This is a genomic window from Nitratireductor sp. PBL-C9 (assembly GCF_050877045.1).
Taxonomy (GTDB): Bacteria; Pseudomonadota; Alphaproteobacteria; order Rhizobiales; family Rhizobiaceae; genus Nitratireductor; species Nitratireductor aquimarinus.
In genome coordinates this window covers 225929-456614 of the sequence record NZ_JBPAXW010000002.1, presented here as the reverse complement: position 1 = coordinate 456614, position 230686 = coordinate 225929, and the positions used below count along the sequence as shown (strand labels likewise).

At 62.6% G+C, this 230686-nt stretch carries 201 protein-coding genes, 1 tRNA gene, 1 pseudogene and 1 riboswitch; of the genes and pseudogenes, 88 read left to right on the top strand and 115 right to left on the bottom strand.

The annotated features are described in order from the left end of the window. Window positions 1-48: 48 nt before the first annotated feature. The 4 genes from ACRTG1_RS06015 to ACRTG1_RS06000 all read right to left on the bottom strand — a co-directional run bounded on the left by ACRTG1_RS06015 (window position 49) and on the right by ACRTG1_RS06000 (window position 6257). Window positions 49-1404: an extracellular solute-binding protein gene (locus ACRTG1_RS06015; protein WP_206544600.1), complete on the bottom strand. Its 1356-nt coding sequence runs from the start codon at window positions 1402-1404 to the stop codon at window positions 49-51. A 172-nt stretch (window positions 1405-1576) separates the two neighbouring features. Further along, window positions 1577-2938, bottom strand: coding sequence for a sigma-54-dependent transcriptional regulator (locus tag ACRTG1_RS06010; RefSeq protein WP_299938617.1), 1362 nt, complete (start codon window positions 2936-2938; stop codon window positions 1577-1579). Then, complete coding sequence (locus ACRTG1_RS06005) at window positions 2935-4938, bottom strand: ATP-binding protein (protein ID WP_283800179.1); 2004 nt, start codon at window positions 4936-4938, stop codon at window positions 2935-2937. Before ACRTG1_RS06005 ends, ACRTG1_RS06010 begins: the two co-directional genes overlap by 4 nt. Further along, window positions 4935-6257 (bottom strand): ABC transporter substrate-binding protein, encoded by a 1323-nt coding sequence (locus tag ACRTG1_RS06000; protein WP_432515908.1) that lies wholly within the window; start codon window positions 6255-6257, stop codon window positions 4935-4937. Before ACRTG1_RS06000 ends, ACRTG1_RS06005 begins: the two co-directional genes overlap by 4 nt. Before the next feature lie 261 nt (window positions 6258-6518). Here ACRTG1_RS06000 and ACRTG1_RS05995 point away from each other — a divergent pair, with 261 nt between their 5' ends. Then, window positions 6519-6944 carry an acyl-CoA thioesterase gene (locus ACRTG1_RS05995; RefSeq protein ID WP_432515907.1) on the top strand — a complete coding sequence of 142 codons (426 nt, stop codon included), beginning with the start codon at window positions 6519-6521 and terminating at the stop codon, window positions 6942-6944. 4 nt (window positions 6945-6948) lie between these two features. Here the strand turns inward: ACRTG1_RS05995 and ACRTG1_RS05990 are convergent, their stop codons facing one another. Then, on the bottom strand, window positions 6949-7908 hold the full coding sequence (locus tag ACRTG1_RS05990) for a LysR family transcriptional regulator (RefSeq protein WP_206544597.1): 960 nt from the start codon (window positions 7906-7908) through the stop codon (window positions 6949-6951). A 129-nt stretch (window positions 7909-8037) separates the two neighbouring features. Here ACRTG1_RS05990 and ACRTG1_RS05985 point away from each other — a divergent pair, with 129 nt between their 5' ends. The 9 genes from ACRTG1_RS05985 to ACRTG1_RS05945 all read left to right on the top strand — a co-directional run bounded on the left by ACRTG1_RS05985 (window position 8038) and on the right by ACRTG1_RS05945 (window position 16538). Next, on the top strand, window positions 8038-8820 hold the full coding sequence (locus ACRTG1_RS05985) for an ABC transporter substrate-binding protein (protein WP_113154151.1): 783 nt from the start codon (window positions 8038-8040) through the stop codon (window positions 8818-8820). A gap of 71 nt (window positions 8821-8891) precedes the next feature. Next, window positions 8892-9539 (top strand): amino acid ABC transporter permease, encoded by a 648-nt coding sequence (locus tag ACRTG1_RS05980; RefSeq protein WP_113154150.1) that lies wholly within the window; start codon window positions 8892-8894, stop codon window positions 9537-9539. Between the two features lie 11 nt (window positions 9540-9550). Further along, the gene (locus ACRTG1_RS05975) at window positions 9551-10210 is read left to right on the top strand and encodes an amino acid ABC transporter permease (protein ID WP_065815904.1); all 660 of its coding nucleotides are present in this window, start codon (window positions 9551-9553) and stop codon (window positions 10208-10210) included. Continuing rightward, entirely contained in the window at window positions 10207-10971 is a 765-nt protein-coding gene (locus ACRTG1_RS05970; protein WP_281431869.1) for an amino acid ABC transporter ATP-binding protein, read from the top strand. Before ACRTG1_RS05975 ends, ACRTG1_RS05970 begins: the two co-directional genes overlap by 4 nt. Before the next feature lie 4 nt (window positions 10972-10975). Continuing rightward, complete coding sequence (locus ACRTG1_RS05965; RefSeq protein WP_432515906.1) at window positions 10976-12613, top strand: N,N-dimethylformamidase beta subunit family domain-containing protein; 1638 nt, start codon at window positions 10976-10978, stop codon at window positions 12611-12613. Between the two features lie 12 nt (window positions 12614-12625). Next, on the top strand, window positions 12626-13990 hold the full coding sequence (locus ACRTG1_RS05960) for an aspartate aminotransferase family protein (protein ID WP_432515905.1): 1365 nt from the start codon (window positions 12626-12628) through the stop codon (window positions 13988-13990). Between the two features lie 8 nt (window positions 13991-13998). Continuing rightward, window positions 13999-14967: a 3-keto-5-aminohexanoate cleavage protein gene (locus ACRTG1_RS05955; RefSeq protein ID WP_162742241.1), complete on the top strand. Its 969-nt coding sequence runs from the start codon at window positions 13999-14001 to the stop codon at window positions 14965-14967. 30 nt (window positions 14968-14997) lie between these two features. Beyond that, complete coding sequence (locus ACRTG1_RS05950) at window positions 14998-15516, top strand: GNAT family N-acetyltransferase (RefSeq protein WP_206544593.1); 519 nt, start codon at window positions 14998-15000, stop codon at window positions 15514-15516. 2 nt (window positions 15517-15518) lie between these two features. Then, window positions 15519-16538 carry a histone deacetylase family protein gene (locus tag ACRTG1_RS05945; RefSeq protein WP_113156166.1) on the top strand — a complete coding sequence of 340 codons (1020 nt, stop codon included), beginning with the start codon at window positions 15519-15521 and terminating at the stop codon, window positions 16536-16538. Between the two features lie 46 nt (window positions 16539-16584). Here the strand turns inward: ACRTG1_RS05945 and ACRTG1_RS05940 are convergent, their stop codons facing one another. Both ACRTG1_RS05940 and ACRTG1_RS05935 read right to left on the bottom strand, forming a co-directional pair. Next, entirely contained in the window at window positions 16585-17304 is a 720-nt protein-coding gene (locus ACRTG1_RS05940; protein WP_432515904.1) for a copper homeostasis protein CutC, read from the bottom strand. Next, window positions 17288-18190: an ROK family protein gene (locus ACRTG1_RS05935; protein ID WP_432515903.1), complete on the bottom strand. Its 903-nt coding sequence runs from the start codon at window positions 18188-18190 to the stop codon at window positions 17288-17290. The genes ACRTG1_RS05940 and ACRTG1_RS05935 overlap by 17 nt, the downstream gene beginning before the upstream one ends. Before the next feature lie 70 nt (window positions 18191-18260). Between ACRTG1_RS05935 and ACRTG1_RS05930 the strand changes: the two genes are divergently transcribed. After that, complete coding sequence (locus tag ACRTG1_RS05930; RefSeq protein WP_206993942.1) at window positions 18261-19262, top strand: LacI family DNA-binding transcriptional regulator; 1002 nt, start codon at window positions 18261-18263, stop codon at window positions 19260-19262. Window positions 19263-19327: 65 nt separating this feature from the next. On the opposite strand, the gene ACRTG1_RS05925 is transcribed toward ACRTG1_RS05930, so the two are convergent. From ACRTG1_RS05925 to ACRTG1_RS05885, 9 genes are all read right to left on the bottom strand, one after another. Further along, window positions 19328-20122, bottom strand: a complete 795-nt coding sequence (locus tag ACRTG1_RS05925) for a transporter substrate-binding domain-containing protein (protein WP_113154146.1) — start codon at window positions 20120-20122, stop codon at window positions 19328-19330. A 19-nt stretch (window positions 20123-20141) separates the two neighbouring features. After that, window positions 20142-21059, bottom strand: a complete 918-nt coding sequence (locus tag ACRTG1_RS05920; protein ID WP_283800198.1) for an isoaspartyl peptidase/L-asparaginase — start codon at window positions 21057-21059, stop codon at window positions 20142-20144. Between the two features lie 3 nt (window positions 21060-21062). Then, on the bottom strand, window positions 21063-21797 hold the full coding sequence (locus ACRTG1_RS05915; protein ID WP_432515902.1) for an amino acid ABC transporter ATP-binding protein: 735 nt from the start codon (window positions 21795-21797) through the stop codon (window positions 21063-21065). 1 nt (window position 21798) lies between these two features. Further along, window positions 21799-22470, bottom strand: a complete 672-nt coding sequence (locus tag ACRTG1_RS05910; protein ID WP_432515901.1) for an ABC transporter permease subunit — start codon at window positions 22468-22470, stop codon at window positions 21799-21801. Further along, complete coding sequence (locus ACRTG1_RS05905) at window positions 22467-23141, bottom strand: amino acid ABC transporter permease (RefSeq protein ID WP_222473790.1); 675 nt, start codon at window positions 23139-23141, stop codon at window positions 22467-22469. Before ACRTG1_RS05905 ends, ACRTG1_RS05910 begins: the two co-directional genes overlap by 4 nt. 351 nt (window positions 23142-23492) lie before the next feature. After that, on the bottom strand, window positions 23493-24299 hold the full coding sequence (locus ACRTG1_RS05900) for an amino acid ABC transporter ATP-binding protein (RefSeq protein ID WP_113154141.1): 807 nt from the start codon (window positions 24297-24299) through the stop codon (window positions 23493-23495). After that, a complete protein-coding gene (locus tag ACRTG1_RS05895; protein ID WP_206544586.1) occupies window positions 24296-25243 on the bottom strand; it encodes an amino acid ABC transporter permease in 948 nt (315 codons plus the stop codon). Before ACRTG1_RS05895 ends, ACRTG1_RS05900 begins: the two co-directional genes overlap by 4 nt. Window positions 25244-25281: 38 nt before the next feature. Then, complete coding sequence (locus tag ACRTG1_RS05890) at window positions 25282-26139, bottom strand: ABC transporter substrate-binding protein (RefSeq protein WP_317562114.1); 858 nt, start codon at window positions 26137-26139, stop codon at window positions 25282-25284. Between the two features lie 111 nt (window positions 26140-26250). Continuing rightward, window positions 26251-27267, bottom strand: a complete 1017-nt coding sequence (locus ACRTG1_RS05885; protein ID WP_432515900.1) for an isopenicillin N synthase family dioxygenase — start codon at window positions 27265-27267, stop codon at window positions 26251-26253. Between the two features lie 97 nt (window positions 27268-27364). Here ACRTG1_RS05885 and ACRTG1_RS05880 point away from each other — a divergent pair, with 97 nt between their 5' ends. The 6 genes from ACRTG1_RS05880 (at window position 27365) to ACRTG1_RS05855 (ending at window position 32766) form a co-directional block, all read left to right on the top strand. Next, the gene (locus ACRTG1_RS05880) at window positions 27365-28309 is read left to right on the top strand and encodes a nucleoside hydrolase (protein WP_113156163.1); all 945 of its coding nucleotides are present in this window, start codon (window positions 27365-27367) and stop codon (window positions 28307-28309) included. Between the two features lie 176 nt (window positions 28310-28485). Next, window positions 28486-29136, top strand: a complete 651-nt coding sequence (locus ACRTG1_RS05875; RefSeq protein ID WP_317089443.1) for a TetR/AcrR family transcriptional regulator — start codon at window positions 28486-28488, stop codon at window positions 29134-29136. A 164-nt stretch (window positions 29137-29300) separates the two neighbouring features. Continuing rightward, window positions 29301-29498, top strand: a complete 198-nt coding sequence (locus ACRTG1_RS05870) for a hypothetical protein (RefSeq protein WP_206554305.1) — start codon at window positions 29301-29303, stop codon at window positions 29496-29498. Window positions 29499-29672: 174 nt separating this feature from the next. Further along, a complete protein-coding gene (locus ACRTG1_RS05865; RefSeq protein WP_113154137.1) occupies window positions 29673-30635 on the top strand; it encodes a helix-turn-helix domain-containing protein in 963 nt (320 codons plus the stop codon). A gap of 148 nt (window positions 30636-30783) precedes the next feature. Then, on the top strand, window positions 30784-32301 hold the full coding sequence (adh, locus tag ACRTG1_RS05860; RefSeq protein WP_432515899.1) for an aldehyde dehydrogenase: 1518 nt from the start codon (window positions 30784-30786) through the stop codon (window positions 32299-32301). 84 nt (window positions 32302-32385) lie between these two features. Then, window positions 32386-32766 carry a DUF779 domain-containing protein gene (locus ACRTG1_RS05855; RefSeq protein ID WP_224873615.1) on the top strand — a complete coding sequence of 127 codons (381 nt, stop codon included), beginning with the start codon at window positions 32386-32388 and terminating at the stop codon, window positions 32764-32766. A 3-nt stretch (window positions 32767-32769) separates the two neighbouring features. Here the strand turns inward: ACRTG1_RS05855 and metH are convergent, their stop codons facing one another. The 8 genes from metH to ACRTG1_RS05815 all read right to left on the bottom strand — a co-directional run bounded on the left by metH (window position 32770) and on the right by ACRTG1_RS05815 (window position 45928). Then, window positions 32770-36552, bottom strand: coding sequence for a methionine synthase (gene metH, locus ACRTG1_RS05850; RefSeq protein WP_432515898.1), 3783 nt, complete (start codon window positions 36550-36552; stop codon window positions 32770-32772). 147 nt (window positions 36553-36699) lie between these two features. Continuing rightward, on the bottom strand, window positions 36700-39741 hold the full coding sequence (locus ACRTG1_RS05845; protein WP_432515897.1) for an aminotransferase class III-fold pyridoxal phosphate-dependent enzyme: 3042 nt from the start codon (window positions 39739-39741) through the stop codon (window positions 36700-36702). A gap of 166 nt (window positions 39742-39907) precedes the next feature. Beyond that, window positions 39908-40555 (bottom strand): isochorismatase family cysteine hydrolase, encoded by a 648-nt coding sequence (locus tag ACRTG1_RS05840; protein ID WP_206546927.1) that lies wholly within the window; start codon window positions 40553-40555, stop codon window positions 39908-39910. Further along, window positions 40546-41340 carry an N-formylglutamate amidohydrolase gene (locus tag ACRTG1_RS05835; protein ID WP_113154132.1) on the bottom strand — a complete coding sequence of 265 codons (795 nt, stop codon included), beginning with the start codon at window positions 41338-41340 and terminating at the stop codon, window positions 40546-40548. Before ACRTG1_RS05835 ends, ACRTG1_RS05840 begins: the two co-directional genes overlap by 10 nt. Beyond that, on the bottom strand, window positions 41337-42230 hold the full coding sequence (locus ACRTG1_RS05830) for a branched-chain amino acid ABC transporter permease (RefSeq protein ID WP_432515896.1): 894 nt from the start codon (window positions 42228-42230) through the stop codon (window positions 41337-41339). The genes ACRTG1_RS05835 and ACRTG1_RS05830 overlap by 4 nt, the downstream gene beginning before the upstream one ends. Beyond that, window positions 42230-42991 (bottom strand): ABC transporter ATP-binding protein, encoded by a 762-nt coding sequence (locus tag ACRTG1_RS05825; RefSeq protein ID WP_113154130.1) that lies wholly within the window; start codon window positions 42989-42991, stop codon window positions 42230-42232. Before ACRTG1_RS05825 ends, ACRTG1_RS05830 begins: the two co-directional genes overlap by 1 nt. Beyond that, window positions 42957-44111 (bottom strand): ABC transporter substrate-binding protein, encoded by a 1155-nt coding sequence (locus ACRTG1_RS05820; RefSeq protein ID WP_113154129.1) that lies wholly within the window; start codon window positions 44109-44111, stop codon window positions 42957-42959. The genes ACRTG1_RS05825 and ACRTG1_RS05820 overlap by 35 nt, the downstream gene beginning before the upstream one ends. A 35-nt stretch (window positions 44112-44146) precedes the next feature. Beyond that, on the bottom strand, window positions 44147-45928 hold the full coding sequence (locus tag ACRTG1_RS05815) for a branched-chain amino acid ABC transporter ATP-binding protein/permease (RefSeq protein WP_206544577.1): 1782 nt from the start codon (window positions 45926-45928) through the stop codon (window positions 44147-44149). Window positions 45929-46045: 117 nt separating this feature from the next. Here ACRTG1_RS05815 and ACRTG1_RS05810 point away from each other — a divergent pair, with 117 nt between their 5' ends. Genes ACRTG1_RS05810 through ACRTG1_RS05800 form a run of 3 tightly spaced genes read left to right on the top strand, consistent with a single transcriptional unit; the run spans window position 46046 to window position 49572 of the window. Continuing rightward, the gene (locus ACRTG1_RS05810; protein WP_113154127.1) at window positions 46046-46900 is read left to right on the top strand and encodes a MurR/RpiR family transcriptional regulator; all 855 of its coding nucleotides are present in this window, start codon (window positions 46046-46048) and stop codon (window positions 46898-46900) included. After that, on the top strand, window positions 46890-48203 hold the full coding sequence (locus ACRTG1_RS05805; protein ID WP_297561945.1) for a glutamine synthetase family protein: 1314 nt from the start codon (window positions 46890-46892) through the stop codon (window positions 48201-48203). The genes ACRTG1_RS05810 and ACRTG1_RS05805 overlap by 11 nt, the downstream gene beginning before the upstream one ends. A 52-nt stretch (window positions 48204-48255) precedes the next feature. After that, window positions 48256-49572, top strand: coding sequence for an aspartate aminotransferase family protein (locus tag ACRTG1_RS05800; protein ID WP_432515895.1), 1317 nt, complete (start codon window positions 48256-48258; stop codon window positions 49570-49572). Window positions 49573-49590: 18 nt separating this feature from the next. Here the strand turns inward: ACRTG1_RS05800 and ACRTG1_RS05795 are convergent, their stop codons facing one another. From ACRTG1_RS05795 to ACRTG1_RS05745, 11 genes are all read right to left on the bottom strand, one after another. Beyond that, complete coding sequence (locus ACRTG1_RS05795) at window positions 49591-51012, bottom strand: hypothetical protein (protein ID WP_432515894.1); 1422 nt, start codon at window positions 51010-51012, stop codon at window positions 49591-49593. 7 nt (window positions 51013-51019) lie between these two features. Further along, the gene (locus ACRTG1_RS05790; RefSeq protein ID WP_432515893.1) at window positions 51020-52627 is read right to left on the bottom strand and encodes a GMC oxidoreductase; all 1608 of its coding nucleotides are present in this window, start codon (window positions 52625-52627) and stop codon (window positions 51020-51022) included. Continuing rightward, the gene (locus ACRTG1_RS05785; RefSeq protein WP_206544573.1) at window positions 52624-53052 is read right to left on the bottom strand and encodes a hypothetical protein; all 429 of its coding nucleotides are present in this window, start codon (window positions 53050-53052) and stop codon (window positions 52624-52626) included. Before ACRTG1_RS05785 ends, ACRTG1_RS05790 begins: the two co-directional genes overlap by 4 nt. A gap of 50 nt (window positions 53053-53102) precedes the next feature. Beyond that, window positions 53103-53798, bottom strand: coding sequence for a phytochelatin synthase family protein (locus ACRTG1_RS05780; RefSeq protein ID WP_113154121.1), 696 nt, complete (start codon window positions 53796-53798; stop codon window positions 53103-53105). Then, a complete protein-coding gene (locus ACRTG1_RS05775) occupies window positions 53780-54085 on the bottom strand; it encodes a c-type cytochrome (protein WP_206544572.1) in 306 nt (101 codons plus the stop codon). Before ACRTG1_RS05775 ends, ACRTG1_RS05780 begins: the two co-directional genes overlap by 19 nt. Next, window positions 54066-55604: a multicopper oxidase family protein gene (locus ACRTG1_RS05770; RefSeq protein ID WP_222473788.1), complete on the bottom strand. Its 1539-nt coding sequence runs from the start codon at window positions 55602-55604 to the stop codon at window positions 54066-54068. The genes ACRTG1_RS05775 and ACRTG1_RS05770 overlap by 20 nt, the downstream gene beginning before the upstream one ends. A gap of 77 nt (window positions 55605-55681) precedes the next feature. Beyond that, entirely contained in the window at window positions 55682-57193 is a 1512-nt protein-coding gene (locus ACRTG1_RS05765) for a hypothetical protein (protein ID WP_113154119.1), read from the bottom strand. A 272-nt stretch (window positions 57194-57465) separates the two neighbouring features. Then, entirely contained in the window at window positions 57466-58224 is a 759-nt protein-coding gene (locus ACRTG1_RS05760) for an iron ABC transporter ATP-binding protein (protein ID WP_432515892.1), read from the bottom strand. Next, a complete protein-coding gene (locus ACRTG1_RS05755) occupies window positions 58221-59156 on the bottom strand; it encodes an iron chelate uptake ABC transporter family permease subunit (protein ID WP_328849940.1) in 936 nt (311 codons plus the stop codon). The genes ACRTG1_RS05760 and ACRTG1_RS05755 overlap by 4 nt, the downstream gene beginning before the upstream one ends. 25 nt (window positions 59157-59181) lie before the next feature. Beyond that, complete coding sequence (locus ACRTG1_RS05750; protein WP_224924704.1) at window positions 59182-60165, bottom strand: ABC transporter permease; 984 nt, start codon at window positions 60163-60165, stop codon at window positions 59182-59184. A gap of 25 nt (window positions 60166-60190) precedes the next feature. After that, on the bottom strand, window positions 60191-61123 hold the full coding sequence (locus ACRTG1_RS05745) for a siderophore ABC transporter substrate-binding protein (protein WP_206544568.1): 933 nt from the start codon (window positions 61121-61123) through the stop codon (window positions 60191-60193). A gap of 175 nt (window positions 61124-61298) precedes the next feature. On the opposite strand from ACRTG1_RS05745, the gene ACRTG1_RS05740 reads away from it, so the two are divergent. After that, window positions 61299-61580 (top strand): DUF2218 domain-containing protein, encoded by a 282-nt coding sequence (locus ACRTG1_RS05740; RefSeq protein WP_113154114.1) that lies wholly within the window; start codon window positions 61299-61301, stop codon window positions 61578-61580. Between the two features lie 101 nt (window positions 61581-61681). Here the strand turns inward: ACRTG1_RS05740 and ACRTG1_RS05735 are convergent, their stop codons facing one another. The 5 genes from ACRTG1_RS05735 to ACRTG1_RS05715 form a co-directional block, all read right to left on the bottom strand. Then, window positions 61682-63820, bottom strand: coding sequence for a TonB-dependent receptor domain-containing protein (locus tag ACRTG1_RS05735; RefSeq protein WP_432515891.1), 2139 nt, complete (start codon window positions 63818-63820; stop codon window positions 61682-61684). Between the two features lie 263 nt (window positions 63821-64083). Continuing rightward, a complete protein-coding gene (locus ACRTG1_RS05730) occupies window positions 64084-67227 on the bottom strand; it encodes an efflux RND transporter permease subunit (protein WP_224873369.1) in 3144 nt (1047 codons plus the stop codon). Window positions 67228-67239: 12 nt separating this feature from the next. Beyond that, a complete protein-coding gene (locus ACRTG1_RS05725) occupies window positions 67240-68316 on the bottom strand; it encodes an efflux RND transporter periplasmic adaptor subunit (RefSeq protein ID WP_432515890.1) in 1077 nt (358 codons plus the stop codon). Between the two features lie 116 nt (window positions 68317-68432). Continuing rightward, window positions 68433-69047, bottom strand: a complete 615-nt coding sequence (locus ACRTG1_RS05720; protein ID WP_315900304.1) for a TetR family transcriptional regulator — start codon at window positions 69045-69047, stop codon at window positions 68433-68435. 203 nt (window positions 69048-69250) lie between these two features. Then, a complete protein-coding gene (locus tag ACRTG1_RS05715; RefSeq protein ID WP_432515889.1) occupies window positions 69251-70849 on the bottom strand; it encodes a GMC family oxidoreductase in 1599 nt (532 codons plus the stop codon). Window positions 70850-71138: 289 nt separating this feature from the next. Between ACRTG1_RS05715 and ACRTG1_RS05710 the strand changes: the two genes are divergently transcribed. Continuing rightward, complete coding sequence (locus tag ACRTG1_RS05710) at window positions 71139-71564, top strand: DUF983 domain-containing protein (RefSeq protein WP_206544563.1); 426 nt, start codon at window positions 71139-71141, stop codon at window positions 71562-71564. Between the two features lie 4 nt (window positions 71565-71568). Here the strand turns inward: ACRTG1_RS05710 and ACRTG1_RS05705 are convergent, their stop codons facing one another. The 6 genes from ACRTG1_RS05705 to ACRTG1_RS05680 all read right to left on the bottom strand — a co-directional run bounded on the left by ACRTG1_RS05705 (window position 71569) and on the right by ACRTG1_RS05680 (window position 79932). Beyond that, on the bottom strand, window positions 71569-73320 hold the full coding sequence (locus tag ACRTG1_RS05705; RefSeq protein WP_432515888.1) for a peptidase M14: 1752 nt from the start codon (window positions 73318-73320) through the stop codon (window positions 71569-71571). After that, complete coding sequence (locus ACRTG1_RS05700; RefSeq protein WP_113154109.1) at window positions 73317-74165, bottom strand: ABC transporter permease; 849 nt, start codon at window positions 74163-74165, stop codon at window positions 73317-73319. The genes ACRTG1_RS05705 and ACRTG1_RS05700 overlap by 4 nt, the downstream gene beginning before the upstream one ends. A gap of 14 nt (window positions 74166-74179) precedes the next feature. Continuing rightward, complete coding sequence (locus ACRTG1_RS05695; protein ID WP_206544561.1) at window positions 74180-75103, bottom strand: ABC transporter permease; 924 nt, start codon at window positions 75101-75103, stop codon at window positions 74180-74182. Between the two features lie 171 nt (window positions 75104-75274). Next, on the bottom strand, window positions 75275-76804 hold the full coding sequence (locus tag ACRTG1_RS05690) for an ABC transporter substrate-binding protein (RefSeq protein WP_432515887.1): 1530 nt from the start codon (window positions 76802-76804) through the stop codon (window positions 75275-75277). A gap of 40 nt (window positions 76805-76844) precedes the next feature. Next, window positions 76845-78683 (bottom strand): ABC transporter ATP-binding protein, encoded by a 1839-nt coding sequence (locus ACRTG1_RS05685; RefSeq protein WP_224873371.1) that lies wholly within the window; start codon window positions 78681-78683, stop codon window positions 76845-76847. A gap of 496 nt (window positions 78684-79179) precedes the next feature. Then, on the bottom strand, window positions 79180-79932 hold the full coding sequence (locus ACRTG1_RS05680) for a sulfite exporter TauE/SafE family protein (RefSeq protein ID WP_432515886.1): 753 nt from the start codon (window positions 79930-79932) through the stop codon (window positions 79180-79182). A 289-nt stretch (window positions 79933-80221) separates the two neighbouring features. On the opposite strand from ACRTG1_RS05680, the gene ACRTG1_RS05675 reads away from it, so the two are divergent. Beyond that, window positions 80222-81445, top strand: coding sequence for a GGDEF domain-containing protein (locus tag ACRTG1_RS05675; protein ID WP_432515885.1), 1224 nt, complete (start codon window positions 80222-80224; stop codon window positions 81443-81445). A 64-nt stretch (window positions 81446-81509) separates the two neighbouring features. On the opposite strand, the gene ACRTG1_RS05670 is transcribed toward ACRTG1_RS05675, so the two are convergent. From ACRTG1_RS05670 to ACRTG1_RS05645, 6 genes are all read right to left on the bottom strand, one after another. Next, a complete protein-coding gene (locus ACRTG1_RS05670; RefSeq protein ID WP_432515884.1) occupies window positions 81510-82301 on the bottom strand; it encodes an FAD binding domain-containing protein in 792 nt (263 codons plus the stop codon). A gap of 11 nt (window positions 82302-82312) precedes the next feature. Beyond that, on the bottom strand, window positions 82313-84676 hold the full coding sequence (locus ACRTG1_RS05665) for a xanthine dehydrogenase family protein molybdopterin-binding subunit (protein ID WP_206544557.1): 2364 nt from the start codon (window positions 84674-84676) through the stop codon (window positions 82313-82315). A 12-nt stretch (window positions 84677-84688) separates the two neighbouring features. Further along, window positions 84689-85168: a (2Fe-2S)-binding protein gene (locus ACRTG1_RS05660; RefSeq protein WP_113154102.1), complete on the bottom strand. Its 480-nt coding sequence runs from the start codon at window positions 85166-85168 to the stop codon at window positions 84689-84691. Between the two features lie 498 nt (window positions 85169-85666). Then, window positions 85667-86788: an ABC transporter substrate-binding protein gene (locus ACRTG1_RS05655; protein ID WP_432515883.1), complete on the bottom strand. Its 1122-nt coding sequence runs from the start codon at window positions 86786-86788 to the stop codon at window positions 85667-85669. Window positions 86789-86927: 139 nt separating this feature from the next. Next, window positions 86928-87284: a hypothetical protein gene (locus tag ACRTG1_RS05650; protein WP_113152804.1), complete on the bottom strand. Its 357-nt coding sequence runs from the start codon at window positions 87282-87284 to the stop codon at window positions 86928-86930. A gap of 122 nt (window positions 87285-87406) precedes the next feature. Further along, complete coding sequence (locus tag ACRTG1_RS05645; RefSeq protein WP_432515882.1) at window positions 87407-93865, bottom strand: DUF5801 repeats-in-toxin domain-containing protein; 6459 nt, start codon at window positions 93863-93865, stop codon at window positions 87407-87409. A 357-nt stretch (window positions 93866-94222) separates the two neighbouring features. On the opposite strand from ACRTG1_RS05645, the gene ACRTG1_RS05640 reads away from it, so the two are divergent. Beyond that, the gene (locus ACRTG1_RS05640; RefSeq protein WP_432515881.1) at window positions 94223-95206 is read left to right on the top strand and encodes a transglutaminase-like cysteine peptidase; all 984 of its coding nucleotides are present in this window, start codon (window positions 94223-94225) and stop codon (window positions 95204-95206) included. Window positions 95207-95208: 2 nt separating this feature from the next. On the opposite strand, the gene ACRTG1_RS05635 is transcribed toward ACRTG1_RS05640, so the two are convergent. From ACRTG1_RS05635 to ACRTG1_RS05605, 7 genes are all read right to left on the bottom strand, one after another. Continuing rightward, window positions 95209-95823 (bottom strand): ribbon-helix-helix domain-containing protein, encoded by a 615-nt coding sequence (locus tag ACRTG1_RS05635; RefSeq protein ID WP_206544555.1) that lies wholly within the window; start codon window positions 95821-95823, stop codon window positions 95209-95211. A 5-nt stretch (window positions 95824-95828) separates the two neighbouring features. Continuing rightward, the gene (locus ACRTG1_RS05630; protein ID WP_432515880.1) at window positions 95829-97106 is read right to left on the bottom strand and encodes an HlyD family type I secretion periplasmic adaptor subunit; all 1278 of its coding nucleotides are present in this window, start codon (window positions 97104-97106) and stop codon (window positions 95829-95831) included. 60 nt (window positions 97107-97166) lie between these two features. After that, window positions 97167-99341: a type I secretion system permease/ATPase gene (locus tag ACRTG1_RS05625; RefSeq protein WP_432515879.1), complete on the bottom strand. Its 2175-nt coding sequence runs from the start codon at window positions 99339-99341 to the stop codon at window positions 97167-97169. A 29-nt stretch (window positions 99342-99370) separates the two neighbouring features. After that, window positions 99371-100816 (bottom strand): TolC family outer membrane protein, encoded by a 1446-nt coding sequence (locus ACRTG1_RS05620; RefSeq protein WP_432515878.1) that lies wholly within the window; start codon window positions 100814-100816, stop codon window positions 99371-99373. A gap of 246 nt (window positions 100817-101062) precedes the next feature. Next, on the bottom strand, window positions 101063-101734 hold the full coding sequence (locus ACRTG1_RS05615) for a L,D-transpeptidase (protein WP_420507161.1): 672 nt from the start codon (window positions 101732-101734) through the stop codon (window positions 101063-101065). Next, a complete protein-coding gene (locus ACRTG1_RS05610; protein ID WP_432515877.1) occupies window positions 101731-102228 on the bottom strand; it encodes a hypothetical protein in 498 nt (165 codons plus the stop codon). Before ACRTG1_RS05610 ends, ACRTG1_RS05615 begins: the two co-directional genes overlap by 4 nt. 176 nt (window positions 102229-102404) lie before the next feature. Continuing rightward, window positions 102405-103178, bottom strand: a complete 774-nt coding sequence (locus ACRTG1_RS05605; RefSeq protein ID WP_432515876.1) for a GGDEF domain-containing protein — start codon at window positions 103176-103178, stop codon at window positions 102405-102407. Window positions 103179-103567: 389 nt separating this feature from the next. Here ACRTG1_RS05605 and ACRTG1_RS05600 point away from each other — a divergent pair, with 389 nt between their 5' ends. Continuing rightward, on the top strand, window positions 103568-103786 hold the full coding sequence (locus ACRTG1_RS05600; RefSeq protein WP_113154094.1) for a hypothetical protein: 219 nt from the start codon (window positions 103568-103570) through the stop codon (window positions 103784-103786). A 23-nt stretch (window positions 103787-103809) separates the two neighbouring features. Here ACRTG1_RS05600 and ACRTG1_RS05595 read toward each other — a convergent pair whose 3' ends face one another. Beyond that, window positions 103810-104133, bottom strand: a complete 324-nt coding sequence (locus tag ACRTG1_RS05595) for a hypothetical protein (protein WP_222473778.1) — start codon at window positions 104131-104133, stop codon at window positions 103810-103812. A gap of 406 nt (window positions 104134-104539) precedes the next feature. On the opposite strand from ACRTG1_RS05595, the gene ACRTG1_RS05590 reads away from it, so the two are divergent. The 6 genes from ACRTG1_RS05590 (at window position 104540) to ACRTG1_RS05565 (ending at window position 111436) form a co-directional block, all read left to right on the top strand. Next, complete coding sequence (locus ACRTG1_RS05590; protein WP_432515875.1) at window positions 104540-105562, top strand: ABC transporter substrate-binding protein; 1023 nt, start codon at window positions 104540-104542, stop codon at window positions 105560-105562. Between the two features lie 157 nt (window positions 105563-105719). After that, on the top strand, window positions 105720-107225 hold the full coding sequence (locus ACRTG1_RS05585; protein ID WP_432515874.1) for a sugar ABC transporter ATP-binding protein: 1506 nt from the start codon (window positions 105720-105722) through the stop codon (window positions 107223-107225). Next, window positions 107225-108214 (top strand): ABC transporter permease, encoded by a 990-nt coding sequence (locus ACRTG1_RS05580; RefSeq protein WP_206544782.1) that lies wholly within the window; start codon window positions 107225-107227, stop codon window positions 108212-108214. Before ACRTG1_RS05585 ends, ACRTG1_RS05580 begins: the two co-directional genes overlap by 1 nt. Continuing rightward, window positions 108211-109167 carry an ABC transporter permease gene (locus ACRTG1_RS05575; protein WP_206544549.1) on the top strand — a complete coding sequence of 319 codons (957 nt, stop codon included), beginning with the start codon at window positions 108211-108213 and terminating at the stop codon, window positions 109165-109167. The genes ACRTG1_RS05580 and ACRTG1_RS05575 overlap by 4 nt, the downstream gene beginning before the upstream one ends. Further along, complete coding sequence (locus ACRTG1_RS05570) at window positions 109164-110183, top strand: LacI family DNA-binding transcriptional regulator (RefSeq protein ID WP_297564365.1); 1020 nt, start codon at window positions 109164-109166, stop codon at window positions 110181-110183. The genes ACRTG1_RS05575 and ACRTG1_RS05570 overlap by 4 nt, the downstream gene beginning before the upstream one ends. Before the next feature lie 14 nt (window positions 110184-110197). Next, the gene (locus ACRTG1_RS05565; protein WP_206994298.1) at window positions 110198-111436 is read left to right on the top strand and encodes a Gfo/Idh/MocA family protein; all 1239 of its coding nucleotides are present in this window, start codon (window positions 110198-110200) and stop codon (window positions 111434-111436) included. 52 nt (window positions 111437-111488) lie between these two features. Here the strand turns inward: ACRTG1_RS05565 and ampC are convergent, their stop codons facing one another. The 4 genes from ampC to fmdA form a co-directional block, all read right to left on the bottom strand. Further along, complete coding sequence (ampC, locus tag ACRTG1_RS05560) at window positions 111489-112688, bottom strand: class C beta-lactamase (protein WP_432515873.1); 1200 nt, start codon at window positions 112686-112688, stop codon at window positions 111489-111491. A gap of 196 nt (window positions 112689-112884) precedes the next feature. Further along, on the bottom strand, window positions 112885-113190 hold the full coding sequence (locus ACRTG1_RS05555) for an FmdB family zinc ribbon protein (RefSeq protein WP_007007627.1): 306 nt from the start codon (window positions 113188-113190) through the stop codon (window positions 112885-112887). Window positions 113191-113252: 62 nt separating this feature from the next. After that, complete coding sequence (locus tag ACRTG1_RS05550; protein WP_206544545.1) at window positions 113253-113765, bottom strand: AmiS/UreI family transporter; 513 nt, start codon at window positions 113763-113765, stop codon at window positions 113253-113255. A 139-nt stretch (window positions 113766-113904) separates the two neighbouring features. Further along, window positions 113905-115131 carry a formamidase gene (gene fmdA, locus ACRTG1_RS05545; protein ID WP_007007629.1) on the bottom strand — a complete coding sequence of 409 codons (1227 nt, stop codon included), beginning with the start codon at window positions 115129-115131 and terminating at the stop codon, window positions 113905-113907. A gap of 376 nt (window positions 115132-115507) precedes the next feature. Between fmdA and ACRTG1_RS05540 the strand changes: the two genes are divergently transcribed. Further along, the gene (locus ACRTG1_RS05540; protein ID WP_113154085.1) at window positions 115508-116245 is read left to right on the top strand and encodes a response regulator; all 738 of its coding nucleotides are present in this window, start codon (window positions 115508-115510) and stop codon (window positions 116243-116245) included. Here the strand turns inward: ACRTG1_RS05540 and ACRTG1_RS05535 are convergent. Continuing rightward, window positions 116230-117429, bottom strand: coding sequence for a sensor histidine kinase (locus ACRTG1_RS05535; RefSeq protein ID WP_113154084.1), 1200 nt, complete (start codon window positions 117427-117429; stop codon window positions 116230-116232). The genes ACRTG1_RS05540 and ACRTG1_RS05535 overlap by 16 nt on opposite strands. Beyond that, window positions 117426-120056, bottom strand: a complete 2631-nt coding sequence (locus ACRTG1_RS05530; protein WP_432515872.1) for an ATP-binding protein — start codon at window positions 120054-120056, stop codon at window positions 117426-117428. Before ACRTG1_RS05530 ends, ACRTG1_RS05535 begins: the two co-directional genes overlap by 4 nt. Before the next feature lie 392 nt (window positions 120057-120448). Here ACRTG1_RS05530 and ACRTG1_RS05525 point away from each other — a divergent pair, with 392 nt between their 5' ends. Continuing rightward, window positions 120449-121555, top strand: a complete 1107-nt coding sequence (locus ACRTG1_RS05525; RefSeq protein WP_432515871.1) for an NAD(P)/FAD-dependent oxidoreductase — start codon at window positions 120449-120451, stop codon at window positions 121553-121555. An 11-nt stretch (window positions 121556-121566) separates the two neighbouring features. After that, window positions 121567-121917, top strand: a complete 351-nt coding sequence (locus tag ACRTG1_RS05520) for a RidA family protein (protein WP_206546874.1) — start codon at window positions 121567-121569, stop codon at window positions 121915-121917. Here ACRTG1_RS05520 and ACRTG1_RS05515 read toward each other — a convergent pair whose 3' ends face one another. Together ACRTG1_RS05515 and ACRTG1_RS05510 are read right to left on the bottom strand one after the other, a co-directional pair. Beyond that, window positions 121918-123141, bottom strand: coding sequence for a multidrug effflux MFS transporter (locus ACRTG1_RS05515; RefSeq protein ID WP_432515870.1), 1224 nt, complete (start codon window positions 123139-123141; stop codon window positions 121918-121920). 32 nt (window positions 123142-123173) lie between these two features. Next, a complete protein-coding gene (locus ACRTG1_RS05510; protein ID WP_113154079.1) occupies window positions 123174-123635 on the bottom strand; it encodes an Lrp/AsnC family transcriptional regulator in 462 nt (153 codons plus the stop codon). A 108-nt stretch (window positions 123636-123743) separates the two neighbouring features. Between ACRTG1_RS05510 and ACRTG1_RS05505 the strand changes: the two genes are divergently transcribed. Beyond that, window positions 123744-125201 carry an aminotransferase class V-fold PLP-dependent enzyme gene (locus ACRTG1_RS05505; RefSeq protein WP_432515869.1) on the top strand — a complete coding sequence of 486 codons (1458 nt, stop codon included), beginning with the start codon at window positions 123744-123746 and terminating at the stop codon, window positions 125199-125201. A 33-nt stretch (window positions 125202-125234) separates the two neighbouring features. On the opposite strand, the gene ACRTG1_RS05500 is transcribed toward ACRTG1_RS05505, so the two are convergent. From ACRTG1_RS05500 to ACRTG1_RS05490, 3 genes are read right to left on the bottom strand one after another with little or no spacing between them, the layout of a single operon-like run. Then, window positions 125235-126392 (bottom strand): osmoprotectant NAGGN system M42 family peptidase, encoded by a 1158-nt coding sequence (locus tag ACRTG1_RS05500; RefSeq protein ID WP_206544538.1) that lies wholly within the window; start codon window positions 126390-126392, stop codon window positions 125235-125237. Between the two features lie 57 nt (window positions 126393-126449). Continuing rightward, on the bottom strand, window positions 126450-128264 hold the full coding sequence (gene ngg / locus ACRTG1_RS05495; RefSeq protein WP_317561384.1) for an N-acetylglutaminylglutamine synthetase: 1815 nt from the start codon (window positions 128262-128264) through the stop codon (window positions 126450-126452). 3 nt (window positions 128265-128267) lie between these two features. Then, window positions 128268-130043, bottom strand: coding sequence for an N-acetylglutaminylglutamine amidotransferase (locus tag ACRTG1_RS05490; RefSeq protein WP_206546870.1), 1776 nt, complete (start codon window positions 130041-130043; stop codon window positions 128268-128270). 90 nt (window positions 130044-130133) lie between these two features. On the opposite strand from ACRTG1_RS05490, the gene ACRTG1_RS05485 reads away from it, so the two are divergent. Together ACRTG1_RS05485 and hemA are read left to right on the top strand one after the other, a co-directional pair. Then, the gene (locus tag ACRTG1_RS05485; RefSeq protein ID WP_206546869.1) at window positions 130134-130652 is read left to right on the top strand and encodes a MarR family winged helix-turn-helix transcriptional regulator; all 519 of its coding nucleotides are present in this window, start codon (window positions 130134-130136) and stop codon (window positions 130650-130652) included. 163 nt (window positions 130653-130815) lie between these two features. Continuing rightward, window positions 130816-132093: a 5-aminolevulinate synthase gene (gene hemA, locus ACRTG1_RS05480; RefSeq protein WP_206544534.1), complete on the top strand. Its 1278-nt coding sequence runs from the start codon at window positions 130816-130818 to the stop codon at window positions 132091-132093. Between the two features lie 99 nt (window positions 132094-132192). Here hemA and mscL read toward each other — a convergent pair whose 3' ends face one another. Next, on the bottom strand, window positions 132193-132612 hold the full coding sequence (mscL, locus tag ACRTG1_RS05475; protein ID WP_206544533.1) for a large conductance mechanosensitive channel protein MscL: 420 nt from the start codon (window positions 132610-132612) through the stop codon (window positions 132193-132195). 204 nt (window positions 132613-132816) lie between these two features. Between mscL and ACRTG1_RS05470 the strand changes: the two genes are divergently transcribed. Next, window positions 132817-136305, top strand: a complete 3489-nt coding sequence (locus tag ACRTG1_RS05470; protein WP_432515868.1) for a PAS domain-containing hybrid sensor histidine kinase/response regulator — start codon at window positions 132817-132819, stop codon at window positions 136303-136305. A gap of 11 nt (window positions 136306-136316) precedes the next feature. Here ACRTG1_RS05470 and ACRTG1_RS05465 read toward each other — a convergent pair whose 3' ends face one another. Further along, complete coding sequence (locus tag ACRTG1_RS05465; RefSeq protein ID WP_222473776.1) at window positions 136317-136994, bottom strand: response regulator transcription factor; 678 nt, start codon at window positions 136992-136994, stop codon at window positions 136317-136319. 228 nt (window positions 136995-137222) lie between these two features. On the opposite strand from ACRTG1_RS05465, the gene ACRTG1_RS05460 reads away from it, so the two are divergent. Continuing rightward, window positions 137223-137552 carry a hypothetical protein gene (locus ACRTG1_RS05460; protein ID WP_432515867.1) on the top strand — a complete coding sequence of 110 codons (330 nt, stop codon included), beginning with the start codon at window positions 137223-137225 and terminating at the stop codon, window positions 137550-137552. 40 nt (window positions 137553-137592) lie between these two features. Here ACRTG1_RS05460 and ACRTG1_RS05455 read toward each other — a convergent pair whose 3' ends face one another. Next, window positions 137593-138030 (bottom strand): hypothetical protein, encoded by a 438-nt coding sequence (locus tag ACRTG1_RS05455; protein WP_113154071.1) that lies wholly within the window; start codon window positions 138028-138030, stop codon window positions 137593-137595. A gap of 136 nt (window positions 138031-138166) precedes the next feature. Between ACRTG1_RS05455 and ACRTG1_RS05450 the strand changes: the two genes are divergently transcribed. Both ACRTG1_RS05450 and ACRTG1_RS05445 read left to right on the top strand, forming a co-directional pair. Continuing rightward, a complete protein-coding gene (locus ACRTG1_RS05450; RefSeq protein ID WP_113154070.1) occupies window positions 138167-138514 on the top strand; it encodes a DUF952 domain-containing protein in 348 nt (115 codons plus the stop codon). Then, on the top strand, window positions 138511-139602 hold the full coding sequence (locus ACRTG1_RS05445; RefSeq protein ID WP_432515866.1) for a quinone-dependent dihydroorotate dehydrogenase: 1092 nt from the start codon (window positions 138511-138513) through the stop codon (window positions 139600-139602). The genes ACRTG1_RS05450 and ACRTG1_RS05445 overlap by 4 nt, the downstream gene beginning before the upstream one ends. Window positions 139603-139727: 125 nt before the next feature. Here the strand turns inward: ACRTG1_RS05445 and ACRTG1_RS05440 are convergent, their stop codons facing one another. From ACRTG1_RS05440 to ACRTG1_RS05420, 5 genes are all read right to left on the bottom strand, one after another. Further along, entirely contained in the window at window positions 139728-141071 is a 1344-nt protein-coding gene (locus tag ACRTG1_RS05440; RefSeq protein WP_206544529.1) for an MATE family efflux transporter, read from the bottom strand. Window positions 141072-141081: 10 nt separating this feature from the next. After that, window positions 141082-141345 (bottom strand): DUF6460 domain-containing protein, encoded by a 264-nt coding sequence (locus ACRTG1_RS05435; RefSeq protein WP_113154067.1) that lies wholly within the window; start codon window positions 141343-141345, stop codon window positions 141082-141084. A 98-nt stretch (window positions 141346-141443) separates the two neighbouring features. Continuing rightward, window positions 141444-141517, bottom strand: a tRNA-Gly gene (locus ACRTG1_RS05430). Window positions 141518-141611: 94 nt separating this feature from the next. Continuing rightward, window positions 141612-142565 carry an alpha/beta hydrolase gene (locus ACRTG1_RS05425; RefSeq protein ID WP_432515865.1) on the bottom strand — a complete coding sequence of 318 codons (954 nt, stop codon included), beginning with the start codon at window positions 142563-142565 and terminating at the stop codon, window positions 141612-141614. Beyond that, entirely contained in the window at window positions 142555-143217 is a 663-nt protein-coding gene (locus tag ACRTG1_RS05420) for a GntR family transcriptional regulator (RefSeq protein ID WP_432515864.1), read from the bottom strand. Before ACRTG1_RS05420 ends, ACRTG1_RS05425 begins: the two co-directional genes overlap by 11 nt. Before the next feature lie 159 nt (window positions 143218-143376). On the opposite strand from ACRTG1_RS05420, the gene ACRTG1_RS05415 reads away from it, so the two are divergent. The 7 genes from ACRTG1_RS05415 (at window position 143377) to ACRTG1_RS05385 (ending at window position 151166) form a co-directional block, all read left to right on the top strand. Continuing rightward, window positions 143377-144246 (top strand): alpha/beta hydrolase, encoded by an 870-nt coding sequence (locus ACRTG1_RS05415; RefSeq protein WP_206994309.1) that lies wholly within the window; start codon window positions 143377-143379, stop codon window positions 144244-144246. Then, a complete protein-coding gene (locus ACRTG1_RS05410; protein WP_113154043.1) occupies window positions 144246-145358 on the top strand; it encodes a C45 family autoproteolytic acyltransferase/hydolase in 1113 nt (370 codons plus the stop codon). Before ACRTG1_RS05415 ends, ACRTG1_RS05410 begins: the two co-directional genes overlap by 1 nt. 112 nt (window positions 145359-145470) lie before the next feature. Then, window positions 145471-146952: an ABC transporter substrate-binding protein gene (locus tag ACRTG1_RS05405; protein WP_206994310.1), complete on the top strand. Its 1482-nt coding sequence runs from the start codon at window positions 145471-145473 to the stop codon at window positions 146950-146952. 21 nt (window positions 146953-146973) lie between these two features. Next, entirely contained in the window at window positions 146974-147921 is a 948-nt protein-coding gene (locus ACRTG1_RS05400; protein ID WP_113154041.1) for an ABC transporter permease, read from the top strand. After that, the gene (locus tag ACRTG1_RS05395; RefSeq protein ID WP_206544524.1) at window positions 147918-148760 is read left to right on the top strand and encodes an ABC transporter permease; all 843 of its coding nucleotides are present in this window, start codon (window positions 147918-147920) and stop codon (window positions 148758-148760) included. Before ACRTG1_RS05400 ends, ACRTG1_RS05395 begins: the two co-directional genes overlap by 4 nt. Before the next feature lies 1 nt (window position 148761). Further along, window positions 148762-150534, top strand: a complete 1773-nt coding sequence (locus tag ACRTG1_RS05390) for a dipeptide ABC transporter ATP-binding protein (RefSeq protein WP_113154039.1) — start codon at window positions 148762-148764, stop codon at window positions 150532-150534. 2 nt (window positions 150535-150536) lie between these two features. Next, window positions 150537-151166: an FMN-binding negative transcriptional regulator gene (locus tag ACRTG1_RS05385; protein WP_113154038.1), complete on the top strand. Its 630-nt coding sequence runs from the start codon at window positions 150537-150539 to the stop codon at window positions 151164-151166. Between the two features lie 244 nt (window positions 151167-151410). Here ACRTG1_RS05385 and ACRTG1_RS05380 read toward each other — a convergent pair whose 3' ends face one another. Next, window positions 151411-152292 (bottom strand): LysR substrate-binding domain-containing protein, encoded by an 882-nt coding sequence (locus ACRTG1_RS05380; RefSeq protein ID WP_113154037.1) that lies wholly within the window; start codon window positions 152290-152292, stop codon window positions 151411-151413. A gap of 210 nt (window positions 152293-152502) precedes the next feature. On the opposite strand from ACRTG1_RS05380, the gene ACRTG1_RS05375 reads away from it, so the two are divergent. The 6 genes from ACRTG1_RS05375 (at window position 152503) to ACRTG1_RS05350 (ending at window position 159387) form a co-directional block, all read left to right on the top strand. Then, a complete protein-coding gene (locus tag ACRTG1_RS05375; protein WP_113154036.1) occupies window positions 152503-153294 on the top strand; it encodes an HAD-IIA family hydrolase in 792 nt (263 codons plus the stop codon). Next, window positions 153288-154214 (top strand): ABC transporter permease, encoded by a 927-nt coding sequence (locus ACRTG1_RS05370; RefSeq protein ID WP_113154035.1) that lies wholly within the window; start codon window positions 153288-153290, stop codon window positions 154212-154214. The genes ACRTG1_RS05375 and ACRTG1_RS05370 overlap by 7 nt, the downstream gene beginning before the upstream one ends. Before the next feature lie 3 nt (window positions 154215-154217). Further along, window positions 154218-155117, top strand: coding sequence for an ABC transporter permease (locus ACRTG1_RS05365; RefSeq protein ID WP_113154034.1), 900 nt, complete (start codon window positions 154218-154220; stop codon window positions 155115-155117). A gap of 65 nt (window positions 155118-155182) precedes the next feature. Beyond that, window positions 155183-156736, top strand: coding sequence for an ABC transporter substrate-binding protein (locus tag ACRTG1_RS05360; RefSeq protein WP_113154033.1), 1554 nt, complete (start codon window positions 155183-155185; stop codon window positions 156734-156736). A 60-nt stretch (window positions 156737-156796) separates the two neighbouring features. Then, a complete protein-coding gene (locus ACRTG1_RS05355; RefSeq protein ID WP_206544521.1) occupies window positions 156797-157672 on the top strand; it encodes a metallophosphoesterase family protein in 876 nt (291 codons plus the stop codon). Beyond that, on the top strand, window positions 157669-159387 hold the full coding sequence (locus ACRTG1_RS05350; RefSeq protein WP_432515863.1) for an ABC transporter ATP-binding protein: 1719 nt from the start codon (window positions 157669-157671) through the stop codon (window positions 159385-159387). The genes ACRTG1_RS05355 and ACRTG1_RS05350 overlap by 4 nt, the downstream gene beginning before the upstream one ends. Window positions 159388-159665: 278 nt before the next feature. On the opposite strand, the gene ACRTG1_RS05345 is transcribed toward ACRTG1_RS05350, so the two are convergent. The 3 genes from ACRTG1_RS05345 to ACRTG1_RS05335 all read right to left on the bottom strand — a co-directional run bounded on the left by ACRTG1_RS05345 (window position 159666) and on the right by ACRTG1_RS05335 (window position 161856). Then, window positions 159666-160109: a cupin domain-containing protein gene (locus tag ACRTG1_RS05345; protein WP_432515862.1), complete on the bottom strand. Its 444-nt coding sequence runs from the start codon at window positions 160107-160109 to the stop codon at window positions 159666-159668. Between the two features lie 154 nt (window positions 160110-160263). Continuing rightward, window positions 160264-160803 (bottom strand): cytochrome b, encoded by a 540-nt coding sequence (locus ACRTG1_RS05340; protein WP_206544519.1) that lies wholly within the window; start codon window positions 160801-160803, stop codon window positions 160264-160266. 165 nt (window positions 160804-160968) lie between these two features. Further along, window positions 160969-161856, bottom strand: a complete 888-nt coding sequence (locus ACRTG1_RS05335) for a LysR family transcriptional regulator (RefSeq protein ID WP_113154027.1) — start codon at window positions 161854-161856, stop codon at window positions 160969-160971. 92 nt (window positions 161857-161948) lie between these two features. Here ACRTG1_RS05335 and ACRTG1_RS05330 point away from each other — a divergent pair, with 92 nt between their 5' ends. Then, complete coding sequence (locus ACRTG1_RS05330) at window positions 161949-162566, top strand: LysE family transporter (protein WP_317088870.1); 618 nt, start codon at window positions 161949-161951, stop codon at window positions 162564-162566. Window positions 162567-162706: 140 nt separating this feature from the next. Here the strand turns inward: ACRTG1_RS05330 and ACRTG1_RS05325 are convergent, their stop codons facing one another. The 4 genes and pseudogenes from ACRTG1_RS05325 to ACRTG1_RS05310 form a co-directional block, all read right to left on the bottom strand. After that, a complete protein-coding gene (locus ACRTG1_RS05325; RefSeq protein WP_432515861.1) occupies window positions 162707-163150 on the bottom strand; it encodes a hypothetical protein in 444 nt (147 codons plus the stop codon). 94 nt (window positions 163151-163244) lie between these two features. After that, window positions 163245-163481, bottom strand: coding sequence for a hypothetical protein (locus ACRTG1_RS05320; RefSeq protein WP_113154024.1), 237 nt, complete (start codon window positions 163479-163481; stop codon window positions 163245-163247). A 629-nt stretch (window positions 163482-164110) separates the two neighbouring features. Then, window positions 164111-164558 (bottom strand): annotated as a pseudogene (locus ACRTG1_RS05315) (cupin domain-containing protein). 111 nt (window positions 164559-164669) lie between these two features. Beyond that, window positions 164670-165140: a hypothetical protein gene (locus ACRTG1_RS05310; RefSeq protein ID WP_432515860.1), complete on the bottom strand. Its 471-nt coding sequence runs from the start codon at window positions 165138-165140 to the stop codon at window positions 164670-164672. A 279-nt stretch (window positions 165141-165419) separates the two neighbouring features. Here ACRTG1_RS05310 and ACRTG1_RS05305 point away from each other — a divergent pair, with 279 nt between their 5' ends. Beyond that, window positions 165420-165908: an HPP family protein gene (locus ACRTG1_RS05305; RefSeq protein WP_432515859.1), complete on the top strand. Its 489-nt coding sequence runs from the start codon at window positions 165420-165422 to the stop codon at window positions 165906-165908. Then, a complete protein-coding gene (locus ACRTG1_RS05300) occupies window positions 165908-166489 on the top strand; it encodes a TetR/AcrR family transcriptional regulator (protein WP_206544514.1) in 582 nt (193 codons plus the stop codon). The genes ACRTG1_RS05305 and ACRTG1_RS05300 overlap by 1 nt, the downstream gene beginning before the upstream one ends. A 96-nt stretch (window positions 166490-166585) precedes the next feature. Here ACRTG1_RS05300 and ACRTG1_RS05295 read toward each other — a convergent pair whose 3' ends face one another. Together ACRTG1_RS05295 and ACRTG1_RS05290 are read right to left on the bottom strand one after the other, a co-directional pair. Beyond that, the gene (locus tag ACRTG1_RS05295; protein WP_206544513.1) at window positions 166586-169720 is read right to left on the bottom strand and encodes an efflux RND transporter permease subunit; all 3135 of its coding nucleotides are present in this window, start codon (window positions 169718-169720) and stop codon (window positions 166586-166588) included. Between the two features lie 3 nt (window positions 169721-169723). Beyond that, complete coding sequence (locus ACRTG1_RS05290; RefSeq protein ID WP_432515858.1) at window positions 169724-170878, bottom strand: efflux RND transporter periplasmic adaptor subunit; 1155 nt, start codon at window positions 170876-170878, stop codon at window positions 169724-169726. A gap of 573 nt (window positions 170879-171451) precedes the next feature. Here ACRTG1_RS05290 and ACRTG1_RS05285 point away from each other — a divergent pair. Both ACRTG1_RS05285 and ACRTG1_RS05280 read left to right on the top strand, forming a co-directional pair. Further along, window positions 171452-171928, top strand: coding sequence for a GNAT family N-acetyltransferase (locus ACRTG1_RS05285; RefSeq protein WP_432515857.1), 477 nt, complete (start codon window positions 171452-171454; stop codon window positions 171926-171928). Further along, the gene (locus ACRTG1_RS05280) at window positions 171925-173376 is read left to right on the top strand and encodes a RimK family protein (RefSeq protein WP_297561153.1); all 1452 of its coding nucleotides are present in this window, start codon (window positions 171925-171927) and stop codon (window positions 173374-173376) included. The genes ACRTG1_RS05285 and ACRTG1_RS05280 overlap by 4 nt, the downstream gene beginning before the upstream one ends. A gap of 93 nt (window positions 173377-173469) precedes the next feature. Here ACRTG1_RS05280 and ACRTG1_RS05275 read toward each other — a convergent pair whose 3' ends face one another. Together ACRTG1_RS05275 and ACRTG1_RS05270 are read right to left on the bottom strand one after the other, a co-directional pair. Next, window positions 173470-174012 (bottom strand): 3-hydroxyanthranilate 3,4-dioxygenase, encoded by a 543-nt coding sequence (locus tag ACRTG1_RS05275; protein ID WP_206548671.1) that lies wholly within the window; start codon window positions 174010-174012, stop codon window positions 173470-173472. Between the two features lie 176 nt (window positions 174013-174188). Next, on the bottom strand, window positions 174189-175142 hold the full coding sequence (locus ACRTG1_RS05270; protein ID WP_206548672.1) for a dihydrodipicolinate synthase family protein: 954 nt from the start codon (window positions 175140-175142) through the stop codon (window positions 174189-174191). A gap of 44 nt (window positions 175143-175186) precedes the next feature. Between ACRTG1_RS05270 and ACRTG1_RS05265 the strand changes: the two genes are divergently transcribed. The 5 genes from ACRTG1_RS05265 (at window position 175187) to ACRTG1_RS05245 (ending at window position 181730) form a co-directional block, all read left to right on the top strand. Beyond that, window positions 175187-176107, top strand: a complete 921-nt coding sequence (locus ACRTG1_RS05265; RefSeq protein ID WP_432515856.1) for an aspartate dehydrogenase — start codon at window positions 175187-175189, stop codon at window positions 176105-176107. Between the two features lie 17 nt (window positions 176108-176124). Beyond that, window positions 176125-177069, top strand: a complete 945-nt coding sequence (locus ACRTG1_RS05260) for a LysR substrate-binding domain-containing protein (protein WP_206548674.1) — start codon at window positions 176125-176127, stop codon at window positions 177067-177069. A 119-nt stretch (window positions 177070-177188) separates the two neighbouring features. Next, window positions 177189-178625 carry an NAD-dependent succinate-semialdehyde dehydrogenase gene (locus ACRTG1_RS05255; protein ID WP_206548675.1) on the top strand — a complete coding sequence of 479 codons (1437 nt, stop codon included), beginning with the start codon at window positions 177189-177191 and terminating at the stop codon, window positions 178623-178625. A 197-nt stretch (window positions 178626-178822) separates the two neighbouring features. Further along, window positions 178823-180703, top strand: a complete 1881-nt coding sequence (locus ACRTG1_RS05250; RefSeq protein ID WP_297564322.1) for a PhoX family protein — start codon at window positions 178823-178825, stop codon at window positions 180701-180703. A 229-nt stretch (window positions 180704-180932) separates the two neighbouring features. After that, window positions 180933-181730 (top strand): ion transporter, encoded by a 798-nt coding sequence (locus tag ACRTG1_RS05245; RefSeq protein ID WP_283800381.1) that lies wholly within the window; start codon window positions 180933-180935, stop codon window positions 181728-181730. 9 nt (window positions 181731-181739) lie between these two features. Here the strand turns inward: ACRTG1_RS05245 and ACRTG1_RS05240 are convergent, their stop codons facing one another. Beyond that, window positions 181740-182831: a 2'-deoxycytidine 5'-triphosphate deaminase gene (locus ACRTG1_RS05240; protein ID WP_299940529.1), complete on the bottom strand. Its 1092-nt coding sequence runs from the start codon at window positions 182829-182831 to the stop codon at window positions 181740-181742. Window positions 182832-182915: 84 nt separating this feature from the next. After that, a riboswitch (SAM riboswitch) is annotated at window positions 182916-182993 on the top strand. Window positions 182994-183043: 50 nt separating this feature from the next. Between ACRTG1_RS05240 and ACRTG1_RS05235 the strand changes: the two genes are divergently transcribed. Beyond that, on the top strand, window positions 183044-184234 hold the full coding sequence (locus ACRTG1_RS05235; protein WP_206544507.1) for an O-succinylhomoserine sulfhydrylase: 1191 nt from the start codon (window positions 183044-183046) through the stop codon (window positions 184232-184234). A gap of 26 nt (window positions 184235-184260) precedes the next feature. Here the strand turns inward: ACRTG1_RS05235 and ACRTG1_RS05230 are convergent, their stop codons facing one another. Then, window positions 184261-184866, bottom strand: coding sequence for a CDP-alcohol phosphatidyltransferase family protein (locus ACRTG1_RS05230; RefSeq protein WP_206544506.1), 606 nt, complete (start codon window positions 184864-184866; stop codon window positions 184261-184263). A gap of 231 nt (window positions 184867-185097) precedes the next feature. Here ACRTG1_RS05230 and apaG point away from each other — a divergent pair, with 231 nt between their 5' ends. Beyond that, window positions 185098-185490 (top strand): Co2+/Mg2+ efflux protein ApaG, encoded by a 393-nt coding sequence (apaG, locus tag ACRTG1_RS05225; protein ID WP_113154011.1) that lies wholly within the window; start codon window positions 185098-185100, stop codon window positions 185488-185490. Here the strand turns inward: apaG and ACRTG1_RS05220 are convergent. From ACRTG1_RS05220 to ACRTG1_RS05210, 3 genes are read right to left on the bottom strand one after another with little or no spacing between them, the layout of a single operon-like run. Then, window positions 185483-186484, bottom strand: coding sequence for an Hsp33 family molecular chaperone (locus ACRTG1_RS05220; protein ID WP_206544505.1), 1002 nt, complete (start codon window positions 186482-186484; stop codon window positions 185483-185485). The two genes, apaG and ACRTG1_RS05220, sit on opposite strands and share 8 nt — an antisense overlap. Then, window positions 186466-187383, bottom strand: coding sequence for an ornithine carbamoyltransferase (gene argF / locus ACRTG1_RS05215; RefSeq protein WP_113154010.1), 918 nt, complete (start codon window positions 187381-187383; stop codon window positions 186466-186468). Before argF ends, ACRTG1_RS05220 begins: the two co-directional genes overlap by 19 nt. A gap of 19 nt (window positions 187384-187402) precedes the next feature. After that, complete coding sequence (locus tag ACRTG1_RS05210) at window positions 187403-188596, bottom strand: aspartate aminotransferase family protein (RefSeq protein WP_317561420.1); 1194 nt, start codon at window positions 188594-188596, stop codon at window positions 187403-187405. 373 nt (window positions 188597-188969) lie between these two features. Between ACRTG1_RS05210 and ACRTG1_RS05205 the strand changes: the two genes are divergently transcribed. Continuing rightward, window positions 188970-189491: a GcrA family cell cycle regulator gene (locus tag ACRTG1_RS05205; protein ID WP_113154008.1), complete on the top strand. Its 522-nt coding sequence runs from the start codon at window positions 188970-188972 to the stop codon at window positions 189489-189491. A 161-nt stretch (window positions 189492-189652) separates the two neighbouring features. Here the strand turns inward: ACRTG1_RS05205 and phoU are convergent, their stop codons facing one another. Then, entirely contained in the window at window positions 189653-190369 is a 717-nt protein-coding gene (gene phoU, locus ACRTG1_RS05200; RefSeq protein WP_113156145.1) for a phosphate signaling complex protein PhoU, read from the bottom strand. Between the two features lie 126 nt (window positions 190370-190495). Beyond that, on the bottom strand, window positions 190496-191686 hold the full coding sequence (locus tag ACRTG1_RS05195) for an ATP-binding protein (RefSeq protein WP_113156144.1): 1191 nt from the start codon (window positions 191684-191686) through the stop codon (window positions 190496-190498). Between the two features lie 143 nt (window positions 191687-191829). Between ACRTG1_RS05195 and ppk2 the strand changes: the two genes are divergently transcribed. Then, complete coding sequence (gene ppk2, locus ACRTG1_RS05190; RefSeq protein WP_206548680.1) at window positions 191830-192729, top strand: polyphosphate kinase 2; 900 nt, start codon at window positions 191830-191832, stop codon at window positions 192727-192729. 128 nt (window positions 192730-192857) lie between these two features. Here ppk2 and ACRTG1_RS05185 read toward each other — a convergent pair whose 3' ends face one another. Both ACRTG1_RS05185 and ACRTG1_RS05180 read right to left on the bottom strand, forming a co-directional pair. Then, window positions 192858-194738, bottom strand: a complete 1881-nt coding sequence (locus ACRTG1_RS05185) for a glycosyltransferase (RefSeq protein WP_432515855.1) — start codon at window positions 194736-194738, stop codon at window positions 192858-192860. 333 nt (window positions 194739-195071) lie between these two features. Continuing rightward, on the bottom strand, window positions 195072-195962 hold the full coding sequence (locus tag ACRTG1_RS05180) for a helix-turn-helix transcriptional regulator (protein WP_206544502.1): 891 nt from the start codon (window positions 195960-195962) through the stop codon (window positions 195072-195074). A 163-nt stretch (window positions 195963-196125) separates the two neighbouring features. Between ACRTG1_RS05180 and ACRTG1_RS05175 the strand changes: the two genes are divergently transcribed. After that, complete coding sequence (locus ACRTG1_RS05175; RefSeq protein WP_432515854.1) at window positions 196126-196974, top strand: transporter substrate-binding domain-containing protein; 849 nt, start codon at window positions 196126-196128, stop codon at window positions 196972-196974. Between the two features lie 14 nt (window positions 196975-196988). Here the strand turns inward: ACRTG1_RS05175 and ACRTG1_RS05170 are convergent, their stop codons facing one another. Both ACRTG1_RS05170 and ACRTG1_RS05165 read right to left on the bottom strand, forming a co-directional pair. Further along, window positions 196989-197810, bottom strand: a complete 822-nt coding sequence (locus ACRTG1_RS05170) for a sterol desaturase family protein (RefSeq protein WP_297564307.1) — start codon at window positions 197808-197810, stop codon at window positions 196989-196991. Window positions 197811-197872: 62 nt separating this feature from the next. After that, entirely contained in the window at window positions 197873-198286 is a 414-nt protein-coding gene (locus ACRTG1_RS05165) for a tellurite resistance TerB family protein (protein WP_113154002.1), read from the bottom strand. A 146-nt stretch (window positions 198287-198432) separates the two neighbouring features. Between ACRTG1_RS05165 and ACRTG1_RS05160 the strand changes: the two genes are divergently transcribed. Further along, entirely contained in the window at window positions 198433-200091 is a 1659-nt protein-coding gene (locus tag ACRTG1_RS05160) for a lysine--tRNA ligase (RefSeq protein WP_206994329.1), read from the top strand. A 78-nt stretch (window positions 200092-200169) separates the two neighbouring features. Here the strand turns inward: ACRTG1_RS05160 and ACRTG1_RS05155 are convergent, their stop codons facing one another. From ACRTG1_RS05155 to phnF, 9 genes are all read right to left on the bottom strand, one after another. Next, on the bottom strand, window positions 200170-200790 hold the full coding sequence (locus ACRTG1_RS05155) for a thermonuclease family protein (protein WP_245447725.1): 621 nt from the start codon (window positions 200788-200790) through the stop codon (window positions 200170-200172). Further along, window positions 200790-201437 carry a S24 family peptidase gene (locus ACRTG1_RS05150; RefSeq protein ID WP_113154000.1) on the bottom strand — a complete coding sequence of 216 codons (648 nt, stop codon included), beginning with the start codon at window positions 201435-201437 and terminating at the stop codon, window positions 200790-200792. The genes ACRTG1_RS05155 and ACRTG1_RS05150 overlap by 1 nt, the downstream gene beginning before the upstream one ends. 187 nt (window positions 201438-201624) lie before the next feature. Beyond that, window positions 201625-202191, bottom strand: a complete 567-nt coding sequence (locus tag ACRTG1_RS05145; RefSeq protein WP_113153999.1) for an ActR/PrrA/RegA family redox response regulator transcription factor — start codon at window positions 202189-202191, stop codon at window positions 201625-201627. A 53-nt stretch (window positions 202192-202244) separates the two neighbouring features. Further along, window positions 202245-203579, bottom strand: a complete 1335-nt coding sequence (locus ACRTG1_RS05140) for an ActS/PrrB/RegB family redox-sensitive histidine kinase (protein WP_113153998.1) — start codon at window positions 203577-203579, stop codon at window positions 202245-202247. 38 nt (window positions 203580-203617) lie between these two features. Then, window positions 203618-206077 (bottom strand): ATP-dependent helicase HrpB, encoded by a 2460-nt coding sequence (gene hrpB / locus ACRTG1_RS05135; protein ID WP_432515853.1) that lies wholly within the window; start codon window positions 206075-206077, stop codon window positions 203618-203620. Beyond that, window positions 206077-206739: an ATP-binding cassette domain-containing protein gene (locus tag ACRTG1_RS05130; protein WP_432515852.1), complete on the bottom strand. Its 663-nt coding sequence runs from the start codon at window positions 206737-206739 to the stop codon at window positions 206077-206079. The genes hrpB and ACRTG1_RS05130 overlap by 1 nt, the downstream gene beginning before the upstream one ends. Continuing rightward, window positions 206732-208411, bottom strand: a complete 1680-nt coding sequence (locus ACRTG1_RS05125; protein ID WP_432515851.1) for an ABC transporter permease — start codon at window positions 208409-208411, stop codon at window positions 206732-206734. Before ACRTG1_RS05125 ends, ACRTG1_RS05130 begins: the two co-directional genes overlap by 8 nt. Window positions 208412-208432: 21 nt before the next feature. Next, complete coding sequence (locus ACRTG1_RS05120; protein WP_432515850.1) at window positions 208433-209659, bottom strand: ABC transporter substrate-binding protein; 1227 nt, start codon at window positions 209657-209659, stop codon at window positions 208433-208435. Window positions 209660-209783: 124 nt separating this feature from the next. Then, window positions 209784-210548: a phosphonate metabolism transcriptional regulator PhnF gene (phnF, locus tag ACRTG1_RS05115; protein WP_297561193.1), complete on the bottom strand. Its 765-nt coding sequence runs from the start codon at window positions 210546-210548 to the stop codon at window positions 209784-209786. Between the two features lie 120 nt (window positions 210549-210668). Between phnF and phnG the strand changes: the two genes are divergently transcribed. From phnG to bfr, 9 genes are all read left to right on the top strand, one after another. Next, window positions 210669-211136, top strand: coding sequence for a phosphonate C-P lyase system protein PhnG (gene phnG, locus ACRTG1_RS05110; RefSeq protein ID WP_206553589.1), 468 nt, complete (start codon window positions 210669-210671; stop codon window positions 211134-211136). Next, window positions 211136-211747, top strand: coding sequence for a phosphonate C-P lyase system protein PhnH (gene phnH, locus ACRTG1_RS05105; RefSeq protein ID WP_113153991.1), 612 nt, complete (start codon window positions 211136-211138; stop codon window positions 211745-211747). Before phnG ends, phnH begins: the two co-directional genes overlap by 1 nt. A 3-nt stretch (window positions 211748-211750) precedes the next feature. Then, a complete protein-coding gene (locus ACRTG1_RS05100) occupies window positions 211751-212866 on the top strand; it encodes a carbon-phosphorus lyase complex subunit PhnI (RefSeq protein WP_113153990.1) in 1116 nt (371 codons plus the stop codon). After that, the gene (locus tag ACRTG1_RS05095; protein ID WP_206553587.1) at window positions 212863-213750 is read left to right on the top strand and encodes an alpha-D-ribose 1-methylphosphonate 5-phosphate C-P-lyase PhnJ; all 888 of its coding nucleotides are present in this window, start codon (window positions 212863-212865) and stop codon (window positions 213748-213750) included. The genes ACRTG1_RS05100 and ACRTG1_RS05095 overlap by 4 nt, the downstream gene beginning before the upstream one ends. 127 nt (window positions 213751-213877) lie before the next feature. Continuing rightward, window positions 213878-214654 (top strand): phosphonate C-P lyase system protein PhnK, encoded by a 777-nt coding sequence (phnK, locus tag ACRTG1_RS05090; protein WP_206544491.1) that lies wholly within the window; start codon window positions 213878-213880, stop codon window positions 214652-214654. A 2-nt stretch (window positions 214655-214656) separates the two neighbouring features. Continuing rightward, the gene (gene phnL, locus ACRTG1_RS05085; protein ID WP_206544490.1) at window positions 214657-215364 is read left to right on the top strand and encodes a phosphonate C-P lyase system protein PhnL; all 708 of its coding nucleotides are present in this window, start codon (window positions 214657-214659) and stop codon (window positions 215362-215364) included. Continuing rightward, complete coding sequence (locus ACRTG1_RS05080) at window positions 215361-215975, top strand: DapH/DapD/GlmU-related protein (protein ID WP_206544489.1); 615 nt, start codon at window positions 215361-215363, stop codon at window positions 215973-215975. The genes phnL and ACRTG1_RS05080 overlap by 4 nt, the downstream gene beginning before the upstream one ends. A gap of 417 nt (window positions 215976-216392) precedes the next feature. Next, the gene (locus ACRTG1_RS05075) at window positions 216393-216707 is read left to right on the top strand and encodes a (2Fe-2S)-binding protein (RefSeq protein WP_113153985.1); all 315 of its coding nucleotides are present in this window, start codon (window positions 216393-216395) and stop codon (window positions 216705-216707) included. After that, window positions 216673-217158 (top strand): bacterioferritin, encoded by a 486-nt coding sequence (gene bfr, locus ACRTG1_RS05070; protein ID WP_113153984.1) that lies wholly within the window; start codon window positions 216673-216675, stop codon window positions 217156-217158. Before ACRTG1_RS05075 ends, bfr begins: the two co-directional genes overlap by 35 nt. A gap of 55 nt (window positions 217159-217213) precedes the next feature. On the opposite strand, the gene ACRTG1_RS05065 is transcribed toward bfr, so the two are convergent. Next, the gene (locus ACRTG1_RS05065; RefSeq protein WP_432515849.1) at window positions 217214-218188 is read right to left on the bottom strand and encodes a methyltransferase domain-containing protein; all 975 of its coding nucleotides are present in this window, start codon (window positions 218186-218188) and stop codon (window positions 217214-217216) included. Window positions 218189-218315: 127 nt separating this feature from the next. On the opposite strand from ACRTG1_RS05065, the gene ACRTG1_RS05060 reads away from it, so the two are divergent. Beyond that, complete coding sequence (locus ACRTG1_RS05060) at window positions 218316-219326, top strand: ligase-associated DNA damage response exonuclease (protein WP_206544487.1); 1011 nt, start codon at window positions 218316-218318, stop codon at window positions 219324-219326. Then, on the top strand, window positions 219326-220924 hold the full coding sequence (locus ACRTG1_RS05055; RefSeq protein ID WP_432515848.1) for a cisplatin damage response ATP-dependent DNA ligase: 1599 nt from the start codon (window positions 219326-219328) through the stop codon (window positions 220922-220924). Before ACRTG1_RS05060 ends, ACRTG1_RS05055 begins: the two co-directional genes overlap by 1 nt. Window positions 220925-220931: 7 nt before the next feature. Here the strand turns inward: ACRTG1_RS05055 and ACRTG1_RS05050 are convergent, their stop codons facing one another. Beyond that, window positions 220932-222056 carry a hypothetical protein gene (locus ACRTG1_RS05050; RefSeq protein WP_432515847.1) on the bottom strand — a complete coding sequence of 375 codons (1125 nt, stop codon included), beginning with the start codon at window positions 222054-222056 and terminating at the stop codon, window positions 220932-220934. Between the two features lie 154 nt (window positions 222057-222210). Here ACRTG1_RS05050 and ACRTG1_RS05045 point away from each other — a divergent pair, with 154 nt between their 5' ends. Then, complete coding sequence (locus tag ACRTG1_RS05045; RefSeq protein WP_432515846.1) at window positions 222211-223353, top strand: aminotransferase class I/II-fold pyridoxal phosphate-dependent enzyme; 1143 nt, start codon at window positions 222211-222213, stop codon at window positions 223351-223353. A gap of 137 nt (window positions 223354-223490) precedes the next feature. Next, on the top strand, window positions 223491-224447 hold the full coding sequence (locus tag ACRTG1_RS05040; RefSeq protein ID WP_113153978.1) for an NAD(P)H-dependent flavin oxidoreductase: 957 nt from the start codon (window positions 223491-223493) through the stop codon (window positions 224445-224447). 30 nt (window positions 224448-224477) lie between these two features. Here the strand turns inward: ACRTG1_RS05040 and ACRTG1_RS05035 are convergent, their stop codons facing one another. Continuing rightward, the gene (locus ACRTG1_RS05035; RefSeq protein ID WP_224873321.1) at window positions 224478-224891 is read right to left on the bottom strand and encodes a MarR family winged helix-turn-helix transcriptional regulator; all 414 of its coding nucleotides are present in this window, start codon (window positions 224889-224891) and stop codon (window positions 224478-224480) included. A 108-nt stretch (window positions 224892-224999) separates the two neighbouring features. Here ACRTG1_RS05035 and ACRTG1_RS05030 point away from each other — a divergent pair, with 108 nt between their 5' ends. Further along, window positions 225000-225536: a cytochrome b gene (locus ACRTG1_RS05030; RefSeq protein ID WP_432515845.1), complete on the top strand. Its 537-nt coding sequence runs from the start codon at window positions 225000-225002 to the stop codon at window positions 225534-225536. A 51-nt stretch (window positions 225537-225587) separates the two neighbouring features. Here the strand turns inward: ACRTG1_RS05030 and ACRTG1_RS05025 are convergent, their stop codons facing one another. Continuing rightward, window positions 225588-225995, bottom strand: a complete 408-nt coding sequence (locus ACRTG1_RS05025; protein ID WP_206994342.1) for a GFA family protein — start codon at window positions 225993-225995, stop codon at window positions 225588-225590. A gap of 252 nt (window positions 225996-226247) precedes the next feature. Here ACRTG1_RS05025 and phnC point away from each other — a divergent pair, with 252 nt between their 5' ends. From phnC to phnE (ACRTG1_RS05005), 4 genes are all read left to right on the top strand, one after another. Further along, window positions 226248-227090 (top strand): phosphonate ABC transporter ATP-binding protein, encoded by an 843-nt coding sequence (phnC, locus tag ACRTG1_RS05020; protein ID WP_206548699.1) that lies wholly within the window; start codon window positions 226248-226250, stop codon window positions 227088-227090. Window positions 227091-227174: 84 nt separating this feature from the next. After that, a complete protein-coding gene (phnD, locus tag ACRTG1_RS05015; protein WP_432515844.1) occupies window positions 227175-228083 on the top strand; it encodes a phosphonate ABC transporter substrate-binding protein in 909 nt (302 codons plus the stop codon). 67 nt (window positions 228084-228150) lie between these two features. Further along, on the top strand, window positions 228151-229119 hold the full coding sequence (gene phnE, locus ACRTG1_RS05010; RefSeq protein WP_206544478.1) for a phosphonate ABC transporter, permease protein PhnE: 969 nt from the start codon (window positions 228151-228153) through the stop codon (window positions 229117-229119). A gap of 2 nt (window positions 229120-229121) precedes the next feature. Further along, entirely contained in the window at window positions 229122-230678 is a 1557-nt protein-coding gene (gene phnE, locus ACRTG1_RS05005; RefSeq protein ID WP_432515843.1) for a phosphonate ABC transporter, permease protein PhnE, read from the top strand. Window positions 230679-230686: the final 8 nt, after the last annotated feature.

Below are 230686 nucleotides of genomic sequence, written 5' to 3'. Positions count from 1 at the left end.
TCAATGGATCAGATCGTTCCTTGAGCGTCCGGATGGACGCCTGACGACCTAAAGCAGAGACTTGGCCTTCTCGGCCAGTTCAGTGGCCTTGCGGTAGTTCTCGACCACCATGGCGTCCCACTGCTGCTCGATCTCGGCCTGACGGCCTTCGACCTTGGTGTCGGCCTCTTTGCGCTTCACCGTGAAGATCGCATTGAAGTCCGGATCGGCGGCTTCTTCAGCGGAGACCGGAAGCGCGTTGATCAGGGCCTTTGCTTCCTCGATCAGCTTGGCGGCCTCGGCATTGCCGGAGCCGGCTTCGGCGAGCGCAGTGTCCGCCGCCTGCACGGCAGCCGTGGCGTTGCGCAGATCATCAAGCCGGTAGGTGATCATCACGTCGAACAGCGAATTGATCACATTGTAGCGCTGCTCCGACACGTCGCTGTCGAAGTTCACCTTGGTTTCGATCGAACCGTCGAACGGGTTGGGCAGACCTTCCGGCGCGCCCGCATAGGCGTTCTTGTTCACCGGCAGACGCATGATCTTCGGATCGAAGAGCAGTGCCTGGCCCTTTTCCGACAGAAGGAAGTCGATGAACTTCTGCGCCGGCCCCTCATTGGGCGCATTGGCGACAACGCCGATATTGGCGGGCACCAGCGCCGTCACGCTCGGATAATGGAACTCGACCGGGAAGCCGGAGGCCTTGGACGAGAACCCGAAGAAGTCGATCACGATGCCGACGCCGAAGGAACCGCTGTTGACGCCGTCCGGCACGCCGAAGCTGCGCTCGGTGATCGTCTTTGCATTGCCAGAAATCGCCTTCAGCGTCTTCCAGCCTTCCTCCCAGCCTTCACCCTGAAGAATGGTCTCGATGGTCAGATGCGTGGTGCCGGAACGCGACGGCGAGGAAATGCCGACATGGCCGTGATAGACCGGCTTTTCGAGGTCGTCCCATTCCTTCGGCGCGGGCAGTTCGTAGGCGTCCATGTAGCGGGTGTTCCACATAAAGCCGTAGCCCGAGAGGGCGAAGCCCAGATACTGGCCGTCCGGATCGTTGATCGGATAGCCGTTGAGATCGGCCGGGATGCCATCGACCTCTTTGGAGTAGCTGCCGAGAAGCTCTTCGCCCTTCAGCACTTCGAACGCATCCGGCGCGGAAGCCCAGAAAATGTCGGACTGGTTGTTCTGCGCCGTCTCGATCAGATATTTCACGCCCGAAGACGTGCTCTTGTTCACCACCTCAACGGCAATCGAGGGGTTCTCCTTCATGAAGGCGGTCTTGAAAACATCCGTCAGATCGGAGGGAAAGGACGTTACGATGACGAGCTTGTCGTCGGCCGCATAAAGCGGCGACGCCGCCAGCAAGGCCGCTGCTGCGACCCCCAGTCCCAGCGTGCGATACGGCTTGCGTTTGATGTCAGGCATAAAATTCCTCCCAGAAATATACCGCGATCTTTTTCATCGCGAACAATCAGGAGCAACCGGCGTGCCAGTTTGCGCGCCGCCCGGAATTTTTCGGCAATCCATTGATGTTCATGGGAAATTCAGGACGCAGAACTGACCGGCGAACGGGTCGTTTTTGACCCATCCGCCTTAATCACGTGTCACTTTCGACACGATCATCCTCCACGAAATCCTCCCGAACGAGGCCGTGGCGCTGCATTCTGAGATAGAGCTTCTTGCGCGGGATCCGCAGATGATCGGCGGCCATCTGCACCCGTCCGCCAGTCCGGCGCAGCGCTGCGGCAAGAACGCGCTTTTCGAATGCGTCAAGCTGGTCGGCAAGGCCGGGTTCCGCTCCGCCCATGGCGCTGCCCTGCGTCTCGCCATCAATACCCAGCGCATGACGCTCTGCGACATTGATTAGCTCGCGGACATTGCCCTTCCATGGCCGCCGGCTCAGCTCTTCCAGCAGGTTCTGGTCCGGCTCGACAAAGCCGCGCTGAATGCGCCGGCCCGCCTGCTGTACATAGTGCATGAAAAGAAGCGGCACATCTTCCGGGCGCTCCCTGAGCGGCGGAATGGAAAGCGTCGCGACGGCGATGCGATAGTAGAGATCGGCGCGGAACGTGCCTTCCTCGGATGCCTCTTCGAGATCCTTCTTCGCGGCTGCAACCACCCGCACATCGATGCCGATCTCGTCCTTGCCGCCAAGCCGCGTGATGGCCTGCGACTGGAGCGCGCGCAGGAGCTGGGTCTGATGCGCAAGCGGCATGCTCTCGATCTCATCGAGAAACAGCGTTCCGCCGCTCGCCTGTTCCAGCCTGCCGATGCGCCGGCGATCCGCCCCCGTAAAGGCACCCGGCTCGTGGCCGAACAGTTCGCTGGCGATCAGCGTGTCCGGCAGCGCGCCGCAATTGAGCGCGACAAAGGGGCCGTCGCTGCGCTGGCCGAGCGAATGCAGCGCATTGGCTACCACTTCCTTGCCCGACCCGGTTTCGCCATAGATGACGGTGTTGACGTCGGCCAGCGCAACGGCGGCGATGCGCTTGCGCAAGCGCTGAATGGCCTCGCTGTTGCCGATGAGCTGCTTTTCCAGCGCGTAGGGCGCGCCCGCACCGCTGAGCAGCTGGCGGTTCTGCAGGATGAGCTGACGCATTCTGGCGCCGCGTTCCACCGCCGCCAGAAGCACCTCCGGCTCCGCCGGTTTCTCGATGAAATCATAGGCCCCGTTGCGAACCGCCGACACCGCCATGGGCACATCGCCATGACCGGTGATGATGATGACGGGGATATCGCGGTCGATCTCCTGAACGGCCTCCAGAAGGGCGATGCCATCCATGCCGGGCATTCTGAGATCCGAGACGACGACGCCCGGCCAGTTCCGGTCAAGCACGCGCAGCGCCTCCCGCCCATCGGCGAAGGTGAACGGTTCATAGACCTCCAGCGCCAGCGTCTCCGCCCAGGCGTCACGGATTTCCATGTCGTCATCCACCAGAATTACCGGTATCGCATTCATGTCTTGAACAGCTCCACGGTTGCGATCACGCCGCCTTCCTCCCTGCGTTTCAGTTCCAGACGGCCACCCAGATCGCGAATGACATTGTACGATATGGAGAGGCCGAGCCCGAGCCCTTCGCCCGGCGGCTTTGTCGTGAAGAACGGGTCGAACAGCTTTCCTTCAAGCCCCTCGGCAATGCCCTCGCCATTGTCCTCCACCTCGATGCGCGCCAGCATTTCGGTCTCGCTGATGCGGATGGTGAGCCGTGCCGGGTGAACCGGCTCGGTGGCGTCGAGCGCATTGGAAACGAGATTGACGAGCACCTGCTCCAGAAGTGCCGGCTCCGTCATCACGTGAACCGGGTGCGGCGGGTGCTCCATGACAAGCGCGACCCCCTGCCGCTCGATCCGCTCCTTGAACAGGGTCAGCGCGTTCGCGACCACCTCCGTCACATCGTTGCGCACCAGCACATCCTGCGGCCTGCGGGCGAAGGTCTTCAGATGATTGGAGGTTTTCGCCAGCCGCTTGATCAGCCGTTCGATGTCGCCCAGCTTCTCCCTGCCCTTGTCGATGTCGCCGCGCTCCAGATAGCGCAGCGCATTGTGCGTATAGGACCCCATCGCCGTCAGCGGCTGGTTGAACTCATGCGCAATACCCGCCGAAAGCTGCCCAAGGGCGGCAAGCTTTGCCGCCTGCACCAGTTCTGCCTGCGTTTCGCGCAGTTCGGTCTCCACCTGTCTGCGCCGCTCGATCTCCGATGTCAGGCTGACATTGGCCTGCCGCAGCTCGCGCGCCCGCTGGTCGAGCGCTTCGGACTTGTCGCGGAAAAGGCGAACCGCATCCGCAAGCTGGCCGATTTCGTCGGAACCCGAAACGCCCACCTGAATGCCTTTCTCACCACTCGCAATGCGCCCCATCGCCTCCAGCACCTTCATCAGACGCTGGAACAGGTGCCCGCGCACGAAGAAGTAGGAGAAGGCGAGCAGAAGGAGCAGAAGAATGGCGGTGCTGAACGCGTTGAACACCCGCCAGCCCGACAGCACATCGTTGATTTCCACAGACGCAAGGCTCGACCGAAGACCGCTTTCGCGCACCGCACCGGCAACCACATTGCCAAGCTCTTCAAGCAGCGAGGCGTTCATTTCCTGCAACTGCGCGCTTTCAGCCAGAAGCCCGCTTTCGTTCAACCGGCGATCCAGAAGGTTGTCCGGCTCGGTGGCGAACAGGGCGATGTCGTCCCAGATCTGGCGCAGCGTGATGGCGCTTGCATTGCTCGCGATCAGCGCCGCATTGGCGTTGCCCTCATCGACCGTTTCCGCAAGCCGCCCCTGCAACTGTTCGATCAGGCGGAAATCGGTCTCGCTCGCGCCGCGCAGGATCATCCCCACCGCCAGATTGGCGCTGGCGTGCAGACGGCCAAGCGCCTCCGTCAGACGCACCTCGCGCTCGACGAGACTGCGCCGCGCATTGTCGGCGAGGCCTTCGCCCGCCCGCGCCTCAAGCGCCGATTCCACGTTGAACTTGGCGTCCACCAGAAGCGGGTCGACCTCCAGCAGAAAATCGCCGTGCAGGCGGTTGAGACGCGCCGTCTCCTCCTCCCGCTGTTTGGCGAGAACGAAGCGCCGCGCCACATTGCGGTCGAGCGCCAGCACATTGGCCTCCACCTCGGCCAGAACGCCGCCCAGCCCGCTGAACGCCTCATCCTTTCCCATGCCCGTCGCCAGAAGCTGGCGAAGGTGCCCGAAATGGTCCTCGAGCCGCTCCAGCGCGGATTCCCGTTCGAACCGTGTGCGCGCACTGCCAAGCATGGGCACATCGACGCGAATGGCCTGACCGATTTCGGCCAGCCGGGCGCTGGCCGCCGCCGTCTTGAGATTGTCCGACGCCAGATTGGAAATGGTGTTGCCGACATTGCCCAGCGTGAAATTCGCCACCAGCATCGCCACGATGGCGAAGCCGGCAATCGTCGCCATGGCGACCAGAAGCTTGCTGCGCAGGGAGGTGGAATGACCGTTCACGGCGCGCGCCCGGATGTGAGTTCGGCCAGCCGGGCGTCTCCGCGCGCGATCAGTTCGCGGGCGCGGCTGAAGCGGCCTGAAAAGTCGCGCGACCAGCTGTCCCGCAATGTGCCTTCGCCATCGGCGGAAAGATCGACCAGATCGCTTCCTTCAAGCTGCGAAATCAGCTCTGCGGCATCCGACATGAAGGAGGCGACCGGCACGGTCTCCACCCGGTCGCGCGCCTCGGCGATGAGATTGCGCAATTGCGGATCGTCAGCGGCTTCCGGGGCCGCCACGAGGCGGTCGATGCCGGCCCGGATCTCGGCGAGTTCCAGATAACGATAGGTGATCATCTCGTCGAACAGCGCATTGACGATGGGAAGGCGGCGCGCGGCAAGGGCCGCATCGAAGGCCGCGCCTGCGCTGTGTTCAGGCTCGAACCCCACCTGCCCCCAGAGGTCCGGATTGACGGGGATGCGCGCAATGGCGGGGCGCAAGAGCAGGTTCTGCCCCGTGTCGGAGCGCAGGAACTCAACGAAATCCACCGCCAGCGGGTTCTCCGCGCCGGTGCGGGCAATGCCGACACTGGCCGGGAAGACCACACTGTCGCGCAGCGGCGCAAAAGCGATGGGCGGCTGCGTTTCATTGGCCGCCTTGGCCAGAAAGTCGATGCCAATGCCCAGCTCGAACCGGTTTCGGGCGATGCCCTCGCGCACGCCGAAACTGCGCGCCGTGACAGTGGCCAGATTGCTGCCGATACGCGACAGGAGCGCCCACCCTTCATCCCAGCCCAGGTTCTGCAGGACGGTCTCGACGAACAGATGCGTGGTGCCGCTGCGCGCCGGCGATGTCATGCCGATGCGGTTGCGATAGCGGTCCTGCGCCAGAAGCTCCACCTCGGCGGTTGGCCCTATCGTCTCGCCATCGGGCTTCCACATCAGGCCGATCTGCGACAGCGCGAAGCCGAAACGCGCGCCGCTTGCATCATCCACCACCAGCCCGCCGAAATGCGAAGGATCGGAAGAAAGCTCCGGCCGGTGATCGAGCAGGCCGTCGGCGTCGAGCGCAGCAAAGGCAACGGGCGAGCTTGTCCAGACCACATCGGCGACCGGGCGGCGACCTTCACGCATGTGCCGCATCAGCGCGATCGTGTTCTTGTTGGTCACGCAGGCGCGGCCATAATCGCTGGAGAACCGCTCCACAAAAGGACGGTAAAAGCTTTCGGGGTAGGAGGTGATGATCTGGAGCCGGCATCCCGTGTCGGCGGCCTGTGCAAACGCCGCCCCCGACAGCCAGACGCAGGCCGACACCACCCAGCAATGTAACAATCTGCGCAAAGGCTCTCCTCCCAGGGAGGCCAGGCCGCACGGCATCGCCGCGCCTCCTCGGCGCATCAACCTCCCCCTGTCACGATAGCGCAGCCCTCAAGGCCCCGCCACTTCGCCAGTTCCGGCGCGACATCCCAACTTCGCGCCAGCGCCATTCCTGCCTTACCCGGGCAAAGCCCGTCAACATGCGAGATGCGCCTGGTGGACTATTGCGTCAGGCCGCGTAGATTGCACCGGTCAATCGACCACCCGCAGACCAAGAGGCGCATCATGGCATCTTCCCGGCTCACAACCCTCGTCAGCGTGGCGCATCCATGGATGTGCGACACGATGGGGCACATGAATGTGCGCCACTATGCGGCGATGTTCGATGACGCCAGCTTTCAGCTGCTCGGCCATCTGGCCGGCCCCGAGGCCATCGACAACCACGACCTTGGCTGGGCCGATGTGCGCAGCGAGACGGAATACAAGCACGAGACCGAAGCCGGCGCGCTTTTGACGATCCACTCCCATGTGACGCGTCTGGGGCGCTCGTCGGTGAGTTTCGAGCAGGTCATGACCGGCAGCATCGATGGGGTCGTGCGCGCCGTGAACCGCACCACCACGGTGCGCTTCGATCTCAAAGCGCGCCGCTCCGCGGAACTCGAACCCAGCCTGCGCGCCCGCGGCGAAGCGCTGCTCGTCGCTTCGGAGTGACGCCTCAACGGTCGTAGACGCGTTCCTCGAACGGGGTTTCGGCGATCAGTGTCTGGAGCCCGGAAATCAACGCCTTCTCCGCCCGGTTCAGAACCTTTTCCGGATTGGTCAGCATGAAGATGTCGATCTGTGGCGGCCGGTCATAGGGCGGCAGACGCCACAGCAGCCCGTCATTGACGTCGCGCCGCGCCACATGCAGCGGCAGCGGGCCGATGCCGAGCCCGGCAAGGATCATGCGCCGCACCTCCTCAAGGCTTGAGGAAACGCCAACCACGCTGCTGTCCAGCTTGGCCTCGCTGCGCAACAGCGCCACCGGACGCAGCGAATCCGAGATGTGGTCCGTGTGGAAGGAAACGGAGGTCTCGCCCTTCAGGTCCGAAAGCTTCAGCCCGTGATGCCCGAACAGCCGGTGTTCAGGGCCGCAAAAGAAGCCGAAGAACTCACGATAGACCATCGTGTAATCCAGCGCCGGGTCGCGCTGGCTGACAAGGCAGATGCCGAACGAGGCCCGCCGCTCGCGCACCTGCCTGGCCACATCGATGCTCGTTAACACGTTCAGCGTGATGCTGGCGCGGGGATAGTTTTTGTGAAATTCCGCAAGCGCGCGGTCGAACAGGGGCGATTCCACATGGCTTGCGAGCGCGATGGTCACATGCCCCGTCACCTCGTCGCTGATGCCGCGCATCAGGAGCGGCAATTGCGAGATCGCGCCGAACGCCTCGATGCTCTGCTCGTAGAGGAGCTCGCCCACCTCGGTGAGCTCGAAGCGCGTTGCGTCGCGCTCCACCAGCCGCCGTCCGATGCGGTCTTCCAGCCGCTTCAGCGCGTTGCTCACTGAGGGCTGTTTGAGGTTCAGCTGGTCGGCCGCGCCGGTGATGCTCTTCACCTCGGCGATCACCACAAAGGTGCGCAGAAGGTTCCAGTCGAGGTCCCAGACGAGCCTGTCGGTGCGCTGATTCATCATTCACCAAATCTATGACTTCTATTCCCATTATCTATTTGCGTAATGCATTGGCAAACGCAATCATGAACACGAATGACCTGCAAAAAATCAGAACAGCATTCACCCAGAGGAACGGAGGAACCCAATCTCATGACCAAGATTCTGTCTCGCCTGATGGCCGTCTCGCTCGGCCTCGCCGCCTCGTTTGGCGCGTTTTCCGCCGGGGCCAACGAACTGGAAGCGATCAAGGAAGCCGGCGAGATGAAAATCGCCATGTCGGGCCAGTACCCGCCCTTCAACTTCGTCAACGACCAGAACCAGGTGGTTGGCTTCGATGCGTCCATCGGCATGGAAATCGCAAAGCGTCTGGGCGTCGAGGGCGAGATCGTCACCACCGCCTGGGACGGCATCATCGCCGGCCTTCTGGCCAGCAAATACGACACCATCGTCGGCTCCATGACCATCACGCCGGAGCGCGAGAAGGTCGTGGATTTCGTCGGCCCGTACTACCATGCCGGCCGCGCCGTGTTCGTGATGGAAGATTCCGAGGTTCAGGCGCTTGACGATCTGAAGGACAAGACCCTCGGCGTGACGCTCGGCGAGACCCATGAGAAGTGGGCGCGCGAAAAGGGCGGTTGGGACATCCGTACCTACAAGGGCCTGCCCGAGCTGCTGCTTGAGCTGAAGTCCGGCCGCATCGACGCCATCGTTGTCGACAACATCCCCGTGCGCGTGGCCGTGAAGGAAACCGGCGACAAGGTGCGCATGCTCGAGACCCCGGACATCGAGGGCGGCGCGGTGGCCATCGGCATCGCCATCCGCAAGAACAGCCCCGAGCTGAAAGCCGCCATGCAGGAAGCGCTCGACGCGATGATGGAAGACGGCACCTACGAGAAGATCTCGATGGAATGGGTCGGCAGCGACATCCGCTGATCCCGCAATGACCATCCGGCCGGCGCGTTCCAGCGCCGGTCGCCCCGCCTGCCCCTTTCCGGAGCTTCCGTATGGATTTCTCCCTGATGGTGCGCGTCTTTCCGTTCTTTCTGGAAGCCGCACTGGTCACCGTTCAGATTTCCGCGCTGGCGCTCGTTCTCGGCCTTGCCGCCGGTTCGCTTGCCGCCGCCGCCAAACTGTCGCGCTCGCGCATCATTCGCACGATCGGCACGGTTTATGTCAGCATCTTTCGCGGCACGCCCTGCCTGATCCAGCTCTTCATTCTCTATTTCGGCGGTCCGCAGATCGGCATCCATCTCGACGCCTTTGCCGCCGGCGTCATCGGTCTTGGCCTCAACATCGGCGCCTATATGGCTGAATCGATCCGTGGCGCGATCCTCTCCGTGGACAAGGGCCAGACGGAAGCCGCGCGCACCATCGGCTTCGGCCGGGCGCAGACCATGCGCAAGGTGGTGCTGCCGCAGGCCGCCCGTCTGATGATCCGCCCGCTCGGCGTCAACACGGTCGCGCTGGTGAAGGGCTCCGCCCTGGTCTCGACCATCTCCGTGGTGGAACTCACCTATACCGCACAGCGCTTCATCGGCTCCACCTACAAGCCGTTCGAGATCTTCGGCGTCGCCGCCCTTCTCTACATGATCATCGTCTATGCCGTTGCGCGTGTCGTCGACCTGCTCGACCGCCGCTACGCGCTGAGCTGAGGGAGCGACCCATGCAAGGTTTGGATTTCAGCGTCGTCACTCCCTATCTCGGCCTCCTGTGGATGGGTGTCTGGTGGACCATCGTTCTCACCGTCACATCGTCCATACTGAGCTTCTTCAGCGGCATTCTGTTTGCCGTCGCCGTGCTCTACGCCCCGGCGGTCATCGCCTATCCCGTGCGCTTCTTCATGTGGCTGTTCATGGGCACGCCGCTGCTCCTGCAGCTCTTCCTGATCTATTTCGGCCTCGTGCAGATCGGCATCGACATTCCCGCACTTGGCGCCGGCATTATCGGTCTTGGCCTGCACTTCGCCGTCTACAACGCCGACATTCTGCGCGCCGGCATCACCGCCGTCGATCCGGGGCAGTCCGAGGGCGCGCGCAGCATCGGCTTCGGCCGCTGGCAGACGCTGCGCTACGTCGTCATCCCGCAGGCCGTGCGCAACACCGCGCCGCCCATCGGCAACAACATGATCGCCCTCTTGAAGGAATCCTCGCTGGTCTCGGTCATCGGCATCGCCGAACTGGTCCACGCCGCCCAGCTCGCCATCAGCGAAACCTTCCGCCCGTTCGAATTCTACATCACGGCCGCCGCGCTCTACTACATCCTGAACCTCGTTCTGGAAGCGGGCCTGCGGCAGGTCGAAAAGAAAGTGGAGGTCTCTCGATGAGCACCCGCAACCCCATGGTCGAGGTCAAGGACGCCCGCAAGGCCTATGGCTCCTTCGAGGTTCTGAAAGGCATCGACCTTTCCGTCGAGCGCGGCCAGATCGTCGCCATCATCGGCCCCAGCGGCTCCGGCAAGAGCACGCTCCTGCGTTCCATCAACCACCTTGAAACGCTCAATGGCGGCGAGGTCTGGCTCGATGGCGTTCAGGTCAACCAGCCGCTCACCGGACGCGCCTTCGAGCGCCACATCAATGCGGTGCGCCAGCAGATGGGCATGGTGTTCCAGCACTTCAACCTGTTCCCGCACCTCACCGTGCACGACAACATCGCCATGGGTCCGGTCATCCTCAAGGGGATGAGCAAGGCCGCAGCGCGCGAACTCACGCTGGAGCTTCTTTCCAAGGTCGGCCTCGCCGACAAGATCGACGCCTATCCTTCCCGCCTGTCGGGCGGCCAGAAGCAGCGCGTGGCCATCGCCCGCGCGCTGGCCATGCAGCCCAAGGTGATGCTCTTCGATGAAGCCACCTCCGCGCTCGACCCCGAGCTGGTCGACGAGGTGAACATGGTGATGAAGCAGCTCGCCGCCGAGCACATGACCATGCTGATCGTCACCCATGAAATGCGCTTTGCCGGCGAGGTCGCCGACCGCGTCCTGTTCATGGATGGCGGCGTCGTGGTGGAGGAAGGCCCGCCCGGCGAGATCTTCACCGCCCCCAAGCAGGAGCGCACCCGCTCCTTCCTCAAGAAGTATCTTGCCGCCTGAGACCATGCATATCATCGAAACCGAGTTCCCCGATTTCGGGCTGACGCCGGAGCAACGCCGCGAGGCGGTTCTGGGCCACTATTACGAAATTCCCGGCATGGATGGCGCACGCGGCGAAATCTGGTGCTACACCGATGCCTATGCCTATCCGCCCGGCGCGACGGTCAATCTGCATGTCAGCGCGACCGCTTCCCGATACCGGCTGGAGATCGTGCGCGACGGCGCAACCGAAACCCGTGTCCTGTCGCAGGACGGCCTTACCGCCGCCTGGCAGGACACGCCCGACCAGTGCTCCGTCATGGGTTGCGGCTGGTCCGTCTCCCACGCGTTCCGCATCGGCGAGGACTGGCCGTCGGGCGCTTATCGCATCACGCTGACGGCAGAGGGCCGCGACGGTGACCCCATCACCTGCCACCATGTGTTCATCGTGCGCCCGCTTGCCGGTCGCAAGCCCGGCCGCGTTCTGCAGGTCGCCGCCACCGGCACCTGGACCGCCTACAACACCTGGGGCGGCTCCAACCACTATCAGGGCATCACCGGCCCCGGACGCAACCAGTATGCGCCCATGGTCAGCACCGAGCGCCCGTTCTGCCGTGGCTTCGCAGTTCTGCCGGAGAGTGCGCCACGCGTGCCGCTGGAGATCTACACCCCGCCGGCTGCACCCCCGCGCTATCCGCACATGGAATGGGCCTATGCCAATGGCTATTCCAAGAAATACGCCTCCGCCGGCTGGGCGAGCTATGACAGCCATTTCTTCCGCTGGGCGGAACGCGCCGGCTACGCGGTCGATCTGGCGAGCCAGCACGAGCTGCACTTCACGCCGGAAATCCTCGACGGCTATGACTGCGTGGTCTTCGTCGGCCATGACGAATACTGGACATGGGAAATGCGCGACGCTGTCGACAACTATGTCGAGAATGGCGGCAGGGCGGCCCGTTTCGCCGGCAACTTCATGTGGCAGACGCGGTTTGAAGACGATGGCAAGAAGCAGGTCTGCTACAAATACCGCGCCCGCGCGGAAGACCCGGTCTACCAGTCGGAAGACAAACGCCGCACCTCCGGCTGCTGGGAAGCTGAGGAGACCGGACGGCCAGCCGCAGGGACATTCGGCCTCAACGCCCTGCGCGGCCTTTATGTGGGCTGGGGCGGCTGCGCGCCGCGCGGCGTGCGCGGGTTCCCGGTCTACCGGCCCGAGCACTGGGCCTTCGCCGGAACCGGCATCTATTACGGCGACCTGCTGGGCGCGGATGGTCACGCCTTCGGCTATGAGGTGGACGGTCTCGACTATGTGATCCGTGGCGGTCTGCCGGAACCAACGGAGGATTCCGGTGCGCCCGAAGGGCTCGAAATTCTGGCGCTCGGCATGTCCTCCCTCAAGGAGGAGAGCGCCGACATTCCCGCCGACGACCAGTTTCTCTCCGACGCCGACGCAAAATTCGTCGCCGAAACGCTGGTCGGCAACCAGTCCGACGAGTCCGTGAACCGCATCAAGCGCGGCTCGGGCATGATCGTCAATTTCCCGCGCGGCCGTGGCGAGGTGTTCCACGCCGGAAGCTGCGAATGGGTGGCCGCGCTGAAACGCGGTGACGCGATGGTCGAACGCGTCACATCGAATGTCCTCGACCGTTACCTCTCCCGCTGAGCGAGACACGCCATGCAGAATGAAACTTCGACACAACGCCCCCCGTCTCACCTCTTCTACCAGTCGCGCCTGCGTCGGCCGCTGGTGGACCGCGCCGAGGGCATCTATCTGTGGGATCAGGAAGGCCGCCGGATGATCGACGGGTCGAGCGGCGCAATGGTCGTCAATATCGGCCACGGCAACCGCAACGTGCTCGACGCGATGAAGCGCCAGATGGACCGCGTGACCTTCGCCTATCGCCTGCATTTCGAGAACGAGCCGGCGGAAGACCTGGCCTGTATGGCGGCGGAGCGCCTGCCGGAAGGCATGGACCGCATCTTCTTCGTTTCCGGTGGTTCCGAAGCGGTGGAATCCTGCATCAAGCTTGCCCGCCAGTGGGCGCTTGCCGTGGGCCAGAGCGAACGCTGGAAAGTGATCTCGCGCTTCCCCTCCTATCATGGCGGAACGCTGGGCGCGCTTGGCGTGACCGGCTATGCGGCGCTCAGCGACCCGTTCTCGCCGATGATGCGCGAGATGCCGAAAATCCCGGCTCCCACCGCCTATCTCGACCGTGACAATCTCACGATGGAGCAGCGCGGCATCAAATATGCCGACATGCTGGAGGAGAAGATTCTGGCCGAAGGCCCGGAGAGCGTGCTCGCCTTCATCATGGAGCCCATCGGCGGCGCTTCCACCGGCGCGCTGGTTGCGCCCGACAGCTATTTCCCGCGCATCCGCGAGATCTGCGACCGCTACGGCATTCTCCTCATCCATGACGAGGTGATGAGCGGCGTGGGGCGCACGGGCAAATTCCTCGGCGGCGACCACTGGAACTGCAAGCCGGACCTGATCGCGCTCTCCAAGGGCTTTGCCTCCGGCTACTGCCCGCTTGGCGCAATGGCCGCTCCCTCGCGCCTCGTGAAGCCCGTTCTCGATGTCGGCGGTTTCCAGCACGGTTTCACCTATGCGGGCAATCCGCTCGCCTGTGCGGCCGGTGTCGCGGTGCTCAACGAGATCGACCGTCTCGGCCTGATCGACAATGCAGCCCGGATGGGCGAGGTGCTGAAGGGCGAGCTTGAACGCCTCTCCGAGCGCTTCCCCTTCATTGGCGATGTGCGCGGCAAGGGGCTTCTGCTCGCTGCCGAATTCGTCTCCGACCGCGAGACGATGAAGCCCCTGCCCAAGGAGCTCAACGCGCATCAGCGCATGGTCGACATGGCCTATGAGCGCGGGCTCATCATCTATTCCAGGCGCACCCGCGGCGGGGTCGAGGGCGATCACTTCCTCGTCTGCCCGCCCATGATCGTCACACGCGAAGAAATCGGGTCCATCACGGCCATTCTGGGCGACACGCTCGAGGCACTGGCCGCCGAACTCGATCTTCCAGTCAACCGCTGAGCTGCACCATGACCAAAGACACAAAGACCGATGGCATGAAGAAAAAGCCGAACCGCAAGGTCGTCGTGACCTGCGCGGTCACCGGCTCCGTGCACACGCCCTCCATGTCGCCTCACCTGCCGATCACGCCTGACCAGATCGCCTCCGAGGCCATCGCGGCGGCAGAGGCCGGCGCGTCGATCCTGCATCTGCATGCCCGCGATCCCGAGGATGGCCGTCCCTCCGCCGATCCGGCGCTGTTCATGCAGTTTCTCCCGCGCATCAAGCAGTCAACCGATGCGGTGGTGAACATCTCCACCGGCGGCTCCTCGCTGATGAAGCTGGAAGACCGCATCGCCGCAGCCCTGCGCGCCGAGCCCGAAATGTGCTCGCTCAACATGGGCTCGATGAATTTCGGCCTCTTTCCGGCGCTGGAAAAGAAGACCGACTGGCAGCACGAATGGGAGCCGCAGCTTCTTGAGGCAACGCGCAGCTCCATCTTCCAGAACACTTTCGCCGACATGGAGAACATCCTGACCCGGCTCGGACAGGGCTGCGGCACGCGGTTCGAGTTCGAGTGCTACGATGTCGGCCACCTCTATTCGCTGGCCTATTTCCGCGATCGCGGGCTGGTCTCCGGTCACCTCTTCATCCAGTTCGTGTTCGGCGTGCTGGGCGGCATCGGCCCGGACCCGGAGAACCTCACGCATATGAAGCGCATTGCCGACAAGCTTTTCGGCGACGATTACAGCTTCTCGGTTCTGGCCGCCGGCCGGCACCAGATGCCGATGATCACCATGTCGGCAGCCATGGGCGGCAATGTGCGTGTCGGGCTGGAAGACAGCCTGTACAATGGACGCGGCGAACTGGCGCGCTCCAATGCGGATCAGGTAAAACGCATCCGAACCGTTCTGGAGGCCCTCTCGCTGGAGATCGCCTCTCCTGCCGAGGCGCGCGATCTGCTGGGCCTCAAGGGAGGCGACCGGGTCGCATTCTAGAGCAAGTGAGAACGCCCCGGGGAAGATCCCATGCCGAACCACGCCGTTGCCGACACCGGCTTCTCGATCCGCCCCGCGACGGCGGATGACGCGCAGACCATCCACCGCGCCATCATGGATCTTGCCGCCTATCTGGGCGAACAGGACCGCGCGGTCTCGCAGGTGGAGGATTTCCGCCGCTTCGGCTTCGGGCCGGACGCCGCCTTCTCCTGCCTGATCGCAGAGACCGACGGGGCGTTTGCAGGCCTCAGCCTCTTCTTCCCCGTGTTCTCCACCTGGCTCGGCAAACCCGGCGTCTACGTGCAGGATCTCTACGTCTCGCCAGCGGCGCGCGGGCGCGGCGTAGGCGAGGCCCTGCTGGCCGCCACGGCGGCCTGGTCGCAGGCGCGCGGCGGAGCCTATCTGCGGCTTTCGGTCGATGCCGAAAACCGCAACGCAAAAGCATTCTACGCCCGGCTGGGCATTGGCTGGAACGAAAACGAGCACGCGCATGCCGCCTATGCGGCGACATTCGAGGCGCTGGCCAGCCGTCAGACAAGACAGGAGTGATGATGAAAGCCTTCTACGCCGTAGAGCAGAAACAGCACAATCCGAAAGCCTTCCTCTCCAGCGGTGCGCCGCAGCCGAACCCGGAACAGCCCGAGCGGACCGAGCGTCTTCTTCTGGGCGCAAAGGCCGCCGGCTGCGCCATCGAGCGTCCCCGCGAACACGGGCGCGGTCCCATCGCAGCCATCCATACGCCGGAATATCTGGACTTTCTGGAGCACATCTACACGCGCTGGCAGCGCATCGAGGGCGCATCCGAAGAGGTGATCCCGAACATTCACCCGCTTGGCCGCAATGGCCGCTACCCGGCTTCTGCCGTGGGACAGGCCGGCTACCACATGGCCGACACCGCCTGCCCCATCTCGGCCGAGACCTGGGACAGCGCCTGCTGGAGCGCGTGGAGTGCTGTGGAAGCCGCCGAAGCCGTGATGAGCGGTGCGCCCGCCGCCTATGCGCTTTCGCGCCCGCCCGGCCACCACGCCTTTGCCGATGCCGCCGGCGGCTTCTGCTTCTTCAACAATTCGGCAATCGCCGCGCAGCATCTTCGCAAACAGGCTGCCCGCGTCGCCATTCTCGATGTCGACCTGCACCACGGCAATGGCACGCAGGGCATTTTCTATGCCCGGCCCGACGTGCTCACCGTCTCCATCCATGCCGACCCCGTGCGCTTCTACCCCTTCTTCTGGGGGCACGCCGACGAGCGTGGCGAAGGACCGGGCCTTGGCTACAATCTCAACCTGCCGCTGCCGCGCAAATCGGGTGATGAAGCGTTTCTGGAAGCGCTTCAGCCTGCCTTCCGCCGTATCCGCGCCTTTGCGCCGGACGCGCTGGTCGTGGCGCTCGGCCTTGATGCATTCGAGGGCGACCCCTTCGGCGGACTGTCCGTCAGCACGCCGGGCTTCGCCCGCATGGCGGAGGCGATCTCCAGCCTCGGCCTGCCGAGCGTGATCGTGCAGGAAGGCGGCTATCTGTGTGACGCGCTGTCAGACAATCTGACTTCGTTCCTCACGGGCTACGCCTCCTGATCCGGCCACCAGGCGGTTCATCGTTTCCACAAATCGATGAACCGCTCTAAAGGCCTTCGAGCACCGTCTTCATCTGCCGGATTTTCTCCGCCGAGGTCCGGCGCGCGGTCTGCGGCGCAAAGCCGAATGCGGCGAGCCGCGCATCGGTGGGCACAGAGATTCCACAAGACGCATGAAACGCGCTTATGCCCGTCCGCTCGGAAATCGCGACGGCATTCTCGGGAGCGACACCGGACCCGACCATGATCTCGATGCGCTCGCCGGCATGCGCCTGCATGTCTTTGAGTGCCGAGAGCCCGTCAATGGCCGTCAATGCGCCGCCTGACGTGAGAATTCTCTCAAAGCCAAGCGCAATGGCGGTGTCGATCGCCGCCAGCCGGTCTTCCACCGTGTCGATCACGCGGTGCAGGGTGCGCCCCATGCCCTCGCTCGCCGCGCAGAGCACCGAAAGCACGGCTTCGTCGAGATGGCCGTCAGCGGTGGCCGCCCCCAGAACCACGCCGGCAAGGCCCGCACCCCGCGCCGCCGCAATGTCATCCACCATCAGCGCAACCTCACGCGCGCCAAAGCAGAAATCGCCCTGGCGCGGCCGGATCATGGCATAGGCCGGCACTCCGCACCCTGCCGCCGCCCGCATCAGGCCAAGCGATGGCGTCAGCCCGCCAAGCGGCAGCGCCGAGCACAGCTCAATCCTGTCCGCCCCGCCTTCGACGCAGGTTTCCACGCCTTCAAGCGTGTCCACGCAAACCTCAAGCGTTGCCTGCATTGTGTGCCTCCCTTGCAAAGATTGCAGCGCCCACCAGTGCCTTTTCCGCCCCGCCCTGAACCGGGACAAGCAGCCGTTCGCTGCGCTCGATCAGGCAGCGCTGACGCACCTCTCTATCAAGCGCTTCAATGAGTGTTTCATCCTGCGCCAACCCGCCGCTGACCGGGATGATGGACGGATCGACCATGTTGACGATGTTGGCCAGCGCGCCGCCGACAATGTCGAGAAAGACATCGACGGTGCGTGTCGCCCATTCCTCGCCGGCATGCCATTGCGCAAGGATCGTCACGCTGTCGCTCTCGATGCCATGCAGGTGCCGGTGCAGCCGCTCGATGCCGCGCGCAGCCCCCAGCGTGTCGACACAGCCCACCTGGCCGCAGCCGCATTCAATCGCAGGCAAAACGGTGCCCGTGCGCATGGCGCTTGCCGGGCCGTGGCCCCATTCGCCCGCGTTGCCGGTCGCGCCCGTCATCACCCGGCCATCGATCACCACCGCGCCGCCAATGCCCGTTCCGATGATTGCGGCGAGCACCTGCCGGTGTCCGACGCCCACGCCCGTCTGCGCTTCGGCGAGCGCAAAAGCATTTGCATCGTTGATGACATAGACCGGGCGCGCGAGTGTTTCGCGCAGATCTGCGGCCACGTTGCGACCGGTGATGCAGGGAATGTTGGCGCTGCGCGCAAGCCCGGTCACGGGATCGATCACCGCCGCGATGGAGATGCCCACCGGCGCATCGCCCTCGCCTGCCATCGCCTTCACCGTTTCGCGAAAAGCGTCGTAATCACGCGCGGGCGTCGCCTGCCTGCCGCGAATGACAGGCCTGTTGTCCGATCCCATGTCGGCAACGATGGCCTTGGACCCGCCGATGTCAAAACAACATATCATTTCAATTCTTTCGTGTTTGATGGCATAAGGCCGCGAAGGCCAGAACATTACAAGAAGACCGGAAAAATCCATGCCCGAAGACAAACCCGCGCGACGCAAAAGGCCGACGATTGCCGATGTCGCAAAGCGGGCGGGCGTGGCGCCGGCGATTGTCTCCCGTGCGCTCTCGCCGGAGCGCCGTCCGGTCTCGCGCGAGAAGCGCGAGCGTGTTCTGAAGGCCGCCGCGGAGCTTGGCTACAACCAGAACCCGCTGGCGCGCGGCCTGGCCACCAATTCGCTCGACATGGTGGCGGTCATCGTCAACCACATCACCGATCTTTCCGATCTCGACCTGTTCGACCCGCTGCTCGAAGCGATCCAGGCGCTCGGCAAGCAGGCCGTCATCATCCGTGTCGGCAACACCGAGAAGATCGAGGATTTTCTGCGCAACAGCGCCGCGTTTCACGTTCATGCAGCGCTCGTCTTTTCCGACTTCGCCGACGCCGAAGGCGTGCGCACGCTGTTCCACAGCGACAATGTTCTGATGCTCAACGGGCGCTTCGACGCCAAGTCCGCCTACATCACCATCGACGAGGCGGCAGGCATTCGCGAGGCCGTGACGCGCGCGCTGGAAAGCGGGGCGAAGACCGGCGCGCTGGTCACCGGCCGTCAGACCTCGCTCATCGAGCAGGCCCGCATTCAGGCCTATCGCGACATCTGCGCCGGGGCAGGTCTCGATCTCGTTCAGGAGCTGCAGGGCGACTATTCCTATGCGTCGGGGCTTGCCCTTGCCGGCCGCATCGACGGCGCTAGCCTTCCCGATGCTATTTTCTGCACCTCGGACGCCATGGCCATGGGCATGATGGACGGGCTGAGGGCGCGCGATCTTCTGCCGCCGCGCGACTATCGTCTTTACGGGTTCGACGCCGTGGTGAACGCCAATTTCAACGCCTTCGACATTTCCTCGATCGGCTTTGACAAGGCGGAACTGATCCATGGCATTTCGATGTTTCTGAAGGACCCCGCCGGCTATCGCGACCACCCGGAAGTGCATGAACTGCGCACCCGTTTCGTCGAGCGCAGCACCGGCTGACAAACCGACATTCGATCAATGAGAATGCCCGCCGGCAAGATTGCTCGCCAGCGGGCCGTTCGGGTTTACCAGAGCGGGTTCAGCTCCGGCGGGTTGGCGTCTTCGCCCCACCACTTCTTGTAGTTTGCCTCATAGGCGCCGGACTGGATGTAGTCCGAGACGAACATGTCGAGCCAGCGCACGAAATCCGGATCGCCCTTGGCGACGGCAATGCCGATCGGATCGTTGGAATAGAGACCCGGCACCGTGACCAGACCTTCTTCCTGTGCTGCGAGATAGTCGAGCATGGAGGAATCCTCGATGCCGGCGTCAACGCGCTTCTGACGCAGCAGCAGAACGCCATCCGGCGAGAACGTGTCGGTGTAGACCAGTTCCGCACCCGGCACTTCACGCTTCAGGAAGGCTTCGCCCGTGGTGCCGCGCCCCACAACGACGCGCTTGCCATCGAGGTCGGCGAGGGTCTTGATCCCTGCATCGGTCTGGGCAATCACGCGCAGGCCGGCGCGGTTGTAGGGGATCGAGAAGCTCACCGCCTTGGCGCGGGGCAGCGTTGCAGACGTGTTTGCGACCACGATGTCGAGCTGGCCGGAAACCAGCATCGAAACACGCGCATCGCCCGAAACGTCGGTGAACTCCACCGGCACGCCGATCTTCTCGGCAAGCAGGGTGGCCACGTCCACGTCGTAGCCGACGGGGTTGTTCTTGTCGTCGCGGAAGCCGATGGGCTCGCCGCCCAGCGACACGCCGATGCGCACCTTGCCGCGCTCGATGATGTCATCCAGCATGCCGGCTGCCGCCGGTCCGGCGAGCGCGGCACAGGCCGCCAGCGCCACGATGGTCTTCTTCACGAGAGATTTCATTGAACTCCTCCTTCTTAAATCAGATCGGTTGCGATTGCCGCTTTTCCGGAGCGGCCATGGAAGGCTCCCAGAACCAGTAGGCAACGGTGCCCTGGCCATGGAGATTGACGACACGGTGATTGCCGTGCGTGTCGAGCGCGTGGATCACCACTTCGCCGATGAAACCGGTGTCGAGCGCGAGCAGATCGTCGGCTGCGCTCTGGATCGCGTCGTCGAGAGACAGACCGCATTTCATGCCGTGCACGATTGCGTGTGCCGTCGCCGAACGCATGGTCATCTCGCCGGTATGCGTGCACGCCGCCGCGCCATAGCGGCTGTCGGCGTAAAAGCCTGCGCCGGGGATCGGGCTGTCGCCCACGCGGCCCGGATATTTCCACGCCCAGCCCGAAGTCGAGGTGACGGTCGCAATCCCGCCGGTCTGGTCCTGCCCCAGAAACACGGTCGTGTCGCGCACCCGCTCGGGGTCGGTGATCGCGCCCAGAAGCCCCGCCAGCGGTGTGTCGGGGAAAGCGCCCTTCTGTTCTTCGGTCATCAGGCCGTCGAGCTTTTCCCACCAGACGCGCTTGCTGTCCGGATAGAGCATGTCGTCAGGCGTGAAACCGATTTCATCTGCAAACCTGCGAGCGCCCTCTCCGGTCAGCATCACATGGGGCAGCCGGCGCATCACCTCGCAGGCGAGCGCGGCCACATGCAGCGTGCGCGGAACGGCGGCCACCGTGCCCACGGCGCGGGTCGTTCCGTCCATCACGCCGGCGTCGCATTCCATCACGCCCAGCATGTTGGGCCAGCCGCCATAGCCGACGCTGCGCACCTTCGGATCGGCCTCCACGAAGCCGATGCCGCGCACCAGCGCATCCACGGCGGATTTCCCGTTCTTCAGGTCGGTAATGGATTCGGAAAATCCGGCTTCGGCCTCGCAATTGGCAAGAAGTATCACGCGTCAGTCTTTCTTCATCTTGGTCAGGAACTGGCGGATGCGCGGCACGGCAAAGCCGCCATCCTCCGCAAAGAAACGTTCGGTGGGCATGTCGACGATGAGCTCGCCCTGCTCCAGAAAAACGATGCGGCTGGAAATGCGCCGCGCAAACTCGACCTCGTGGGTCACGAACAGCATCGTCGTGCCGCCGCGCGCAAGCTCGGCCAGAATGTCCAGAACCTCGCCCGTCATCTCCGGATCGAGCGCGCTCGTCACCTCGTCCAGCAGCAGGTAATGCGGGTCCATCGCAAGCGCCCGGCAGATGCCCACGCGCTGACGCTGGCCGCCCGACAGGCGCTGCGGATAGGCCGTTGCGAGATCGGCGAGCCCCACCAGCTTCAGGAGTTCGCGCGCCCGCGCCTCGGCTTCCGCACGCGGCTTCTTCAAAACGTTGATCGGCGCCAGCGTGATGTTCTCCAGCGCCGTCATGTGCGGGTAGAGATTGAACAGCTGGAACACCGTCGCCGAGCGCCGCCGCGCCGCCGCGAGCCCCGCCTTGGTGGACACATCATTGCCGTCGACGGTGATCCGCCCGCCAGAGAGGGCCTCCAGCCCGTTGATGCAGCGGATCAGCGTCGACTTGCCCGAACCGCTCGAGCCCAGAATGGTCACCACCTCGCCCGGCTCGATGGTCAGGTTGATGCGCTTCAGGACCGTCGTTTCGCCAAAGCGCTTTTCGACGTCTTCAATGACAATCATGTCAGATTCCTTCCCAGACGACCGACCTGCGCAGCCGCTTTTCAATGCGCGCGCCCACACTCGCCAGAAGCTTTGCCAGCGCGTAGTAGAGGAGCCCCACCACGGTCCACACGATGAACGGCTCGAGCGTGCGCAGATTGAGAATGTTGCCGATCTTGGTCAGATCGAACACGCCGATGACCGAGATCAGCGATGTGACCTGAAGCTGGTTCACCAGAAGGCCGACCAGCGGTCCGATGGAGAACGCGGCAGCCTGCGGCAGAAGCACGAAGCGCAGGATCTGCCAGCGCGAATGCCCATAGACCTTTGCCGCCGCCACCTGCTCCGCCTCCACCGCATCGATGCCCGAGCGGAAGATCACGAATGCAAACGCTGCCGTGTTCAGGCTGATGGTGAGCGATGCCGCCACGAATGGCGTCATGTTGATGTGAAAGAAGGCCGGCAGCCCGAAGAACACCAGAAAGAGCTGAACCAGAACCGGCGAGTTCTTGAGCGCTTCACTGACCGTGACAATCACCTGCCGCAGCACCGGCACGCGGTAATAATCCACCAGGGTGAAAAGCGCCGCGATCAGAAGCCCGACAAGCGTGGTGAGCGTGAAGAGCCCCACCGTGGCGCCCAGCCCCTGCGCAAGCAGCACCAGATCGTAGGGCGTGAAGTCCGCATACCTCATGCCGCACCTCCCGTATCCATCGCCCGGTTGAGCCGCCTGTGAACCGTGTTGATCAGAAGCGACAGCGCATAGGTGAGCGAGGCGTAGAGAACGAGCAGCACGAGATAGACCTCGAAGGGCTTGAAGGTGGTCGAAGCCACGATCTTGGCGGTGCCCGTCAGTTCATTGATCGTGATCGTCGACAGGATCGAGGAGGTCAGAACCATGTTGATCAGCACCGAGCCCATCGGGCGCACGGAGGTGCGCAGCGCAATCGGCAGAACGATTTTTGTAAAAATGGTCCAGCGGCTGAGGCCACTCACCTTCGCCGCCTCGATCACCCCCTGATCCACCGCCAGAATGCCCGAGCGGATGACATCGGAAACAAACGCGCCGCCGATGATCGACAGGGCGATCACCCCGGTCTCGAACGCGCCGATATAGATGCCGATTTCCGGCAGGCCGTAGAAGAAGAAAAAAAGCTGAACGATGAACGGCGTGTTGCGGAACACGTCGCTATAGGCGAACGCAACCCCGCGCACGATCCGGTTTCCGGACGTGCGAAGCGACGCCATCAATGCCCCGATGAGAACCGCCCCGATGATTGCCAGCGTACAGGCGAACACGGTGAGCAGAAACCCGTCGAGCATGAAGGGCAGGTGCGGCCGAAGCGTAACCCAGAGCTGATTCAACGTCCCCCCTCTCCTCAAAAGTGAAAGCGCTTTCATTTAATGAGACAGTCGCCGCCCGTGTCAAGGCCGCAGGCGCGGATTCATCCCGTCTGTCCGTTGAAAGCATGTTGATTGTGGAAGAGGCATGGCGCCCGTGAGATCTGCTCAACAGCACGAGCAGAGCAATTCCAGGAAAAGTGGGAACCGGTTTTCCGTCCGGAATTGCGCAAGAGCAATGAATGAGGGCGTTTTTGCAATTCCAGGAAAAGGGGGAGCACTCTAACCCCGAGAAATCAAAAAGCTGACCCCGCCTTCCGGCAGAACGGGAGACGGGGTCGAAAGCACCTGAAATTAATTCCCCGGCAAACCGGATCAGAGCACCTTGGAGAGGAACTCTTTCGTGCGCGGCGACTGCGGATTGGCGATCATTTCACGCGGGTTGCCCTCTTCGACGATCACGCCGCCATCCATGAAGATCAGCTGATCGCCGATCTCGCGGGCAAAGCCGATTTCATGGGTCACCACCACCATGGTCATGCCGGTTTCGGCAAGATCGCGCATGACCTGCAGAACCTCGCCCACAAGCTCGGGATCGAGCGCGGAAGTGGGTTCATCGAAAAGCAGAACCTTGGGCTTCATCGCCATGGCGCGGGCAATGGCCACGCGCTGCTGCTGGCCACCGGAGAGTTCGCGCGGATAGCTGTCGACCTTCTCGGACAGGCCGACACGGGCGAGCAGCTCCAGCGCCTCGCTCTTGGCCTGCTCCACCGGCACGCGGCGCACATGCACCGGCGCTTCGATCAGGTTCTCCATCACCGTCATGTGCGAGAACAGGTTGAACGACTGAAACAGCATGCCGATCTCGGCGCGCCGCTGGCAAAGCTCGTTGTCCTTCACCTCATAGAGCCTGTCCTTGCGCAGATCGTAGCCAACGAATGCGCCGTCGACGAGCAGAATGCCGCCGGTCAGCTTTTCCAGATGGTTGATGCAGCGCAGGAATGTGCTCTTGCCGGAGCCGGAAGGCCCGATGATGCAGGCGACCGAGCCCTTCGGAACGTCGATGTCCACGCCCTTCAGAACGTCCAGCGTTCCGAAGGATTTGCGCACGCCGCGCGCGAACACCATGGAGTCTTCCGGCACGCCGAAGCGGGCGCGGTTTTCAGATGGAGTGTTGCTCATGTCGCCGCTCCCTTTGCGCGTGTTCCGAAGGCATTGCGCAGGAAGCGCGTGGTCAGGGACTGGCTGCGGGTTTCACTGCGGCCGAAATGGCGCTCCAGGAAATGCTGCCCCACCGACATGATCGAGACCACGGCGAGATACCAGACGGCCACCACGATGAGCAGCGGAATGGTCTCAAAGGTGCGCGCATAGATCGACTGCGCCGAATAGAACAGGTCGTCCACGGCGATGAACGTCACCAGCGAGGTCAGCTTCAGAAGATTGATTGCCTCATTGCCCGTCGGCGGCACGACGAAACGCATGGCCTGCGGCAGCACGATGCGCTTCAGGATGTTGCGGTAGGGCATGCCCAGTGCGCTTGCCGCTTCCGACTGGCCGGTCGGCACCGACTTGATGCCGGCGCGGATGATCTCGGCCATGTAGCCCGCCTCGCAAAGCGAGAGCGCCACAACGGCGGAGAAGAAAGGCGTCATGAAATCATTGGTGCGGATCGAGAAGATTTCGCCGACGAAAGGAAGCGTCAGCGAGAATTCGCGCACCAGCAGCGCCAGGTTGAACCAGAAGATCAGCTGGATCAGCGCCGGCACGCCGCGGAAGAACCACACATAGGCGCCCGCAAAGCTGCGCAGCACCGGGCTCGGCGACACGCGCATCACCGCGACGATGGTGCCGATGACGATCGCCAGGAACATGATGACGACCGTCAGCACCAGCGTGGTCATGAGACCGCTCATGATCGACGGATGGAAGAGGTAGCCGGCGGCTGTCTCCCATCCGAAGGCCGGGTTGACGGCAAAGGCGCGCAGGATGAAGTACGATAGCACCAGGGTGAACGCCGTCCCGATCCAGATGCCGTAATTGCGGCGCGGCACGACGACGAGACGGTCGACCTCCTCCACCACGGATGGCTGGGGCCGAGCCTTGCTCGTATCAACCTTGCTCATCGTTTCTCCAAACTCGCTACAGTGGGACTACAGGCCGATTACTCGGCCCGCAGCGCGTCCATGGTGTCGACGAAATAGGGTTCCTTGATCGCGTAGGCGCCCATTCCATACTTGTCGAGGATCGACTGATAGGTGCCGTTCTCGAACAGTTCGGCGAGTGCCGCGACCATCATGTCGGCGGTTGCCTGATCGCCCTTCGCAATGGCGAGGCCAAGCGGCGCGACGTCATAAAGCGTCGGCAGAACGACGAGCTTGCCATTGCTGGTGACCTCGAAATAGCTCGATGCGGTCGCGTCATCCACGCGGGCGTCGATGCGGTCGGCGAGCACGGCCTGAATGATGTCCGTCGACGTGTTGAACACCGACTTGTCGATCGCTTCCTTGCCATTCTCGGTGCATTCGGCGCTCAGCTTGTCGACCAGGAAGTCGGAACCGCTGCCCGCCGACACGCCCACGCGCTTGCCGCAAAGCGGCATGTCGCCGGCGAAGTCGTCCTTCTTCTCCGGCGATGTCGAAGCCGCGATGCCGGCCTTGATGAACATCACGAAGTCGACCTGCTCCAGGCGCTCGGGCTTGGCCGAAAAGGTTTCCCAGGCAATCTTGAAGCGACCGGCCGCCAGGCCGGGGATCATCGAGGGGAACGGGGTGCGCTGCACATCAAGCTCGGCATCCACCAGCTTGGCGACTTCGCCGGCCAGTTCGATGATGATGCCGGTCGGCTTGCCGTCTGCATCAAGATACTCGAAAGGCGCGAAATCGATCGTGTTGGCGACCGACAGCTTGCCGCTTTCCGTGACTTCCGGCGCAACCGGAATGTCGGAAGCCGATGCCGAAGCGCTCAGCCCCATCAGTGCGGCAAGGCCGAGGCCCGCCATCTGCGAAACATGTTTGTTCATACCCGTTCTCCTCTGGACTTATCCATATATGCCTCAGCCCCCGAGGCATAATCCCTTTGAAAACGGCCCTGGCGTCCTTCGGGACGATCAAGGCCGTTTCAAGCGCGAAGATCAGTTCGCCGCAGCTTCTTCAGCGGCTTTCTTCTTGCGGTAATGATAGTTCTTGTCGATGCGCTCCATCAGGTAATCCCCATAGAGCACCGGCTCGTATTTCGGTGCAGCGCCCTCGGGCACGCAGGCCGGCAGCGCTTCGATCTGCGCTTCCATCGACGGATCGAAGAAGAAGGGCTGCGAGTAGCGCTCACGGCCCGACCGGTTGATCACCCGGTGCGGCGTGGAGACGAACACGTCGTTCGACCAGCGGGCGAGGATGTCGCCCACATTCATGACGAAGGAGTTCGGGATCGGCGGAGCCGGCACCCAGTCGCCACCCTTGTTCTTGACCTCGAGACCGCCGACATCGTCCTGCGCGAGCAGGGTGATGAAACCGTAATCGGTGTGCGGTGCGGAGCCGAACAGCCCCTCTTCCGCCGGCTGCGTGGGATAGTGCAGAAGGCGCAGGAAGGTGGTCGGATCGTCGAAATGGCTGTTCAGCTCGTCCGGCGACAGGCCGAGCGAGATGGAGATCGCGCCAACCATCTTGCGGGCCAGCGTGTTCATCTGGTCCACATAGCGCTCGATGGTCTCGCGAAACTCCGGCAGCGAGGCGGCGTCCGGCCACTGGTTCGGCCCCTGAAGCGGCTTGTCGGCAGCCACGCGCGGATCATCAGCGTCGACCTCATGCATGAAGAAGAGCGACTCGCTCTGGTTCGGCTTGCTCACGGTCGCAACCGACGAGGTGACGATGGTGGAGCCGGCGAACGGCAGGTAACCGCGGAAGTTCTTGTCGATCCGCAGTTTCAGCTTTTCTTCTTCGGGCAGAGCGAAGAACTGCCGGCTCGCTTCGCGTACGGCCTCGATGTCCTCCTGCGCGATCTGGTGACCGACGATGTAGAGGAAGCCGATGTTTTCCAGATAGCCGCGCAGCGTCGACGCGACTGCGCGCACGGCGTCCTCGTCGCCGCCATAAAGACCCGAGACGTCGAGAACCGGAATCTCCGAAAAATCGCCGCGTTCACTCGTTGACATGACCACCATCCCAGCTTGAAGATACTATACAGTACTGTATTTATGCATATCGGATTGTGCTCGGCAATAGCCGAATCAGACGGAAATGGGAACCGACATGGCGCCACGTAAGATCATCATCGATACCGACCCGGGGCAGGACGACGCCTTCGCGATCCTGTTCGCCCTGGGTTCCCCGGAAGAACTCGAAGTGGTTGGCATCACGACCGTTGGCGGCAATGTGCCCCTTTCGCTCACCACCAAGAACGCGCTCAAAGTTGTGGAACTTGCAGGCCGCCCCGACGTGCCGGTCTTCGCAGGCTGCCCCGGACCGATGGTGAAGCCTCTGATGACGGCGGAATATGTCCACGGTGAAACCGGGCTGGACGGCGCCGAACTCCCCGAGCCGACGACGCCGGTGCAGGACGAGCACGCCGTCAACTGGATGGTTCGCACGATCATGGACGCGCCCGAAGGCGAGATCACCGTCTGCACGCTCGGGCCGATGACGAACCTCGCCATGGCCATGACCATGGAGCCGCGCATCATCCCCCGCATCCGCGAAGTCGTGCTGATGGGCGGCGGCTTCTTCGAGGGCGGCAACGCCACGCCGGCAGCCGAGTTCAACATCTTCGTCGACCCGCATGCGGCCCACAAGGTGTTCCACTCGGGCGCGCCGGTCACCATGGCCCCCATCGACTGCACCTACACCGCACAGATGACGCCGGAATGGCTCGAAACGCTGGGCGCCACCGGCAGCCGCGCCGCACTCGAGGCCGCCAACATGGCCGGTTTCTTCTGCCAGTATGGCGATCATAAATTCCCGACCAAGGCGCGGCCGATCCACGATGCCTGCGTCACCGGCTATCTGCTCGTTCCGCAGGCCTATGAGCAGCGCGAGTGCTATGTCACGGTCGACATCTCCTCGTCCGAGACCATTGGCATGACGGTGGTCGACTGGTGGCACGTCACCGGCAAGCCGAAAAACGTCAATGTGCTGCGTCGGATCGATCCGGCTCCGTTCTTCGACCTCATGCTGGAGCGCATCAGCGCCCTGCCCTGACGCAATCGCGGCAATGCACGATGGCGCTGCGCACCCAACGGGGTGCGCAGACCACTTTAGAGTTTACGGATGACCGGCCCCGCAACTTCTGTTAGCGAAAGCCGTTCGACAGGAAAGAGACCAGCAGGTTCCCAGAACAACAGCGCGTGAATGCGCACCAGAAGTGGAGGCAGCCCGTGGCGCAGAAGAAGGCATCGAAATCCGCAAAGGACAAGAAGACGTCATCGCGCCAGACGCTGTCCCGTGAAGCCTGGGCAAAGGCGGCGCGCAAGGTTCTGGAAAAGCGGGGCATCGCCGAGGTCAAGATCGACCGCCTCGCCCGCCACTTCAAGGTCACGCGCGGCAGCTTCTATTTCCACTTTTCCAGCCTAAAGGATCTCCACGAAGAGCTTTTGAACGAATGGCGTCGCGCCAATTGCGCGCCCTTCGAGGCCAAGCGCGACATCACCGATGTCGACGGGCTGCAGTTCTTCACGGAGATCGTCCACATCTGGGTGGATGAAGACCCTTTCAGCCCGCTTCTGGATCTCGCCGTGCGTGACTGGTCGCGCACCTCGAAAGCGCTCGGTCAGGAAGTCGCCCGCATGGACGACCTGCGCATCACGCTCCTGCAACGCGCCTTTCGCGCCATGGGATACGGGCCGGAGGAGAGCCTTGTGCGCGCCCGGCTGACCTATTTCCACCAGATCGGGCAATACGCGCTCTCCTTCAAGGAAGATCCTGACCAGCGCAAACGCCATGCGCCCATCTACGGAAAAGTGCTGCTCGCGCCGCTGGTTCAGGAGCCCAACCTGCCAAAAGACTGGCAGGACGGGGAAGACCGTTAAACGGCAACCCTTTATCGCGTTTAAAGGCTTCACGACCGGTAAGAAGCGCGAAATCGGTGCATTTCTGCAACTATTTCGAGCCGGCTAAGAATAAACCGTTGACGAAAGAAAATTTCTAAATAGGTTGCCGCTACGTAATTTCGGGTGGGGGCCCTATGGGACGAGTGATCGAGATCATCGCAATCGCGGTGATCTGTTGGGGTGTGTTGTTTTCATTTTTCTGGGTGGTGAACACCGCATTTTTTTGCCCGCGCTATTCCAATGCGCAGGCTGCAATTCATATTGCGGAAGCTGTCGGCCTCTGCGTCATCATCATCTTTCTGCTGGACTTCTTCATCGCCCGGGTCAGCCAGAGGAAATAGCGGTTCGAGTATTCAGCATCGCCCGCACCGCATCTCATCCAATGGTCTATTGACAGATCCGCTCCAGCAAAGAGACTGACTGAAAGACACTGTCAGACGGCCCGGGAGGCCGGGAGCCAAGACAGCGTGGAGGCGCTGGCTGGCAGTGGCAGGCAAACCATGGGGAGGAAAGCCATGGATGGACGCAGTCTGTCGTATCATGCGGACAGGGTTCTGGCGGCGGTCGATTCCAACCGCTCGGCCAAGTCCGCGCTCGTGGCGTCGTGGCAGCGCTCCTGCCGGCTCCATCGGCTCGACCCGGCCGAACGCCGCAACCCGGAACGCATTTCCGATGCGGAACTGGCGGCCGCCCGCGCACGGCTCGAACCGCTTCTCCGCTCCGCGCAAACCCCGCTCGACCAGCTTTTCCTCGCCGTCGGCAGCTCCGGCTGCTGTGTGGTTCTGGCCGACCGGCAGGGCATCCTGATGGAACGGCGCGGCACGCCGGGCGATGACGAGACCTTCCGCCAGTGGGGGCTGTGGACCGGCACGGTCTGGAGCGAGCAAAGCGAAGGCACCAATGGCATCGGCACCTGCCTCGTGGAGCGCCGCACGCTGACAATCCACCGCGACCAGCACTTCCACTCCCGCAACACGCTTCTCTCCTGCACCACCGCGCCGGTCTACGATCATGAGGGCCATCTGGCGGGCGCGCTCGACGTTTCTTCCTGCCGCGCCGACTTGACCGACGGCTTTGTCAGTCTCATCGCCACCGCGGCCAGCGATGCCGCCCGCCGCATCGAGGCGGAGGCGTTTCGCCTCGCCTATCCTCAGGCGCGCATCATGCTCCTGCCGGCGGCGGACCCGTCCGCCCTCATCGCGGTCGACAGCGACGATCTGGTGATCGGCGCAACCCGCACGGCCCGCGCGCTTCTCGACCTCCCGCCCGGCCCGCTTGCCAATCCGCTGCCCGCATGCGACGTGCTGGGCGGCCCGCAGACCGCGTCGCCCGGCCTTGCCGGGGCCGAGCGCAGCGCCCTTCAGCGCGCGCTTGTCAGCGCCGGCGGCAATGTTTCCGAGGCCGCGCGCCAGCTCGGCATTTCCCGCGCCACCATGCATCGCAAGATGGCCAGGCTCGGCGTCGGCCGCACCCATTAGCGCCCTCCGGGATGTTTTGATGCGTCACCTGTCGCAGATCTGAGACAGGTGACGCACGCCCCCGCTCTTCCCCCTCTGCCGCACCGGAAAACCCGCGCCTACCCTTCCCTTCATGCCGCATGACGCGGTTTGAATTCGGGAGGATTTCATGAACAAGGTTGAATTCGCACGCAGCGCGAAAGCGCCCTTCGCAAAGCGTTATGACAATTTCATCGGCGGCGCATGGGTCGCGCCGAAATCCGGGCGCTATTTCGAAAACACCTCGCCGGTCACCGGCCAGCCGCTGGGCGAAATCGCCCGCTCCGACGCAGCCGACGTGGAGCTGGCGCTCGACGCCGCCCACAAGGCCAAGGACGCCTGGGGCCGCACCAGCCCGGCAGAACGCGCCCTCATGCTCAACCGCATCGCCGACCGGATGGAAGAAAACCTCGAGCTTCTGGCGCGCGCGGAAACCTGGGACAATGGCAAGCCGATCCGCGAAACGACCGCAGCCGACGTACCGCTCGCCATCGATCATTTCCGCTACTTTGCCGGCGTCCTTCGCAGCCAGGAAGGCTCCATCTCGCAGATCGACGACGATACCGTCGCCTATCATTTCCATGAGCCGCTGGGCGTGGTCGGCCAGATCATCCCGTGGAACTTCCCGCTTCTCATGGCCTGCTGGAAGCTCGCGCCTGCGCTCGCCGCCGGCAATTGCGTGGTGCTGAAGCCCGCCGAGCAGACCCCGGCCTCGATCATGCTGTGGGCCGATCTCATCGGCGACATTCTGCCGGAAGGCGTTCTGAACATCGTCAACGGTTTCGGCCTTGAAGCCGGCAAACCGCTCGCATCCTCCAACCGCATCGCCAAGATCGCCTTCACCGGCGAAACCACCACCGGCCGGCTCATCATGCAGTATGCCAGCCAGAACCTGATCCCGGTCACGCTGGAGCTTGGCGGCAAGTCGCCCAACATCTTCTTCAAGGATGTCACCGCCGAGGATGACGATTTCTTCGACAAGGCCATCGAGGGCTTCGTCATGTTCGCGCTCAACCAGGGCGAGGTCTGCACCTGCCCGAGCCGCGCCCTCATCCATGAGGAGATCTATGACGCGTTCATGGAGCGCGCCCTGAAGCGCGTGGAGCAGATCGTGCAGGGCGACCCGCTCGACCCGGCCACCATGATCGGCGCGCAGGCATCCTCCGAGCAGCTTGAGAAGATCCTGAGCTACATCGACATCGGCAGGCAGGAAGGCGCGGAAGTGCTGACCGGCGGCGAGAAGGCGCATCTGCCCGGCGATCTGGCCGGCGGCTACTACGTCAAGCCGACGGTCTTCAAGGGCCACAACAAGATGCGCGTCTTCCAGGAAGAGATTTTTGGCCCCGTCGTTTCGGTCACGACCTTCAAGGACGATGCCGAGGCCATGGAAATCGCCAATGACACGCTCTACGGCCTGGGCGCAGGTATCTGGAGCCGCGACGCAAACCGTCTCTACCGCTTTGGCCGGGGCATTCAGGCGGGCCGCGTGTGGACCAATTGCTACCACGCCTATCCGGCCCATGCGGCCTTCGGCGGCTACAAACAGTCCGGCATCGGTCGTGAAACGCACAAGATGATGCTCGACCACTACCAGCAGACCAAGAACATGCTGGTCAGCTACAGCCCCAAGAAGCTGGGCTTCTTCTGAGAAAAGGAAAGCCGGCTTTCGCTGGCGTCAGACTGGCCTTTCCCCGTTCGCGGGGGAAGGCATCCGCTTCGATGGAGCTTCCCCATGTCCACCAGCGCCAGACCCATGTCCAACAAAGCCAGACATGACAAGGTTTCTGCAACGCCCGAAGCGCGTGCGCTTCTGGACGAGATCATCGCCGATCATGGCCCCGTCCTCTTTCACCAGTCGGGCGGCTGCTGCGATGGATCTTCACCCATGTGCTACCCGCGCGGCGATTTCATCGTCGGCGATCAGGACGTGCTTCTGGGCCATATCGGCGACACGCCGGTGTTCATCAGCGCATCGCAGTTCGAGGCGTGGAAACACACCGACCTGATCATCGACGTGGTGCCGGGGCGCGGCGGCATGTTTTCGCTCGATAACGGGCGCGAAAAACGCTTTCTCACCCGCTCGCGCGTCTGCGCCGCACCCGTCCGCGAATAGGCCCTATTCGGCGGCTTCCGTGTAGGAGGCCGGCAGATAGTTGAGAACCGGCCCGAGCCAGCGCTCCACATCCGCCACGGCCATACCCTTGCGCGCGGCATAGTCTTCCACCTGGTCGCGCTCGACCTTGGCAACGCCGAAATAATAGCTTTCGGGATGCGACAGGTAGAGGCCCGAGACCGACGAGCCCGGCCACATGGCCATGCTTTCGGTCAGCTGCACACCCGAATTCTTCTCCGCATCCAGAAGCCTGAACAGCGTCACCTTCTCGGTGTGGTCGGGTTGCGCCGGGTAACCCGGAGCCGGGCGGATGCCGAGATACGGCTCGGCAATCAGCTCTTCAGGCGTGTAGTTTTCGTCGCCCGCATAACCCCAGAACTCCTTGCGCACCTTCTCATGCATGCGCTCGGCAAAGGCTTCCGCAAACCGGTCGGCCAGCGCCTTCACGAGGATCGAGTTGTAGTCGTCATTTGCCCGCTCGAAGCGCTCGGCAATTGCCACTTCCTCGATGCCCGCCGTCACGACGAACCCGCCGATCCAGTCCGGCTTGCCGCTGTCCACCGGCGCAACGAAGTCCGACAGCGCGACATTCGGCTTGCCGCCGCGCTTGGTAAGCTGCTGGCGCAGGGTGAAGAAGGTCTCAAGCTCTTCTTCGCGGGTTTCATCCGTGAAGAGCCGCACATCATCGCCAACCGCATTGGCTGGCCAGAAGCCCACCACTGCGCGCGGTGCGAACCACTTCTCGTCGATGATCTTCTTCAGCATGGCCTGCGCATCGGCAAAGAGCTGCCGCGCCGCCTCGCCCTGCTTCTCGTCCTCGAGAATTTTGGGGTAACGCCCCTTCAGTTCCCAGGTCTGGAAGAACGGCGTCCAGTCGATGTAGCGCGCCAGCTCCTCGAGATCCCAGCTTTCGAACACTTTCGTGCCGGTGAAGGCGGGCTGCGGCGGCGTGTAGTCCGCCCAGTCGATCCGGTGCGGATTGGCGCGCGCCCTTGCGATCGGCAGACGCTGCTTCTCGCGCTCGGAGCGCTCATGCGCCTCGGTCACCTTGCGATATTCCTCGCGCACGCCATCGATATAGCCGCCACGCGCTTCCGGCGAAAGCAGGTTCGAGACCACGCCCACCGCACGGCTCGCATCGTTCACGTGAACCGCCTGCCCGCGATCGTAGCTCGGATGGATCTTCACCGCCGTGTGCACACGGCTGGTCGTCGCACCGCCGATCAGAAGCGGGATGTCGAACCCTTCGCGCTCCATTTCGGCTGCCACATGCACCATTTCGTCAAGCGACGGGGTGATGAGGCCGGAAAGCCCGATAATGTCGACCTTCTCTTCGCGCGCGGTCTCGAGGATCTTTGCCGCCGGCACCATCACGCCGAGATCGACGATCTCGTAATTGTTGCAGGCGAGAACCACGCCGACGATGTTCTTGCCGATGTCGTGCACATCACCCTTCACCGTGGCCATCAGGATCTTGCCGGCGCTCTGGCGTTCGCCGCCGCCATTGGCCTTCTTTTCCTCCTCCATATAGGGGAGCAGAACGGCCACGGCCTGCTTCATCACGCGGGCGGATTTCACCACCTGCGGCAGGAACATCTTGCCTGCGCCGAACAGGTCGCCGACCACGTTCATGCCGGCCATCAGCGGCCCTTCGATCACGTGCAGCGGGCGCTCGGCGTTCAGCCGCGCTTCCTCGGTGTCCGCGTCAATATATTCCGTTATGCCGTTGACCAGCGCATGCTCCAGCCGCTTCTCGACCGGCAGTTCGCGCCAGGAAAGGTCCTTTTCCTTGGCCTCGCGCCCGCCAGTGCCGCGAAAACGCTCGGCAATTTCCAGCATGCGCTCCGTCGCCGTGCCGCCGGCCTTCGGCGTGCGGTTCAGAACCACGTCTTCGCAGGCCTCGCGCAGCTCGGCATCGATGGCATCGTAGACAGCCAGCTGACCGGCATTGACGATGCCCATGTCCATGCCCGCCTGAATGGCGTGATAGAGGAACACCGCGTGCATTGCCTCGCGCACGGGCTCATTGCCGCGGAACGAGAAGGAAAGGTTCGACACGCCGCCCGAGATATGGACATGCGGCAGGGTGCGAATGATCTCGCGCGTCGCCTCGATGAAGTCGACACCGTAATTGTCGTGTTCCTCGATACCGGTCGCGATCGCGAACACATTCGGATCGAAGATGATGTCTTCGGGAGCGACACCGGCCTTCTCGGTCAGAAGCTTATAGGCGCGGGTGCAGATTTCCACCTTGCGCGCTTCCGTGTCGGCCTGACCGGTTTCGTCAAAGGCCATCACGACCATGGCCGCGCCATACATGCGGCACAGATTGGCCTGATGCAGGAACGCCTCCTCGCCTTCCTTGAGCGAGATGGAGTTCACCACGGCCTTGCCCTGCACACATTTGAGGCCCGCTTCGATCACCTCCCATTTGGAGGAGTCGATCATCACCGGCACACGCGCGATGTCGGGTTCCGCCGCCACCAGATTGAGGAATTCGATCATCGCCTTTTTGGAGTCGATCAGGCCCTCATCCATGTTGATGTCGATGATCTGCGCGCCGCCTTCTACCTGGTTGCGCGCGACATCCAGAGCGGTCGCGTAATCACCGGCGGTGATGAGCTTGCGGAACTTTGCCGAGCCCGTGACATTGGTGCGCTCGCCCACATTGACGAAGGGAATGTCGTCGGTCAGCGTGAAGGGCTCGAGCCCCGAAAGGCGCATCTGAGGCGCACGCTCGGGAATGCTGCGCGGCGCGTGCTTGGCCACCGCGTCGCGGATCGCGGCAATGTGCTCCGGCGTCGAACCGCAGCAGCCGCCGACCACGTTGATCAGCCCCTCGCGCGCAAACTCCTCGACCTGCGCAGCCATGGTCTCCGGGCTTTCGTCATACTGGCCGAAGGCGTTCGGAAGACCGGCGTTCGGATAAGCGCAGATCAGCGTGTCGGCCACGCCCGAAAGCTCCGCCAGATGCGGGCGCATGGCCGCAGCGCCCAGCGCGCAGTTCAGACCGATGGTGAGCGGCTTGGCGTGCCGCACCGAATGCCAGAAGGCTGTCGGCGTCTGGCCGGAAAGCGTGCGTCCGGAAAGGTCGGTGATCGTGCCGGAGATCATCACCGGCAAGCGCACGCCGCGCTCTGCGAAGATTTCCTCGCATGCGAAGATCGCCGCCTTGGCGTTCAGCGTGTCAAAGATGGTTTCGATCAGCACGATGTCCGTGCCGCCATCGAGCAGCCCGCGCAGCTGTTCGCCATAGGCGACGCGCAGATCGTCGAAAGTCACGGCGCGGTAGCCGGGATTGTTGACGTCCGGCGAGATGGAGGCGGTGCGGTTGGTCGGCCCGAGCGCACCGGCCACGAAGCGGCGCACGCCGTCCTTCTGCTCGGCGCGGATCGCCGCGCGGCGGGCAAGCCGCGCACCGTCGCGGTTCAGCTCATAGACCATGTCTTCCATGCCGTAATCGGCCTGGGCGATGGTCGTGGAAGAGAAGGTGTTCGTCTCGAGAATGTCCGCGCCCGCCATCGCATAGCGGAAGTGCTCTTCCTCGATGGCCTTGGGCTGCGTCAGGTTGAGCAGATCATTGTTGCCCTGCTGGTGGCAGGCGCAGCCGGTGAAACGGTCGCCGCGGAAATGATCCTCGTTGAAACCCAGGCCCTGGATCTGCGTGCCCATCGCGCCGTCGAGGATGAGAATGCGCTCGCGCGCGGCCTTGTTCAGCGCGGCGAAGATTTCCGATCCGTCCGGCTTTTCGCCGACCGGCCCAAACAGTTCATCGATAGACGGCATGTGCGACGCTTTTCATCCTTGATACGACAATGGACCTGCATCACATAAAGATATCTTTATGTCAACATGCAGGCCCGTTGATCATATCGCGGTCCAGCGTCGCATCCATGCCCTTTCGCAGGCCCTGTCAGGCCCGGTCAGACCCGGTCAGACCTTGGCCACCGCCTCGAAACTTTCTTCCAGAACGCCGAGCAGATGGTCCGCATTGGCCCTGGAGAAGATCATCGAGGGGCGCATCTTCAGCACATTGTCATGCGGCCCTTCGGTGCCCATCAGAACGCCCCGCGCCCGCGCCTCGTTGCAGATGGCGCGCGCCGTTGCCGTGGCGGGAACCTTGGTCTCGCGGTCTTCCACCAGCTCGATGCCGAGGAACAGGCCCATGCCGCGCACATCGCCGATCACGGGGTAACGCGTCTGGAGTTCAACAAAGCCGGCTTTCAGATACTCGCCGATTGCCGCTGCATTCTCCCGCAGGCCGTCGCGCTCGATCGTGTCGATCACCGCAAGCCCCACCGCGCAGGAAACCGGGTTGCCGCCGAACGTGTTGAAATACTCCATGCCGTTCTGGAAGGATTCCGCGATCTCCCGGCGCACCACCAGCGCGCCCATGGGGTGACCATTGCCAATGGGCTTGCCCACCGTTGCGATGTCCGGCACCACGCCCTGCGTCTCGAATGCCCACCAGTGGCTGCCGATGCGGCCAAAGCCCACCTGCACCTCGTCGGCGATGCAGATGCCGCCTGCCGCGCGCACCATGCGGTAGACTTCGTCCAGATAGCCTTCCGGCATGAACACCTGCCCGGCAACGCTCGGGATGGATTCGGCAATGAAGAAGCCCGGAGCCTCGCCCTTGGCCGCCATGGCGTCGATCTGCTCGCCCACGCTGGCGGCGAAGCGCTTCGCCAGCTCTTCCTGCGGCCAGTCGGCCGGCGCGCGATAGGCGTCCGGCAGGTCGGCCACGTGCACATGCGGCCTGGGGCCATGCCCGCCCTTGCGGCGGAACTTGTAGGGGCTGAGATCGATCAGCTCCTGCGTCGTGCCGTGATAGGACCAGTCGAGAACGATGGCGTTCTCCCGGCCCGTATGCGCCCGCATCATGCGCAGCGCCAGACTGTTTGCCTCCGAGCCCGAATTCACGAAGGCCGCAATGCCCAGCTCCTTCGGCATGGTTGCCGTCAGCCGCTCCGCATAGGCGACGATGTTGTCGTGCAGATAGCGCGTATTGGTGTTGAGCGTTGCCGCCTGTGTGGCGAGCGCCTCCACCACCGCCGGGTGGCAATGGCCCAGATGGCAGACATTGTTGAAGCAATCGAGATAGGCGCGGCCACGGTCATCGATCAGCCACACGCCCTCGCCCTTCACGAACTTGATCGGCTCCTCATAGGAAATCGACAGGTTCGGCAGGAGCAGTGACTGGCGCTTCTCCACGATCTCGGCCTTGGAAAGCCGCCCCGCATCAACCGCCACAAGCCCGGCAAAATCACTGGCGTCGGGGAAGAGCTCGCCCCACGTTTCCAGATAGCGCGTCTCGCCGACACCCAGAATGTCGTCGGCGCTCATCGTCGTGTCGCAGGAAATCTGCAGGTGCAGATGGGGCATCCAGCCGCCATTTTCCTTCGGCCCGCCCATATGGGCCAGAAACGCGCCGGCCTCGACCCGGTCGCCCACCTTCAGACGGTCCGCAACCTCATGAGCAAGATGCCCCCACAGCGACAGGAAGGCCGGGCCGTCTTCCGGCTCATGCTCCAGCACCATCACCGCGCCATAGCCAAGCCGCGCGGCCTCCACGCCCACTTCCTTCACCGTGCCGGCAAGCGGCGCATAAAGCGCGGCTCCCGCCGGCAGGAAAAGATCGAGCCCCAGATGACGCCTGCGGCGCTCGCCGGCGATCAGGCGGGATTCGAAAATCTCGCTGGTGTAGACGCCGCGCTCCTCGCCCCATGGGCCAATGCCCAGAATGCGCGTCGCGTCGCCCACCGCGTCTTCCCAGAGCGCCTGCGCCTCGTCCGGCCGCTCTTCAGCCGAGGCGATGGCGATTGGGTCGCTCTGGTCGCCAAGCGGCACATGGGCGGTCGGATAGCTCGCCGCCGCGCGCACCAGCACCGGCGCGAAATTGCGGCGGTTGTCCGCCAGCCAGCCCTTCACCGCGCGCGCGCCGGGCATCGCCTCGAAGCCGCAGGCATTGCGCAGAATGGCCGTGGCGAAACGCGGGTCCATCGCGCCGAGCCGGCGCAGAAGATCCCATGCGGGCTTTTCGCTCACCGCGAGATAGGGATTGTCGGCCACTTCCGACTGGCGGCTGGCCGAGATCGTCACCGAGGTGACGAGCCGCATGGCAACGAGATCGAACAAAAGGTCGACCTCTTCTTCACGCAGCGGATACTGCGCATGGAAACCGGCCGCCAGCGCGCCGATGGCCCCCAGCGGATCGTCGCAGTCGAGCGCGCCGTATGCGCCGGCAATGGCCACTTCGCAGATCAGCGCGCTGTAGAGCGCATCGCCGAAATCGATCAGGCCGCAGATCTTCGTGTGGTCCGCCGGATCGACCAGCACGTTCCAGTCATTGGCGTCGTTGTGGATCACCCCGCCGCGCAGGCAGGAGAGCCGTGGCAGAATATCGGCTTCGAAACGGTCGATGAAGCGCTCTGCCAGCGCGCGGTCATCCGCATCCCGGATCTTGTCCAGCCGCGCGCGGCTGTTGCCGGCAAGGCGCAGATCCCAGTCCAGCGGGCGCACCGCGCCGGGATGCATGAAACCGTTGAGCGCATTGTTGAACCGGCCAAGCAGTTCGCCGAGGCTTTCCATGGCCGCCTCGCTGCGCGGCGCCTCGGCAAGCGGCATGCCCTCGATCCAGCTGACAAGCCGCAGCCGGTGCGTTCCGCCACTGGCGGAAACCGCCTCGCCAAGCGCCTCGACTTTCAAGGTCGGCAGGAGCGCCGGCACGGGCAGGTCGGGCGCGTGCCGGGCCATGTGCTGCAGGAGCGCCGTCTGGAAATCACTTTCCAGGGCGGGTTCAGCCGCATTGATGATCTTGAAGATGAACGCGCCTTCCGGCGTCTTCACCCGGACATTCTGGTCCCGCTCGCTTTCCAGCGCCGAAAGCGCGCCTTCGATGCCATACACATCCAGCAGAAGCCGGCGCACCTCTTCCTCGGAAAAGCGCGGAACCGTGTCGAGAATTGCAGTCATTCGCCCTAATCTCCCAAGCGCAGCTCTGGATCGTCCTGCATCCACCCGGACGCACAGGAACGATCTGGACCGGGCGGCAGACCTGTCATCCACCCATGCCTGCCCGGCCCGATGCCGCTATCCGTTTCACGATGCGGCCCCGTTCGCAAGCCGCCCGGGCGAAACGTCACACAGCTTTCGACTGCAGTTCCGCGATCAGCTCCGCCGTCGTCACCTGCCGGCAATAGCCCTTGATGGTGCGCAGCGAATTGTCGTGCCGCTCCTGGCTGTAGGTCAGGCAGGCATCCGTCACCTGCGTCACCAGATAGCCCAGATCGCAGGCGTCGCGAATGGCGCTCTCCACGCACTGATCGGTGATCAGCCCGCAGATGATGAGCTGCTTCACGCCAAGATTGCGCAAAATGTAGTCGATATGGGTCGAAACGAAGACCGACGAAGAGGATTTCGGCAAGACGATCTCGTCTTCGCCCGGCGCGATCTGGTCGATCACCTTGCCGTCCCAGGAGCCCTTGGCCACATTGAAGCCGGTGATCTTGTAGTCGAGGCTGCGGTCGCGCCCGTCCAGCGTCAGGCTTTCGATGGTGGTGTACATCACCTCCACGCCGGCGCTGCGGCAGGCCGCCTGCAGTTCCTGCATGCGCGGGATCACGTCTGCGTCGAGCCGGTCGAAATACCAGCGGTATTTTTCCTCAAACGTCTTCTCGTCGAGATCGGCGAATTCCGCCCCTTTCCTGTGGGCGCTGAAATTCTGCACATCCACATAGAGGATCGCTGCCTGGCCCGGCTCGATGGGAACGTTGCGCGTCAGTTCCATTCCTGTAACTCCGTTACGAAGCGATGCACGACGGCGGTCATGAGCTTTGCCCACTGCGCCTGTCCGACGGCATCTGAGATGAGATCGTTGCGAATTTCAATCAGGCTGTGCGGCAGACCGCTCAGCTCGCCATGGCGTGGCACGAACCAATCCGACTCGTCATCGATCGTGTAGGGCTCGTTCATGCCCACCGTCATGTCCGGCGCGTTTTCCAGAACGAGCTGGCGCAGGCGCTCGGAAGTGCGCACGTCCTTGCGATAGAGAAAGCTGATTTCCCAGGGGCGCGGCACGCCATCCTGAAGCTGCGGGTTGAAACTGTGGATCGACAGGATCGCCCGGCAGTGCGGCGCTTCGCGCATCATCGTCACCGCCGCATTGAACGGCTCGAAAATCTCGCGCGTGCGGTGGGCGCGCGCCTCATCGCTCAAGGAGCGGTTGCCCGGCACGATCACGCCATCGCTTACCTCCGGCATCGCGTCGGGCGCTTCCGGCGGGCGGTTGCAGTCGATCACCAGCCGGCTGTAGCTCTGAAACACTGCCGGCGCGCCGAGCTGTTCGGCCATCAGCCGCGTAACGGCGGCCGCACCGATGTCCCAGCCGATATGCGCCTCGCGCGCATCGTCCGAGAGGCCGAGCCCGTTCAGGGCTGCCGGCACCGTCTTGCCCGCATGCTCGCAGACCAGCAGCACCGGGAAGCTGCTTTCCTGATTGATAATGGTGACCGGGTTCGGGTCGAGCGACGACAGAAGCCGACCGCTCTCTCCGACAGATGTGTGAAGGCTCATACTTTCTCCGCCTTGAGGGCTGGCGAGGGGATAAGGCCGTTCGGGCGGAAGATCAGCACGAGAACGACCAGGCAAAGGGCGATCGGATCACGGAACTCCTGCATGCCGGCAGGCAGGTAGGCAGCCAGATAGATCTCGATGAAGCCCAGAAGGAAACCGCCGGCCACCGCACCGCGCAGCGAGCCGAGGCCGCCCAGAATGGCCGCGATGAAGGCCTTGAGAACGGGCGTGAAGCCCATCAGCGGATCGACCGAAGCGCGCTGGCTCACCCACAGCACGGCGGCAACGCCGGCCAGGAAGCCCGACAGCGCGAACGCGCCGGCAATCACCGTGTTGGCGCGGATGCCCATGAGGCGCGCTACCGAGAAATCCTCGGCTGCCGCCCGCATGGCGATGCCGATGCGGTGATGCTTCATGAAACGGTCGAGGAAGATCAGCATGACGATGGTGGTGGCGATGGCCGCAATCTTGTTGACGCCGATCACCAGCCCTCCGAAGCGCACGCTTTCAGACAGGATTTCCGGCACCAGAACGGCCTGCGAGCGGGCGGAAATGAAGTTTTGGAACAGAACCTGCAGGATCATCGAGACCGCGAAACTGGTTACCAGCATGGTCGCGCCGGAGGCGTTTCGCACGGGCCGGAAGGCAATGCGCTCCATCACCACGGCGGCCAGCACCGCCGCCGCAATCGCCAGCAGAATGGAGATGGCGAACGGAACGCCGGCAAGCCCGCAGGCCATCAGGATATAGCCGGCGATGGTCATCAGCTCGCCATGGGCGAAGTTGATCAGCCCCATGGTCGAGAAGACCATGGCAAGGCCCAGCGCCAGCAGCGCATAGGTGCCGCCCAATGCAAAGGCATTGACGGTTTGCTGTAGAAACAGATCCATTACTCGGCCCCCAGATAGGCAGCTTGCAGCGTTTCGGAATCGCGCAGTTCCGCAGCGGTGCCGGAAGCAGCGATGCGGCCGCTGGCCATCACGTATCCACGATCCGCGATTTCGAGCGCCATCGACACATTCTGTTCGACGACCATCAGCGTCACGCCCTGCTTGCGCAGAACGGTGATCAACTCGAAAATCTGCTCGACAATCTTCGGCGCGAGCCCCAGCGACGGTTCGTCAAGCAATAGAAGACGCGGATTGCTCATCAACGCGCGGCCAACGGCCAGCATCTGCTGCTGGCCGCCTGACAGCGTTCCAGCAAACTGCTCACGGCGCTCCTGCAGGATCGGGAACAGGTCGAAGACCCGCTCCCAGGCGGCTTTCACCGCCGCCTTGTCCCGCATCGAATAAGCGCCCATGAGCAGGTTCTCCTGCACGCTCAGCGTGCCGAAGACGCGCCGCCCCTCGGGCGACAGCGTCATGCCCAGCGAGGTGAAACGCTCCGGCGCGCTGCCGGTCACGTCCTGCCCCGAAAAGACAATCTTGCCCCCGCTCGCCGGCGCAAGGCCGACCAGCGCGTTGAGCGTGGAGGACTTGCCCGCGCCATTGGCGCCCAGAAGCGCGATGATTTCACCTTCATGCACATCCAGGTCGATACCGCGCACCGCCTGAACGGCGCCGTATTGCACCTGGAGTGACTGGACGGACAATAGCGCAGACACGAGCCCTACCTCACTGAACGCGGGGTTCGGGGATGAGCGAAGCATCCGGCGTCGGCTGGCCGATAAGCTCACGCTCACCGTCCTTGACGCGGATCAGGCTCACCGAGCGCAGCGGCATGCCGTTGGTGCCCTTGTAGGTGATCGTGCTGGTCGCGCCCTGCACGTTCTCCAGATTGGCAATGGCGTCACGCAGCGTGTTCGCATCGGTGGAACCGTCTGCCGCGATCACGGCCGCTTCCAGCACCTTCACCAGATCGTAGCCAACCGCGTTGAACACGGTCTGCGGGGCCTCGCCGTTCACCTCTTCGAACTTCTTGTTGAAGGCTTCCAGCTCGCTGCCCTCGGTCGGGTGACCAGCCGTGGTGAAGACGAGGCCTTCAGCCACCGCGCCAAGCGAGAAAGTGGTCGGGCTGTCGATGCCGTCGGAACCGATCATCTGGCTTTCCACGCCGGCTGCGCGCAGCGCCTTCAGCATGGAGGGGAAGTCCGGCTCATAGGTCGAGGTCATGATGACATCGGGTTGCGGGTCGAGCGCCGCGATACGCGTTGCAATCGCTGAAAAATCCTGCTGGCCGATCGTGTGTGTGTCCTCGCCCAGCATCTTGCCGCCGAGCTTCTCGAACACTTCCGCGAAATAGAGCGGCATGGTCGTGTACTGCGTGTCGGGCGAATAGATGATGTAGGCGCTGCGGTGGCCTTCGTCATAGGCCCATTTGGCCGAAACGGTCGCCTGCACATTGTCGCCGGGGAAGTTGGCGAACATGTAGTCGCCGCCGATCTGCGGCAGCGTCGGCGAGGATGCGCAGGTGGAGATCGCCGGGATCTGCGCATCGGTCACGACGCCGATGGCGGCCAGCGACGGGTCGGCGTCACACGGCAGCACGATCACGGAGACGCCTTCATCCACCAGTTCCTGGGTGGCGATGGAGGTCTGCGCGGCGTCGGAGCGCACGTCCTTTTCCAGAAGCTCGATCTTGATCTTGCCGTCGATGCCGCCGGCAGCGTTGATCTCGTCGACCGCGATGTGAATGCCGTCGATCACCGGCGTGTCGAACGGCGCGAGCGCACCGGTCTGCGCCGTGGCGACGCCAACGCGCAGCGTTTCGGCAGCCGCCGGAAGCGCCATGGCGCTGGCGAGAAGCGTGGATATGAGCAGCTTGTTCATGTCAGTTCCCTTTTTTCTTTTTTCGTTCGTTTCGATCAGGCGGTCTTGCCCGGCCCCAGATAGGCTTCGATGACCGCCGGATTTTCGCGGATTTCCGCTGGCGCGCCATCCGCAATGAGCCGGCCTTCGTTGAGCACGACGATGCGGTCGCACAATTCGTTGATCAGCTTGAGGTCGTGATCCACCAGCACCACGCCGAGCCCCAGATCCGCCGAGAGTACTTTCAGCCGGTCGATCAGATCGTCGGTCTCTTCGCGGTTCATGCCGGCAGCCGGTTCATCGAGCAGCAGGAGCGTCGGCTCACAGGCCAGCGCCCGGGCAATTTCCACCCGGCGCTGCTCGCCATAGGACAGCGTTCCCGCATCCTCGCCGGCGCGTTCATCGATGCCCAGCCGCGCCAGTGCCGCGCCCGTGCGCTCTTCCGCATTCTTTCCGCCATGGGTGGAAAGCGCTGCCGCAAGCACGTTCTGGTAAACGGTCAGCGTCGGGAACAGGCGAATGTTCTGGAACGTGCGCGCAATGCCGTAATCGGCGATCTTCTCCGGGGCCACGCCGGTGATCGACCGGTCACCCAGAACGACATCGCCCTCGGTCGGCTTCAACACGCCGGAGATGATGTTCAGGAGCGTCGTCTTGCCAGAACCGTTCGGCCCGATCAGACCGAGAATCTCGCCCGGATTGACGGCAATGCTCACATCGTCGACCGCGCGCAGACCACCGAACTGCATCGCCACATGGTCGACTTTCAGCCGGTCGTCGCTGTGGCGTTTTGCAAGCGCCTCCGCCTTGCCGCGCTTCGGCTTGTAGGGGAAGACGCGCTCCTCCCACTCCTTCAGCCCCATCACGCCTTCCGACATGCGGAACATGGCGAACAGGATGAGCAGGCCGATGCCGATCTGCGTCGTGCCGAACACCGCCGGCAGTTCGAAACCGCCAATGCTCATGCCGCTTTCAAAGCGCCGCAGGATCTCGGTGATGACCGTGATCAGAATGGTGCCGGAGATCGCACCGGTCACCGTCGTCATGCCGCCGACGATCAGCATCGCCAGAAGCAGGAACGTGTCGTGGAAATAGAATTTCTTGGGGCTGAACGCACCGAGAAAATGGGCGATCAGCGCGCCCGAAAGCGCCATGATTGCAGCACTCAGAACCCATGCGATGAGCCGCTCGCGCTGCACGTTGATGCCGACCGCCTTGGCCGCAATCGCGTTCTCGCGGCCGGCTCTCAGGCGCAGACCAGACAGGGAGTCGCGATACCAGCGCGCCGCGATCAGCGCGATCACGCAGGCCACCGCCGCCACCAGAAGCGTGGTGTCGCGCGGCACGCCGAAGAAGGACTGCGCGCCCCGCGTCACGTCGCGCCAGCCGATGATCACGCCATGCACGATCACCAAGAGGCCAAGCGTTGCGATGGACGCCGCCGAGCCTTCCAGCCGGCCGATGGCGATGCCGATCAGAAGCGCGATGATCGCCGTTACCAGAACGGCGACGATGATGGCCGGAACAAGCGAGAGTTCGGTTGCCGCGAGCCAGTCGGGCAGCCCGCGCAGCGTCGCCATTTTCAGCCCCGCCGGCAGCGTCAAAAGGCCCGACACATAAGCGCCGATGCCCATGAAGGCCAGATGGCCGAAACTCAGGATACCGCTGTTTCCGCTGTAGACGCCAATGCCCGTAACGGCGATGAGCGAGATGAAGAAAACCGTGAGCACGCGCTCAGCGGCAGCGCCGAAAAGACCGGCGATCACAACGCCCGCCACCGCCAGAACAACGATGGCGAGAGCGGCGGCAATGAAGTGCTGGCGCGATGACGTGAACATGAACTCCCCTCTTGCTCCCCTGCCCTTTAGCTTTGATATTATTTTTTCACAGTCAACCAAAAATTTTCATATTGACTTATGATTTTCAAAATCGTCTGTTCGCCTTGGAGGAGATCAATGCAAGTCAGACAACGGTTGGAGAACCTGTCGAGCGAGCTCACGGCGACCGAACGGAAGCTGTGCACCGCGCTGTTGCTCGACTACCCCTATGCGGGCCTCGACACGATCCAGGACCTGGCGAAGAAGACCAAGACGTCTCCGCCATCCATCTCGCGTTTCGTCACGAAACTGGGCTTTCACGGCTATCAGGATTTCCAGCGTCATCTGATCGACGAGATCCGGCAGTCGAACCGCTCGCCGCTGGATCTGCATGTGGGAGACCGCGCCATACAGGGCGACTTTCTGGAAGATTTCGTGGCCCGCGCGGTCAATCTCATTTCCGCCTCGGCATCGGCCACGACAAGCGCCCAGTTCGAGCGCGTATGCGCGCTTCTGGGTGATGAAAAGCGCAACATCTACCTCATCGGCGGACGCATCAGCGATGCAATCGCGCTCTATGTGTCACGCCATCTCCGGCAGGTCAGAAGCGGCGTCTTCCACCTGCCGGCAGACCCGGAAGTCTGGCCGGAGTATCTGCTGCGCATGCGCTCGAAAGACGTGCTGTTCGTGGTCGATTTCCGCCGCTACCAGCGCAAGCTTTCAGAGCTGGCGCGCCTTGCCCGCGAAGAGAGTGGCGTCCAGATCGTCGTCCTCACCGACAAGTGGATGTCACCCGCCGCCAACCACGCCAACGAAGTTTTCGCCACGCCCATCGAAAGCGGCACTGTCTGGGACAGCTACGCCGGCGCGATGGTGCTGATGGAGGCCATGCTCACCCGCATCGCCGAAACCAACTGGGACAAAACCCGCAAACGCATCGAAGCCTGGGACTCGCTCCGCTTCGATCATGGAGCACGCGACGATGATCAGTAATCCTCTCATGTTCGCCGCCACTTCGGACTTCTCCGGCGTGACGCGTGGCAAGGCGTTCCCCCTGAAGGAAATGGAAAAGCGCTTCCGGCAGGGTGTCGGCTGGACGCCCACCAATGTGCAGATCACCTGTTTCGACGCCATCGCCGACAGCCCCTTCGGCTCCTTCGGCGACCTGATCCTCGTGCCCGATGCAGACACCGCCGTGACGCTTGATCTGGAAGATGGCGGCCCGGTGGAACGCTTCGTTCTGGGCGATATTCTCGACCTTGAAGGCACGCCCTGGAGCTGCTGCACGCGCTCGATCCTGAAACAGGCCCTCAAGCGGCTTGAAGATGTCTCGGGGCTCCGCCTCATCGCTGCTTTCGAGCATGAATTCCAGACCCGCGAAACGCCGCCCGGCCCCGGCGAAGCCTTCGGCCTTGCCAGCTTCGCCAATCACCGCGCCTTCGGCGAAACCGTCATGGCCGCGCTGGAGCTGGCGGGCGTCAAGCCCGACACCTTCCTGAAAGAGTATGGCGCCGACCAGTTCGAGGTCACCAACGGTCCCGATCTCGGCGTCACCGCCGCCGACACGGCCGTCAAGGTGCGCGCCGTCACCCGCCTCGTCGCCGAGCGCATGGGCCACCCGGTCACCTTCGCGCCGATCTGCGATCCCGCCGGCGTCGGCAATGGCGTCCATGTGCATATGAGCTTCATCGACGGGAACGGCGCGCCCGCCACCTATGACCCCGACGCACAATGGGGCATGTCGGAAAAGACCGGCTCCTTCATCGCCGGGATCCTGAAATACATGGACAGCATCATCGCGCTCACCGCGCCCTCTGCCATCTCCTATCTGCGCCTCACGCCGCATCGCTGGAGCGCGGCCTTCAACAATCTGGGCTATCACGACCGCGAGGCCGCCGTGCGCATCTGCCCGGTCACAAGCGCCAGCCCCGACAGCGCCGCAAAACAGTACAATTTCGAGTATCGCGCAGCCGATGCCGCAGCCTCCCCCTATCTGGTGCTCGCCGCCCTCGCCCATGCGGGTGCACAGGGCATCGAGGAAGGCCTCGCCGCCCCGCAGGTCACCGAAGAAGACCTGTCCCTCCTTTCCCCCGACGCGCTTTCAAAGCGCGGCTTCGTGCGCCTGCCGCAGTCGCTCGACGAGGCGCTTGACCGGCTTTCGGCAAACGGGCTGGTCGCGCAGTGGCTCGGCCGCGAGGCGGTGGAAACCTATGTGAAGCACAAGCGCGGCGAGATCGACCAGACGGCTGATCTCGATCAGGCAGAGCGCTGCGCCCGTTACAAGGCAGTCTACTGACGGCCTTTGGGGGCAACACCCGACACACGGAAACACAACAGGGAAAGCAGGCATGAACGGACTGTACGACCGCGAAAGCCGCAGCGTTTCAACGCTCGCCCATCTGCGTTTCTTTCCGCAGGCCGTGACCGGCGGAAAGGGCAGTCTCCTGCGTGGCGATGACGGGCGCGACCTTCTCGATTTCGCCGCTTCGTGGGGCGCGGCCAGCCTCGGCCACGGCCACCCGGCCCTTGCCGAAGCCGTCAACCGCGCGCTGACCGATCAGGCGGGCGCGAGCTACCTTTCCACCGCCAACGAGCCCTGCGTTCTTCTGGCCGAGAAACTGCTCTCCATCGTGCCGGAGCGCGCCGCTGGCCGTGTCTGGTTCGGCCATTCCGGCTCGGATGCCAACGAGACCGTCGCCCGCGCCGTGGTCGCCGCGACGGGCCGCAAACGCATCCTGTCCTTCAAGGGCGCTTATCATGGCGGCACGGTGGGGTCGGTGGCCATTTCCGGCCACCCCGCGCAGGGCGGCATCGACAAGGCATCGGGCCTGAGCCTCGTTCCCTATCCCGATGCCTACGCCGCCGGCAGCCCCGAGGCTGCCGCCAGCGCGGCACTTGCGCATCTCGAAGAGCTTTTCGCCACCACCGTCCCGCCGGAGGAAGTGGCGGCCTTCTTCATCGAACCGATCCAGTCCGATGGCGGCATGCTGGTGCCCCCGCCCGGCTATTTCCGGGAAATTCAGGCGCTCTGCCGCAAACATGGCATTCTGCTGGTCTGCGATGAGGTGAAGGTGGGGCTCGGACGCACCGGGCGGCTCCACGCCTTCGAGCACAGTGACATCGAGCCCGACATCATTGTCTTCGGCAAGGGGCTCGGCGGCGGCCTGCCCATCTCGGCGGCGGTCGGCCCCGAGGCGATCATGAATCACGCCTCCGCCTTCTCCTTCCAGACGCTTCACGGCAATCCCGTCTGCGCGGCGGCGGGCCTCGCCGTTCTCGACACGATCGAGCGTGAAAACCTCGTCGCCAATGCAGCCAGCGTGGGCGACACGATGCTCACTGCGCTGCGCGATCTTCAGGCAAAGCACGAGCTCATCGGCAATGTGCGCGGCCACGGTCTTGCGCTGGGTGTCGAGCTGGTCAGCGACCGTAACGCCCGCACACCGGCCATCGAGCAGACCGCGCTTGTCGTCTACCGCGCCTTCCAGCTCGGCCTCGTCATCTACTATGTGGGTATCAACTCCAATGTTCTGGAGTTCACGCCGCCCCTCACCATGAGCGAGGAAGAAGCCCTGCGCGGCATCGCCATTCTCGACCAGGCGCTGGGCGATGTGGAGGCCGGGCGTGTGGACCCGCAGCTTCTGGAGCACTTCGCCGGCTGGTAGCTTGTCCCCGCGCCGCGCTCATTGCTGCGCGGTCGGGCTTTTCGCACCTTCCGCCGCAATGGCGCCGGGCGATGCCTCTTTCGCAAAAAGGAACGGCATCGCCACCACCACCAGAACGGCCTGCAACACGAAAACGCTGGAATAGACCGCGTCCGGCGCAAAGCTCAGCATCTCCATCACCTGGATCAGGATCTCGAAGAGTTCCAGCCCCACTTCCGTCCCCACGATGATCACGAAGGCGATGAAGAGCGACAGATGCGCGTTCTTGCCTGCCGCGCCGGTGACCGCAAAAACGGCAGCCGTCGTCAGCAGCCCCGTGCCGAAACCGGTGAGCGCCTTAGACCCCAGATAGACCTCGTAATAGGGAAAGCCGAAATACAGCATGTAGGAGCCGAGCCCCGCCGCCGTGATCACCGCGCCGGCGAGCATCAGCGCCCGCTGGATCGGCATGCGCGCCAGGATCGCCGTCGCTCCCATGGCCGCCACCACCTGCGCCAGCGCGCCAATCGTTGCCCGGTCGGCAATCAGCGTGTTGGAGCACATGTGCTTCACCAGATAGGCGGTGTCGTAAAAGCCCGTGGTCGCCACATTGACGAAAAAGAGGAAGGCAAACACGCCAAGCGTCGCCCCTTTGACGGGCGCTCGCGGAGCCTGTTCCGCAGCCCTTCCCCGGCGCGCCCGCACGATGAGATAGGCAAGGCTCGCCGCAAAAAACCCGGCCGCAATCTGCGTTTCCGGCGCACTGATGCCCGAGAGCGACACCAGCGTTGTCACCGCCTCGAAGGTGATCAACACGGCAAGAACCGGAAGAAGCGCGAAGCTGGCGGCCTTCTCTTCCCCTGCCTCGCCTGCGGATTCCTTCACGGGTTCGCGCACCATCCAGAGGCCCAGCATCAGCAGGAAAGGCACCATGGCGAAGCCGGCAAAGAAGATGTCCAGCCCATAGCGCGGCGCAATCACCCGGACGAGTTGCGGCGTGACCAGAAACGCCGCCGGCATGGCCACCGCCCACACACCCGTCAAAAGCTTGGAATGCCGCTCGCCGCCCCACACGGTCATCATTTGTGCAATGGGCGCGAGCGCCGCCAGCGAAAAGCCGATCAGCGGAAACAGCACCACCACCAGCGCCTCACGCGTTGCCACCGGCGGCGCAACCCAGAAAAGCACCGCCAGCCCAAGGCTGGAGCCCCCCGCGATGAGACACATCGCAGCCGCCAGCGGCCGTGCCGGAAAGCGCTGGATCAGCCGTGGCGTGATCAGAAGCGACAGAAGCACCGCGCCCAGAAGCAGCTCGATGATCACCGAGGTCTTGTTGACGGAAATTTTCAGAAAGCTCGCAAACGTCCCTTCCGAGACGAACACGGTGGAGCTGACCACCGAACGCAGCCCGTTGCCGAGCAGCACCAGGAGAAGCAGCAACGGCAGCGCGGCCTTGTTCATGCAGGTTTCAGCCCTTGTTAAGGTGCTCGGCCAGCCGGATGCCCATGGCGGCGATGGTCAGCGACGGCGCGTTGACCGGCGCGCTCACATGGGTCGAGGTGCCGAGAATATAGAGGTTCGGGTGCTGGTGCGCCTTCAGATCCGGCCCCACGACCGAACGCTTCGGGTCGGTTCCCATGCGTGTGGTGCCGGCGATGATGGCGTTGGAGAGATAGGGCGTATCTTCCTTGATGTCCTTCGCCCCCATCAGGCCGAGCACCTTCTGGTTCACCTCCCGCGCCACGGTGATGCCGGCCTGCGTGTAATCATCGACCGTGAAGTTGATGCGCGGGCGCGGCACGCCGGACGTGTCCATCTTGTCGGAAAGCGTAACGCGGTTCTCCGGCACGCCCAGCGTTTCCGCCGAGGAGTTGAGCCGCACATGGCGCGAAATCTGCTCGTTGAGCGTGTTGACCAGCTCCGCCCCGCGCATGCCCTTGCCGATCAGATCGCGCGACAGTTTCTCCGCATCCGAATTGCCGCTCCAGCCATTGTTCATGAACGATGTGCCGAAGGCCGCATATTCCTTGCGGAAATCGCCGTCGCGATACTCGATGATGCCGGAGGTCTGCTGCGGCCCGCGATAGGGATAGACCGGATCCGTCACCGTGCCGGACACGTCGATATTGTACTGCGACAGGAGGTAACGCCCGACCTGGTCATGCGCGTTGCCAACCCCGTCAGGCGCAGTTTCCTGCTTGGAATTCAGCATGAGGCGCGGGTTCTCAATGGCGTGCCCGCCCAGAACGAAGATATTGCCGGTCACCTTCTGCGTCGCGCCGTCCGGGCGGCGGATCGTCAGCGACACGACCTTCTGGTCGGCCCCGATTTCAATGAAGGTCACAAGCGCGCGCAGTTCAATGCGTGCGCCAGCCGCCACCGCCTTGTCCATGTCGAACGAGGCGTCGTATTTCGCCCCGATGGGGCAGATCGGCACGCAGGTATTGTTGCCGCAGCAGGCTGGCCGGTTGTCGAAGATCACCGAGTTGCGCGCATGCGAGAAGCGCTTGGAGGTGAGCCCCATCTGATCCAGCGCCTTCTGGATCTGTAAATCCATATAGGAGGCGGGAATGGGCGGCATCGTGTAGCCTTCGCCCGGCTTGCGCGGCGCGCCCCATGTGAAGTCCGGGTCGCCCGAAACACCCCAGCGCGCTTCCGCCTGCTCGTAATAGGGGATCAGCTCGTCATAGGTGATCGGCCAGTCCGCGCCCCGGCCATAAAGCGTGGCGCTCTTGAAGTCATTGGGCCGCAACCGGTCGGCAAAGCCCGTCCAGTGCCACGTCGTGCCGCCATAGATGCGCAAATACGCACCGACGAAACGCACAGGTCCCGCCTGATCATAAAACGCGTCGTAATCCGTATCGGTCGGGTGCGGCGCCCAGTCCTGGCTTGGATAGGGGGCCTGCGGCCCCTTCACCGGATTGGCGTAGAAATCGGCGAGATATTCCGAACGCGGCTTGCTGTCGCCGGCTTCCAGAACAAGAACGTCGCGTCCCGCTTCAGCGAGGCTGCGCGAAAGATGCGCCCCCGCCATGCCGGACCCGACGATCACGATATCGGCGTGCAGGTCGCTCATGCTGCCTCCCACGGATTGAGCCAGTAGCCGAACTCCGGCCCCGAGCACAGGCCCGGCGCTTTGGCAAAGCTCAGCGACTTCCATCCCAGCGCGTATGGATAATTGATCATCGGCGCGTCCTTGTCGGCGGGGTCGGCCGAGCCGGTGAACAGATAGGCGGCGATCCAGCGCACCTGCTCTTCCCGGTCCCCCTCCTGCGCATCAAGCACCGTGGCGATGCCCGCGCGGCCGAAATGGGTCACCAGATCCTGCCGCGCCGGCACGCCGAACGTCTTGGTGAAATCGCGCTTCAGCGCATCGCGCAGGATCTGCGGCGTCTTCACCGGGCCAGCAATGGCCGAGACCAGCCCCTCCCAGACCGTATCGTCATAGGCGGAGCCCAGACGCGCCGCCTGCGCCACGGGCGCCACGGGCGTAAGCGCCATGGCGCAGCAGCTTCCGATCAGGAAGGCGCGGCGGGAAAGGCGCGGCCCCGTCACTGGACCGACACCTTGACGAAACCGCGCGAGCGGTTGGACCCCTCGTCCACCATCATCATCGCCGCATGCAGCTTCTCGACGCTGATCCACACCGGCGGATATTTGTATTTCGCCACATCGAGGATCAGAACGCTGTCGGTCTCCTCGTCATAGGCGCCGATGGGCGAAATGTGCCCGTCGCCTTCCTGGGGCAGCGCCTTGCGCGAATAGTTTGCGATGAAGCGCGCATCGCGGTCTTCGAGCGTTTCCCGGATCGCCGTGCGCAGTTCATCAACGGATGTCTCGTCGGCAAAATGGTGTTCCGCCGCAAGCCCCGTATTCTCGATGAACGTGTCGAGTTCGGCCAGCGTCAGCCCCTCATGCTCCACCATCGCATAGGGTTTCAGTTTCTGGTTGGCCTCGTTGAACAGCGTGTCCTGCGTGAACAGCGTCCACGGATAGAGCCGGTCGGGCGAAGGCCGCGGAATGCCCAGCGCATTGGCCACCGCCGCCACGGTCGCCGGCCCGCAGAAGGTCAGGATCTGCTCGCTCTCCACATAGGTGGCGAGGCTGAAATAGTCGCGGTTGAGGTCGGCGTCGAGCAGGCGCTCCTCGCCCTGCTCGCTCGTCAGGTAGAGGAGGTCTTCAGCGGCAAGTGTCGGCGTTGCGCAAAGCGCGGCAACGGCCAGCGCGATCAGTTTTGTGCGAACCATTCCGAAATCTCCTTGATGTCCTCGTCGCTCAGTTCCTTGGTGTAGAAGCGCATCACGTCAGCCGGCCCGCCGGTGCGGCGGCCCTCGCGATAGGCCTTGAGGGCGGCCTCCAGATAGTCGGACCGCTGGCCCGAAAGGATCGGGACACCTTCCACCAGCGGATTTCCATCCGCCGAATGACACGAGACGCAGCCCGACGCCTGTTTCGGAACGGCGTTGTTGTCCTGCGCCTGGGCAGCGAACGGCATCAGGAGCAGTGCTGCGAGGCTAAGCCTTGATATTGACATTGAGCATCATCCCCAGGTCTTCGTGTGGAAGGATATGGCAGTGCATGACGAAGCGGCCGTCGAACTCGGTGAAGCGCATGCGCACCGTGGCCGACCCCGCAGCCGGCACGGCAATCGTGTCCTGCCAGTGCTTGTAAGCCAGCTCTTCGCCATTGATGTGCGTCACCTGCATCGGGTTCACATGCACATGGATCGGGTGCGGGAACGGTGTCGTGTTGACGAACTCCCACTCTTCCGCCGTCCCCAGACTGGCCACGATGTCGTCGCGCGAGGGATCGAACGGCTTTCCGTTGAGCGTGAACACCGTGTCCTTGTACATGCCGGGCGTGTCGGTCACGCCGAGCACGATCTGCTGGCGTTTTGAGATTTCCTCATCGGTGATGTCGGTCAGGATCTTGTTGTCGGGCAGCTCTTCCTCGGGAATGCGCGTGCCCATCTTCACGTCCGGCCCGATCCGGTCCGTATCCGCCGGCAGCACCACGACCTGCGCCATGCGCACTTCCGGAAGCGCCGTCTTGCCCTGCGAGAAGGCAGGGCGGATCAGCTCGTAGACGCCCACTTTCGGCGCGCGCACCATCACGTTCGACCTGTTGCCCGGCGCGATGAAGATGCGGTCGGTTTTCCGCGCGAAATCATAAGGGTTGCCGTCGAAACCGATCTCGAACAGGTCCAGACCGTCCAGCGTCATCGGCAGGAACTGCTCGTCGCCCGCATTCAGCCAGCGCCAGTGCTGCACCTCGCCTTCGCGCATGTAGATGCGCGGCTGATATTCGCCATTCACCAGCCAGTAGCGTTCCGAATCCAGGTTCCAGATCGTGTCAAAGCTGTCGAGCTCGCCGCTTGTCGGATCCACCACCGGGCACTGGAACACCATCACGCGCTCGATGGCTTCGGCCACCTCCGGCACATCATCCAGCGTGCCGCGCACGATCATCATGCCGCCGCAGCCTGAAGCCACCTGCACCGCCACCGAACCGTGCCTGTGCGGGTGATACCAGTAATTGCCCGCCGGATGATCCTCCGGAAGCTGAACCAGATAATTGAAGCTCTCGCCCGGATTGATCTGCAAATAGACGTTGTCGCTGTTGCCCTTGGGGCTCACATGAAAGCCGTGGAAATGCAGATTGGTCGAGTTGAACTGGTTCGGCGTGTTGGTCACCGGGTCGTGGTCGCGGTTGGGCGGCATCCGGTTGTGAAGGGCGATCTCCATCTCGTCGCCCGGCGACACGCGAAAGGTCGGTCCCGGGATCTCCCCTTCATAAAGCCTGAGCTCCGCGCTCGCATAAGGCAGATCCTGCCGGGTGATCTTCATCGTCAGGTCCGTCTGGAAACGCCCGTCGATGGAGTGGATCTCACGCGGGTTCTTCAGATCGCCTTCCATGCCGAGCGGCGAGCGCGCCGGCACGAGCCGCGGATCGTCCTTACCCTCGGCCACTGCCGCATGGTCCGGCCGCAACACGGCCAGCGCCGCCACGGTCGCCAGAGCCGTGGAACCGAAAAGGAGGGCACGCCGGTTCATTTGCATGTGCAACATCCTGCCTTGCTTCAATCAGTTCGTATGTTTCTTGCCGCCAGCGCGCAGACCGCGCGCCGCTTTCAGTCTTTCTTTGCGCAGCGGTGCGGGCCCTGTGCGCCCACCTCGATCGGGCAGGCATTGCGGAATCCCCAGACGAAATCCGTCTGAACCGCCACCAGTCCCGGCGCCAGAACCTGGTCGCCGACACCGTAATAGGCGCTGGTGGTGAACCAGCTCGGCGCCGGCACGCCATTGGTGCTTTTGGGCAGGCCGGCGTCACTCAGATCGCTCACGAAGATCGATAAGTTCGGTAACCCCTTCTCGGTCACCGATGCGCGCGCATGGCAGCTGATGCAGGAGCTGGAATTGGTGAAGCCGGCTTCCGTCACCGAATTGCCGAGCTGCGTCGGCCGGCCCGTGGGCGTCACGAAATTCGTCTGGCTGCCCTTGAGGCGATAGTTGCGCCAGGCCGGATCGGCGGGCCTCGGCGTGCCGCTCTCATTGGCGGCTCCGGTTCCGATGCCGAGCGTCCTGAACACCGCCGCCAGCCCGTCGCGCATCTCGCTGTCGGCGTCATAAGTCCGGGCAAGATCGAATGCGACCACGGCCCCGTCGGCCATTTCCAGCTGGTTCGGCGACACGTAATTGTCTGCCGGTTCGGGCAGATCATCCCGCGCGGTCGGCCCCTCGCTCACCCGCGCCACATAACCGAAACTGTCATTGCAGCCGATCCAGTCGCAGCGGCCCTGATTGTCCACATGCTCGAACGTGGTCCAGAACCAGTTGGGCAGATCCTTCGAGGAGATGTGAAAGGACAGAAGGATATAAGTGCCGGTCTCCGGCGTGTTGCCGCCCTTCGGCAAATCGAGCGTGATGTAGTCGGCGTTCTTTTCAAGATCGATGCCCAGCTCTTTCGCCTTGCGGATGTCGAGCAGGTTCGCCTTGAGCATGAGCGAGCGGATCGGCAGGTCGATCTGGCTGAGCGGTCCCGTGCCGGCCACGCCATTGTATGGCGCATAGTGCTCCATGACGCCCGCACGTGTCTGAAACACCCGGCCAAGCCCGTCCGTGTGATAGAGCCCGTTTGCGAAGATGTAATCGGTCATCGGCCGGTTGTGATAAACCAGCTCCACCTGCTCCGCGCCGATCACTGCGGTCTTGAGCTCCGGCGGCACGTCATCCCAGTCGATGCTGCCGTCACCATCCCGGTCGGTCTTGGCCGCATCCTCCATCGACACCTGATGCGCCTTGCTCGGCTCATGCGGTGTGTGTGCCGGCATGCCCAGCGCCGGGTCGGGGCGCACGGGGCAGTGTTCGGGATCGGGATTGTTGGAAACTTCGACCGTGCTGCAGCAGTTCTCCGTCTGGCCGGGCTCGCACACCGGCCATGGCGCGGTCGGCCACATCTGCACATCGGTCGTCCAGCGCGACCAGAATTCGCCACGCACCGCCTCGGTGAAAATCTTCCAGGCGAAAGCATCCGGACAGCTCATGGACGGATTGCTTATCTCCGGCCCGAAGTCGAAGCGCCCTTCCCCGTCCACCGTAACTGCGCATTCCGGCGAATCACGCAGGTCCGCCAGATACTGCATCGCAAAATCAATGGAATTCGGATTGGCCGATACGGCCGAAACTGAAAGCGAAGTACTTATAAACGCTAAGAAAAAAGCCCTTTTTGCGACCCTCGCCTGATCGCAAAAAACGCGAGCCACGCGTTTTGATTGCCTCTGGTGCGCCAAAAGCCTTGTGCCCCCTCACAAGTTTGTTTTGCACCAGTGTTTATCACAAACCTTGACGGTTAGTTGAGAATAAATTCCGCAATTGAACGGTTTCTCCACTCCGCAGGCTCTGCAGATGCCGGGCTCTACAGATAATGCAGCCCCAGAAGATGCCCCTCCACCTCGCGCACCTGCACGACGGTGTCATAGATGTCCTCAAGCACCGCTTCCTGCATCAGGTCACCGGCCTCGCCCTGCAGCACCACGCGTCCGTCGCGCATCGCCACCACGTGATCGGCATAGATCGAGGCGAAGTTGATGTCGTGGATCACCACGGTAATCGACTTCTTAAGGTCGTCCGCCGTGCGCCGTAACAGCTTCATCATCGCCGCCGCGTGTTTCATGTCGAGGCTGTTGAGCGGCTCGTCGAGCAGCACATATTTGGTGTCCTGCGCCAGAACCATTGCCACGAAGGCGCGCTGGCGCTGACCGCCAGAAAGTTCGTCCAGAAACCGCCCGCGCAGAGCGTCGAGCCCCAGATAGGAAATCGCCTCGCCGATATGGCGCTCGTCTTCCACGGTCGGCCGCCCGCCCGAATGCGGAAACCGGCCAAACGCCACCAGTTCGCTCACCGTCAGGCGCATGCCCACCTGGTTGTTCTGCTTCAGGATCGCCAGCCGCTTGGCGAGAACCGCCCCCGGCGTGTCCTGCACATCCAGACCATCGACCAGAACCCGCCCCGATGTCGGTGCGATCAGGCGCGCAACCATGGAAAGAAGCGTCGACTTGCCCGCCCCGTTCGGACCGACAATCGCGGTGATGCCGCTCTCGGGAAGCGACAGGCTGACATCGTCAACCACCGTCGCATCGTCATAGGTCTTGGTGAGATTGTGGATGTCGATCATCGCCTGAGGTTCCGATAAAGCAGCAGCATGAAGGCAATGCCGCCGGTGAATTCGATGATGATGCTGAGCGCCGTGTCGAAACCGAACACGCGCTCCAGCACGGTCTGCCCGCCCACAAGCGCAATGATGGCAAGCAGCGTCGCCGCCGGCAGCGTGTATTTGTGCCGGTCCGTGCCCACGGCCTGATAGGCGAGATTGGCGACCAGCAGACCGAAGAAGGTGATCGGGCCGACAAGCGCCGTCGAGACCGAAACCAGAACGGCGATCATGGCGAACAGCAGCAGCACCACACGCTGATAATCAATGCCCAGATTGATCGCCACATCGCGGCCAAGCGCAAGCACGTCGAGCTTCGTCAGAAGCCGCCGGCTCACAAAGGCGGTCGCCAGAACAATCACCGCCGACACCGCCAGCAATTGCTGGTCGATGCTGTTGAAGCTGGCGAACAGCATGTCCTGAAGCGCGATGAACTCGTTGGGATCGAGAATGCGCTGCATCATGTGCGCCAGACTGCGGAAGAAGACACCGCACACCACGCCCGCCAGCACCACCAGATGCAGGCTGCGCTGGCGGCTGAGAAACAGCCAGTAGAAGAGCGCCATGGACATGCCCACCATGAGCAGCGTCTCCAGAACGAAACGCAGCCGCATGTCCACGCTGGCGAGATCGCGCGTGCCCAGAAAGAACACCAGCGCCGTCTGCAGGGCCACATAGAGGGAATCGAAGCCCATCACCGCAGGCGTCAGAATGCGGTTCTGCGTCACCGTCTGAAACAGCACCGTCGCCGTCGCCACCGCATAGGCCACCAGCACGAGGCCGAGCAGCTTGGCGCTGCGAAACGGCAGCACGAAATCCCAGTTGCCCTTCACGCCAATGGTCATGAAGGCCAGTGCCGCCGCAATGGCGCCAAACGCCAGAACGACAAGCGCCACGCGGGGCCGTCGCCATGTCGGATTTTTAGCCAAAACGCGCCCGCCGCCGCAAAAGGAGATAAAGGAAAATGCCCGAACCGAGCACACCCGCCACCGTTCCCACCGGGATCTCATAGGGAAACCGCAGCGTACGGCCGACAATGTCGCAGGCAAGCAGGAAGCCCGCGCCCGACACCGCCACCCAGGGCAGCGCACGGCGCAGATTGTCGCCCACCGTCATGCTCACCACATTGGCGACGATCAGCCCCAGAAACGGCACCGTACCCGCCGTCACCACTGCCGTCGCCGAAACCATGGAAACGATGACGAGGCCGAAGGCGAGAATGCGCCCGTAGTTCAGACCGAGATTGCGCGTAAAACTTTCGCCAAGCCCGGCGACCGTGAACCGGTCCGCCGCCACATAGGCAAGCAGCGCCAGCCCGCCCGCGATCCACAACAGTTCGTAGCGCCCCCGCAAGACGCTTGAAAAGTCGCCATTCGTCCAGGCGGAAAGCGATTGCAGAAGATCGTAGCGATAGGCGACGAAGGTGGTCATGGCGTTGATCACGCCGCCGAACATCAGGCCCAGAAGCGGCACGACCAGGCTGGAGCTTGCCGGGATCTTCGACACAAGCCGCAGGAACAGGAAGGTTGCGATCAGCGCGAAAACCGAGGCCACCGCCATCTTGGAAAGCATCGGCAGGCCGGGCGCGAACAGCGCCACCGCCAGAAGACCAAGGCTCGCCGCCTCGACCGTGCCCGTCGTCGTCGGTTCAACGAAACGGTTGCGAAACAGCATCTGCATGATCAGCGCCGCAACGCCCATCGCCATGCCCGAAAGCACCAGCGCCAGGGTGCGCGGAATGCGGCTGACGAGCAGAAGCTGGATGGCCTGTGCGTTGCCGTCACCGCTCAAAAGATCGCCGAGCGGCATGTCGGCCACGCCGATGAAAAGGCTGATTGCAGCGAGAACGATCACCACGCCCACCGCCAGCACGAGGCCGGCGGCGGGGTAGATACGTTGGGGCATGCTGGCGGCAGCTTGCATAGCCTTGTCAGTCGACTGGTGTGAGCGCCTTGGAGAGCGCGTCGACTTCTGCCTGGAGGGCAGTCATGCCGCCGCCGACCAGATACCAGCGCACGGAATCGGCATAGTAGATATTGCCTTCCTTCGCGGCCGTGGTCGCTGCGACGAGTTCATTGTCCAGCGTCTGCTTTGCCGACTGGCCTTCACTGCCGATGGCCGAATCCCGGTCCACCACGAACAGCCAGTCCGGATTTGTCTTCAGGAGAAATTCGAACGAAACCGCCTCACCATGGGTCGCCTCCTGCACATTCTCGACAGCAGGGATCACGCCGAGATCGTCATGCAGCCAGCCGAAGCGCGAGCCCGGACCATAGGCCGAAACCTTGCCGCCATTGGTGAGGATGATCAGGCCCTTGCCGGCATCCTTCGCCGTCTCGCGCAGCGCTGCAACGGAGGTGTTGAGCTTCTCGATCAGTTCCTCGGCCTTCTCTTCACGGTCGAAGATCACGCCCAGCTTGCGCGCATTGTCTTCCGCGCTGTTGAGGAAGTCATCCTGTGCGACCGTCAGGTCGATGGTCGGCGCGATCTTGGAAAGCGCCTCATACTGCTTGGCCGAGCGGCCCGCGACGATGATCAGGTCGGGCCTGGCGGCATTCACCACCTCGAAGTCCGGCTCGAACAGCGAGCCGACCTTGGCGTAATCGTCGCTCTTGTATTTCGACAGATAGTCGGGAAGCAGCGCGTTGGGCACGCCGGCCACGTCGACGCCCAGCGTGTCGAGCGTGTCGAGCGTGGCGAAATCGAAGGTCAGAACCGTCTTGGGCGTATCCGGCAGAACCGTTTCGCCCTGCGCATGTTTGACGGTGATTTCGTCGGCATTGGCGTAGCCCGGCAGGAACGCCGCAAGCGCGATGGCCGAAGCCAGAAAGCGCGCGGTCAGGGAGTTCGTTCTTGTGATCATCGACATGCTCCAAATGTCAGGGATGACGGGTGGACGCCACCTGCCGGTTTCCGTTTTGCGCGGTCGGCAACGCCCTTGTCTGGATTTCGGTTAGCAAATATGATTTCTACAATCAACTTTTCTGTGCGGACATTCCAACACTCAGTTTCAACCGCCGCTTTTCTGGAGATTTCCCATGCTGCAATCCAAAGCCGTCATCGCCACCGAGCATGCCTCGAAATATCTGCAGCAGCTCTGCAAGCATTTCGCGCACAAGGTTTCGGTCGATTACGACGCCTCGCAGGGCAAGGTTGATTTCCCCTTCGGCGACTGCCTCATGCGCGCCGACGAAACCTCGCTGACGATCGAGTGCGCCGCCAAAACGGACGAGGAACTCGCCCGCGCCCAGCACGTGATCGACGATCATCTGGCCCGCTTCGCATGGCGCGAGAAGCCGCAGATCGCCTGGAACGTGTGACGGCCTTCGGGCCCTGAAAGTCCGCAGATGACGGTTTGCCCCTCCCGCCACCGAAGCGGTGATGGCGGGAGCGCTGGATGTCAGCGAGAAGGTCATGAGGCTCAGAAAGTGGAGGTCATGCCGACCCACACACGGCGTCCTTCGACAACCGTGTTGATGTCGCCCACGTCAATGCGCTTGTCGAACACATTGTAGACAGCCGCCTTCAGGGTCACATTGTCGTTCAGCGCATAGTTCGCTCCGAAATCGACCGTGGTGTAGGCATCGTATTTGCGCGCCAGAACTTTCGAACCGTCGCTCGAAAGGATCGGCTTGCCTTTGGAGCCGATACGCAGACCCGCATTCACCTCCGACCCGTGATAACTGACCTCGCCCCACGCGCTCAGCCCCTCGACCGGCGTGGTCCAGTCGGCGCGCAGGCTGGCCATATGCTGCGGCGTGCGCATCAGCGGGAAGCCTGCATAATCGCCGGTCTCCTGCTTCGAATGCGTGTAGGTGTAGCTGCCCCGCAGGATCAGATCGTCACGCACATCCCATTCGCCCGTCAGCTCCACGCCCTGCGTGATGGCCCGGCCGATGTTGAAGAAGCGCCAGAGGCGGTAATTCGGATCCTCGTCCCAGCGAGCATTCGACCCATCGGGATTGTAGATCATCGCATTGCTGATCTTGTCCTTGAAGTCGTTGCGGAAATAGGTTGCGCCCAGCCGCACGCCGCCGAGACTGTCCCAGAGACCGCCGATCTCGATGCTGGTGCTTTTCTCGGCTTCAAGATCCGGATTGCCGATGATCACGCCACAGGTGCCGTCCGGTCCATAGCTGCAACCGCGCCCGCCCGTCACATAGGCGTAGCCCGGCGCAATCGCGCGAATGACCGGAGCCTTGAACCCCGTCGAGACACCGCCCTTCAGCGTCAGCTGCGGCGTCGCATGCCACACCGCATAGGCGCGCGGGCTGAGCTGCGCGCCATAGATCTCGTGATTGTCCATGCGGATGCCGCCGGTCAGCGCGAAATCCGGCGTGATCCACCACTCGTCCTCGGCAAACAGCGCCCATTGCGAAACGCCGAATTTCTCGTCGTGCCCCGTGCGGCGGCCAGGGTTCTGGTCGGTCAGCAGCGCATCCAGATACTGCCCGCCCAGCACCAGCGTATGCGCCCCGTGAAAATCGAGCGGCGTGGTCGTCTTCACGTCGAAAACCGTGTTGCGGACCAGCGGCGAACGCGGATCTTCCGCATATAGTCCGGTCTCCTTATCGCGCATGAAGCGGGTGCGCTCGGCCCATTCCTGCGAGAGGGAAACCTCCGATGTCGTCCAGTCCCAGCGCCCCGTATGGCTCAGCGACCAGTGCCTGCGGTCCAGCCGGTCGTAATTGTCCCGACGCGTGCTGGTTCTGTCCTCGGTGTGCGTGCGCAACAGCCGCGTCCTGCCCGCATCAAGAACCAGCTCATGATCCTCGTTCGGGGTGAAGGTCAGACGGCCGGCGAGATCGAGATCCTTCTTTTCCGGCAAGCCGCCCTTGATCCGGTCTTCGCCCCGCAGGAGACCGCGCCCCCAGACCTGCAGGCCCAGCATGTCGCGCACCACCGGCCCGCTGGCGTAGAACGACGCATTCCCTGCATCGCCATGGTCGGTATGCTGCTGCAGCGTTCCGTCGAGCGAGACCGTCCCGGTCCACTTGTCGGCCACCCTGCGCGTGATGACATTGATGACACCGCCCATCGCATCGGAACCGTAGAGCGCCGACATCGGGCCACGCACCACCTCGATCCGCTCGATGGCGGACACCGGCGGCAGGAAGCTCTGCTCGAAACCGGAATTGCCATTGGAGCGCGACTCGCGCGTGTTCTGCCGCTTTCCATCCACCAGGATCAGCGTGTATGCGCCCGGCAGACCGCGGATGGAAATGTCTTCCCGCCCCGGCGACCCCGTCACCGCCACGCCCTGCACATGGCGAAGCGCGTCGGTCAGGTCGCGGTAAACGCCCTTTTCCAGCGCCTCGCGCGGCACCACGGTTATGCTCGCCGGCGCATCCACCACGCTCTGCTCGAAGCCGGTCGCCGTCACGACCAGCGTGTCAAGAAGCGTGACCTTCTGGTTTTCCGCCTGTGCCAGCGCGCCCTCCACCGGCAGGGCGACACAGCCCAGAAAAGCCAGTGCAAGCCGACCGGAAGAAGAAACGGCGCCGCGCAAACCGGCACGCGCCGGGCTGCGCGGAGCCGCATCGAAAAAGCTATAAGTCATTATTAATTCTCAATAAAATTACATGCTTGAAATACGGGCGACTTACCTCCCGTTAAAAGATGATGTCAACACTCATCTTTTAGAGCGCTTCCAGATTGCCCCGCGCAGACATGCCCCAGCGGCACAAAGCCTTTTCAGGCCATGCGCGAGGCGGGGTCGGCAACCGGTCGATGAAGCTGTGGAAAAACGGGCGGCGGAACCCCGCCCGAAAAGGGGTAAGGAGAAGCGGCGGGACGCGAGCAATTGAATCCCGCCGCCTCTGCTCACTCGGCCGCCTGTGGCAGCGCGAGCTGTTCGTTGTCCTGCATGGCCGCATCCGTTTTTGCAGGTGCGCCCGCCTCCGGCCGCTTCACGCGGTAGAAGGCGGCATAGAGCGCCGGCACAAACAGAATGGTCAGCACGGTCGCCACCGTCAGGCCGCCCATGATGGCGAAGGCCATCGGCCCCCAGAACACATTGGTCGAGAGCGGCACCATGGCGAAGATGGCGGCCGCCGCCGTCAGAACCACGGGCCGCGTGCGCCGCACGGTGGCCTCGATAATGGCGTCCCATTCCGCATGGCCGGCTTCAAGGTCCGCTCCGATCTGGTCGACCAGGATCACCGTGTTGCGCATGATCATGCCGGCCAGCGCGATCAGGCCGAGCAGCGCAACGAAGCCGAAGGGCTGGTTGAAGATCAAAAGCCCCAGCGTCGCCCCGATCAGGCCGAGCGGCGCTGTCGCGAAGACCAGTGCAAGGCGCGAGAAGCTCTGAAGCTGGATCATCAGGATCGTCAGCATCGCCAGCAACATGATCGGAAACACGTCGAACAGCGCCGCATTCGCCTTGGCGCTTTCCTCGATGGCCCCGCCAAGCTCGATGCGATAGCCGACCGGCAGATCCTCGATCAGCGGCTGCAGCGTCGGCCAGATCTGCGACGACACATCCGGCGCCTGCACGCCCGCCGGCACATCGGCCCGCACGGTGATCATCATGTCGCGGTTCTGCCGCCACAGGATCGGCTCCTCATGGCCATAGACCACCTTCGCCACCTGCGAGAGCGGCACCGGCTGGCCGCCGCGCGTGGCAATCGTCAGATCGCCCAGATGCGCCACGTCGAGCCGTTCGCTTTCCACCGCGCGCGCCACGACATTGACGGTCTCGATGCCGTCGCGCACCGCCGTCACCGTGTAGCCGGAAAGCAGCGTCTGCAGCGTGCGGCCAATGTCCTGCGGGGTCAGGCCAAGCGCCCGCGCCCGGTCCTGATCCACTTCCAGCCGGATCGACTTCGCCTGCTCGTTCCAGTCCAGATTGGGGTCGAGCGCATTCGGGTTCTGCGCCATCACATCGCGCACATCATAAGCGATGCGACGCACTTCCAGCGGATCGGGGCCAACCACGCGGAACTGCACGGGAAAGCCCACCGGCGGGCCGAACACGAGTTCGGTCACGCGCACCCGCGCCTCCGGCAGACCGCCGTCTGCGATATAGTCCTGCAACCGTGCCTTCACCCGGTCGCGGGCTTCCGCGTCCTTCGTGTACATTTCGATGGTCGCGAAGTTCGGCTTCGGCAGCTCCGGATTGGAAGCGAGGAACCAGCGCGGCGCGCCAGCGCCCACATAGGTGGCGTAGGTCAGAACCTCTTCATCCGCCGCGACCACCGCTTCCATGGTGCGGGCGGAAGCCTCCGTCGCCTTGATCGGCGCGCCTTCCGGCAGACGGATTTCCACCATCAGCTCCGGTCGCGGCGAGGTCGGGAAGAACTGCTGCTGCACGAAACCGAATGTCCAGATGGAAGCCGCAAAAAGGCCGATCACCGAGGCGATCACCACCCAGCGCCAGGAGACGCACCAGTTCACCACCCGGCGCAAAGCATTGTAGAGGCGCGTGTCGTAGATGTCGTGATGCTGCCCGCCCTCGGCCACCGCACCACCATGCTTGTGGAAGTCCGGCAACAGCTTGACGCCGATATAGGGCGTGAAGATCACCGCCACGAACCACGACGCCACCAGCGCGATGGTCACCACCCAGAAGATGCCGCCGGCATATTCGCCCGCCGTCGACTTGGCGAACCCGACAGGCAGAAAGCCCGCCGCCGTCACCAGCGTTCCGGTGAGCATGGGAAAGGCCGTTGATGTCCAGGCGAAGGTCGCCGCCTTCAGCCGGTCATAGCCCTGCTCCATCTTCACCACCATCATCTCGACGGCGATGATCGCATCGTCCACCATCAGGCCAAGCGCGATGATGAGCGCGCCAAGCGTGATGCGTTCAAGGCTCATGCCCAGCATGTCGAGCGCGATCATCACGATGGCCAGAACCAGCGGCACGGCCAGCGCCACAACGATGCCCGTGCGCCAGCCGAGCGACAGGAAGCTCACCGCCAGCACCACGGCCAGCGCTTCCAGAAACACCTTGATGAACTCGCCGACCGAATCCTGCACCACTTCGGGCTGGTTGGCGATCATCTCGAGTTCCAGCCCCACCGGCATGTCGGCCCTGATTTCACTCATGGCCGCATCGAGGTTTTCGCCGAGCTTCAGAATGTTCGCGCCCTCGGCCATGACCACACCAATGGCCAGCGCCTGATGCCCGTCATGGCGGGCAAGGAAGGCCGGCGGGTCTTCATAGCCGCGCCGCACATCCGCAATGTCACCCAGCCGGAACACGGTTCCGTTCGCCGCAATTGGCACCGACGCGACCGCGTCCACGCCTTTGAGCGCGCCTTCAACACGCAGGAACACCCGGTCAGAGGCCGTTTCGATCTCGCCTGCCGGCGTCACCGCGTTCTGCGCCGCGATGGAATTGAAGATCACCTGCGGGTCGATGCCCAGCGTCGCAAGCTTTGAATGCGAGAACTCGACGAAGATGCGCTCATCCTGCGCGCCGTAGAAGCGCACCTTCTCCACATCGGGAACACGCAGAAGCCGCTGGCGTATGTCTTCCGCCGCGTCCTTCAGGTCGCGCATGGTCGCGCCTTCGCCGCTCAGCATGTAGAGCGCGCTGTCCACATCACCGAACTCGTCGTTGAAGAACGGCCCGATCACGCCTTGCGGCAGCTGCGCGCGAATGTCGCCCACCCGTTTGCGCACCTGATACCAGAGTTCCTCCACCTCACCCGGCGGCGTGGTGTCCTGTAGTTGCACCTGCATGAAGGTGGAGCCGGGCTTGGAATAGGTGCGCACCTTGTCGAAATAGGGCACTTCCTGAAGCGTCTTTTCGATGGGATCGGCGACCTGCCGCTGCACTTCCTCGGCGGTGGCGCCCGGCCAGACCGCGTTCACAACCATCACCTTGATGGTGAAGCTCGGGTCTTCCGCCCGGCCAAGCCGCGCGTAGGAATAGGCCCCGCCAAGCGACAGGACGATGATCAGGAACAGAACGAGCGTCTGGTGGGTGACGGCCCACTGCGAAAGGTTGAAGCGTTGCATCTGAGCCCCCGGTCAGTCGGCGCTGGCGGACTGGATTTCGGCGAGCCGGACACGCTCCCCGTCGCGGAGCTTCTGCACTCCAAGCGTCACGATCTTGTCGCCGTCTTCAAGCCCCTTGGCGATGATCGCGTTCTCTGTCTGGTAGGCCTCGACGACGACCGGCCGGCGTTGGAGTTCGTGCGAGGGGGGATCGACAACGAACACGACCGGGCCCCGGCCGTCGTCAAGAACCGCCGTCATCGGTATGCGAGCAACCGGTGACGGATCTCCTTTGGTGAGTGAAACGGTGGCGGTCATGCCAAGCCGGACATTCTCGTCCGCCTCCGGCACGGAAAACCGCACGGGATAGGTTCGGCTCGTGCCATTGGCCTCCGGCGCGATCTCGCGCACCGTCGCCGCATAGCGCCCGTCGCCGGCCCACAGGGTCACTTCGGCGGTGGAGCCTTCCAGATCGGCGAGCCGGCTTTCCGGGATCGAAACCACGACCTCCTTCTGATCGAGCCGCGCAACGCTCACCACCATCTGACCGGGCGAGACCACCTGCCCGGCCTCGACGCCCGTGGCGCTCACCACGCCATCGGCAGAGGCCGTCAGTTCCGCATAGCCCATCTGGTTGGTGGCGAGTGCAACCGCGCGTTCGGCCTGATCGAAGCGCGAGCGCGCCTCATCCACGGCCAGCGACTGCGCATCGAGCGCGGCCTCGGTCACATGCCCGCGCTTGAACAGCGTGCGGGCGCGCTCCAGATCGGACTGCGCCTTGGTGAGGCTCGCCTGCGCCGCTGTCAGCGCGGCGCGCTGCTGTTCAAGCTGCAGGTTCAGATCCACCGGGTCGAGCTGCGCCAGCGTCTGCCCTGCTTTCACCCGGTCGCCCACATCCACAAGCCGGGCCGCCACCTTGCCGCCGACGCGAAACGCCTCGGCCACTTCCGTGCGCGGCATCACGGTTCCGGTGTAGGTGCGGGTCTCGGCAATCGGCGCAAGGCGCACCGTCGCCACGCGCACCACCGGGTCTGGCCGTTCGGCCACTTCCTCATCCTGGCAGGCGACAAGCGCCAGCGCCATTGCGCTCAAAAGAACGGTCCGTTTCATCGTCGCCCGGGGCATGAAAGCCTTACCTTATAAACGTTGTTAACTGATGATTCTCAATAATCATCACTCTTTAGGCGCACGAAACAGACTTTGGCTCCCGGTTTCCCGGTAACGCCCTAGTTTCGCTTGCCCAGCCCTCTCAGAATAAAGCGAAGCTGCTCGCGCAGCCCCTCTTCGGTGTCTTCACCATGCAGGATGCAGTGTTCGATCATCTGCGGATGTACGAATGTCATGAAAGCCGTCTTCACGCAGCGCGCTGCTTCCGCAGGATCGTCCACGTCGAAATCGCCGGAAGCGATCCCCTCACGAATGACTCCTTCTATGATCAGGGTCATGCGCTCGATATGGTCCTTGATCGTCGCCCAGTTCTCGTGCATCGCCGCCGAAAGCATATCGTGCGTGCGTTTTTCCCTGATAAGGGTCGCTTTGTTGTGCTCGTGAATGGCGGTCAGAAGCTTCGTCAGTTTCTCCGGCGCAGGCGCGTCAGTCCGCGCGATGGTAAAGGCGATATCGGCCACCTCTTCCACGATGCGCCCGCAGATGGACTCGTTGATTGCGCCCTTGGAGGGGAAGAACCGGTAGATATTGGCCGGGCTCATGCGCAGTTCCGCCGCGATATCAGCGACCGAGGTCTTCTGATAACCGATGGTTCGGAAGAAGTTCTCCGCAACCTCCAGAATGCGGGAGCGGGTCTCTTCAGGATCTGTGCGTGTGCGTGAAACTGGCTTCATCATCTAATTCCTGATGATTTTCAATAATCATCACTATTCATTGAGTCAAGCGTTGAAACGCGTTCTACCACGTCCCGCCGGCGGGCTACAGGCCCGGCCAGCCGCAGACGTGGGGCTTTGCCCGGCACTGGCGACCGGACAACACCATGAAACCCTTATAAAAGCGGCAATCGCAAGACGCAAAAAGCCTGAAACACCTTACGTCAGCGCGCATCCTCAAGGATCATCGCAGCCGCCTTCTCCGCGATCATCAGCGTCGGTGAATTTGTGTTGCCCGATGTGATCACCGGCATGACCGAGGCGTCGGCGATGCGCAGCCCCCGAAGCCCGCGCATGCGAAGCCGCGGGTCCACCACCGCCCCTTCATCCGCGCCCATGCGGCAGGTGCCGACGGGATGGAAGATTGTCGTGCCCACCTGCCCCGCCGCCTCCACCAGTTCTTCTTCGCTCTGGTACTGCGGCCCCGGCTTGAACTCTTCGGGGCTGTATCGCTGCAAGGCCGGCTGCGCGACGATGCGGCGCGTCAGCCGGATCGCATCGACAGCCACCTGCCGGTCGCTCTCGGTCGAAAGGTAATTGGGCCGGATTGCCGGCTGCTTGCGGAAATCGTCAGACGTCAAATGCACCGAGCCGCGACTGTCCGGCCTCAGATTGCACACGCTCGCCGTGAAGGCAGGAAACGGATGAACCGGCTCGCCGAACCTGTCGAGCGAGAGCGGCTGCACGTGATATTGCAGGTTCGGCGTCTCACGCGCCTCATCCGAACGGGTGAAGAGGCCGAGCTGGCTTGGGGCCATCGACATCGGTCCCGAACGTTTCAGGAAATATTCCAGCGCAATCGCCGCCTTGCCTGTCAGGCTGCTCGCCTGCTCGTTCAGCGTGCGGATGCCCGACACTTTGTAGGCGCAGCGCAATTGCAGATGGTCCTGAAGATTTTCGCCCACGCCATTCTGCTCGAACTCCACGGGAATGCCTGCCGCCTGAAGCACATCACCGCGCCCGATGCCTGACAGTTCCAGAATGTGCGGTGAGCCTATCGCGCCTGCCGCAAGCACCGTCTCGCGGCGGCATCTGGCCTCGCGCGCCTCGCCGTTCTGGTCATAGGCAACGCCCGTCACACGCCCCTCTTCCAGAAGCAGGCGGCGCACATGCGCGCCCGTTTCCACGCGCAGATTCTTCCGGTGGCGCACGGGTTTCAGAAAGGCTTTCGACGCATTCCAGCGCACGCCGTCGCGCTGGTTCACCCGGAAATAGGACGACCCCTCATTGTCGCCCCGGTTGAAGTCATCGACCCTTGGAATGCCCAGCCCTTCGGCAGCTTCCTGAAACGCGTCGAGAATGTCCCACCGCACCCGCGCCTCTTCCACGCGCCATTCGCCGCCCGCGCCATGCATCTCGTCGGCGCCCCGGTAATAATCCTCCGGCTTCTTGAAGAATGGGAGCACGTCATCCCATGCCCATCCCGTGCAGCCCATCTGCCGCCAGCGATCATAGTCGCGCGCCTGACCGCGCATGTAGATCATGCCATTGATGGACGAGCAGCCGCCCAGCACCTTGCCGCGCGGATAGGCGAGCGAGCGCCCGCCGAGCCCCGGCTCGCTTTCGGTCGCAAAACACCAGTCGGTGCGCGGATTGGAGATGCAGTAGAGATAGCCGACCGGAATGTGGATCCAGGCGTAATTGTCCCGCCCGCCCGCTTCGAGAAGCAGAACGGAGACATTCGGATCGGCGGAAAGCCGGTTGGCCAGCAGGCATCCTGCCGTTCCCGCACCGACGACGATGTAGTCGAACGTCTCCGCCATGGCCGTCAGCCCCACTCACCGGCAGGCGGAAGAAGATCCGCCCTGCGCGCCTCCATGGTCAAGGCTACGATGCGGCAGGTTGTTTTCGCAAGATCAGAACTGCGCGATTACGGCACTGCTTTGGGAGCATTTCTTTTTCGGAAAAAGCGCCTGGTTTTCCCGAAAAGCCCGTCGTTTTTCTGGAAAATCGCCGTTTTGGAGAATTTCAGGCAATATTGTCGCAAGCGCAATTGTCACATGGTCAAGCGATTTGCTTTGCCCGACACTGCGCGCCCCAATGGAGGCCGAGATGAAGAACGCCGAATACACACCGACTGACAATCCCATGCTGACCGGCGCGCTCGGCCGCTGCCCGCAGTGCCAGAAGGGGCATATCTTCAAGGGCTATCTGCAGATCGCTGAAAACTGTGACGTCTGCGGTCTCGACTTTTCCTTCGCCGACCCGGCGGACGGCCCGGCCTTCTTCGCGATGACGATTGCCGCCGTTCCGGCCCTTGCCTTCGGCGTCTGGTTCCAGATGGCGTTCGAACTGCCGCTCTGGGTTCACGTCTTCACCACCGTGCCGCTGACGATCCTGAGCTGCATGGCGCTTTTGCGCCCGCTCAAGGGCTGGCTGGTCTGCTCGCAATACTTCCACAAGGCGGCTGAAGGCTCCATCGACTACGCCTGGCACGAACAGGCAGCCGAAGCGCAGAAGCAGGCCGACAAGGCCTGATTTCTCAGACCTCCAGCGCCGTCTCCATCATGATTTCCTGAAGCGCGTCGTAGGCGGCGACAACCGTCTGCGCCTGCGCTTCATGCGCGAGCCGGAAGGCATCGCCATAGATCGTCTCGTCGGGATATTCCGTGATGAGCATCATCGGCGCCTCGTGACGATCATCTTCGGAGATCGTGATCGGGAAGCCGTTCAGAACCTCGAACTGCAGCGTGCCCGCATGGATCTCGTAAAGCCGGATCTGCCGCGCATTGAATTCGACCAGCCCCGGCACTTTCGCCAGTTCCGTCGTGACCTTTTCCAGAAGCCGGCGCGTGCGCTCTCCCCAGCCCGCCTTGTGGCGGACGATCAGGAAGAAGCCCTTGGGCACGGTCCACATCTCGAAACCGCGCGGAATGTAGCCGGTCAGCGGCCGCGTCCACTCATGGGCGGGATAGCCGTGCAGATTGATGTGAAGGGCCGCCTTTGTGCGCTCGAAGCACAGACGCCGGATGCCCTTTTCATAAAGCGGCTCGGCCTCGCGATATTCAAGATCGTCGCCCAGCGCGGTGTAGCGGGCGGCGTGATGCATGTGATGCGGCTGGCTCTGGCAGAGATGCCAGTGCAGCGCATAGCCATCCGGGTTCTCCAGCGGCGAGACGGTGAAATGCGCGCCTGTGCGCTCTGAGAGCATCGTCGCGCCGCGCAGTGCGCCGGCGACGCCGGAAATCTCGTTTGGGTGCTGCCCGCCGCTCAGCATGATCGGATGATCGCTTCCGCTGACATAGCGCCCTGCCACCGCGCGGCCCGCGCGCGAGTTGACCGCAAACGCCTCGCCACCGATCCGCTCCAGCGTCTCGTTGACGGCGGCGACCGAAAACGGTCCCGTTGCCTCGTGCAGCGGCTGTGCGGGCCATGCGGCAGGCTCGGTGGTAAGCGGGCGTGTTTCGACCCTGACGGTGAGCGGCCCCTCGCCTGCCGCGATCACCGGAATGATCTGACCGGGCTGAAGCCCGCGCGAACCGAGCGGACGGCCGGATTTCTTCTGGAAGAGTTCAAGCAGCGAGAAATAGAAATCCTCGTGCAGCGCCTCATGCAGGCTGATCGCTTCCTCGCCAACCGGGAGGCGTGCGTCTGCGCCGGGCATGGACACGGCAATGTGCAGCGCCTCGAAGAAGGGTTCGCTGTCGCCCCAGGGATGCGCATCGATGGCCTGTACCGTTTCGTGGAACAGACGCTCGAAATCGGTCTCCAGCACCTCATCGACGCTGCGGCCATCGGGATGGCGCACACGCAGCCAGCCGCAGGGCGAGAGAAGCTCTTTGCCAATGTGATCTTCGGCAAGCCGATTGGGCGCGAACACCGCATGGCGCGAGACAGCGCCATCCGCCGCCGTGATCTCGACGCCATATTCGAGCGCGCCGCCGGCCTCAGCCGGGGTGAAGGCGATTTCCGCCGCGCCCACCATGCCGGCAAGCGGATAGGCCTCCAGAAGGAAACGCTGCCCGGGCGCAGCCGGGCTCACCGGGTAGGTTATGGCGATGCGGCTTGCGCCGGCTGCCGCATCCTCGGTGAAGAAATGAACCAGCGGCTTGTAGGCGCTGTGCAGCCGGGCGGTGACGCCCGCTGCCGCAAAGCGCTTCCCGGCAGCGCGGCGTGCCGCCTCATCTTCGAAAAGCCAGGCCTCCAGCTCTGCGCCGCGCCATGCCTCACTGGCATAGTCGGCAACCAGACGGTCGAGCGTTCGGTCAAAGGTCTTTTCGAAGATCGCGGTCATGTTTCTGTCCGTCCTGTTGGATCGAGGAGATCGCGCAGCCAGTCGCCAAGCAGGTTCAGGCCGAGCACGGTGAAGAGAATGGCAAGTCCCGGGAAGACGCTGACCCACCATGCGTTCTGCATATAGGTGCGCCCGTCGGCCAGCATGCCGCCCCAGCTCGGGATGGTCGGATCGACGCCGAGGCCGAGGAAGGTGAGCGAGCTTTCCAGAAGGATGTTGGTGGCGACGTTGAGCGTCATCAGAACGATGACCGGGCCGGCCAGGTTCGGCAGAAGGTGCTGGAACAGGATCTTGAAATCCGGCACGCCGATGGCCTTGGCCGCATGGATGAACTCGCGGTCGTTGAGCGACAGGACGGAGCCGCGCACAAGGCGCGCATACTGCACCCACTGCGACACGATGAGCAGGATGATCGTGTTGGTGATGCCGCCGCCCACAATGGCGATGAAGGTGATGGCGAGCAGGATGAAGGGCAGCGCGAGCTGCACATCGGCAAAGCGCATCACCAGCACATCCCAGAAGCCGCGATAATAGCCCGAAATCAGGCCCATCACGACGCCCACGACCACCGCGCCGGCAACCGAGGTGAAGCCGACGAGCAGCGAGATCTTGCCGCCGGAGATGACACGCGCAAGCACATCGCGCCCCAGCGGATCAGTGCCGAGAATGTGCGCCCAGTCGGTGAAGGGTTTGGTCAGGCGGGCGGCAAGATTGATCTGCTCGCCACCATCGGGGAAGAGAAGCGGCGAGAGAAGCACCGCCAACGTCATCGTGCCGGCGAGCAGGATGCCGAGGATGAACTCGATGTTCTTGAAGTGACGCAAACGCGAAACAGCCTGTGCCATGATTGCGTCCTTTCCTAGCGGTTGCGGATGCGCGGATCGACCAGCCCGTAGGCGATGTCGACCAGCAGGTTGATGCCGATGATGAGCAGCGACAGAACGGTGATGACCGCCTGAAGGACCGGATAGTCACGACCGGCCACCGCATCGAAGGCCAGCGTGCCGAGGCCCGGCCAGTTGAACACGCGCTCGATGACGACGATGCCGCCCAGAAGGCCGCCGAACTGGAGGCCGAAATAGGTGATGAGCGGAATGGCGCAGTTTCTGAGCGCGTGCTTGTAGAGCACCTTGGTCTCGCTCAGGCCCTTGGCCCGCGCCACCTGAATGTATTGCGAGCGCAGCGTCTCAAGCATGGCCGTGCGCACCAGCCGCACATTGGTGGCCGTGAGAATGACGCCCATGGTGACCGCCGGCATGATGTAGCTTGCAAAGCCGCCCATGCCCGAAGGCGGCAGCCATTGCAGCATCACCGAGAACACCAGCACCAGCATGATGGCGAGCCAGAAATTCGGGAAGGAAAGACCGACCAGCGACAGGATGCGGATCACCTGATCGGCGGTCTTGCCCTTGTTGACCGCGGCGTGAACGCCAAGCGGAATGGAAATCGCGATGGACACGAACATGGACGAGAAGGCAAGCGCCAGCGTGGCCGGCAGGGCCTTGGAAATGAGCATGGAAACCGAGGTTCCACCAAGGAAGCTGCGGCCGAAATCGCCAACGAACAGCCCTTTGATGAAATCCCAGTACTGGGTGATGAAGGGCTCGTTGAGGCCGAGCGCCTGGCGGATGTTCGCCAGATCCTCTTCCGTGACGCTGCCCGCGCCCTGGGACAGCATGAGCGCCGGGTCGCCGGTCAGCCGGATGGCGAACGACACCGTGAGGGTGACGACGAAAACGACGAACACCGCCTGCAGGATGCGTTTGAGAAGAAAACTGGCCACCAGAGCCTCCGGGATAAATTCGTTGCGCGCCGCGTGATCCTTTTGCGGTGCGCGATGTTCAAGGGGCCGGGGGCGACACGGGCCGCCCCCGACATGCAAGTCGCAGTCCTTTGACCTTCACATTTGTGCGTGGTCGGGTGAGAGCACCCGACCACAAAATGCTGAGGAGGACTATTCGACCTCAACCTCATTGAGACGCATGCGGCTGTCCGGCGGCGCGATGAAGTTCTTCACCCGCTTGTTGACGCCGTAGAGCGCATTGAGGTTGTAGAGCGGCATTTCGAGAGCGCGGTCGGCTGCGTAGGCTGCGATTTCCTGCAGCACCTTCTCACGCGCATCGACATCGATCATCGGGCGCTGCGATTCCAGAAGCGCATCCAGCTCCGCGTCGCTGTCATACGGGTTCCAGCGCTCGCCCGTGTGGTACATCAGGTAGGCGGTGTTGTCGTAGTCGAGCGTCCAGCCGCCCCAGCTCTGCTGGAACATCTCGCCGGTCTTGCCCTGCGGGATGATGTCGTTGAGCAGAACGTTGGTCTCATACGGCTTGATGGTGGCGTTGAGGCCGGCCATCTGCAGGTAGCTGGCAACTGCCTGGGTGACTTCACCGAAGGTGGCGTCATTGCCGCGAATGTCGATCTGAACAGCCGTGCCGGGCGCAACGCCGGCTTCCTTCAGCAGTTCCTTGGCCTTGGCCTGATCGAACGGCAGCGGCTCCATCTCCGGGTCGTAACCGAAGGACAGTTCCGACTGGAACGATGCGATCTGCTTGGCCTGACCGCCGAGAACCGCGTCGATGATGGCCTCGCGATCCACGGCCATGATCATGGCCTTGCGCACGCGCTCATCGGCGGTGATGCCGTTGCCGGTGTTGAAGCGCAGGGCATAGACCGTCGGGCTGGTGACGGAAACGATTTCGAGCTTGTCGTCGGCCTCGATGGTGGGAACCATGGAGATCGGGATGGTCGGCGGAATGACGATGTCGACACGGCCGGCCTGCAGCTCGGCAACGGCGGTGGCCGGCTCCGAGATGAAGCGGTACTCGACGGCGTCGAGCTTCGGTGCGCCGCCCCAGTGATCGGCGAAGGCTTCAAGCTTCACGCCGACCTTCGGCTCGTAGGAGGCCATCTTGAACGGACCGGTGCCAACGGGATTTGCGTTGACGAAGTCTTCTTCGTTCTCGGTGACGTATTTCGGCGGCACGATCATCGCGCCATAGCCGGCGAGCTTGGTGATCAGCACCGGATCGGGCTGGGTGAGGATCAGATCGACGGTGAAATCGTCGATGATGTCGACCTTCTCGATCACGGCGTAGTTGGAACGCTGCGGGCCCTTCTTGCCTTCTTCGCCGAGCAGGCGGTCGAAGGTGAACTTCACGGCGTCGGCGTTGAAATCCTCGCCATTGTGGAACTTGACGCCTTCACGCAGCTTGAAGCGGAGACGCTTGCCCTCGTCGAGCACTTCCCACTCGGTGGCGAGGCCGGGGACGATCTTCGTGTCGGGACCGCGATAGACCAGGCCATCATAGATGTTGGTGGCGACGGACGACCAGTTCACCAGGAAGGTGTCGATCGGGTCCCAGCTGCCCGGGTCCTGCGGGGAAGCGATGGTGAGCGTGCCTGCGGCCTGCGCCGGCATGACGCCGAACGGCAGAGCCGCCAGCACGGCGGCGAGTAACGCGCCGCGTGTATTGCCCAGTTTCATGTCAAAGTCCTCCGTTTCATCTGCGTTTGTGTTCCAGCAATCAGCCTGCGGCGTTCTGCGCGACCAAATGGTCGGGCGCGATCTCCACCAGAGGCTGAATTTCGGGCTCGTCGCCGACCCTGCGCACAGGGCTCGGGATTTCGCCTTCGAGCATGGGCCGGTCGGGCCGCTTTGTCGGGTCGGCGATGGGAACCGCCGAGAGCAGTTTCTTCGTGTAGGGATGCGTGGCGCGCTCGAACACGGCCTCGCGCGACCCCGCCTCCACGATCTGCCCCAGATAGAGCACGGCGACGCGGTGGCTGACCTTCTCGACCACGGCCATGTCGTGGCTGATGAACAGGTAGGACAGGCCCTCGTCAGCCTGCAGCTCCATCAAGAGATTGATGATCTGCGCCTGCACCGACACGTCGAGCGCCGACAGCGCCTCATCGGCGATGATGAGTTTGGGCCGCGAGGCAAGTGCGCGGGCGATGCAGATGCGCTGGCGCTGGCCGCCGGAGAATTCATGCGGGTAGCGCCGCGCATGCTCGGCCTTGAGGCCGACGCGCTCAAGCAGTTCATCCACACGCTTCTGCCGGGCGGCGGCGCCTTCGATCAGGCCATGCGTGACAATGGGCTCTGCGATGGAGAAGCCGACCGTGCGGCGCGGATCAAGCGAGGCGAACGGGTCCTGAAAGACATACTGCACCTTCTGGCGCAGGCTGTGACGCTCGGCCGACGACATGGCGGAAATGGCCTTGCCCTCGAAGAAGATCTCGCCGCCTGTCGCTTCCTGAAGCTGCTGGATGGTGCGGCCGATGGTGGACTTGCCGGAACCGGACTCGCCGACCAACGAAAGGGTCTCGCCCGGCCAGATGTCGAGGCTGACCTTTTCCACCGCGTGAACGCGATGGGTGACGCCGCCGAAGAAGCCCTTCTTGATGTCGAAACGGGTTTCCAGGTTCTTCAGCGTGAGGATCGGGGACTGATCGTAGCGCGCGGTGTCCTGAAGATGCTCCTCGCCCACGAGACGGGGCGTTTCGCCATCCATGACGGCAACCGGCAGGCGCTTGGGATATTTCTCGCCGGCCATGGAGCCAAGGGTGGGGACGGCGGACAGAAGGGTCTGCGTGTAGGCATGCTGCGGATTGGCGAAGATCTGGTCAACCGGGCCTTCCTCGACCTTCTGGCCGCGCCACATGACGACCACCTCGTCGGCCACCTCGGCCACCACGCCCATGTCGTGCGTGATGAAGATGACCGCCATGCCGAGCTTTTCCTGCAGGTCGCGGATGATGGAGAGGATCTGCGCCTGAATGGTCACGTCGAGCGCGGTGGTGGGCTCGTCGGCGATCAGGAGTTTTGGCTTGCAGGCAAGCGCCATGGCGATCATGACGCGCTGGCGCATGCCGCCGGAAAGCTGGTGCGGATAGCGCGACAGCAGCGCGCGGGCATCCGGCAGGCGCACCATCTCCAGAAGGTCGCCGGCCTGACGCAGCGCCTCTTTTCTGGAAACGCTTTCATGCAGCATCAGCACTTCGGTGATCTGGTCGCCGATGGTGAAGACCGGATTGAGCGAGGTCATCGGCTCCTGGAAGATCATGGCGATGTCCTTGCCACGAACCTTGCGCATGGTTTCGACCGGGGCCTTGGCGAGATCGACCGGACCGTTACCGCCATTAAACAGGATCTCGCCATTGGCGATGGTTCCGTTCATGTGATCGATCAGCCGCATGATGGAGAGCGAGGTGACCGATTTGCCGGAACCGGACTCGCCCACAATGGCCAGCGTGCGCCCCGGCGCGACCCTGAAGCTCAGATCGTCCACGACCCGGTTCGAGCCGAATTCGACGGCGAGTGAACGAATTTCCAGTAACGTGTCCTGTCCGAGCTGCGGCATAGGTGCTCCCATTTGAAGGGTAGGCCGAGATGTCTCATTGAACCCGGCTGCATCTGGCCCCAACTGTTAGTCCAGTTTGACGACAGACGCATGTTTTCCGCGCGTTATGAGCGGCCTCCCAATCAAAAGAAAACATTTCCAGATATTTTGTCAATAAATTATCATTGAAGGACGCCGATTTCCTCATAACCGCCTATCTATCGGGGCTTTTCCAACACAACTGACGTTGCGAGAGACAATCCTCTCGACACGCCCTTGACAGCTTCGTTTCGCGAGATAGGCTTAAGACCTAATAAGATTTTGGCATCTGGGCCTCGTCGGGAATATTGTTGTTCCCGTCGGGGCCTTTTGCGTTTTAGGGAACCAATGTGAGCGTCTATCCGGTCGGAGTTTTGTTTTCGCGTAGCGGCGGCTATAGCCGGCCGGCCGAGCAGGGTTACTTCGGCGCGCTGGCGGCGGACACATGGTGTGGGAAGCGGCGGGGCGATAAGTCGGCTTAAAAGAGCCTGACGAAGAAGACCAGGCTCATCACCGTGCCGACCAGAATGACCACCGCGCGCACCACGGCAGGCGGCAGCGCGCGGGCCAGCGGCGCACCCGCATAGCCGCCAATGGTGGCGGCTGCCATCATCACCAGCGCCTGCGGCCATGCAACGATGCCGGCAAGCGCGAAAGTGGCGACCGAGATGGCCGAGAGGATGAAGGACAGACCGTTCTTCAGGCCGTTCATCGTGTTGAGGTCACGCATGCCCCAGAGCGAAAACAGGGCGAGCAGGACAATGCCCAGACCGCCATTGAAATAGCCGCCATAGATGGAGACGACGAGGGTGCTGATCCGCCCCTCACCTGCCTCGCCACCGCCCGAACCGTGGCGGCGCGCCCAGGTTTGAATGCGGGCGCCGAAGGCGAAGATGAGCGTGGCGGCTGCCAGCAGGAAAGGCACCACCATCGAGAACGCTTCGTTGGAAGACACCAGCAGCAGGAGCGAGCCGATCAGCCCGCCAATGGCCGTGAGGCCGGCAATGCGCAGAAGCCTGGACCGGTCGAAAGCCGCGAGCTCCGAACGGAAGCCCAGCGCGCCGCCCAGATAGCCGGGAAACACGGCGACGGCGCTTGTCGCGTTTGCCGCAACGACGGGCACGCCCGTATAGACCAGCGCCGGGAAGGTGAGAAACGTGCCGCCGCCTGCGACCGTGTTGAGCGTGCCGGCAAAGAACGCCGCGACCGCCAGGATCAAATACTCTTCCATGCGTCCCCCACGCTCTGAAAAACCGGACTTGCATCAACCGCCTGGATCGCGGCGGATCCGAATGAACCACGGCGATCCAGAGCCACTTATCCGATCCGCCCGAAAAGGGCCAATGGCCTGCGCCGGCGGAGCATTGGCACAGACGGGTGCGCGCGCACGGAAACAACGTGGGATAGTATGAAAAGAAGGCCTTCAGCCTTTGTTATGAATGTGACATTAGGGAAGTTCTCTGGAGACTTCGAACGTTTCGCCCCTGCGAAACCCTTTCGCGACACGCCTGGAAAGCATGATGGAGAACACCCCTGCGATCAACATGACCGGCTTTGTCGGTCCTGCGATCATGCTCCTTTTCGCCCTCGGCTTCGTCTGGGTGTGGCTCGTGGACCGGCGGCAGCTGAATTCCGCCATTCTTGCAGCCGCCTGCGCCTTCCTGAGCGTGGGCATGACCTTGCAGCTTCTGGAATGGCCGGCGGGACCGGGGCCGAATGTGCTGTTTTCCGGCTTTTTCTATACGCTGGCCGTGTTGCTGGCGAGCGACGGCATGTTACGACGCGCCGGCAAACGGCTCAGCCTGTTAGCCGGCATCGCTCTGATGATCGCCATCATGGCGCCGCTCTGGTATTTCTCCTATGTCGAGCCAAGCCTGCTGATGCGCATCTATGTGCAGAATTTCGGCTACGGCGCCATACTTCTCGTCAACGCCCTGCGCCTGCGGCCGGCAAAAGGTGCAAGTGCTGCGGACCGGGTGCTCTTCTGGGTGCTGCTGGTCTTCGCCATTCACTTCTTTCCGCGCACGCTTTTCACCACCGGCCCCGCGATAGCGCATGACGGCATTGCGCCGGATGGATCACTGTTCTGGCAGACACTCCAGCTCTCGCTCTCGGTGCTGGGGGCCATGCTGGCGCTGGCCGTGCTCGCCACCATTCTGACCGACATGATGGAAGACCTGCGGCGCGATCGCGACCGTGACGGGCTGACGGGCATTCTGAACCGCCGTGGTTTCGAGGAACGCGCCAACAGGCTTGTGAATTCGCGGCGCAGAGCAGCCATGTCGCTCATCGTGTGCGATCTCGACCACTTCAAGCTCCTGAATGACACCCATGGCCACAGTGCCGGTGATGCGGCGCTGAAGGTCTTCGGCACCATGCTTCTGGAGACGGCGCGGTCCACCGACATTGTGGGTCGGATCGGCGGCGAGGAATTCGCGCTGCTCCTGCCCAACACCGACCTCGCCGGCGCGCGCGACATGGCCGAACGCCTGCGCCGGAACCTTGCAGCCGACGACTTTCCGCTGACGCAGAAGGGCATCGACCTTTCCGCAAGCTTCGGCGTGGCGGAGAAGGCTCCGCAGGACACGCTTGGCACGCTGTTCAAGCGGGCCGATGGCTATCTGTATGAGGCCAAAAACGACGGACGCGACCGCACCGTTGCGCGGGAGGTTTCCGAAGCCGCGCCGCCACCTGCAGGGGACTCCCAGTCCGGGCAGACGGGCTCTCAGACACATAACGGCTGACCACTTATAACGAAAAAGGCCGGGCGCGAGACGCCCGGCCTTTTTTTGCATCTCGTGATCCCGGTCAGGCGAGCGCGCGTTTGGCCATGGCCTTGATGAGATTGGCGCGATAGGCGGCATCGCAATGGATGTCGGACATGAGGCCATCGGCGGAGACGGACACGCCATCCACGGCGGCAGAAGACCAGTCTTTCGAAAGAGCCTGCTCAAGCCCCTCATGGCGGAAGACGCCATCCGAGCCTGCGCCGGTGACCGCCACACGCACCGCGCCGTCACCGCCTTTCGCGACGAAAACGCCCGTCATCGCATAGCGCGAGGCCGGGTTCGGGAATTTCGCGTAGCCGCAGGTTTCCGGCGCGTCGAAGCTGACCGCCGTGACGATCTCACCCTCATCGAGCGCGGTGGAGAACAGCCCGGTGAAGAAATCATCCGCAGCGATCTCGCGCCGGTTGGTGTGGATCGTCGCGCCAAGCGCCATGAGGCCTGCCGGATAGTCCGCCGCAGGATCATTGTTGGCGATGGAGCCGCCAATCGTGCCCTGATGGCGCACCGCAGGATCGCCGATGCCGCCGGCGAGCTTGACGATTGCCGGGCAGACCTTTGCGAGCTCAGCATTCTCGGCGACGGCCGCATGCGTGGTCATCGCGCAGATGGTGACGCTGCGACCGGACACGCGGACGCCCACGAGATCGGCAATACCGCGCAGGTCGATCAGGTCTGACGGAGCGGCCAGCCGATGCTTCATGGTGGGGAGCAGGGTCTGGCCGCCGGCAAGAAGCTGCCCGTCGGAGGCTGCGGCGAATTTCTCCGCTGCATCGTCGACACTGGTGGCGCGGTGATAGGTTACGTCATACATGGCAGGCCTCCCTATTCTGCAGCGATCTTGGTTGAGGCAGCCTGCAACGCCGCCCACACGCGCGGCGGCGTGGCCGGCATCTGGAGATCGTTGTTGCCGATTGCATCGGTGATGGCGTTGATGACCGCCGGCGGCGTGCCGATGGCCCCCGCCTCGCCGCAGCCCTTCATGCCGAGCGGGTTGGACGGGCTCTTGGTGGAATGATGATGGATGACGAAGCTCGGCACATTGTCGGCGCGCGGCATGGTGTAGTCCATGTAGCTGGCCGAAAGGAGCTGGCCTTCATCGTCGTAGACCACGGTTTCGAGCATGGCCTGGCCAACGCCCTGGGCGATGCCGCCATGCACCTGGCCTTCCACGATCATCGGGTTGATGATGGTGCCGAAATCATCGGACGCGACGAACTGGATGATTTTCGTCTCGCCGGTTTCCGGGTCGACTTCCACCTCGCAGACATAGGTTCCTGCCGGGAAAGTAAAGTTTTCCGGATCGTAGAACGCGCCCTCCTTGAGCCCCGGCTCCATGCCGGCGGGCAGATTGTGCGCCGTGTAGGCGGCAAGACCGACCTCGTGCCAGGCCATGGCGCGGTCCGTGCCGGCGACCTTCACCTCGCCATTCTCAACGACCAGATCGTCTTCGGAAACTTCCAGCACATGGGCGGCGATCTTCTTGACCTTGGCTTCGACCTTGTCGAGCGCCTTGACGATGGCCGAGAGGCCGACCGGGCCGGACCGCGAGCCATAGGTGCCCATGCCGAACTGCACCTTGTCGGTGTCGCCATGGACGATCTGGATGTTCTCGATGGGCAGGCCGAAACGCTCCGCCACGACCTGGGCGAAGGTGGTCTCATGCCCCTGCCCGTGGCTGTGGCTGCCGGTGAGCACCTCGATCGTGCCCACGGGATTGACCCGCACTTCCGCGCTCTCCCAAAGGCCGACGCCCGCGCCCAGCGAACCGACGGCTGCCGAAGGGGCAATGCCGCAGGCCTCGATATAGGAGGCGAGGCCGATGCCGCGCAGCTTTCCGCGCTTGGCGGCTTCTTCGCGGCGGGCGGGGAAGCCCTTGTAGTCCGCAGCCTCCAGCGCCTGATCGAGATTGGCGGCGAAGTCGCCCGCATCATAGGTCATGATGACGGGCGTCTGGTGCGGGAACGCCTTGATGAAATTGGCGCGTCGCAGCTCTGACGGGTCGACGCCCAGCTCCCGCGCCGCCGTTTCCATGATCCGCTCCACGAGGAAGCACGCCTCCGGACGACCGGCGCCGCGATAGGCGTCCACCGGCGCGGTGTTGGTGTAGACCGTGCGCACATTGCAGTAGATGTTGGCGATGTCGTACTGGCCCGAAAGCAGCGTTGCGTAGAGATAGGTCGGCACCGCCGAGGAGAACAGCGACATGTAAGCGCCGAGATTGGCGACCGTATCGACCTTGAGGCCGACAATGCGGTTGTTCTCATCAAAGCCGATGCGCGCGGTGGAGACATGGTCGCGGCCATGCGCATCCGTCAGAAACGCCTCGGAGCGGCTCGACGTCCATTTGACCGAGCGCTTCGTTTTCATGGACGCCCAGAGGCAGGCGATCTCTTCGGGATAGATGTAGATCTTGGAGCCGAAGCCGCCGCCCACATCCGGCGCGATGACCCGGAGCTTGTGCTCCGGCGCAACCTGATAGAAGGCCGACAGCACCAGCCGCGCCACATGCGGGTTCTGGCTGGTCGTGTAAAGCGTGTAGTGGTCTTCCGCCTCGTCATAGGTGGCGATGGCCGAGCGCGGCTCCATCGGATTGGGCGACAGGCGGTTGTTGACGATCTCAAGCTCGGTAACGTGGGCTGCGCCCGAAAGCGCCTTGTCGACCGCTGCCTCCTCGCCGATGCCCCAGTCGAAGATCAAATTGCCGGGCGCATTCTCATGCACCTGCGGCGCGCCGTCCTTCAGCGCGTCGACCGCGTGGACGACTGCCGGCAGCTCCTCGTAATCAACGACCACCGCTTCCGCCGCCGCACGGGCGGCCGCCTGCGTTTCGGCCACCACGAGGACAACCGCATCGCCCACATAGCGCACCTTGTCGGTGGCGAGCGCCGACCATGCGCCCATGTTCATGGGGCTGCCATCCCTGGAATTGACGGCCCAGCCGCAGATGAGATTGCCGATGCCGTCACCGGTGAGCTGCTTGCCGTTGAGGACCGCGATCACGCCGTCCATTTTCTCCGCCTCGGCACTGTCGATGCCGGTGACCTTCGCGTGGGCGTGGGGGCTGCGCACGAAGGCTGCATAGGCCTGCCGCTCATTGCGGATATCGTCGGTGTAACGGCCCTTGCCGGTGATGAAGCGCTTGTCTTCCTTGCGCAGGACGCGCGCGCCAATGCCTTGTTCCGTCATGTCTATCCTCCCTCAGCCTGCGGCCATCTTCGCCGCGCCATCCTGAATGGCCCGAACGATGTTGTGATAGCCGGTGCAGCGGCAGATATTGCCTTCCAGCTCGTGGCGGATCGCCTCTTCGGTCAGCTCCTTGCCGGCGGCCTGATAGCGGGCAACCATGTCGGTTGCCGACATGATCATGCCGGGCGTGCAGAAGCCGCACTGCAGACCGTGATTTTCCTTGAAAGCCGCCTGCATGGGATGAAGCTCGCCATTGGCCAGCCCCTCGATGGTGGTGACCTCGGCCCCTTCGGCCGACGCGGCGAGCGTGGTGCAGCTCTTCACCGCGCGCCCGTTGACATGAACGACACAGGCCCCGCACTGGCTGGTGTCGCAGCCCACATGCGTGCCCGTGAGACGCAGATGCTCGCGCAGGAAATCCACCAAAAGCGTATTGTCCGGCACAGAGGCGCGCGCCGCCTTGCCGTTCACCGTCATCGAGACTTCGGTCATATATTCCTCCCTTGCCTTGGGCCGCGCCCGCGCCTGCGGGCCGGAATCCTAGGTTACGATCCGTCCTGCTCCTTCACATGGATCAACGAGATGGCAGGACAATCCATTGGCGCCATTGGCGCGTCCGGCGGTCTGCTTCGGCATGAAGCGCCGGGACGACGCCGGAAAACCGGATGAAATGTGCTGAACGCTTCTGTGGCTGTGCCGGGCGCACAGCAAAGATGCGGCATGCATGCGCATAGCGGCTGCCCTCACCGCTTCATGGAAACGGGGAAACGCCCACTCATCTTGATTTGTGGCAGGTCCAGAGGGGAGATTTTCCTCCATCTTCCCTGAAACCGCGCCAGCAATGCAATTCGCCAAACGAGGCCTCCCGCGCCCGATTGTGGCCGCGCAACGCGACCGAATGCATTTTCCAGTTCACTCCCGGAAATCATTTAAGCGGCGTTTTACTCGAATGCCAAGGCCCCTTTGGTATAGGGCAAGAAAAGGCCAAGATCAGAAGCCGTTGGGCGCAGGATCATGCATTTTGAAGGCATTGCCCTCCACCCGGTAGATGGAGCAGTTGCGCTCGACCGCGCCCGATGACGAGAAGCGGAACGAGCCAAGCACGCCCCGGAAGCCGGAGCGCGAGGTGAGCGTGCCGCTTGTCAGCCCGGCAGCCCCTCTGGCGCGGGCGATGCCGATGGCGAGGGCTGCGGCATCGAAACCATAGGCCGCATCCCGCGACATGGCCCTGCCGAATTCGGTGCGGAAGCGCTCGGTAATCTCGCCGACGGCCAGCTGGTCGACACGGCACATGAGAACGCCTGCGCCTGCGGGACCGGGCGGAAAGTCGGGCGTGGCGAGGATGAGCGCGCTGGCCGGCAATGCGCCGGTGGCGCGAAGCCCCGCCAGCGTGGCTGCCGGCGAACGCAGGCCGGGGGCAAGAACGATGGCCTGCGCCCCCTGAAGCTGCGCGGCTCTGGATGCAAGCTCGCTCGTGGAATTGGCCGAGACCGGAATGTCTGCGATGACCGTGCCGCCTTTGGCAGAGATACCGGAACGCAGGCGCGCAAGACTGGCCTGATCTGCATCCGCAGCGTGAACGATCACGATCTTCTTGCGGCCCGCGCCAATGGCGTAGGCCGCAGCCTCGATGCTGCTGTCAACCGCGTCGGACAGGAAGGCGAAGACGCCGTTCTTGCGCTGAGCGCCATTGGTGACGAACGCCACCACAGGCGGATTGCCGCCCGATGGAACGGCGTTCAGAAGACCGGCCTGCGCCGGGCCGATGATGATCTTCGCGCCGCGTTCGACGAGCGCATCAACCGCGGTTTTCGTGCCTGAGGCATTGGCTTGTGCGTTGTAGATGGCGAGCGTGACCGCATCTCCGCCAAGCTGCTGCGCGGCGAGCTTCGCGCCAGCGCGGTAATCGCGTTCGGAGGCGCGCGCGGTGCCTGCAAGCCCGGTGACCATGCCGATTGTCACGGGCCCGGAGCCGATGGTCTCGAGCCCGGCTGCGGAGGATGCAACCTTGCTGTCTTCGACGTTGAGCGTGTCTTCGACGCCGGATGACTGGCAGGCGGCGAGAGCCAGCATGGCGCAGACCGCAAGTGGCCGCGTCAGACGCGCGAGCAAAAACGCGCGATCACCAGAGCGCTTTTGAGCAATTCCGGACGGAAAACCGGTTTCCACTTTTCCTGAAATTGCTTCAGGGCGCAGCAACGGCTCGGAAGACACTCTCATCGGGACACCAGGCACCCGGATCTACGGCAGATCAATACATGTACCGAACCATGCGCGAGTGGAAACACTCGCACTTGTTCAGATAGTCCTCATCCCGATAGGCGGACTGGAGATAGCCATAGGCCTTGCCGCAGGCGACCTTGGCCTCGGAGGCCCAGACGAAGGCGGGGCGACCCGAGTTGATCCATTGCGGGCTATCGGCAACGGCGACGGCCTCATCCATGAGGCGGACGACCTCATTGGTGAGGGTGGCATTGTTTTCGATGGTGAGAAGTTTGGCATTCCCGGCCACCGGGCAATAATCGCCGGTGGAGAGATCGGCAGATTGCGCCCCGCCGGCCAGAATGGTCCCGACAACGACAGCAAGCCCCAAAGTAAGCTTCTTCATAAGTCCCCCCTGGCGTTGCCGCCTGTGGTGTGTTGTGTTCCCTAGCCGGGAAATTACACGGTTCCCGGCGGTTTATCAAACATGCGGCCGCGCAATGGCGGCCGCATGTCATGTCATTTCACTCAGACTGTGCCCGAAGTGTCACTGCCATCATCGTCGTAGAGGATCTTGATGGAAGCCGGGGTCTGCGGCACGTCGAAGGTGGCGACTGTCACCCAGTCGTCGCCGCCGGCGGTTCCGTCCGCATCCACCTGCAGTTCCTTACCGTCGCCGGGGTTGAGCCGGACGAAATCACCGACATTTTCACCGGACGTGGTCGAGAGCGAAACCAGTTCGGTGAGGTCCACGACGTCCTCGGAGCTGAAGCCGATGATCTCGTCCGGGTTCATACCGGTGAGCGCGGAAGGATCGAGCACCACCGTATCGACGGCATTGTCGGTATCGGTGAGATCGTAGGTGTTCTGCCCTTCGCCGCCGATCAGCACGTCTGCGCCGTCGCCGCCGATGAGGAGATCGTCACCTTCGCCGCCATCCAGAAGATCGGCTGCATCGCCACCGACGAGTGAATCGTCGCCGCCCATGCCGAGCAGTGTCGAACCGCTGTCATTGCCGACGAGAACTTCGTCCGCATCCGTTCCGGTGATGGTGCTGCCCGAGACGCCGGTAACGCTGACATGGGCGTCATCAGTGAAGCCACTGCCATCGGAGACCGAGTAATCGAACCCGCCGCTGGAGAAGGATGTAGCAGCGCCTTCGATCCTGACGTTGTCGAAGCGGACGCTGGCAGTCTCGAATGGGTTATCGGAATTCGTCAAAAGCCCTCCGAATGCCAGTGTATGATCGCCTGCCGACAGGTTGACCGTCGTGGTAAAACTGCGCCAGCCGCTGTCGCCAGTGTGCCCGTTGTCGTGCTGACCATAAAGCTGATCAACGATGCCAGAATTGCCCAGCATATTCCCGTCGACGTCAGCCAAAACTCTGACGTCTTCGCCCGCATCCGTCCACTTTGACAACGTTACGTAATAGCTAAAGGTGATGGTCACTGTCGCGGCGCTCGCAAGGCTGAACGTTTGCGTAAAAGCACCATTCATGTTGCGGTTGCTCACTCCGCCCAGATCCAGAGACAGCGTACCGCCCCCCGAGTCCCAGGAGCCTGAAGCCCCATATCCCGAACCCGGATAACGCCCGTCATGGTAGGAGACCGAACCCGTATCACTGTTGAAGTTCTCACTGACCAGAACACCCGAGGCGATTGCAGGTGTGAATGTCACGTCATCCGACAGATTGACATTGCCGTTCTGAGGATTGCGGGTGCCATCGACACCGAGCGGCGTTCCCTGGTTGATGTCATTGTGCAGCAGCGCTGCCGTCGGGATATCGATCGCCGAGTAGTCGGTGATGTTTGTCAGCACCACGTCATCCGTTGCGCCCGGAGGCGGCAGGATGTCGATTGTCAGCGATGCACCGCTGGTGTCGCCGTCATTGTCGACCAGAACATAGTCGAAGCTCTCGGTGCCGGGCGTTGTGTCACCATCGGCCTGATAACTCCACGCGCCGGTCTCGAAGTTGAACGAGAGTTCGCCGCCAAGCGAACCGTCCACGACAAGGCTCGACCCGCTGATTGCCGGCTGGCCGCCATCGTTGAAGATCTTATCCGGGCCTTCCTGATAGGTGTAAGTGACGCCATCCACCGTGATGGAGAGAATGCGACCATCGTCTGCGCCGAGGATGTCGTCATCACCACCGCCCACGGCATTGTCGTTGCCGAGCAGGACATTGCCGGAGACATCCACCTGATTGGTAAGATCGAGCAATGCGGTGACCAGACCATCGAAATTCGAAACCGACACCACCACATCGCTGCCGTCGGCCTCGTCGACATCCTGAAGCTGTTCGACATCGATGTTGTTGCCGATGCCGACCGTCTGCACGGTCACGTCATTGTTCTGGACGAAGTTGTTCCAGGCCGTCTGCGTGCTGCCGTAGAGCGAATGTCCTCCAGCGCCAATCTGCTCGTTCGGATTGCCATCGCTCAGGAAGAAGACCTGATTGTTGTGATCCGAAAGGGGCGTGTAGGCATCCATGGTTTCTTCAATGGCCGCCGTGAAGTCGGTGCCGCCATTATAGGGGCGGGAGCCGCCTTCCGTCGGGTTCCAGTCATCGATCTGCGCTGCGAAGGACGCATAGTCGGTGAACGGCCCGGCAGCACTGGCGCTGGATGAGAAGGCGACCAGCTCGATCTGCACATTGCCCGAGGTTCCATCGAAGAAGGCCTGACCGGCCGCCTTGACCGCGTCTAGCATCGCATCCAGTTCGCTGTTGCTGACACTGCCGCTGAAATCGAGAACGAAAGCGATGTTGAAGTTTTCGGTCCCGAGCGTCAGGCTTGCATGGTCAGCAACGGCCTCCGGTGCATCGTCGAGCACATTGACCTTCAGCGTATCGACGGCCGAATAGTCGCCATCATTGTCCTTTGCACGAACATTGAAGCGTTCCGCCACACCTTCGGGCGTGCCCTTGCCGGGCCGCACATTGTGGTCGAGCGAGTTCTGGTTGAGCTGATAGGAGCTGGAGTAACCGCCACTGCCATTCGCCGTGACCGTCAGCAGGCCGAACTTGCCCTGCACCGTGCCGCCGCCCGTGACATCGACCCAGTTGCCATTGGCGTCGCTCACCTCGAGCGTGTCCAGCGTGTCGCCCGATGCGAGCGCAATGCTGAGCGCGCCCGTATCCACCGTGCTTGCCGTGCCCTCTTCAGAGCCGCCTGCAAGACCGGCCTCGTTGACCTCGGCGGTGAACGCGCTGATCGTGGGGGCTGCGTCGGGCTGCAGCGTGAGGTCGATCTCGGCAGGAGCCGTATCGCCATCTCCATCAACGATCTCGATGGGCAGAGTGAAGTCCACCGGATCCGTACTCACCACGGATGTGCCGAACCCGGTCATGGCGAAGTCATCGCCCGAGATATAGAGCACTTCGAGGCTGTTATAGCCATCCGCCGTGAAGCTGGTGATTGTGACCTGCGTGTCCAGCACGCCGGTGACCTGCGCCACGCGGGCGCCGCCCACCATGACGAAATCGACGGTGTAGCTGCGGTCGGCAAGACCGCCCGGGCTGCCAACAGTGACCGTGGTCGGGTAAGTGTCCAGCGGATCATAGGTGATGACCTGGTTTTCACCGTCATAGGCGATCACGATGCTCGTGATATCGTCGCCGGTTCCGTCTCCAACCGTGGTGTTGCCGTCCGGGTCATCGAAAGCGCTCAGTTGGATGGTGGTGTCTGTCGAGCCATCTCCGAAGGTAACGGCGGCGCCATTCACCGTGTAGTGGCCATCGAACAGATGATCCTGCTGGGCGGGATTGCCCTGATAATCCGCCGGCGAGCCGGCTGGGTCGCCCGTGAGATCCTGAACAAAGTCCAGACGGATGCCTTCACCGGCACCGATGTTCTGGCCACCGGAACCGCCGCCGACACCCGCCGAAGCGGCATTGCCGTTGATTGAGGAGCCGCTAGCGCCGATCGGCGTCAACAGCAGGTCACGGGAATTGTCGTCCACCGGCGAGCCGCCAGGCGAATTCCCGTCCTGTCCATTGGGCACGAAACCGGCCCAAGGATCGTTGCCGCCGACGAAATCATAGATGCCCGGATCGAAATCGACCTGGGTGAAGGCATCGACCGGACGATCCATATCCACCGTGTAGGTACCGTCTGCAGGATCAAGCGTGACCGTGAAGACCGTCGTGCCCCCTGCCCCGCCGACCTTGGCGGTCAGAACCGTTCCGCCGGCAGACAGGTGGTAGGTGACCGGCTGGCCGCCGGACGTGAGGCCACTGTCCTGCCCGTCCGTCACGGTAAAGCGCACCGTACCTGCGCCATCGGCGCCGTAATTGTCGGTGACCATGCCATCGACGTCCAGATCGAACTCCTGCGGTGCGCCCGCGGAATTGCTGAGAACGGCATCCTCTGGAACGATAACGGTCGGACCATCATCCTCAAAGGTGATGCCGAGCGCATTGGCGCTCGTCGCCGACGCGGTGTCGCCATCGCCGTCCGTCACCGTCTGGACGACCGAGACGGCCGCAGCGCCAGACAGCGCAAGCGCGTCGTCATGATCTGCGCCCGGACCACCGTCAACCGTGTGTTCCAGCGTCTCGTGCTGGGTGACCGTGACCGCGCCGGTCGCGCCGTCGATGCTGATGGTGAAGGCGGGCGTGCCGCCGGCGCCGCCCGCGACGCCCTGGTACTCGGTGTCGGACACTTTGACGAGAATGATCTCATCGCCCGGAAGGCTCTCACCCGTCAGCCACAGACCCGTCTGCGCGCCATCGGTCGCCGACAGCGTGTAGGCAACGGAGCCGGAACCATCTGCGCCATAGGCAGGCGCTGCGAACAGGCCCGAGATGACCGCACCCGAGATCGTGCCGGGATTGATCCCGTCAGCGCCGGAACCCGTGCCATCGGATTCGTCCAGAAGGACAGACGCCGTCATACCCGCTACGGCACCGACTGCAGGTCCGTCATCCTCGATCACGAACACCCCGGCCGACAGATCGAGATCCGCCGTCACGCTGTCGCCGTCCTGATCCGTCACCGTCTGCTGCACAACAAGCGTACCCGCTGCAAGCGACAGCACCTCGGCGTCATCCGCATCGCCGGCGTCGCCATGCCAGATGTTGTTCAGCTGCGTGAACGTCACCGTGCCCGTGTCATCAACCGCGATCGTGAAGTAATCCACGCCATCGGCCGAGCCGGTGATCGTCTGGCCGTCCGCGCTCAGGCTGAGCGTGATCTCCGTGCCCTGCGTGAACGTGCCATCGACGCTGTTCAGCGCATGAAGGCCGGAGGCTGTGCCATCGACTGTGGCCGCAAAGCCATAGGTGGTCGTGCCGGCACCATCCGTCCCGTAGTTCACCGCGGCGAAGTTGCCGGCAAGCGCAAGCGTCTGGATTGCAACGCCATCGCCAGCACCTGGAAGCGGGCTCTCATCCAGCGTCAGGGCGCCGGCCGCAACAGCCGTCACTTCGCCAAGAACAGGACCATCATCCTGAAACTTGATCAGCGCGCCGAGTTCGGCCGTGTCGCTGGCGGTGTCGCCATCGCCATCGGTCAGAACAACGTTCAGCGAAACGAGGCCGCTGTTCATCACCTCCGGCGTCAGGCTTTCGTCGTGAGCTTCAGCGTCCGAACCGGGGTTCTGGTCGTGGAACAGCGCACGCGACTGGGAAACGGTGATGTCGCCCGTGTTTGCATCCACGCTGATGCGGAATACCTCGTCACCGCCGGGTTCCGTGCGGCCAACGATCGCGCCGCCTTCCTCGCTCAGAACGACCGGCTCACCCGAGAGCGTGTCGGTCAGGCCGGTCGCGCCGGCGTTCAGGACCAGCGAGTAGACCTTCGACTGTTCACCATCGGCACCCGGCGTCGCCGTTTCCGTGAAAAGAGCAGAGCCGGGAACGGTGAGGTCAGCCAGAAGGCCGCCCACATCGCCGTCGTCGGCATCATTGTCCGTTTCATCAAGGACAATCTCGCTTTCTTCCGCAGGTGCGAGGTCGATCGCCGGCCCGTCATCAGTGATGGTGACGGTCAGTTCGTCGGACGCCGTGTCGCCATTGCCATCGGTGACGACGAAATCGAACGTGTCGGTGACCACGTCGTCTGCGCCGGTCTGGCCGGCATTGGCGTGATCGATGGTGTTGGTGGTCAGCACATATTCGAAACTGTAAGTGCCATCGCCATTCGGCGTGACGATCAGCTCGCCATAGACACCCTGAATGCTGCCGCCATTGGTCACGTCGACGCTGACGCCGGACGCATTTGTGACGACAAGCGAGCCAAGGCCATCATCGCCCGGATCGACAAGGATATTGCCCAGCGTGCTGGTGGTGCCGCCGCCGGATCCGCTGGCAAGCGCGCTCTCGTTGACCTGTCCGGGCGGCGCTCCCAGGCTCACAATGCTGAGCTCGGGGAAATCGTTTTCACGGATCGAGGGGAACAGCTCGCGCCGCTCCAGCGTGCCGAACTGCAATGCAGTGGGCGGCAGCAGATCGATCACGGGGCCGGCATCGCCGATATCGCCATTGGGGGTGTTGAAGCCGCCGCCGCCGCTCTGGGACGCGGCGGACACCACGGTCAGCGCGCCATCGGGACCGGCCGCGACGTCGATGCCGTTGGCCTGAAGGGCGGCAGCGAGCGCGAGTTCGGGGATTTCCACATCGCCGATCAGGAAGGTGGGCACCTTGAGAGCGGCGTTGAGGATGGTGACGGTAGAACCATCGGGCTGCACGAGAACCAGATTGTTCCCGTCGAGCCTGATCTCGTCGATCGAGACCCCCTGCGGAAGGCGGACAACATTGTCTGCGTCGGGCGTGATCGTTTCCGGCACATCCGGCACGGCTGCCTGCGAGGTCGGCTCCGCGACCGGCTGACCGGTCGCCGGATCGACGGGCGTCGGCTCGGCGGCAGTCTCGTTCTGCGCGAACTGGAGAGCGTTCTGCTCTGCCTGGCTCAGGCGCGTGCTGGTTGAAGACTGTTCAGCGGCAGTTGCGCGCTCGTCGGTGGTATTCGTGCGGTCATTGTTGGCCATGGGAACCCCCAGAAACAGATGTTCCCGGGAGCCAGACACGCCGCTTTAGTCGGCACAATATGAACTGAGCATCATTGATATATCATCATATTCCGAACGGACGAAAATTTCCCGTTGGTTAATGCTTGAATATAAGCAATTATACATTTGCCTATAATTATCCCTTTTTGACAGCCTGCGCCGGCTGCTCCCGCCGGCCATTCTGCCCAGAGACCTGAATGGTAAACAGAGATGAAATAGACAAAATCCCATTTTAAATAAATTGAACAACATATCTAAGTATAAAATAACCCAAACAACTTAATCGGCATTTCATTTGCGCCTCTTATCGTCATTGCAAGATCAGGGGACGATCAAATGAAAAACTCCAGAGGCCTATACATAGGTGCAAGCCTTGCGCTTGCCATCTCGGCATCCGCCTCACTTGCCATGCAGAATGAAGCGCAGGCGGGGGCTTATGCGCCATCGCCGGTGCAGGTTTCCTTCATCTCCAGCATGAGCGCCATGTCGGCGGCCGCGACAATGACGGCGGCGACCCGGGGGCTTGCCGAACTGAAGATGCAGTGGGAACGGGCGGCTTCGCGCGCCGCTCCCCAAAATGCGCGCTTTGCGGCAGGCGCCGGCAAAAGGCCCGCCGGAGAACGCAGGCAGGCGGGCAATGCCGCCACGGGCGTTTTCGGCTCCGTGGCCATTCCCTTTCGCGCCCTGCCATCCAGCGCCAGCTGGAAAGCCGTGTACCCATCCATAGCGCGCGCCGATTTCGCCGCCTGTACGGAGGCCGGAGACTGCGCGCAACGGGCGAAAGACCTGGCGCAGCTTGTGCGTGACGTCAAAGCAGGCCCGTTCTCGCGCAAGCTTGCGGAGATCAACCGGGCGGTAAACCGCAGAATTGCCTACGTCTCGGACCGGAACAATTATCGCCAGCTGGATCTTTGGGCGAAACCCCGGGACATTCTCCAGCGCGGCAAGGGCGATTGCGAGGACTATGCCATCCTGAAGATGGCGGCGCTCAACGCTGCGGGCATTCCGCTCGGCAGTATGTCGATCGTGGTGCTTCAGGACCAGCGGCGATCCCTGTTTCACGCCGTTCTCACGGTTTCCACGAGCCAGGGGCATTATGTGCTCGACAATCTGCACGACCGCGTGATGAAGGACACCGCCTTTGGCGACTACCTGCCGCTTTACTCGCTGAGCGCAGACCGCTCCTGGATCCACGGTAGAAAGCGCGACGGCTCCATGGTCGCAACGCTTGAAGGACTGCCCTCGGATCTTTCTCCGGGAGAAGGCTTCGACAATGCGGCGGTGCCCCAGAACCGGGTGACCGGCGTGAATGGCGGTTAGGGTCAGTTCGGCAGGATGAAACCGACAATCGCGTCAAGCCCGGCCAGCGGCGCAAGGATGGCGTTGAGACGACCGCGGATAAGCTGACGGTCCACACCGATCACAAAGCCCACCATTGCCGGTCCGCTGCCCTTCATCTTCAGCTTCTCGATCAGCTCTGAAAACTGGATATCGAGCGACAGGCGCACACCCCGCGCCGTGGCATCCGACGGCAGGCTGGACAGCCGCGACTGCACAAAGGCGATGAAAGGCGGATTGTGGGCCATCAACTGCCGGTCACCGGCAAGGGCGAAACAGGGCGACGGGCAGGCCATGACCATGTTGCGCACGGCCTGTCTGCCGGTTCTGGCCCGCATCAGATCGAGCTCGCCTTGCAGGTGGGAGACGGTTTCCACCCTGAGAGCCGATGTGAGGTTCGAGCCCTGTTCAAGCCGGTTCTCGCAGGCCTCAATCACATCGCCGACACTGCAGTCCTTCTCATCCGCGATCTCCTGCAGGGACGACCAGAAGATCTCTTCCAGCCGGATGCCGCGCCGCGCGGCCCCGACCCTGAGGACGCGAAACCGGGGCTGGAAGGCCCAGTCTTCTTCACCGTGCGTTTCAACCGCTTTGTCCATGGCTGTCACCGCTCGCGCAGCGCTTCGGTGCGCGCCTTGTTAATCGGCTTCATCAGATAGGCGAGAATCGTCTTCTTGCCGGTCATGATGTCGGCAGTCGCGATCATGCCGGGAATGATCTTGTGGCTCCTGCCATCCCGAACCAGCTCGGCCTGATCGGTCTTGACCCGCACCTGATAGAAGGTTTCGCCCGTATTCTGATCCACGAGGCTGTCGGCGGAGATGTTCTCCACCTCGCCTTCAAGCCCGCCATAGATGGAAAAATCATAGGCGGAAACCTTGATCAGCGCAGGCTGACCCGGCCGTACGAAGGCGACATCGCGCGGCGATATCCGCGCTTCGACGAGCAGCGTGTCGGATGTGGGCACCACGCCGGCCACCACGGTGCCGGGCTCCACATAGGCCCCGATCGTGTTCACCTCGAGCGTGTTGATGATGCCATCGACCGGCGAGCGGATATCGGTGCGCGCAACCCGGTCGGTTGCCCCGCGAATGGTCTCTTCAATGACCGACAGTTCCGCCAGCGCCTGTGTCTTTTCCACCAGCGCTTCCTGCTGAACCTGGAGCGCCAGCTCCTCGATCTGCAGCGTCGCCTCCTTGATGGAGGCTTCGATGCGCTCGACCGACTCGCGCGTGGATTCAAGCTGGCCCCGCGTCTCGGATAGTTCCTTCTGCACCCGCAGAAGCTCGGTCTGCGCCACCAGCTTGCGCTTGACCATGGGCTCCAGAAGATCGGCCTCACGCTGGGCGAGCGACAGGTTTTCTTCCAGCCGGGAGATGTTCGCGTTCGCCTCGTCGAGCTCATTCATGCGCTGCGTGCGCCGTTCGATCAGCACCGAGCGTTTGTTCTTGATGTTGTCGGCGCGGGCGCGCAGCAGGCGCGCTTCGTTCTGGCAGATGCCGGGCGCAACCTCCTGCAAGGATTCCGGGCAGATATATTCGGCTTCTAGATCGCCTTTCTCTTCCAGCTCAAGTCTGGCGACCTGGGCGCGCAGCGCGCGGGCGCGGGCGGCGGACTCGCCGAGCGACGACGCCGTGACCGTATCATCAAGCTGAAGGATGAGGTCGCCCTTGCTGACGGTCTGGCCGATCGTGACAGCGATTTCCTGCACGACCCCGGCTTCGCTCGACTGAATGATCTGCGTCTTCGAGATCGGAATGATCTTGCCTTCGCCGCGCGCAATTTCCTGCACCTCGGCGATGGACGCCCAGCCAATAAATGTCATCAAGAGGGCTGCAATAACGACTAACCCCAATCGCGCAGCCAGTGGTGGACGGTCCATTTTCAATCCGCCTTTCGTCTTTTTATGTAAGGTCGCGCGCCACGCGGGCAACGCCTGGAGCTATTGCCCCCTTCCCGAACGCCCACCCACGGCGTTCTTTTGCAGTTCTGCGATTACCCTCTCCTTGGGTCCGTCGGCGATGACACGGCCCTGATCGATGACCACCAGCCGGTCGACGAGTTGAAGCATGCTGTGCCGGTGCGTGGAGATCACCAGCGTCACATCATCCCGGAAGGCGGATTTGAGCCGCGCGATGAGTTCGCGCTCGCTTGCCAGATCCATTGCGCCAGACGGTTCGTCCATGAACACGATCTTCGGGTCACTCAAGAGAATGCGTGCAATCGCGACCGCCTGTCGCTGACCGCCCGAAAGCTGACTGCCACGCTCACCCACCGGCATGTCATAGCCCCTGGGATGACGGGCGACGAACGCATCGACACCGGCGGCCTTTGCGGCTTCGACCAGCTCATCATCGGTCGCGCCGGGCTTGGCCATCAGGAGGTTTTCCTTCACCGACCCGGAAAAGAGGTCTGCCGCCTGCGACGCGAAGACGACCGCGGAACGCACCACGGACGGGTGATACTGGCGGATATCCACCCCATCGATGAGCAGATTGCCGCTCGACGGCGGATAGAGCCCGGCAAGCAGACGGCCAGCCGTGGTTTTGCCGGAGCCAATGCGCCCGATGATGCCGACGCGCTCACCGCCCTTGATGGCGAGGTTGAAATCGTTGAGCGCGGGGCTCGCGGCCCCCGGATAGGTGAACCCGACATTGCGGAAGGCAACATCGCCGGTGCGGATTTCGCGGTTCACGAAGCCCGTGCTCTCCGGCCGGTCTTCGGGCTGCTCCATGATGGCGTTCAGAATGCGCAGCGACAGAAGCGCCTGGCGCATGCGCGACAGGGTCATGGCGATCTGGCCGAGCGGCGCGACGGCGCGGCCCGACAGCATGACCGTCGCGATGATCGCGCCCGTCGAGATATTGCCCTCGGAGAACTCGTAGGCGCCCGCAACGACAAGCGCCACGGTGACCAACTGCTGCACGAACTGCGTCATGTTCGACGCCCAGGAGGACAGCTGCTTGATGCCCTCGGAGGTTCGCGAGGCGTTCTTGGCAAGTTCGCTCCACCGGCGCAGCAATGTGCGCTCGGCGCGCAGCGACTTGACCGTTTCGATTGTCGCGATGGTTTCCACGAGAAGCGACTGGCGCTGCGAAGCCTCATTGTTGGCGGCGGCGACACGGCGGCCGATGCGCGCCTGCGCGATGAGCCCGATGATCAATGCGAGCGCGAAGGCGGTTGCCGGGATCAGCGCCAGCCAGCCGGCAACGCTGTAAATGACCAAGAGGAAGACGAAAACGAAGACGCTGTCGATCAGCGTGCTGATCGTGTTCGAGGTGAAGAACTCGCGCACGAACTCATACTGCGTAACGCGGCTTGCATATTCGCCGGTCGACATGGGACGCGACGCCATGGTGGCGTGCAGCACTTTTTCGAAAAGCAGATAGGAAAGCTTCAGATCCGCTTTCCGGCCGGCGTAATCGATAAGGGCTGCGCGAACGCTTTTCAAAAGCAGGTCGAACAGGATTGCCCCGGCGACGCCGAGCGCCAGAACCCAGAGCGTGGCGGTTGCCTGGTTGGGCAACACCCGGTCGTAGACATTCATGACGAAGAGCGGTGATGCCAGCGCCAGAAGGTTCACGAACAGCGCGGCTATCGCCACCTGCGCATAGGACCGCCAGAACGGCGCAAGCGTGGTGGTGAGCCAGTGGCGCTTTTCCATCTGCTGAGGCAGACCGGCATCCGCGCTTTCGGACTTGTTCTCATAGATGATGCTGAAGGAGACGATCAGCCCGACTTTTCTGGACAGGACATCCTTGAGCCTGACGCCTTCTTCCGCGATGGGATCGGGCAGAAGCGTGGTGCGCAGGCGGTCGCCATCGAGCGGCTCCAGAAGAGCCTGCGCCGTGCCATCCGCATAGACGACAAGCACCGGCAGATCGATGGATCCGCTGGCGAGATCGCGCCGGCTGTGCTGCTCCACTTCCAGACCGATACGCGCGGCGAGCCGCTCGATATCTTCCAGCGACGGATTGCTCTCGTCGAAGGGCGTATCGGAAAAGAGGACGGTTTCGGAACTCGGGCGCGCGAGAAACTGCGCGACCTCCCGAAAGGCAAACCTGAAACTGTCTGCCAGGAGCGGCGTGTCGGCTGTAGGGTTGCGAAGCTGTTCCACCTTGCGCCCTTGCCTGCTGCCCCGACCGGCTATTGAGACCGGATCGGAGCGAGAAGATCGAGCGGCAGATCGTTGGTCTGCCGCGATGGCAGTCTCTTATATGTTTCCGTCGGCGCGGTTTCAGGCACGTTGAACTCTGCCCGCGCGTAGGCCTCCGACTGTTTCGCACTGGAGAGGTTCATCGTATCGAGCAGCGTGCCGGTGGCCGCCAGAATGCGATACTCGGCAAAGCGCGCCGCATATTGCGCGGTCTTGGACAGGACATTCACGCTGAAGCGTGTGTTCTGCGCGCCGAGAACATCAAGCAGCGAACGCTGGCCAACCACGAGCTGCTCGCGGTAGGAACTGACCAGCTGGGCATTCGTCTGCGCCTGCTGACGCAGGGTCTGCGACAGATCGATCTGCCGCTGGCGGCGATCCCAGGAAATGCGGACCGCTTCCTCGACCTCACGATAGGCCTGATGAAGGACCAGACGCTGCTCGCTTGCGCGGCGGATCTGCTCCTGCTCGTTGGCGACGTCGATGCCGCCGCGATAGAGGTTCCACTTGGCGACGACGCGCGCCTGCAGATCGTTGGTGCGGCCGTCCGAACCGTCAATGTCGTAACCGGCGCGGGCGCGGCCCTCGGCGCTGATCTCGGGCAGCATGTTCGAGCGCGCGGCATCGACCAGCGCATCGGCTGCATCGATATCGGCGTTGGCGACCTTGATGCGCGGGTTGTTGGCGCGCGCAATGCCGATGGCCCTGTCGAGCGAGGCCGGCAGCGCCGATGCCACGGAACCCGGCATGGAGGGATTGCTGAGCGGCTTGCCGACGAGCTTGTAGAAACGGATCTTGGCCGCTTCCAGCTCTTCCTCGGCTTCCTTGAGACGCGCCCTGGCGGACAGCGAACGCTCCTGCGCCTGCTGACGGTCAGCCTCGGTGAGTGCGCCGCCGGAAATCAGCGAGCCGATATCGCCCAGCATCGACTGGTGGAAGCTCACATTCTTGCGCGCTTCATTAACGATCTCGACCTGAAGCAGATATTCGAGATATTCGCGCACCACCTGAAGGGCGATTGTTTCCGAACGCTCGAGCACACGGAAGGAAGCGGAATCCACACGCGCGGCCTGACGATCAAGCTCGGCGCGGCGTCCACCGCCGTCGAACAGTTTCTGCGTGATGGAGAGACCGATCTCCGCCGGGTAGAGCGGATCGTCCTCAATGCCGGTGCCACGGCGCGAGGGATTGTCGAGGCGACGCGCGCCGACCGACGCTTCAAGATCGACACTCGGGAGATAAAGGCCCCGCGCCTGCCGCAACTCGAACTCGATGGCTTCGCGATTTTCAATCGCCTGCCCGATCTCGGGATTGGATTCCAGAGCGACCGCCATGGCTTCCTTTACGGAAAGGGCGTTTGCAGCAGTCGAAAACACAACGGCGCCACTCATAAGAGCGGCAGCCAGAACGCGCGTAATGCGTGGCTTCAGCGTCATTATCCCCCCTTTGACTGCGCGTTCCCTGCGCAGCAAATGGAAAAGCCCGATCCCACATCGGGTCTCAATATGATGTTATGCTAGGACAACCATTCACAACTGGCTATGTCCCAAGTCGTGCTCCTACCCATTTTGGAGTAGTTTAGTCGCCTCATTTAAATAGCGGTGTTGCGCCGGCGCAACAAAATCCACTTCCTGTTAAGCATTTCAACCCTGAAATGCAGGAATTCAGTCAGCCTTACTGCCCTATCTCACGACCACGAGAGCGCCAATTTTGACATTGTTATAAAGGGTTATAACATCATCATTGGTCATGCGGATGCAGCCGGAAGAGACGGCCTGCCCGATTGTCCAGGGCTGGTTCGTTCCGTGAATTCTAAACAGGGTTGAGCCCAGATAGAGCGCGCGGGCGCCCAACGGATTTTCCGGACCGCCTTCCACGAGGGTCGGCAGGATACGCCCCTCATTTGCCTCACGACGGATCATTTCGGCGGGTGGACGCCAGTCCGGCCATTTCGCCTTTCTGGTGATGCGTTCACGGCCGCGCCAGGCGAAACCCTCGCGCCCGACGCCGATCCCGTAACGCACCGCGGTGCCGTCGCCACGCAGATGATAGAGGCGGCGCTCGCCCGTATCGATCACAATGGAGCCGGCAGGCAGGTTCTCGGAATAAGGCACGACCGCCGGCTTGACGGCGGCGTCGCCCCACGGCGCCTTGAAGGAGAGCGTGCGCTCACGGCGGACCCAGCGGCCCGTTGCCGGATCGAACTGGCGCACGGTGACCGTCTCTTCGGCGACTGCGCCACCAATCAGCCCCGGCAACACCGGGAGCATGAAAGCCAGCAAGAGCAGAAGCCGACAGAGCGCAGACATCATCCACGTCCTGTCACGAACGCGGTCCATTCCTGAAATGCTCATTCAGCCTCCTGCCCGGCCAGTTCAAATGTCTCGTCTTCTATGCGGATGGTGGTGGCGTTGGGCGCCGAGATGGATCTCTTGCGCCCATCCGCGCAGATCAGCGTCGGCCATTCCCCGACCTTGCAACCGACTTCCGCATAGAGGTTTGCCAGTGGCGCACCGCGCGCGATCACAAGCGCCCCGTCAGCAAGCCGGATGACATGCTGATCCTGCGGACCAACAAACGCCCAGACACCGCCATCCCCGGACGCTGCGTCAAAGCCACGGCCATAGATAGCATCGCCATTTCGGCCGACCAGCATGTGTCGATTGGCGGACATCGCCCAGGCATAGCGTTCCAGAACGCCGGGCTGGCCATTGTAGAGCGTGGTGATGTCGGTTTGCGCAGCGTTGTCGAGGGGCATGGCCGGCTGAAACACCCGAGCCCCGGGTTCATCCGCGCTGCCGGCCCCGCAGCCAAGCAGGAAAACGGCGACCAGCAGAAAACTTCGCATACGGTTCATTGCCGCCCCTTGCAGCACCGCCGCGCCCCCGACGGGAAAGCGCCGATGCCGTCAGCAAAAGCTGCGCCGCCCATGCAACCTGCTGCATGGCGGCGCACTTGCTATCATTCTGAGGCTAAACAATCTTTGAGTCCAGCACCCATAGCGGGCGGGCCGGAGTGCTTCTGCTAGTGGCTCTCGCCGTTTTCGCGCGTTCCCATCGCATTGATCGCGCTGAGGCGGAACCGGTCACTGTCGCTCTGGCGCGCCATTTCGAGCTGCTCCGATGCAATGCGCATCAGACCGCGGAACTCGATCTGGTCTTCAAAGATCACGCCGCCGATATCGACGCCGAGTTCCACGGGCTCGCCTTCCGCCAGGAAGCGCGATTTGGTGATGGCGGTGCGAATGCGCTCTCCCACATCGCGGGCCTGTTCAACCGTCGCGCCGGGAAGGAAGACGCCGAACTCGCTGTCGTTCAGACGACCGACCACATCGCTGCGGCGCACATTGGCGCGGATCACCGATGCGATCTGGCGCATCGACTCTTCACCCCAGCTGAAACCGTAATCGATGGCGATGTCGCGCACATTCTCGGCTTCGAGGATCAACAGCGCGCCAAAGGTGCGCCCTGCCTCGGAAACCGTCGCGGCGCGGCGGCGCTCCACCAGCGTTGTGAACATCTCGCCGTTGAACACCTCGGTCGAGGGATCATGAGCGGCGGAGAAATTCCGGTCCCGCTTGAAGCGGCGCAGCTGCTCGCTTGCCTGCCCTATATAGAGAAGCAGCGGCGTGGCGATGACCACCGGCAGAATGAGCGCGGCAGCAAGGCTGCGCTGATAGGGATTGATCTCTTCGCCGAAGAAGAGGAGGTAGTGGACAAGGAACGAAAGCCCGACCGCTGCCAGTGTGCCAAGCAGCGTAAAGGCAATGAGCCATGTCCAGCGCGGTTTGCGTTGCAAGAGCGACTTGTCCATATGCTTTCAACGTCCCCAGTGTGACTGATCCCGTTGGTAACCGGCAAACTTCTAATAAAAGTTGACGGGACCCTTCGTCTTTTAACGATTCGCATAAGACGCTTCCGACCACAACACGCTTAAGCCGATGAAAAACAGGAATATTATTCCTTAATTCCGGCTCTGACGCGGCAGAAGAAAACAATCTCCCCACAAGCAATGGCAAGCCTCAGGGTCGGACCTTCCCAACCAGCGTGCAAGATTAAATCGGGTTTTCCAAAGAGAATGCGCCGGGAGAGCGCCGGTCGTTAAAATGCCATGGATCGTGTTTGTTTGCCGGTTACAATTTTCTGCGCATGGTCCTGCCATACCGGGGGCACCGAAAAAGGAACACCATGCCGACAGATTTTGCGTCCGTGCACGCCCACCTCGAAAACGCACAGGCCGAACTGACCGGTTCCGATCCGGCGACGCACCAGTTGCGCGAAGCCATCGGACTGTTGCTCGATGCCGCGCTCAAGGCCGAATTCTCGGCAAAGCCGGAAGCAGACAATGTGGTCCGCTTCCCCCGCGTGGCGCGCGCCCGACCCGGCCAGAACTCGCGCCACGGTTAGATCGCCATGCGAAAATTGCTGCGTCAGGCCTGAGCGGCAAGCACCCGGTTGCGCGCCTTCTCGGCCTCACGCGCAATCGCGCGGTCGCTTTCGGCTGCGCCCTCCACATGCGTGGTGGTTCCTGTACGGTCCAGGAAGACGAGCGCCACATCGGCGTCCGCGCCGACCATCACGGCCGCGACCCGCTGATACTGCGGATCGCCATCAAGCCTGTGGTTGAAAAGAATCTGCCCGTCCACATCATCCAGCACCGACAGAAGCGCGGCCTCGAAGCCCTGCGCGATCAGGTCGGCGAGGTCGAGCAGAAGCTCCAGCTGGACAACCTCAAGCGACGGTTCATTGTGCACGGCGATGTTACTCGAATCATTACTCACTTCGAAGAAGTTAGCCGAGTGAATGAAATGCGGGCAACGCAGGCATGTGAACAGATTGTGTCGTCTTGAAACAATTTCACTTCCTCAAAAACCACGCCTTCTCTCCAGCACGTCTCTCAGCCACGCCTTCTGATTGCATAAGTAAAATCGGGCGCTTGCAGCTTCTTTGAGGCATCAGGGCGGCAATCCACAAAATTACGTACAAAATTACGTCCCAAATTACATATTGAAATCGATTACATTTGCCATACAATCGATTTCATTGACGTGGCGGAAGATACCTTTCGCGGAGGACACGTCATGGAGGAGGAGTGCCGCACGATCGGCGAAAAGGCCTTGGCTGCCTGTGCCGTTGGTGCATTTCACCAGGGAGGAGTTCATGAAAAAACTGGCAATTGCTGCCGTAACCGCCGCTGCCCTTGCGGGCACTGCGCTTTCGGCTTTGGCCGAGGACTTCAAGATCGGTCTGTCGAACGGCTGGGTGGGCAGCGAATGGCGCACCCAGATGATCGAGGAGGCCGAGGAAGCCGCCGCCGCCTGGAAAGACAAGGGCGTGAATGTTGAAGTGGTCGCCCAGAGCGCCAATGTCGACGTGCCCGGCCAGATCGCGCATGTGCGCAACTTCATCAGCCAGGGCGTTGACGCCATCATCATCAACCCCAACAGCCCGACCGCCTTTGACCCGGTGTTCGCGCAGGCCAAGGAAGCCGGCATTCTGGTGATCGCCACCGATGCCGAAGTCTCTTCGCCCGACGCCCTTTACGTGGGCATCGACCAGAAGGGCTGGGCCATGGAAAGCGCCAAATGGCTGGCCGACACGCTGAACGGCGAAGGCAAGGTCGTCGCCATCAACGGCGTTGCCGGACACCCGGCCAACGAGATGCGCGTTGCGGGTTACCGCGAAGTGTTCGGCGAGCATGACGGTATCGAGATCGTCAATGAAGTGAACGCCAACTGGGACCAGGCGCAGGGCCAGCAGGCCATGCAGAACCTGCTCGCGACCTATCCCGACATTGACGGCGTTTGGGTGCAGGACGGCATGGCCGCCGGCGCATGGCGCTCCATCATGGACGCCGACAAGGCTTGCGACATCGCCGCAACCGGCGAAATCCGCAAGGACTTCATCGACATCTGGACCGAGAACAAGCTGAACTCCGGCGCTTCGGTGAACCCGCCCGGCGTGATGGCAAGCGCGCTCAATGTGGCCGTGCTGATGCTGCAGGGACGTGAACTGAAGGAGCCGGCCAAGGCCGGGCAGTATGAGAACGCGCTCTATCTGCCGATCCCGTTCATCAGTTCGGACAATCTGGAAGAAGTGGCCGCCTCCGTTGACGGAAAGCCGGGCTACTATTCCTACACGAGCTCGCTTTCCATCGACGACGCGGAAGCGCTGTTCAAATAGGACGACGCCGGCAAAGGCCCCTCGCCCTCACCCTCTCCCCACATGCGGGGAGAGGGAGACATCCACGCCACGGCCATTCTCCTTCGCGACGTTGACGGGAGAAGGCGCGGCGGGCGGATGAGGGACTGACGCCGACCTTTCAGCGATTGATGTAGACATGACCAAACTGAAGCTCAGCGGTGTAAGCAAGGCTTACGGTGCCACGCTGGCGCTACGCCGTGGCGACCTTGAACTGGACACCGGCGAAGTGCATGTGCTGATCGGCGCCAATGGCTCCGGCAAAAGCACGCTTTGCAAGATCGTGGCCGGCAGCGTGCGCCCGGATGCCGGCGATGTGCTGCTCGACGGGCGCGCGGTGACCGTGAGCGGGCCGCGTGCGGCGCAGGCGCTGGGCATCGGCATTTTCTATCAGGAACTGAGCCTCGCCGATCATCGCAGCGTGGCCGAAAACATCTGCCTGCCCGATCTGCCGAAGCAGAGCGGATTCTTCATCGACCGGGCGGCATTGCGCGAAAAGGCCGAACGCTACATCGCGCTGTTCGAGGCCGTCGCCGGCGCGGAACTCAGGGCCGACACGAATGTGGGCGATCTGCGCGCCGACCAGCGGCAATTGGTGGAGATCATGAAAGCGCTGGCGACGGAAGCGCCGGTCCTGATCTTCGACGAACCCACCTCCGCCCTCGACCGCGCGCAGGTGGACCGCTTCTTCGAAATCCTGCGCGGCCTCAGGAATGACGGCCGCAGCATCGTCTTCATCTCACACCGCATGGACGAGATCTTCGCCATCGGCGACCGCGTGACCGTGATCCGCGATGGCGAGACCATCGACACGATGGCCATTGCGGAAACGACCCCGGAGGCCGTGATCCACATGATGGTGGGCGAGCAGGAAGAGCTTGCCGCCCCACAGCAAGCTGCGCGCCCCGCACAGGCAACATCCACCGATGCGGCGCTGACCGTTGAGAACCTCACCGGCGCAGGCTTTCGCGATGTGAGCTTTACGGTCAGACGGGGCGAAATCCTCGGCCTCGGCGGCCTGCACGGACAGGGCCAGTCCGCTCTCCTGAAGGCGCTTTTCGGCGCGCCGCCGCCCAGTGGCGGCGAAGCGCGGATAGCACGAGAGCGGCTTCGCACCGACAGCCCGCGCAGCGCCATCGCCCAGGGCGTGGCCTATGTTTCCGGCGACCGGAGCCGCGACGGGGTGATCACCGGACGTCCGATCCTCGAAAATGTCACGCCCATCCATGCGCTGCGCAACAGGCTCGTGCTGGCGCGCCCGGGGCGGCTCGCTGAAAAGGCGCTGCCGGCGCTCAAGGCGCTGAACACGAAATTCGCCGGGCTTTCCCATTCCATCGGCTCACTTTCGGGCGGCAACCAGCAGAAGATCGTGATCGCCCGCTGGCTGATCGACAAGCCCGACATCCTGCTGCTCGACGACCCGACAAAGGGCATCGATCTTTCGGCCAAGACAGACCTTTTCGCGCTGATCCGCAGGCTCGCCGAGGAAGGGCTCGCCATCGTGCTCTATTCGTCGGAAGACGCCGAGCTCCTGAACAATGCCGACCGCATTCTCGTGTTCAACGGCGGCGCGGTGAGCCGGGAGCTGAGCGGCGCGGAGCGCACCCGCTACAATCTCTACCAGGCAGCCTACGAGGCGGCATGATGACGACCAACGCATCTCTCACAAAACAGGATGGCGGCGGTTTCGGCACGCTTTTGAGGCGCTTTCCGTTCCTGCCTGCCCTTCTCATTTTCGCGGTGCTTCTGGTGCTGAACGGCATCTTCGAACCCAACAGTTTGAGTTTTCGCTCGCTGACGGGCCTCGTGCGCACCTATATGGCGCTGATGCTTCTGGCGGTTGCCCAGACCTATGTGGTCTATGCCGCCGACATCGACCTTTCGGTCGGCGCCATCGCCTCGCTGGTCAATGTGACGATCATCGTGTTGATGCAGCATATGGGCGGTGGGGGGCTCTCGGTGCTGGCCGCGCTCGGCGTGGGTGTTCTCGTCGGACTGGCCTGCGGCCTCGTCAACGGTTTCGTGGTCGCGGCGCTGCGCCTGCAGGCCATCGTCGCCACCTTCGCCACAAGCATCTTCTTCACAGGGCTGGCGCTGGTGATCCTGCCGGTGGCCGGCATGCCCGCACCGACCGTTTTCTGGCGCACTTATGGCGGCAGTTTCTTCGGCATTCCCTTTGTCTTCTATGCCGCTGTGGCGCTTGCAATCCTGCTTTATCTATTGGCCCGCACCCGGCTTGCCACGCAGCTTCTGGCGGTGGGCGACGGGCAGCAGGCGGCCTTCCAGAGCGGGCTTCCCGTCACCGCGATCCGCATTGGCGGCTATGCGCTGTGTGGCGTGTTCGCTGCCCTTGCCGCCTTCTGCATCACCGGTGACACGGCAAGCGGCGACCCGCTGGTCGGCGCGAAGATGACGCTGTTCAGCGTTGCCGCCGTGGTGCTTGGGGGCAGCGCGCTTTCCGGCGGGTTCGGCACGGTTGCAGGCTCCGTCATCGCGGCGCTGATCATCGGGCTCATCAATTCGCTCGTCTTCTTCGCGGGCACCCCCTCGCACTGGCAGAACCTGGTGCAGGGGCTCGCCATTCTCGCCGCGCTGATGGTGGGTGTTCTCGTCAGCCGCAGGGGGCGTGCATGAACCGGCTGCTCGACATTGCCAAAAACCCGCTCATGATCGCACTGGTGCTGATCGCAGCACTTCTGTTTCTCGGCAACACGCTTTCGCCGGGCTTCGCCTCGGGCGGGCAAATCCTGCGGCTCCTCATCGTGGCAGCGCTGCTGGGCATTGTCGCGGCTGGCCAGAACCTCGTCATTCTGGGCGGGCGCGAGGGCATCGACCTGTCCGTCGGCGGCGTGGTTTCGCTTTCGGCCATTGTGGCCGGCAATGTGATGAACGGCATGGATGGCGGCATCCCGCTGGCCATTCTGGCCTGCGTGGCGACCGGCGCGCTGTTCGGCCTGTTCAACGGGCTCGGCGTGACGCTGCTGCGCATTCCCCCGCTGGTGATGACGCTTGGCATGCTGGGTGTGCTTCAGGGGCTTCTGGTGGTGATCCGGCAGGGCATTCCCTCCGGTCGCGCAGCCCCGGCCCTTTCGGAATTCGTGACCAGGCCATTCCTGCTAGGGCTGCCGGGCATCATCTGGCTGTGGATCGGGGTTGGCCTGCTGATGGCCTTCATCCTGCACCGCACCGTGTTCGGCCAGCGCATCTACGCCATCGGCTCCAACGAGCAGGCGGCCTTCATGGCCGGTGTGCCCGTGCGGCGCACGCGCATCGCTCTCTTCATGCTGTCGGGCGTGTTCGCCGCCATTGCCGGGCTCTGCCTGCTTGGTTATTCCGGCTCCTCTTTCGCAAATGTAGGGGAGCAATACATGTTGCCATCGATCATCGCCGTGGTGTTTGGCGGAACCCCGCTTTCCGGCGGCAAGGGCGGCTATACCGGCACCATGGCCGGCGCGGTTCTGCTGGTGGTGCTGCAAAGCATCCTGACCACGATCAACATCGATGAATCCGGACGGCAGATGGTGTTTGGCGCCACGCTTCTGGTGCTGATGCTGTTCTATGGCCGCGGTCGGGGGCTGCGCGCATGAACCGTCGGCCCAAGATCAAGGACATTGCCGAGGCGCTGGGCGTTTCATCCGCCACCGTGTCGCGCGCGCTGAGCGGCAGCGATCTGGTGACGGAGGAAACCCGCGCGCGGGTGCGCGAAACAGCGGACGCCCTGCACTATCGGCCAAACGCCAGCGCCCGCAGCCTGCGCACAGCCCGCTCCATGGCGGTGCTGATGGTGGTGCGCGATGTGGGCAACCCGTTCTATCTCGACATTCTGAAGAGCGTGGAGGCCACCGCCCGCGCCGCCGGCTACTCGGTGCTGATGGGCAATACCGAGAACGATCCCGAGCGCGAGATCGAGTATTTCGACATGCTGCGCGACGGTCATGCCGACGGCATGATCCTGATGACGGGCAAGCTGCCGGCGCAGGAGGGCGCGCGCAACAGGCTGCCGCCCAATGCACCCATCGTGGTGGCGCTGGAAACCATTGAAGGCTCCGGCTTTCCGCATGTGCAGATCGACAATGTGGCCGCCTCCTGCGAGGCGGTGGAGCATCTGATCGGGCTTGGCCACCGGCGCATCGCCCATATTTCCGGGCCGGTTCCCGAAGTGATGAGCCTTCGCCGACAGGAGGGCTATCGCCGCGCCATGCGCAATGCCGGCCTTGCGATTGCCGAAGGCTATGAGCAGCGCGGCGACTACCTGCTGCATGGCGGGGCTGCGGCCTGCAGGGCGCTGTTCGAACTCGACGAACCGCCGACCGCGATCTTCGTGGCCAATGACGAAATGGCCTTCGGCGCGGTTCATCACCTGCGCGAGATCGGCCGCGACGTGCCCGGCGATGTGTCCGTCGTCGGCTTCGACGATCTCTATCTGAGCGAAGCGTTCTACCCGCCGCTGACCACGGTGCGCCAGCCGCGCACCGACATCGGCCGGCAGGCCATGGGCATGCTGCTCGAAATGCTTTCAGGGGCCGCCGTGCCCAGGGAACCCGTGGTGCTGCCAGCCACGCTGCGCGTGCGCGGCACCACCGCACCACCGAAAACAGAATGAAAGGGGAAACAACCATGTCCGCACAGCCCGGAAAACGCCTGCGCATCGGCCTTGTCGGCACCGGCTTCATTGCCGAATTCCATCTGCGGTCCATGCTCGGCGTGCGCCATGTCGACGTGACCGGCGTCTACAGCCGCAAGGCGGAGAACCGCGAACGCATCGTGAAGCTGGTGGCGGAACTGGGGCTGGGCGACTGCAAGAGCCATGACAGCCTGGCATCCATGCTGCAGGCCGACGATGTGGACGCGGTCTGGATTCTCTCCCCCAACGACACGCGCCTTGAGACGATGCGCACCATCCATGACGAAGTCGTTTCCGGGCGCAGCAAAGTGTTTGCGGTGGCCTGCGAAAAGCCGCTTGCCCGCACGCTGTCCGATGCGCGTGAGATGCTGCGGCTCGTGGAAGACGCCAGGCTAAACCACGGTTATCTGGAAAACCAGGTCTTCGCCCAGCCGGTTCTGCGCGGCAAGGAGATCATCTGGCGGCGCGCCGCCTCCACCACCGGACGCCCCTATCTGGCGCGCGCGGCAGAAGAGCATTCCGGCCCGCACGAGCCGTGGTTCTGGCAGGGCGACAAGCAGGGCGGCGGCGTTCTGCTCGACATGATGTGCCACAGCGTTGAAGTGGCCCGGCACCTTCTGACGGAACCCGGCAGGAAGCGGGATTCCCTGAAGCTGAAGGCCGTGCACGGCACCGTGGCCAACCTCAAATGGACACGCCCGCGCTATATCGAAGACCTGAAGAACCGCTTCGGCCCGGAAGTGGATTACGCCAACCGCCCCTCCGAGGACTTTGCGCGCGGCAATGTGATCCTGGAGGACGAGGACGGAAACGAGCTGATGATCGAGACGACAACCTCCTGGGCCTATGTGGGGGCGGGTCTGCGCATCCAGCTGGAACTGCTTGGGCCGGAATACGCCATGGAGTTCAACTCGCTCGGCACCGGCCTGAAAATCTTCATGTCGCGTGAAGTGAAGGGCGAGGAAGGCGAGGATCTGGTCGAGAAGCAGAATGCCGAACAGGGCCTGATGCCCGTGCTGGAGGACGAGGCCGGGATCTATGGCTACACGGATGAAAACCGGCACATGGTGGAGTGCTTCCGCAAGGGCGAGGAGCCGCTGGAAACCTTTGCCGACGGCGTTGCCGTTCTGGAAATTCTGATGGGTCTCTACCTGTCGTCCGAGACCGGCGACACGGTGCGTTTCCCGAACCCGGACCTGGAAAACTACGTGCCTCTGGTGGCGCGTCGATAACCCACCAATCGTTCGCCGGCGGGCCTCTCCCGCCTGCCGGCGAATGGCCCTGTCACGGCTGTGCCTGCTTCAGGGCTGCAAGAATGCGATACCCTGCCCGCACCCGGTCACGCACCGACACATTCCTGTTGGCCAGAATGGCCACGCCGATCCTGCGCCCCGGCACGAACGCCACATAGGCCGAGAAGCCCCTCGTGGAACCGGTCTTGTTTACGAGCACCTTACGGCGCGGCGGGAATGGCGGCTTCAGATGCATGGCAGGAACATCGTCGCGCGCCATTCTTCTGGAATTGCCATCGAGCAGACGCTTCAGGCTGACCGGATAGGCATATTGCTCCCAGACCAGATCCTGCGTGATGGCGTCGGCCTTGTAATAGCCGGTGAGCGCCTGACCGATGGCGCTTTGCATATCCGGCTCCAGATCGCCGCTTTGCATATGCGCCTCGACATAGCGGATGAGATCGGTCGCCGTTGTCTTGACGCCGTAGGGTGCAGAGGCCAGCGCATTGTCTGACAGGCGGGCGGGTTCGTTCTCCGTCGTATAGCCCTGCGCATAGTCCCTGATCCGGTGAGGCGGAACCTGCGTGTAGGTGTTTGCGAGCCCCAGCTTCGGCAGGAGCAGATTTGCGAGGGCATCGTCATAGTCCCGCTGCAGGGCCCCGGCCGCGATGGAACCGAGAAGCGCGATGCCGATATTGGAATAGGTGCGCTCCGTACCCGGCGAATAGCGACGCTCCCAGCCCCTGCAATAGGCGACAAGCGCGTCCTGACTGTCCACGCCCGAAGGCAGGAAGAGTTCGAGCCCGCTCGTATGGGTCGCCAGTTCCAGAATGCGCACGGCATCGAAAGCGCTTCCTTCAAGCGCCGGCAGGCGCGAACTGACCTCGTCGAAAAGCGAGAGCTTTCCCTGCACATGCGCGTAGGCCGCAAGCAGACCGGTGAATGTCTTGCTGATCGAGCCGATCTCGAACAGCGTGTCGTCATCCACCGCCGCACCGCTTTCACGCGAAGCGACGCCGTAGTTGAAGATGCGATGTTCCCCCCCGACCGTGACCGCGATTGCAAGACCGGGAAGATCGTGGTCCTGCATGAGCCGCTGCGCTTCGGCTTCGATTGTCGCGACTGGCTCTGCCAACTGACTGACATCCGCAGCCCGCGCGGGCGAATGGGGCTCAAGAGCAAAAAGAACCGGTGCAGCGACAACCGCCAGAATGCTGAAAGACGCCGCACGACGCCAAAGCTTATGAATCATAAAATTACTCTAAAATATCAATAACTTGCCCCTTGTAGAAGGAATTACGCCAATTTGCAGAAATCATAAAGCGCACCGTTTCAACAAATCTGGCGACAAAATGAAACAGGCGGACGGCGCCCCCGGAATGCGGGGGCGCCGTCTGCCTGAAAAGCACCCTGAATCGGCCTGAAGGCCTGTGTCCACGAGCGCGAACTCAGCAGTGGCCGATCATCCATTTCTTGCGTGGAGAAGGCGGGCCCTTCTTGCCGATATTGCACAGCGAACAGCCGCAACCGGCCAGATGTTCCTTCTTGACCACGCGCGGCTCGCTGCCGCTTTTTTCCGAGCGCGCCAGCGCGCGCCGGAGCGTGCCGTTCATGAGGCTGAGGCTTGGCGCGGCCACATCGCGACTGCTCGGCGTCTGGCAGCTCGGGCAGGCGCATGCATTGCCTGCATCAGCCATGGACGTCCACTCGTCGAAAGGTCCGCAATCTTCGCAAACATAATTGTAAAGCGGCATGTTGGTCTCCGAAAATTCTGTCTCGCATGGTGCGGCGGCCTGACGCCGCCGCACGAAAAAGCTCAGAGCATTCCCTGAAGCAGCAGGAACCCCGGCAGCCAGCCGGTGATGATGCCCGTGAGGAGCGTGACAACCGCAGTGGCCTGCAGGATCGGACGCTTGAGGGCAAGCAGCAGGAAATACATGAACCAGAGCACCGCCCAGATGGCCCAGTTGAGGCCGAGCCAGGTGTCGGTGAAGGTCTGCGCGCCGGCCAGTCCTTCAATCGCGATGGGCACGACGGTAATTGCCACGAACAGGCTGAACCAGCCGAGCCCGCGGCCATCCACCGCGACCACGCGGTTGTAGGCGACCCAGAGATAGGTGGTGGTGAACAGCAGCGTCAGCGCCGCAGACTTGATCGACGCGGCATCCGCCGCAGCGCCGAATGCCGAAGCCAGCGCGACGCAGAGCGTGACGAAGCCGGACACCACATTGATGACGACAATTTCCTTGTCGTCGATCTTTCCCATCAGCCACAGCCCGTTGAGAAACAGGACGGCGCCGACGTAAAGCAAGGCAAACCCGAGCAGCATGGCAGCTCTTCCTCCCGAAAGGCGGGTTCAGCCGGGTCCCACCCCGGCTGTCCCACTCGTTTCTTTTGAAAACGGCCCGACGGAGCACCGGAACAACCGGGAGGCGGCCTGCGCCTCCCGGCCCGATGCTCCAGGCCACTCAGCTTGTTCGTGCGACATCCACGCCGGAGACCTGTTTGGTCGGCCCGGTCGAGTTCGGATTGATGTCGAAGTCGAAAATCGCTGTCGGAATGGCCAGCGTGGCGCACACATTCGGTATGTCCACAATGCCGGCTATTCGGCCCTCCACCGGCGCTGTGCCGAGGATACTGTAGGCCTGTTCGCCCGTGTAACCGAACTTCTTCAGATACTCGATGGCGTTGAGACAGGCCCGGCGATAGGCCACATGCGCGTCCAGATAATACTGTTCGCCCGTGTGCTCATCGACCGAGATGCCCTCGAAGATCAGGTAATCATCGAAATGCGGATCAATCGGGCTCGGCTTGAAGATCGGGTTGACGACACCGTATTTCGCCATGCCGCCCTTGATGACATCGACGCTGATGTCGATCCAGCCGGCCATTTCGATGGCGCCGCAGAAGGTGATTTCGCCATCGCCCTGCGAGAAGTGGATGTCGCCCATGGAGAGACCGCCACCCTTCACATAGACAGGGAAATAGACCTTGGAGCCACGCGACAGGTTCTTGATGTCGCAATTGCCGCCATGTTCGCGCGGCGGCACGGTGCGCCACGCTTCTTCCGCCGCCTTGCGTGCTGCATCACCCGACATCTGGCCCATGAGCGCCGTGTCGGAATAAGGCAGTGCGGCCAGCGGCGGCACCCGGTTCGGGTCGGTCGAAACCAGCTCTTCCTCACGGCGGTTCGCTTCGGCCAGAAGCGCATGATCGGGCAGACAGCCGATCAGGCCCGGGTGAATGATGCCCGGATAGCGCACGCCCGGAATGTGGCGCGAGGTCGTGTAAATGCCCTGGAAATCCCAGCACGACTTGGTTGCGTTCGGATAGTGCTCCGTCAGGAAGCCGCCGCCATTTTCCTTGGCGAACAGGCCGTTGAAGCCCCATTCGGATTCAGGCATTGCGCCGATATCGAGAATGTCGACGACCAGCAGATCTCCTGGCTCTGCGCCCTCGAAACCGAACGGACCGCTCAGATAGTGAACGCGGGTCAGGTCGACATCGCGCACGTCGTTGGCGCTGTCATTGTTACCGATCTGACCACCGGTCCAGTCGTAGCACTCGACGCGGAACACCTCACCGCGCTTGAAGGTCTCAACCATCGGAATGTCGGGATGCCAGCGATTGTGCGTCTTGATCGCTTGATCCTCAGGCGCCTTGTTGAGATCGACTGAAAACACTGTTTTAGGCATAGGTCTCCTCCTCTTGAACGGCCAGTCGGAGGTTCCAGTGTCGAGCCCCCCGTCATTTTTGCGCCCGCCCGCAAGATGCGACCGGACGAAACCGTGCCGGAGAAGATTAGGTCTGGACTGTAAGCCGATTGGCTCTGGAGAACGCCCGCTTTGTAATTTTTTGTAACCGCCCAGGGACATTCCGGAGAATTCGTTTTCGCTTGAACAGCCTGAAATAAGCTCTGAATTTCAGTCATTTGCCGTGGGCGCATCCAGAGCCGCCAGCGCCTTGCCCGCCCCGGTTACCTTTGGCCGGATACAAAACGCGCATTTTCCAAAAGACCGGAGCAAACTCCCTTCTCGACCGATGCAACCGTTTGCGACTATCGTATGAGCCATGGGGATCACGGACGAAAAACATCGCGTACTAATTGTCGATGATGATCAGCGTCTTCGGCGCTTTCTTCAGCGTTTCCTCACGAGCGAAGGCTATGCCGTAACAAGCGCCGAGGATGGCCGCTCCATGCGCCGCGCAATGGCGGATGAGGACTTCGATCTCGTCATTCTCGATCTGACCTTCCCGGTCGGCGAAGACGGTGTCTCGCTTGCGCGCGGCCTGCGCGCCCAGCACGACCTGCCGCTGATCATGCTTTCAGGCAAGAACAACACGATAGACAAGGTGGTCTGCCTGGAGCTGGGGGCAGACGATTACGTGACCAAGCCGTTCGAGCCGCGCGAACTTCTGGCCCGCATCCGCACCGTCATGCGCCGCTTCGCCAAGCGCATCAGCATGCCGGAACCGCAGGAGAAAAGCCGCTCGCCGATCATGTGCTTTGCCGGCTGGCAACTTGATCCCGCACGGCATCAGCTTTCCTCACCCCGGGGAGAATCGGTGCGTTTGACGAGCCAGGAATTCCAGCTTCTGGCGGCGCTGGTGGAGCGGCGCGGGCGTGTTCTTTCGCGCGAGCAGATCCTCGACATCGTCGCCAACCGCAACTGGAACCCCTATGACCGCAGCATCGACGTGATGATCGGCAAGATCCGCCGCAAGCTGCGCGACAATGCCCGCGACACCCAGTTTATCAAGACCATTCGCGGTGTCGGTTACATGTTCGCGCCTCAGTCCGAGGAATAGTGCGCCGGCAAATACAGATTGACGCTGGTGCCCTTGCCCGGCGTGCTGAGAATGCCGAGACGGCCACCGGCCTGCCGCACGAAGCCATCCACCATCGACAGGCCAAGACCGCTGCCCTGCCCCGGCGGCTTGGTGGTGAACATGGGCTGGAGCGCGCGGCGGCGCACCGCCACCGGCATGCCATGACCGGTATCGCGCACCGACAGGAGCACATAGCGCCCCGGTAACAGCCCCGAAGCGACGCGCGCATCCTCCGGGCGAACGATCACATTCGACGCGTCGAAATGCAGGCTCCCGCCGCCCGGCATCGCATCGCGCGCATTGAGCGCCAGATTGACGAGGCTCGGCTCCAGCTGACCGGCGGGAATGAGCACGCTGTTCAACCCGTCTGCGACATTGAGCGAAACGGACACCGTATCCCCCAGCGTGCGCCCCAGAACCCGCATCAGGGGCGGAAGCGCCTCGCCAAGCTGCACCACGGCAATGTCTTTCGCGCGCTGGCGGCCAAAGCGCAGCAGGCGGTCGGTGAGTTCGGAACCCGACCTGGTGGCCTCGAGCGCATCGGTGACCAGTTCGGCCAGTTCCGGCTGGTCGGCCAGCCGCTCCTCCAGCCAGCGCAGATTGCTCAGGAGAACGGCGAGTATGTTGTTGAAGTCATGCGCGATGCCGCTGGTGAGCTGGCCCATCGCCTCCATGCGCTGCTTCTGCCCGAGCCGCTCGGCCGCCAGCCGCTTTTCTTCCAGAAGCCGGATGCGCTCGAAGCAGCGGGCGAGCGTGGCAAGCAGGTCTTCGCTGTGAAACGGCTTGCAGAGATAGTCATAGGCGCCCGCCTGCAACGCCTCGACGGCAGTGTCGATGGAAGCGTAGGCGGTGACCATCACGCACACCACGTCCGGTTCGCGCTGGCGGATCTGGCGCACCAGATCGACGCCATTGCCGGTGCCGAGCCGCACATCGACCAGGGCGACCGCGATCCGCGCCTCTTCGAGGAAGGCGAGTGCTGCCTGCGGATCGTGGGCAACCACGATCCTGTAGCCTTCGAGTTTCAGGAGGCCCGACAGGCTGGCGGCGAAATCCTCGTCATCGTCGACGATAAGCACGCAATGGTCTTCCGCCGGTGTGGTTTCACGCAATGGATGTTCGCCGATGACTTCTGCGGGGAGGTCGAGTTCACGATCAGTCATGCCTTGCGCACTCCCGCACAGGGCAGAACGAGCGATACGGTGGTGCCGGCACCCTTCTGGCTTTCGATGAGCACATCGCCGCCATGCTGCTCCATGATGCGCTTGACGAGCGGCATGCCGAGCCCGACGCCAAACGCCTTGGTGCTGAACAGCGGCTCGAACACGCGCTCGGCCACATCCTGAGACATGCCGCCGCCATTATCGGACACCGACAGGTGGACGCGGTCGCGCAGGCGCTGCGTGGAGATGATGATCTGACCGCTTTGCTTCCCGCGTTCCTCGCAGGCCTGCGCCGCGTTCTGCAGAACATTGGAGAAGGCCTGCCTCAGACGCTCTGCATCGGCAAGCACGTCGCACCCGGCATCAAGCCTGAGCGTGATGAGATGCGCGATCTCCTGATCCTCTTCGCTCAATTGCTGCTTGACCCAGCGGTCGATGGCGACGGGCGACATGACGGGCGCGTGCTTGCGCGAGAAGTCCAGTAGATCCTCGATGATGCGCACGCAGCGCCAGGCATTGCGTTGCAGGCGCTGCAATTCGCCGGTGACGGGCTCATCCGCGTTCTTGAGCGAGCGGCGCAGAATATCGGCGGAGGTGACCATCGTGCCCAGCGGATTGCGCAGCTCATGGCTGACCGTGGCGGTGATCTGACCGATTGCCGCCAGACGCTCATTGGAGGCGAGCTCCTGCTGCGCCTGCCGAAGCTTTTCAAGCGATGTCACCAGATCGCGCTCCGCAAGCTCGCGGCTTTCGTGCGAAAGAACGATCCACCACGCGCCGATGGCGAGCAGCGGCAGGAGCGCCAGGAACACCCGCAGGAGAAGCGCGCCGCTTTCCACATGCGGCTGAAGCGCGGTCGGCTCGATCAAGCGGTAGGTCAGCAGAAAGACGGCAGCCGTCATCACCGCCAGCGAGAACAGAACGCCGCTCACCTTGAGCAGGCGCTGCGTCATGCGTGGCGCGATCTTGCTGCGCAGGGCGCGGCCCAGATAATGCGGCGCTTCCAGATTTGCGCCGGGAACCTTGCAGGCATCGTGGCAGTGGGAATCGAGACTGCAGCAGAGCGAGCAGATCGGACGCCGGTAGAAAGTGCAGTGCACCATGTCCGGCCGCTCATATTCCAGTTCGCAGATTTCGCAGCGCACCACCGGCTTGTCGGGCTCGGCAAGCGGCACGCGCGGACGGGCGAGATAATAGCGGCCGCGTGTCGCCACGCCGATCAGCACCGCGCTTGAAAGCGCGGTGAAGAAGGCGATGGGGGCAGCATAGGCTTCCGCCAGATCGCCGAAACTGCCCATGAAGCAGATGATCGCGAACAGCGAGGCAAACGCCATCGACCCGCAGCCCACCGGATTGAAATCGTAGAGATAGGCGCGCTTGAACTCGGTGAAGGGCGGGCTGACGCCCATCGGCTTCAAGATGGCGAGATCGGCGAAGATGGAGCCGATCCAGGCGGCGGCGATGACCGAATAGACCGCCAGCACGAGCTCAAGCGTCTGGAAGATGCCGAGCAGCATCAGAAGCAGCGAGATCAGGATGTTGAAGATCAGCCAGACCACGCGGCCGGGGTGATAATGGGTGACGCGCGAGAAGAAATTGGACCAGGCGAGCGAGCCCGCATAGGCGTTCGTCACATTGATCTTTACCTGCGAAATGAGAACGAAGATCGCCGCCAGCGCCAGCACGGTGCGCGGGTCGTCGCTCACATATTCATAGGCCTTGATGTACATGTGGATCGGTTCGAGCGCCGTCGATGGCGAGAGGCCGGCCGAGACCGCAAGCACGGCCAGAAGACTGCCGCACAGGATCTTGAAACCGCCGACCACGATCCAGCCGGGACCGGCGGAGATGACCGCCGCCCACCAGCGCCAGCGGTTTTCGCGCGTCTTGTCGGGCAGGAAGCGCAGATAATCCACCTGCTCGCCGATCTGGATGGAGAGCGCGCACAGAACACCGATGGCCGAACCGAAGGCGAGCACATCGAACCCGCCATCCGGCGTTTCGCTGCCGGCAAAGGCCATCCACTGATCGAGCGTTTCGGGATGGCCGACCGCGATGTAGATGAAAGGCGCAAGCAGCATTGCGATCCAGATGGGCTGGGTGACCATCTGCAACTTGCTGATCATCGTCACGCCCATGAAGGTGATCGGAATGATGACGAGCGATGAGATGATGTAGCCCAGCACCAGCGGCACATCCGCGAACAGCTTCAGCGCCTGCGCCATGATCGCGCCTTCGAGCGCGAAAAAGATGAAGGTGAAGGTCGCATAGATCAGCGACGTGATGGTGGAGCCGATATAGCCGAACCCTGCTCCGCGCGTGAGCAGATCCATGTCGATGTTGTAGCGGCTGGAATAATAGGCAATGGGCAGGTTCGTCACGAAGACGAACAGGCAGGTGATCAGAACGGCGGGAAACGCATTGGCGAACCCGTAGCTGAGCGTGATCGCCCCGCCGATGGCCTCCAGAGCCAGAAACGAGATGCCGCCGAGCGCTGTGTTGGCGATGACGAACGGAGACCAGCGCCGGAACGACCGCGCCGCATAGCGCAGCGAATAGTCCTCCAGCGTCTCATTGGCGATCCATGAATGATAGGATCGTAAGGCAGGCGATTGCGGTGTTTCCACTAACCCGCACTCCGCCCTGCACACCACCAGTCAGGCGAAGCCTGTGCTTTACGCATCTTGTTGAGGTTCTCCCATTCTCCCCGGTAAATGATCACACAAAGCCGGCTTCGAGACCAGTCCCCGCAGCACGGGGGAACGGCGTTCTTCCCCACCCGGTTTGTGTGTGAAAGACGGGTCGCGCCGGCGCAGTGCCATAATGCGCCGACCGCGTTGAGCCTATTGCTTTCGCTTCATGCCCGTTATCTGTGTGCCGTCGCTAAATCGCCCAACCGGCAGCGTTTGAGTTGACAAAATCGCCCCGCGCCCTCAGACGCACGGGGCAATCATGTGCCCGCAGAGGCACAGGCACATTCGGACGTCGCGAGCGGCGGCAAAACAGCTTGAGGGGAAGCATGAGCGAGACATCCGACATCATCGTCATCGGCGGTGGCATTGCAGGCATCGGCGCGGGCGCGCGCATGGCGGCGGACGCCAGCGTGACCGTTCTGGAGACGGAAGAGGCCATCGGCTATCACGCCACCGGCCGTTCGGCTGCGATCTACATCCGCAATTACGGCAACGACACCCTGCGCGCCCTCAATGCGGCTGCCGAACCGGTGTTCAAGGAGCCGGAAGGCATTTCTGACGAAATCCTGCTCACTCCGCGCGGCCTGCTTTATGTGGCGACCGAGGAACATGTCGGCGCGCTGGACAAGATCCTCGAAGGCGCGACGGGCATGGAGCGGCTCGACGCGGATGCTGCGGTTGCACGCGTGCCCATTCTGCGCCGCGAAAACATCGTGGCGGCGGCGATTGAGGAAGGCGCGCAGGACATCGATGTCGACCGTCTGCTGCAGGGCTTTGCGAAGATGCTGCGCCATCAGGGCGGCCGCATCGTCAACAAGGCCCCCGTCACCGCCATTTCGCGTGCGGATGGCGTGTGGACGCTTGAAACCCCGCAGGGCTCGTTCTCCGCACCCATCATCGTCAACGCCGCAGGCGCATGGGCTGACGAGGTCGCGAAGCTTGCCGGTGTGCAGCCGCTCGGCCTGACGCCGATGCGCCGCTCGGCCGTGATCCTGCCCGCACCCGAGGGGCACGACGTCACGCGCTGGCCGCTTTTCGCCTGTGCGGGCGAAGGCTGGTACGCCAAGCCCGATGCGGGCAAGCTGATGGTTTCGCCGGCTGACGAAGATCCGTCAGAGCCTTTCGACGCCTGGCCCGACGACATGGTGCTGGCCGAGGGCCTGCATCGCTTTGAACAGGCCGTCACCGTGCCTGTGACACGCATTGAACGGAGCTGGGCGGGCCTGCGCAGCTTCTTCCCCGATCGCACCCCCGCTGTCGGCTTCGCGCCGGATGCGGAGGGCTTTTTCTGGCTGGCCGGCCAGGGCGGCTATGGCGTACAGACCTCGCCTGCCCTTTCCGCGCTCGCAGCCGACCTGTGCGCCGGTCGCAAGTCCGGCCTCGCTGAAACCGTGGTGCAGGCACTTGCGCCACACCGCCTCATCAAGATCTGAAAGGAAAAAACATGTCCGATATCAAACGCGTCGACACCGGCACCCGCATGAGCCAGGCCGTCATTCACAACGGCACCATCTACCTGGCTGGCCAGGTCGGCACGCCGGGCGCAAGCGTCGCCACGCAGACCAAGGACATTCTGGCCAAGATCGACGCCCTTCTCGAGCAGAACGGCTCCGACAAGTCGCGCATCCTGCAGGCGACCATCTGGCTCGCTTCGATGAACGACTTTGCCGAGATGAACGACGTGTGGGACGCATGGGTTGCTCCCGGCCACGCACCGGCGCGCGCCTGCGGCGAGTCCGCACTGGCTACGCCCGAATACACGGTCGAGATCATCGTCGTCGCGGCAGCTGGCTGATCAGGCCCCGCGCTTGACCGGTACCACCGGTTCCCGGCTCGCCCGCGCGGCGAGCCGGACCAGCATCAGGCCCACAATGCCCGTGACGAGAAAGCCTGATGCAAGCGGGATGGTCGTCTCGTTGTAGAATGCGCCGAAGGCCACGGCGAAGACCACCGCCACAAGGCTCGACCCCGATGCGATCAGCGATGCGCCGAGCCCGGCCAGTTGGCCCAGAGACTGCATCGCCATGGCATTCAGATTGCCAAACAGAAACCCGATGCAGAAGAAGATGGCAAAGCCCAGCGCCATGAAGGCGGGCAGTGGCGGCTGCCCTTCCCACACAAGGGACAGGCCAAGCAGGCAAAGCCCGAACGCCACGAGACCGCAAAGCGCATATTCGCACATGGCCTGCATGCCGAAGCGACGCACCACCTGCGCGTTGACCATGGAGGCCAGACCGATGCTGGCGGCGAAGGCTGCGAAATAGGCCGGGAACAGGCTATCGATCCCGTAAACATCGAACAAGATATCGGCTGCGGTGCTCAGATATTGCAGATGCGCGCCGAACACGAAGCCCGTGGCCACGATCAGAAGCGAAACGCGCCGGTTGCGCAGAACGCGCGAACCGTTTTGCAGGAGCGTGACCGGGTGAAAGCGGATGCGGTTTTGCGGGGCGAGCGTCTCGGGCTGGCGCATGACAAGCCAGATGCAGAGCAGGATCGAGAGCGCCAGATAGACCGCGAAAATGGCCCGCCAGCCGGCGAATGCCAGCACCGCCTGCCCCATGGCGGGCGCGATCATCGGCACCAGAATGAACAGCACGAACATGAAGGACATGATGCGCGCCATGGCCTCACCCTCGAACTGGTCGCGGACCAGCGCGCGCGTCGCGATCTTGGGGCCGGCGACGCCGATTCCCTGCAGGATGCGGCCGAGCACGATCATTTCCACCGAGGTGGAGAGCATCGCCACCACGGTTCCGGCCATGTAGAGCGCGAGACCACCGACCAGCGCCCGCTTGCGGCCGATGGCGTCGGCAATGGGGCCAATCACGAGTTCGCCAAACACCATGCCGAAGATGAACAGCGACACGATGTGCTGCGTGGACAGGGGCGGTTCCACATGCAGATCGCTCTCGATCAGGCGCAGCGCCGGAAGCACTGCGTCGATGCTGAGCGCGGTCAGCGATGTGAGGAACGCATAAAGCGCGATGCGCTCGAAGGAGATTGTCCGTTTTTCCATCGGCTCATGTTTATCAGATTGGCAGGGGCGCATCAGATTGGAAGGGGACGCCGTTCCTCGATGGCCTCCATGGCGAAATAGGAGGTGACCGATTCCAGCTCCACCTTCTGGATCAGGCGCTGGTAGACGGAATCGAAGCTCTGCATGTCCGTTGTCACGATGCGCAGCATGTAATCGTAATCGCCGCCAATGCGAAAGAAGTCGACCACTTCCGGGATGCTGGACACGTGCTGACGGAAGGTTTGCAGCCAGGTTGTCGAGTGATGGCGCGTCTTGACCATCACGAATACCACCAGCCCGAGCCCCAGCCTGTTGCGGTCGACATTGAGCGTGCGCCCGCGAATGACGCCGCGCTCCTCCAGCGATTTCAGCCGGCGCCAGCAGGCATTCTGCGACAGCCCGACCTTCTCTGCCAGGTCGCGTTGCGACAGGCCGGCGTCACGCTGCAGCTCGCGTAATATTCTTCTATCAAACTGATCGATTTTCTCACTCATATCCGATCATATGACCCAATTTTGAGAGTTTTGCCATCACTTTGTGTGGGAATGATCGCTCATCATTGTGCGATCCTTGCGCATCGATCAACTTCCCGGACCGCCGCCATGCCCAGTGACCTTCTCAAAGCCTTTGCCGACAACCTCAAGCGCACCGACCTCGACGCCTATCTGCGTGACGGGCTGATCGGCGAGAATGCCGTGATCGACGGTCCTTTCGGCAAGAAGACGCTGGTCTATGCCGACTATGTGGCGTCAGGCCGGGCGCTGGCGCAGGTGGAGGATTTCATCCGTGATGAAGTGCTTCCCTATTATGCGAACAGCCATACGGAAGCCTCCTATTGCGGTTCCTTCTGCACCCGTCTGCGTCAGGCGGCGCGCGCGGAAATTCACCGGATCGTCAACGCCGACGACAAGACCAGCGTCGTCTTTTCAGGCGCTGGCGCGACCGCCGGCATCAACCGGCTGGTGCGGCTTTTGCAGATCTCCGAGGCTGTGGCCGCAGGGGCGCGCGTCGTGGTTTTCACCGGGCCTTACGAGCATCACTCCAACATTCTGCCCTGGCGTGAAAGCGGCGCGGAGATCATCGCCATTCCCGAAGCCGCGACCGGCGGCCCGGACCTGGGCGCGCTTGCCACGGCCCTTGAAGCAAATGCCGATGCGGCGCTGAAGGTCGGCACGTTTTCCGCCGCCTCCAACGTGACCGGCATCACCACCGACACGGACGCGGTGACCCGGCTTTTGAAGGCCCATGGCGCGCTCGCCATCTGGGACTATGCCGGTGGTGCGCCCTATCTGGAAATCGACATGAAGCCCGGCACGGACTGCGCCAAGGATGCAGTGGTGCTTTCGCCCCACAAATTCCCCGGCGGACCGGGCGCATCGGGTCTTCTGGTCCTGCGCAACGAAATCGCCCGCACCGCCTGCCCCTCCATGCCCGGCGGCGGCTCGGTGAGTTTCGTTTCGCCCTGGGGCCACGAATACTCGACCTCGCTTTCAGCGCGCGAAGAGGCCGGAACACCCGATGTTCTGGGCGACATCCGCGCGGCCCTCGTGCTCATCATCAAGGAAGCGCTTGGACAGGACTTCATCGACCGGCGGCATGAAGAGCTGCATCAGCGCGCAATCGCCGTGTGGTCGAAGAACCCGTGCCTGCAGATGCTCGGCAATCCGGCTGCCCGGCGTCTGCCGATCTACTCCTTCCGCATTCTGTGCCCGGAGAACGGCACGGTGCACCACCAGCTTTTCACCCGTATGCTGAGCGATCTGCACGGCATCCAGGTGCGCGGCGGCTGCGCCTGCGCCGGCCCCTATGCGCACCAGCTTCTGGAGATCGACGAGCCCACCTCGAATGCGCTCTTGCAGAGCATTCGGGACGGGCAGGAGATGGAAAAGCCGGGCTGGGTGCGGCTCAATCTGAGCTACCTGATGACGCACGAGAAAGCGGACTTCATCATCGAGACCGTCGACCGGCTGGCGCGCGAGGCGCAGCGGCATGCAGGCGCTTACGACTTCGATCCGCGCACGGCCCGCTTCCGCCACAAGACGCTGGCCATGGCCGGCTAGATCATCAACCCGTGAGGGTCAGCGCGGTGCGCCCTACTCCTGCTTCGGCAGGTTGTTGGCGCGCCGCGCCATCTCGGCTTCATTGGTGGGCTGCTCGGTGAAGCCCTCGATGTCGGACACCTCTTCCACATCCCGCTCGATTGCCAGCGGGCTTGCCACATAGGCGGTGGCCAGCTCGGCCACCGAACGCAGCGCATGCACATGGATGCGCTCATAGCCGTGAGAGGCATCCACACCGAAGGCGATCAGCGCCGTGCGAACGTCATGCCCGGCCTCGATGGCCGATGCGGAATCGGAGCGATAGTAACGGAAAACATCCTTCTGGTAGCGAATATCCTCCTCGCGGCACAGATCCACCATCTTCTTCGTCAGGTGATAGTCGAACGGCCCCGCCTGGTCCGCCATGGCGATGGTGACACCGAACTCTGCCGAATTCTGCCCCGGCGCGGTGGTGCCATTGTCGATGGTGACCATGGAGGCAATCTCGGGCGTGACGATGGACGCCGCGCCCACCCCCACCTCTTCCGCGATGGTGAAAAGCCAGTGCGTGTCGACCGGCAGCGTCACCTCGTGGCGCAGCAGTGATTCCAGCGCGGCAAGCGCGATGGCGACGCCCGCCTTGTCATCCAGATGGCGTGAAACGATGAAGCCGTTTTCCAGGAATTCCGGCTGCGGGTCGATGGCGACGAAGTCGCCCACATCGATACCAAGATTGTGCGCGTCGCTGCGGCTCCAGCACATGGCGTCGATGCGCAGCTCCACGTAATCCCAGCCGACGGGCATCTCGTCGACGCCGTCATTATAGGTGTGGCCCGAAGCCTTGAGCGGCAGGATGGTGCCGCGATAGCTGCCCTTCTCGGTGTAGATCGTCACCCGCGCGCCTTCGGCAAACCGCGCGGACCAGTGACCGATTGGCACCATCTCGAAACGGCCATTGTCCTTGATGTATTTGACCTGCGCGCCGAGCGTGTCGAGATGGGTGATGATGGCGCGCGCGCCCTGACGCCGGCCGCCGCGCACCACCGCGCGGATCGCGCCGCGCCGCGTCAGCTCCGGCTCGAGGCCAAGCCGCTCCAGCTCTGCCGTGACATGGCGGACAATGGTGTCGGTGTAGCCCGTCGGACTGTCAATCGACAGAAGCGCCTTGAGCTGCGCGACAAGATAGGAAACGTCGATTTTCAGTCGCGACATGCAATTCTCGTCATTTCAGCGGGCCTCGTCATTTCAGCTTGTGCCGTCGGCCACGGATCAGGCTTTCGGCGTCAGCGCACGTTCAGCGGATTTTGCACCGGAGCGCGGGAAGAGCAGGTCGACGAAGCGCTCGGCGGTCGGTTGCGGTTCATGGTTCGCCAGCCCCGGCCGTTCATTGGCTTCGATGAAGACATAGTCCGGCTGGTCGGGCGACTTGATCATAAGGTCGATGCCGACAACGGGTATGTCAATGGCGCGCGCAGCGGCGCAGGCCGCTTCCACCAGATCCGGATGCACGTTTTCCGTCACATCGTGAATGGAACCGCCCGTGTGCAGATTGGCCGTCTTGCGCACCTCCACTTCCTCGCCCTTGGGCAGGATGCTGGAAAGCGCATAGCCAAGACCGGCAATGCAGCGGCGCGTCTCGTCATCGACGGGGATGCGGCTCTCACCGCCCGTGGCGGCCGCCCGGCGGCGCGACTGATGCTCGATCAGCTCTTCGATGGTCCGCTGCCCGTCTCCCACCACGCGCGGCGCACGGCGCACGGCGGCGGCAACCAGGCGATAGTCGATGACGACCAGACGCAGATCCTCGCCCTCGAAACAGGCTTCGACCAGAACCCGGTCAGAAATCTCGCGGGCGGCGCGGATGGCGTTTTTCGCCTCGTCCAGCGTTTCAAGACCGACGGCAACGCCCTTGCCCTGCTCGCCACGGGCCGGCTTCACCACCACGCGGCCATGCTTCGCGATGAAGGCGCCGAGCGCCGTGTCGTCATCGCCCGCCTCCATCTGCTCGGGCACGGTCAGTCCTGCACGCTCCACCACGCGGCGCGTGACCGCCTTGTCATCGCAGATCGACATGGCGACGGCCGATGTGAGCTCCGAAAGGCTCTCGCGACACTGGATCGAACGGCCGCCGAAGGACAGGCGGAAGAAGCCGCCCTCGGCATCGGTCACATCCACCGCAACGCCGCGCCGGTGCGCCTCATCCACGATCAGGCGCGCATAGGGGTTGAGCCGGTCGAACTCTTCCGGCGGATGGGTGAACAGTTTCTCGTTGATCGGGTTCTTGCGCTTGACCGCAAACACCGGAACCCGGTGAAAGCCGAGCTTCTCGTAAAGCGCGATGGCCTGTTCGTTGTCGTGCATCACGGACAGGTCCATGAAGCTTGCCCCGCGCGCGGCGAAATGCTCCGCCAGCCGCCGCACCAGCATCTCGCCAACCCCGGCATGCCGGCACTGCGGATCCACGGCAAGGCACCAGAGAGACGTGCCGTTCTCGGCATCCTGAAACACGCGGCGATGATCAACGCCCGTGACCGTGCCCAGAATGTCGCCGGTCTGGTCATCCTCGGCGACGAAATAGGTGACGGCGCGGCTGTCGCGATTGGTCCAGAAAAAGTCCGGGCGCACAGTGACCATGCCCCGGCTCTGATAGATCGCGTTGACGGCGTTGGCGTCCGCCTCGGATGTCAGTCGCCGGATGAAGAAGCCGCGCGGCTGCCGCCGGCTCGGGCGATAGGTGGCCAGATCAAGCCGATAGGTGTGCGAGGGATCGAGGAAAAGTTCCTGCGGCGCCATGGACAGGAGCACATGCGGGTCGCGAATGTAGAAGGCGATGTCGCGGCGGGCGGGGCCTTCGTCGCGCAATGCGGCGGCCAGCTCCTCATTGGTTTCAAACGTCTGGGCAAACAGAAGCCTGCCCCAGCCAAGTTCGAGCGAGACGTGCTTTTCCTGCCGCGCGGCTTCTTCATCCGGCGGCGCGTGGGTCGGCTTCATGGTCTCGCTTCGCAGGCGCTTCAGGCGGTAGCCGAGCGCCTTGTCGCTGCGCCCGCGTGAAGCGCGCAAAGCCACGTCCTCTTTCTTGGCCATCGGTCACACCCCGTGGGTTTGCAGCCAGAGTTCGAGCAGCCCGACCTGCCAGAGTTCCGACCCGCGCAGCGGCGTGATGTGGTCGGCGGGCGCGGCGTAAAGCCTGTCCAGATAGTCCTGTCGAAACAGTCCGCGTTCGCGCGCCGGCTGCGAAGACAGCGCATCGCGCACCATGTCGAGATAGGGGCCATCGACATATTTGAGCTGTGGTACAGGGAAATAACCCTTCTTGCGGTCGATCACCTCATGCGGGACCACCTGCCGGGCGACTTCCTTCAACACGCCCTTGCCGCCCTGTTTCAGCTTTTCCTCCGGCGGAATGCGGGCGGCCAGTTCGACCAGTTCGTGATCGAGGAACGGAACGCGCGCCTCCAGCCCCCAGGCCATAGTCATGTTGTCGACCCGCTTCACCGGGTCATCGACCAGCATGACGGTGGAATCGAGCCGCAGCGCCGCATCCACCGGCGTGTCTGCGCCGGCCCGCGTCAGATGGGCCGCGACCAGATCGCGGCTTGCATCCGTATCGGCGATCCAGTCGGGCGAAAGCTGCTCTTTCAGAACCGCGTGCGAGCGGTCGAAGAACACGTTCGCATAATCGCCCACCACATCGTTTGAGTTCATCAGCGGCGGATACCAGTGATAACCGCCGAAAATCTCGTCCGCGCCCTGCCCCGACTGCACGACCTTGATGTGCTTCGAAACCTCCTTGGAGAGAAGGTAGAAGCCCACATTGTCGTAGGAGACCATCGGCTCCGACATGGCGGCGAACGTGCCGGGGAGGGCGTCCATCAGATCGGCTGACGGCACGAAGATCTTGTGATGATCGGTGCCGAATTCTTTCGCAATCAGATCGGAATAGACGAACTCGTCGCCCTTCTCGCCATTGGCCTCTTCAAAGCCGACGGAGAAGGACATCAGATCCTTCTGCCCCGCCTCGGCGAGCAGGCCGACGATCAGGCTGGAATCGACACCGCCCGACAGAAGGACGCCGACCGGCACATCGGCCACCATGCGGCGTTTGACGGCAAGGCGCAGCGCCTCCAGCGTGCGGTCGCGCCATTCGTCGGGTGACAGCATTGCCGTTTCGGGATCGCGCGCAAACGGCGGATCCCAGTAGACCCGGTCGCGCTGGCTGCCATCCGGCTCGATCACGCGGATCGTCGCGGGCGGGAGCTTCTTCACGCCATTCAGAATGGTCCGCGGCGGCGGCACCACAGCGTGGAACGTCATGTAATTGTGCAGCGCATGGCGGTCGATGGATGTGTCGACATCGCCCGCCGCCAGCAGCGCCGGCAGGGTGGACGCGAAGCGGATGCGGCCCGGCGTCTCGGCCAGATATAGCGGCTTGATGCCGAACCGGTCGCGCGCCATGGCGACGCGGCCCGTGTCGCGCTCACGCAGCACGAAGGCGAACATGCCGTGAAACCGGTTCACGCATTCCTCGCCCCAGGCATGCCAGGCCTTGAGGATGACTTCCGTGTCGCCGGTGGAGAAGAAGCGGTAGCCCTTGCCCTCCAGCTCGGCGCGCAGCTCCGGATAATTGTAGATGCAGCCATTGAACGCGATGGTGAGACCCAGCTCCGGGTCTTCCATCGGCTGGCGCGCCTTTTCCGACAGGTCGATGATCTTCAGCCGGCGATGCCCGAGGGCGGCGTTGCCGTGCACGACCGCGCCCGCGCCATCAGGGCCGCGCGGGGCCAGGCAGTCCATCATTTTCGAAAGAGCGACAGGTGAGGCAGGGCGGCCGTCGAGCCGCAGTTCTCCGCAGATTCCGCACATGGATAGAGATCTGATCCTTTGTTTGTCATTGCTTCGGAGCGCACTTTAGTTATAGTTATGATTATTAGATGTCAAATGAATGGCGTCCGCATGAGTTCCGACAAGACAACTGACAAAGCCGCCGACTGGTTCCGCAATGAAGAGTTACGCGCGGTCGAAAAATCCATCCGCCGCATCGTTCGCGCAAACGATGTGCAATCCAAGGCGCTCGCCAAGCAGATCGGGCTGACCGCAGCGCAGCTTGTGATCCTGAAGGCCACCGCCGCCCTTGGCGAGGTCACCACCACCGTGCTTTCGGCCCATGTGGACCTGAGCCCGGCAACCGTCATCACCATTCTCGACAATCTGGAAAGCCGCCATCTGGTGGAGCGCTATCGCTCGCGCCATGACCGCCGTGTGGTGCACACGCGGCTCACGCCCGAGGGCGAGGCGCTGGTGCGGCGCGCGCCCGAACCCATGGGAGACGCCTTCGCGCATCGTCTGGCCGCACTCGATGAAGAACGACGCAACCAGCTGATCGCAGCGCTGGCCACCATTGCCGACATGATGGCGCCGCCCGGCGGCGCTCCCGCTTCGGCCGGTCGCGCGAAGACCACTCTGTCGCATTGAAATGCACGCTAACGCGCAGTAAATCCTGAGAGATCACGCGCATTCGACCGCGATTTGATCGAGCGCAAGGCGACGGCAGGCAAACGTGTCAATTTGCCCGCAACGCACAATGGACGCGGGAAAGGTCGGACACTATGATCGCGCCGCACAGCAGGAAGGTCCAATGAATTACCAGCGTTTTTTCTCCGAAGCGATCGATCAACTGCACGCCGAGCGCCGCTACCGCGTTTTCGCCGATCTTGAGCGGATCGTCGGCGCGTTTCCGCGTGCGCTCTGGCGCTCTGATGAAGAAGCGCGCGAGATCACCGTGTGGTGCTCGAACGACTATCTGGGCATGGGCCAGCATGAGAGCGTGATCTCCGCCATGCAGGACGCAGCCGGCGCCATGGGCGCGGGCGCAGGCGGCACGCGCAACATCTCCGGCAACAACCATCCGCTCGTGGAACTCGAAGCCGAGCTTGCCGATCTGCATGGCAAGCAGGCCGGTCTGGTCTTCACCTCCGGCTTCATCTCCAACGAAGCGTCCATCTCCACCATCGCCCGCCTGCTGCCGAACTGCCTGGTGCTTTCGGACGAGTTAAACCATGCCTCGATGATCGAGGGCGTGCGCCGCTCGGGCGCAGAGAAGAAGATTTTCCGCCACAACGACGTCGAGCATCTGGAAAGCCTGCTCAAGGCAGCCGGCCCGGAACGCGCCAAGCTGATCGTGTTCGAATCCGTCTACTCCATGGATGGCGACATTGCGCCGATCGAGGCGATTGCCGATCTGGCCGACAAGTACAACGCCATGACCTATATCGATGAGGTTCACGCCGTTGGCATGTATGGCGCGCGTGGCGGCGGCATCACCGAGCGTGACGGCCTTGCCCACCGCATCGACATCATCGAAGGCACGCTCGCCAAGGGCTTTGGCGTGATCGGCGGCTACATCACCGGCTCCACCGCCGTGATTGACGCCGTGCGCTCCTACGCTTCCGGCTTCATTTTCACCACCGCGCTGCCGCCGGCAATCGCCGCAGCGGCCACCGCCTCGATCCGCCACCTCAAGGCGTCTTCGGTCGAGCGCGACGCGCAGCAGCGCCAGGCGCAGCAGACCAAGGACAAGCTCTCGGCGGCCGGCCTGCCGGTCATGCCCTCGCAGACGCACATCGTGCCGCTTCTCGTGGGCGACCCGGAACTGTGCAAGCAGGCAACCGACCGGCTGCTCGAGAAGCACGGCATCTACATCCAGCCGATCAACTATCCGACCGTGCCGCGCGGCACGGAGCGTCTGCGCATCACGCCGACGCCGTTCCATGACGATGCGCTGATCGACACGCTGCGCGACGCGCTTCTGGAAACCTGGGAAGCGCTCGGCATTCCCTTCAACGAAGCCGACCAGCCGCAGCAGGCCAAGTCCGACCGCGTGGTGTCGCTTCTGGTGCCGAAGTCCGGCGGCTGACCCAGCCCGAAAATCCGAAAATGAAAACGCCGCCGGAATTGCTTCCGGCGGCGTTTTTCGTGAATGGCCACCGCTTCCCTTGAAGAAAGCGGAAGCTGATTATTTCTGCTTGGACAGAAGGTCACGGATTTCCGTGAGCAGCTGAACATCGGCAGGCGGCGCGGCAGGCTCGGCCGGCTTTTCAGCTTCCTTGCGGCGCATCGAATTGACGCCCTTGACCATGAGGAAAATGATCCAGGCGAGGATCAGGAAGTTCACGACCACGGTGAGGAAGTTGCCATAGGCAAACACAGCGCCCTGTTCGCGCGCCGCATCCAGCGTCGTCGCCGTGACGGCGGACGAGAGCGGCACGAAGTAATCCGAAAAATCGAACCCGCCGAAGATTGCGCCAACAATCGGCATGATGATGTCATCGGTGAGCGACCTGACGATCAGACCGAAGGCCCCGCCGATGATCACACCGACCGCAAGGTCCATCACATTGCCGCGCGCAATGAATTCCCGAAATTCCTTCATCATAAGGGCTTCTCCCCAATCTAGCTGCACCCCCGGCGACTCAAACGCCGCCAGCTCCGGCTACATAACAATGATGCAAGCAAAAAGTGCAACAAAAACTGCATTTTCGGCTATGAGACAGTACCATTCGCCGAAAGAAGCATTGGACAGGTTCCCGTGGCTGTGTTTGCCTTCCGGGTGGCCTTCAGAGGAGGAGTTGGCACACAAGTGCAGGGCTGGGTTATCGCCATCATCGCCGTCGCCTATGTGACGCTGCTCTTCTTCATCGCAAGCGTCGGCGACAATCGCGCCTCGCGAAAGGCCGGACTTGGCTCGCGCCCCTTCATCTACGCGCTGAGCCTGGCGATCTATTGCACGTCCTGGACCTTTTTCGGCTCCGTTGGCCTTGCGTCGGAGCGCGGGCTGGAATTCCTGGCGATCTATATCGGTCCGGTTCTGGTTTTCCTGTTCGGCTTCCCGATCCTGAAACGCATCATCCGGCTGGCGAAGTCCGAGAAGATCACCTCCATCGCCGACTTTCTGGCAGCCCGCTACGGCAAGAGCTTTGCCGTAGCCTCCGTCGCCACGCTGATCGCCACCTTCGGCACGGTTCCCTATATCGCCCTGCAGTTGAAGGCGATCTCGGATTCCGTCAGCCTCATGGTAACGCATTACGATGGCGCGCCGCCGACCATGGACTTCTTCGTCGGCGACATGGCGCTGATCGTGACCTTCCTTCTGGCGATCTTCGCCGTTCTGTTCGGCACGCGCCATGCGGACGCGACCGAGCATCAGGAAGGGCTGATCCTGGCCGTGGCCGTGGAGACGGTGGTGAAGCTCGCCGCCTTTCTGGCGGTCGGTGTGGCCATCACCTTCTTCTTCTTTGAAGGGCCGGTGGAACTGGCGCGCACGGTCAGCACCCTGCCCCAGGTGCAGGAGGCCTATACCTATCCGACCTCGCTCGCCACCTGGATCGTGATGACCACGCTGAGCGCATTTGCGATCATCATGCTGCCGCGCCAGTTCTACGTGACCATCGTGGAAAACCGCAGCACGGCCGAACTGGAAACGGCGAGCTGGCTCTTTCCGCTCTATCTCATCCTCATCAATCTCTTCGTGCTGCCCATCGCATTTGCGGGGCTGGCGATGGTCGGTGATGCGGCGAATTCCGACCTCTACGTGCTGGCGCTGCCGCTTCTTGCCGGGCACGATGCCCTGGCGCTGATCGCCTTCATCGGCGGTCTTTCCGCCGCCACGGCGATGGTCATCGTGGCGAGTGTGGCGCTGTCGATCATGATCTCCAACGATCTGGTGATCCCGCTCTTCCTGCGCCGGCTGCTCAGAACCGACCACCGCGAGAAGGATGACTGGTCGACCATCATCCTGAACATCCGCCGCGCGGCCATCTTCATCATCCTGTTTGTGGCCTTTCTCTATTATCGGGAAACCACCCACAACACGCGGCTCGCCGCCATCGGCCTGATCTCGTTTGCGGCCATCGCGCAGTTCGCGCCGGCCTTCTTCGGCGGGCTGATCTGGCGCGGCGCAAATGCGCGCGGCGCGCTGCTGGGCATGGGCGCGGGCTTCACGATCTGGGCCTACACGCTGCTTTTCCCGTCGCTCGCGCCTCAGGACACCGGCATCATCATCGACGGGCTCTTCGGCCTGCCGGCGCTGAGGCCGCAGGCGCTTTTCGGCACCGTGGCCGAGCCCCTCAACCATGGCGTCCTGTGGAGCCTTGCGGTCAACACGCTGTTCTTCGTGCTGGGTTCGCTCTCGCGCGCCGCCCAGCCGCTGGAGCGCATTCAGGCCGCCATCTTCGTGCCGCGCGACACGGGGCCCATACCGACCCTGCGCCGCTTCCGCACGGTGGTCACCGTCAACGATCTCAAGGACACGATCTCGCGCTATCTGGGAGCCGAACGCACCGAGCGCTCCTTCGCCACCTTCGAGGCGACCCATGGCGTGCGGCTCAACGGCAACGACCAGACAGGCATCGCGCTTGTGCGCTTTTCCGAGCAGCTTCTGGCCAGCGCCGTCGGCTCCTCCTCCTCGCGGCTTATCCTGTCGCTCCTGTTTCAGCGCAACGACCGCTCGCCCCGTGACGCCCTGCGGCTGCTTGATGACGCCTCCATGGCGCTCCAGCACAACCGCGACCTGCTGCAGACCGCCCTCGACCAGATGGAGGAAGGCGTCACCGTTTTCGACCGGGATTTCCAGCTGATCTGCTGGAACAGGCAATACCGCCTGCTCTTCAATCTGCCCGACGAGATGGGTCAGGTCGGTGTTTCGCTCGACCGGTTCGTCAATCTGCTGGTGGTGCGCGGCGAGCTGCCCGTCGACGCCTACACGATGACGCTCAACCGGTTTACCGATTTCGGCATGCCGTGGGAGATCCGCCTGCGCAAGAGCGGCCGCATCATTGAGATGCGCACCAACCCGATGCCCGATGGCGGCATCGTCGCCACCTACACCGACATCACGCCGCGCGTGGAGGCCGATGTGGCGCTGAAACGCGTGAACGAAACACTGGAGCAGCGGGTGGCCGACCGCACGGCGGAGCTGATCCGGTTGAATGAAGAGCTGGCGCAGGCGCAGGTGATCGCCGAGGAAGCCAATCTCGGAAAGACGCGCTTTCTGGCCGCCGCCGGCCACGACATCCTGCAACCGCTCAATGCCGCGCGGCTCTACTGCTCGTCGCTTCTGGAGCGCGCAAAGGCCGGCGAGACGCGGGAATATGTCAGCAACATTGAATCCTCACTCGATTCCGTGGAGGCGATCCTCGGCGCAGTGCTGGACATCTCGCGGCTGGACACGGGCGCGCTGAAGCCTGCTCCCAGCGTTTTCCAGCTGGATGGCCTGCTGCGCCAGATCAGCACAGACTTCATGCCGCTGGCCGATGAGAAAGGGCTGGACCTGACCATTGTGCCCTCAACACTGACGGTGAACACGGACCGCAACCTGCTGCGCCGGCTGGTGCAGAACCTCGTTTCCAATGCGATCAAATACACGCCGAGCGGCCGTGTTCTGGTGGGGGTGCGCCGCCGCGGCAGCCTGCTTGAGCTACAGGTGATCGACACCGGCATCGGCATCGCCACCGACAAGCTGAACACCGTGTTCCGCGAATTCACCCGGCTGGAGGAAGGCGTGCGGCAGGCGCAGGGGCTGGGACTTGGCCTCTCCATCGTCGACCGCATCGCGCGCGTGCTCAATCTGGAAATCCGGCTGGATTCGGAGAGCCAGCAGGGCACCCGCTTCTCGGTCATCATCCCCGTGAGCGCGACGCCGGCCAAACCCGCCGAACAGCCAAAACCGTCGGCTGCCGTGCCGCAGGCAATGCTGGAGGGCCTGCGCGTTCTGTGCATCGACAATGACCCGCGCATTCTGGATGGCATGCGCAGGCTTCTTGAGGGCTGGGGCTGCACCGTGCTGACGGCGACCGGATCGGTCACCCTGCCCGACCTTTCGCACACACAGCCCAACATCATCCTCGCCGATTACCATCTGGACAATGAAGTCGGGCTCGACGTGATCGCAGCCCTGCGGGCGCGTTACGGCGATGCGATACCGGCGATCCTGATCACCGCCGACCGCTCGAACGAGGTGCGCGCGCAGGCCGAAGCGCTGACCGCCATGGTGCTGAGCAAGCCGTTACGTCCCGCATCGCTGCGCACACTGCTCACGCGCTGCCGTCAGATGCTTGCCGCCGCCGAATAGGCAGCAATGCCTCAGTCCTCGGTTGCGATCGTGTCTGCGCCGATCTTCGAAAGGCGGATCACCGCCTGCGTGCGGCTGTCGACATCCAGCTTCTGCAGAACCGCCGAGACATGCGCCTTGATCGTCGCTTCGGAGACGTTCAGCTCATAGGCGATCTGCTTGTTCAGAAGCCCTTCGGCCAGCATGCTCAAAACCCGCGTCTGCTGGGGTGTGAGCGTCTGGAGGCGCTGGATGAGATCGGCGACCTCCGGATCGCCCTCGGCACCCAGATCGATGTCCGCCGGCGTGTAGATATCGCCATTGAGCACGGCCTGAACCGCCGTGCGAATCTCGTCCATGCCAGAGGATTTGGAGATGAAACCCGATGCGCCAAGTTCCAGAGCGCGCCGGATGGTCTCGGGGCTGTCATGCGCGGAAACGACGACAATGGGCAGGGCGGGGTTCATGCCGCGCAGCGCAATCAGCCCTGAAAGACCACTTACGCCCGGCATGGTGAGGTCGAGAAGGACCAGATCGACGCTGTCATCGACAAGCGCCTTCGCCCCCTCGAAATCGCCCGCTTCCAGTATCTCGCATGCACTGTCCAATCCAGAAAGTGCGCCTTTCAGCGCTCCCCTGAACAGAGGATGGTCGTCGGCGACCAGAAATCTATAGCCAGATACCAAATATCCCTCCCGCGCCCGCAGCATTATTGTCGTGTTCTTCCGCTACGGCTCCTCCACCGCGATTATGCGGGGAATAGCCGCATTTTCAAGCTCGACGGTGGCAAAGGGCTGCCGCCACGGGGCCGGAACTCGCAGAAGTTTTACTTGTCTGCCCATAACCTATGCCACAGACTGGTAAAGGGGTGACAACCCCGCAGGCTGATCATGGAGAAAATCCACAGGGTAGCGACATTCTGCATCGGACGAGCGGTCATGTTCGGCGCGCTCGCCATTGGTCTGGTGATGCTCAGCTTTTCGTTTGATCTGGTCGTTGCCTTCAGCGCCGGCGCGCTGATGACCCTGATCATGTCGGAAATTCTGATCCTGAAGGCCTATGCAACCGCGCGGCAGAACCCCAGAAAAACCGAAACCTGGCTTTATCTCAGCCCGGACGCCCGACCGGCGGGGCGGTCGGGGGCCAGGGTGTTCATTTCGATATTGAAGGATATCTATCTGCGTTTCGCCGCCTTAAGCCTCAAGGTCGGCTGCGGCTTCTTCATATTCTCGATGATGCTGCGCCTCATGCGCGCTGTCGCGGTCTGAAACACGGTCAGGAGCGTTTGCAACCCCTGCTCAGATGCGATCAGGTGCGGTCAGGCGCCGGCGTGTTCGGTGTGGTCGTGGTTTCTTCTTCCTCGAAGTCCTTCACGATGCCCATGAAGCGACGGAAAAAGCGTTCCATGAGCCCGAGCGTCTGCTCGAATTCCTCTTCCGACGGCAATTCGGAAGCGGCCTGCGGATTTGCATTTTCAAGCGCGGCAAGGCGCTCTTCCAGCGCATCGAGCCGGTCCTGCAGAGCCGTGATGTCTTCCTCATAGGCCGTGCGCTCGTCGGCGGCCGGAGAGCAGACCAGCTGGCCGGAACGTTCGCGGCAGATCGACATGGAGCCGGTGCGGGTGTCCATCCGCACATAGCCTTCTTCCGTGCGCTCCAGCCGGAACCGCTCGGCATCCTGCGCCATGGCGCCCGATGTCATGGACAGGACGATCAGCGCCCCGGTGGCCGCAATGGTCTTGCGCATTGGTCCGCTCCGCTTTCATGCAATTGGTGATGGGATCATGAGCAAGGAATGCGCCATAAATGGGATCGGGCGCAATCCCCCGAAAACACCTTTTCGACCCTTTCGCTGAACCCGCATTACAAGTATAGCCGCAGGCATGGCTGACATGATCTATAAAATCGCACCCCGCACGCTCTGGCAGGAAGCCGAAGAGGCGGGGGTGTTTCATGGCGCACCTGTCGACCTTGCCGATGGGTATATTCACTTCTCGACCGCCGGGCAGGCTGCGGAAACGGCGGCCAAGCATTTCGCCGGTCAGGACGATTTGCTTCTCGTGGCCGTCGACGCCGACGCGCTGGGCGACGCCCTGAAATTTGAAGTGTCACGCGGCGGGGCGCTTTTCCCGCATCTCTATGCTCCGCTTTCGCTTGATGCGGTTTCCTGGGTTCGCCCGCTGCCGCTTGGCGCGGATGGAGCCCACGTCTTTCCAGAGCTTGCCAAATGAAGTCCCTGCTCGACAAGATTGCGCGCCAGGCCCTCTTCCGGATGGATTCCGAGCGCGCTCACAACCTCGCAATCATGGCCCTGAAGAGCGGCATGCCCCTCGCCCGTCCTCCGCAGATCAGCAAACGCCTCAAGACGATTGTCGGCGGCATGGTGTTTCCCAATCCGCTTGGCATGGCGGCCGGCTTCGACAAGAACGCCGAGGCGGCGGACGGCCTGCTGCGCCTTGGTTTCGGCTTTGTCGAATGCGGCACCGTGACCCCGAAGCCGCAGGCCGGCAATCCGAAGCCCCGCCTCTTCCGGCTTGAAGAGGACGCCGCGCTGATCAACCGGCTCGGTTTCAACAATGACGGCCTCGTCGCCGTGCGCGAGCGCATCAAAGAGCGCGCCGGGCGTGGCGGCATCGTTGGCGTCAACATCGGCGCCAACAAGGACAGCGAAGACCGCATCGCCGACTATGAGACGGGCGTGCGCGCCTTTGGCGACATCGCCTCCTACCTCACCGTCAACATCTCCTCGCCCAACACCGCCGGCCTGCGCGCGTTGCAGGACCGGGAAAACCTCTCCGAGCTTCTGGCCCGCGTTCTGGCGACACGCGACGAGGTTGCCAAGCGCCGTCGCTCGCCGGTGCCGCTGTTCCTCAAGATCGCTCCCGACCTGACGGAAGAGGCTATGTCCGACATTGCGGACGAGGTGCTCGACAAGCGCATTGATGGCCTGATCGTCAGCAACACCACGCTTTCCAGAACCGGCGCAACCAGCCGGCTTGCGCATGAGAAGGGCGGCCTTTCGGGCCAGCCGCTGTTTGAGCGTTCGACCATCGTGCTTGCGCGCATGCGCCTTCTGGTGGGCCCGGCCATGCCGCTGATCGGCGTTGGCGGGGTGGACTCGGCCGAAACTGCGCTCGAGAAGATCCGCGCCGGTGCCGACCTTGTGCAGCTGTATAGCGGCATGATCTTCGGCGGCACCTGCCTGCCCGGAAAGATCCTCGAAGAGATGAGCGCCTACGCCCAGCGCGAGAACCTCGCCTCGCTGCGCCAGATCCGCGATACGCGGGTGGATGAGTGGGCCGCGCGCGCCCTGAACTGACGCGCGCCCGCAAACCTGACGGCAAAAGACGCTACGGCATTTTCGCTGAACCGCAAGAACGCCCCGACGCATTGTTTTTCGCAGTTCCGGACGGAAAACCGGTTCCCGCTTTTCCCGGAACTGCTTTAACTCCCGAAGGTCTGCCGTGCGCGCGCTGGCAGGATGGCTGCCAGGCTGATGCCGCGCACGATCAGGAAGATGTGCAGCGTCGCCCAGAGGCCGTAATTGCCGAAAGCGCGCGTCAGAAAGAACAGGCAGACGAGATAGACGGCGAGCGACAGCAGCATCATGTTGCGCATGTCGCGCGACCAGGTCGCGCCGATGAACACCCCATCCATCTGAAATGCCAGCACGCCGGAGACCGCGATCAGCGCCGCCCATGGCAGGAACACGCTGGCGATCTCGCGGACATCCTCGGCTTTCGCAATGAAAGCGACGAGATCGTCGCCGAACAGCACGAAAACACCGGCCAGCGCCAGTGCGAGACCAAAGCCCCAGACGATGGTGAGCCACACGGCCTGCCGGAACGCCGGCCGATAGCGCGCGCCCACCGCCCGCCCGGCAAGCTGCTCGGCCGCAGTCGCCATGCCATCGAGGAAATAGCCGGCGATCAGGAAGAAATTCATCAGCACCGCATTGGCCGCCAGCGTGACCGTTCCGAACTGTGCGCCCTGCCGCGTGAACAGCGCAAAGGCTGCCAGAAGCGAGAAGGAGCGGATCATGATGTCGCGGTTCATCGCCACCATGCGCATGATTTCCGGGAAATCGAACACCCGCGCCAATGAAACGCGCGGGCCGTTTCTGAACCGCCATGCGAGAAGACCAAAGCCCGCCAGCGCACCCAGCGCCTCACCGCCCACCGTGCCCCAGGCCACGCCCTCGATGCCCCAGCCCAGCGAAAGACCGAGAAAGACCGATAACGCGATGTTTGCGCCGTTGAGGATCACCTGAAGGCCAAGGCCAAGCCCCCCTTCCCCGCGCCCCAGCACATAGCCAAGGATGGCGTAGTTGATCAGCGACAGGGGCGCGCCAAGAATGCGGATCGCCACATAGGCATGCATGGCCTCGGCAACGCGCGGATCGGGGTTCATGAACCGGACGCCGGCGGCATTGACCAGCGGCCCGAGCGCGACGACCAGAAGCCCGCAGACGAGCGCAATCGCCAGAGCGCGCCACAACACCGCCTGCTCTTCCAGCACATCGTCGCGGCCGAACGCCTGCGCAACCAGCCCGGTGGTTCCCGAACGCAGGAAGTTGAACGTGGTGAACACCACGTCGAAGACGATGGCGCCCGCCGCCAGCCCGCCCAGAAGGGCGGCGTCGCCATATTGCCCGATGACGGCCGTGTCGGTGATGCCGAGCAGCGGCGTGGTCAGATAGGCGAGCGTCATCGGCACGGCGATCGACAGGACCAGCCGGTTGGTGACCTCGAACGGGCGCGCGGCCCGCGTCGGCGTGGAAACGTCCATTCCCGCCGGCCTAGCGGCGATAGCTGAGAAGACGCAGGATCAGGAACGCCGGCACGACGATGGCTGCACCCAGCAGGATGTAGCTTGCAAAGCGGCCGAGCGCATCAAAGCCCATGTTCCACAGATGCACGACCGTGTCGCGCAGCGCATAGAAGATATCGAACGGCGACCAGTTGAAGGCGCTCATGACGAAGCCGACGATGAGCGACACGATCAGCAGTTTGATGATGACGCGCAGCGGGCTGTCGCCCAGAAATCTGGTCAGTGCCGACACCGGAATGCTCCTTGATCTTGACCGCAAAGAGATACGCACCCGCTGGCGCGGGCGCAAGCTTGCGCGCTGCGAAAAAGGAAATACCGGCTGAGCGGGACTGGAGCGGGTAGCGGGAATCGAACCCGCGCGTTCAGCTTGGGAAGCTGACAGGCTACCATTACATCATACCCGCGCAGCGCGCATTAATCCGCGACCCGCGGCCCGGCGTCAAGCGGGTTTGTGAGTGGTTGGTGCGGTTGTTGCCGGTTTTGGGGCTGATGGCGGGATCAGGCCAGAGACGCAGAAATATCTTCCACGATACAAAAGAAGTGCCTCAAAGCCCGAGAAGATATTCCACCGTGACACATGAAGCTGTGCAACATACCCGGCAGGCATTCCGCCTGGGCATCCACGCCCGCTTCAATGAGGCGCGTGGCAAAAGCGAGCCCCATATCGCGCAAGGGGTCACACTCGGCGTTGTAAATCCGCGTGGGCGGCAGCAAGTACAGATCCGGTTGGGAAAAAAGCGTGTTTTCCGGCAGTGTGCCTTCATCAGGCGCCTTCAAATAGGTTTCGCAGAACCAGCGCATCTCATCCGCATCCAGATTCATGCCTTTCGCGTAAGTCGCGACGGATGGATAAATCGGATCCTCCCCGATGAAGGGCCGCATGTCGGTGACTGGATAGATGAGCGTGAGACCGCGAAGGGAAAGGCAATTGGTGCGGTGTGCATGCAGAGCCGCATTCACCGCCAGATTTCCACCTGCACTTTCCCCCATCAAAACCAACCTTGCAGGATCGAGACCGAGGGTTTCAGCGCGCTCCGCCAGCCACTCCATCGCATCCGCAGCGTCCTCTACCGCAGCCGGGAACGGATGTTCGGGTGCCAGACGATAACCGATGAAAATCACCACCGCCTGCGTGAGGTACGCCAGGGCCCGCGAATGGGCATCATAGGCTTCCGCATCACCGAGCACGAAACCACCACCGTGAAAGTAGACAATGGCCGGTTGCGGCCGGCCTTCCCCGTCGGGTCGATAAAGGTGAATATCGAAGGTGCCGCGACAGTCTGAAGCCGGGATATGGACCACGTCGACCTCATGGCGAATCGGATAGCCATTGCTGCGGAACATGGCGCGCATTGCCGAGCGCGCATCGTCTACCGCCATATCCTGAAGAAGAGGTCCGCCCACCGCCTGAGAGTGGTCGAGCATGCGTCGGAGAACCGGGTCAAGCGTCATCGGATTTCTTTTCTTCTCGTCCCAAACCGGTGATGTGCCCGGAAATGCATCTGCGCAGCAGATCCAGGTCGCGCTTCTCGATCGCATCGACAATGTCAAAATGATCCTGCGTCGCGCGCTGAAGCTGGGCGACCGTCTGCCATTGCCCCACCGGGGCGGCGGGGCCCTGCTGACGCATGTCAAGCATCAATTCACGCAGCACCTCATTGCGACAAAAACCGTAGAGGACACCGTGAAAGGCGTAGTTGGCCTCGATCTGTGCAAATGAGGTTCCGTTGAATGCGGCCTCTCGAAATGCCTCGGCAAGCTCCCTAAGCCGGGCGATATCGGCATCTGTGGCCTGGCTGATGATATCGCCCGCTGCATGCGCCTCAAGCAGCGCGCGCACCTCGCCAATCTGGCCTTCGCGCACGGCGTCGGGCTCGGGAACCCTGTAACCGCGATTGGGGATATGCTCCACCAGCCGCTTTGATTGCAGATAGGTCAGCGCGTCGCGGACCTTGATCCGCGTGCAGTCATAGCGGCGCTCAAGATCAATCTGCTTCAGCCATTCTCCCCTGCGCAGAACGCCAGAATTTATATCCGCCATAATGCGCTGGGAAATCTCGTCAGGCCGCATCTTCTCGCCGTTTCGATCCTGTTTTCGCGCCATCGTATGAGCAGGTCCTGCGTTTCGTTCGCGGCGAACATAATGGTGAAAAATCAGCGAAGCAATATCATCGTAAAAATTGGCGCCAATTTATAAAATTATTTTGACACCAAAAAATCCCACCGTTAACGTCCCCGCAAATGAGTTCAGGAGGCTTTCCACATGCTGCCACAGGTGCAGGACAGTCCGCAGGAGCGGGCCCGCGCATTGTACTTGACCGGAGAGACGACCATCATCGCCTGCCGACACGATCCACGCTTTTCATTCATGCTCTACATTCCTGAAAGTGCATGGAGCGAACCGGAGCGGGAACTCGACCTTTTGGTCTCCGTGCATGGGACGATGCGCCTGCAGTCACTGTATCGCGGTGCGTTTTCCGGCTTTGGCCGGTTCAACAACTGTATGGTTCTTGCCCCACTGTTTCCTGTTGGCGTGCGTGGCGACATGGAAGCCGGTGGCTACAAATACATGATCGAGGGCGATATCCGGTACGATGAAGTCTTGCTGGCGATGGTTGAACAGGCTGGCGAACTCATCAATCGCCGTTTTGAAAAGTTCATGCTGTTCGGTTTTTCGGGCGGCGGACATTTCACCCACCGGTTCCTTTATCTGCATCCCGAACGCCTCAAGGCTGTCTCGATCGGCGCCCCCGGGTCGGTGACGCTGCTTGATGAAACAATGGACTGGTGGCCGGGCATTCGCAATTTCGCGGACGTGTTCGGACGTGGCATCGACTTCACAGCCCTGAAAAACGTCAAGGTGCATATGTCGGTCGGGGCGCTGGATACCGAGGAATGGGAAATAACCTTTCCCGAGGATTCACCCAAATACATTCCCGGCGCCAATAGTGCCGGTCGCAACCGCAATCATCGCCTGCATGCGCTGCGCGAAAGCCTGCAAGCGCGCGGTGTGGCGGTCTGGCACGACACTGCTCCAGGCGTCGCCCACGACATGATGGGCGTTTTCCCCTACGTTGAACGATTTTTCACCGAGGTGCTGAAGGAGCGGCTGTCCGCGCCGGGTGCGCGCTGATGATGGCTCCCCCCAAGCTTGTCGAGGTGGAAGGACCAGCCTTCGAACGCGGCCTCTCTTACGGGCGGCAGGCGGATGCGCAAATCTGCCACGGGCTGGCCGTCTATGAGGATCTGTTTCGGCAGCACGAACTCGACTGGGACAGCGTCCTCGGCTACTCCGCACGTCTGTGCGAGGCACTGGCCGTTCGTGTTCCCGATGCGATCGAAGAACTGCGCGGCATTGCCGAGGGTGCAGGCGTGAAACTGGAGGAAGTACTGGTCATCAACGGCCGGAGCGAAATCATCAATCTCCATGCGCAGGCCCCCAAAGATACTGCCTCGCTCGACGATGGATGTACGGCAGCGGTAGTGATGCCCGATCTCTCCAAGAGCGGTCGCCTTTTGCATGTTCAGAACTGGGACTGGCTGCCGGAATGCGCCGACAGCACGGTGGTTCTGAGAATCCGTTCGGACCGGCATCCAGACATCCTCACATATGTTGAAGCAGGCGGCCTCGCGCGCGCCGGTTTCAACGATCAGGGCGTGGCCATAACAGGAAACAACCTGGTCAGCGCACAGGATGGAACCCGGCCTTACGGGGTCCCTCTCTCGGTCATCCGGCGACGCGTTCTGGAAGCGGGCGGCTATTCCCAAGCCCTAACTGAGCTGTACCGCCTGCCACGAACCGTTTCCAACAACATGACGATCAGTTGCGCGCGCAGCGGCGACTGCCTGAATTTCGAAACCACGCCGGACGAGATCTACTGGCAGGCGCCCGAGGGAACGTGCCTGACCCATTCCAATCATTTCGTTACGCCTCAGGCGCGAATCCGAGAGCGCGACAGGGGCATTTCCCGTGGCGCGGACACTCTGTTTCGTGACCGGCGCCTGCGCCAGCTCATTGAGGGAAAAGGGGAGCGGCATGACCTCGACAGTCTGGCGCTGGCGCTTGACGACCGCTTTGGCTCGCCGCGCGGCATCATTCGCACGCCGGAGGGAAATGAAGGCGAAACCAATGCCTATCTCTCCGCCACCGTGGCGATGATCCTGATGGATGCCGGCGCGGGAGAAATGCGGGTGCGTCAGTTGCCCTACGCTTCCGCCAATACAGAGCGCTACCAACTCCAGTGACAACGAAAACCATAATCGACACAAGAGGGAACAGCAGATGAGACAAAGAACAGGAAATTTCCGTTCGATTGCGCTTGCGACACTGGTTGGGCTTGGCGGCATCACGCCGGCCATGGCCGACAACATGGTGAGGACATCGCTCAACGCTGACATCCGCGGCACCAATCCGGGCGTCACGCGCGACGGCAACACTGATGAAGTGCATGGCCACATGATCGAAGGGCTCGTAACCTATGCTGACGATTTCAGCATCATCCCCATGCTGGCAGAGACCTACGAGATATCCGAAGACGGGCGCACCTATACGTTCAAGCTCAGAAAGGGCGTAAAGTTTCACAATGGCGAGGAAATGACCGCCAGTGATGTGGAATGGTCCTGGAACCGCCTGGCGGGCGAAGCTTCCGAATCACACTGCAAGAACTTCTTCAACGGCGAGAACAATATCAAGGTAACGTCTGCCAAGGCACAGGGCGAAGATACCTTCGTCATCACCCTGGCGGAACCCTATTCGGTTTTTCTGGCGACGATGGCACGCTTCGACTGCGGTTCGATGGCCGTGCTGCACCCCGATTCGATGAATGACGACGGTAGCTGGAACAGGCCAATCGGCACTGGCCCCTACATGATGGGAGACCATGCACCGGGGCGCTATGTCGAGCTGAAACGTTTCGAGGACTATTCCAGCCGGGACGGGGAGCCCGATGGCTATGGTGGCGGCAAGAACGCCACGGTCGACGTGCTGCGGTGGGAGATTGTCGGCGAAGGCGCGGTATCGAAGACGGCACTTGTCGCCGGAGACCTTGATCTGGTCGATATCGACGCCATGACTGCTGCCGAACTCAAGGATCAACCGGACTTCAGCGTGGATGCAGCCGAGTCTGCCGTGTGGGACACCTACCTCCTCAACTCTGACGACCCGGTCCTCTCTGATGTCCGCATCCGCCGCGCCATGGCGCATGCGATCGACCCACAGCGCATCATGGCGGCCATCACCGAGGGCTTTGGCAAAGCCTCACCATCACCGGTGCCGCCGATGTCGGCCAACTACACCGATGTGCAGGCGAGATATCTCACCTATGACGTAGAGAAGGCCAAGGCGCTCTTGAAAGAGGCCGGTTACAACGGAGAGGAGATCACCATCCTCGCAACCCGCCGCAACGGCGCTTATTACGAACGGGCCTTGATGGCGCAGGCCATGCTGATGGATGCGGGCATCAATGCCAAGCTTGAAGTGGTCGAATGGGGCAGCCAGCTCGAAGCCTATCGCAACGGCTCCGGTTACCAGATGCAGAGCTTCACCTTTTCACCGCGCCTTCACGCCGGGCTCAGTTTCGAAATGTTTACCGGGGATGCTGCCCGCAAGGCATGGAAGAATCCGGAAGCGGTGGCGATGATGAACGAGTCCCTGCGGACGGGTGATCCGGAGGAGTTTCAGGCAAATATCGACTGGCTGCATGAAGCTTTCATTGAAGAAGTCCCCGCGATCGGACTTGGACACCGCACTCTTTTCACCGGCATGTCCAACAGGATTGACGGGTTCGAGAACTGGGGTGCGGGGCTGCTGCGCGGCTGGATGCTCAGAGTGAAAGACTGACGGAAGACCAGGGAGACGACCATGCCCATCTTCGTGCTCAAGCGCGTTCTGATGTCCATCCCCACCTTCGTGATCGTGGCGGTGATCATCTTCGCGCTGGTGCGGGCACTGCCCGGAGACCCTGCGTTGATGATGCTGGGCGGCAATATCGATGACGAGGCGACCCTGCTGCAGATGCGCAGGCAGTTGGGACTCGATCAGCCCATACCCGTGCAGTTCATCGTCTGGCTACGCGAGGTATTCTCTGGCAATCTGGGAACGTCCATCATGACGGGGCAGGAGGTGGGCAGCCTCCTGTGGCAGCGCTTCGGAGTGACGGCGACAGTCGTTCTTCTGGCCATGGGGTCTGCTCTGTTGGTGTCGATCCCCGCTGGCCTTCTGGCGGCGCACCGCCACAACAGCCGCACGGACTACGCCATCGTCTTCCTGACCATCCTCAAACTTTCCATGCCGAGCTTCTGGGTCGGGCTAATGCTTCTTGTCCTGTTCGGGGCGACACTGGGCTGGCTCCCGACTGTCGGTTTCGTTTCGATCAGCGACGATCTGGGCCGGGGCATGGTCTATCTCATTCTGCCGGTCACATCGCTGGCCCTTTCCGAGATAGCAGTTCTTACCCGCATGATGCGGGCAGGCAGTCTTGAGATCATGGGCCGGGACTACATCACGCACGCTCGCGCCAAGGGACTGCCTGAACGCAAGGTCCTGTGGCGCCATGTCTTTCCGAATGCATTCGCCCCCACACTGACCATGGTGGGCGTAATGCTTGCGGGACTGCTGGCAGGCGCGGCAGTGACCGAGACGGTTTTCACACTGCCTGGCCTCGGCAAGCTTCTGGTCGATTCCATCTATGCGCGGGACTATCCGGTGCTGCAGGGAGCACTCCTGTTCATCGCCGCAGTCTATGTACTGACCAATCTCATTGTCGACATCGCCTATTCCTTCTTCGACCCAAGGGTGCGTCTTTCATGAGTTTCTCGAAACGTATTTTGGGCAAGGCCAACGGGCTGGCCGGCATTATTCTCGTCAGCCTCGTTCTCGGTGTGGCATTGCTGGGCAGTGTCTACACGCCCCATGATCCTCTCAAGTCCGATCTGCTTAACAGGTTTGCGGAGAGTTCCCTTTCGCATCCGCTCGGCACTGACATGTTCGGGCGGGATATCCTGTCGCGCCTCATGCGTGGCGCATGGGTTTCCGTTTCAATCGGGTTTGCCACCCTGCTGATCCCGGTGGTTTTGGGAACACTGCTTGGCGCTGCGGCTGGTTACTTTCGTGGCTGGTTCGACCGTTCATTGATCGTCGTTCTGGATGCACTCATGGCCTTTCCGGGATTGCTTATCGCGCTCGGTTTGATGGCGATCATCGGGCCGAACCGATACGGGGTCATCTTGGCGCTTTCCGTGGCTTATCTGCCTGCCGTTACCCGCGTGGTGCGCGGCTCCGTACTCTCCGTCAGCCAGTCGGAGTTCGTCGAAGCATCCACGACCATGGGAAATTCGCGCTTCTACACGCTCCTGGTGCATGTTCTCCCCAATTGCGTTGCTCCACTCATTGTACTGACCACGATGATGTTTGGCTGGGTGCTTCTGGCGGAAAGCGCCCTGAGCTTCCTCGGTCTCGGCGTACCGCCGCCCGAACCGAGCTGGGGCAACATTCTCGCGGAAGCAAAGGCCCATCTGATGCGCTACCCGATGCTGGGGCTATTGCCAGGGCTTTGCATATCGGTGGCGCTCCTTGGCGTGAATTTCCTCGGCGACGCCCTGCGCGACGAGTTGGATCCGAAGTCCACCACCTCGAAGGAGGTCATCTGACATGACAGTCAGCACAGAACCCACACCTGTCCTTTCAGTCGATGATCTGGAGATTTCTTTTGGTACGCGGTCGGTGGTCAAGGGCGTGAGCTTTCGACTGGCTCCCGGAGAGATCATGGCGCTGGTTGGCGAAAGCGGCAGCGGCAAGAGCATGCTTGGACGGGCGATCATGGGGCTCTTGCCGCGCGGCGGAGCAGTGACGCGTGGGCGCATTATGTTCCAGAAGCACGAGGTAACGTCTCCAAGATCGCAGGAAGAGCTGCGATTGATACGCGGCAAGCAGGTCGGTCTGATTTTTCAGGAACCCCTCTCCTCACTCAATCCGAGTATGCGGATCGGTGAGCAGATGTATGAGGCGATGCGGGAACATACAGATCTGACCGAGACGCAGATCCGGGAGCGCGCGCTGGAAATGTTGCGACAGGTGAAACTGCGAAATCCGGAAGGACTCCTGAAGCGCTACCCGCATGAATTCTCCGGCGGAATGCGTCAGCGGATCATGATCGCCTCGGTAATGATGCTGAAGCCAGCGTTGCTGATCGCTGATGAACCGACCACCGCGCTAGACGCGGTCGTGCAGAAGGAAGTTCTGGACATCATGGCCGAGGTTGCTCGCGCCAATGGCACTGCGGTCATACTTATCTCGCACGATCTGGCGGTTGTTGCAGCATATGCTGCCCGGATCGCGGTCATGGAAAAGGGCGTCCTCGTTGAGGCTGGCACCACGCAGTCCGTGCTTGCACGCCCCGAGCATCACTATACCCGCAATCTTCTTGCCGCCACGCAACTTGGAGAGCCAAGTCCGGTCAAGGGAGAAGGAGGCCCGCCCCTGCTTGCTGTCGTGGGGTTGCGGGTGGAGTTCAGGGAAAAGCGCTTATTCGGCCTGCTGCGAGACACCACGACCCATGCGGTGCGCGATGTATCCCTGACGGTGCAACCCGGCGAGTTTGTGGGGCTCGTGGGCGAGAGCGGTAGCGGAAAGAGCACCATAGGCCGGTCGATCGGGAAGCTTGCTCCCAAGGCCGGAGGCCGTATCGTGTTCGACGGTCAGGATCTGGACGATTGCCCACCAGCTTTGGAGCGCCAGCTTCGCCGGCGCATCCGCTTTGTGTTTCAGGACCCCTATTCGTCGTTGAATCCGCGCATGCGGATCGGGCGCATCGTGCGCGAGGGCTTGCGGCAGGACGGAACCCTGTCCGAGGAGGCCAAACGTGCAAGAGCTGATGAAATGCTGGAGGCGGTCGGCCTGCCGCGTGGGATGGCGCAGCGCTTTCCGCACGCTTTATCCGGAGGGCAACGCCAGCGTGTCGCCATCGCCCGCGCCCTTATCAGCAAACCTGAACTGATCATCGCGGACGAGCCCGTCTCGGCGCTCGATGTTACAATCCAGGCGCAGATACTTGCGCTATTCAAGAAACTGCAGAGCGAATTCGGCTTCGCCTGCCTTTTTATCAGCCACGATCTTCATATCGTCGAGCAGCTGTGCGCGCGCCTGTACGTGCTCAACAAGGGCCGTATTATGGAACAGGCCGAAACCGGCGCACTCTTCGACGTCCCACGTCATCCCTACACACGACAATTGCTTTCTGCTTCACCACGACTGGAACGTATTCAGGAAGGGGTAAAGCTGGCATCAGACGATGGCGTTTGCGGTGCAGCGATGGACAAGCTCCCGTATTACGACGCGGCTGGCACTGAAACACCTTATCACCTCACCGAGGCCGCGCCCGGCCATTACGTTGCACTGCGCGGTGCGGCGGCACGGAAGGAATAGCAATGACCAAAAAAATCCATCGACCCTACGTCCCGCCACTCTATCGGGCCAGTGATGCGGAAACGCGAGAACTTGTGCGTACATATCCACTCGCGACGATCATCACGTCCCAACGCGGCGCAATGGAAGCAACGCAAACCCCACTATTCTTCGAAAGCGATGCCCCCGGCTGCAACACCGTCATCGGGCATATCGCGCGGATCAATCCGCAGGCCGAGGACGTCATGGAGCCGGGGCCGATCCTGGCGGTGTTCAACGGCCCGTCTGCATATGTGTCGCCAAGCTGGTATGTGGAAGACGAAGACGTGCCCACCTGGATTTATCAGGCGGTCCATCTGCGCGGTGAGGTAGAGCCGGTCGGGTGTGCGGATATGCGCGCCTTGATGGAAGACATAATTCGCCTGTCTGAACACCGCATAGGCGGCGCGTGGCAGCTAGACAGGATCTCCGAAGCGGACATTGCCCGCATGATGCCGAGAATTGTGGGCTTTCGAATTCAGATCACGGCCCTGAACGGTATTTCAAAACTGGAGCAGACACGGTCGGCCAGAAATCGCAACGGCGTTGCAGGAGCACTGGAGCACGGCCAGGAAATCGGACGCGACGTGTTGGCCGGATTGCTCTGTGAATAGATGGAGTGGTTGGTGCGGTTGTTGCCGGTTTCTGGGGCGAGCGGGCCCCAAGGTCTGGACGCTTCGTCAGCGAAGTCGCCACCCCATTTCGAAATCAAACATTCAGGCTCAGCATCTTTCTGAGCAACGTGCTGAGCTGCCGGGTTTCTTCCTCGGTCAATCGCGCCGCAATCCGTTCCTGATAGGACTGGGTAAGCTGGAATGTCTCCATTATCGCGGCTCTCCGCCCTCGTGATGAGGAAGTTCAGGCCTGCGGCTGCTCTCTGAAAGCCCGCACGGCGGCCATGAAGGCATCGACGATCACCGCGCGTTCATCGGCGAGCGTGAAAGCCACCTCATCATACATGCGGCTCATCTCATGCACGGGTATGCGCCGCACGGCATCCGTACGGCCCGTGCCGTGCCGCCACATGAACCCGACACCCAAATCGTTGGCCACCGCCTCATAGGCGGCGTCGCGCGTATCGAGCAGCAGCAGCGGCGAAGGTTCGAAACCGGCATTGCGAAAGGCGCGGTCGACCACACGCTGGGTGGAAGACCCGCGCGTGCGGAAGATCAACGGCGCATCCATCAGCGCGGCGCAGGTGAAGGTGCGCACACGCGCCAGCGGGTTGTCGGCATGAACCACCGCAACCACATCCTGCCGCACCAGAAGCTCGGTCCGGAACCGGCCATCGACCGGAACATCCGGCAGCACGCCCACATCCACCTCGCGCGCCAGCACCGCCTTGACGATCTTCTCAAACGATCCCGTTTCCACCGCCACCGATACGCTGGGATGCCGCTTGCGGAAAAGGGCGATGACGGCCATGCCGGGCATCGAGTTTCCAAGCCCCACGGAGAGGCGGCCATCGAGCAGGGTCGTGTGGCGGGTAAGGATGCGTTCGGCCTCGCGCTCCTCCTCGCTCATCCGCTCGGCGATGTCGCATAACTGCTCGCAGACGGGCGTCGGATGCAGCACGCCGTTCCGGCGCAGAAACAGCCGCACCCCGTATTCCGCTTCCACATCGCGCACATGCTGCGAGACAGCCGGCTGCGAGATGCCAAGCTGCCGGCCGGCGGCTGCGTAGGAGCCGCCATGCGCCACGGCGTTGATCGCGCGAATGCGCGAGAGCGTTATCGGCATGTTTCAACACCCAAGGAGTTTCTTTGCCCGGACCAAGGAATATCCTCGGTTTGTTACAGCAGTGTCACAGAGCCCGCGCAGGGTGACGGCAGAACAGAACTGCAAACCAGCTTCATCGCCAGGCAGCACCAGGGTCAGGACCCGGGCGACTCCGGTCACCACCGGCGCGCCCTGCCGCGTGAAGCCGGCTCAGAAGGATACTGCCGTTTCATGCACCCGGTCTCTTCCATGGCCAGCCTCTCGCAGCAGCCGCTCGACCACTACGAAGCCATCCTGTGCGATCTCGACGGCTGCCTGATCAGCGGCGCACACGTCTATGAAGGCGCACGGGAGTTCGTGCGCCGCAATCGCGACCGTCTGTGGATCGTCTCCAACAATTCCTCCGACACGGCAGAGACACTGGCGAAGCGGCTCGCCGGCCTCGGCTTCGACATTGATGCCCGCCACATCGTTCTCGCCGGCGAGCAGACCCTGCGAAGGCTCGCCCGCAGCGCCCCCGGCGCACGGGTCGCGGTCTATGCCGATGCGCCGCTCGCCGAACTGGCTGTCGCGCTCGGCCTCACCCTCGATACGGACGCACCGCAGGTGACCGTTCTGGCGCGCCAGACGCGGTTTGATCTTGGATGCCTGACCCGGCTTGCCCGGCAGGTCGATGCCGGCGCGGCGCTGCATGTGACAAATCTCGACAGAACACACCCCGGCCCCGACGGAGAGCCGGTGCCGGAAACCGGCGCGCTTCTGGCAGCGCTGCGGACCTGCTGCCCGGACATCGCCTTCCGCTCGCTCGGCAAACCCTCGGCCGAACTGCTGGACATCGTTCTGGACGACGCCGGGGTCGACGCCGGCCACGCTGTCTTCATTGGCGACAACCCGGACACCGATGGTCTGGCGGCACAGGCCGCCGGGATGGCGTTCCTGCGCATAGAGCAGCCCGCACCAAAGCCTGCGGCAACCGCGTCCATCCGCAAACCCGCCACCGAAAACGGGAGAGCATCATGCTGACCTACCTCGCCCGAACGATCATCAAGCTTGCGGTGACGTTCTTCGCCATCGTGACGCTCGTTTTCTTCGCCACACGCCTGTCCGGCAGCCCCATCGACTTCGTCATCGGCGAAGGCATCACCCAGGAAGACCGCGCTCTGCTGATCAGCTATTACGGCCTCGACCAACCGGTCTGGTCGCAGTACCGCGCCTTCCTCACCTCCTTCTTCGACGGGCAGTTCGGCCTCTCCTTCGTGGAGCGGCGGCCGGTGGCGGAGATCGTCGCCGAACGCGTCTGGCCATCCCTGCAACTGCTTTTGAGCAGCGTCGCGCTCACACTGGCCGTCGCGCTTCCGCTGGGCATTCTCGGTGCGGTCTATCGCAAATCCTGGATCGGCAGCGCGGTGATGATGCTCGCCTTTCTTGGCTACGCCGTTCCCAACTTCGTGCTCGCCACCTTCATGATCCTCGTGTTCGCCTACTGGCTGAACTGGCTTCCGGTGGTGGGCAATGGAAGCTTCTGGCACTTCATCATGCCGACCATCACCATGTCGGGCGTTCTGATCGCCGGACTGACGCGCTTCACCCGCAACGCGATGCTTGATGTGCTCGGCCAGGATTACATGCGCACAGCCCGAGCCAAGGGCCTCTCGGAATCCGACGTCATCTTCAAACACGGCCTGCGCAACGCCTCGATCACCATCCTCTCGGTGGTGGGGCTTCAGATCGCCGGGCTCGCCGCTGCCGGCAGCGTGGTCGTTGAAGCGATCTTCGCCTGGCCCGGCATTGGAGACCTTTTGGTCCGTTCGGCCATCATGCGCGACTACCCGGTTCTGCAATTCGGCGTCATCGCCGTCTCCATCGCCGTCCTCTTCATCAATGCCGCCGTCGACATCGCCTACGCCTATGCCGACCCGCGCATCCGTCTTGGAAAGGCCTGATCGATGGCCGACATCACCGCCTCCCCCTCCTCTCCCGCACGCAACCGCCTCGAAGGTCTCGTTGCGCTCTGGCAGGATGCGGACGCCATCCAGCGCATGGCGATGGTTCTGGCCATCCTCCTCGTGGCCGCTGCAATTCTGGCCCCCCTGCTCGCGCCCTTTGCGCCTGAGCATCAGAGCCTGATCGCACGACTGCGCCCGCCCATCGGCTTCGAGCGCTACAGGGACGGCTACCTGCTCGGCACGGACGAGCTCGGCCGCGACGTTCTCTCCCGCTCGCTCTATGGCCTGCGCCTGACGCTGACGCTCGCGCTGCTCGGATCGACCATCGGCCTGGTGATCGGTGCCGTTCTCGGTGTTCTTGCGGGCCTGATCGGCGGTGTGTTCGAGGATCTCGTCATGGGGCTGGTGGACACGCAGATCGCCATTCCCTTCACCCTGATCGCCCTTTTGCTTCTGTCCATCTTCGGCTCGAGCCTTCAGATCATGGTTCTGGTGCTCGGCATCCACGGCTGGGAACAGTCGGCGCGGATTGTGCGCGGCGAGGTGCGCAAGCTCACGCAGATGCCCTTCATCGAAGCCGCCCGTTCGGCGGGCGCCACCGACGCGCGGATCGCCTTCCGGCACATATTGCCAAACGTGGTCTCTCCGCTCGTGGTGCAGTTCACCCTGTCCTTTTCCAACATCGTCCTGCTGGAATCGACGCTTTCCTTCCTCGGGCTCGGCGTTCAGCCGCCAACCGCCACGCTCGGTGCGATGGTCGGCATCGGCCGCGATTACATGCCGACCGCTCCGTGGATCGTCGTCGTTCCGGCCCTGATGATCCTGCTTGTCACCTTCGCGGTGCAAATCCTTGGCGACTGGCTGCGTGACCGGGCGGATGTCCGCCTGCGCGCCCGCTAGTCGCCCTGAAAAGAGGCCGGCAAGGCCCGAACAGTCAACCAGCCACCCAAATCCTGGAGCCAGACATGAAACGACTTCTCGCAACCACCGCCATCGCGGCGCTGTTCGCAGCGCCCGCCTTCGCGGTCGAACTCACCGTCGGTGCGGCCAATGTCGCCCCCTATCTCGACCCCGGCCGCGACCACTCCAATGTCGGCTCGCAGTTCTACCACAACGCCTTCGACACGCTGATCGCCAAGACCGTTGTTGACGGTGAGACCGTGTGGAAGCCCGCCCTCGCCACCGAGTGGACACTGATCGAACCGACCGTGATGGAGCTTAAGCTGCGCGAAGGCGTCAAGTTCCACAATGGCGAAGACATGACGGCCGACGATGTCGTGTTCTCGCTGAACCGCATGTATCAGGCGACCTTCCCGCCCTATCAGGTGCGCTCGCGTGACCGGCTCAGCAATTTCGCGAAAGCCGAGAAGATCGACGACCACACGATCCGCATCCACGCCAAGCGTGAAGAGCCCCTGTGGGAGACGCTCCTGAACCTCCAGCAGGTCATGATCATTCCCGAGGATTACACCAAGGGGCTCACCGGCGATCCGGCCGTTGCCGAGAATGACGACTTCGAGGCGTTTTCCCTAAAGCCGGTCGGCACCGGTCCCTACAGGATCGCCACCTTCTCGCCCGGCGAAGAATTGGTCTATGAGCGTTTCGCCGATTTCTGGGGCGACAGCGCGCCGCTTGATCGCGTCACCGTCAAGCGCATGCCCGAAACCGCCTCGCGCATGACCGCGCTCAAGACCGGCGAAGCTGACATCATCACCAATGTCGCTCCCGACCAGCTTGCGCTGATCGAAAGCGACCCGGCGCTGAAGACCGTCGGCGCGCCGACCGCCCTCTTCCACGTGATGATCATGAACATGAATCATCCCAGGCTTGAGGACCCGCGCATCCGCCAGGCCATGAGCCTCGCCATCGACCGCGACATGCTCAACGAAGCGCTCTGGCTCGGCAAGGCGGTCGTTCCTTCCTCGCACACGATGGAAGAGTTCGGCCCGCTCTACATGCCGGAGCTGAAGACCTTCGAATACGACCCGGAGAAAGCAAAGGCGCTGCTTGAGGAAGCTGGCTATGACGGCTTCGAGATCACCTTCGACACCGCTCCGACCTACTACACCAATGGCCTTCTCGCCGCGCAGGCGATCATGGAAATGTGGGCCGAAGTCGGCATCAACGGCAAGGTGCAGGTGGGCGACAAATGGACCGGCAACGCGCCGGAGATGATGGCCCGCAACTGGTCGAACCCGATGTACTTTTCCGACCCGTTCGGCTCCTTCGGCGTCATGTGGGCTCCCAATGGGCCTTCCGAATCCGAAGGCCGCTTCAACACCGATGAAGACTATGCGGAGATCTGGGAGCGGTTCCGCTTCTCCGACGACGTGGAAACGCGCAAGGCGGCCTATGCCGAGCTGATGGACCGTATCAAGGCCAATCCGCCCGTGCTGCCGCTCTACCGCCCCTACGAATCCTGGGCGATGCGTCAGGACGTGAACTGGGCTCCGCAGCCCGGCAACATCCCCTACGTGCTCGACTTCCGCGCCGGCGCGATCGACTTCGCCAGCAACTGACGTTCCGGCCCGCGCCGCCAGACCGGCGCGGGCCCTCCTTCACAATTCGAGGAACCAACCATGTCGACCCGTATCTGCCTCGTCGCCGACATTCACCACGGCAAGCCGTCCCTGACCAAGCGCGGCGACACCGCGCTGGAGCTGATGGACGACTTCGCCCGCTTCACCAATGATGCCCGTCCCGATCTCGTGATCGATCTGGGCGACCGCATATCCGATCAGGACCGCGACACGGACCTCGTTCTGGAACGCGAGGTGGCCGAGGCCTTCAAGGCCGTCGAAGCCCCGGTCTGCCACATCAACGGCAACCATGACCGCGACCATCTGGAAGTTGCCGACAACGAGGACATTCTCGGTCAGGCGCTGGGCCACCAGACGCTCGACATCGGCGACTGGCGCATCGCCCTCTGGCGCGCCGACACCTTCATCCGTCGCGGGCCGGATGTGAGCGGCTTCCAGCTTGGCGAGCCCGACATCCTGTGGCTCTCGCGCACCGTTCAGAACGCCGACCGCCCACTGCTGGTGCTGAGCCATGTGCCCGTCTCCGGCCATTCGCAGATCGGCAATTACTATTTCGAGTCCAATCCGGGCGTCTCCACCTACCCGCAGGCGGCCCGCGCCCGCGCAGCGCTCGCTCAGGCGCGCGTTCCCGTTGTCTGCGTCGCCGGCCATGTCCACTGGAACACCATCACCCGCGTTGACGGCATCACCCACCTCACCCAGCAGTCGCTGACCGAGAGCTTCACCACGCAGGGCGACCCGGCCGGCGCCATGGGAATGCTCGAGCTGGACGGCACCAGCGTGCGCTGGCGCGTGGAGGGCAAGGACCCCATCGATCACGCTTTCACCGCGACCGCCACACGCTGGACACCGCCGGTGCCGCCGTTCCACGAACTCCCGGACGTCGTCGCACGCAAGCGCGGAGAGCCGGCATGAGCACGCCCGTCCTCTCGGTCGAAAACCTCCACGTCGCCTTCGGCAACCACGCTGCCGTGAAGGATCTTTCCTTCAGCATAGCAGCGCGCGAAACGGTTGCCCTGGTGGGAGAGTCAGGCTCTGGAAAGTCGGCGACCGCCCTTTCCATCATGCGCCTGATCGAACGGGAGGGCGGGCGCATCACCTCCGGCGCGATACGGCTGATGGGCGACGAGCCCACAGACATCGCAGCCCTTTCAGACAATGCCATGCGTGCGCTGCGGGGCCGGCAGGTCTCGATGGTCTTTCAGGAACCCATGACCTCGCTCAATCCGGTTCTGACCATCGGTGAGCAGATCTGCGAGGTGTTTATCCGGCACAACAAAATGTCGCGCCTGGCGGCCACTCAGGCAGCCACCGAAGCGCTCGACAAAGTGCGCATTCCCGAACCCGCGCGCCGCCTCAAACAGTATCCCCACGAATTGTCCGGCGGCCTGCGCCAGCGCGTGATGATCGCCATGGCGCTTGCCTGCCGACCACGCCTCCTGATCGCAGACGAACCGACCACCGCGCTCGATGTCACCACGCAGGCGGAGATCCTTTCGCTGATCCGTCAGTTGCAGGAAGAGATCGGCATGGCTGTCCTGTTCATCACGCACGACATGGGCGTGGTGGCCGAGGTGGCCGACCGCGTCGTCGTCATGCGTCACGGCGTGAAGGAAGAGGAGGCCGGGGTCGAAGACCTGTTCGCCCGGCCGCAGGCTGCCTATTCACGCCAGCTCATGGAAGCCACCCCGAGGCTCGGCGCTGGCGCGCCCCGGCTTCAGGGCGTTCGCAACACCATCCTCGAAGTGAACGGCCTCACCACCCGCTTTGCCGGCAAACGCAGCATTCTTGGGCGGAGCGGAAAGGCGTTCACCGCCGTCAACAATGCGTCCCTCACCCTGCGCGCCGGCGAAACCCTTGGGCTGGTGGGCGAATCCGGTTGTGGCAAGTCGACCCTCGCCCGTTCGATCCTGCGTCTGGTGGAGCCCGTTGAGGGGACAGTCAGAATTGCCGGCCATGACATGATGCAGCTCGACCGGCAGGGCCTGCGCGCCGCCCGCCGGGATGCCCAGATGGTCTTTCAGGACCCCTATGCCAGCCTCAACCCGCGCCTTCCGGTTCATGAGCTGATCACCGAGCCGGCCCGCATTCACGGCATGGTTCGGCCATCGGACTGCCGTGACATGGCTGTCAGCCTTGTGGAGAGGGTCGGGCTGGAAGCCGATGCAGTCGACCGCTTCCCGCACCAGTTTTCCGGCGGCCAGCGCCAGCGCCTGTGCATTGCGCGCGCCCTGTCGGTCAAGCCAAGGCTGATCGTCGCCGACGAGGCCGTGTCGGCGCTCGACGTCTCCATCGCCCGGCAGGTGACCGACCTGATGCTCGACCTGCAGAGAAGCGACGGCCTCGCCTTTCTCTTCATCAGCCACGACATTGCAGTGGTGGAGCGTGTGAGCCATCGTGTTGCTGTCATGTTCGCTGGCGAGATCGTCGAGACGGGGCTGACCGACGACGTGCTTTCAAACCCGCAGCACGCCTACACCAAGCGCCTGCTTTCCGCCGTTCCCCGCGCCGATCCGTCTCTCCGGAAAAACCGCCGCACCGCATCCGACACCGGCTCTCTGCTCCCAGCGGATAACCTTCCCATGGCCGTGCAACGGGGTGACATGAGCGCCCAACGCGAAATGGCTTAAACGCTGACGGAGGGCAACCGTTGGGTGCGCATAAATCCGCGCCCCGCGGCCTGACGTCAAGCGGGTTTGTGAGTGGTTGGTGCGGTTGTTGCCGGTTTTGGGGCGGAGAGGTCCCAAGGTCTGGGCGCTTCGTCAACGCAGTCGTCTGACGCGGGCATTGCGGAACAGATACAGGGCGCAGAGCACCGTCGCTAAAAGCGTCATGGCAAGGAAGGGCAACGCGCCTCGGTTCAAGCCCGGAAACATGAAGAAGACGATGGCTGCGCCGATGATCGCAGTCAGGTAATTGGCGGAGACCAGTCCGGCGGGGCCATCTCGAACGAGGTGAACTCGAACCCGGGAGCGACCGTGCAACTGACCAGCGTGAACGCGCCCGTGCTCTCGGCCGATTGCCAACATCCGGCCGGCACCACGCGTTGGGGACGTTCCCCAGCAGCGATATGGGGACCGAGGAGAAATTCGACGGCCGGCTCCCCCGGTTCCGCAATACCGAGCTTCAACGGAGCGCCGGCATGAAAGAGCCAGATCTCAGATGCATCGGTGACGCGATGCCAATGGGATCTCTCACCCTTCTGCAGCAGATAATAGATCGCGGTCTGCACGGCCCGGCCATTGATTTCACGATCGCGGAATGTTTCGACATAGTGGCCGCCTTCGGGATGAGGCTGCATGCCGAGTGCCGAAATGATGTCAGCTGCCGAGGTGACCGCACTTCCGTTCATATCAAAAACTGCCTTTCATTTCATTTGACGCCCAGGGGAAGCCCCTTTCATGGAGCCCTCTCCCGAGCCGGGATGCCTGCCGAGCAACGGATCGGCAGGCTTCCCGTCATTGTCGCGATTAGCACTTTCAATGTCTATGCTTCAGCCTCTCCCGTCAGACCATCTTTGACAACGTTCCGTCCTTTCGGACCAGCTGGTGATACATTGCCATAAACACATGCCCCGCGATCAGGACGAGCAGAAGCCATGCAAGCCACCCATGGAGGATGTTGGCCGGCGTGACCAGAAAATCTACCTGGACGCCAGTGGGTTGCAAAACATCGATGCCATAGATGCTGAGACCACGACCGCTTCCGATGCCTCTCAGTATGGCCAGCGAAGGCACCACGAGCATCAGCAGATACATCACCATATGCGCCGCGCCGATCAACCGGACCTGAACGGAAGAACCAGTGTGGTGCGGGCGATTGCGCCAATTGAAGATCCCCCAGCACGCGCGCAGAAAGGCCAAACCCCACAGCGTGAAGCCAACAGGCTGATGCGTGCTCCACATGAATGCCTGAACAGCGTTTTCCGTTTCAGCCAGACGCAGCATCGCACCACCAAACTGCCAGGCGAAAAGGAACGCCATTAGCCAGTGGAATGACTTGCTGATCACCCCGTAACCATCACTTGTATCTCTGAATGCCTGCATGAGCTCCAAATCCTGCACCTATGTTGCAGCGCAGCATTCAGCACGGACCAAACCCCGTTTCAAATTAACATTTGTCCATTCTCTTGAACCACGAGCAGGGACCGGATCAGCAACACGCGTGACCAGAGAGTTCCGGCGTGCTTTCCGTCGCCTCGGCGAGGCGGGTCAGACGGGAACCCCGTCCAACACCTTCTTCACCAGCCACTCCCGAAAAATCGCTGCCGTTGTGTCGTGCTCCGGCTCATGCAGCGAAAGCAGGAAATAGGCGCTGCCATCGGGGTGAAACCCCTGGGGACTGGCAAGCAATCCGGCGCGGATATCATCCTGAACAAGATGCCACGGCCCAATTGCCACCCCCAGACCCGCAACGGCCGCTTGCAAGCTGAAGTAGAAGTGCTCGAACTCCCGAGAGGCATTGGCTGCATGGGATTGGCCGGAAATATCGCCCCATACCTCCCAGGCTGACCGACGGGTGCGGGTATGAAGCAGCACTGCGGCGGCATTCATCCGATCGTTTTCGAAGAAAGTTGCAACCTTGTCGGGGCGGCAGACGGGACCAATCCGCTCTTCGAACAGATGCTGCGCAAAGTAGGTTCTTGGCCAAATGAAATCGTTGCGACGGATGGCGAGGTCGACACCTGATCCAAGGGATACAGGCCCGCCGCCGGCCAGCAGGCGAATATCCGCTGCAGGATGCTCCGCATGAAACTGCGGCATTCGCGGGATAAGCCAGCGCATCATTAATGTCGGCTCGCATGAAACAGTGACGGGTGCACTGACATGTTCAGCCTTGATGCGAAGAGCTTCTTCCTCGATTTGCCCGAGCCCCCGCGCCACCACATGTGCGAACCTGCGGCCAGCATCCGTCAAGAAAACCGCCCGATTGCGACGCTCGAACAACTGTGTCCCCAGATCATCCTCTAGCAGGCGCACGGCACGGCTCACCGCGCCATGCGTGAGATTCAAGCGTTCCGCTGCTTTGCTGAAACTCTCAAGTTCAGCAGCAACCCGAAAACAGGCAAGAGCCGGGAGCGATGTGACGTGCTGCCTCATACGTCATTAATTCTCACACATTCCGTCAGAAGTCATCGTTTTTGCCGGCATCCCCTTCGCGTTAACCAGGGAAAAAACGAGAGGATCCGCCTATGGCCGAATGGCTGGCCGTCATCACCATCACCACATTCGCCGTCATCAGTCCGGGGCCGGATTTCGCAATGGTTGCCCGCAATTCACTATCACTCTCCCGACGTGCAGGCATTTTGACTGCGATCGGCATTGGCGCGGGCGTGCTGGTTCATTTCGGCTATACGCTGCTTGGCATCGGGTTTTTGATCCGTGAAACACCGGCGTTACTTGGCGTGTTGAAGCTGGCCGGCGCGGCCTATCTGGTCTGGCTGGGCGCGAAGATGCTGCGCAGCTGCGACGCAGAAACACCAATCGCAGCGAATGAACCTGCCCTGTCTGACCTGGGCGCCTTGCGCATCGGCTTCCTGACCAACGCGCTGAACCCGAAGACAACGATTTTTATCGTCAGCCTGTTCATCCAGATCGTTCACGTGAATACGCCGCTGGCGACACGGATTGCCTACGGGCTGTATATCTCACTTGCCCACGTTGCATGGTTTGCTGTGGTCAGCCTGTTCCTTGGCGCGCCCCGTCTCCAAATGCGCATCTACAACCTCCGGCACTGGATAGACCGGATATTCGGCATATTGCTGGTGGGCTTTGGCATAGCACTGGCTGCGACCAATCTTGCCCCATGAGTTCAAGAGTCGCCTGACTGGGCGACACGACCGTCCGGCAGTTTTTGGCAGCCGACCGGCTTAAGGCTACGGCCTCGCACCATCACGATGGCCCACGCAAAACGTCCTCTTTGGGAGGCAGATCATGCGCCGGGTGCAGCCTAATCACGGAATGGAGCGCCGAATCTCCGTTTGGCCTGCCCCGTTCGGGCACTGCGGAACAGATACAGGGCACAGAGGGCCGTGGCTGACAGCGTCATGGCAAGGAAGGGCAACGCACCCCGGTTCATGCCCGGGAACATGAAGAAGACGATGGCTGCGCCGATGACCGCAGTCAGGCTGAGCGCGTTGCGCAATGTCAGCCGCCTCAGGAATGCAATGGTCAGAGCGCCCTGAATGCAGGCGAACAGGAAGGCATACTGCATCGTGATGCCGTAACTCACGCCGCGAGGGTGCCATCCTGTCAGGGGTGGCACAGCATACGCAATGAGCGCCAGTGAAAGCACGTAACCGATAAAAAGAAGAATGCTGACGAGAACGGTTCGGATCATCTCTCGCCCGACGACAACCTGATTGATGCACATCGCAGGGAGAACATTGAACATGATCCAGTGACTTGGCGGGAATGCGTAGAGCCCGTCCTCTTAACGGGTCTACGCATCTTTTTTAACGGCTCTATGGCCACGAGGCAATTTGAAGTCAGTTATTCTCCGGGTCGGTCTCTGCGGCAAAGGCGAGAACGGTAACCTTAAAGGCAGCGTACAAACTTGGAATGCCAATTATAACTGAGAGAATAATCACTTCGACATTACCGAACCCAAGCAAACCCGAAATTGACCAAACCGCAGCGATAGCGACCACGAGGATATGAAAAACGACAAACGTCGTGACGGCAAGGAAGCCAACCAGACTCCCAAAATTGATAACACGTTTCATGAGAAGCCCTGCCCGCGAAAGCGAGCATGAAAAAATCCCAGCCAAGCATGACTGGCAAAGTGGCTACACAGAAGCCTCCGTGCGCCGGTGAATTACCCCACACAAGCGGGGGATCAGTTCATGCGAATGACGGTGGAGCCCTTGCCCGACGAAAGAATGCGATCTCGGGCACACGACGCTGCTCAGATGGACTGAGTGCATGTGCCGCCTGCGGGAGCGAGTGACGGAGATCAAGAGAGCTTGCTATGAGAGCCTTATCAGCTCCACCCCCGTTGTTTCCAACAAGGTACCGGTGCTCTGACCGGGATCCAATTTCAGCAAAAGTGGCTCGGATAATCGAGCCGCTATGCATCTCTGAAGGCGTGATGCTTTGCTCACCGGCAAAGGCAATTGCCGGCGACAAACTCTGATACGCGCCCAGCTCCAGGCAAACAACAGCCAGAAGCAGGAGGCAGGCTTGGCGCAAGAATGCCAGCATCACCCAAAATGTTCCGAACGATTTCGGTTCGCTGAATGTGGCATGCGGGAAACGAGGGTACCAGCGAAAAACAACGCCCCACCGCTTTCACAGCCTTTCATGCACCACCATGTCGTAACCCGACACCAGGGACGGAACCGATCAGAGCATGTCAGAGGGCTTTCGGCGGAGACCAGTCAGGCGGGGCCATCTCGAATGACGTGAACTCGAACCCGGGAGCGACCGTACAACTGACCAGGGTGAATGCACCCGTGCTTACGGCTGATTGCCAACATCCGGCCGGCACCACGCATTGGGGACGCTCCCCGGCAGCGATATGGGGACCGAGCAGAGATTCTACGGCTGGCTCCCCCCGGCTCCGCAATACCGAGCCTCAATGGAGCGCCGGCATGAAAGAGCCAGATCTCAGAGGCATCGGTGACGCGATGCCAATGGGATTTCTCGCCCTCTTACAGCAAATAATAGATCGCGGTCTGGGCGGCTCGACCATTGATTCCCCGATCGCGGAATGTTTCCACATAGTGGCCGCCCTCAGGATGAGGCTGCATGCCAAGTGCCGAAATGATGTCGGCCGCTGAGGTGACCACCTTTCCGCTCATGTCAAATATTCTCCTTCATTTGCCCAGGTTGGGTAAAGACCTTTTTATAGGAGCCTGCCCCAAGGCGAGATGTTTGCAGATTGCCGGATCGGAGGCGCGAAAACCGGGCCTCTATGGATTTTCTGGCTTGCGCATCAGATTGAGGTTTTTAGCGGCCTGCACCATTGCTTCCATTGCATCAAGCAAGCTGTTTTTCGAACAAACACTCGTGATTTCAGCGTAGAATTCAGCATGAACTCTTGGCGTCGCAATAGACACAGAATGGAAAAATGGCTTCGATAGGTCAAATCCTATAAAATCATTATCTCGAATTACCTTTTTCATCAAAATCACAAATGGCAAATCCTCTTCCTTTGGAAGACCAACTCCATTCTCGAATGAACCTGCTTTCTTATATTCCCTGATCGAAGCGTCATGATACGCGAATATGACCTCTTCATTTTTCTCAGAAATTTCTGCGCAACTCAGCCCTGTGAGCTCAGCCTCTGTATAATGCCTTATTTCATGGGGGCGCGACAAAATGTATAGCGCCGCCGCAGAAGCGAAAGCAAAAAGAAGAGCACTTATAATAAATAGCTTCATTCGCCCAAATAAACTGCAGCAAGCTTCCCTGTCAAAGCCATCGAGTGCTAGGCGCACCCGCCCCTTGTGACCAACGACCCGGTCTACGAACGCGCTTCTTATTCGCGTCGCGATCAGTCACTGACCATCAGCGTGCCTGCAAAGCCTCACCTTGCGCAGATGGGCTGGCGCGATGCCCGCGGGCAAATGAAGGAAATTGCCAACATAGGCCCTTGGCAAACCACGCGACTCTCTGTACTGAACGGTACAGACCATACCTATCATTACAGTGAAGTGACTATGCTTACATTTTTTACGCGTCATCAACCCGCTCAACCCGCCAAGGCCGTCATAATGGCCGGGATCGGCGGGCTTCTGGCCATTGGCGCGGTGGGAGCGCTCAGTGTCTATGCGAATGCCCCGCTCATCATGGCCCCGTTCGGCGCGAGCTGTGTCCTTCTGTTTTCGGTGCCGGCGAGCCCCCTGTCGCAGCCGATCAACGTTGTCGGCGGACATCTACTCTCGACCATGGTGGGGCTGGCTCTGAGGATGGCCTTTCCGAACGAATGGTGGGCGGCCGCAATTGCAGTGGGGCTTGCAATTGCTGTCATGGCTGCATTGCGGGTTACGCATCCGCCGGCAGGCGCAGACCCGCTGGTGGTATTTTCCAGCGATCCCGAATGGGACTTCCTTTTCATGCCGACCCTTGCCGGGGCCGCCATGCTGGTGGGCGCGGCCACACTGTTCCACCGGGCGAACGGCACGCCCTATCCCATGGAGAAGGTCTGATGGCCCGACTGGTGGCGGAGCGGAGCGATGTCATTCCGGTGCTGGCGGAAGTGTTTCGGCGCTACGGATATGACGGCGCGAGCGTTGCCCGCATCACCGAGCACACAAAGCTCGGCAAGGGGAGCCTCTATCACTTCTTCCCCGGCGGGAAAGAAGAAATGGCAACGGCGGTGCTGGCGGATGTTCATGGCTGGTTCGAGAACAACATCTTCGTTCCGCTGGAAGAAAAAGAACCCGAGATCGCGCTGGCCAGCATGTTCGCTGCGGTTGAGGATTATTTCGATTCAGGCCGGCGCATATGCCTGGTGGGCGCATTTGCACTGGAAGAAACGCGCGACCGTTTTGCAAGCGAGGTGAAAACCTATTTTGCCAGATGGATTGAAGCTCTTCGCAGGGCGCTTGAAGGCGTTGGCTTCGATGCAGAGGAGGCAGGTCGCAGGGCGAACTCCATAATCGCCGGCATTCAGGGCGCCATCATTCTGGCCAGAGCGCTTGACGATACGGAGAGCTTTTCCGGTTCACTCGGTCAGCTGAAGGGTATGACCGTGCGGGACGGAGCCCCTCCCCAAAAGCCTGCGTAATGCGAGGCCCGGCTTCCACCGGCACAAGGCGCTCAACAGGACACGCACTTGGAGCGTTTCGCCGTCCCTGGCATTGCTCGAATCCGGAGGCGCATGTCAGGACGCCTCAGGCTTTGAACGCGAAACCCGCTTGACCTTCTCGCGAATGGTCTGAAAGACGACATAGAGTGCGGGAATGACGAAGATGCCAACGGCTGCCGCCGCAAGCATTCCACCGGCCACCCCGGTGCCCACGGCGCGCCGGCTGAGCATGGAAGCCCCTTCTGCCGTTACCAGCGGGATCAGGCCGGCGATGAAGGCGAAACTCGTCATCATCACCGCACGGAACCGCGCGCCCGCCCCTTCAATCGCGGCATCAAGGATGGTTGCGCCATGCTCCCTGCGATCCTTCGCGAACTCGACGATCAGGATGGCGTTCTTGGCAGCCAGCGCGAGGAGCACGATCAACCCGATCTGCGCATACACGTTGAACGGCAGCCCCGCCAGAAGCAGAGAGATTACCGCGCCAAGCACGCCAAACACGACGGATAGCAGAACAGGCACCGGAATGGTCCAGCTCTCATAAAGCGCGACCAGGAACAGGTAGGCGAAAAGGACAGCCATGGCGAGGATGACGGCCGTCTGTCCGGATGCCTGTTTCTCCTGCAACGCGGTTCCCGTCCATTCATACCCGTAACCGGCGGGCAGTGAACTGGCGGCCACCTCTTCCATCGCCGCAAGAGCGTCACCAGTGGAGTAACCCGGTGCGGGGTTTCCGCTGATCTTGGCCGCCCTCAGATTGTTATACCGGCTCAGGACCAGCGGCCCGACCGTATAGCTCACTTTGGAAAAGGCTCCAATTGGCACCATCTCGCCCGTGGATGAGCGCACCTGAATGCGCGCAATGTCATCGACCGAGTTTCGGTTCTCCTCGATGGCGGAGACCTGCACCTGCCAGGAGCGACCAAACAGATTGAAGTCGTTCACATAGGCGCTGCTCAGCGTGGCCTGCAGCGCGGCGAACACATCGCTCACGCGGATGCCCAGCGAATAGGCCCGCTCCCTGTCAATATCCAGGAAGAGCTGCGGGCTCTCGGCAGAGAAGGTCGTGTAGACCTGCGACAGGGCCGGATGCTGGTTGGCCGCAACGGATACGGCCCGCGCAACAGCCGCCAGATCAGCGGGCGAGCGCCCCTGCGTATCAGTGATCTGCAGCTCAAATCCCGAACCCGACCCGAGCCCCATGATGGGCGGAAGATTGAACGCGAGCACCTGCGCTTCACGTTCGGAAAGCCCATAGAGATTGGCCGCGTCGATCGCGCTGAACACGGTCGTTTCTGCCGTCGTCCTGTCCTCGAAAGGCTCCATCGAGACCAGCGCAAAGGCCGCATTGGATTTGGCCGCGCCATCCAGGATCGAGAAACCGACGACACTCGTTACGCTTTCGACACCCGGCAGCCCCTTCAGCATGTCCTCCACGCGGCGCTGGGCAGCGGCCGTGCGATTGACGGAAGCCGCCTCCTGCAACCGCGTTTCAACGAGGAACGAGCCCTGATCCTCGGCAGGAAGAAAGCCGGTCGGCGTCTTGTTGAACAGGTAGCCGGTCAAAAGAGCAGCCGCCACCAGAAGCACGATCCCCAGAACCGCGCGCCGGGCGATTGCACCGGCGACCCGGGCATAGCCATTCCGGGTCGTGTCGATCTGCCTGGACAGCCAGCCCATGACGCCGCGCTTTGGCCCGTGATGCGGCTTCAGGATGATGGCGCACAGCGCGGGAGACAGCGTGAGCGCGTTCACGGCCGAAATCACCATCGAAACGGAAACCGCAACCGCGAACTGCTGGAACAGCTGCCCCGAAATACCGGGGATGAATGCGACCGGAACGAAGACGGACAAAAGCACCAGGGTGATCGCGACGATTGCGCCCGTGATCTGCCCCATGGCAGCCCGCGCCGCATCCGCCGGCGACATTTCCGGGTTCTCCTCCATCTTGGCTTCGACGGCTTCCACAACCACGATAGCGTCGTCGACCACGATGCCAATCGCGAGAACAAGCGCAAGAAGCGAAACCGTGTTCAGGGAGAAACCCATTGCCAGCATGACAGAGAACGTGCCGACAAGAGCGACGGGAACCGCCACCAGAGGAATGATGGTGGCCCTGAAGCTGCCAAGGAAGACAAACACCACGATGATGACGAGTATGAAGGCCTCGATCAGTGTGTGCTCAACAGCCGTGATGCTGTCCTGAACGAACTCCGAGCTATCGCCAATGATGTCGTATTTGATGCCATCGGGGAAATCGGCTGCGGCCTCTTCCAGGATCACCTTGATGTTGTTGGCAGCGTTGAGCGCATTGCCGCCGGGGGCGAGATAAATGCCGATCATCGTCGCAGCCACGCCATTGTAGCTGGCCGAAACATCGGAATTCTGCGCGCCAAGCTGGACATCGGCGACATCACCGACCCGCACGACCGAGCCATCCGGGTTGGAGCGAATGATGATCCTCGAAAACTCCTCCGCATCGCTCAGTCTGCCGGTCGTGGTGACATTCAGCTGCAGACTGGGATCGTCCGTCATCGGCTGCCCGCCGACCCTGCCGGCAGCAGCCTGAACATTCTGGGTGCGAAGGGCAGCGATGATATCCGCCGGCACAAGCCCCAGCGCGGCCAGCCTGTCGACATCGAGATTGACCCGCATGGAGAACTGGTTAAGCGCAAATAGAGACGCATCGCCGATGCCCGGAACGCGCTTCAGACGATCGATCAGATTGATGCGGGCATAGTTGGTCAGCGTTTCGCCGGTGACCTGATCGTCGCTTGCATAAAGCGTTATGCCCATCAGCAGGGACGTCGACTTGGCGGCAACGCGCACGCCGATCTGATTGACTTCCGCCGGCAGAAGCGGCTCTGCCAGAGCCACGCGGTTCTGCACGTTGACGGTGGCGATATCCGGATCCGTGCCGACCTCGAAGCTCACGGACAGGATGTACGTCCCGTCCGCGCCAGACGTCGACTGCATGTAGATCATGTCGTCGACACCGGTGACCTTGTCTTCGATGATCTGCGCAACCGTTTGCTCGGTCACTTCCGCGCCCGCCCCCGGATAGCTGGCGATCACGGAAACCTGCGGCGGAACGATATCGGGAAACTGCTCGACGGGCATGCGCGCCAGAGCGAGCAGACCGCTCAGGAAAAGAACGATCGATATGACCGCAGCGAGGCGCGGCCGGGAGATGAATACATTGGCAATCATGGATCAGCTCCCCGAAGCTAAAGCTGCATCCACCACAATTCCTGGCCGAACCTTGTTCAGACCATCCGTGATCACATTCTCACCCTCTGTGACCCCCGTTCTGATAACGGAACGCCCGCCAACGGTTCGATCGATCTCGACCCTGCGCTGCTCGACGACATTCTCGCCATTCACGACCATCACATAGGTGCCGCTCAGATCGTGAAGCACGGAGCGCTGATCCACAGTGAGCTGGGGTTCCGGCTCGCTTGCCGCGAGTACGACGCGAACCAGTTCCTGATCCAGCAAAACGCCATCGGCATTGTCAAAGCGCGCGCGGAGATTGATCGAGTCCGTGCCGGGACTGACCGTGCTTTCAATGAAGTCGAGATCTCCCGGCAGCGAATACTCCGACCCGTTTGCGAGCACCAGGTTTACAGACGCTTTGGTGCTGGCCGCCCCTGCCTGAACGCGCTCGGAATAGTCACGATAGACCGCGGTTGGCACGGGAAAGATAACGTGGATCGGATCGAGTTGCGTGAGCGCGACAAGGGGGCCGCCCTCAGGACCGATGAGCGCACCTTCATCAACTGTCGCAGCGCTAAGACGCCCCGCAAAAGGCGCTTCCACACTGGTGTAAGAGAGATTGAGTTCCGCCCGCTCCAGAGCCGCACGCGCCCGAATGAGCGCGCCATCGGCATTGCCGAGATTTGCAATGGCGTTGTCCAGCATGGCCTGCGACGTGGCCTGCCGCTTGACCAGTTCCGCCTGCCGCTCCCTTTCAAGCTCGGCAGACTTTTGCAGCGCCTCTGCAGACCGCACAGCGCCTTCCGCTTCTTTAACGGCGGCGGCATAAAGGTCATCATCAATCTGGAAAAGGATATCGCCCTTGTTCACCCGATCACCCGGCTGAAAATCGATGCTCTCCAGGGTTCCGGCGACACGCGGCCTGATGGCCACACGCTTCTCCGCCTCAAGCCGACCGTTGAAGACAGCGGTCTCCCCGACATCCACCAATGCAACGGGTTCCACGACCACCGCCGGCGGCGGCATGTCCTGAGCGACCGAGTTTGCAGAACCGCCCATCAGGAACAGCGCGGAAAGGAGCAATGCCCCCGTTGCGTTGCGCCCTCTGTCAAACCTCAGACCGGACACGCGACTGCTGCGGTTTCTGGACATCTAACCCCTCCCTCCGGCCTCAACCGGTGCCACCCCAAGGCGCAACACGGTTTCGCTAATATAAACGGCTAATTAAACAATATACGGCGCAACCTCAGAGTCCAGAGGATGCGCAATTTTGCTTTTTTGATCGCTGGCGACGATCACCGCGCGCTCATCGGCAAGCGAAACGGCCACCTCGTCATACATGCAGCTCATCTCATGCACGGGGATACGCTGCACGGCATCCGTCCGGCCCGTGCCGTCACATGAAGCCCGCGCCCAGAGCCCTGGTGCAACGTCCCGCGGCTCGCCGGAGCGACATCATGCTTTTCAACCTGACCGACCACGACCGCACCACCCAGGTTCGCACAATCTGCTTCGCATCGATGAGAAACGATGGCGCGGAGAAGTGAGAAGGCGTAAGATACGCTCCATTCACTGATCCGGGCCCAGGCCGCCAGCGCGGCCATTTCGAGGTTCTCACTTTGCATTTCCATTCCGGGGAATGTTCTCGCACCACATACGCCTTTCCGGCCACCGGGGACGGTCTTGAGACCTTAGGCACATTTTTCACGTCAGGGCGGTGGCGGCATGCCGTTTGATATTCGAACGCCACATGCACGCGACCTCGAAGCGCTGCTTGCGATTGAGAATGCAGCGTTCCCCGGCGACAGGCTGTCGCGCCGCTCCTTGAGACGCCTGATGGAGGCGAAGAGCGCCATCATCTGTGCGACCGAGGAAGACGGGCGCATCATTGGCTATGCGCTGGCGTTGACCCGGCGCACCAGCACCATTGCGCGGCTTTATTCCATCGCGGTTGATCCTGCCGAAAGCGGCAGGGGCGTGGCGGCGGCTCTGCTTCTGGAACTCGAACGCCGGGTGCTGGACAGGGGCCTGCGCGCGGTGCGGCTGGAAGTGCGGGAAGACAATAAAGGGGCGATCCGGCTCTATCAGCGCGCCGGCTATCACCCATTCGGCCGATACGAGAATTACTATCAAGACGGCATGAGCGCGCTTCGCTACGAAAAGGCGTTACGCGCTTTCAACACGGAGAGCGGCCCCAGATGAGTTGGGTCATCCTGACAGGCAAGAAAGGCGACCTCGACGAGACCGCCACCCCTTACAAGATCATCACCAATCGCGATTACCTGGCGCATCCAGCCCTGTTTCGGGGCCAGCGGCCGAAAATCATCAACTTGTCGTCCAGCTACGCCTATCAGAGCCGCGGATATTATGCATCGCTGCTGGCGAGCTCTCGCGGCCATCGCGTCATTCCCTCGGTCGAAACCATGATCGACCTGTCGGCGCGCAAACTCTATGAAAACGCACTTCCCGAACTGGAGCAGGCGCTCAATCGCTGCCGGGCGGAGACAGGCGGCGTCTTTCCTGCAAGCGTCAGCGTGTTCTTTGGCATTGGTCCCGACAGGGGCTGGGAGCGTTTTGCAAAACTCCTGTTCGACTGGTTTCGCGCTCCCGCGCTCGAAGTCGCCATCAAGGACGGAGAATGGGCGACGATCACGCGCATCGGCTTTCGCCCGCTATCGCGCATGAGCGCGGCGGAGAAAGAACGCTTCACCGCCTCCCTGCACAGCTATACCAGCCGGCAGTGGCGCGACAGCCGCACCCGCGTTCCGGCACGCTACAGTTTCGCAACGCTGATCGACCCGCGAGAGGAACTGCCGCCATCGAGCGTGGCCTCATTGAAGCACTGGTCGCGCATTGCTGCCCGGATGGGCGTGGAGGTGGAGCCGATCACGCGGAAGGACCTGCCGCGGCTGGCAAATTTCGACGCCCTTTTCATCCGCGAGACAACGTCCATCTCCAACCACACATATCGGTTTGCACGCCGTGCGCAGCAGGAAGGGATGCCGGTCATCGACGATCCTCTCTCGATGATCCGCTGCACCAACAAGGTCTACCTGAACGAGTTGATGGCAACGCACCGCGTGGCGGTTCCGCCGACCGTGATGATTGCCGGCCCCGCCGATCTTGAACGCGCGGCTGACCTGCTGGGTTTTCCGCTGGTGCTCAAAACGCCAGACAGCTCGTTTTCGCGCGGCGTGAAGAAGGCCTCGAACATGGCCGAATTGAAAACACTGGCGATGAAATGGCTGGAAGATTCCGACCTTCTCATCGCGCAGAAGTTTCTGCCGACCGCGTTTGACTGGCGCATCGGGGTTCTCGATGGCGAGCCCCTCTTCTCCGTGCAGTATCTCATGGCGAAGAAGCACTGGCAGATCGTCAATCACGAGCGGCAGGGCCGTCCCGACGAAGGGGGCTTCCGCTCGTTCCGACTGACCGAAACGCCGGCTGACGTTCTCGATACCGCAGTGCGCGCCGCCCGCTGCATCGGAAGCGGCCTCTACGGCGTCGACATCAAGGCGACACCGGAGGGCATTCACGTCATCGAGGTCAACGACAATCCCAATCTGGATCACGGCTGCGAGGATGCCGGAGAGAAAGACGAAGTCTGGACCCGTCTGACACAGTGGTTCATCGACCGGCTGGAGCGCTGAAAAACATCTCTGCGGCCAGTCACCTGCCCGACTGGCCGGGCAGGTTGTTTTGACGCCCACGCCCGGTAAGGGGCTCGGGCAGCCGGGGGCGCGTCAGAGCGTGACCCAGCCTTCCGGCGGCTCCTTGCCGGGATGCACCGTTCCGCAGTTCGGGCAGGTGCGGTCTTCTTCCGAAGCGTAAAACTTCTTGTAGACCGGCGGCAGGTCTTCGACGATGGACTGAAGCTGCAGCTCGGCGCGATGGACCAGCGTTCCGCAATCGAAACAGTACCATTCGACCGCGTCCAGCTCTCCCGGCTGCCGTTTGGGCTCGACCACAAGGCCGATGGACCCCTCCTGGGGCCGCTGTGGCGAGTGGCGGACATGCGGCGGCAGCAGGAAGATTTCGCCCTCCCGGATCGGGACGTCGTAGAATTCCTCGCCGTCATAGATCTTGAGAACCATATCCCCTTCGAGCTGGTAGAAGAACTCTTCCACCGGATCGTCGTGATAGTCCGTGCGTTTGTTCGGCCCGCCAACGACGGTGACCATCAGATCGGCATCCTCCCAGATCTGCTGATTGCCGACCGGCGGCTTGAGCAGATGGCGGTGCTCGTCGATCCAGGCCTTGAAGTTGAACGCTTTAAGTCTCGACATGGAAACCTCCCTGTTTGCCCTCAGCTTGCTGCAAAGCCGGCAGCGCCTCAAACGTGAACCGGCTATGCAGCTATCGAAAATGGGCATACCCGGCCCGCTCCTGGCTTTCGACAGCCACCGCAGTGCAGCGATGAAGCCAGGGGCCGGGGACGCGCCCCGGCCAGATGCCCAAAGGTTTAAAGCAGCAGCCCGCTGCTCTCGAACGCCGCGCTGGTTGCGGCTTTCTCGGCTTCCGTCAGTTCGAGCATCGGATGACGCACGCGCCCACCGACCTGACCGAGAAGTTCCTGCCAATATTTGCCGTGTGCAGTGGGCTTGCCGCCCGGCTTGGTGCTGCGGATCGCTTCGCGCACCGGGTTGAGGCTGTCGCGCACGCGGCGCGCCTCGGCGAACTTTCCGGCAAAGGCCAGCTGCGTGTATTCATGCATCCGCCGGTCATTGGCGGTCTGGAGCAGATAGGGCGGAGAGGAGCAGAGATAGAGCTGCCAGCCCAGCTCCTCGATATTGTCCAGCCACTCATCCTCGGCCGAGGTGGAAACGAGGATCTTGTCGCCGACCATCTGCGTCAGACGCACATACATCTCGCGCGGGACCGAATATTTGATCGCCATGATGTTGGGCAGTTCCGCCACGCGTGCGCAGGTCTCCGGCTCCATGAGATAACCGCTGTCGGGATGGCTCCACATGGCGATGCCGATATCCAGCCGGTCGCAGAGATATTTGTAATAGTTGTAGAGAACCTCATCGCGGTCGTGGCAGAAGCTCAGCATCGGCGCATGAACGACAACATAATCGGCGCCACACGCTTCCGCGTGACGGCCAAGCTCGACGACAGTGTCCACATTCTGATCCGAAATGGACATGATCGTACCGGCCTTGTCGCCGCATTCGTCGGCGGCCACCGTCATGTTGCGCTTGCGCTCTTCAAGCGACATGGACCAGAATTCGCCCTGCTTGCCAGCCACGAACAGCCCCTTGATCTCCAGATCATCGATCCAGTGCCGGATGTTCCGGCGCAGTCCGGCTTCATCCATAGCCAGGTTCGCATCGAAGGGGTTCAGCGCAGCGGCCCAGATGCCCCGCATTGTTTCGCGCGCATAGGCCTTGGCTTCATGTTTGGCGTATTTCATTTGCTGTCGTTCCTGGCTGGCATGCAGTTTGGAAACCGCCCGAGATGGCGGAAGATGCTGCCAACACAATCCTGAACTGGCCGCGAAACCAAACGCATTGCGCCGAATTGGATATTCAAAAAATCTATATCAAGGCCGCGTGCATTTACTTTATACGTGATCACTGGTTTCAGGAGGCTTGGATGAAGATCGGCATAATCGGCGACGGCGCAATCGGACGGTATGTGCGCCGGCAACTTGATGAACGCGGGATCACAACCAGTGTCCTGATGGTGCGCCCGGCGCGCCTGGACGAGGCCACCGATGACGGGATTCTCCGTGTGGCCAGCGTCGAGACGTTGCCGGCGGATGTCGATCTGATGGTCGATTGCGCGGGACACGCGGCGCTGAGCGAACACGGCCCCGCAATACTCCGCAGTGGCCGCGATCTGGTGACCGTGTCGCTTGGCGCACTGGCTGACACCGCCCTGCTGCGGGCACTGGAAACCGCCGGCGCGCAGGGCTCTGCCCGGCTTCATCTTGCAAGTGGTGCGATTGGCGCGCTCGACTGCCTTCAGGCGGCATCGGTTGGCGGGCTGGATGCAGTCACCTATGTCGGAAGGAAACCGCCATTGGGATGGAAGGGATCGCCCGCCGAAAACGTGCTCGACCTCGATGCGCTTCAAAGCGCCGGGATCCATTTCGAGGGAACGGCAGGCGAGGCAGCGACGCGCTACCCGAAGAATGCCAATGTGGCAGCCGCAGTGGCGATTGCCGGTTTGGGGTTCGACGCCACGAAGGTCAGGCTCATTGCCGACCCGGCAGTGTCCGCCAACATTCATGAGGTTCACGCCGAGGGTGGCTTCGGACAGTTTTCCTTCCGCATCGAGGGCCGCGCGCTGCCTGACAATCCCCGTAGCTCAGCCCTTGCCGCCATGAGCGTCGTGGCCGCGATCATGCGGCAGCGGCAGACCGTTACGCTCTAGGCAGGGAGGCGAGTCTCGTGATCACGCGTCATTCCCGCATCGTCGAGCGCGCATTGACCCGCCTGAAGCTGCGTCAGCTCCGGCTTCTCATCGCTGTGGGACAACACGGCAACATCCAGAACGCGGCGCGCCATTTGGGCATCTCACAGCCCGCCGCCACCAAGATGATTCAGGACCTGGAACTCGACTTCGAGGTGAAACTCTTCGAGCGCACAAATCGCGGCGTGGTTCCGACCGTTTTCGGCGCATCGCTGATACGGCACGGCAAGCTGATCTTCGCGCAGGTTTCAAACGCCGCGCAGGAACTCGATGATCTGAACGAGGGCAACAGCGGGCGCGTCGTGGTCGGCACGCTTTTGGCAGCCTCGCCGACCCTCCTGCCCTTCGCCATCGAGAAGCTGTTGCAGGAACGGCCCAAAGTGGCGATCAAGATCGTCGAGGGCACCAACGAAGTTCTCATGCCCGCACTGCTCTCCGGCGAGATCGACATGGTGGTCGGTCGCCTGCCCAGCCACAGGCATCGCTCAAAGGTCGAGCAGGAAAAGTTCTTCGATGAACGCGTCGTGGCCGTGACCGGGACACAGCATCCGCTGGCGCAGCAGAGTTCCGTCACCTTCGAGCAGCTCATGCCCTTCGGCTGGATACTCCCGCCGCTTGAGACGACCCTGCGGCGGCAGACAGATCAGTATTTCGTGCGGCAGGGGCAATACACCCCGCCCACGGCCATCGAGTCGATCTCCTACCTCGCCAACCGCACATTGCTGCAAACGCATGATTTCGTCGGCCTCATGCCAGCCCATGTGGCGTCACTCGACATCGAACACGGGCTTCTGGCCCGCATCGACTGGGCCGTTCCCTTCGGCGCCGGTCCGGTGGGCGTTTCGCACCGCGGCGAGCAAAGCCTTTCGCCCGCAGGCGCCGCCTTTCTGAACGTTCTGCGAAAGGTGGCCACGGATATCTGAGCGCTGGCCGGCAGACGCCTGCTATCACGCAATCGGATATCCGTATTTGGTCAATTTCCTTGAGAACATACCTGCCCGAATGAGACCTTTGCCCCGAAATACAGTCTTACGAGGGCATGATGAGCACCTATCCGGAACTACACCTCTATATCGGTGGAGAGTGGCGCAAAACGGCAGATGACCTTCCGGTCGTGAACCCCGCAACCGAACAGGAAATCGGCCGATTGCCGCATGCAGACATTGCCGATCTGGACGATGCGCTGGCCGCCGCGCAGGAAGGCTTCCGCGTGTGGAGCCGGACCGCGCCCAGAGACCGTGCGGACATCATTCTCAGGGCCTCCGCGCTCATGCGCGAGCGGCAGGAAGAGATCGCACAGTCGATCACCGCCGAACATGGAAAGCCGCTCTCTCAGGCGCGGCTGGAAGTCATTCGTGGCTGCGAGTTCCTGGAGTGGGATGCGGGCGAGGCAGTGCGCACCTATGGCCGTGTCATCCCGTCTGCTCCGGGCGTGCGCTACATGGTTCATCACCAGCCCATCGGCGTGGTTGCCGGTCTTTCGCCGTGGAACTTTCCGATGAGCCAGCCGGCGCGGAAGGTTGCAGGCGCGCTCGCCTCGGGGTGCTCGATCATCCTCAAGGCTGCGGAAGAGACGCCGGCCGGCGCGCTGCACATCGCCCGCGCGTTTCATGATGCCGGCCTTCCCAAAGGCGTTTTGAACCTCGTCTTCGGCACGCCCGCCATGATTTCCGATCACCTTATCCGGCACGACGCGGTGCGGCTCGTCGCCTTCACCGGATCGACGGCGGTGGGCAGGCAGCTGACGACGCTCGCTTCCGAACACATGACCCCGGTGCTGATGGAGCTCGGCGGGCACGCGCCCGTGATCGTCTGCGAAGACACGGATGTGCAGAAGGCCGCGATCAGCGGTGCGGTTCGCAAGATGCGCAATGCCGGACAGGTCTGCACGTCGCCCACGCGCTTCTTCGTGCATGAAAGCATCTTCGACGAATATGCCGATGCCTTCGTGAAACGCGCTGCTCAAACCTTGGTTGGAAACGGCGTCGAGCCGGGTGTCGAAATGGGGCCGCTGGCCAATGAGCGCCGCCTCCCCGCGCTCAGTGCTCTGGTCGAGGACGCCCGCGCCAGGGGCGCCGAGGTGCGCACCGGCGGCGCACGCATGAGCAATGCCGGGTATTTCTTCCAGCCGACCGTTCTGGTGAACGTCCCCGACGATGCCAGGGTAATGCAGGAAGAACCGTTCGGCCCGCTGGCCGTCATCAATCCGGTAAGCTCGCTGGACGAGGCGATTGAGAAGGCCAACTCGGTGCCTTACGGCCTCGCAGCCTATGGGTTCACCAACCGCGCCGACTATATCGACCGCATGACCGACGGCGTGGAGGCGGGCAACCTCTCCTTCAACACACTGGAGGCCTCTTTGCCGGAAACGCCGTTCGGCGGCGTGAAGTCCAGCGGCTATGGGCGCGAAGGCGGCACCGAGGGCCTGCACAACTACATGGTCGTCAAGAACGTGTCGCACAGCATGACGATTGTTTGATCCGGGTGCGGGTGCGCGCCGCCAACCGTGAGCGCACCCGCCAATCCCACGGCTCCTCACCCGCCGATATTCGCTTTCCCCTCAGGCCCGCGACTTTCCACCGGCTGTCAAATCACCGTCGCACGCCTCCGCTAGGAGTCTGGGCATTTGCCGAGACAGGTCGGCTCGGTCCAGCACAAAGCCAGAGGAATGCCGTCATGAAAAAGCAGGATATCGTCAATCTCTCCTGGGATGAATTCGATGAAATGCGCGATCCCCGCCCCGATGCCAATGGCTTCGATGCGGTTGTCGAGCGCGCTATTTCGCGCCGTGGCTTTCTGGGCGGCGTGCTTGCCTTCGGCTCTGCCGCAGCCGTGATGGGCAGCGGAGTTCTCTCCTCCACCACCTCCGCAAAGGCGCAAGTCTCAGCCTTCGCGTTCGAGCCGATTGGCATCGCCACCGACCACGACATTCACGTCCCGAAAGGCTACGCCTGGAAGACGCTGGTGCGCTGGGGCGATCCGCTTTTCAAGGAAGCCGAGGGCGCCTATTCGCCGGAAACGGGCGTGTCCGTCGACATGTCCGACAAGGTGTTCGGTGAGAACACCGACGGCATGGAAACCTTTGTCGATGGCGACAAGACGATCCTCGCGATCAATTCGGAATATGTGAATCCGAAAATCAACCTGCCGGCCGCCTCCGAAGGCATGCCGCAGAACGCCGATGAAGTGCGTCTTCTCAAGAACATGCAGGGCGTCACCGTGCTCGAGATCGCCGACAGCGGCGACGGCTATGAAGTCGTGCTCGACAGCCCCTACAACCGTCGCATCACCCATGAAACGCAGATGACGATGGACGGCCCCGCCGCCGGCTCCGATCTGGTCAAGACCAACGCAGATCCTGAAGGCGTTTCGCCCAAGGGCACGATGAACAATTGCGGCTCCGGCAAGACGCTCTGGGGCACCTATCTGACCTGCGAAGAAAACTTCAATGGCTATTTCGGTGCGACCGCCGAGCGTGAAGCGACGGAAGGCGAAAAGCGCTACGGCATCGGCGGCGAAGGCCGCTACGCCTACGAAAAGTTTGAAGAGCGCTTCGACCTCGCAAAAGAGCCCAACGAGCCGAACCGCCATGGCTGGGTCACGGAGATCGACCCGCGCGACCCGTCCTCCACCCCGGTCAAGCACACCGCACTCGGCCGCTTCAAGCACGAAAACGCCGAGATGGTGCAGGCCGCCGACGGTCGCATCGTGGTCTATATGGGCGACGACGAGCGCGGCGAGTTCATCTACAAATATGTCTCCGACAAGAGCTGGGCCGAAGGCCAGCCGACCGATGGCCTGCTGTCGAACGGCACGCTCTATGTCGCAAAGTTCAATGACGACATGACCGGCGAGTGGCTGCCGCTGACCCCGGAAAGCACGGGCATGGAACTGGCGGACATTCTGGTGTTCTCGCGCATGGCGGGCTCCAAGGTCGGCGCGACCACCATGGACCGCCCCGAATGGGTTGCCGCAAACCCGCTGCGCGTGGAGGTGTATTGCGCTCTCACCAACAACAAGAACCGTGGCGTGAAGGCCAATGCCGGCGGTGATGAACAGCCGGTGGGCGGCCCCAACCCGCGCGAGACAAACAATTACGGTCAGATCGTGCGCTGGCGCCCGGCTGGCGAAGACCATGGCGCAGACGGCTTCACCTGGGATCTCTACGTCATGGCCGGCAACCCGACCGTCTACGACAACGTCTATGCCGGCTCGGAAAACGTCAACGAAGGCAACATGTTCAACTCGCCCGACGGCATGGCCTTCTCCTCCGATGGCATGCTGTGGATCCAGACCGATGGCGACGACAGCAATGAAGGCGAGTTCGCTGGCCAGGGCAACAACCAGATGCTGGTCGGCAATCCCGAAACCGGCGAGATCGCCCGCTTCCTGACCGCGCCGAACGGCGCGGAAGTGACCGGCCTCAGCTGGTCGCCGGACGGCAAGGTCGCCTTTGTCGGCATCCAGCATCCGGGCGGCAACTGGCCGGACGGAAACGGCAAGCCGCGCTCGGCGGTCATCGCGGTCTGGCGCGAAGATGGCCAGGCCATCGGCTGATTGCCCGCTGCCTGCAGATCAGAAAGGGGACGTCCTGCGGGGCGTCCCCTTTTGCATGCGGGGGCGAATTCGGAGATGGCGCACCATCCCGCTCACTCTCTTGACCCGCACAGCGGACAGCCCTTTTCGTTTCAAAACGAGCCGTTTATGACGGCTTGACGCAGACACATTTCCACCCCACCTGTCAGCCGCCCCGCATAATGCAATTCACCAACCGGATCACCACACCGTGCAAGCGCTCAAGAGCCTGATTGAATCCCGCCGTTTCGAGGCGGTCATCACCGTCCTCATCGTCATCAACGCCGTCACGCTCGGGCTTGAAACCTCAGAGCGCGCCATGGCCGCCGTTGGCCCGCTGCTGCTGACGATCGACCGGGCAATCCTCGGCGTCTTCGTGCTGGAACTCATGGCGCGCTTCGCGGTCTACCAGAAGAATTTCTTCCGCGATCCCTGGCGCATCTTCGATCTCTTGATCGTGGGCATCGCGCTGGTGCCGGCAACGGCCGGCCTCTCGGTGCTGCGCGCCCTGCGCATTCTGCGTGTGTTGCGGCTGGTCAGCATGGTGCCGTCGCTGCGCCGGGTCGTTGGCGGCCTTGTCGCGGCGCTGCCCGGCATGGGCTCCATCATGCTGCTGCTCGGCCTCGTCTATTATGTGTTCGCCGTGATGGCGACGAAGCTTTTCGGCGCATCCTTCCCAGACTGGTTCGGCACGATCGGTCATTCGGCCTATTCGCTGTTCCAGATCATGACGCTGGAAAGCTGGTCGATGGGCATCGTGCGACCGGTGATGGAAGTCTATCCGCTTGCCTGGATGTTCTTCATCCCCTTCATCGTCTCCACCACCTTCACGGTGCTCAACCTCTTCATCGGTATCATCGTCTCGGCCATGCAGGCCGAGCATGATGAGGAAGCATCGGCAGAGCGCACGGCGCTACAGGCCGAGCAGGAAGTCATCCTCGATGAAATCCGCGCCCTGCGCAAAGAAGTGCAGGCGATGAATGCCGAAAAGCAGAGAGCGGAGCGCTGATCGGAATGATCAGCGCATCCGGAAATGCTTGGAGAGCTTGAGCGACTGGCCCTGATAGTTTGACTTCAGGTCCGCGCCATAGAGCGCGCTCGGCCGCGACAGCATCCGCTCATAGACGAGCCGGCCAACGATCTGTCCATGTTCGAGAATGAACGGGACTTCGTGGCTGCGCACTTCCAGAACGGCGCGGCTGCCGGTGCCGCCTGCCGATGAATGGCCGAAACCGGGATCGAAGAAGCCGGCATAGTGAACGCGGAATTCGCCCACCAGCGGATCGAAAGGCGTCATCTCGGCGGCATGGAAAGGCGGCACATGCACCGCCTCCTGCGACACGAGAATATAAAACTCGTCCGGATCAAGGATCAGGCCGCCAGCGCCATCGCCGGTGAGCGGTTCCCAGAAATCGGCAACCTCGTGCTGGTCGCGCTTGTCCACGTCGATCAGCGCCGTGTGATGCTTCGCGCGGTAGCCGATCAGCCCGTTGGCGTCGCCACTCAGATCCACTGAAAGCGCAATGCCGCCCTTGGTGATGTTCGGCTCTTCCGCCGCGACCAGCGTTTCACGCGCATGCAGGTCAGAAAGCGCGCTTTCATCAAGCAGCGCCTTGCCGGTGCGGAAACGGATCTGCGACAGGCGCGAGCCGGTACGCACGACGATGGGGAAGGTGCGCGGGCTCACTTCCATGTAGAGCGGGCCGGAATAGCCGGCGGGGATCTTGTCGAACTCCTGGCCATTGTCGGTCATCACGCGCGTGAAGATGTCGAGCCGGCCGGTTGAGCTTTTCGGATTGGCGGAAGCCGAGATGCCATCCGGCAGGTCGAGCCCTTCCAGAAGCGGCACGATGTAAACACAGCCGGTTTCCAGAACCGCCCCCTCGCCCAGCTGGATCTCGTGCAGCTTGAGCCGTTCGAGCTTTTCCGAAACGCGATGGTTGGGACCGGGCAGGAAGCTGGCGCGCACGCGATACGCCACAGCGCCAAGCCTGAGGTCGAGACTGGCCGGCTGGATCTGGTCAGGGTCCAGTGGGCGGGCCGAGGCCAGCGCCCCGTTGTCGAACAGTGCCGCGATGTCCTTGTCCGGCAGAATTCCCGCTTTTGCCAACGCCCCTTCTCCTTGCACAGGGTTTAATTGAACGAGGTTTAGCGCCGCTTGTCGTTGACGCAAGGCGCTTGAGGGTCTAATGGACCTTTATCCCGTGGTGATTTGGCCGGTCGGCTTGCAGCCACGTTAAAGAAGTCGCTAAAAGGCCGCGCTCGATGGACGAACCGGCATGCGACTTTTCGCGGCCGGTTTTTTTGTTGGGTAAAGAAGCGATGACCGATCATTTCGAAGACAACTGGAAACCACAGACAGCCCTCGTGCATGGCGGGGTCACCCGCTCGCATTTCGGCGAGACCTCAGAAGCGCTCTATCTGACTCAGGGCTTCGTTTATGACAGCGCGGAAGCCGCCGAGGCGCGCTTCAAGGGCGAAGAGCCCGGTTTCGTTTACTCGCGCTATGCAAACCCCACCGTGGACATGTTCGAGCGCCGCATGTGTGCGCTGGAGGGTGCAGAAGAAGCCCGCGCCATGTCATCCGGCATGGCTGCCGTCACCGCCGCCCTTCTCTGTTCTCTCAAGGCGGGCGATCACGTGGTCGCCGGCCGCGCTTTGTTCGGCTCCTGTCGCTGGGTGGTCGAGACGCTGATGCCGCGCTACGGCATCGAAACCACGCTGATCGATGGCGCAAAGCTTGAGAACTGGAAAGCCGCCGTGCGGCCCAACACCAGGCTGTTCTTCCTCGAAAGCCCGACCAACCCGACGCTGGAAGTGGCCGACATCGCCGGTGTAGCCGCACTTGCGAACGAAATCGGCGGGCGACTGGTGGTCGACAACGTGTTCGCCACGCCGCTCCTGCAAAAGCCGCTGGAGCTTGGCGCACACGTGGTCGTCTACTCCGCCACCAAGCATATTGACGGTCAGGGCCGTTGCCTTGGCGGCGTCGTGCTTTCGGACCGGGAGTGGGTGGACGAGCACCTGCAGGATTTCTTCCGTCACACTGGGCCGAGCCTCTCGCCGTTCAACGCCTGGACGCTGCTCAAGGGGCTGGAGACACTGCCGCTGCGCGTGCGCCAGCAGACCGAGAGCGCAGGCCGCATCGCGGATCTGCTCGCCGGGCATCCGAAGATCGCGCGCGTCATCTATCCCGGCCGCAAGGACCACCCGCAGGCCGACATCATCGCCAAACAGATGAAGGGTGGCTCGACGCTTCTCTGCGTCGAACTGAAGGGCGGCAAGAAGGAAGCCTTTGCGTTTGAGAATGCGCTGAAAATCTTCCAGATTTCCAACAATCTGGGCGACGCCAAGAGCCTCATCACACATCCCGCCACGACGACGCACAAGAACCTGTCGGACGAGGCGCGCGCCGAGCTTGGCATTGGCGATGGCACGCTGCGCCTTTCGGTGGGGCTCGAAGACGGCGACGACCTTGTCGCCGATGTCGAGCGCGCGCTGGACGCGGTCTAAACCTCAGCCCCGCGCTCCGGGCCGGTTCAACCGAACCGGCCTGCCGCCAGCACGATGCGCGACACGGTCGTGTAGAGCGTGATGAGAGCAAAGGCGTAGGCAAAGATCGCGAACCATTGCGGGAAAAGGCACATGGCCACGAACACGGCCAGCGTCTCGCTGGCCTCGGCCAGCCCCGTGGTGAAGAACAGCGATTTCTCGCCCCGCGCCCTGCTCTTGAGACGGTGTTTTTCGGCCATCACCGCATAGGCGAGAAAGCTCGCCCCATTGACGTAGAACGCCAGAAGCAACACCCCGCCGGCAATGGCGTTGGCCTCCGGATCTGCAATGATGAAGCCAAGCGGCACCGCGCCGTAAAAGGCGAAATCGAGCACAATGTCGAGATAGCCGCCGAAATCTGTCTTGCCGTTGATCCGCGCCACAGCGCCATCCAGCCCGTCGCACAGGCGACTGGCGAGAACAAGCGCCAGTCCGGCCCAATAAGCGCCGAATGCGATGGCCGCCGCTGCCGCCAGCCCCAGAACCAGACCTGCATAAGTGATGGCGTTCGCGCGCACCCCGACCGCCGCGAGCTGCGTCGCCATGGCCGACAATCCGGGATCGATCTTTCGGTGCGCCCAACCGTCAAGCATGTTTCACCACTGTTTCCCTGCTGAACGGCCCATGATTAGCGTCTTTCCTGCTCTCATGCCGCTCACAATGGCGTCATGGGAACGTTATGGGGAGCGTCACTGGGGAGCATTACGGGGCCTTCCTGAGCGAAGACGCCATGAGCTCTGCCGTAATTTCTGCTATAGTCGCGGTCTTTCATGAAGACGCGCAACGCGATGCTCGCGTGGCGCGTCCAGCAAGAGCTTGCCCCAATGTATCGAACCGTCACCCAATCCATCGAAGTGTGCGCCGAGCCCAGCTATCTGTCGTCCCAGTCGGACCCGGAAAGCCGTCATTTCGTCTGGGCCTATCGGATCACCATCACCAACCATTCGCCCGAAACCGTTCAGGTGGTTTCGCGCTACTGGCACATCACCGATGAAACGGGACGGGTGCAGGAAGTGCGTGGCGAGGGCGTGGTCGGCGAACAGCCGGTGCTGCAACCCGGCGACAGCTACACCTACACCTCCGGGTGCCCGCTTACCGCCCCCTCGGGCATCATGGTCGGACGCTACACCATGCGCGGTCCGCATGGTGCATTCTTCGATGTGGACATCCCGGCCTTTTCGCTCGACCTGCCGGGCGCGGCCGCACGGATCAACTGAAGTCGGCGGGGTCGAACACGTATTCCGTCGAGCAGAACTCGCAGGTCACACGGATGGAGCCTTCATCCGTGCTCTCAGCCAGCTCTTCCGGCGTAAAACCGTCCAGAACCGCCTTGATCTTGTCGCGCGAGCAGGAGCAGTCGTCCAGCACGTTCGTGCCTTCATAGACACGCACGCCATGCTCGTGGAACAGGCGATAGAGAAGCCGCTCCGATCCCACGGTGGGATCGACCAGCTCGGTCATCTCGGCCGTGGAAAGCAGCATGCGCGCTTCCTGCCAGGCATCGTCTTCGGGATGCGTCGAGCCGTCATGGTTCTCGTCGCCGTCACCGCCGTGCAGATCCGCGCCGCGCATGCGCTCATGCGAAGCCGGCAGAAACTGCAGGAGAACGCCACCCGCGCGCCAGTGTTCCTGGCCGCCATCGGCGCCCGGCAGAACCATCTTGGCCACGCCAAGCCGCACCTCGGTCGGGATCTGTTCGGACTGGCGGAAATAGGTCTTCGCCACGTCTTCGAGATTGGTGCCGTCGAGCTGGACGATGCCCTGATAGCGCTGCATGTCCGAGCCCTGATCCACCGTCAGCGCCAGAACGCCGGCACCGAGCAGATCTTCAGGCGAATCCTTGCCCGCTTCAACGGCCTGCGCCAGACGGTCCTCATCGAACCGCGCATAGGCGCGCACCGAGCTCGGCGTCGCGAAATCGGCAACCAGCATGTCCACCGGCCCGTCGGAACGGGTCTGCACGATGAACTTGCCCTCGAATTTGAGCGAGCTGCCCAGAAGCACCGTGAGCACGATCACTTCGGCAAGCAGCCGCGCCACCGGTTCGGGATAGGTGTGACGGGCGAGAATCTGGTCGAGCATCGGCCCGAGCTGGACCGCGCGGCCGCGCACATCCAAAGGTTCCACATCGAAGGGCACGACGTGATCGTCGCCGGCGAAGCCGAACTCGCCCAATTTTCTCGCTTCGCTCGTCACCGGGTTAAACACCATGCAAGGACTGCTTTCTGTGCGTGAAGACGGTTTTCAGCCTCGTCAAACACCACTGAATGCGGGCCGTCAATAACCTCGTCGGTCACTTCTTCGCCGCGATGCGCCGGCAGGCAGTGCATGAACAGCGCGTCGGACCTGGCGTGTTTCATCAGCGCTTCGTTCACCTGGTAGGGCATGAACACGTTGCCGCCGCGCGCGCGATGCTCCTGGCCCATCGAAACCCAGGTGTCCGTGACGACACAGTCGGCGTCCGCCACCGCTTCTTCTGCGGTCTTGGTGAAGGTGATGCGGCCACCATTGGCGCGCGCCCACTCGACATATTTCGCGTCCGGCTCGCTGCCCTTCGGCACCGCGATGTTGAGACGGAAATCCATGCGCGCCGATGCCTCGATGAGCGAGTGCAGAACATTGTTGCCGTCGCCGGTCCAGGCGAACAGCTTGTCCTTCACCGGGCCGCGATGCTCCTCGAAGGTGAGGATATCGGCCATGATCTGACAGGGATGCGTATCATCGGTCAGGGCGTTGATAACCGGGACCGTCGCATTTTCCGCCAGCTCCAGCAGGCGCTCATGCGCCGTGGTGCGGATCATGATCGCATCGACATAGCGCGACAGAACCTTCGCCGTGTCAGCGATGGTTTCCGAGCGGCCAAGCTGCATCTCCGCGCCGGTCAGCATGATGGTCTCGCCGCCCAGCTGACGCATGCCGACATCGAACGACACGCGGGTGCGCGTCGACGGCTTGTCGAAGATCATGGCAAGCGCCTTGCCCTCGAGCGGCTTCTCGCGCTCGCCGGCTTTCAGACGCTCCTTGCGCGCACGCGCATCGTCCAGCATGAAACGCAGGTCCTGCGCGTCCACGGTCGAAAGATCAATGAAGTGGCGAAGACCGCTGGCCATGCCCGTCTCCCTGGTTTTATCAAGCATCGGCTTTTTCGGTCGCGTTCACCGCAGCAGCGGCATCGTGAATGCGCTTCACCGCCTCGCGAATTTCGTCTTCGGTCACGATCAATGGCGGCAACAGACGCAGCACATTGTCGCCAGCCGGCACCACCAGCATCTTCTGGTCGCGCAGGGCTTCCAGAAGGCGCAGGTTCTGCACCTTGCATTTGATGCCGATCATCAGACCTTCACCGCGAATACCCTCGATCACATCAGGGAACTCGTCGGCAACGGCGGCAAGCCCCTGCTTGAGCTGGAGGCCGCGCGCGGCGATGTTTTCGAGGAAACCGTCCTCCAGCACCACATCGAGCACAGCATTGCCGACCGCCATGGCGAGCGGATTGCCACCAAACGTCGTGCCATGGGTGCCGGGCGTCATGCCCTTGGCAGCCTCGGCCGTGGCAAGGCATGCGCCGAGCGGGAAACCGCCGCCAATGCCCTTGGCAACCGCCATCAGATCCGGCGTGATCTCGGCCCACTCATGGGCAAACAGCTTGCCCGTGCGCCCGACGCCGCTCTGCACCTCATCAAGGATGAGCAGCAGACCGTGCCGGTCGCAAAGCTCGCGCAGACGACGCATGAATGCATTGGGAACCGGGCGCACACCGCCCTCACCCTGGATCGGCTCCACAAGGATAGCCGCCGTTTCCGGGCCGATCGCCTTTAAGAGCGCTTCCTCGTCCCCGAACGGCACCTGATCGAAACCTTCGACCTTGGGGCCGAAACCTTCAAGATACTTCGCCTGTCCGCCGGCAGCGATGGTAGCGAGCGTGCGACCGTGGAACGCGCCCTCGAACGTGATGATGCGGATACGCTCGGGCTGGCCGTTCACATGGTGATAGCGTCGCGCCGTCTTGATCGCGCATTCCAGCGCCTCTGCGCCCGAATTGGTGAAGAACACCTTCTCGGCAAAGCTGCTCTCTGCAAGGCGCTCGCCCAGACGGGCCTGACCGGGAATTTCATAGACATTGGAGACATGCCAGAGCTTGCCGGCCTGTTCCGTCAGCGCCTCTACGAGGTGCGGGTGCGCATGCCCCAGTGAATTGACGGCAATGCCGGCAGCGAAATCGAGATAACGCTCGCCATCAGCCGTTTCGATCCAGCAGCCCTCGCCGCGCTCGAATGCGAGGGGTTGACGGGCATAAGTTCCATAAAGCGCAGATTCACGCATCCACACGGTCTCCGCTGAGCCTGAGAATTGGTTCCTGCCTCGCGCGGACGCGCGTGCAGAAGGATGAAATCAAAATGCCGCCCCAAGGGCGGCACTACGGGATTTATCGGTTGTTTCCGCATAAGTGTCAACGCACGCGGCACGACAGCCAGGTGACACCGAAAACCAGCAAATTGGGGAAAACCCTAAAAAGCGAATCAGCTTACGGTAAGGACTCTTGTCACGGAGTCAGACGATAAGGTAGTTTCTGGTCAAGCAAAAAGACTACATTTTGTGCGGCGGACCACTTCTACCATGATTATATGGTGCTCCCTCGGCTTTGGCTGAGCGAGACTGGATTCGGATTCCGCACGCTGGACAGGAGCGTGTCCCGATGAACTGGACTGACGAAAGAGTCGAAACCTTAAAGAAACTTTGGGCGGAAGGACTGAGCGCAAGCCAGATCGCAGCCCAGCTTGGCGGCGTCAGCCGCAATGCCGTGATCGGCAAGGTGCACCGCCTCAAACTCTCCAGCCGCGGTCGCGCAACGAGCCCGCGCACGCGCCAGAAGAAGGCAGCCACCGCAGCGCCGACCACGACGACGACCACCACGCGTCGTCCGCGCGCCACGCGGCCAACCACGGTGTCCATCGGCGCAACCGCGCTTCAGGCGCAGTTCGATCAGGAGCCGGTGGCCCAGACCTATATCCGTCCGGTTTCGGACGTGGTTGTGCCGATCTCGCGCAAGCTGGAGCTGGTGCAGCTCACCGAAACGACGTGCAAATGGCCGAACGGCGACCCGCTGTCGGAAGAGTTCAGCTTCTGCGGCAACGAAGCCGGCGAGAGCGGCCCCTACTGCGCCTACCATTCGCGCATCGCCTACCAGCCCGCTTCGGAGCGGCGCCGGGCGCGCTGATCGCGAAAGACTTCTCCTCTGCACTACCCGGCTCGCATCATGCGCAGCCGGGTTTTTCTTTGCCTGAGTGAAATCTGAAGCACCGCACGGGCCGAGGGCGCGAGAAGCCCCTCGCCCTCGCCTCAATCAACGGCTACCGGCTTGCTTGCCCGCTCTCGTGGCTAGTTTTCGGGCGCCGCGACAACCCGGTGGCTCTGATCTTCCTTTGGACGCTCGAGCGGTAACTGCCGGCCCGTCACGATGTGATGCACCGTTTCCGCGATATTGGTCGCATGGTCGCCGATGCGTTCGATGTTCTTGGCGCAGAACAGAAGATGGGTGCAGGCCGTGATGTTGCGCGGGTCTTCCATCATGTAGGTGAGCAGCTCCCGAAAGAGCGACGTGTACATGGCGTCGATTTCCTCATCCCGGTCGCGCACGAAACCGATGCGCTCCACGGAACGGGAGGCATAGACATCGAGCACCTCCTTGAGCTGGGTCAGCGCCAGGCTCGCCAGCGCTTCCAGCCCGCGGAAAAGACGGATCGGCTGACTGCCCTCGGTCACCGCAACAACGCGCTTTGCGATGTTCTTGCCCAGATCGCCGATGCGCTCCAGATCCGATGAAATACGAATGGCGCCCACGATCTCGCGCAAATCGTCGGCGACCGGCTGGCGCTTGCCGATGATGATGACGGCGCGTTCACCGATCTCCCGCTCCTTCTCATCAAGGAACAGATCATCCTCGACCACCTTGCGGCCCAGTGCGGCATCCGACTGCACGAGCGCAGCGACGGATTCCGCCACCATGCGCTCAGCATAGCCACCCATGGCTGCAATCTGGTCCGACAGATAGTTCAACTCATCGTCGAATGACCGCATCGTGTGCTGTGTCTGCATGGTTTCAATCCTTCTCAGCCCGGCCTTCTCAGCCCGGTCGGCCTCGTTGCCTGCCATCCCTACTAAGTTATTGTGATGGCGGTAAAATGAAAGTGGTGACGCAATCTGCGCCCGGACTGTTCTGCCTTACCCTGCCGGCGGCACGGGCGGGAAATGAACGGTGAACGAAGAGCCCTCTCCCGGCGCCGATTTCACGGAAAGCCGCGCATCGTGCCGCGTCAGAATGTGCTTCACGATGGAAAGGCCGAGGCCCGTCCCCTTCTGGATCCGGCTCGTTTCGATATCCACGCGATAGAAGCGCTCGGTGATGCGCGGGATGTGCTCTTCGGGAATACCGGGACCGAAGTCGCGCACCGTGATCCGCACCTCATCCATCGGGCTTGCCTGTTCGGCCGATACGATAACACGCTCACCGTCACTGCCATATTTGCAGGCGTTTTCGATCAGGTTCTCGAAAACCTGAACAAGCTCATCGGAATGCCCTGCGATCAGCATCGGTTTGACACCGAGCTCCGAAACAAACTCGACATCATTCTCGCCGGCAATGTGACGCATGGACTCCATCACGCCCTTCACGAGCTCCACCACATCGAGTTGCGTGCTCGGCTTCTGATAGGGCTTCATCTCCAGCCGTGACAGCGACAGGAGATCATCGATGAGCCGCGCCATGCGCTGCGTCTGGTTCTGCATGATCTGCAGGAACTTTTCCCGCGCCGCCGGGTCATCGCGGGCCGGACCGCGCAGCGTTTCAATGAAGCCCGCAACGGAGGCCAGCGGCGTGCGCAGCTCATGGCTGGCATTGGCGATGAAGTCCGCCCGCATCCGGTCGATCCGGCGCGCTTCGCTCTGATCCTTGAAGAGCAGGACATAAAGGCCAGTATCATTGCCAATGCGGCTCGCCACCACCCGGTAGGCGCGCTCGACGGGCACCCGCTCCGCATAATTGATCGCGACGGACTCCTCCGCACCCGAGATCACCTTGGCGACCAGCTCATGCATTTCAGGCGCACGGAATTTCAGGCGCAGCGACACGCTCTTCGACACAGGGCCGAACGCAAGATCAGCCGCCTCATTGGCATAGAGTATGCCGCCATTGCTGTCGAAGATGTACAGCGGGTCAAGCACCGCCGCCGCCAGATAGACGGCAGGCAATGAATTGATGTCGCCCTTCTTCGGGCGCGGCTTCTCGGCCTTGCCATTGCTGCGTGCGCCCGCAAAAAGGGCGCCAGCGGCTTTCAGGGCCGATCCGATACGAGCAACAAGACCGCGCTCAACGCCGTCCTGATTTTCCTGCCCATTGTTCTCATTCGCACTCATTACGAAGTCCATTCCCGCGATCGTCAGGCACGCCCGCTTCAGGGTCTCTTGTTATGAAGAAGAATTGTCATTCCGTCTTCACTGCTGGACCTTGTATCAAGCTGCAAATAGCATTGACACTCTCATGATTCAGGATCGGTTTTATGAACAAGCCTTTGGAAAACCCTGCCCTCGAAAAAATCAAACCTTTCAAGCTCACGATTGCAGGCGAGGAAAGGACTTTCGACATTGACGAACCGGACCTTCCTGACTGGGTCAAGGAGCGGGAACTCACAGCCGGCGGTTTTCCATATGACGAAAAAATGGACCGTGACGACTACGAAAAGCAGCTCGAAACGCTGCAGATCGAACTGGTAAAGCTGCAGGCATGGATGCAGAAAAGCGGCGCGCGGGTGATGGCGCTCTTCGAAGGGCGAGACGCTGCCGGCAAGGGCGGCACGATTGCGCGCATTCGCACCTATCTCAATCCGCGCAATGCCCGCAATGTCGCGCTGCCCAAGCCCACCGAGACGGAGCGCGGGCAGTGGTATTTCCAGCGTTACGTCACCCATTTCCCGACGAGCGGCGAATTGGTGACCTTCGACCGCTCCTGGTACAATCGCGGCGGCGTCGAGCCGGTGATGGGTTTCTGCACGCCCGAGCAGCATGAGCAGTTCCTGAACGAAGCGCCCGACTTCGAGCGGGCCATCGTCAATGACGGCATCCATTTCTTCAAATTCTGGCTGAACATCGGCCAGGAAACACAGCTTGAGCGCTTTCATGACCGTCGTCACAGCGCGCTCAAATACTGGAAATTCTCTCCCATGGACGTGGCCGGCATTCAAAAGTGGGACGCGTACTCCCGCGCCCGCGACACCATGCTGGAACGCACCCACAGCGCCCACGCGCCGTGGACGGTGGTACGCGCCAACGACAAGCGCCGGGCACGGTTGGCGGTCATTCGGCGCATATTGCTCGCCATTGCCTATGACGGGCGCGATCTCGACGCCATCGGCCCCGAAGACCAGCTCATCATCGGCACAGGTCCCGGCTTCCTGGATTAACGGCCAGCTGCATTCAGGAACGGCAATGTCGGGCGGAGACGCCCGACACACGACCTTTCGCCCCCTGCCTGAACGCCCGTTTCAAAAACACCGCCGCAGCCAGGCTACGGCACACCGGCCCTTCAGGATCACACCTGACGCTCCTGAACCTTTCCGACCGGCAAATGACCGCGGCTATGCCGCCTGTGCGGTGTTTTCTCCCAGTGATGCGGGGTCCAGTAGAGCTGCCAGATGCATCGCCATGCGGCCACCGACATCAGGCACCAATAGGCCGGCGTCCATACGATCCGCTTCCAGAAGGCGGGTCGCTCGGTCTTCTGCAAGGTCATCCAGCCGAGCAGCAGAAACGCGCCGTGCCCGAGAACCACGTTCACTATATCGATATAGAGCAGCGACTGCTGGAAGGCCTGAAACTCGCCGCCCAGCATCAGATAAACGATGACGCCGAATGCGGTCAGGAAGAAAAAGCCATAAGCCAGCGCCGAGAGCACCATCCCTGCGAACAGAACCTGCATGATCACGAAAGAACCCAGCCCCAGCTCGCGCGCGGTCAACTGCGGATTGCGCATATGGACGAGCCATGTCTGCGCCCACCCCTTGAACCAGCGCGTGCGCTGCGGCAGCCATGTGCGCACATCCGTGGGCGCATCTTCCTGCGTCGGGTTCCAGATGACGCTCGCACGATAGCCGAAGCGGCTGAGACGCGCCCCGAGGTCGGCGTCCTCGGTGACATTATAAGGGTCCCAGCCGCCCGTCGCTTCCAGCGCCACACGCCGGAAATGATTGGAAGTTCCACCCAGCGGAAGCATCAAGCCGGATCGCGCCAGCCATGGAAGGACCGCCCGAAACAGCGCAGCGTATTCCAGCGCGAACATCGCTGAAATCCAGCTCTCCCGACTGTTGGATATGGTCAGCGGCGCCTGTACACAGGCCAGCTTCTCGTCGGCAGTCTCGAAAGCGTTCCAGGCCTCCACCAGCTGGAACGGATGCGGCCTGTCTTCCGCATCATAAAGCGCCACAAAATCGCCGGAGGTCATCGGCAGGGCGTAGGAAAGCGCTTTTGGCTTTGTGCGCGGGCCGCCCGCCGGCACCTCAATCACTTCGATATAGGGGCGCAGCTCCTGCGCCCGAAGCGCTGCAAGCGTTTCATGGTCATCCGCCTCGCAGACCAGCTTGATTTCCAGCTTGGCGCGCGGCCACACGATCTTGCCAAGCGACATCAGAAGATCGGGAACGATCTCGGCTTCCTTGTAAAGCGCCACCAGAACCGAATAGACCGGCATGTCAGCCGGCCCGATCGTGGTGAAGCGCGGCCCCGGCGAACGTTTGACACCCAAACCGACAACCACCCGCAGCAAGACGCAGGAAAGGAACGCCAGCGAAAACGCGCCATGGAGCACCAGCAGCGTGGCAGAAGGCGCAAAGACGGCCGCAAAAAGCAGCGACACCACCGCAGCCCCGAGCGCCGCCCCCTGCCAGGCATTGACCACAATGCGCGCCGACATCTCCGGTGCTTCCCTGAAAAGCCGCTCCGTGGCGACCCGCATCAGTCTGCCCCGCGAGCGCCTGGTGATCGCATCCCGCAATGCGCTGGGCTGCACCACGCGAATGCGCTTCGATGCGCGCGGATACCGTTCCACGAAAGAGTGCAATGCGGGAATGTTGAGCTGGTCGGGCGCGATCAGGACAACGGACTGCCCCCGCGCATCGACGGAAAGGCTGACCCGCGCGCCACCACGCTGCGCCAGCGCCGCCAGCCCCTGCCACCCACGCATGACAAGCGCGTCAGCATCGGGATTGGCCAGAAAGGCCAGCCCCAGATTGTCTGCCAGCGCCCGAAAAAGCGCATGTTCAGGCACCAGACCGGACGCAAGCAGCTCCGTCTGAAACGAAACGCCGGCAAGCTTCGCCCGCGCCTCAATGCCGTGCGCTTCCGCTTCGGTGATCGAAAGTGTCTTGAGAATGGGCAGCCAGTCAGCGGCTGGCGATGGTGTTGTAGCGTCAGGCATTTCGCCTGCCCCACCAGAACGATCTGAACCAGATAAATGGCCAGAGGCCCGGTCTGTCTTTGATGTGTTCATCAGATGGTCCATGACAACCACCTAATTCAATGTGGACGCGTTGCTCTCGGTAAAACTGAAACTTCGTTTTCTATGAAATCCGGGCCCAAACGGCCAAAATTCAAAACACAGTAGCGATACGAAAACTCTCCCAACAATCGAACGATCCATTCACCTCACCATTGAATGATTAATCCATCAATTCGATTTCCCCGCATTTCAGTCTGGATAAATCACCAATCACAGTCAACCAGAAATAGCACTCTGAAAGAAAGGCACGCCCTAGTCGAAGACGCCGCAGCGAATGGCTTCGGCAACCGCATGCACGCGATTGGCCGCCCCTAGCTTTGTCTTGGCATTCAGCAGGTGTTTTTCCGCCGTATGCTCGGAAATACCGAGTATCTGCGAAACCTCCCATTCGGATTTTCCGAAAGCCGCCCATTCGAGACATTCTTTCTCTCTCGGCGTCAGGCGCGGCGCTTCCCCAAGGCGATAAAGCGTGTGACCGGGACCAAGCTTTCTCTTGGCCTGCTCGATGTGATGCGTGACCTCGTCATGATCGATGCACAACCGCTCGGAGATTTCACAATGAGAGCGACCACGGGCGGCGAGCTGAAGGCATTCCTTTTCAAGCATGTCCAGGTCGCCATATCGATCCGCGCCGCGCAACCCGAGCGCATGGGCAACGGCACAGGTTGCCGCGAAAGAGACGACACCGAGATCCTTCTTGGAAAGCTCGGCCTCTTCCCCTCCGAAAGACATGATGATCTGGCTGCCTTCGAGGGTAGGAAAAGACATCGCAATGCCGTCAACCAGCTTGAACCCCCTGGCCTCGCTCATCATTTTCGATGTCTGACGGGTTTCCTCGACATCATTCAGGATATCGCGCCACAAAACGGCATTTCCGCTTTCGCGGACATGTTTTACGATCGGGTCATGAAAAATGTATCCGCGCGAGACATATCGGTCGATCCATTCCTGGGGCCAGCTGCTCAGAACGAGGTGCCCAACCTGGTCTCCGGGTGCGGCTCCTCTGGGCGGCAGCGTCCCCGCACACACCGTATGCAGCCCGAAACGCTGCGTAAAAGCGATCAGGACGTTGCAAATCGCTGCCGGTGTCTGCGCCTTCTGGATAGCGTCAACAAAAACCCGCGTTTCCCGGAAATCACCCATACATGCCTGTCCCTGCCCCACATTCCTCGCGACTCACCCCCAGAATGCGGACAATTCGCCTTTGTCTTAAACAATAAAGCCTATCGGTAATAACAATGGAATTGTTCCATAGACAAAAAAAATCAGTAGAAGCAACAAAACATAATTCGTCGGCTACTATTCTATGAGAAAAATGCTGCACCGCAACAAGGCAATCCTTGCAATCATTTTGACGCTTGCATCAATACCTGCAGCGGCAGAAGAAGCGACGCCACCAGCCTTCACGGATCCAAAGCAGCAGCTGTCAAAACCGGATATTTCATCGCTTTCCAGGCTGCGGTTTCTCACAACGGTCGATTTTTATCCGTTCAATTATCTGGACGAGGAAAACCGGATCAGTGGCGTTCACATCGATCTCGTTCGACAGATATGCGGCGTGCTCGGCATCTCGGAACGATGCCAGATACAGGCGCTGCCATGGAATGAAATCGGTCCGGCGATTGAAAACAGTCGCGCCGAAGCCGTCATCGCCGGACTGGCGATCACCGAAGAGAACCGCGAGCGCTATCTTTTCTCGCGCCCCTATCTGCGTTTTCCGGCAAGGCTTGTGACGCTTCGCTCGGCCCCTCTGGCCGAACCGCTCCATGAAGCGCTCAAGGGGAAGCGCATCGGCGTCATGGATGAAACCGCCCACGAACTCATGCTGCGCGACCTTTTCACGGACGTGCAACGCGTCGTCTACACGCGAAACGACTGGCTCCACGAAGATCTGAAATCCGAGAAGATCGATGGCATATTCGGCGACGGGGTGAAGCTGGGCTATTGGCTGGCGAGCAGGGATGCGCAGGACTGCTGCGTCTTTTCCGGAGGCGCCTATTTCGCACCCGAATATCTCGGCCAGGGCCTTGCCGTGGCGGTTCCGAAGGACATGCCGCAACTCGTCGAGGCCATCGACTTCGCATTGCAAAGCATGAATGCGACCGGCGGCTTCACCCACACCTATCTGCGATACTTCCCGGTCGACTTCTACTAGGGGTGCATTGTGATCTAACGTCGGCGAAGGCTGCGGAACGGCAGCACCAGCATCCACACAAGCTGCGCCGTGAAACTGCCGCGATAGTCCGACAGGCCGATCTCGATGTCGTCATGCCCGCGCTTCGGCTGCGCGATATAGGTACCGAAAAGGCGATCCCAGAACGGAAAATTGAACCCGTAATTGGAATCCGTCTCCCGCCTTATGGTCGAGTGATGCACGCGGTGCATGTCCGGCGTCACCAGCACAAGACGCAGGATCCGGTCGAGACCGAGCGGAATCCTCACATTGGAATGGTTGAACATGGCCGTGCCGTTGAGCACGATCTCAAACAGGAGCACTGCCAGAACCGGCGCGCCCAGCAGCACCACGATCGCCGCTTTCCAGAGCATGGAGACGACAATCTCCAGCGGATGGAAGCGCAGCCCCGTGGTCACGTCGAAGCCATTGTCGGCGTGGTGCATGCGGTGGATGCGCCATAGAAGCGGGATCTTGTGGCTTGCCACATGCTCCAGCCAAACGGCGAAATCCAGAATGATGAATGAGATGACGCCGGCAAGAAGCGGATGGACGCCAAGGGCATGAAAAAGCCCCCAGCCCTCCGCCTCGGCCCACATGGCGGCCCCCACGGCGGCGGCGGGAAACACCACCCGCATCATCGCGGACGAGATCAGCACCATTGAAAGATTGGCAAACCATCGGCGCGATTTCAGCGCGCCGACCATTTCGGGTCGCTCGAGCCGCGGCGACCACAACTCGTAAAGCGCCATGATCGAAAAGATGCCGACAAAGGCGAAGAGGCGGATGGCCGCTTCGGAGAAGAGAAAAGAAGTCATGCCGCCATTATTCCGTAGCGCCGTTCAAACGCCAGTCACATGCGCTTGAACGGCCATATGTGTCAGCCGAGCGCCCGCTTGCGCGCCTGCGCCGTGCGCTCGATGGCGGCGGCGACCAGCGGCTCCAGATGCAGCCTGCTGCGCACGATGTGCAGCAGGCGCTTTTCTTCCGGTTCCACATGCCGGTCTGCTGCGACAACCTCGACAGCCAGCGCATAGGCGGTGTCGTGCAGCCTGGCAGGCACGGTGTCGCGCACGGCGTTCAGAATACGCTCAAGCCCGTCATCTTCCTGAAGGATCTGCTGGCACTGCCGCGCCACCTCGATAATCCGGTTGTCGTCGAACTCCTGAAAAACCGGCCAGGAGCGGATCGTGTCGCCGATAATGGCAAGTTCTGCATCGGTCATGTCGCGGTCGGCGGCCGACATGACGACCATCAGGTAAATCAGGGCTTCGTGGGCGGACGGCTGCGCCATCTTGTTCTCCGCTATCACAATAAGGGAGCCTGAAAGTAGGTAGCCGGGCGTCATGCCGCAATGAAAAATCGTCGCTTCGATTGACGCACCGGCTGAGCCGCCTTACAGGCTTGGCCCTTGATCGAAACGAAATTCTGGAAAGCGACATGACGACGGCAAGCCAGGACGCGCTTGAATTGACGCCCGAAGTGATTGAGGCCGCAGCCGACAGCAAGGCGTGGCCCTTCGAAGAGGCGCGCAAAATCGTCAAACGCTACGAAGGCGGCTTCCCCGAAACCGTGCTCTTCGAGACGGGCTACGGCCCCTCGGGCCTGCCGCATATCGGCACTTTCGGCGAAGTGGCCCGCACCTCCATGGTGCGCCATGCCTTCCGCGTGCTCACCGAAGACAGGATCAAGACCAAGATCCTGTGCTTCTCCGATGACATGGACGGCCTGCGCAAGGTGCCGGACAATGTGCCCAACAAGGAGATGCTGCGCACGCATCTGGGCAAGCCGCTGACAAAGGTGCCGGACCCGTTCTCCAACGAATACCCATCCTTCGGCGCGGCCAACAATGCGCGTCTTCGCGCGTTCCTCGACCGGTTCGGCTTCGACTACGAGTTCGCCTCCTCGACCGAGTACTACGCCGCCGGCCGCTTCGACGAAATGCTGCTCACCATGCTCGAGCGCTACGATGCGGTGATGGACATCATGCTGCCATCGCTGCGTGAGGAGCGCGCGCAGACCTATTCACCCTTCCTGCCCATCCACCCGAAGACGGGCGTGGTGATGCAGGTCGCTCTGGAAGAGCGCAAGCTCGACGCAGGCAGCATTGTCTGGCGCGATCCCGAAAGCGGCGAATTGTTTGAGACGCCCGTGACCGGCGGCCACTGCAAGCTGCAGTGGAAGCCCGACTGGGCCATGCGCTGGGCTGCGCTGGACGTCGATTACGAAATGTCCGGCAAGGATCTGATCGACAGCGTCAAGCTGGCAGCGCAGATCTGCGCAGCACTTGGCAAGAAGCCGCCGGAAGGCTTCAACTACGAACTGTTCCTGGACGAGAACGGCCAGAAGATCTCCAAGTCCAAGGGCAATGGCCTGACCATCGACGAGTGGCTCGCCTATGCCCCGACCGAGAGCCTCTCGCTTTACATGTTCCAGAAGCCGAAAGCGGCCAAGAAGCTCTATTTCGACGTGATCCCACGCGCGGTGGACGAGTATTACACCTTCCTGTCGGCCTATGACCGTCAGGACTGGAAGAACCGTCTGGGCAACCCGGTCTGGCACATCCATGACGGCACACCGCCGGCAATCGAACTGCCGGTGCCGTTTGCGCTGCTGCTCAATCTGGTCAGCGCCTCCAACGCGCAGAACACGGACGTTTTGTGGGGCTTCATCTCGCGCTATGCGCCCGGCGTCACGCCGCAGACGCATCCCGAGCTGGACCGTCTCACCGGCTATGCGCTGCGTTACTTCGAGGATTTCGTGAAGCCGTCCAAGGCGTTCCGCGCGCCCGACGAGGTCGAGCGCGAGGCGCTTGCCGGCATCAACGAAGCCCTTGGCGCACTGCCGGCCGACGCCGATGGCGAAGCCATCCAGAACGCCATTCTGGATGTGGCGCGCGGCATCGAGCGTTACCAGGATCACAAGCGCAAGAGCCCGAATGGCGGGCCGGGTGTCTCGGTCGCCTTCTTCCAGATGCTCTATCAGGTGCTTCTGGGACAGGAACGCGGCCCCCGCTTCGGTTCCTTCGCAGCGCTTTACGGCATCGCCGAAACGCGCGGCCTCATCACTGCCGCGCTCAACGACGAGCTGTCGGCCTGACAAACGGATCTGGCCTTTTCGCGCTCCCTGAGTCGCGCTTCTTGAGCGGGAAGAGGCCAGTCCCTTCAAGATCTCGGATTACGAACCGGAAGGCCCGCCGCTGAATATGCCCTTGCCGGCATTGCGGGCCGCCTTCGCCTCTTCGGCGTAAGGGCCATCTGGGCTTGCGAGCGCCCAGCCATTTTCCACCAGCCAGCTGCCCACATCGTAACCGGCGAGCGAACAGCGCATCGGCGCATCGCTCTCATTATCGGAAGCAGCCTCATTCGCCGCCCCGCCTTCCGCATGGCACTCCAGCGCGCGCCCGCGAAGCCAGTAACGAAACGCCGTCCGCGCCCGCTTGCCGCAAAGCCATGCGCCGCCACTGCTCGCATCACAGGACTGGTCCGCGCCGATGACGCGGATGCCGGCAATCGTGATGGTGCGCCCTTCGGATTCGAACATGCCCGCCGCAATGGCGACAGGCCGATAATAGAGCGTGTCCTGCGGCTTGGGCTCGGGAGCGGGGCCCGCCAGTTCACTGAGCGGTGACCGGGGCTGCGCCCGTTCAAGCCCGGTGGAATCGATCGGCGGCGGCGCGACAAGCTCCGGCGCGATGACACGCGGCTGCCGGCGCTCCTGCGCCTGCGCGGAACCGGGCGTCAGGAGTGCAGCAGCGCCAGAAAGAAGCGCCAGTGAAAGAACGCCTGCCCTCTTCATTACTGGCTCGCCCACACGATACGCGCCATCCATTCCATCTGCGTTTTCTCGATCACACGATTGGGATGTTCGGGGTTCAGCGAAAGCAGTTCGACCTGCTCGCTGGTCTGCCGCAGCAGAACCTTGGCCATGACCTCGCCGCCCGCCGTCTTGACCACCACACGATCGCCACGCCGTAAGCGGGCCGTGGGATCGACGATCAGCGTGTCGCCGTCACGATAGAGCGGCATCATGGATTCACCCTGCACCTGAAGCGCATAGGCGCCTTCACGCGCTGCGCCCGGCAGGTCCACCTGCTCCCAGCCCTCGCCGAGCGGGAACCCGGCATCGTCGAAGAAACCGCCGGCGCCCGCCTGCGCAAAGCCGATCAGAGGCACGCTGGACGGTGGATTTCCATAAGGTTCGGTGGGCCTAGCGTCACGCTGCAGAAGCGCAAAGAACTCCGACAGCGTCGTGCCCGTGGCAAGCATGATCTTCGACAGGGATTCGGTTGACGGCCAGCGCGGGCGTCCATCGGCTGAAAGGCGCTTCGACTTGTTGAAGGCAGTCGAATCCAGGCCTGCCTTCCGGGCCAGACCGGAGGCGGAAAGCGAGTGACGCGCCGCCAGCGCGTCTATGGCTGCCCAGACCTTGTCGTGCGAAAGCACGCGACACATCCTTCCGGTATCAAAGAGACAGGAAAATATACCTGTCTTTTGCTTTTAGCGCCGGCGGCAGGGCTTGTCCACAAACCCATGCTTGCCGCCAGACGCGCCACACCCGCAAATTAAGCCGACTTACTATCAAGTGACATTGCGGGCTACCCTGCACCATGCAGGGGGCATCACGTCACGGTCAGCGCGGAGCGCGCTTGGCCAGAATACGCTGCAGTGTGCGGCGATGCATGTTCAAACGCCGCGCCGTTTCCGAAACGTTGCGGTCGCACATCTCGTAGACCCGCTGGATATGCTCCCAGCGCACGCGGTCGGCGGACATCGGATTTTCCGGCGGCGCAACCTTTTCGCCCGACTGCCGCGTCAGGGCGGCGTAGATGTCGTCGGCATCGGCAGGCTTTGCCAGATAATCGACAGCGCCAAGTTTCACCGCCGTCACGGCCGTGGCGATGTTGCCATAACCGGTCAGAATGACCGTCCGCGCATCCTTGCGCTTTTCTCGGATGGTGGCCACCACGTCGAGGCCATTGCCATCGGCAAGGCGCATGTCGACCACGGCGAAAGCCGGCGGCGTGGCCCTTGCGCGCGCAACGGCTTCTTCCACGCTCTCGGCCGTTTCCACCGTGAAACCACGGCTTTCCATCGCCCGCGCCAGACGCGTCAGAAAGGGTTTGTCATCATCAACGATGAGAAGGGAGCGGTCTTCGCCCAGAGCGGCGTCCGGGTCTTCCACGGTGTCGCTTGTCATATCCAACACGTTCAGCACGTTACTCTTCCTAGAATCTTTCTAGCCTAAATCTGTCAGCTTTCCAATTTAGGACTATTTTCGCCCATTTCCAGATTGTTATCCGGAGCAACAAATACGGCTCTGGGCCAGATAACCTCGGCATAAGCGCCTTTTCCGCTTTCGGCGAGGTTACCAAAACGAATCTGTGCGCCCGAGCGCTCAAGCAGCGTCTTGGCGATGAACAGACCAAGCCCGAGCCCGCCGCCACTGCTGGAGCCCGGCGCGCGCTTGGACATATAGGGTTCGCCGATCCGGTCAAGGATTTCAGCCGGGAAGCCGTGTCCGTCATCGATCACCAGAAGGCCGACCTTGTAGGAATCCCAGTGCCAGCGGATCGTCACGCTCTCTTTCGCGAAGTCGACTGCGTTCTCGACCAGATTGCCAAGCCCGTAGATCACACCGGGATTGCGCCGCCCCACGGGCTCCGGCCCGTCGGTTACGCCGGGCTCCAGACGGATATCGATGCCGAAATCGCGATGCGGGGCCGCCGTTTCCTCGATCAGCGAGGTGAAGGGCTGCCGCGCCATATGCGCCTCGCCCTCCGATGACAGGCTTGTGAGCTGGCGCAGGATCTCGCGGCAGCGCTCGCTCTGGGTGCGCAGGAGCGTCACATCTTCGCTGAAGCGGTCGTCATTGCCGAGCGCACGCTCCATCTCGCGCGCCACCAGCGCAATGGTGGCAAGCGGGGTGCCGAGTTCATGCGCGGCGGCAGCAGCCAGACCATCGAGCGCCGAAATATGCTGTTCGCGCTGCAGCACGAGTTCGGTGGCGGCGAGCGCATTGGCCAGAAGCCGCGCCTCCTTCGCCACCCGGTAGGCATAAACACCGGTAAACGCGATGCTCGACACCACGGCGATCCACACGCCGATGATGTAGATCAGCGGCATCACCAGCTCCGTCCCCGGGAACCAGGGAAGCGGGCGATGGAACACGGCGAGCGCCGTTGTCAGCGCCACCACCAGAAAGCCAAGAAGCGCGGTCCAGCGCAACGGCAGCGATGTGGCTGAGATCACCACCGGCACCGTCATCAAAAGCGAGAACGGATTGGTGAGACCGCCCGTCATGTAGAGCAGGCCCGCCAGCTGAAACGCATCGAATGTAAGAATGCCGAGAGCGGGCAGCGGCGCAAGCCGGTGCGCCACGGAATATCTGAGCGCCAGATGCACGTTGAGCCAGGCGGATGCCGCGATCAGCGCAAAGCACATGCCCACCGGCAGCGGGAAGTCGAGCCCGAAGGCGACAACGATCACCGCCGCGCTCTGACCGATGATCGCCAGCCAGCGCAGCTTGATGAGCGTGTTGAGCCGCAGGCCGTGGCTCGGATCGTGTGCCCTGATATCCTCAAGCATGGCGGCGTTATGGGGGAAGTCCGCCCGCACTCCAAGAATTATTTTTTGCGCGGTTTGGCGCGATGTGTCGCGGCTGCGTTCGCCGGATCTTCCGGCCAGACATGCTTGGGGTAGCGCCCGCGCATGTCAGCGCGCACATCCGCCCACGATCCGGCCCAGAAGCCCGGCAGATCCCGCGTGGTCTGGATTGGCCGGTGCGCCGGCGACAGAAGCTCGAGCTTGAGCGGAATGCCATCGGCCACCGTCGGGTGTTCGGTCAGACCGAAAAGCTCCTGCACGCGGATCGCCAGAACCGGTCCCTCCGCCTCATAGCGAATGGGCACATGGCTGCCCGAAGGCGCGTCGTAATGGCTGGGCGCCATCCTGCCGATGCGCCTTTGAAACTCGTGCGGCACCAATGCAGTCAGCCCTTCGCGCAGGATGTGCGGCGCCAGTCTGGAAGGCGACGCCTCGCCGGTGAGAAAGGGCAAAAGCCACTCATCCAGCCGGTCGAGAAGCGCCTCGTCGGACATGTCCGGCCATGGATCGCCCTTCGCCGCATGAAGCCAGGCAAGCTTGCCCCGGAGCGCCTTCGTCTCCCTGTCCCATGGCAGGAGCGACAGCCCGTTTGCCCGAACGGCGTCGATCACCGCGCGGTCGGCGGCAGCGCCCGATGGCGGCGGCAAAACCTGCTCGGCCAGCACCAGCGCGCCCAGCCGGCGCACCCGTCGTTGCCTGAGCGTGCCCGCGCTCCGGTCAAAGCGTGTCTCGGTAACCTCCTCGATCAGATGTCCGAGTGCCGCCACGATCTCTTCTTCGTCAATCGCCGCTGCCGAGGCGATGCGCGCATTCTGCGCCCGCCCCTGCAGATCGGCGACGACCAGAAAGGCGCTGCCGGCAAGCCGCTCCTCCGGGGCAAGCACGCCGCCACGACCATTCGCCATGACGAAATGCCCATGTGCGCCCCGCGCTTTTGCAACGCGGTCGGGCCAGGCGTTGATGAGCAGAGCGCCCGCATGCGGCGCATCGCCGGCGCGTTCGCCACCGGCAGACCTGGCAAGCCGCGCGGCCAGTCGGCGCGCCTGCTCCGCCCGCGCACCCCGCTCCCTGCGGAAGCGCTGCAACCGGTCGTCCAATTCGGCAGACCGGCCACCCAGCCCGCGCTCCGAAAGGAGTACTGCGAGTTCGGCTGCGGCCAGCGCGTGACCATCTTCCGCAGCGCGCGCCACCATATGCGCCAGGCGCACCGGCAGGGCGAGCCTGCGCATCGCTTCGCCCGCCGCCGTCAACCGCCCCGCCTCGTCCAGCGCCTCAAGCCGCTGCAAGAGGCTGCGCGCCTCGGCAACCGCCGCAGCCGGCGGCGCGTCGAGAAAGGAAAGAGAAACCGGGTCGCTCACGCCGAAGGCAGCGCAGTCGAGCAGCAGGCCCGACAGATCCGCCTCCAGAATTTCCGGCGGCGTGAAGGCGGGCAGCGCCGCCGTCTGTTCCGCCCGCCAGAGCCGAAGCGCAATGCCCGGCGCGGTGCGCCCCGCGCGACCCGCCCGCTGATCGGCGGAAGCGCGCGAAACGCGCACCGTTTCAAGCCGCGTCAGACCCGTTGAGGGCTCGAATTTCGGCAGCCGCGACAGGCCGCTGTCGATCACCACGCGCACACCGTCAATGGTAACCGAGGTTTCCGCAATGGCGGTCGCCAAAACCACCTTGCGCCGCCCAGCATCCGCCGGGCGGATGGCCGCATCCTGCGCCCGCCCGTCGAGACCGCCATAAAGCGGCGTGATGTCCACATCGGCGGGCAGCCGTTCGGCAAGACGCTCCGCCGTTCGCTCGATCTCGCGCTGACCGGGCAGGAAGGCGAGCACGCTGCCCTCCTCCTCCGCCAGAACCGTGCGCACCGCCCGCGCCATCGTTTCCTCGATGGCCTCGCCGGCGGGCCGTTCCGCATGGCGCAGCTCGACGGGAAAGCTCCGCCCCTCGCTTTCGATCACCGGCGCATCGCCAAGAAGCGCCGCCACCCGCGCGCCGTCAAGCGTGGCGGACATCACCAGAAGCCGCAGGTCCGGCCGCAGCGCGGCCTGCGCATCGAGCGCCAGCGCCAGCGCAAAATCGCCATCGAGCGAGCGTTCGTGAAACTCGTCAAACAGCACCGCCGCGATGCCGGAAAGCTCCGGATCATCAACGATCATGCGCGCGAGAACGCCTTCCGTCACCACGAGAATGCGGGTTCTGGCGGAGACCTTCCGCTCCATGCGCATGGCGTAGCCGACGGTCTCGCCCGGCTCCTCGCCAAGGATCGCCGCCATGCGCCGGGCCGCAGCCCGCGCGGCGAGCCGGCGCGGCTCCAGAAGCACGATGCGACCGCGCGACGCCCATTCGGCGTCCAGAAGCGCGAGCGGCGCAAGCGTCGTCTTGCCCGCTCCCGGCGGTGCGACCAGCACCGCCTTGCCCTGCGTCTCCAGCGCCGCGCTCAGCGCCGGCAGCACTTCCGTTACCGGAAGATCGGGGAGTTTCAGTCTCTCCATCACGCGCCAATCCGCACGATGTCGCCGCCGGCGGCCTCCGCGTCGGCCTCGTCATGCGTCACCAGAAGCACCGGCAGCCCGCTATCGCACGCCTTGGAGAAGACCAGTTCGCGGGTCTGTGCACGCAATTCCGCATCAAGCTTGGAAAAGGGCTCATCCAGAAGCAGGGCGCGCGGCGAAGAGGCCAGCACACGCGCCAGCGCCACACGCGCCTTCTGCCCGCCCGACAGCGTTGCCGGATCGCGCGTCTCAAGCCCCGCGAGGCCCACGCCCTCAAGCGCCTGTGCGACACGCGCCGCCCGCGCCACGCGGCCGCGCACCGCCTCCGGCAGCGCGAACATCAGATTGCCGCCCACACTCATATGCGGAAACAGAAGCGGGTCCTGAAAAAGCACGCCCACATGCCGGTCTTCAGGCTTCAGCGCCGTCACCTCGGTTCCATCGACGAAAACCCTGCCGCGCGCCGAAAACACCGGATCGAGAAACCCGCCAATATAGGCGAGCAGCGTCGATTTTCCCGCACCCGACGGCCCCATGACCGTCAGCACCCCGCCGGGCGCAACCCGTCTGGTCAGCGAAACGATCTCGCGCCCTTCAAGCGCAATCGTCACCCGGTCGATGAAGAGTCCGGCTTCCGTCAAATCCCGTGTCCGTTCAAACATGCATGTCGCGATACCGGCGGAATATCAGCGCCGGTACGATTGTGGCAACGGCAAAGCCGGCGGCCGGCAGCACCATCTGCATGAAGGCATAGATGCCGATCACGCGGCGATTGCCACCCGAGGCGAGCGCCACCGCCTCCGTGGTGATGGTCGTCAGCCGCCCCGCGCCGATCAGCACCGTGGGCAGATAGAGCCCCACCGACACCGAAAAGCCAATGGCCGCAACGGCAAGAAGCGGCCGCGCCAACATGGGAAGGCGAATCTGAAAGAACCGCCGCACCGGCCCCTTGCCGAGCCCCGCCGCAATCTGGTCGTAGCGCCGGTCGAAGGCCCGCCAGGGGTCTTTCAGGGCGAGCCAGGCATAGGGCAACACAAAGACGAGATGCGCGAACACGAGCGCCGCCAGCGTCGCCTCCACACCGGTCAGGATGAAAAGAAGCTGGAGCCCGAACAGGAATGCCACCTGCGGCACCAGAAGCGGCAGATAGAGAAGCGCCAGCGCGCCCCGCCCCGGCGGACGCCCCATCTCATCCTCCCGCACGAAACACAATATGGCGATCACCGCCGCAACGAATGTGGAAATGAACGCCACGAACAGCGTGGTTGCCAGTGGCTCCACCAGATTGGGCAGAACCCGCATCCAGTTGCGCAGATCGAAGCGCGCCGGCAACAGGTCGGGATATTGCCAGAGCCCCGCCACCGACCACAGGCCGAGCGCCACAAGCCCGGCAAAGATTGCGCCGGCAGACACAAGCATCGCGGCCAGCGCGCCCCAGCGCAGAACACTGTCGCGCCGAAAGCGCCGCCCGGCACAGGAAAACTGGTCGCGCAGCCGCGCGCCGAGCTTCTCGAAGCCGATCCAGATCAGGATTGCGGCGGCTGTGACGCCCAGTTGAAGCACCGCCCCCGCCGACGCCAGAAAGCGCATGGAGAGGTCGGGATCGTTCATCCAGTCGACCAGCCGCACCGCCAGCGGCGCGGGTGTGGTCGGGCCCAAAATGGCGGCCACATCCACCACCGATGTGGCAAAGGCGATGACCGCAAAAACGGGCAGACGGATCTGCGGATAGATCGAGGGCCAGAGGCCGAACACGAAACCGGAGATGCGCCCATATCCCATCGATGCAATGAGCGCCCGCATGCGCGCCGGCTTCACCTGCGGCAGCGCCGCCAGCGTGACGAGAAGCAGGAACGGAATTTCCTTCACGATCAGGCCCGCCATCATCGACAGGCCGAACGGATCATGTACGATCAGGAGGTCGGGCGGGCGCTCCCAGCCGGTCAGCCCCGGCGAGATCAGCCGCGCGATCATGCCCGACGGCGCAATGAGAAAGGCGAGCGCAAAAGCGCTGGCCGCGTGCGGCACGGAAAGCAGCGGCGAAATCAGATGCTGGATGCGTGCAAAGAGCCGCGTGCCGCCCCAGGCGGCGGTGAAAAGCATCACCACCGCAAGCGAGATCGCCGCCGTCGCAAGCCCGCTGACGAGGCTCATCAGCGCCGACATGAAAATGGCCGGCTCGGAAAACAGCATGGCGAAGGGCGCAAGCCCGAACTCCATGCCACCCAGCGCCGGCAGATAGCCGAAGGCCGGCAACAAAGTGCCGGCCAGCCCGAACGCGACCGGAACGGTCAGAAGCCCGATGGCGAGAAAGGGACCGAGGCGCGTCAGCATCAGGCTGGTCCCATGCCTTGGCTAATTTCCAACCCCATAGCGCCGCTTCCACTCGGTTTCGATGCGCTCCATCCAGCTCGGATGCGGCTCGTCCAGCGCCGGGCCGAGTTCGTCGGGCCGCAGGGTTGCAACGCCGAGATCGATGGCGTCGAAGCGGGCGCGGTCATCCACATCCAGCCTGTCCAGCGCGAGCACCGTCGGATCGCCCCAGATGGCTGGATCCTGCTTGCGCGCCTGTGCCTCGGGCGACATCAGGAAATTGGCAGCCACCAGCGCCCCCGCCTTTGCCGAAGCATTGTAGGGGATGGTCAGGAAGTGGGTGTTGGCCAGTGTGCCGCCGGGAAAGGTGAAGGAACGCACCGTGTCCGGCAGCTCGCCATTGGCAATGGCGTTCGAGGCTTCAGCCGGATTGAAGGCGAAGATGATGTCGAGTTCGGAATCGGCCAGAAGCTGCTTCATCGCCGGGTAATTCTGCGGATAGGCACGGCCGGAGCGCCACATGGCCGGGTTCAGCGCATCGAGATAGTCGAAAAGCGGCTTCGTCACCTGATCGAACGCATCTTCATCGACCGGTTTTTGCAGCAATGCCGGGTCTTCGACCGTTTCGGCCAGAACCTGCTTCAGGAAGGAAGAGCCGATGAAATCCGGCGGCTGCGGATAGGAGAAGCGGCCGGGGTTTTCCTGCGCCCATTTCAACAGCCCGTCGGCATCCTGCGGCAGGTCTTCCACATGGATGCGCGCGGTGTCGTAGAAGAAGACAAGTTTCGCCATGCCCCACGGGCTTTCCAGCCCTTCCACCGGCACGGTGAAGTCGGTGCGGATGGTCGGCTTGTTCTCGACATCCACAAAGGCCCAGTTCGGCAGTTTTTCCGCCCAGCCCGGCGAGAGGATCAGCCCCTGTTGCTTCATGGCGGCAAAGTTCTCGCCATTGATCCAGATGAGATCGACCGTTCCGCCCGTATCGCGACCGGCAGCCTTTTCCGCCACCACGGTGGCGACCGCGCTTGCGGTATCCTCAAGCTTCACATGTCTGAGCGTGACGCCGTAGCGTTCTTTCAGCGCGTCACCCGCCCACTCGATGTAATCGTTGATGTTCTGCGAACCGCCCCAGGCGTTGAAATAGACTGTTTCGCCACGCGCATCCTTCAGAACCGCATCCCAGTTCGAGGGATCGGGCTGCGTCGTATCGGCGGCGGCTGGAACCGCGCCAATGGCCAGAAGTGCAGTCGAGAATAGCAGTGCGCGCAAGCGAAACCCCTTTGTTGCCCTTGTTTGAAACCCGTTGGGATAGAGCACGTCAGGGCGGATCAAATCAACGCAAACCACCTCGCGTTGCGGTCACTTCGCGGTGAGTTGTGGGTGATGGGCGCTCTCAGCCGGTCTCGTCCGCGCCGGGTATGTGCAACTCGATACGGTCGGCGGCAAAGCGGGTCTCGGAATACTGCACGGGCTGTCCCTGCGCATCCACATTGATGGCAATGGTCACCAGAACGATCGCGCCGGGCGAAAGCTGCAGGTCTTTCAGATCGCCCGCTTCTGCGTGCCGGGCTGTTACAGTGGTGCTGTGGCGCAGATAATCGGCAAGGCCCAGTTCCCGGAACGAGGCCGTGATCGAGCGCGTTCGCGAAAAAATTTCCGCCATGCCCGCAAACCGCTCTGCGTCGAACCAGCCACGGGCGCGGGAAACGGGCCGTCCATCGGCATGCGAAAGCGTCTCCAGCCGGATCACCGGCGCGCCGGGCGAAAGACATAACGCCTTTGCAACATCAAGGCTCGCGGGCTCCACCGCATGATCGAGCAGATCGGCGGCGAGCCCGCGCGACTGCCCCGCCAGCCCTTCCGAAAAACGCGTACGGCTGCGGATGGGATAGGCCAGCCGCCTGCGTCCCTCGATAAAGGTGCCGCGCCCCTGCTCTGCGCGTAAAACGCCTTCCTGCACCAGCGCCGCAATCGCCGTGCGCACCGTGTGCCGGTTGACGCCAAAGCGCTCCGCAAGCGCCACTTCCGGCGGCATGCGCCCTCCCTGCCCCAGAAGACCTTCACTGATCTCGCGCCGCATGCGGTCGGCGATCTGCCGCCAGAGCGCAACGCCGCTGCGCCGCTCGATCACCGCTTCCTTTTTCTTCGCCTGCGCCAAAATCCCGTTCTCCCCGGCTGCGCTGTCATCAGCGCGTCATGGACACCCGTTAGGCAAAACCCATAATATGTTTGGTTGTCTAGAACAATAGACAAATTGGCGAACGAGGAAGGAGACATCATGGTCTCACGACAGGAAAGACAGGCGGTCACCGAGCGGCGGCGCGAAGCGATGGCGGTGCTGGCCATGGCGAGCGGCGCCGATCTCATGCAGCTCTGGAACGAAGCCGGGCTGCCCGACGAGGCCGAAACGCTGCGCGGACCTGAAACCGGCCTTGTGACCGTTCGCGGCCGCATGGGCGGCGGCGGCGCGCCGTTCAACTTCGGCGAAGCCACCGTCACGCGCGCCACCGTCAAGCTTCCCGGCGGCGAGGTTGGCCACGCCTATGCGCTTGGCCGCGAGAAAATGAAGGTGCGGGTTGCCGCCCTCATCGACGCGCTGCGCCAGAACCCCGACCTTGAAGCCCGGATCGAGGAGAAGATCCTCGCGCCGCTGCGCGCCCGCCGCATCGAGGCTGACGCGACCCGTCGCGCCGAAACGGCAGCCACCAAGGTCGACTTCTTCACCATGGTTCGCGGAGAGGACTGATGACGCTCGATTCCATCGCCATCGAAGGCGGTTTCCAGAACCCGGTCTTCGACGCCCAGACCATTTTCCGCGCCGTCATGCAGGCCATGGCCGAGCCCGGCACGATCCATAAGGGCATTGCGCTCGCCAAGCCGCCCGCACCGCTGACGCCGGAGGCCGCAGCCGTCGCGCTGGCGCTTTGCGATCAGGACACGCCGATCTGGCTCGACCCCGCGCTTGCGGGCGATGAGGCGGTCCGCGCCTGGCTCGCCTTCCACACCGGCGCGCCGCTCGCCAACACGCCGGCCGATGCGCATTTCATCCTGGCGGCTGATCCCGAGCACCTGATCGGGCTGGAGAACTTCGCCCAGGGCTCGCAGGAATATCCCGACCGTTCGGCAACGCTCGTTCTTCAGGTGAGCGATCTTTCGGGCGGCGAGGAACTGGTTCTCGACGGCCCCGGTATCGAGAGCGAGGCGCGCCTCGCGCCCCGTCCCATGCCGCGTCATTTCACCCGCCAGTGGGCGCAGAACCACGCCCGCTTTCCGCGCGGCATCGACCTGATCCTGGTCAGCCGCGAGGGCCTTGCGGCCCTGCCCCGCTCCACCCGCATTACCAGCCAGGAGGCCTGAGCCATGTATGTAGCCGTCAAGGGCGGCGAAGCCGCCATCCAGAACGCGCACCGGCTTCTGGCCGACCGTCGCCGCGGCGACCGCAACCTGCCCGCCATCACGCTCGAGCAGATCGCCAGCCAGCTTTCGCTTGCCGTCGACCGCGTCATGTCCGAGGGCTCGCTTTACGACACCGGCCTCGCGGCACTTGCCGTCAAGCAGGCGCGCGGCGACATGATCGAGGCGATCTTCCTTCTGCGCGCCTACCGCACCACCCTGCCGCGCTTCGGCTATACGCGCCCCGTCGACACGGCGGCGATGCTGGTCGAGCGGCGCGTCTCCGCCACCTACAAGGATCTGCCCGGCGGGCAGCTTCTCGGCCCCACCTTCGATTACACGCACCGTCTGCTTGACCCGGAACTGGCCGAAGACGCCGAACCGGCAGCGCCCGAGGCGCGCAGCGAGGCCGAAGAAGCCATGCCCCGCGTGTCCGACATTCTCGCCAATGAAGGCCTGATCGAGGAAGACGGCTCCCTGCCGGAAGACCGCGAGCCCGGCGACATCACCCGCGAGCCGCCGGAGTTTCCCATGGAGCGCGACCAGCGCCTTCAGGCCCTGTCGCGCGGCGACGAGGGGTTCCTTCTGGCGCTCGGCTATTCCACCCAGCGCGGCTATGGCCGCAACCACCCCTTCGCCGGCGAGATCCGCATTGGCGAGGTGGATGTGGAGATCGACGTGCCGGAACTCGATTTCCCGCTCACGCTCGGCCGCATCCGCGTCACCGAGTGCCAGATGGTCAACCAGTTCAAGGGCTCGCAGAAAGTGCCGCCGCAGTTCACCCGCGGCTACGGGCTTGTGTTTGGCCAGTCGGAGCGCAAGGCCATGGCCATGTCGCTGTGCGACCGGGCGCTGCGCGCAAACGAACTGGATGAAGACATCACCGCACCGGCGCAGGACGAGGAGTTCGTCATTTCGCACTGTGACAACGTGCAGGCGACCGGCTTCGTCGAGCACCTGAAGCTGCCGCACTATGTCGACTTCCAGGCCGAGCTCGGTCTGGTCCGCCAGATGCGCCGCGAATACGAGGAGCGCCGCGAGGGCGCAGCCGCAGACACCGAGCGCCGGGAGGCCGCCGAATGAACGCCCACACCGACAACATCGCCCAGTACAATTTCGCCTATCTGGACGAGCAGACGAAGCGCATGATCCGCCGCGCGATCCTCAAGGCCATCGCCATTCCCGGCTATCAGGTACCCTTCGCCAGCCGCGAAATGCCAATGCCCTATGGCTGGGGTACCGGCGGCGTGCAGGTCACCGCATCGGTGATCGGAACCGACGATGTGCTCAAGGTCATCGACCAGGGCGCGGACGACACCACCAATGCCGTCTCCATCCGCGCCTTCTTCCAGAAGGTCGCCAATGTGGACGTCACCACCCACACCGCCGACGCCACCATCATCCAGACGCGCCACCGCATCCCCGAGGAACCGCTGAATGCCGGTCAGGTGCTCGTCTATCAGGTGCCGATCCCCGAGCCACTGCGCTTCCTCGAGCCACGCGAGACCGAGACGCGCAAGATGCATGCGCTTGAGGAATACGGCCTCATGCATGTGAAGCTCTACGAGGACATCGCCCAGCACGGCCACATCGCCACCACCTTCGCCTACCCGGTCAAGGTCGAGGGGCGTTATGTGATGGACCCCTCGCCGACGCCGAAATTCGACAATCCGAAAATGCACATGTCGAAGGCGCTCCAGCTTTTCGGCGCAGGCCGCGAAAAGCGCATCTATGCCGTTCCGCCCTACACGCGGGTCGAAAGCCTCGACTTCGAGGATCATCCCTTCGAAGTGCAGACCTTCGATGAGCCCTGCGCGCTGTGCGGCGGCACGGATGTCTATCTCGATGAAGTGGTTCTCGATGATCGCGGCGGGCGCATGTTCGTCTGCTCCGACACCGACAATTGCGAGGCGCGCCGCGCCGAAGGCCATCGCGGACATCTGTCCGGCGAAGAGGCTGCAACGTGAGAAACGACAGCGCATCGATGACAGCGCCCGGATCGCGGCCCTCCTCCTTCTCCCCGTCGGCGGGGAGAAGGCGTCGGCAGGCGGATGAGGGGCTGCGCAAACTTTTGAAAATTCGCGGAGAAATCCAATGACTGACGAACCGCTGCTTCGCGTTCGCTCCATCTCGAAATTCTACGGCAACCGTATCGGCTGCAACGACATCTCCTTCGACCTGTGGCCGGGCGAGGTTCTGGCTGTGGTGGGCGAGTCCGGCTCCGGCAAGACCACCCTCCTGAACTGCCTCTCGACCCGCCTCCTGCCGACCTCCGGCACCGTGTCCTACCGCATGCGCGACGGGGCCTTCCACGACCTCTACCGCATGAGCGAAGCCGAACGCCGCTTCCTGATGCGCACCGACTGGGGCTTCGTGCACCAGAACCCCTCCGACGGTCTGCGCATGACGGTTTCCGCCGGCGCGAATGTCGGCGAGCGGCTGATGGCCGTGGGCCAGCGCCACTATGGCGACATCCGCGCCACCGCCACCGACTGGCTCGGCCGCGTGGAGATCTCCAGCGACCGCATCGACGACCAGCCGCGCGCCTTTTCCGGCGGCATGCGCCAGCGCCTGCAGATCGCCCGCAACCTCGTCACCGGCCCGCGCCTCGTCTTCATGGATGAGCCGACCGGCGGTCTCGACGTGTCGGTGCAGGCCCGCCTGCTCGATCTCCTGCGCGGCCTCGTTCACGAGCTTGGCCTGTCCGCCATCGTCGTTACCCACGACCTCGCGGTCGCCCGCCTTCTCTCCCACCGCATGATCGTCATGAAGGACGGTCACGTGGTCGAAAGCGGCCTCACCGACCGGGTGCTCGACGATCCGCAGGCGCCCTACACCCAGCTTCTCGTTTCCTCCATCCTGCAGGTGTGATCATGGCAACGCCCCTCGTCGTCTCCGAAGTCTGCAAGAGCTTCACCATGCATCTCCAGGGCGGCATCCGCCTGCCCGTGGTGTCCGATGTCTCCTTCTCGCTCTCCGCCGGCGAATGCGCCGTGCTTGGCGGCCCCTCGGGCGCCGGCAAGAGCTCCATCCTCAAGATGATCTATGGCAGCTACGCCATCGACACCGGTCAGGTAATCGTCAGCCATGGCGGCAATCTGGTGAACCTCGCCACCGCCGATCCGCGCACCGTCATCGCCATCCGCCGCGACACGATTGGCTATGTCAGCCAGTTCCTGCGCGCCGTGCCGCGCGTTTCCGCGCGCGACGTTGTAGCCGAACCGCTCATCGCGCGCGGCGAAGTTCTGGAAACCGCCCGCGGCAGGGCCGAGATGCTGCTCGAACGCCTCAACCTGCCCGAGCGCCTTTGGGATCTGCCGCCCGCCACCTTCTCCGGCGGCGAGCAGCAGCGCGTGAACATCGCCCGTGGCTTCATCACCGACCACCCCGTTCTGCTGCTCGATGAACCGACCGCTTCGCTCGACAAGGCAAACCGCGAAATCGTGGTTTCCATGATCGACGAGAAGAAGAAGGCGGGCGTCGCCCTTCTCGGCATCTTCCACGATCAGGATGTGCGCGAGATCGTCGCCGACCGCATCATCGACGTCACCGACTTCGCACCAGGCAGGAAAGCGGCATGAAACAGCTATCGGAAAAGCCGGCCATTCACCCCACCGCAAAGGTCGTCGAGTCCACGCTCGGCCGCTACACCGAAATCGGCGAGCGCTCCCGCGTGCAGGAAACGGCGTTCGGCGACTACTCCTACATGACGCAGGACTGCAGCGTCTGGTGCGCGCAGATCGGCAAGTTCTCCAACATCGCCGCCGCCGTGCGCATCAACGCCACGAACCACCCCACATGGCGGCCGACCCTGCACCATTTCACCTACCGCTCCGGCGATTACTGGCCGGATGCCGAGCATGACGCCCAGTTCTTCGAATGGCGGCGGGAGAACATGGTGCGGATCGGTCACGACACATGGCTTGGCCATGGCTGCACGATCCTGCCCGGCGTCACCGTCGGCGATGGCGCGGTGATCGGCGCAGGCGCGGTCGTGTCGAAGGATGTCGCGCCCTACACGATTGTCGGCGGTGTTCCCGCCCGCCCGATCCGCGAGCGTTTCGACCGCAAAACCGCCGAGCGCTATCAGGCGCTTGCCTGGTGGGACTGGGACCATGACCGGCTGCGCGCCGCACTGGACGACTTCCGCTCGCTGAACGCGGAGGAATTCCTGGAAAAGCACGGCGGCTAAAGCAATTCCAGGAAAAGCGGGAACCGGATTTCCGTCCGGAACTGCGTAAAAGAAGTTCTGATATATTGATGGAGCATCGGAGCAACCGGAAGCCGGATTTGGCTTTTCGGTCCGATGCTCCCATCGCCGCGCCAACGGGTCGCAGCTTTCCCTGAATATGATTGTCATGTTTTTATTGACAGGAACGCCCGTCCGCGTGTTCTATGCGCCTGCATCTACGCGATGCGTCCATGGTGTTGGGGCCTTTAACCCTTTCGATCGCAGGACGTCTGTCGTCGCCCGCAAGCCCTGTCTGCCGCAAAACCTGCCGGCAGTCTTTCGCTGATACGGGCGCGTTTTCCGACACACTCCGGCACGAAGGTTCAACCCTTGCCTGTGGGCTTGACCTTGCAAAGCCACGGAGCGTTTGACGTCGCCATGCTCGTCTGTCAGTGCAACCTGATCACCCAGAAAGAGGTCGAGGACACCATCGTTTCGATGCTGGACGAAGACCCCTGGCAGCTCATCGTGCCGGCCAAGGTCTATCACACGCTTTCCAAACGAGGTCGCTGTTGCGGCTGCTTCCCAAATGTGGTGGAAACGATCATCCGTGTAACGGAAGAATACCACCACCGTCACGCCGAAAGCGAAGGCGCTGAAGTCGTGACATATCTTGACCAGGTTCGCGCCCTGCGCGAGCGCTACGGGAGCAGGTTTAATGAAAGGCGACAAAAAGGTTATCGAGCGGCTTAACGAAGCCCTCACCCATGAACTCGGGGCGGTCAACCAGTACTGGCTGCACTATCGCCTTCTGGAAGACTGGGGCTTCACCAAACTGGCGAAGAAGGAACGCGAGGAATCCATCGAGGAGATGCACCACGCCGACAAGCTGGTCGAGCGCATCATCTTCCTTGAAGGTCATCCCAACCTTCAGGTCGTTGGACCGCTGCGCATCGGCCAGAACCTCAAAGAGGTTCTCGAAGCCGATCTGGCTGGCGAGCACGATGCCCGCAAGCTGTACAAAGAGGCCCGCGACGACTGTAACGCCGCCGGCGACTACGTATCCATGAAACTGTTTGAAGAGCTTCTGGCCGATGAGGAAGGCCATATCGACTTCCTCGAAACCCAGCTTGAGCTTCTTGAGACCATCGGCGAGGCCAAATACGGCCAGCTGAACGCCGGCTCTGCCGACGAAGCCGAGTAATCTGGCTTAGGAATGGCCGGTCGAGCACCCGCTCCCGGCCATTCCACTCCCGTGATCAATGCGCTCTTGGCCGCTGTTTTGCACCCGGAACGAGCGCCGCATCGCCCAGCTTGCGCGGCGCCCCGGTTCGCTCCGCCACCACGATCAGCCCTTCTATGGGCTCACCGCGATCCATCCGGATCACCGCCTTCTCCAGAAGGACCGGCTCGAACCCCGCTTCCGCCAGCGCTGCACGCAGATGCGGCTCGGAATGGGCATAACGGCGCGAGGCGCGCAGCACCATTGCCTCCGGCCCCGCGTGATGTTCGACCGAGAAGACGAAGAGCGCTCCCGGCGCAAGCGACGCGCCCGCCGTCGCAAAAAGCCGCTCCAGCGCGCCCAGATACATGAACACATCGGCCGCCGTCACCAGGTCGGCCCTGCGCGGCAGGGTCGAGAGCGCTGCCAGATCGGCCCGCTCCAGACGGTCGTATATGTGCTTTCCCCCGGCCCGCTTCAGCATCTCGGCGGAGATATCGAGCCCTTCCAGAAAGCTCACGCGGGATCGCAGGCGCTCGCCCATGAGGCCGGTGCCGCAGCCAAGATCGACCGCATGGGCAAAGCTGTCGCGGCCAAGGCGCAGAAGCGCCTCTTCCAGCAATTGCGGCACGCGGTAGCCAAGCTTGTCCACCAGCGAAGCGTCGAAGGTTTCGGCATATTGATCGAACAGCGTTTCGACAAAGGCGGAAGGAGCGGCTTCAAGACCGTCCAGCGCGCCATGCAGCTCAAGCTTGAGCGCTGCGCCCAGCCTGTCTTCGCGATCAAGCCGCAGCACCGTGCGCCAGGCGTCCACCGCCGCCGCGATCTCGCCGGCCTCGGCCAGCATTTCGCCATGTCGATAATGCCCTGCGATCCAGTCCGGCGCGAGTTCCAGCGCCTCGCCCATCAGGCCGGCTGCCGCCGCAAACTCCCCGTTTTCCAGCAACATCTCGGCGTACTCCGCCCGGCGATCGGCCAGGAGGTTACCCGAGGTGAAGATGAATGGGTTCATACAGTTTGAATTTTTCCGGGGTGCCCTGGGTCAGGACCCACGCGGGCGGTGGGCGTTTATGCTCCCGGAAATCTCTCCTGACAAGCATATCTTTCACCATCAGAAAAAAATCCTATCTTGTGGTTCCATGAAGCCGCACGATCTGCTCCACCCGCGTCCGGCAGGGCTTTATTGCCCGCCCGGCGATTTCTACATCGATCCCGTTCGCCCGGTGGAGCGGGCGCTCATCACGCATGGCCATGCCGACCACGCCCGCGCGGGCCATCGCCACGTGCTGGCGACAGGGCAGACACTCGACATCATGGAGCTGCGCTACGGCGCGGATTTTGCCGAAAGCCGGCAGGCCCTTGCCTATGGCGAGAAGCTTTCCATCGATGGTGTCACCGTCTCGTTTCACCCCGCAGGCCATGTGCTCGGCTCGGCGCAGATCGCGGTCGAGGCCAACGGGCTGCGCATCGTCGCCTCCGGCGACTACAAGCGCCATCCAGACGCCACCTGCGCACCCTTCGAGCCGGTGCGCTGCGATGTCTTCATCACCGAAGCGACCTTCGGGCTCCCCGTCTTCGTCCATCCCGATCCGCTGAACGAAATCCGCAGGCTGACCGCCTCGCTTGCCCAGTTCCCCGAGCGCGCCCACATCGTCGGCGCCTATTCGCTCGGCAAGGCGCAGCGCGTCATCGGCCTCCTGCGCGCCGCTGGCCATGATGCACCGATCCTCATTCACGGCGCACTGGCCAAGCTCTGCCACTACTATCAGGGTCAGGGCATCAAGCTCGGCAAACTCGCCCCGGCCACCGACGAGGAAGGCATTGTCGATCGCGGCGCGGGCCAGATCATCGTCGCCCCGCCCTCGGTTTTCGGCGAGCGCTGGACGCGCCGTTTCGCCGACCCGCTCAATGTCTTCGCCTCCGGCTGGATGCGCATTCGTCAGCGCGCCAGACAGCGCGGCGTCGAGCTTCCGCTGATCCTGTCTGACCATGCCGACTGGAACGAACTCACCGCCACCATCCGCGAAACGGAGGCGGGCGAAGTGTGGGTGACCCATGGGCGCGAAGAAGCCATCGTGCGCTGGTGCGAGCTGAACGGCATCGCCGCGCGTCCGCTCAACCTTGTCGGCTATGAAGACGAGGCCGAGTGATGCAGCGTTTCGCCGATCTCCTCGACCGTCTCGTCCTCACACCGTCGCGCAATGGCAAGCTGCGGCTTCTGGCGGATTATTTCCGCACCGTGCCCGATCCCGACCGGGGCTACGCGCTGGCCGCACTCACGGGCGGTCTGGATTTTCCGGCGGTCAAACCCGCCATGCTGCGCACCCTGATTTCCGAGCGCATGGATGAGGTGCTTTTCGCCTATTCCTACGATTATGTGGGCGATCTCGCCGAAACCATTTCGCTGGTCTGGCCCGCCTCCCACGACAGTGAGACCCCGCCGCCGGCGCTCTCCGAGATCGTCGAAACCCTCACACAGCTTGGTCGCGCCGAAGCGCCAACAGTCATTGCAGGCCTGCTCGACCGGCTCGACCCTTCCGCCCGTTTCGCGCTCATCAAGCTGGCGACCGGGGGCCTGCGGATCGGCGTTTCGGCGCGTCTTGCCAAACAGGCGCTTGCCGCCTTTGGCGACAGGGATGTGGGCGAGATCGAAGAGCTCTGGCACGGGCTCGAACCGCCCTATGAAGCGCTTTTCGCCTGGCTGGAAGGCAGGGCCGGGAAGCCGGTCAGCGCAGCAAAAGCGCTGTTCCGACCGGTCATGCTCGCCCACCCGGTCGGCGAGGGCGATCTCGAAAAACTCGATCCGGGCGACTATGCCGCCGAGTGGAAGTGGGACGGCATCCGCGTACAGGCTGCGGGCGAAGACGGTGTGAAACGGCTTTATTCGCGCACGGGCGACGATATTTCCGGCGCATTTCCCGATCTTTTGGCGGAATTCGATGCCGAAATGACGCTGGATGGAGAACTTCTGGTCGGAAATCCGGGCCTCAAAACCGGCACGTTTTCAGATCTGCAACAGCGCCTGAACCGCAAGACGGTCTCGAAGAAGATGCTCGCCGAATACCCCGTTTTTCTGCGCTGCTACGATCTTCTCCAGATCGGCGATGATGATCTGCGCGCCCTGCCCTTTACCGAGCGGCGCGCCATTCTGCAAAGCGAACTGCCGGCGCTTTCAGAACACCGGTTCGACCTGTCTCCCATGGTCGGCTTTTCAGGCTGGGAGGAGCTTGAGGAAAAGCGCCGCAATCCGCCGCATCCCGTGATCGAAGGGGTGATGCTGAAACGGCGCGATTCCGCCTATGTGCCGGGTCGTCCAAAGGGGCCGTGGTTCAAATGGAAGCGCGATCCGTTCACCGTCGATGCGGTCCTGATGTACGCCCAGCGCGGCCACGGAAAACGGTCGAGCTATTATTCGGACTACACATTCGGCGTCTGGAGAGGCCCGGACGACGCACCCGAACTGGTGCCGGTCGGCAAGGCCTATTTCGGCTTTACCGATGAAGAACTGAAGCTGATCGACAAATATGTGCGCGACAACACGGTGGAGCGTTTCGGCCCCGTGCGCTCGGTGCGCGCGGAGCCCGGCCATGGCCTCGTTCTGGAAGTCGCCTTTGAAGGGCTGAACCGCTCGACGCGCCACAAATCGGGCGTGGCCATGCGCTTTCCACGCATCTCGCGCCTGCGCTGGGACAAGCCGGCGGCCGAGGCCGACCGGCTGGAAACCCTTATGGCGCTTTTGGCGGACTAGCGGGCAGTCACTGCGTTGCGACCGCTGCCCGGATCGCGAAAATGTCGAGCGCCTTGCCGCCGCCCGTCACATCGGGAACGATGGTGATGGAGCCGCCGCCATTGGGCCGCTCATCCGGCAGCGTGACCTCGAACAGATAATCCGCCCGTGAGGGGCCGACCACATAGCGGGTGCGTCCGCAGCCGCCGAGCGCGCCGAAATTGCACGACAGCGAAAGCTGCGTTTCCTCGCCATCCTGCGAACGCGCCTCAATGCTGAAGATCGCGCTGCGGCCTGCCAGCGTTTCGAGAATGCCCTGCCCCACATCGAAGGTGACGCCGGCATTGCCCGCCGTGCTGATGCGCAGGAAAACCCGGTCATCATTGCGCATGACGTCCACATTGCCGCCATTGGACGCGGCGACCGTCGTCGGGTCGGTCGGATCGAACACGGTGATCCACTCGCCCGCAGCGCGGCTTGTGCCCGATGCGCCCTGCGTGCCCGTGGTCTCGTCGCTGCCCGTCGAGAACTCTTCTTCCTCAAGCGCCAGCGGCGGATTGGGAACGCTGGTGTCGCGTTCGGCGCTGGACATCAGGATGCCACTGGAAAACGTCCACCAGAGCCCCATGGCGACAAAGGCCACCAGGGTCGCCACGAGAAACAGCATGGCGTAGGGGCGGCGCTGCCTTGGCAGGGCCGCGCGAATGCGGCGCTTGGTTTCCGCATCCGACGGCTGGTCGGGTGCGGAAGGCCGGTCTGCGCGGTCGATCTGCGGCGTGAAATCGCTTTCGGCGCGCCGCACTTGTGCGCGACGCGGCTCGGGCGCCACTTGGGGCGCCACCTCGGGCGTCACCTGAAGCGAAGGCGCCTGACGCGGCGCGGGCCTCGGCTCCTGCCGCTGTGGCGCTTCGGGTTCCGGCGCGGCCGGGCGACGGGGCGCGGCTGCGGGAACGAATTCCGTTTCGATTTCGGTGATCGTCGCCTTCAGGTTCTCACGCCGGGCGAGTTTCGCCTCGTCCGAGAGATCCTCGCGTGCCTCAAGCGTGCGCTCCAGCGCGGCAAACGCCGAGCGGTAGACCTTCTCACGAAAGGACCGCTTGTCTGCGTCGCCCTTTTCGAACGCCTTTCTTATGGCTTTTTCTATTGCGTCCAAGGCTGGCTGCCCTCTTTGCCTGCTTTGCCCCATGGTTAACCGTTGGTGAGTATGCAATCAACGGTGATAACAAGGTGTGAACAATCCATCCTTCCGGCGCGACGCGCGGAAAACGGTTCACAAACCGCTCAAAACAAGGCCGGAGGAGACTGAAATGCGTGATTTCGCGCTCGAGGTTCATTTTTCCCGCTGGGAGTTCAATGCCCGGCATCACATGACCGCTTCGGACATGGAGAGCATGACGCTCGGCGAACTGACGCAGATGGCAGGGCCGGCGGCGCGCGAACAGCTCGACAGTCTCTGGCTCGGCTACACGGAAACCTGGGGCGCGCCTGATCTGCGCGAGGCCATCGCCGCCACCTATGACGGGCTTTCCGCCAGCAACATTCTCTGCTTCGCCGGGGCGGAGGAAGGCATCTACGCCGCCATGCGGGTGATGCTCACGCCCGACGACCACGCCATCGTCTCGGTGCCCAACTATCAGGCGGCCGAGACCGTGCCGCTCGGCCTGTGCGCCGTTACCGGCGTGCCGCTTCTGGAAGACGAGAACTGGCGGCTCGACCTCGACGCGGTGCGCGCCGCGATCCGCCCCAACACAAAGCTCATTTCCGTCAACCTGCCCAACAACCCGACCGGCGCGCTGATGCCGCAGGACGATTTTGCGGAACTGGTGGAGATCTGCCGCGCGCATAATCTCTATCTTTTCAGCGACGAGGTCTATCGGCTTCTGGAGCGCGACGAGAGCAAGCGCCTGCCGCAGGCCGCCGAGATCTATGAGAAAGGCATCTCGCTCAACGTGATGTCCAAGGCCTACGGCCTGCCGGGCCTGCGCATTGGCTGGATCGCCAGCCCGGACACGGCGCTCCTGCTGAAATTCGAGCGCTACAAGCACTACCTCTCGATCTGCAATTCCGCTCCCAGCGAGCGTCTGGCGGTGTTGGCGCTTTCGGTGAGCGACCGCATTCTTGAGCGAAACCGCGCTCTGATCGCCGAAAACCTGGAGAAGATGGACGCGTTCTTCGCCGACCATGCCGACCTGTTCGACTGGACACGGCCCGATGGCGGCTGCGTGGCCTATCCGCGTTACAAGGGCGCAGACGGCGTGGAAACCTTCTGCCGCGATCTGGTCGAAGAGCAGGGCGTACTGCTTCTGCCCGCCTCGGTCTATCACTCGGAGCTGATGGATGCGCCGGCCGGACGCTTCCGCATCGGCTTTGGCCGCCGGGGCATCGACGCGGGACTGACCGCGATGCGGGCCTTTCTCGAACGCCGTCACAACGGTGTTGCGGCCGAGTGAGGAGACGCCCGGCGCAAAAAATGCGACAAGGGTTCCCGGGACGCTTCGGGAGCCCGCAAGATGAAGGGTTCCCAACAAGGGGTGAGATGCTGTAGAAGCTTTGACGTTTACGAATACGTCAATTGAGGGGATAGCCAATGGCGCTTCCGGCCGTTTTCGACAAATTGCGTTTGCCCGTGGTCGGCGCGCCTCTGTTCATCATCTCGCATCCGCCGCTGGTGGTGGCGCAGTGCAAGGCCGGCGTGGTGGGCTCGTTTCCCGCGCTCAACGCCCGCCCCAAGGAGCAGCTCGACGAGTGGCTTTCGCAGATCACCGAAGAACTGGCTGCGCATGACGCACAGAACCCGGATCGTCCTTCCGCCCCCTTCGCGGTCAACCAGATCGTTCACCGGTCCAATGACCGGCTGGAGCATGACCTGAGGGTCTGTGTGGACCACAAGGTGCCAATCGTCATCACCTCGCTGGGCGCGGTCGAGGAAGTGAACCAGGCCGTCCACTCCTATGGCGGCATCGTGCTGCACGACATCATTCACGACCGCCATGCGCGCAAGGCCATCGAAAAGGGCGCTGACGGGCTGATCGCGGTTGCAACCGGGGCCGGCGGCCATGCAGGCACGCTCTCGCCCTTCGCGCTGGTGCAGGAAATCCGGCAGTGGTTTGACGGGCCGCTGCTTCTCTCGGGCGCCATCGCCAATGGCGGCGCGGTTCTGGGCGCTCAGGCCATGGGCGCGGACCTCGCCTATATCGGCTCGCCCTTCATCGCCACCCACGAGGCGCGCGCCAGCGACGACTACAAGGAGATGATCGTCTCTTCGCGCGCCGCCGACATCGTCTATTCCAACCTGTTCACCGGCGTGCACGGCAACTATCTGAAGGGGTCCATCGTCAACGCCGGCATGGATCCCGACAACCTGCCGGAAGCCGACCCCTCGAAGATGAATTTCGCCAGCGCCGACGCAAAGGCCTGGCGCGACATCTGGGGCAGCGGACAGGGTGTCGGCGCGGTGAGCGAGATCACCGGCGCAGGCGCGCTGGTGGATCGGCTTGCGGCAGAATATGCCGCCGCAAAAGACCGGCTCTGCACGCCGCGCTGAGACCAGATCGTGATCCTGATCTTGGAGAGATCACCCCTCGTCGCTCAGACTGTCCTGTAGCGACGAGACGATCTTTTCGAGCAACGCCAGATAGTGCGCGCGCTCCGCATCGGTGAGGGTTTCGAGCGCGAGGCCGTTCACGGCACCAACCGCCTGCCTGACACGCACCGCCTTTTCCATCGCATCCGGGGTCAACCCGATCAGCCGGCTGCGCCGGTCTTCCGGGTCGGCCCGTCTCTCGATCAGACCATCGCGCTCCATGCGCAACAGCGTTGCCGCCATGGTCGGCTGCTCGATGCCGGCGCTCTTCGTGAGCGCCTTCTGCGATAGCCAGGCTCCCTCACCCAGCGCGAAGAACACCGGCAGCATGCCGCTGGTCACGCCGATGTCCCTCAAATTGCGGTCGATGGCGCGCGCGAAAAGCCGCGCCGCCCAGTTCGTCATATAGCCTGCAGATCGTTCACGCCTGAAAGTCATTTATATAGCTTGCTATCCATTTATATTGCATGCTATGTATATTGCATCGACGGTATCCCCGCAAGGAGAAGGACCATGCGCTGGAAAAGCACTGATGACCGCTACGGAGCGGTTGCGATTGCCATTCACTGGACGACGGCCGTGGCCATTGTCGGCATTCTGGCCTCCGGTTTTCAGGCGGCAGGCGCGATGGAGGCGGCAGACAGGCTCGCGCTTCTGCGCATCCATGCCACGCTTGGCATCTTCGTTGTGCTTTTGACGCTGATGCGGATCGGCTGGTGGTGGCTGGGCGATGCCAAACCGGCCGATGCCGCCGGCACGCCGCGCTGGCAGGCGCGAGCCGCGCATATCGTGCACGGCCTGCTTTACGTGATCATTCTTGGCATGGGAGCCAGCGGCATCGGCATGCTGGCGCTCTCCGGCGCGGGCGCGACCCTTTTTGCAGGCGCCACGACGCCGCTGCCGGACTTCACCACCTATCTGCCGCGCGCGCCGCATGGTCTGGGAAGCCGGCTTCTGATCGCGCTTCTGGCATTCCACACCGCCGCCGCGCTCTACCACCATTTCGTCATGCGCGACGGGCTTCTTGGGCGCATGGGGCTGGGGCGCTAACGCCCCGCTCACACGCCGCCGGCCAGAACGCACCGGCAATGGCAAAGGCGTTTAACCCGGCAGGCCCTCCAGCCGGGTTACCTCATCCAGCCCGTCATCCCAGTTGGCGCGGCTGGAAAGACAGATATGCGCGTTCGGGCGAATGTCGACCGGTGTGTCGAGGCTGCCCGCAGGCACGACGAGAAGTGCGCCATCCATCTGGATGCCTGGAACTGCCGAGCCGCATTCGCTGCAGAAGCTTTTTTCATGCCGGCTTTCGGGCACCCGGTAAGTCTTGATCCGGTCTTCTCCCGACAGCCAGGTGATCTTCGCCACGGTGGAGAAAAGATTGGCCGCATGCGCCGACCCGGTATCCTTGCGGCAACGGGAGCAGTGACAAAGAAAGAAGCTCTCGAACGGGCCGGAAATCTGAAATTTGACTGCCCCGCACTGGCAGGAACCCTCGTTCTTCTGGGTCATATACTCTCTCATCTCTTTTTGAAGCGGCCGTGTCTCTATCACAAAGCGCCCGTGCGCGCATCCAGATGCACGCCGACCGCATGAGCGGCCATCGCCCCCGGGCGGCTCCGGGGCTTCAATCGCTGCTGTGCGCTGTCAGAAAACCGTCATCTCATCGACATGCAGGTTTCATCCGCACCCGTTAGGCGAATGACCAACAAGGGCGACAAGCCCACGGAAGAGCCGCAACAAGGCGCTTAACGGGAAGAGCACATGCTTGAAATTCGTCAGGTCACCCGTCGTTTCGGGCCAAACACGGCCGTGCGCGACGTGGAACTGAAAATCGAACAGGGCCAGATGGTCGGTGTCATCGGTCGCTCAGGCGCTGGCAAATCGACGCTTCTGCGCATGATCAACCGCCTGATCGATCCGTCCGAAGGATCGATCTTCTTTCAGGGCAGGGAAGTTTCCGCGCTGAAAGGCGCGGAACTGCGTCGCTGGCAGCGCGACTGCGCGATGATCTTCCAGCAGTTCAACCTGGTGCCGCGCCTCGACGTGCTCACCAATGTTCTGCTTGGCAGGCTCAACCACCGCTCCACGGTGCTCAACCTGCTCAACATGTTCACGCGGGAAGAGCGCATTCAGGCGATTGCAGCGCTTGAGCGCCTCGACATCGCCCAGACGGCGCTGCAGCGCGCCGGCACGCTTTCCGGTGGTCAGCAGCAGCGTGTGGCGATTGCCCGTGCGCTCATGCAGGAGCCGAAGGTGATCCTCGCCGACGAGCCGATCGCTTCGCTCGATCCGCTCAACGCCAAGGTGGTGATGGATTCGCTCGCCGACATCAACGCCCGCGAAGGCATCACCGTCATCACCAACCTGCACACGCTCGACACGGCGCGCGCCTATTGCAACCGCATCGTCGGCATGGCCAAGGGCGCGGTGGTTTTCGACGGCCCGCCCGAGGCGCTGACCAGCGAAGCGGTGCGCACCATTTATGGCGGCGAGGAAGGCGCGGAACTTTCCGAAGCCATCACCTCCACCAGCATCAATGTTCCGGCTCCGCAGCCGGCAAGGAAATCGACCGGTCAGGCTCAACCGGCGCTCGCCGCCGTCTGATCCACGGGATCGTCTCGCCCGCGTAACGGGCTCCACCTGCTTGAAACCCCGCCGGCAAGGCCGGCACCCAAATGGAGAGACATCATGTTCAAGAAAGCTCTTATGGGCGCCGTTGCGCTCACCGCGATCATGGTTGGCGGCGCACAGGCCGAAGATCTGAAAGAGTTCCGCATCGGCATTCTCGGCGGCGAAAACGAAGCCGACCGCCTGCGCAATTTCTCCTGCATCGTCGACAAGCTCCCCGAGGTTCTGGGCGTCGAGAAGGTCGCCCTGTTCCCGGCTGCCGACTATGACGGCGTGATCCAGGGCCTGCTCGGCGGCACGCTCGACTATGCCGAGCTCGGCGCTTCGGGCTATGCAAAGGTCTATCTGGAAGATCCGGAGGCCGTTGAGCCGATCCTCACCACGGTGCAGACCGACGGTTCGACCGGCTATCATTCGATCATGGTGGCCCGCAAGGATTCCGGCATCGCAACGCTGGAAGACATGAAGGGCAAGAAGCTCGGCTTCGCCGATCCGGACTCCACCTCCGGCTACCTCGTTCCCGCCGTCACGCTGCCCAAGGCAGTCAACGCTTCGGTTGAAGAGTTCTTTGGCGAGACCGGCTTCGGCGGCGGCCACGAGAACCTGGTTCTTGAAGTCGTGAAGGGCACGTTCGACGCCGGCACGACCTGGGCTTCGGGCGTTGGCGAGTTCTCCGACGGCTACACCTCCGGCAACCTGCACAAGATGGTCGAGAAGGGCATTCTCGACATGGACGATCTGGTTGAGCTCTGGAAGTCCCCGCTGATCCCGAACGGTCCGGTCGTGGTTCGCACCTCCATGGACGCCGACATGAAGAACACGTTCAAGACCTTCATGATGGAAATGCCGGAAGCCGATCCGGAGTGCTTCGCAGCCATCCAGGGCGGCGACTACAAGGGCTACACCGAAGTGACGCCGGCATTCTACGAGCCGATCATCGACGCCCGTCGCTCCAAGATCGGTTCCTGATCCCTTTCCCGCAATCTGACGCGCCGCCGGCCTGTGCCGGCGGCGTTGTCGCACAGGCGTGCCAAACATGACAGCAACGACCCATTCCCCGCTTCTTTCCGAAGCCGGCCAGGCCGTGGAGCGCCACTGGCGCGAACTGGCCGGACGCCGTCGTCTCTACACCATTGGCGGCATCGTGTTCATGGTTCTCGCCATGAGCGGTTCGCTCTGGTTTGCCAATGAATCGAACGCCGGCAAGTTCTTCGACCGACTGCCCTATCTGTTCGATTTCGTGGGACAGATGATGCCGCGCGATGGCTGGGAAATCTGGCGCGCCCTGTTCGACCTGCCCTCGCCCTATGACGATGGCAGCCTGAAATACAATTATCCCGACGGGCGGATCTATCTCACCGAGACGCTCTATCTGCCCGAATATTTCTACAAGATGCTGGAGACCATCAACATTGCGCTGGTTTCCACGCTGATCGGCTTCGGCCTTGGCTTCGTTCTGTGCTTCCTGGCCGCATCGAACCTGACGACGCGGCGCTGGCTGCGCTTCTTCGTGCGCCGTTTCATGGAAGTGCTGCGCGCCTTCCCCGAGATCGTGATCGCCGGCTTCTTTCTGGCCGTGCTGACCATCGGGGCAGTGCCCGCCATCATCGCGGTGTCGATCCACACGGTCGGCGCGCTTGGCAAGATGTTCTTCGAAGTGGTCGAGAACGCCGACATGAAGGCCGAGGAAGGCCTGCGCGCCGCCGGTGCGAACTGGGTGGAGCGCGTCTGGTTCTCCATCGTACCGCAGGTCATGCCCAACTTCCTGAGCTACGCACTGCTGCGTCTGGAAATCAACGTGCGCGCCTCCACCATCATTGGCGCGGTCGGCGGCGGCGGCATCGGCGAGGCGCTGCGCCTCTCGATCAGCCGCACGCATGAAGCCAAGACGCTCGCCATCATCCTTCTTCTGTTCTGCACCATCGTCGCGGTCGACCAGCTTTCGGCCTGGCTGCGCGGCCGCATTGTCGGCAAGCAGGCATTCGAATTCGGCCGGGGAGGCTGATCATGACCGAGATCGAAGCCAACGCCATCGCCGCGCGCCACGCGGATGTGTTTCACCGTCCGCTGATGGAGCGCCTGCGCGGCGTGATCATCATCACCGCCATCGCCCTCTACATGGTCTTCGCCTGGTGGTTCTTCGCCATCGGGCAGGTCATCTCCAACGGCAACTGGGACATTGCGGGCAGCTATCTGGCCGACTGGGTTTCCTATGAAATCCGCCCGGACATCGAATATGACGGCGATGCGCTGGATGTTTCCTTTCCGCGCTTCTCGCCGCTCGGCAGCGACCCAAGGCCGGAATGGCTGACGACCGAGACCGCCATGGTCGAACGCCGCGTGGCGGCAAGCGCTGCGGCGGGCAACGCCACGGGCGGCGCGACCAGCGGAGCCGGTTTCCTCGGCTCGCTCGACGCCGAACCTGCCAAGAAGGAAGACGGTGGTTTTCTGGGCGCGATGGCCCCCTCTTCCACCACCACGGAAAGCCCCGCGACCGAGGCGGAAGCTGCGCCGCAGGCTCCCGCGACGACGCGTGAGGAAGCCGTGGTCAGCGCCGACATCTCCTTCGGCGGCGACACGCATATCCGCGTTCAGCCGGGCTTCGTGACCGTGACCCACAGGGGCGAAACGCTGGAACTCGACATCGAGGAGCGCGTCAGCGTCAATGCACGCGGACCGCTGCCCGAGTGGGCAAGCCAGCGCGCGCCGGGCGCGAAGGTGATCGTACGCTTCGGATTTGCCGGACGCGCCGAGATCGAGGATGACGAAGTGAAAGTGCGCCGCCGTTTCATCGGCTGGGAGAACTTCTTCTTCGACACCCGCTCGCCCTATTGGGACATGTCGGCCGGCGAGGTTCTGGGAACGATCTTCTTCGGCGACCGCATCGAGGCGGACCGCTCCAACCTGTCGCTCGCCTGGAACAATTTCGTCAACAATGCCGACTGGCAGCATGGCGATGTGTGGCTGAAGCTGCTGCAGACCATCGTCATGGCCTTCGCCGGCACGGTGCTGGCGTCGATGCTGGCCTTCCCGCTGGCCTTTGCCGCAGCCCGCAACATCATGCCCAACCGGGTCGTCAATCAGGTGCTCAAGCGCTTCTTCGACTTCCTGCGCTCGGTGGACATGCTGATCTGGGCGCTGTTCTTCACCCGCGCCTTCGGGCCGGGACCGCTGGCCGGTATCTCGGCGATCTTCTTCACCGACACCGGCACGTTCGGCAAGCTCTACTCGGAAGCGCTGGAGAACATCGACGACAAGCAGCGTGAGGGCGTGCGCTCCGTCGGCGCGGCCCCTGCCTCGGTCCAGCGCTATGGCGTGGTGCCGCAGGTTCTGCCGGTCTTTTTGAGCCAGGCGCTCTATTTCTGGGAGTCCAACACCCGCTCCGCCACCATCATCGGCGCCGTTGGCGCCGGCGGCATCGGCCTCAAGCTCTGGGAAGCGATGCGCACCAATCAGGACTGGGAAAACGTGGCCTACATGGTCATCCTGATCCTGCTTGTCGTGTTCGTCTTCGACAACATCTCCAACCTTCTGCGTCAGCGTCTGATCGGCAGGCAGCCGTGAAGAGGATG

Bases quoted from the DNA above. Each gene is read 5' to 3' on its own strand.
- ACRTG1_RS05760 (WP_432515892.1), bottom strand. From the start codon at position 58,224: ATGATCGACATCCACAATCTCACCAAGACCTATGACGATGCGACGGTG.
- ACRTG1_RS05745 (WP_206544568.1), bottom strand. From the start codon at position 61,123: ATGATCACAAGAACGAACTCCCTGACCGCGCGCTTTCTGGCTTCGGCC.
- ACRTG1_RS05950 (WP_206544593.1), top strand. From the start codon at position 14,998: ATGCCGAACCACGCCGTTGCCGACACCGGCTTCTCGATCCGCCCCGCG.
- ACRTG1_RS05935 (WP_432515903.1), bottom strand. From the start codon at position 18,190: ATGATATGTTGTTTTGACATCGGCGGGTCCAAGGCCATCGTTGCCGAC.
- ACRTG1_RS05975 (WP_065815904.1), top strand. From the start codon at position 9,551: ATGCAAGGTTTGGATTTCAGCGTCGTCACTCCCTATCTCGGCCTCCTG.
- ACRTG1_RS05640 (WP_432515881.1), top strand. From the start codon at position 94,223: ATGAAAAACTCCAGAGGCCTATACATAGGTGCAAGCCTTGCGCTTGCC.
- ACRTG1_RS05255 (WP_206548675.1), top strand. From the start codon at position 177,189: ATGAGCACCTATCCGGAACTACACCTCTATATCGGTGGAGAGTGGCGC.
- ACRTG1_RS05635 (WP_206544555.1), bottom strand. From the start codon at position 95,823: ATGGACAAAGCGGTTGAAACGCACGGTGAAGAAGACTGGGCCTTCCAG.
- ACRTG1_RS05700 (WP_113154109.1), bottom strand. From the start codon at position 74,165: ATGGCACAGGCTGTTTCGCGTTTGCGTCACTTCAAGAACATCGAGTTC.
- ACRTG1_RS05650 (WP_113152804.1), bottom strand. From the start codon at position 87,284: ATGAAGAAGCTTACTTTGGGGCTTGCTGTCGTTGTCGGGACCATTCTG.
- ACRTG1_RS06010 (WP_299938617.1), bottom strand. From the start codon at position 2,938: ATGAATGCGATACCGGTAATTCTGGTGGATGACGACATGGAAATCCGT.
- ACRTG1_RS05915 (WP_432515902.1), bottom strand. From the start codon at position 21,797: ATGATTGTCATTGAAGACGTCGAAAAGCGCTTTGGCGAAACGACGGTC.
- adh (WP_432515899.1), top strand. From the start codon at position 30,784: ATGAACAAGGTTGAATTCGCACGCAGCGCGAAAGCGCCCTTCGCAAAG.
- ACRTG1_RS05535 (WP_113154084.1), bottom strand. From the start codon at position 117,429: ATGACTGATCGTGAACTCGACCTCCCCGCAGAAGTCATCGGCGAACAT.
- ACRTG1_RS05795 (WP_432515894.1), bottom strand. From the start codon at position 51,012: ATGAACAAGGCCGCGCTGCCGTTGCTGCTTCTCCTGGTGCTGCTCGGC.
- ACRTG1_RS05185 (WP_432515855.1), bottom strand. From the start codon at position 194,738: ATGCCTGACGCTACAACACCATCGCCAGCCGCTGACTGGCTGCCCATT.
- ACRTG1_RS05080 (WP_206544489.1), top strand. From the start codon at position 215,361: ATGAAACAGCTATCGGAAAAGCCGGCCATTCACCCCACCGCAAAGGTC.
- mscL (WP_206544533.1), bottom strand. From the start codon at position 132,612: ATGATGAAGGAATTTCGGGAATTCATTGCGCGCGGCAATGTGATGGAC.
- ACRTG1_RS05925 (WP_113154146.1), bottom strand. From the start codon at position 20,122: ATGAAATCTCTCGTGAAGAAGACCATCGTGGCGCTGGCGGCCTGTGCC.
- ACRTG1_RS05845 (WP_432515897.1), bottom strand. From the start codon at position 39,741: ATGACTGCAATTCTCGACACGGTTCCGCGCTTTTCCGAGGAAGAGGTG.
- ACRTG1_RS05455 (WP_113154071.1), bottom strand. From the start codon at position 138,030: ATGCGCAAGACCATTGCGGCCACCGGGGCGCTGATCGTCCTGTCCATG.
- ACRTG1_RS05395 (WP_206544524.1), top strand. From the start codon at position 147,918: ATGAGTTTCTCGAAACGTATTTTGGGCAAGGCCAACGGGCTGGCCGGC.
- ACRTG1_RS05630 (WP_432515880.1), bottom strand. From the start codon at position 97,106: ATGGACCGTCCACCACTGGCTGCGCGATTGGGGTTAGTCGTTATTGCA.
- ACRTG1_RS05310 (WP_432515860.1), bottom strand. From the start codon at position 165,140: ATGAAGCTATTTATTATAAGTGCTCTTCTTTTTGCTTTCGCTTCTGCG.
- ACRTG1_RS05130 (WP_432515852.1), bottom strand. From the start codon at position 206,739: ATGTTTGAACGGACACGGGATTTGACGGAAGCCGGACTCTTCATCGAC.
- ACRTG1_RS05375 (WP_113154036.1), top strand. From the start codon at position 152,503: ATGCACCCGGTCTCTTCCATGGCCAGCCTCTCGCAGCAGCCGCTCGAC.
- ACRTG1_RS05995 (WP_432515907.1), top strand. From the start codon at position 6,519: ATGGCATCTTCCCGGCTCACAACCCTCGTCAGCGTGGCGCATCCATGG.
- ACRTG1_RS05550 (WP_206544545.1), bottom strand. From the start codon at position 113,765: ATGCTGCTCGGGTTTGCCTTGCTTTACGTCGGCGCCGTCCTGTTTCTC.
- ACRTG1_RS05725 (WP_432515890.1), bottom strand. From the start codon at position 68,316: ATGAAACGGACCGTTCTTTTGAGCGCAATGGCGCTGGCGCTTGTCGCC.
- ACRTG1_RS05800 (WP_432515895.1), top strand. From the start codon at position 48,256: ATGAACGGACTGTACGACCGCGAAAGCCGCAGCGTTTCAACGCTCGCC.
- ACRTG1_RS05170 (WP_297564307.1), bottom strand. From the start codon at position 197,810: ATGACTTCTTTTCTCTTCTCCGAAGCGGCCATCCGCCTCTTCGCCTTT.
- ACRTG1_RS05930 (WP_206993942.1), top strand. From the start codon at position 18,261: ATGCCCGAAGACAAACCCGCGCGACGCAAAAGGCCGACGATTGCCGAT.
- ACRTG1_RS05055 (WP_432515848.1), top strand. From the start codon at position 219,326: ATGCAGCGTTTCGCCGATCTCCTCGACCGTCTCGTCCTCACACCGTCG.
- ACRTG1_RS05555 (WP_007007627.1), bottom strand. From the start codon at position 113,190: ATGCCGCTTTACAATTATGTTTGCGAAGATTGCGGACCTTTCGACGAG.
- ACRTG1_RS05750 (WP_224924704.1), bottom strand. From the start codon at position 60,165: ATGCCCCAACGTATCTACCCCGCCGCCGGCCTCGTGCTGGCGGTGGGC.
- ACRTG1_RS05985 (WP_113154151.1), top strand. From the start codon at position 8,038: ATGACCAAGATTCTGTCTCGCCTGATGGCCGTCTCGCTCGGCCTCGCC.
- ACRTG1_RS05515 (WP_432515870.1), bottom strand. From the start codon at position 123,141: ATGGAAAAACGGACAATCTCCTTCGAGCGCATCGCGCTTTATGCGTTC.
- ACRTG1_RS05770 (WP_222473788.1), bottom strand. From the start codon at position 55,604: ATGAACCGGCGTGCCCTCCTTTTCGGTTCCACGGCTCTGGCGACCGTG.
- phnE (WP_206544478.1), top strand. From the start codon at position 228,151: ATGACAGCAACGACCCATTCCCCGCTTCTTTCCGAAGCCGGCCAGGCC.
- ACRTG1_RS05955 (WP_162742241.1), top strand. From the start codon at position 13,999: ATGACCAAAGACACAAAGACCGATGGCATGAAGAAAAAGCCGAACCGC.
- ACRTG1_RS05095 (WP_206553587.1), top strand. From the start codon at position 212,863: ATGAACGCCCACACCGACAACATCGCCCAGTACAATTTCGCCTATCTG.
- ACRTG1_RS05265 (WP_432515856.1), top strand. From the start codon at position 175,187: ATGGCGGAAGATGCTGCCAACACAATCCTGAACTGGCCGCGAAACCAA.
- phoU (WP_113156145.1), bottom strand. From the start codon at position 190,369: ATGCAGACACAGCACACGATGCGGTCATTCGACGATGAGTTGAACTAT.
- ACRTG1_RS05805 (WP_297561945.1), top strand. From the start codon at position 46,890: ATGATCAGTAATCCTCTCATGTTCGCCGCCACTTCGGACTTCTCCGGC.
- ACRTG1_RS05620 (WP_432515878.1), bottom strand. From the start codon at position 100,816: ATGACGCTGAAGCCACGCATTACGCGCGTTCTGGCTGCCGCTCTTATG.
- ACRTG1_RS05510 (WP_113154079.1), bottom strand. From the start codon at position 123,635: ATGAGTGAGAAAATCGATCAGTTTGATAGAAGAATATTACGCGAGCTG.
- ACRTG1_RS05840 (WP_206546927.1), bottom strand. From the start codon at position 40,555: ATGGAACTGACGCGCAACGTTCCCATCGAGCCGGGCCAGGCAGCGATC.
- ACRTG1_RS05415 (WP_206994309.1), top strand. From the start codon at position 143,377: ATGCTGCCACAGGTGCAGGACAGTCCGCAGGAGCGGGCCCGCGCATTG.
- ACRTG1_RS05390 (WP_113154039.1), top strand. From the start codon at position 148,762: ATGACAGTCAGCACAGAACCCACACCTGTCCTTTCAGTCGATGATCTG.
- ACRTG1_RS05675 (WP_432515885.1), top strand. From the start codon at position 80,222: ATGGAGAACACCCCTGCGATCAACATGACCGGCTTTGTCGGTCCTGCG.
- apaG (WP_113154011.1), top strand. From the start codon at position 185,098: ATGTATCGAACCGTCACCCAATCCATCGAAGTGTGCGCCGAGCCCAGC.
- ACRTG1_RS05275 (WP_206548671.1), bottom strand. From the start codon at position 174,012: ATGTCGAGACTTAAAGCGTTCAACTTCAAGGCCTGGATCGACGAGCAC.
- ACRTG1_RS05600 (WP_113154094.1), top strand. From the start codon at position 103,568: ATGCCGACAGATTTTGCGTCCGTGCACGCCCACCTCGAAAACGCACAG.
- ACRTG1_RS05460 (WP_432515867.1), top strand. From the start codon at position 137,223: ATGTTCGGCGCGCTCGCCATTGGTCTGGTGATGCTCAGCTTTTCGTTT.
- ACRTG1_RS05405 (WP_206994310.1), top strand. From the start codon at position 145,471: ATGGCCGACAACATGGTGAGGACATCGCTCAACGCTGACATCCGCGGC.
- ACRTG1_RS05525 (WP_432515871.1), top strand. From the start codon at position 120,449: ATGAGCGAGACATCCGACATCATCGTCATCGGCGGTGGCATTGCAGGC.
- ACRTG1_RS05940 (WP_432515904.1), bottom strand. From the start codon at position 17,304: ATGCAGGCAACGCTTGAGGTTTGCGTGGACACGCTTGAAGGCGTGGAA.
- ACRTG1_RS05715 (WP_432515889.1), bottom strand. From the start codon at position 70,849: ATGGCGGAGACGTTCGACTACATCGTCGTCGGTGCGGGAACGGCAGGA.
- ACRTG1_RS05235 (WP_206544507.1), top strand. From the start codon at position 183,044: ATGACCGATCATTTCGAAGACAACTGGAAACCACAGACAGCCCTCGTG.
- ACRTG1_RS05825 (WP_113154130.1), bottom strand. From the start codon at position 42,991: ATGCTTCGCTCATCCCCGAACCCCGCGTTCAGTGAGGTAGGGCTCGTG.
- ACRTG1_RS05380 (WP_113154037.1), bottom strand. From the start codon at position 152,292: ATGCCGATAACGCTCTCGCGCATTCGCGCGATCAACGCCGTGGCGCAT.
- ACRTG1_RS05330 (WP_317088870.1), top strand. From the start codon at position 161,949: ATGGCCGAATGGCTGGCCGTCATCACCATCACCACATTCGCCGTCATC.
- ACRTG1_RS05450 (WP_113154070.1), top strand. From the start codon at position 138,167: ATGGCTGACATGATCTATAAAATCGCACCCCGCACGCTCTGGCAGGAA.
- ACRTG1_RS05195 (WP_113156144.1), bottom strand. From the start codon at position 191,686: ATGAGTGCGAATGAGAACAATGGGCAGGAAAATCAGGACGGCGTTGAG.
- ACRTG1_RS05735 (WP_432515891.1), bottom strand. From the start codon at position 63,820: ATGACTTATAGCTTTTTCGATGCGGCTCCGCGCAGCCCGGCGCGTGCC.
- ACRTG1_RS05165 (WP_113154002.1), bottom strand. From the start codon at position 198,286: ATGGCGCAGCCGTCCGCCCACGAAGCCCTGATTTACCTGATGGTCGTC.
- ACRTG1_RS05045 (WP_432515846.1), top strand. From the start codon at position 222,211: ATGCGTGATTTCGCGCTCGAGGTTCATTTTTCCCGCTGGGAGTTCAAT.
- bfr (WP_113153984.1), top strand. From the start codon at position 216,673: ATGAAAGGCGACAAAAAGGTTATCGAGCGGCTTAACGAAGCCCTCACC.
- ACRTG1_RS05775 (WP_206544572.1), bottom strand. From the start codon at position 54,085: ATGTCAATATCAAGGCTTAGCCTCGCAGCACTGCTCCTGATGCCGTTC.
- ACRTG1_RS05305 (WP_432515859.1), top strand. From the start codon at position 165,420: ATGCTTACATTTTTTACGCGTCATCAACCCGCTCAACCCGCCAAGGCC.
- hrpB (WP_432515853.1), bottom strand. From the start codon at position 206,077: ATGGAGAGACTGAAACTCCCCGATCTTCCGGTAACGGAAGTGCTGCCG.
- ACRTG1_RS05075 (WP_113153985.1), top strand. From the start codon at position 216,393: ATGCTCGTCTGTCAGTGCAACCTGATCACCCAGAAAGAGGTCGAGGAC.
- ACRTG1_RS05570 (WP_297564365.1), top strand. From the start codon at position 109,164: ATGAACCGTCGGCCCAAGATCAAGGACATTGCCGAGGCGCTGGGCGTT.
- ampC (WP_432515873.1), bottom strand. From the start codon at position 112,688: ATGATTCATAAGCTTTGGCGTCGTGCGGCGTCTTTCAGCATTCTGGCG.
- ACRTG1_RS05030 (WP_432515845.1), top strand. From the start codon at position 225,000: ATGCGCTGGAAAAGCACTGATGACCGCTACGGAGCGGTTGCGATTGCC.
- ACRTG1_RS05025 (WP_206994342.1), bottom strand. From the start codon at position 225,995: ATGACCCAGAAGAACGAGGGTTCCTGCCAGTGCGGGGCAGTCAAATTT.
- ACRTG1_RS05500 (WP_206544538.1), bottom strand. From the start codon at position 126,392: ATGTCGCGACTGAAAATCGACGTTTCCTATCTTGTCGCGCAGCTCAAG.
- ACRTG1_RS05665 (WP_206544557.1), bottom strand. From the start codon at position 84,676: ATGACGGAACAAGGCATTGGCGCGCGCGTCCTGCGCAAGGAAGACAAG.
- ACRTG1_RS05465 (WP_222473776.1), bottom strand. From the start codon at position 136,994: ATGCTGCGGGCGCGGGAGGGATATTTGGTATCTGGCTATAGATTTCTG.
- hemA (WP_206544534.1), top strand. From the start codon at position 130,816: ATGAATTACCAGCGTTTTTTCTCCGAAGCGATCGATCAACTGCACGCC.
- ACRTG1_RS05670 (WP_432515884.1), bottom strand. From the start codon at position 82,301: ATGTATGACGTAACCTATCACCGCGCCACCAGTGTCGACGATGCAGCG.
- ACRTG1_RS05290 (WP_432515858.1), bottom strand. From the start codon at position 170,878: ATGTCCAGAAACCGCAGCAGTCGCGTGTCCGGTCTGAGGTTTGACAGA.
- ACRTG1_RS05320 (WP_113154024.1), bottom strand. From the start codon at position 163,481: ATGAAACGTGTTATCAATTTTGGGAGTCTGGTTGGCTTCCTTGCCGTC.
- ACRTG1_RS05895 (WP_206544586.1), bottom strand. From the start codon at position 25,243: ATGAGCAAGGTTGATACGAGCAAGGCTCGGCCCCAGCCATCCGTGGTG.
- ACRTG1_RS05300 (WP_206544514.1), top strand. From the start codon at position 165,908: ATGGCCCGACTGGTGGCGGAGCGGAGCGATGTCATTCCGGTGCTGGCG.
- ngg (WP_317561384.1), bottom strand. From the start codon at position 128,264: ATGGCCAAGAAAGAGGACGTGGCTTTGCGCGCTTCACGCGGGCGCAGC.
- ACRTG1_RS05540 (WP_113154085.1), top strand. From the start codon at position 115,508: ATGGGGATCACGGACGAAAAACATCGCGTACTAATTGTCGATGATGAT.
- ACRTG1_RS05815 (WP_206544577.1), bottom strand. From the start codon at position 45,928: ATGTTCACGTCATCGCGCCAGCACTTCATTGCCGCCGCTCTCGCCATC.
- ACRTG1_RS05370 (WP_113154035.1), top strand. From the start codon at position 153,288: ATGCTGACCTACCTCGCCCGAACGATCATCAAGCTTGCGGTGACGTTC.
- ACRTG1_RS05705 (WP_432515888.1), bottom strand. From the start codon at position 73,320: ATGACCGCGATCTTCGAAAAGACCTTTGACCGAACGCTCGACCGTCTG.
- ACRTG1_RS05865 (WP_113154137.1), top strand. From the start codon at position 29,673: ATGGATGGACGCAGTCTGTCGTATCATGCGGACAGGGTTCTGGCGGCG.
- ACRTG1_RS05685 (WP_224873371.1), bottom strand. From the start codon at position 78,683: ATGCCGCAGCTCGGACAGGACACGTTACTGGAAATTCGTTCACTCGCC.
- ACRTG1_RS05100 (WP_113153990.1), top strand. From the start codon at position 211,751: ATGTATGTAGCCGTCAAGGGCGGCGAAGCCGCCATCCAGAACGCGCAC.
- ACRTG1_RS05820 (WP_113154129.1), bottom strand. From the start codon at position 44,111: ATGAACAAGCTGCTCATATCCACGCTTCTCGCCAGCGCCATGGCGCTT.
- ACRTG1_RS05645 (WP_432515882.1), bottom strand. From the start codon at position 93,865: ATGGCCAACAATGACCGCACGAATACCACCGACGAGCGCGCAACTGCC.
- phnE (WP_432515843.1), top strand. From the start codon at position 229,122: ATGACCGAGATCGAAGCCAACGCCATCGCCGCGCGCCACGCGGATGTG.
- ACRTG1_RS05505 (WP_432515869.1), top strand. From the start codon at position 123,744: ATGCCCAGTGACCTTCTCAAAGCCTTTGCCGACAACCTCAAGCGCACC.
- ACRTG1_RS05445 (WP_432515866.1), top strand. From the start codon at position 138,511: ATGAAGTCCCTGCTCGACAAGATTGCGCGCCAGGCCCTCTTCCGGATG.
- ACRTG1_RS05145 (WP_113153999.1), bottom strand. From the start codon at position 202,191: ATGACAAGCGACACCGTGGAAGACCCGGACGCCGCTCTGGGCGAAGAC.
- ACRTG1_RS05365 (WP_113154034.1), top strand. From the start codon at position 154,218: ATGGCCGACATCACCGCCTCCCCCTCCTCTCCCGCACGCAACCGCCTC.
- phnD (WP_432515844.1), top strand. From the start codon at position 227,175: ATGTTCAAGAAAGCTCTTATGGGCGCCGTTGCGCTCACCGCGATCATG.
- ACRTG1_RS05575 (WP_206544549.1), top strand. From the start codon at position 108,211: ATGAACCGGCTGCTCGACATTGCCAAAAACCCGCTCATGATCGCACTG.
- ACRTG1_RS05040 (WP_113153978.1), top strand. From the start codon at position 223,491: ATGGCGCTTCCGGCCGTTTTCGACAAATTGCGTTTGCCCGTGGTCGGC.
- ACRTG1_RS05490 (WP_206546870.1), bottom strand. From the start codon at position 130,043: ATGTGCGGAATCTGCGGAGAACTGCGGCTCGACGGCCGCCCTGCCTCA.
- ACRTG1_RS05410 (WP_113154043.1), top strand. From the start codon at position 144,246: ATGATGGCTCCCCCCAAGCTTGTCGAGGTGGAAGGACCAGCCTTCGAA.
- ACRTG1_RS05485 (WP_206546869.1), top strand. From the start codon at position 130,134: ATGAGTTCCGACAAGACAACTGACAAAGCCGCCGACTGGTTCCGCAAT.
- ACRTG1_RS05810 (WP_113154127.1), top strand. From the start codon at position 46,046: ATGCAAGTCAGACAACGGTTGGAGAACCTGTCGAGCGAGCTCACGGCG.
- metH (WP_432515898.1), bottom strand. From the start codon at position 36,552: ATGCCGTCTATCGATGAACTGTTTGGGCCGGTCGGCGAAAAGCCGGAC.
- ACRTG1_RS05440 (WP_206544529.1), bottom strand. From the start codon at position 141,071: ATGGACGTTTCCACGCCGACGCGGGCCGCGCGCCCGTTCGAGGTCACC.
- ACRTG1_RS05880 (WP_113156163.1), top strand. From the start codon at position 27,365: ATGGCGCCACGTAAGATCATCATCGATACCGACCCGGGGCAGGACGAC.
- ACRTG1_RS05270 (WP_206548672.1), bottom strand. From the start codon at position 175,142: ATGAAATACGCCAAACATGAAGCCAAGGCCTATGCGCGCGAAACAATG.
- ACRTG1_RS05690 (WP_432515887.1), bottom strand. From the start codon at position 76,804: ATGAAACTGGGCAATACACGCGGCGCGTTACTCGCCGCCGTGCTGGCG.
- ACRTG1_RS05035 (WP_224873321.1), bottom strand. From the start codon at position 224,891: ATGACGAACTGGGCGGCGCGGCTTTTCGCGCGCGCCATCGACCGCAAT.
- ACRTG1_RS05835 (WP_113154132.1), bottom strand. From the start codon at position 41,340: ATGAGCCTTCACACATCTGTCGGAGAGAGCGGTCGGCTTCTGTCGTCG.
- ACRTG1_RS05060 (WP_206544487.1), top strand. From the start codon at position 218,316: ATGAAGCCGCACGATCTGCTCCACCCGCGTCCGGCAGGGCTTTATTGC.
- ACRTG1_RS05285 (WP_432515857.1), top strand. From the start codon at position 171,452: ATGCCGTTTGATATTCGAACGCCACATGCACGCGACCTCGAAGCGCTG.
- ACRTG1_RS05295 (WP_206544513.1), bottom strand. From the start codon at position 169,720: ATGATTGCCAATGTATTCATCTCCCGGCCGCGCCTCGCTGCGGTCATA.
- ACRTG1_RS05780 (WP_113154121.1), bottom strand. From the start codon at position 53,798: ATGGTTCGCACAAAACTGATCGCGCTGGCCGTTGCCGCGCTTTGCGCA.
- phnC (WP_206548699.1), top strand. From the start codon at position 226,248: ATGCTTGAAATTCGTCAGGTCACCCGTCGTTTCGGGCCAAACACGGCC.
- ACRTG1_RS05710 (WP_206544563.1), top strand. From the start codon at position 71,139: ATGAAGAACGCCGAATACACACCGACTGACAATCCCATGCTGACCGGC.
- ACRTG1_RS05345 (WP_432515862.1), bottom strand. From the start codon at position 160,109: ATGAACGGAAGTGCGGTCACCTCGGCAGCTGACATCATTTCGGCACTC.
- ACRTG1_RS05565 (WP_206994298.1), top strand. From the start codon at position 110,198: ATGTCCGCACAGCCCGGAAAACGCCTGCGCATCGGCCTTGTCGGCACC.
- ACRTG1_RS05610 (WP_432515877.1), bottom strand. From the start codon at position 102,228: ATGCGAAGTTTTCTGCTGGTCGCCGTTTTCCTGCTTGGCTGCGGGGCC.
- ACRTG1_RS05890 (WP_317562114.1), bottom strand. From the start codon at position 26,139: ATGAACAAACATGTTTCGCAGATGGCGGGCCTCGGCCTTGCCGCACTG.
- ACRTG1_RS05280 (WP_297561153.1), top strand. From the start codon at position 171,925: ATGAGTTGGGTCATCCTGACAGGCAAGAAAGGCGACCTCGACGAGACC.
- ACRTG1_RS05730 (WP_224873369.1), bottom strand. From the start codon at position 67,227: ATGCAACGCTTCAACCTTTCGCAGTGGGCCGTCACCCACCAGACGCTC.
- ACRTG1_RS05790 (WP_432515893.1), bottom strand. From the start codon at position 52,627: ATGAGCGACCTGCACGCCGATATCGTGATCGTCGGGTCCGGCATGGCG.
- ACRTG1_RS05785 (WP_206544573.1), bottom strand. From the start codon at position 53,052: ATGGCGCTTACGCCCGTGGCGCCCGTGGCGCAGGCGGCGCGTCTGGGC.
- phnL (WP_206544490.1), top strand. From the start codon at position 214,657: ATGGCAACGCCCCTCGTCGTCTCCGAAGTCTGCAAGAGCTTCACCATG.
- ACRTG1_RS05765 (WP_113154119.1), bottom strand. From the start codon at position 57,193: ATGCAGTATCTGGCGGACCTGCGTGATTCGCCGGAATGCGCAGTTACG.
- ACRTG1_RS05900 (WP_113154141.1), bottom strand. From the start codon at position 24,299: ATGAGCAACACTCCATCTGAAAACCGCGCCCGCTTCGGCGTGCCGGAA.
- ACRTG1_RS05140 (WP_113153998.1), bottom strand. From the start codon at position 203,579: ATGCTTGAGGATATCAGGGCACACGATCCGAGCCACGGCCTGCGGCTC.
- phnG (WP_206553589.1), top strand. From the start codon at position 210,669: ATGGTCTCACGACAGGAAAGACAGGCGGTCACCGAGCGGCGGCGCGAA.
- ACRTG1_RS05065 (WP_432515849.1), bottom strand. From the start codon at position 218,188: ATGAACCCATTCATCTTCACCTCGGGTAACCTCCTGGCCGATCGCCGG.
- ACRTG1_RS05585 (WP_432515874.1), top strand. From the start codon at position 105,720: ATGACCAAACTGAAGCTCAGCGGTGTAAGCAAGGCTTACGGTGCCACG.
- ACRTG1_RS05210 (WP_317561420.1), bottom strand. From the start codon at position 188,596: ATGCGTGAATCTGCGCTTTATGGAACTTATGCCCGTCAACCCCTCGCA.
- ACRTG1_RS05400 (WP_113154041.1), top strand. From the start codon at position 146,974: ATGCCCATCTTCGTGCTCAAGCGCGTTCTGATGTCCATCCCCACCTTC.
- phnH (WP_113153991.1), top strand. From the start codon at position 211,136: ATGACGCTCGATTCCATCGCCATCGAAGGCGGTTTCCAGAACCCGGTC.
- ppk2 (WP_206548680.1), top strand. From the start codon at position 191,830: ATGAACAAGCCTTTGGAAAACCCTGCCCTCGAAAAAATCAAACCTTTC.
- ACRTG1_RS05350 (WP_432515863.1), top strand. From the start codon at position 157,669: ATGAGCACGCCCGTCCTCTCGGTCGAAAACCTCCACGTCGCCTTCGGC.
- ACRTG1_RS05945 (WP_113156166.1), top strand. From the start codon at position 15,519: ATGAAAGCCTTCTACGCCGTAGAGCAGAAACAGCACAATCCGAAAGCC.
- ACRTG1_RS05680 (WP_432515886.1), bottom strand. From the start codon at position 79,932: ATGGAAGAGTATTTGATCCTGGCGGTCGCGGCGTTCTTTGCCGGCACG.
- ACRTG1_RS05250 (WP_297564322.1), top strand. From the start codon at position 178,823: ATGAAAAAGCAGGATATCGTCAATCTCTCCTGGGATGAATTCGATGAA.
- ACRTG1_RS06015 (WP_206544600.1), bottom strand. From the start codon at position 1,404: ATGCCTGACATCAAACGCAAGCCGTATCGCACGCTGGGACTGGGGGTC.
- ACRTG1_RS05175 (WP_432515854.1), top strand. From the start codon at position 196,126: ATGAGAAAAATGCTGCACCGCAACAAGGCAATCCTTGCAATCATTTTG.
- ACRTG1_RS05155 (WP_245447725.1), bottom strand. From the start codon at position 200,790: ATGAAGAGGGCAGGCGTTCTTTCACTGGCGCTTCTTTCTGGCGCTGCT.
- phnK (WP_206544491.1), top strand. From the start codon at position 213,878: ATGACTGACGAACCGCTGCTTCGCGTTCGCTCCATCTCGAAATTCTAC.
- ACRTG1_RS05420 (WP_432515864.1), bottom strand. From the start codon at position 143,217: ATGGCGCGAAAACAGGATCGAAACGGCGAGAAGATGCGGCCTGACGAG.
- ACRTG1_RS05830 (WP_432515896.1), bottom strand. From the start codon at position 42,230: ATGGATCTGTTTCTACAGCAAACCGTCAATGCCTTTGCATTGGGCGGC.
- ACRTG1_RS05720 (WP_315900304.1), bottom strand. From the start codon at position 69,047: ATGAAGCCAGTTTCACGCACACGCACAGATCCTGAAGAGACCCGCTCC.
- ACRTG1_RS05385 (WP_113154038.1), top strand. From the start codon at position 150,537: ATGACCAAAAAAATCCATCGACCCTACGTCCCGCCACTCTATCGGGCC.
- ACRTG1_RS05660 (WP_113154102.1), bottom strand. From the start codon at position 85,168: ATGACCGAAGTCTCGATGACGGTGAACGGCAAGGCGGCGCGCGCCTCT.
- ACRTG1_RS05980 (WP_113154150.1), top strand. From the start codon at position 8,892: ATGGATTTCTCCCTGATGGTGCGCGTCTTTCCGTTCTTTCTGGAAGCC.
- ACRTG1_RS05580 (WP_206544782.1), top strand. From the start codon at position 107,225: ATGACGACCAACGCATCTCTCACAAAACAGGATGGCGGCGGTTTCGGC.
- ACRTG1_RS05910 (WP_432515901.1), bottom strand. From the start codon at position 22,470: ATGAGGTATGCGGACTTCACGCCCTACGATCTGGTGCTGCTTGCGCAG.
- ACRTG1_RS05340 (WP_206544519.1), bottom strand. From the start codon at position 160,803: ATGCAGGCATTCAGAGATACAAGTGATGGTTACGGGGTGATCAGCAAG.
- ACRTG1_RS05360 (WP_113154033.1), top strand. From the start codon at position 155,183: ATGAAACGACTTCTCGCAACCACCGCCATCGCGGCGCTGTTCGCAGCG.
- ACRTG1_RS05325 (WP_432515861.1), bottom strand. From the start codon at position 163,150: ATGTTCAATGTTCTCCCTGCGATGTGCATCAATCAGGTTGTCGTCGGG.
- ACRTG1_RS05205 (WP_113154008.1), top strand. From the start codon at position 188,970: ATGAACTGGACTGACGAAAGAGTCGAAACCTTAAAGAAACTTTGGGCG.
- ACRTG1_RS05855 (WP_224873615.1), top strand. From the start codon at position 32,386: ATGTCCACCAGCGCCAGACCCATGTCCAACAAAGCCAGACATGACAAG.
- ACRTG1_RS05335 (WP_113154027.1), bottom strand. From the start codon at position 161,856: ATGAGGCAGCACGTCACATCGCTCCCGGCTCTTGCCTGTTTTCGGGTT.
- ACRTG1_RS05160 (WP_206994329.1), top strand. From the start codon at position 198,433: ATGACGACGGCAAGCCAGGACGCGCTTGAATTGACGCCCGAAGTGATT.
- fmdA (WP_007007629.1), bottom strand. From the start codon at position 115,131: ATGCCTAAAACAGTGTTTTCAGTCGATCTCAACAAGGCGCCTGAGGAT.
- ACRTG1_RS05355 (WP_206544521.1), top strand. From the start codon at position 156,797: ATGTCGACCCGTATCTGCCTCGTCGCCGACATTCACCACGGCAAGCCG.
- ACRTG1_RS05965 (WP_432515906.1), top strand. From the start codon at position 10,976: ATGCATATCATCGAAACCGAGTTCCCCGATTTCGGGCTGACGCCGGAG.
- ACRTG1_RS05230 (WP_206544506.1), bottom strand. From the start codon at position 184,866: ATGCTTGACGGTTGGGCGCACCGAAAGATCGATCCCGGATTGTCGGCC.
- ACRTG1_RS05220 (WP_206544505.1), bottom strand. From the start codon at position 186,484: ATGGTGTTTAACCCGGTGACGAGCGAAGCGAGAAAATTGGGCGAGTTC.
- argF (WP_113154010.1), bottom strand. From the start codon at position 187,383: ATGGCCAGCGGTCTTCGCCACTTCATTGATCTTTCGACCGTGGACGCG.
- ACRTG1_RS05425 (WP_432515865.1), bottom strand. From the start codon at position 142,565: ATGACGCTTGACCCGGTTCTCCGACGCATGCTCGACCACTCTCAGGCG.
- ACRTG1_RS05970 (WP_281431869.1), top strand. From the start codon at position 10,207: ATGAGCACCCGCAACCCCATGGTCGAGGTCAAGGACGCCCGCAAGGCC.
- ACRTG1_RS05615 (WP_420507161.1), bottom strand. From the start codon at position 101,734: ATGAGCATTTCAGGAATGGACCGCGTTCGTGACAGGACGTGGATGATG.
- ACRTG1_RS05990 (WP_206544597.1), bottom strand. From the start codon at position 7,908: ATGATGAATCAGCGCACCGACAGGCTCGTCTGGGACCTCGACTGGAAC.
- ACRTG1_RS05740 (WP_113154114.1), top strand. From the start codon at position 61,299: ATGCTGCAATCCAAAGCCGTCATCGCCACCGAGCATGCCTCGAAATAT.
- ACRTG1_RS05960 (WP_432515905.1), top strand. From the start codon at position 12,626: ATGCAGAATGAAACTTCGACACAACGCCCCCCGTCTCACCTCTTCTAC.
- ACRTG1_RS05590 (WP_432515875.1), top strand. From the start codon at position 104,540: ATGAAAAAACTGGCAATTGCTGCCGTAACCGCCGCTGCCCTTGCGGGC.
- ACRTG1_RS05520 (WP_206546874.1), top strand. From the start codon at position 121,567: ATGTCCGATATCAAACGCGTCGACACCGGCACCCGCATGAGCCAGGCC.
- ACRTG1_RS05125 (WP_432515851.1), bottom strand. From the start codon at position 208,411: ATGCTGACGCGCCTCGGTCCCTTTCTCGCCATCGGGCTTCTGACCGTT.
- ACRTG1_RS05180 (WP_206544502.1), bottom strand. From the start codon at position 195,962: ATGGGTGATTTCCGGGAAACGCGGGTTTTTGTTGACGCTATCCAGAAG.
- ACRTG1_RS05885 (WP_432515900.1), bottom strand. From the start codon at position 27,267: ATGTCAACGAGTGAACGCGGCGATTTTTCGGAGATTCCGGTTCTCGAC.